Origin of the sequence: Cobetia sp. 10Alg 146 (genome assembly GCF_029846385.1) — a bacterium.
Taxonomy (GTDB): Bacteria; Pseudomonadota; Gammaproteobacteria; order Pseudomonadales; family Halomonadaceae; genus Cobetia; species Cobetia marina.
Genome location: NZ_JARWKT010000001.1, coordinates 173015 through 403700, shown reverse-complemented (window position 1 = coordinate 403700; position 230686 = coordinate 173015). Strand labels below are relative to the sequence as shown.

General features: G+C 62.1%; 194 protein-coding genes, 1 tRNA gene, 3 pseudogenes and 1 riboswitch (2 of these 199 cut by a window edge). Of the genes and pseudogenes, 84 read left to right on the top strand and 114 right to left on the bottom strand.

Features of this window, described 5'->3' with window-relative positions; translation table 11 throughout:
• The 7 genes from uca to QD172_RS01625 all read right to left on the bottom strand — a co-directional run.
• Nucleotides 1–1640, bottom strand: partial view of an urea carboxylase gene (gene uca, locus QD172_RS01655; RefSeq protein ID WP_279854677.1) — the beginning only. It extends 2197 nt beyond the left edge of the window; the window shows 1640 of its 3837 coding nt (coding positions 1–1640); it begins with the start codon at nucleotides 1638–1640; its stop codon lies beyond the left edge, outside the window.
• Between the two features lie 194 nt (nucleotides 1641–1834).
• Nucleotides 1835–2545 carry an urea amidolyase associated protein UAAP2 gene (locus QD172_RS01650; RefSeq protein WP_279854676.1) on the bottom strand — a complete coding sequence of 237 codons (711 nt, stop codon included), beginning with the start codon at nucleotides 2543–2545 and terminating at the stop codon, nucleotides 1835–1837.
• A 90-nt stretch (nucleotides 2546–2635) separates the two neighbouring features.
• Nucleotides 2636–3394 (bottom strand): urea amidolyase associated protein UAAP1, encoded by a 759-nt coding sequence (locus QD172_RS01645; protein WP_279854675.1) that lies wholly within the window; start codon nucleotides 3392–3394, stop codon nucleotides 2636–2638.
• Nucleotides 3378–4259, bottom strand: a complete 882-nt coding sequence (locus QD172_RS01640) for an ABC transporter ATP-binding protein (RefSeq protein ID WP_279854674.1) — start codon at nucleotides 4257–4259, stop codon at nucleotides 3378–3380. The genes QD172_RS01645 and QD172_RS01640 overlap by 17 nt, the downstream gene beginning before the upstream one ends.
• Nucleotides 4256–5080, bottom strand: coding sequence for an ABC transporter permease subunit (locus QD172_RS01635; RefSeq protein ID WP_077371317.1), 825 nt, complete (start codon nucleotides 5078–5080; stop codon nucleotides 4256–4258). Before QD172_RS01635 ends, QD172_RS01640 begins: the two co-directional genes overlap by 4 nt.
• A gap of 109 nt (nucleotides 5081–5189) precedes the next feature.
• Nucleotides 5190–6167 (bottom strand): putative urea ABC transporter substrate-binding protein, encoded by a 978-nt coding sequence (locus tag QD172_RS01630; RefSeq protein WP_279854888.1) that lies wholly within the window; start codon nucleotides 6165–6167, stop codon nucleotides 5190–5192.
• Nucleotides 6168–6400: 233 nt separating this feature from the next.
• A riboswitch (guanidine-I (ykkC/yxkD leader) is annotated at nucleotides 6401–6509 on the bottom strand.
• Between the two features lie 516 nt (nucleotides 6510–7025).
• Complete coding sequence (locus tag QD172_RS01625) at nucleotides 7026–7673, bottom strand: hypothetical protein (RefSeq protein ID WP_279854673.1); 648 nt, start codon at nucleotides 7671–7673, stop codon at nucleotides 7026–7028.
• Nucleotides 7674–7837: 164 nt separating this feature from the next.
• On the opposite strand from QD172_RS01625, the gene QD172_RS01620 reads away from it, so the two are divergent.
• Nucleotides 7838–8449, top strand: a complete 612-nt coding sequence (locus QD172_RS01620; RefSeq protein ID WP_279854672.1) for a hypothetical protein — start codon at nucleotides 7838–7840, stop codon at nucleotides 8447–8449.
• A gap of 144 nt (nucleotides 8450–8593) precedes the next feature.
• Here the strand turns inward: QD172_RS01620 and QD172_RS01615 are convergent, their stop codons facing one another.
• The 5 genes from QD172_RS01615 to QD172_RS01595 all read right to left on the bottom strand — a co-directional run bounded on the left by QD172_RS01615 (nucleotide 8594) and on the right by QD172_RS01595 (nucleotide 14937).
• A complete protein-coding gene (locus tag QD172_RS01615; protein WP_279854671.1) occupies nucleotides 8594–9403 on the bottom strand; it encodes an ABC transporter ATP-binding protein in 810 nt (269 codons plus the stop codon).
• Nucleotides 9400–10557: an iron chelate uptake ABC transporter family permease subunit gene (locus tag QD172_RS01610; protein ID WP_279854670.1), complete on the bottom strand. Its 1158-nt coding sequence runs from the start codon at nucleotides 10555–10557 to the stop codon at nucleotides 9400–9402. Before QD172_RS01610 ends, QD172_RS01615 begins: the two co-directional genes overlap by 4 nt.
• Nucleotides 10554–11606 (bottom strand): iron ABC transporter permease, encoded by a 1053-nt coding sequence (locus tag QD172_RS01605; protein WP_279854887.1) that lies wholly within the window; start codon nucleotides 11604–11606, stop codon nucleotides 10554–10556. The genes QD172_RS01610 and QD172_RS01605 overlap by 4 nt, the downstream gene beginning before the upstream one ends.
• Nucleotides 11566–12588: an iron-siderophore ABC transporter substrate-binding protein gene (locus QD172_RS01600; protein WP_279854669.1), complete on the bottom strand. Its 1023-nt coding sequence runs from the start codon at nucleotides 12586–12588 to the stop codon at nucleotides 11566–11568. Before QD172_RS01600 ends, QD172_RS01605 begins: the two co-directional genes overlap by 41 nt.
• A 156-nt stretch (nucleotides 12589–12744) precedes the next feature.
• A complete protein-coding gene (locus QD172_RS01595) occupies nucleotides 12745–14937 on the bottom strand; it encodes a TonB-dependent siderophore receptor (protein WP_279854668.1) in 2193 nt (730 codons plus the stop codon).
• 552 nt (nucleotides 14938–15489) lie between these two features.
• On the opposite strand from QD172_RS01595, the gene QD172_RS01590 reads away from it, so the two are divergent.
• The 9 genes from QD172_RS01590 (at nucleotide 15490) to QD172_RS01550 (ending at nucleotide 27707) form a co-directional block, all read left to right on the top strand.
• Nucleotides 15490–16773, top strand: a complete 1284-nt coding sequence (locus tag QD172_RS01590) for a histidinol-phosphate transaminase (RefSeq protein WP_279854667.1) — start codon at nucleotides 15490–15492, stop codon at nucleotides 16771–16773.
• A 615-nt stretch (nucleotides 16774–17388) separates the two neighbouring features.
• Nucleotides 17389–18795, top strand: a complete 1407-nt coding sequence (locus QD172_RS01585) for a cytochrome ubiquinol oxidase subunit I (protein ID WP_279854666.1) — start codon at nucleotides 17389–17391, stop codon at nucleotides 18793–18795.
• A 4-nt stretch (nucleotides 18796–18799) separates the two neighbouring features.
• Nucleotides 18800–19798, top strand: a complete 999-nt coding sequence (cydB, locus tag QD172_RS01580) for a cytochrome d ubiquinol oxidase subunit II (protein ID WP_077375744.1) — start codon at nucleotides 18800–18802, stop codon at nucleotides 19796–19798.
• Between the two features lie 142 nt (nucleotides 19799–19940).
• Nucleotides 19941–21590 carry a thiol reductant ABC exporter subunit CydD gene (gene cydD / locus QD172_RS01575; RefSeq protein ID WP_279854886.1) on the top strand — a complete coding sequence of 550 codons (1650 nt, stop codon included), beginning with the start codon at nucleotides 19941–19943 and terminating at the stop codon, nucleotides 21588–21590.
• Nucleotides 21571–23316: a thiol reductant ABC exporter subunit CydC gene (gene cydC, locus QD172_RS01570; protein WP_279854665.1), complete on the top strand. Its 1746-nt coding sequence runs from the start codon at nucleotides 21571–21573 to the stop codon at nucleotides 23314–23316. The genes cydD and cydC overlap by 20 nt, the downstream gene beginning before the upstream one ends.
• A gap of 163 nt (nucleotides 23317–23479) precedes the next feature.
• Nucleotides 23480–24298 (top strand): thermostable hemolysin, encoded by an 819-nt coding sequence (locus tag QD172_RS01565; protein ID WP_279854664.1) that lies wholly within the window; start codon nucleotides 23480–23482, stop codon nucleotides 24296–24298.
• A 1-nt stretch (nucleotide 24299) separates the two neighbouring features.
• Nucleotides 24300–26000: an AMP-binding protein gene (locus QD172_RS01560; RefSeq protein WP_279854663.1), complete on the top strand. Its 1701-nt coding sequence runs from the start codon at nucleotides 24300–24302 to the stop codon at nucleotides 25998–26000.
• Nucleotides 26001–26016: 16 nt separating this feature from the next.
• The gene (locus QD172_RS01555) at nucleotides 26017–26859 is read left to right on the top strand and encodes an iron-containing redox enzyme family protein (RefSeq protein WP_279854662.1); all 843 of its coding nucleotides are present in this window, start codon (nucleotides 26017–26019) and stop codon (nucleotides 26857–26859) included.
• Nucleotides 26856–27707 (top strand): SDR family oxidoreductase, encoded by an 852-nt coding sequence (locus QD172_RS01550; protein ID WP_141392488.1) that lies wholly within the window; start codon nucleotides 26856–26858, stop codon nucleotides 27705–27707. The genes QD172_RS01555 and QD172_RS01550 overlap by 4 nt, the downstream gene beginning before the upstream one ends.
• 145 nt (nucleotides 27708–27852) lie before the next feature.
• Here the strand turns inward: QD172_RS01550 and dkgB are convergent, their stop codons facing one another.
• The 6 genes from dkgB to trxA all read right to left on the bottom strand — a co-directional run bounded on the left by dkgB (nucleotide 27853) and on the right by trxA (nucleotide 33970).
• Nucleotides 27853–28659: a 2,5-didehydrogluconate reductase DkgB gene (gene dkgB / locus QD172_RS01545; RefSeq protein WP_141392489.1), complete on the bottom strand. Its 807-nt coding sequence runs from the start codon at nucleotides 28657–28659 to the stop codon at nucleotides 27853–27855.
• A gap of 175 nt (nucleotides 28660–28834) precedes the next feature.
• Nucleotides 28835–29845 carry an alcohol dehydrogenase catalytic domain-containing protein gene (locus QD172_RS01540; RefSeq protein ID WP_279854661.1) on the bottom strand — a complete coding sequence of 337 codons (1011 nt, stop codon included), beginning with the start codon at nucleotides 29843–29845 and terminating at the stop codon, nucleotides 28835–28837.
• 73 nt (nucleotides 29846–29918) lie between these two features.
• Nucleotides 29919–30833 carry a TIGR03571 family LLM class oxidoreductase gene (locus QD172_RS01535; RefSeq protein WP_279854660.1) on the bottom strand — a complete coding sequence of 305 codons (915 nt, stop codon included), beginning with the start codon at nucleotides 30831–30833 and terminating at the stop codon, nucleotides 29919–29921.
• A 108-nt stretch (nucleotides 30834–30941) separates the two neighbouring features.
• Nucleotides 30942–32123 (bottom strand): MFS transporter, encoded by a 1182-nt coding sequence (locus QD172_RS01530; protein ID WP_279854659.1) that lies wholly within the window; start codon nucleotides 32121–32123, stop codon nucleotides 30942–30944.
• Nucleotides 32124–32335: 212 nt separating this feature from the next.
• The gene (locus tag QD172_RS01525; protein WP_279854658.1) at nucleotides 32336–33454 is read right to left on the bottom strand and encodes an L-dopachrome tautomerase-related protein; all 1119 of its coding nucleotides are present in this window, start codon (nucleotides 33452–33454) and stop codon (nucleotides 32336–32338) included.
• 192 nt (nucleotides 33455–33646) lie between these two features.
• Nucleotides 33647–33970, bottom strand: coding sequence for a thioredoxin (trxA, locus tag QD172_RS01520; RefSeq protein ID WP_077375765.1), 324 nt, complete (start codon nucleotides 33968–33970; stop codon nucleotides 33647–33649).
• 378 nt (nucleotides 33971–34348) lie between these two features.
• Between trxA and QD172_RS01515 the strand changes: the two genes are divergently transcribed.
• The 4 genes from QD172_RS01515 to chrA all read left to right on the top strand — a co-directional run bounded on the left by QD172_RS01515 (nucleotide 34349) and on the right by chrA (nucleotide 38720).
• Complete coding sequence (locus QD172_RS01515; protein WP_136939339.1) at nucleotides 34349–34798, top strand: ArsR family transcriptional regulator; 450 nt, start codon at nucleotides 34349–34351, stop codon at nucleotides 34796–34798.
• Between the two features lie 104 nt (nucleotides 34799–34902).
• Entirely contained in the window at nucleotides 34903–36006 is a 1104-nt protein-coding gene (locus QD172_RS01510) for an ArsJ-associated glyceraldehyde-3-phosphate dehydrogenase (protein ID WP_279854657.1), read from the top strand.
• Nucleotide 36007: 1 nt separating this feature from the next.
• Nucleotides 36008–37327 carry an organoarsenical effux MFS transporter ArsJ gene (gene arsJ, locus QD172_RS01505; RefSeq protein WP_279854656.1) on the top strand — a complete coding sequence of 440 codons (1320 nt, stop codon included), beginning with the start codon at nucleotides 36008–36010 and terminating at the stop codon, nucleotides 37325–37327.
• A gap of 154 nt (nucleotides 37328–37481) precedes the next feature.
• Nucleotides 37482–38720, top strand: coding sequence for a chromate efflux transporter (gene chrA / locus QD172_RS01500; protein WP_279854655.1), 1239 nt, complete (start codon nucleotides 37482–37484; stop codon nucleotides 38718–38720).
• 117 nt (nucleotides 38721–38837) lie between these two features.
• Here the strand turns inward: chrA and QD172_RS01495 are convergent, their stop codons facing one another.
• The 7 genes from QD172_RS01495 to QD172_RS01465 all read right to left on the bottom strand — a co-directional run bounded on the left by QD172_RS01495 (nucleotide 38838) and on the right by QD172_RS01465 (nucleotide 45932).
• Nucleotides 38838–40130, bottom strand: a complete 1293-nt coding sequence (locus tag QD172_RS01495) for a GAK system CofD-like protein (protein WP_279854653.1) — start codon at nucleotides 40128–40130, stop codon at nucleotides 38838–38840.
• A gap of 91 nt (nucleotides 40131–40221) precedes the next feature.
• Complete coding sequence (locus QD172_RS01490; protein WP_279854652.1) at nucleotides 40222–40923, bottom strand: HAD-IB family hydrolase; 702 nt, start codon at nucleotides 40921–40923, stop codon at nucleotides 40222–40224.
• 7 nt (nucleotides 40924–40930) lie between these two features.
• Complete coding sequence (locus QD172_RS01485) at nucleotides 40931–42130, bottom strand: ABC transporter ATP-binding protein (protein WP_176494062.1); 1200 nt, start codon at nucleotides 42128–42130, stop codon at nucleotides 40931–40933.
• Nucleotides 42130–43095 (bottom strand): ABC transporter permease, encoded by a 966-nt coding sequence (locus QD172_RS01480; RefSeq protein WP_279854651.1) that lies wholly within the window; start codon nucleotides 43093–43095, stop codon nucleotides 42130–42132. Before QD172_RS01480 ends, QD172_RS01485 begins: the two co-directional genes overlap by 1 nt.
• On the bottom strand, nucleotides 43079–43930 hold the full coding sequence (locus QD172_RS01475) for an ABC transporter permease subunit (RefSeq protein WP_279854650.1): 852 nt from the start codon (nucleotides 43928–43930) through the stop codon (nucleotides 43079–43081). Before QD172_RS01475 ends, QD172_RS01480 begins: the two co-directional genes overlap by 17 nt.
• On the bottom strand, nucleotides 43927–44751 hold the full coding sequence (locus QD172_RS01470) for an alkaline phosphatase family protein (RefSeq protein WP_279854649.1): 825 nt from the start codon (nucleotides 44749–44751) through the stop codon (nucleotides 43927–43929). Before QD172_RS01470 ends, QD172_RS01475 begins: the two co-directional genes overlap by 4 nt.
• Nucleotides 44752–44843: 92 nt before the next feature.
• Nucleotides 44844–45932 (bottom strand): extracellular solute-binding protein, encoded by a 1089-nt coding sequence (locus QD172_RS01465; protein WP_240704327.1) that lies wholly within the window; start codon nucleotides 45930–45932, stop codon nucleotides 44844–44846.
• Nucleotides 45933–46506: 574 nt separating this feature from the next.
• Between QD172_RS01465 and QD172_RS01460 the strand changes: the two genes are divergently transcribed.
• Nucleotides 46507–47277: a UTRA domain-containing protein gene (locus tag QD172_RS01460; protein WP_279854648.1), complete on the top strand. Its 771-nt coding sequence runs from the start codon at nucleotides 46507–46509 to the stop codon at nucleotides 47275–47277.
• A gap of 150 nt (nucleotides 47278–47427) precedes the next feature.
• Here QD172_RS01460 and QD172_RS01455 read toward each other — a convergent pair whose 3' ends face one another.
• Together QD172_RS01455 and QD172_RS01450 are read right to left on the bottom strand one after the other, a co-directional pair.
• The gene (locus QD172_RS01455) at nucleotides 47428–47922 is read right to left on the bottom strand and encodes an NYN domain-containing protein (RefSeq protein WP_271302460.1); all 495 of its coding nucleotides are present in this window, start codon (nucleotides 47920–47922) and stop codon (nucleotides 47428–47430) included.
• Nucleotides 47923–48340: 418 nt separating this feature from the next.
• Entirely contained in the window at nucleotides 48341–48775 is a 435-nt protein-coding gene (locus tag QD172_RS01450) for a hypothetical protein (protein ID WP_279854647.1), read from the bottom strand.
• A gap of 18 nt (nucleotides 48776–48793) precedes the next feature.
• On the opposite strand from QD172_RS01450, the gene QD172_RS01445 reads away from it, so the two are divergent.
• Both QD172_RS01445 and QD172_RS01440 read left to right on the top strand, forming a co-directional pair.
• Nucleotides 48794–49864 (top strand): NAD(P)-dependent alcohol dehydrogenase, encoded by a 1071-nt coding sequence (locus tag QD172_RS01445; RefSeq protein ID WP_176503909.1) that lies wholly within the window; start codon nucleotides 48794–48796, stop codon nucleotides 49862–49864.
• Between the two features lie 150 nt (nucleotides 49865–50014).
• Entirely contained in the window at nucleotides 50015–50878 is an 864-nt protein-coding gene (locus QD172_RS01440) for a PA4780 family RIO1-like protein kinase (protein WP_084208521.1), read from the top strand.
• A gap of 107 nt (nucleotides 50879–50985) precedes the next feature.
• Here QD172_RS01440 and QD172_RS01435 read toward each other — a convergent pair whose 3' ends face one another.
• From QD172_RS01435 to QD172_RS01425, 3 genes are all read right to left on the bottom strand, one after another.
• Nucleotides 50986–51486, bottom strand: coding sequence for a DUF1456 family protein (locus QD172_RS01435; RefSeq protein WP_077377281.1), 501 nt, complete (start codon nucleotides 51484–51486; stop codon nucleotides 50986–50988).
• A gap of 182 nt (nucleotides 51487–51668) precedes the next feature.
• Nucleotides 51669–52775, bottom strand: coding sequence for an endonuclease/exonuclease/phosphatase family protein (locus QD172_RS01430; protein ID WP_136939351.1), 1107 nt, complete (start codon nucleotides 52773–52775; stop codon nucleotides 51669–51671).
• Nucleotides 52776–52869: 94 nt separating this feature from the next.
• Nucleotides 52870–53799: a DMT family transporter gene (locus QD172_RS01425; RefSeq protein ID WP_279854646.1), complete on the bottom strand. Its 930-nt coding sequence runs from the start codon at nucleotides 53797–53799 to the stop codon at nucleotides 52870–52872.
• Between the two features lie 410 nt (nucleotides 53800–54209).
• On the opposite strand from QD172_RS01425, the gene QD172_RS01420 reads away from it, so the two are divergent.
• Complete coding sequence (locus tag QD172_RS01420) at nucleotides 54210–55049, top strand: cation diffusion facilitator family transporter (protein WP_240704330.1); 840 nt, start codon at nucleotides 54210–54212, stop codon at nucleotides 55047–55049.
• Nucleotides 55050–55236: 187 nt separating this feature from the next.
• Here the strand turns inward: QD172_RS01420 and QD172_RS01415 are convergent, their stop codons facing one another.
• Nucleotides 55237–56619, bottom strand: coding sequence for an NAD-dependent succinate-semialdehyde dehydrogenase (locus QD172_RS01415; RefSeq protein WP_279854645.1), 1383 nt, complete (start codon nucleotides 56617–56619; stop codon nucleotides 55237–55239).
• A 346-nt stretch (nucleotides 56620–56965) separates the two neighbouring features.
• On the opposite strand from QD172_RS01415, the gene QD172_RS01410 reads away from it, so the two are divergent.
• Nucleotides 56966–57406, top strand: a complete 441-nt coding sequence (locus tag QD172_RS01410) for a phosphotyrosine protein phosphatase (RefSeq protein ID WP_077375822.1) — start codon at nucleotides 56966–56968, stop codon at nucleotides 57404–57406.
• A 180-nt stretch (nucleotides 57407–57586) separates the two neighbouring features.
• On the opposite strand, the gene QD172_RS01405 is transcribed toward QD172_RS01410, so the two are convergent.
• Nucleotides 57587–60763, bottom strand: a complete 3177-nt coding sequence (locus tag QD172_RS01405) for an EAL domain-containing protein (RefSeq protein WP_279854644.1) — start codon at nucleotides 60761–60763, stop codon at nucleotides 57587–57589.
• A 255-nt stretch (nucleotides 60764–61018) separates the two neighbouring features.
• Between QD172_RS01405 and QD172_RS01400 the strand changes: the two genes are divergently transcribed.
• The 7 genes from QD172_RS01400 to QD172_RS01370 all read left to right on the top strand — a co-directional run bounded on the left by QD172_RS01400 (nucleotide 61019) and on the right by QD172_RS01370 (nucleotide 67582).
• Nucleotides 61019–61513 carry a CidA/LrgA family protein gene (locus QD172_RS01400; RefSeq protein WP_136939356.1) on the top strand — a complete coding sequence of 165 codons (495 nt, stop codon included), beginning with the start codon at nucleotides 61019–61021 and terminating at the stop codon, nucleotides 61511–61513.
• A complete protein-coding gene (locus QD172_RS01395) occupies nucleotides 61510–62238 on the top strand; it encodes an LrgB family protein (RefSeq protein WP_084208532.1) in 729 nt (242 codons plus the stop codon). Before QD172_RS01400 ends, QD172_RS01395 begins: the two co-directional genes overlap by 4 nt.
• A 163-nt stretch (nucleotides 62239–62401) precedes the next feature.
• Nucleotides 62402–63286: a hypothetical protein gene (locus QD172_RS01390; protein WP_279854643.1), complete on the top strand. Its 885-nt coding sequence runs from the start codon at nucleotides 62402–62404 to the stop codon at nucleotides 63284–63286.
• Nucleotides 63287–63383: 97 nt separating this feature from the next.
• The gene (locus tag QD172_RS01385) at nucleotides 63384–64046 is read left to right on the top strand and encodes a response regulator (protein ID WP_077375836.1); all 663 of its coding nucleotides are present in this window, start codon (nucleotides 63384–63386) and stop codon (nucleotides 64044–64046) included.
• Entirely contained in the window at nucleotides 64043–65470 is a 1428-nt protein-coding gene (locus tag QD172_RS01380; RefSeq protein ID WP_176503433.1) for an ATP-binding protein, read from the top strand. Before QD172_RS01385 ends, QD172_RS01380 begins: the two co-directional genes overlap by 4 nt.
• Before the next feature lie 245 nt (nucleotides 65471–65715).
• On the top strand, nucleotides 65716–66489 hold the full coding sequence (locus tag QD172_RS01375; protein WP_077375843.1) for a 3-hydroxybutyrate dehydrogenase: 774 nt from the start codon (nucleotides 65716–65718) through the stop codon (nucleotides 66487–66489).
• A gap of 304 nt (nucleotides 66490–66793) precedes the next feature.
• Nucleotides 66794–67582 carry an enoyl-CoA hydratase-related protein gene (locus QD172_RS01370; RefSeq protein ID WP_255304501.1) on the top strand — a complete coding sequence of 263 codons (789 nt, stop codon included), beginning with the start codon at nucleotides 66794–66796 and terminating at the stop codon, nucleotides 67580–67582.
• On the opposite strand, the gene QD172_RS01365 is transcribed toward QD172_RS01370, so the two are convergent.
• From QD172_RS01365 to QD172_RS01345, 5 genes are all read right to left on the bottom strand, one after another.
• Nucleotides 67579–68118, bottom strand: a complete 540-nt coding sequence (locus tag QD172_RS01365) for a response regulator transcription factor (protein WP_077375848.1) — start codon at nucleotides 68116–68118, stop codon at nucleotides 67579–67581. The two genes, QD172_RS01370 and QD172_RS01365, sit on opposite strands and share 4 nt — an antisense overlap.
• A 28-nt stretch (nucleotides 68119–68146) precedes the next feature.
• Entirely contained in the window at nucleotides 68147–69418 is a 1272-nt protein-coding gene (locus QD172_RS01360) for an ATP-binding protein (RefSeq protein WP_084208537.1), read from the bottom strand.
• Nucleotides 69419–69531: 113 nt separating this feature from the next.
• Nucleotides 69532–71100 carry a DASH family cryptochrome gene (locus QD172_RS01355; RefSeq protein WP_279854642.1) on the bottom strand — a complete coding sequence of 523 codons (1569 nt, stop codon included), beginning with the start codon at nucleotides 71098–71100 and terminating at the stop codon, nucleotides 69532–69534.
• On the bottom strand, nucleotides 71087–71254 hold the full coding sequence (locus QD172_RS01350; RefSeq protein ID WP_077375858.1) for a DUF2256 domain-containing protein: 168 nt from the start codon (nucleotides 71252–71254) through the stop codon (nucleotides 71087–71089). Before QD172_RS01350 ends, QD172_RS01355 begins: the two co-directional genes overlap by 14 nt.
• Nucleotides 71255–71371: 117 nt before the next feature.
• A complete protein-coding gene (locus QD172_RS01345) occupies nucleotides 71372–71890 on the bottom strand; it encodes a MarR family winged helix-turn-helix transcriptional regulator (protein WP_279854641.1) in 519 nt (172 codons plus the stop codon).
• Nucleotides 71891–72137: 247 nt separating this feature from the next.
• Between QD172_RS01345 and hmgA the strand changes: the two genes are divergently transcribed.
• The 3 genes from hmgA (at nucleotide 72138) to maiA (ending at nucleotide 75342) form a co-directional block, all read left to right on the top strand.
• Nucleotides 72138–73451: a homogentisate 1,2-dioxygenase gene (hmgA, locus tag QD172_RS01340; protein WP_279854640.1), complete on the top strand. Its 1314-nt coding sequence runs from the start codon at nucleotides 72138–72140 to the stop codon at nucleotides 73449–73451.
• Between the two features lie 75 nt (nucleotides 73452–73526).
• Complete coding sequence (locus QD172_RS01335) at nucleotides 73527–74546, top strand: fumarylacetoacetate hydrolase family protein (protein ID WP_176503428.1); 1020 nt, start codon at nucleotides 73527–73529, stop codon at nucleotides 74544–74546.
• Between the two features lie 145 nt (nucleotides 74547–74691).
• Entirely contained in the window at nucleotides 74692–75342 is a 651-nt protein-coding gene (gene maiA, locus QD172_RS01330; protein ID WP_279854885.1) for a maleylacetoacetate isomerase, read from the top strand.
• 139 nt (nucleotides 75343–75481) lie between these two features.
• On the opposite strand, the gene QD172_RS01325 is transcribed toward maiA, so the two are convergent.
• Nucleotides 75482–76264 (bottom strand): cation diffusion facilitator family transporter, encoded by a 783-nt coding sequence (locus QD172_RS01325; protein ID WP_279854639.1) that lies wholly within the window; start codon nucleotides 76262–76264, stop codon nucleotides 75482–75484.
• Nucleotides 76265–76448: 184 nt separating this feature from the next.
• Here QD172_RS01325 and QD172_RS01320 point away from each other — a divergent pair, with 184 nt between their 5' ends.
• Nucleotides 76449–76844 carry a helix-turn-helix domain-containing protein gene (locus QD172_RS01320; RefSeq protein WP_191237110.1) on the top strand — a complete coding sequence of 132 codons (396 nt, stop codon included), beginning with the start codon at nucleotides 76449–76451 and terminating at the stop codon, nucleotides 76842–76844.
• 81 nt (nucleotides 76845–76925) lie between these two features.
• Here QD172_RS01320 and QD172_RS01315 read toward each other — a convergent pair whose 3' ends face one another.
• Nucleotides 76926–77666, bottom strand: coding sequence for an aspartate/glutamate racemase family protein (locus tag QD172_RS01315; protein ID WP_279854638.1), 741 nt, complete (start codon nucleotides 77664–77666; stop codon nucleotides 76926–76928).
• An 86-nt stretch (nucleotides 77667–77752) separates the two neighbouring features.
• Nucleotides 77753–79237 (bottom strand): Na+/H+ antiporter NhaC family protein, encoded by a 1485-nt coding sequence (locus QD172_RS01310; RefSeq protein WP_279854637.1) that lies wholly within the window; start codon nucleotides 79235–79237, stop codon nucleotides 77753–77755.
• A gap of 204 nt (nucleotides 79238–79441) precedes the next feature.
• On the opposite strand from QD172_RS01310, the gene QD172_RS01305 reads away from it, so the two are divergent.
• The 5 genes from QD172_RS01305 (at nucleotide 79442) to QD172_RS01285 (ending at nucleotide 86628) form a co-directional block, all read left to right on the top strand.
• Entirely contained in the window at nucleotides 79442–80272 is an 831-nt protein-coding gene (locus tag QD172_RS01305; RefSeq protein WP_191237107.1) for a helix-turn-helix transcriptional regulator, read from the top strand.
• 132 nt (nucleotides 80273–80404) lie between these two features.
• On the top strand, nucleotides 80405–81994 hold the full coding sequence (locus tag QD172_RS01300; protein ID WP_077375880.1) for a peptide chain release factor 3: 1590 nt from the start codon (nucleotides 80405–80407) through the stop codon (nucleotides 81992–81994).
• Between the two features lie 358 nt (nucleotides 81995–82352).
• On the top strand, nucleotides 82353–82835 hold the full coding sequence (mscL, locus tag QD172_RS01295; protein ID WP_077375883.1) for a large conductance mechanosensitive channel protein MscL: 483 nt from the start codon (nucleotides 82353–82355) through the stop codon (nucleotides 82833–82835).
• Nucleotides 82836–82970: 135 nt separating this feature from the next.
• Nucleotides 82971–83738, top strand: a complete 768-nt coding sequence (locus tag QD172_RS01290) for a TatD family hydrolase (RefSeq protein ID WP_279854636.1) — start codon at nucleotides 82971–82973, stop codon at nucleotides 83736–83738.
• A 133-nt stretch (nucleotides 83739–83871) separates the two neighbouring features.
• The gene (locus tag QD172_RS01285; protein ID WP_279854635.1) at nucleotides 83872–86628 is read left to right on the top strand and encodes an EAL domain-containing protein; all 2757 of its coding nucleotides are present in this window, start codon (nucleotides 83872–83874) and stop codon (nucleotides 86626–86628) included.
• Nucleotides 86629–86884: 256 nt separating this feature from the next.
• Here QD172_RS01285 and QD172_RS01280 read toward each other — a convergent pair whose 3' ends face one another.
• Entirely contained in the window at nucleotides 86885–87958 is a 1074-nt protein-coding gene (locus QD172_RS01280; RefSeq protein ID WP_279854634.1) for a folate-binding protein, read from the bottom strand.
• Nucleotides 87959–88230: 272 nt separating this feature from the next.
• Here QD172_RS01280 and QD172_RS01275 point away from each other — a divergent pair, with 272 nt between their 5' ends.
• The 8 genes from QD172_RS01275 to QD172_RS01240 all read left to right on the top strand — a co-directional run bounded on the left by QD172_RS01275 (nucleotide 88231) and on the right by QD172_RS01240 (nucleotide 96865).
• Nucleotides 88231–88422, top strand: coding sequence for a hypothetical protein (locus QD172_RS01275; RefSeq protein WP_077375895.1), 192 nt, complete (start codon nucleotides 88231–88233; stop codon nucleotides 88420–88422).
• Nucleotides 88423–88484: 62 nt separating this feature from the next.
• Nucleotides 88485–88919: an OsmC family protein gene (locus tag QD172_RS01270; protein ID WP_077375898.1), complete on the top strand. Its 435-nt coding sequence runs from the start codon at nucleotides 88485–88487 to the stop codon at nucleotides 88917–88919.
• Nucleotides 88920–88993: 74 nt separating this feature from the next.
• Nucleotides 88994–91021 carry an excinuclease ABC subunit UvrB gene (gene uvrB, locus QD172_RS01265; protein WP_077375901.1) on the top strand — a complete coding sequence of 676 codons (2028 nt, stop codon included), beginning with the start codon at nucleotides 88994–88996 and terminating at the stop codon, nucleotides 91019–91021.
• A 650-nt stretch (nucleotides 91022–91671) separates the two neighbouring features.
• Nucleotides 91672–92775, top strand: coding sequence for a branched-chain amino acid ABC transporter substrate-binding protein (locus QD172_RS01260; RefSeq protein WP_084208548.1), 1104 nt, complete (start codon nucleotides 91672–91674; stop codon nucleotides 92773–92775).
• A gap of 230 nt (nucleotides 92776–93005) precedes the next feature.
• Nucleotides 93006–93926 (top strand): high-affinity branched-chain amino acid ABC transporter permease LivH, encoded by a 921-nt coding sequence (gene livH / locus QD172_RS01255; protein ID WP_279854633.1) that lies wholly within the window; start codon nucleotides 93006–93008, stop codon nucleotides 93924–93926.
• The gene (gene livM, locus QD172_RS01250) at nucleotides 93926–95251 is read left to right on the top strand and encodes a high-affinity branched-chain amino acid ABC transporter permease LivM (protein ID WP_279854632.1); all 1326 of its coding nucleotides are present in this window, start codon (nucleotides 93926–93928) and stop codon (nucleotides 95249–95251) included. Before livH ends, livM begins: the two co-directional genes overlap by 1 nt.
• A gap of 82 nt (nucleotides 95252–95333) precedes the next feature.
• The gene (livG, locus tag QD172_RS01245; protein ID WP_279854884.1) at nucleotides 95334–96089 is read left to right on the top strand and encodes a high-affinity branched-chain amino acid ABC transporter ATP-binding protein LivG; all 756 of its coding nucleotides are present in this window, start codon (nucleotides 95334–95336) and stop codon (nucleotides 96087–96089) included.
• Between the two features lie 74 nt (nucleotides 96090–96163).
• Nucleotides 96164–96865 carry an ABC transporter ATP-binding protein gene (locus QD172_RS01240; RefSeq protein WP_136939419.1) on the top strand — a complete coding sequence of 234 codons (702 nt, stop codon included), beginning with the start codon at nucleotides 96164–96166 and terminating at the stop codon, nucleotides 96863–96865.
• 154 nt (nucleotides 96866–97019) lie between these two features.
• Here QD172_RS01240 and QD172_RS01235 read toward each other — a convergent pair whose 3' ends face one another.
• Both QD172_RS01235 and QD172_RS01230 read right to left on the bottom strand, forming a co-directional pair.
• Entirely contained in the window at nucleotides 97020–97376 is a 357-nt protein-coding gene (locus QD172_RS01235; RefSeq protein WP_176494016.1) for a hypothetical protein, read from the bottom strand.
• A 207-nt stretch (nucleotides 97377–97583) separates the two neighbouring features.
• Nucleotides 97584–98432: an N-acetylmuramoyl-L-alanine amidase gene (locus QD172_RS01230; RefSeq protein ID WP_279854631.1), complete on the bottom strand. Its 849-nt coding sequence runs from the start codon at nucleotides 98430–98432 to the stop codon at nucleotides 97584–97586.
• Nucleotides 98433–98808: 376 nt separating this feature from the next.
• Here QD172_RS01230 and QD172_RS01225 point away from each other — a divergent pair, with 376 nt between their 5' ends.
• From QD172_RS01225 to QD172_RS01210, 4 genes are all read left to right on the top strand, one after another.
• Entirely contained in the window at nucleotides 98809–100314 is a 1506-nt protein-coding gene (locus tag QD172_RS01225) for a fumarate hydratase (RefSeq protein WP_279854630.1), read from the top strand.
• Nucleotides 100315–100485: 171 nt separating this feature from the next.
• A complete protein-coding gene (gene cls / locus QD172_RS01220; RefSeq protein WP_279854629.1) occupies nucleotides 100486–101913 on the top strand; it encodes a cardiolipin synthase in 1428 nt (475 codons plus the stop codon).
• A gap of 213 nt (nucleotides 101914–102126) precedes the next feature.
• Nucleotides 102127–103377, top strand: a complete 1251-nt coding sequence (gene mtnK, locus QD172_RS01215; RefSeq protein ID WP_279854628.1) for an S-methyl-5-thioribose kinase — start codon at nucleotides 102127–102129, stop codon at nucleotides 103375–103377.
• Between the two features lie 160 nt (nucleotides 103378–103537).
• The gene (locus QD172_RS01210) at nucleotides 103538–104077 is read left to right on the top strand and encodes a YaeQ family protein (protein WP_077375924.1); all 540 of its coding nucleotides are present in this window, start codon (nucleotides 103538–103540) and stop codon (nucleotides 104075–104077) included.
• 178 nt (nucleotides 104078–104255) lie between these two features.
• Here the strand turns inward: QD172_RS01210 and QD172_RS01205 are convergent, their stop codons facing one another.
• Together QD172_RS01205 and QD172_RS01200 are read right to left on the bottom strand one after the other, a co-directional pair.
• Nucleotides 104256–105359, bottom strand: a complete 1104-nt coding sequence (locus QD172_RS01205; protein WP_127735216.1) for a GGDEF domain-containing protein — start codon at nucleotides 105357–105359, stop codon at nucleotides 104256–104258.
• 319 nt (nucleotides 105360–105678) lie between these two features.
• Nucleotides 105679–105954: a hypothetical protein gene (locus QD172_RS01200; RefSeq protein WP_084208554.1), complete on the bottom strand. Its 276-nt coding sequence runs from the start codon at nucleotides 105952–105954 to the stop codon at nucleotides 105679–105681.
• A gap of 211 nt (nucleotides 105955–106165) precedes the next feature.
• On the opposite strand from QD172_RS01200, the gene QD172_RS01195 reads away from it, so the two are divergent.
• Nucleotides 106166–106242, top strand: a tRNA-Pro gene (locus tag QD172_RS01195).
• 13 nt (nucleotides 106243–106255) lie between these two features.
• Here the strand turns inward: QD172_RS01195 and QD172_RS01190 are convergent.
• Nucleotides 106256–106399, bottom strand: a complete 144-nt coding sequence (locus QD172_RS01190) for a hypothetical protein (protein ID WP_279854627.1) — start codon at nucleotides 106397–106399, stop codon at nucleotides 106256–106258.
• A 291-nt stretch (nucleotides 106400–106690) separates the two neighbouring features.
• Between QD172_RS01190 and QD172_RS01185 the strand changes: the two genes are divergently transcribed.
• Nucleotides 106691–107176 (top strand): DUF1090 family protein, encoded by a 486-nt coding sequence (locus QD172_RS01185; protein ID WP_279854625.1) that lies wholly within the window; start codon nucleotides 106691–106693, stop codon nucleotides 107174–107176.
• Nucleotides 107177–107525: 349 nt separating this feature from the next.
• Nucleotides 107526–107861, top strand: a complete 336-nt coding sequence (locus QD172_RS01180) for a hypothetical protein (RefSeq protein WP_084208556.1) — start codon at nucleotides 107526–107528, stop codon at nucleotides 107859–107861.
• 101 nt (nucleotides 107862–107962) lie between these two features.
• Here QD172_RS01180 and QD172_RS01175 read toward each other — a convergent pair whose 3' ends face one another.
• The 4 genes from QD172_RS01175 to arfB form a co-directional block, all read right to left on the bottom strand.
• Nucleotides 107963–108271 carry a hypothetical protein gene (locus QD172_RS01175; RefSeq protein ID WP_084208557.1) on the bottom strand — a complete coding sequence of 103 codons (309 nt, stop codon included), beginning with the start codon at nucleotides 108269–108271 and terminating at the stop codon, nucleotides 107963–107965.
• An 83-nt stretch (nucleotides 108272–108354) separates the two neighbouring features.
• Nucleotides 108355–108657, bottom strand: a complete 303-nt coding sequence (locus QD172_RS01170) for a winged helix-turn-helix domain-containing protein (RefSeq protein WP_077375943.1) — start codon at nucleotides 108655–108657, stop codon at nucleotides 108355–108357.
• A gap of 73 nt (nucleotides 108658–108730) precedes the next feature.
• Nucleotides 108731–109438, bottom strand: coding sequence for an SIMPL domain-containing protein (locus QD172_RS01165; RefSeq protein WP_279854624.1), 708 nt, complete (start codon nucleotides 109436–109438; stop codon nucleotides 108731–108733).
• A 105-nt stretch (nucleotides 109439–109543) separates the two neighbouring features.
• Nucleotides 109544–109957, bottom strand: coding sequence for an alternative ribosome rescue aminoacyl-tRNA hydrolase ArfB (gene arfB, locus QD172_RS01160; RefSeq protein ID WP_077375950.1), 414 nt, complete (start codon nucleotides 109955–109957; stop codon nucleotides 109544–109546).
• 426 nt (nucleotides 109958–110383) lie between these two features.
• Between arfB and QD172_RS01155 the strand changes: the two genes are divergently transcribed.
• Nucleotides 110384–111304, top strand: coding sequence for a LysR family transcriptional regulator (locus QD172_RS01155; protein WP_077375953.1), 921 nt, complete (start codon nucleotides 110384–110386; stop codon nucleotides 111302–111304).
• Between the two features lie 50 nt (nucleotides 111305–111354).
• Here QD172_RS01155 and QD172_RS01150 read toward each other — a convergent pair whose 3' ends face one another.
• The 11 genes from QD172_RS01150 to QD172_RS01100 all read right to left on the bottom strand — a co-directional run bounded on the left by QD172_RS01150 (nucleotide 111355) and on the right by QD172_RS01100 (nucleotide 125400).
• The gene (locus QD172_RS01150) at nucleotides 111355–112434 is read right to left on the bottom strand and encodes an NAD-binding protein (protein WP_279854623.1); all 1080 of its coding nucleotides are present in this window, start codon (nucleotides 112432–112434) and stop codon (nucleotides 111355–111357) included.
• A 119-nt stretch (nucleotides 112435–112553) separates the two neighbouring features.
• Nucleotides 112554–113714 (bottom strand): M20 aminoacylase family protein, encoded by a 1161-nt coding sequence (locus QD172_RS01145; RefSeq protein WP_176494011.1) that lies wholly within the window; start codon nucleotides 113712–113714, stop codon nucleotides 112554–112556.
• Nucleotides 113715–113798: 84 nt separating this feature from the next.
• Nucleotides 113799–115094, bottom strand: coding sequence for a DUF3100 domain-containing protein (locus tag QD172_RS01140; RefSeq protein ID WP_279854622.1), 1296 nt, complete (start codon nucleotides 115092–115094; stop codon nucleotides 113799–113801).
• Between the two features lie 348 nt (nucleotides 115095–115442).
• Nucleotides 115443–116741, bottom strand: a complete 1299-nt coding sequence (locus tag QD172_RS01135; RefSeq protein ID WP_347882019.1) for an AGE family epimerase/isomerase — start codon at nucleotides 116739–116741, stop codon at nucleotides 115443–115445.
• A complete protein-coding gene (locus tag QD172_RS01130) occupies nucleotides 116741–118084 on the bottom strand; it encodes a trehalase family glycosidase (RefSeq protein WP_279854621.1) in 1344 nt (447 codons plus the stop codon). The genes QD172_RS01135 and QD172_RS01130 overlap by 1 nt, the downstream gene beginning before the upstream one ends.
• Before the next feature lie 67 nt (nucleotides 118085–118151).
• Nucleotides 118152–119186 (bottom strand): ABC transporter ATP-binding protein, encoded by a 1035-nt coding sequence (locus QD172_RS01125; protein WP_279854620.1) that lies wholly within the window; start codon nucleotides 119184–119186, stop codon nucleotides 118152–118154.
• 87 nt (nucleotides 119187–119273) lie between these two features.
• Nucleotides 119274–120179, bottom strand: coding sequence for a carbohydrate ABC transporter permease (locus QD172_RS01120; RefSeq protein ID WP_279854619.1), 906 nt, complete (start codon nucleotides 120177–120179; stop codon nucleotides 119274–119276).
• The gene (locus tag QD172_RS01115) at nucleotides 120179–121027 is read right to left on the bottom strand and encodes a sugar ABC transporter permease (protein ID WP_077375970.1); all 849 of its coding nucleotides are present in this window, start codon (nucleotides 121025–121027) and stop codon (nucleotides 120179–120181) included. Before QD172_RS01115 ends, QD172_RS01120 begins: the two co-directional genes overlap by 1 nt.
• A gap of 187 nt (nucleotides 121028–121214) precedes the next feature.
• The gene (locus tag QD172_RS01110; protein WP_103751427.1) at nucleotides 121215–122483 is read right to left on the bottom strand and encodes an ABC transporter substrate-binding protein; all 1269 of its coding nucleotides are present in this window, start codon (nucleotides 122481–122483) and stop codon (nucleotides 121215–121217) included.
• 55 nt (nucleotides 122484–122538) lie between these two features.
• Nucleotides 122539–123540 (bottom strand): substrate-binding domain-containing protein, encoded by a 1002-nt coding sequence (locus tag QD172_RS01105; RefSeq protein ID WP_279854618.1) that lies wholly within the window; start codon nucleotides 123538–123540, stop codon nucleotides 122539–122541.
• Nucleotides 123541–123927: 387 nt separating this feature from the next.
• Entirely contained in the window at nucleotides 123928–125400 is a 1473-nt protein-coding gene (locus QD172_RS01100; RefSeq protein ID WP_279854617.1) for a sugar porter family MFS transporter, read from the bottom strand.
• Nucleotides 125401–125632: 232 nt separating this feature from the next.
• On the opposite strand from QD172_RS01100, the gene QD172_RS01095 reads away from it, so the two are divergent.
• From QD172_RS01095 to sulP, 3 genes are all read left to right on the top strand, one after another.
• Entirely contained in the window at nucleotides 125633–126511 is an 879-nt protein-coding gene (locus QD172_RS01095) for an MBL fold metallo-hydrolase (protein ID WP_084208568.1), read from the top strand.
• Between the two features lie 79 nt (nucleotides 126512–126590).
• The gene (locus QD172_RS01090; protein ID WP_279854616.1) at nucleotides 126591–127904 is read left to right on the top strand and encodes an FAD/NAD(P)-binding oxidoreductase; all 1314 of its coding nucleotides are present in this window, start codon (nucleotides 126591–126593) and stop codon (nucleotides 127902–127904) included.
• Complete coding sequence (gene sulP / locus QD172_RS01085) at nucleotides 127897–129726, top strand: sulfate permease (RefSeq protein WP_279854615.1); 1830 nt, start codon at nucleotides 127897–127899, stop codon at nucleotides 129724–129726. Before QD172_RS01090 ends, sulP begins: the two co-directional genes overlap by 8 nt.
• 154 nt (nucleotides 129727–129880) lie before the next feature.
• On the opposite strand, the gene QD172_RS01080 is transcribed toward sulP, so the two are convergent.
• The 4 genes from QD172_RS01080 to speB form a co-directional block, all read right to left on the bottom strand.
• Nucleotides 129881–131347, bottom strand: a complete 1467-nt coding sequence (locus QD172_RS01080; protein WP_279854614.1) for an aldehyde dehydrogenase family protein — start codon at nucleotides 131345–131347, stop codon at nucleotides 129881–129883.
• A gap of 84 nt (nucleotides 131348–131431) precedes the next feature.
• A complete protein-coding gene (locus tag QD172_RS01075) occupies nucleotides 131432–133084 on the bottom strand; it encodes a 5-guanidino-2-oxopentanoate decarboxylase (protein WP_279854613.1) in 1653 nt (550 codons plus the stop codon).
• A 146-nt stretch (nucleotides 133085–133230) separates the two neighbouring features.
• The gene (locus QD172_RS01070; protein ID WP_084209696.1) at nucleotides 133231–134547 is read right to left on the bottom strand and encodes a YjiH family protein; all 1317 of its coding nucleotides are present in this window, start codon (nucleotides 134545–134547) and stop codon (nucleotides 133231–133233) included.
• A 308-nt stretch (nucleotides 134548–134855) separates the two neighbouring features.
• On the bottom strand, nucleotides 134856–135806 hold the full coding sequence (gene speB, locus QD172_RS01065) for an agmatinase (RefSeq protein WP_077376000.1): 951 nt from the start codon (nucleotides 135804–135806) through the stop codon (nucleotides 134856–134858).
• A 447-nt stretch (nucleotides 135807–136253) separates the two neighbouring features.
• On the opposite strand from speB, the gene QD172_RS01060 reads away from it, so the two are divergent.
• Both QD172_RS01060 and QD172_RS01055 read left to right on the top strand, forming a co-directional pair.
• Complete coding sequence (locus QD172_RS01060) at nucleotides 136254–137912, top strand: sigma 54-interacting transcriptional regulator (RefSeq protein ID WP_279854882.1); 1659 nt, start codon at nucleotides 136254–136256, stop codon at nucleotides 137910–137912.
• Between the two features lie 272 nt (nucleotides 137913–138184).
• Complete coding sequence (locus QD172_RS01055) at nucleotides 138185–138763, top strand: hypothetical protein (RefSeq protein ID WP_279854612.1); 579 nt, start codon at nucleotides 138185–138187, stop codon at nucleotides 138761–138763.
• A gap of 54 nt (nucleotides 138764–138817) precedes the next feature.
• Here QD172_RS01055 and QD172_RS01050 read toward each other — a convergent pair.
• Nucleotides 138818–139149, bottom strand: a pseudogene (locus QD172_RS01050) (transposase); the annotation flags it as partial.
• Here QD172_RS01050 and QD172_RS17340 point away from each other — a divergent pair.
• From QD172_RS17340 to QD172_RS01035, 3 genes and pseudogenes are all read left to right on the top strand, one after another.
• Nucleotides 139143–139754 (top strand): annotated as a pseudogene (locus QD172_RS17340) (hypothetical protein); the annotation flags it as partial. The pseudogenes QD172_RS01050 and QD172_RS17340 overlap by 7 nt on opposite strands.
• Nucleotides 139755–139819: 65 nt before the next feature.
• Nucleotides 139820–140743 (top strand): hypothetical protein, encoded by a 924-nt coding sequence (locus QD172_RS01040; protein ID WP_279854611.1) that lies wholly within the window; start codon nucleotides 139820–139822, stop codon nucleotides 140741–140743.
• A gap of 144 nt (nucleotides 140744–140887) precedes the next feature.
• Nucleotides 140888–141478 (top strand): hypothetical protein, encoded by a 591-nt coding sequence (locus tag QD172_RS01035; protein ID WP_279854610.1) that lies wholly within the window; start codon nucleotides 140888–140890, stop codon nucleotides 141476–141478.
• A gap of 12 nt (nucleotides 141479–141490) precedes the next feature.
• Here QD172_RS01035 and QD172_RS01030 read toward each other — a convergent pair whose 3' ends face one another.
• Nucleotides 141491–142576: a hypothetical protein gene (locus QD172_RS01030; RefSeq protein ID WP_279854609.1), complete on the bottom strand. Its 1086-nt coding sequence runs from the start codon at nucleotides 142574–142576 to the stop codon at nucleotides 141491–141493.
• A 157-nt stretch (nucleotides 142577–142733) separates the two neighbouring features.
• Between QD172_RS01030 and QD172_RS01025 the strand changes: the two genes are divergently transcribed.
• Nucleotides 142734–143240 carry an OsmC family protein gene (locus QD172_RS01025; RefSeq protein ID WP_279854608.1) on the top strand — a complete coding sequence of 169 codons (507 nt, stop codon included), beginning with the start codon at nucleotides 142734–142736 and terminating at the stop codon, nucleotides 143238–143240.
• 149 nt (nucleotides 143241–143389) lie between these two features.
• Here the strand turns inward: QD172_RS01025 and QD172_RS01020 are convergent, their stop codons facing one another.
• The 5 genes from QD172_RS01020 to QD172_RS01000 all read right to left on the bottom strand — a co-directional run bounded on the left by QD172_RS01020 (nucleotide 143390) and on the right by QD172_RS01000 (nucleotide 149028).
• The gene (locus QD172_RS01020) at nucleotides 143390–144058 is read right to left on the bottom strand and encodes an RraA family protein (RefSeq protein ID WP_279854607.1); all 669 of its coding nucleotides are present in this window, start codon (nucleotides 144056–144058) and stop codon (nucleotides 143390–143392) included.
• 22 nt (nucleotides 144059–144080) lie between these two features.
• Entirely contained in the window at nucleotides 144081–145385 is a 1305-nt protein-coding gene (locus QD172_RS01015) for a TRAP transporter large permease subunit (RefSeq protein ID WP_077376018.1), read from the bottom strand.
• Nucleotides 145386–145388: 3 nt separating this feature from the next.
• Nucleotides 145389–145940: a TRAP transporter small permease gene (locus QD172_RS01010; RefSeq protein ID WP_141391557.1), complete on the bottom strand. Its 552-nt coding sequence runs from the start codon at nucleotides 145938–145940 to the stop codon at nucleotides 145389–145391.
• Nucleotides 145941–145950: 10 nt separating this feature from the next.
• Nucleotides 145951–146940: a TRAP transporter substrate-binding protein DctP gene (dctP, locus tag QD172_RS01005; protein WP_084208578.1), complete on the bottom strand. Its 990-nt coding sequence runs from the start codon at nucleotides 146938–146940 to the stop codon at nucleotides 145951–145953.
• 660 nt (nucleotides 146941–147600) lie between these two features.
• Nucleotides 147601–149028 carry a sodium:solute symporter family protein gene (locus tag QD172_RS01000; protein ID WP_191237080.1) on the bottom strand — a complete coding sequence of 476 codons (1428 nt, stop codon included), beginning with the start codon at nucleotides 149026–149028 and terminating at the stop codon, nucleotides 147601–147603.
• Nucleotides 149029–149215: 187 nt separating this feature from the next.
• On the opposite strand from QD172_RS01000, the gene QD172_RS00995 reads away from it, so the two are divergent.
• Nucleotides 149216–150220 (top strand): LysR family transcriptional regulator, encoded by a 1005-nt coding sequence (locus QD172_RS00995; RefSeq protein ID WP_084208581.1) that lies wholly within the window; start codon nucleotides 149216–149218, stop codon nucleotides 150218–150220.
• 149 nt (nucleotides 150221–150369) lie between these two features.
• On the opposite strand, the gene QD172_RS00990 is transcribed toward QD172_RS00995, so the two are convergent.
• From QD172_RS00990 to QD172_RS00960, 7 genes are all read right to left on the bottom strand, one after another.
• Complete coding sequence (locus QD172_RS00990; protein WP_279854606.1) at nucleotides 150370–151902, bottom strand: aldehyde dehydrogenase; 1533 nt, start codon at nucleotides 151900–151902, stop codon at nucleotides 150370–150372.
• Complete coding sequence (locus tag QD172_RS00985) at nucleotides 151899–153245, bottom strand: Zn-dependent hydrolase (RefSeq protein WP_279854605.1); 1347 nt, start codon at nucleotides 153243–153245, stop codon at nucleotides 151899–151901. Before QD172_RS00985 ends, QD172_RS00990 begins: the two co-directional genes overlap by 4 nt.
• A gap of 1 nt (nucleotide 153246) precedes the next feature.
• Entirely contained in the window at nucleotides 153247–154983 is a 1737-nt protein-coding gene (locus QD172_RS00980) for a thiamine pyrophosphate-binding protein (protein WP_279854604.1), read from the bottom strand.
• A gap of 125 nt (nucleotides 154984–155108) precedes the next feature.
• Nucleotides 155109–155888 (bottom strand): aldolase/citrate lyase family protein, encoded by a 780-nt coding sequence (locus QD172_RS00975; protein ID WP_279854603.1) that lies wholly within the window; start codon nucleotides 155886–155888, stop codon nucleotides 155109–155111.
• A gap of 3 nt (nucleotides 155889–155891) precedes the next feature.
• On the bottom strand, nucleotides 155892–157181 hold the full coding sequence (locus QD172_RS00970) for a TRAP transporter large permease (protein ID WP_084208586.1): 1290 nt from the start codon (nucleotides 157179–157181) through the stop codon (nucleotides 155892–155894).
• Entirely contained in the window at nucleotides 157178–157771 is a 594-nt protein-coding gene (locus QD172_RS00965; protein WP_279854602.1) for a TRAP transporter small permease, read from the bottom strand. Before QD172_RS00965 ends, QD172_RS00970 begins: the two co-directional genes overlap by 4 nt.
• A 2-nt stretch (nucleotides 157772–157773) precedes the next feature.
• Complete coding sequence (locus tag QD172_RS00960; RefSeq protein ID WP_191237075.1) at nucleotides 157774–158766, bottom strand: DctP family TRAP transporter solute-binding subunit; 993 nt, start codon at nucleotides 158764–158766, stop codon at nucleotides 157774–157776.
• 725 nt (nucleotides 158767–159491) lie between these two features.
• Between QD172_RS00960 and QD172_RS00955 the strand changes: the two genes are divergently transcribed.
• The gene (locus QD172_RS00955) at nucleotides 159492–160259 is read left to right on the top strand and encodes a hypothetical protein (protein WP_279854601.1); all 768 of its coding nucleotides are present in this window, start codon (nucleotides 159492–159494) and stop codon (nucleotides 160257–160259) included.
• A gap of 102 nt (nucleotides 160260–160361) precedes the next feature.
• On the opposite strand, the gene QD172_RS00950 is transcribed toward QD172_RS00955, so the two are convergent.
• Together QD172_RS00950 and QD172_RS00945 are read right to left on the bottom strand one after the other, a co-directional pair.
• Nucleotides 160362–161669, bottom strand: coding sequence for an aminotransferase class I/II-fold pyridoxal phosphate-dependent enzyme (locus QD172_RS00950; protein WP_279854881.1), 1308 nt, complete (start codon nucleotides 161667–161669; stop codon nucleotides 160362–160364).
• Between the two features lie 190 nt (nucleotides 161670–161859).
• Entirely contained in the window at nucleotides 161860–162864 is a 1005-nt protein-coding gene (locus QD172_RS00945; protein WP_279854600.1) for an AraC family transcriptional regulator, read from the bottom strand.
• Nucleotides 162865–162999: 135 nt separating this feature from the next.
• On the opposite strand from QD172_RS00945, the gene QD172_RS00940 reads away from it, so the two are divergent.
• The 3 genes from QD172_RS00940 to QD172_RS00930 all read left to right on the top strand — a co-directional run bounded on the left by QD172_RS00940 (nucleotide 163000) and on the right by QD172_RS00930 (nucleotide 167194).
• Complete coding sequence (locus tag QD172_RS00940; RefSeq protein WP_279854599.1) at nucleotides 163000–165171, top strand: TonB-dependent siderophore receptor; 2172 nt, start codon at nucleotides 163000–163002, stop codon at nucleotides 165169–165171.
• A gap of 152 nt (nucleotides 165172–165323) precedes the next feature.
• A complete protein-coding gene (locus QD172_RS00935) occupies nucleotides 165324–166139 on the top strand; it encodes an alpha/beta hydrolase-fold protein (protein WP_279854598.1) in 816 nt (271 codons plus the stop codon).
• Between the two features lie 344 nt (nucleotides 166140–166483).
• The gene (locus QD172_RS00930; protein ID WP_279854597.1) at nucleotides 166484–167194 is read left to right on the top strand and encodes a hypothetical protein; all 711 of its coding nucleotides are present in this window, start codon (nucleotides 166484–166486) and stop codon (nucleotides 167192–167194) included.
• Between the two features lie 118 nt (nucleotides 167195–167312).
• Here the strand turns inward: QD172_RS00930 and madM are convergent, their stop codons facing one another.
• The 4 genes from madM to QD172_RS00910 form a co-directional block, all read right to left on the bottom strand.
• Entirely contained in the window at nucleotides 167313–168074 is a 762-nt protein-coding gene (gene madM / locus QD172_RS00925) for a malonate transporter subunit MadM (RefSeq protein ID WP_077376060.1), read from the bottom strand.
• Between the two features lie 10 nt (nucleotides 168075–168084).
• Complete coding sequence (gene madL / locus QD172_RS00920) at nucleotides 168085–168558, bottom strand: malonate transporter subunit MadL (protein WP_077376063.1); 474 nt, start codon at nucleotides 168556–168558, stop codon at nucleotides 168085–168087.
• 288 nt (nucleotides 168559–168846) lie between these two features.
• Nucleotides 168847–170406 carry a malonyl-CoA synthase gene (locus QD172_RS00915; RefSeq protein ID WP_279854596.1) on the bottom strand — a complete coding sequence of 520 codons (1560 nt, stop codon included), beginning with the start codon at nucleotides 170404–170406 and terminating at the stop codon, nucleotides 168847–168849.
• A gap of 163 nt (nucleotides 170407–170569) precedes the next feature.
• A complete protein-coding gene (locus tag QD172_RS00910; protein WP_347882018.1) occupies nucleotides 170570–172066 on the bottom strand; it encodes a malonyl-CoA decarboxylase in 1497 nt (498 codons plus the stop codon).
• 372 nt (nucleotides 172067–172438) lie between these two features.
• Between QD172_RS00910 and QD172_RS00905 the strand changes: the two genes are divergently transcribed.
• Both QD172_RS00905 and QD172_RS00900 read left to right on the top strand, forming a co-directional pair.
• Nucleotides 172439–173101: a GntR family transcriptional regulator gene (locus QD172_RS00905; protein WP_279854595.1), complete on the top strand. Its 663-nt coding sequence runs from the start codon at nucleotides 172439–172441 to the stop codon at nucleotides 173099–173101.
• Between the two features lie 230 nt (nucleotides 173102–173331).
• Nucleotides 173332–174072: a hypothetical protein gene (locus QD172_RS00900; RefSeq protein WP_279854594.1), complete on the top strand. Its 741-nt coding sequence runs from the start codon at nucleotides 173332–173334 to the stop codon at nucleotides 174070–174072.
• Between the two features lie 286 nt (nucleotides 174073–174358).
• Here the strand turns inward: QD172_RS00900 and QD172_RS00895 are convergent, their stop codons facing one another.
• The 9 genes from QD172_RS00895 to QD172_RS00855 all read right to left on the bottom strand — a co-directional run bounded on the left by QD172_RS00895 (nucleotide 174359) and on the right by QD172_RS00855 (nucleotide 185659).
• Nucleotides 174359–174586 carry a glutaredoxin family protein gene (locus QD172_RS00895; RefSeq protein WP_279854593.1) on the bottom strand — a complete coding sequence of 76 codons (228 nt, stop codon included), beginning with the start codon at nucleotides 174584–174586 and terminating at the stop codon, nucleotides 174359–174361.
• Nucleotides 174587–174743: 157 nt separating this feature from the next.
• On the bottom strand, nucleotides 174744–176417 hold the full coding sequence (locus QD172_RS00890; protein ID WP_279854592.1) for a GMC family oxidoreductase: 1674 nt from the start codon (nucleotides 176415–176417) through the stop codon (nucleotides 174744–174746).
• Between the two features lie 16 nt (nucleotides 176418–176433).
• On the bottom strand, nucleotides 176434–177369 hold the full coding sequence (gene rihA / locus QD172_RS00885) for a pyrimidine-specific ribonucleoside hydrolase RihA (protein ID WP_279854591.1): 936 nt from the start codon (nucleotides 177367–177369) through the stop codon (nucleotides 176434–176436).
• A 165-nt stretch (nucleotides 177370–177534) separates the two neighbouring features.
• A complete protein-coding gene (locus QD172_RS00880) occupies nucleotides 177535–178188 on the bottom strand; it encodes a DsbA family oxidoreductase (RefSeq protein WP_279854590.1) in 654 nt (217 codons plus the stop codon).
• Nucleotides 178189–178468: 280 nt separating this feature from the next.
• On the bottom strand, nucleotides 178469–179464 hold the full coding sequence (gene mmuM, locus QD172_RS00875; RefSeq protein ID WP_279854589.1) for a homocysteine S-methyltransferase: 996 nt from the start codon (nucleotides 179462–179464) through the stop codon (nucleotides 178469–178471).
• A complete protein-coding gene (locus QD172_RS00870; RefSeq protein WP_279854588.1) occupies nucleotides 179454–180878 on the bottom strand; it encodes an amino acid permease in 1425 nt (474 codons plus the stop codon). The genes mmuM and QD172_RS00870 overlap by 11 nt, the downstream gene beginning before the upstream one ends.
• A 306-nt stretch (nucleotides 180879–181184) precedes the next feature.
• Complete coding sequence (gene gabT / locus QD172_RS00865) at nucleotides 181185–182456, bottom strand: 4-aminobutyrate--2-oxoglutarate transaminase (protein WP_084209701.1); 1272 nt, start codon at nucleotides 182454–182456, stop codon at nucleotides 181185–181187.
• Nucleotides 182457–182582: 126 nt separating this feature from the next.
• On the bottom strand, nucleotides 182583–184076 hold the full coding sequence (locus QD172_RS00860) for an NAD-dependent succinate-semialdehyde dehydrogenase (protein WP_084208602.1): 1494 nt from the start codon (nucleotides 184074–184076) through the stop codon (nucleotides 182583–182585).
• Nucleotides 184077–184234: 158 nt separating this feature from the next.
• Nucleotides 184235–185659, bottom strand: a complete 1425-nt coding sequence (locus QD172_RS00855) for an APC family permease (RefSeq protein WP_084208603.1) — start codon at nucleotides 185657–185659, stop codon at nucleotides 184235–184237.
• Between the two features lie 416 nt (nucleotides 185660–186075).
• Between QD172_RS00855 and QD172_RS00850 the strand changes: the two genes are divergently transcribed.
• Nucleotides 186076–187542 carry a PLP-dependent aminotransferase family protein gene (locus QD172_RS00850; RefSeq protein WP_279854587.1) on the top strand — a complete coding sequence of 489 codons (1467 nt, stop codon included), beginning with the start codon at nucleotides 186076–186078 and terminating at the stop codon, nucleotides 187540–187542.
• 80 nt (nucleotides 187543–187622) lie between these two features.
• Here the strand turns inward: QD172_RS00850 and QD172_RS00845 are convergent, their stop codons facing one another.
• From QD172_RS00845 to QD172_RS00830, 4 genes are all read right to left on the bottom strand, one after another.
• Nucleotides 187623–188831 (bottom strand): hypothetical protein, encoded by a 1209-nt coding sequence (locus tag QD172_RS00845; protein WP_279854586.1) that lies wholly within the window; start codon nucleotides 188829–188831, stop codon nucleotides 187623–187625.
• Nucleotides 188832–188921: 90 nt separating this feature from the next.
• Nucleotides 188922–189944: a patatin-like phospholipase family protein gene (locus QD172_RS00840; RefSeq protein ID WP_279854585.1), complete on the bottom strand. Its 1023-nt coding sequence runs from the start codon at nucleotides 189942–189944 to the stop codon at nucleotides 188922–188924.
• Nucleotides 189945–190277: 333 nt separating this feature from the next.
• Complete coding sequence (locus QD172_RS00835) at nucleotides 190278–191132, bottom strand: SDR family oxidoreductase (protein ID WP_279854584.1); 855 nt, start codon at nucleotides 191130–191132, stop codon at nucleotides 190278–190280.
• 222 nt (nucleotides 191133–191354) lie between these two features.
• Nucleotides 191355–191714, bottom strand: a complete 360-nt coding sequence (locus QD172_RS00830) for a hypothetical protein (RefSeq protein WP_279854583.1) — start codon at nucleotides 191712–191714, stop codon at nucleotides 191355–191357.
• Nucleotides 191715–192372: 658 nt separating this feature from the next.
• Between QD172_RS00830 and QD172_RS00825 the strand changes: the two are divergent.
• Nucleotides 192373–193053: pseudogene (locus QD172_RS00825) on the top strand (hypothetical protein); the annotation flags it as partial.
• A 281-nt stretch (nucleotides 193054–193334) separates the two neighbouring features.
• Here QD172_RS00825 and QD172_RS00820 read toward each other — a convergent pair.
• A complete protein-coding gene (locus tag QD172_RS00820) occupies nucleotides 193335–193775 on the bottom strand; it encodes a hemerythrin domain-containing protein (RefSeq protein ID WP_077376112.1) in 441 nt (146 codons plus the stop codon).
• Between the two features lie 341 nt (nucleotides 193776–194116).
• Here QD172_RS00820 and QD172_RS00815 point away from each other — a divergent pair, with 341 nt between their 5' ends.
• From QD172_RS00815 to QD172_RS00800, 4 genes are all read left to right on the top strand, one after another.
• Nucleotides 194117–196567, top strand: coding sequence for an FdhF/YdeP family oxidoreductase (locus QD172_RS00815; RefSeq protein ID WP_279854582.1), 2451 nt, complete (start codon nucleotides 194117–194119; stop codon nucleotides 196565–196567).
• 547 nt (nucleotides 196568–197114) lie between these two features.
• Entirely contained in the window at nucleotides 197115–198416 is a 1302-nt protein-coding gene (codB, locus tag QD172_RS00810) for a cytosine permease (RefSeq protein ID WP_279854580.1), read from the top strand.
• 125 nt (nucleotides 198417–198541) lie between these two features.
• Nucleotides 198542–198880 (top strand): type II toxin-antitoxin system RelE/ParE family toxin, encoded by a 339-nt coding sequence (locus QD172_RS00805; RefSeq protein ID WP_279854579.1) that lies wholly within the window; start codon nucleotides 198542–198544, stop codon nucleotides 198878–198880.
• A gap of 14 nt (nucleotides 198881–198894) precedes the next feature.
• Nucleotides 198895–199224, top strand: a complete 330-nt coding sequence (locus QD172_RS00800) for a HigA family addiction module antitoxin (protein WP_077376121.1) — start codon at nucleotides 198895–198897, stop codon at nucleotides 199222–199224.
• Nucleotides 199225–199348: 124 nt separating this feature from the next.
• Here the strand turns inward: QD172_RS00800 and QD172_RS00795 are convergent, their stop codons facing one another.
• The 4 genes from QD172_RS00795 to QD172_RS00780 all read right to left on the bottom strand — a co-directional run bounded on the left by QD172_RS00795 (nucleotide 199349) and on the right by QD172_RS00780 (nucleotide 203302).
• Entirely contained in the window at nucleotides 199349–200329 is a 981-nt protein-coding gene (locus QD172_RS00795) for an EamA family transporter (RefSeq protein ID WP_279854577.1), read from the bottom strand.
• A 227-nt stretch (nucleotides 200330–200556) separates the two neighbouring features.
• On the bottom strand, nucleotides 200557–201777 hold the full coding sequence (locus QD172_RS00790; protein WP_279854576.1) for a DMT family transporter: 1221 nt from the start codon (nucleotides 201775–201777) through the stop codon (nucleotides 200557–200559).
• Between the two features lie 176 nt (nucleotides 201778–201953).
• Nucleotides 201954–202685 (bottom strand): AraC family transcriptional regulator, encoded by a 732-nt coding sequence (locus QD172_RS00785; protein ID WP_077376130.1) that lies wholly within the window; start codon nucleotides 202683–202685, stop codon nucleotides 201954–201956.
• A gap of 74 nt (nucleotides 202686–202759) precedes the next feature.
• Nucleotides 202760–203302 carry a carboxypeptidase regulatory-like domain-containing protein gene (locus QD172_RS00780; protein ID WP_271302535.1) on the bottom strand — a complete coding sequence of 181 codons (543 nt, stop codon included), beginning with the start codon at nucleotides 203300–203302 and terminating at the stop codon, nucleotides 202760–202762.
• Between the two features lie 319 nt (nucleotides 203303–203621).
• Between QD172_RS00780 and QD172_RS00775 the strand changes: the two genes are divergently transcribed.
• The 4 genes from QD172_RS00775 (at nucleotide 203622) to QD172_RS00760 (ending at nucleotide 208314) form a co-directional block, all read left to right on the top strand.
• Complete coding sequence (locus QD172_RS00775; RefSeq protein ID WP_279854575.1) at nucleotides 203622–204206, top strand: sugar dehydrogenase complex small subunit; 585 nt, start codon at nucleotides 203622–203624, stop codon at nucleotides 204204–204206.
• Between the two features lie 109 nt (nucleotides 204207–204315).
• Entirely contained in the window at nucleotides 204316–205929 is a 1614-nt protein-coding gene (locus tag QD172_RS00770) for a GMC family oxidoreductase (RefSeq protein ID WP_077376139.1), read from the top strand.
• A gap of 2 nt (nucleotides 205930–205931) precedes the next feature.
• A complete protein-coding gene (locus QD172_RS00765; protein WP_279854574.1) occupies nucleotides 205932–207473 on the top strand; it encodes a cytochrome c in 1542 nt (513 codons plus the stop codon).
• Nucleotides 207474–207774: 301 nt separating this feature from the next.
• The gene (locus QD172_RS00760) at nucleotides 207775–208314 is read left to right on the top strand and encodes a hypothetical protein (protein ID WP_176503370.1); all 540 of its coding nucleotides are present in this window, start codon (nucleotides 207775–207777) and stop codon (nucleotides 208312–208314) included.
• Between the two features lie 172 nt (nucleotides 208315–208486).
• Here the strand turns inward: QD172_RS00760 and QD172_RS00755 are convergent, their stop codons facing one another.
• From QD172_RS00755 to QD172_RS00715, 9 genes are all read right to left on the bottom strand, one after another.
• Nucleotides 208487–209521 carry a hypothetical protein gene (locus tag QD172_RS00755; RefSeq protein ID WP_279854573.1) on the bottom strand — a complete coding sequence of 345 codons (1035 nt, stop codon included), beginning with the start codon at nucleotides 209519–209521 and terminating at the stop codon, nucleotides 208487–208489.
• A gap of 248 nt (nucleotides 209522–209769) precedes the next feature.
• The gene (locus QD172_RS00750; RefSeq protein WP_279854572.1) at nucleotides 209770–210975 is read right to left on the bottom strand and encodes a dicarboxylate/amino acid:cation symporter; all 1206 of its coding nucleotides are present in this window, start codon (nucleotides 210973–210975) and stop codon (nucleotides 209770–209772) included.
• Nucleotides 210976–211201: 226 nt separating this feature from the next.
• Complete coding sequence (locus QD172_RS00745; protein ID WP_279854571.1) at nucleotides 211202–212422, bottom strand: MFS transporter; 1221 nt, start codon at nucleotides 212420–212422, stop codon at nucleotides 211202–211204.
• 138 nt (nucleotides 212423–212560) lie between these two features.
• Nucleotides 212561–213586, bottom strand: a complete 1026-nt coding sequence (locus tag QD172_RS00740) for a LacI family DNA-binding transcriptional regulator (RefSeq protein ID WP_279854570.1) — start codon at nucleotides 213584–213586, stop codon at nucleotides 212561–212563.
• A gap of 141 nt (nucleotides 213587–213727) precedes the next feature.
• Complete coding sequence (gene rbsB / locus QD172_RS00735; protein ID WP_084208618.1) at nucleotides 213728–214621, bottom strand: ribose ABC transporter substrate-binding protein RbsB; 894 nt, start codon at nucleotides 214619–214621, stop codon at nucleotides 213728–213730.
• Nucleotides 214622–214781: 160 nt separating this feature from the next.
• Nucleotides 214782–215759 (bottom strand): ribose ABC transporter permease, encoded by a 978-nt coding sequence (gene rbsC / locus QD172_RS00730; protein WP_279854569.1) that lies wholly within the window; start codon nucleotides 215757–215759, stop codon nucleotides 214782–214784.
• On the bottom strand, nucleotides 215759–217393 hold the full coding sequence (locus QD172_RS00725; RefSeq protein ID WP_279854568.1) for a sugar ABC transporter ATP-binding protein: 1635 nt from the start codon (nucleotides 217391–217393) through the stop codon (nucleotides 215759–215761). The genes rbsC and QD172_RS00725 overlap by 1 nt, the downstream gene beginning before the upstream one ends.
• Nucleotides 217394–217398: 5 nt before the next feature.
• Entirely contained in the window at nucleotides 217399–217818 is a 420-nt protein-coding gene (gene rbsD, locus QD172_RS00720; protein WP_136937754.1) for a D-ribose pyranase, read from the bottom strand.
• A 300-nt stretch (nucleotides 217819–218118) separates the two neighbouring features.
• The gene (locus QD172_RS00715) at nucleotides 218119–219720 is read right to left on the bottom strand and encodes an MFS transporter (protein ID WP_279854567.1); all 1602 of its coding nucleotides are present in this window, start codon (nucleotides 219718–219720) and stop codon (nucleotides 218119–218121) included.
• 744 nt (nucleotides 219721–220464) lie between these two features.
• On the opposite strand from QD172_RS00715, the gene QD172_RS00710 reads away from it, so the two are divergent.
• From QD172_RS00710 to QD172_RS00680, 7 genes are all read left to right on the top strand, one after another.
• Nucleotides 220465–221454, top strand: coding sequence for a DctP family TRAP transporter solute-binding subunit (locus tag QD172_RS00710; RefSeq protein WP_279854879.1), 990 nt, complete (start codon nucleotides 220465–220467; stop codon nucleotides 221452–221454).
• Between the two features lie 211 nt (nucleotides 221455–221665).
• Nucleotides 221666–222193 carry a TRAP transporter small permease gene (locus tag QD172_RS00705; RefSeq protein WP_279854566.1) on the top strand — a complete coding sequence of 176 codons (528 nt, stop codon included), beginning with the start codon at nucleotides 221666–221668 and terminating at the stop codon, nucleotides 222191–222193.
• On the top strand, nucleotides 222183–223478 hold the full coding sequence (locus QD172_RS00700; RefSeq protein WP_279854565.1) for a TRAP transporter large permease: 1296 nt from the start codon (nucleotides 222183–222185) through the stop codon (nucleotides 223476–223478). Before QD172_RS00705 ends, QD172_RS00700 begins: the two co-directional genes overlap by 11 nt.
• A gap of 386 nt (nucleotides 223479–223864) precedes the next feature.
• Nucleotides 223865–224104, top strand: a complete 240-nt coding sequence (locus QD172_RS00695) for a DUF1656 domain-containing protein (RefSeq protein WP_240499517.1) — start codon at nucleotides 223865–223867, stop codon at nucleotides 224102–224104.
• Nucleotides 224105–224324: 220 nt separating this feature from the next.
• The gene (locus tag QD172_RS00690) at nucleotides 224325–225242 is read left to right on the top strand and encodes an HlyD family secretion protein (RefSeq protein ID WP_279854564.1); all 918 of its coding nucleotides are present in this window, start codon (nucleotides 224325–224327) and stop codon (nucleotides 225240–225242) included.
• 3 nt (nucleotides 225243–225245) lie between these two features.
• A complete protein-coding gene (locus QD172_RS00685; protein ID WP_279854563.1) occupies nucleotides 225246–227474 on the top strand; it encodes an FUSC family protein in 2229 nt (742 codons plus the stop codon).
• Nucleotides 227475–227629: 155 nt separating this feature from the next.
• On the top strand, nucleotides 227630–227950 hold the full coding sequence (locus QD172_RS00680) for a hypothetical protein (RefSeq protein ID WP_176503324.1): 321 nt from the start codon (nucleotides 227630–227632) through the stop codon (nucleotides 227948–227950).
• 121 nt (nucleotides 227951–228071) lie between these two features.
• Here the strand turns inward: QD172_RS00680 and QD172_RS00675 are convergent, their stop codons facing one another.
• Together QD172_RS00675 and QD172_RS00670 are read right to left on the bottom strand one after the other, a co-directional pair.
• A complete protein-coding gene (locus tag QD172_RS00675; RefSeq protein ID WP_279854562.1) occupies nucleotides 228072–229457 on the bottom strand; it encodes a GntP family permease in 1386 nt (461 codons plus the stop codon).
• Nucleotides 229458–230004: 547 nt separating this feature from the next.
• Nucleotides 230005–230686 carry the 3' portion of a beta-galactosidase gene (locus QD172_RS00670; RefSeq protein ID WP_279854561.1) on the bottom strand. It continues 1307 nt past the right edge of the window, so 682 of the gene's 1989 nt are visible here — the last part of the coding sequence; its start codon lies off the right edge, out of view; it ends in the stop codon at nucleotides 230005–230007.

The following is a 230686-nucleotide window of genomic DNA, read 5'->3' as shown; positions in this document are numbered from 1 at the left end:
GGTGCTGAAACGGACAGCGTGGCGGGCAGCGGCGCACCGGCCAGCACCACGCGCGTGGCGCGGTGGAAGTGCAGCGTCGGGCCATTGAGGGTGATCTCGAGGCCTGCGGCATCGGCCGCGTTGCCCAGCAGCGCATTGCCGAGACGGAAGGCGTAGTCATCGAAGGGGCCGGAGGGCGGCACGCCCACATCCCAATGCCCCTGGCGACCCGGCATGTCCTGCACGGTGGTCAGGGTGCCGGGGACGATCACTTCAAAGGTCGGTGCGGCCCACTCGAGGCCTTCCAGCCAGCGGGTATAGATCTCGACATTGATAAAGCGCGGGTCTTCCAGCAGGTGCGACAGCCACTGGCGGTTGGTCTCGATACCGTAGAGGCGAGAGGCGGCCAGTGCCTTGGAGAGATCGCCGCGTGCCTGCTCGCGGGTCGGGGCGTGCACCATCACCTTGGCCAGCATCGGGTCGAACCACGCCGGGACCTCGAAACCGGCCTCGATGGAGTGATCCACCCGCAGCTGGCTGCCCTCGGCGAGGGCGGCGGTTACGGCGTCATTGGCGAACTCCACCTCGGTGAGCAGGCCGCTGGAGGGGCGGAAATCGTGCTGCGGATTCTCGGCATAGACCCGCGCCTGCATGGCGTGACCCTTGGGGGACAGCGGTGCGGCCAGCGTTGCGAGATCGTCCAGCTCACCGGCGCCCAGCTTGAGCATCCAGGCGACGATATCCACGCCCCACACAAGCTCCGTGACACCATGCTCGACCTGCAGGCGCGTGTTGACCTCCAGGAAATAGAAGGCCTGACGCTCGGCGTCATAGATGAATTCGACGGTACCGGCGCTGCGATAATTGACGGCTTCGCCCAGGCGGATGGCGGTGGCGATCATGTCGTCGCGAACGCGCTCAGGCAGGTTAGGTGCCGGGCATTCCTCGATGACCTTCTGGTGGCGGCGCTGACTGGAGCAGTCGCGCTCGCCGAGGGCGATCACCGTGCCTTCGCCATCCCCGAACAGCTGCACTTCCAGGTGACGGGCGCGGGCGATATACGCCTCCAGGAAGACGCCGCCATCCCCGAAGTTGCGCTCTCCCAGGCCCTTGACCGAATCGAAGGCGCGACTGAGGGAGGCGTCATCCTCACACACCTGCATGCCGATGCCGCCGCCGCCGGCGGTGGACTTGAGCATCACCGGATAGCCGATACGGGCGGCCTCGCTCAGTGCGCTCTCGACGTCGTCCAGCAGGCCGGTACCGGGTACCAGCGGCACGCCGGCGTTCTCGGCGATGGTGCGCGCCTCGTGCTTGAGGCCGAAGGCGTGGATCTGCTCGACGGTCGGGCCGAGGAAGACCAGACCGGCAGCATCACAGGCCTGGATGAAGCGGGTGTTCTCGGACAGGAAACCGTAGCCCGGGTGCACGGCCTGGGCGCCACTCTCGCGGGCGATGGCGATCAGCTTGTCGATGTCGAGATAGGTCTCGGCGGCGGCACCTTCGCCGAGGCTGTAGGCTTCATCGGCCTCGCGCACGAAGGGGGATTCACGATCGGCTTCTGCGTAGACGGCGACGCTCTGGACACCGAGGGCACGCAGCGTGCGCTGGATTCGGGTGGCGATGGCGCCACGGTTGGCAATCAGGACCTTGTGGAACATGACGGAGTCATCCTTCCGGCGGCGGGTCGTCCCGCCTTCAAACTGTGAGCTGCCGGTCGTCCGGTAGCCGGGCAGAGCCTTGGGGGCTGACGAGTGATGCAAGAGAGATGACATCGTCAGGGGTGGCTCGGCCGTTTCTTGTCGTATGCGTGTTCGAAAGCGTCGCTGTCAGCTCGGCGACTCAGCTCGGCGGTTCAGCTCAGCGGCGAGTCGCTGATGCGGATGGCGACCGGTGTCGGGTCGTAGCCGTTGCAGGGGTTGTTGAGCTGCGGGCAGTTGGAGAGCAGCACGTAGACGTCACGTTCGGCGACCATCTCGACGTACTTGCCCGGGGCGGACAGGCCGTCCTCGAAGCTCAGGCCGCCATCGGCGGTGACCGGCACGTTCATGAAGAAGTTGATGTTGTGGCCGATGTCGCGCTTGGTCAGGTCGTATTTCGGGTAGCGGGCGATGGCCAGCATCCAGTTGTCACGACAGGAGTGCATGTGACGCTTTTCCAGGTCGTAACGCACGGTGTTGGACTCGCTGGAACAGGCACCACCCAGGGTGTCATGACGGCCACAGGTATCGCCGGTGATGGTCAGCAGCGCACGGCCCCGAGTGGAATAGAGCACGCTGCCGGTGGTCAGGTAGACCTTGCCCTGTTCGCGTACGGTGTCCATCGCGCTGTAGCGCTCGGCGGTGTCGTCGGCCGAGAAGAACAGGGTGTCGGCGGCCTGATTGCCGTGCAGGTCAGTGATGCGCAGGTGCTGACCGGCGCGCGCCAGCCCGATGAAGTGATCGCCGGCCTCGACGGTGCGCTCAAGCTCGCGCGGCTGCTCGGCCGGGTCTGCGTAGCTCAGCGGGGCGTCGTCCGTCGTGGCCGGGGCGTGGGCATGGGGGTGTTCGAGTGTCGAGGTGCACATGGGGATGTCCTTTGTCCTTGTCATCTGGGGCGTCGTTTCCAGTTGCCACTAGCCAGTCGGCGTGGCGTCCGTCTGCTGTCCAGGGGCGCCTCAGCCCGCCAGGTGATAGAGCTGATTGTTGGCGAAGGCGCGGGCATTCTCGGGGCGCGACAGATAGCAGGCGTCGTGCTCATCCATCGTTGTCGCGGTGCCGAAGGTCATGTCCACGCCGCGCAGCGGATAGTCCTCGGCGGGGTCCAGCGGGTGCGGACAGGTGTGCAGCATGACGAGGGTGTCCATCTCGAAGCGCAGGGTGACGCTGTCGCCGGCGGCGCAGTGGTCGGTGACGTAGTGCAGATTGGCGTCTTCATCGGCGCGCACGCGGGAGAACAGGTTGAGGTTGGCGCACAGGTCGCGCTCGCCCAGACCGTACTTGGCCATCTCGATCAGCAGGCTGTCATGGCCGCTGGGCGTGAAGTCATTGAAGGCTTGCTGATAGGCCTTCTTGTGCCAGCCCTTGGCGGCGAAGTGCTGCTCCATCAGGTTGCCGCTGGCGCTGTCATGCCAGCCCAGATCGTCCTGGATGATGGAGGCGAAGATACGGCCCATGTCGGAATACAGGCAGTGCCCCTCGGTGAGGCGGAAGGTGTGCTGACCCTTGAGGGTGTCCGGCAGATTGAGACGCTCAAGCGTGTCCAGCGGGTTGTACATCACCAGGCCGACATTGGCGTTGGCTTCGCGGGCGGTCAGCTTGAGCGCGCTGCCACGCGGCATGCGCATCGACCAGTGATGGCCGCCGGGCAGATGGGTCTGATACTTCGCGGTGAAGCTGGCGCGGGCGGTGGTTGCGGCATCAAGCGGTATGTTCATTGATTTGGCCTCCGGTGAGAGTGGCTGGGGAAACGGAGTGGGCTGGCGTCGTCAGCGTTTCGTGCGCGAGCGTCGTCTGGTCAGCGCCCGTCTGGACAGAGCCCGGCTGGTGAGCGCCCGGCTGCTGAGACGACGCCTTGGTCTTGCTGCGCTCGGTGGGCAGGTCATAGGTGATGGTCGAGCCATAGGCCTGCGGGGCCTGCGGGTCGACACGCACCTTGTCGAACACCCAGACGCGCGAGCCCAGCTCGAACGCTTCCTTGAGGTCGTGGGTGATCATGAAGATGGTCAGCTGCTGCTCTTCCCACAGACGCAGGATGAGCTGGTGCATGTCCTTGCGGATGCCCGGGTCCAGTGCGCCGAAGGGCTCATCCAGCAAGAGGATGCGCGGCTTCATCATCAGTGCCTGGGCGATGGCGAGGCGCTGCTGCATACCGCCGGACAGCTCATGCGGGTACTTGTCCAGCGCGTGGGACAGGCCGACTTCTTCCAGGCGTTTCTCGGCGGCGACCCGTGCCTCGCGACGCTTGGCCCCGAACAGCTTGCCGGTCAGCGGGGCACGCGCCAGCTCCTCGGCCATGATCACGTTGCCGAGCACCGTGAGGTGCGGGAAGACGGAATACTTCTGGAAGACGATGCCGCGGTCAGGCCCCGGCTCGCCGGGGATGGGCTTGCCGTCCAGCAGCAGCTCACCGCGCGAGACGCCCTCGGTGCCCAGCAGCAGCTTGAGGAAGGTGGTCTTGCCGCAGCCGGAGGCGCCGACCAGGGTGATGAATTCCCCGGCCTCGACGGTCAGGTTCATGCGTTCCAGCACGACCTGCTGGCCGTAGTGCTTCTCGAGACCCTTGGCGTGGATGAGGCTCATGATTGGCTCTCCTCAGCGTGGTACCAGGGGAAGGCGCGGGTCGAGACGAGCACCAGCAGACGGTCGAGCAGGAAGGCCAGCAGCGTGATCCAGGCCACGTAGGGCAGGATGACGTCCATCGCCAGATAGCGGCGCACCAGGAAGATGCGATAGCCGAGGCCGTCCTGGGCGGCGATGGCTTCCGCGGCGATCAGGAACAGCCAGGCGCTGCCGAGTGCCAGACGCGTGGCGCTCAGAAGGCGCGGGGTCAGCTGCGGCAGCAGCACGCGGGTCAGCACCTGCCAGGAGCTGGCACCCAGGGTCTGGGCCTTGATCAGCTGCTCATCGGGGAGGCGCAGGGCCTGATTCTGCAGGTCGCGAATCAGGAAGGGCGTGATACCGATGACGATCAGCGCGATCTTGGCCAGCTCACCCGTCCCGAAGGCGATGAACAGGATCGGCAGGATCGCCATCGGCGGAATCAGGGATAGCACGGTGATCAGCGGGGACAGCTTGGCGCGCAGCAGCGGCAGGCCGCCGGTGAGCAGGCCGACGCTCAGGCCGATCAGCGCACTGATCAGCACGCCGGCCAGCAGGCGTTCGAGGCTGGCGAAGGTGTCGGTCCACAGCGGCAGATCGCCGGTGCGCACGTTGACCTCGGTGGCCAGCTTGGCGAAGGACTCGCCCATGGACGCGAAGGACGGCAGCAGGCGGTCGTTGGGGTTGTCGAGCAGTCGCTGGTTGGACTGCACGATGTAGAGGATGGCCAGCAGCGCGAAGGGCAGGCCACCGAGCAGCCAGCGGCCACCACGGGAGGGTGTCAGATTGATCAGGCGTTTCATGCGCGGGCTCCACGGGTGCGAACGAGAGGTGCGGTCGAGGGAGGCGGTCGGTTCACCAGCCACAGAGACAGCTTTCCTGCGGCTGGTGTGCGGCATCCACCGCGTGGCGTTACTGGCTGTCGGCCAGTGCGGCGGTATAGCTCGGGTCGAAGCGCAGCATCACGTTGCCCTCATTGCCGACGATGCCGGCAGGCGTCTCGATACCGATGAAGCCGGCATCCGGCGCGCCTTCGCCCAGCAGCCCCTGCGCGAAGCTGAAGTCGGCGATGTGCTGCATGGTGTCCTTGAGGCCCGGCGCATTGAAGGCGGCCACGGCCTCGGCGGGGGTGTAGTACATGTGGGTCGCGGCCAGCTGGGCCTGATAGCCGGCGAGGTCGGTGCCGGCGGCATCGGCCATCTGGGAGAGCGCGGCTTCGTCACCGGCCTTCATCTTCTCCATCACCTCATACCAGGCGCCGACCAGCGCGTGGCCGAAGTCCGGGTTGTCCTTCAGGGTCTGGGTATTGACGACCATCAGGTCGAGAATCTCGCCGGGGATGTCACTGGAGTTGAAGACTTCGGTGTAGCCGGGCATGTCCTTGAGCGTGGCCAGCTGCGGGTTCCAGGTCACCACCGCCTGGGTATCGGTGTTGCTGGCCAGCGCCACGATATCGGCATCGCCGGTATTGGTGGTGGTGAGATCGCGCTCGCTCATGCCGACGCTGTCCAGCGCACGTGCCAGCAGGTAGTGGGAGACACTGAATTGCACCAGATTGACCTCACGGTCCTTCAGGGACTCGATGGAATCGCCGTCGCGGACCATCACGCCGTCATTGCCATCGGAGTAGTCGCCCAGAATCAGCGCGGTGGAATCGACACTGCTGGCGGCAGGGAGGGTGAGGGCATCCATGTTGGTCATGGCGCAGCCATCGACATTGCCGGAGGTGTACTGATTGATGGACTCGACGTAATCGTTGACCTGCACCACATCGATGTTGATGTCGTACTTCTTAGCCCACTTGTCGACGATGCCCTGGGTATCCGCGTATTCCCACGGCATCCAGCCGGCATACACCGACCAGCACACGCTGAAGGAATCCTGCGCCATGGCCTGCGGGCTCAGCGATGCGCCAAGCAGCAGCGCGCCGGCCAGCGCGGCATGTCGGGAGGTCTTGCTGGATACTGCGGATACCGCAGGGGAATCAGATGCGACAGCAGCGGATGGCGCCTGAGCGCAGGCATCCGAGAGGGAAGTTGTAGACGGGGAAAGGCGAGCGGGCTGGGTCATTGTCGTTATCTCCGGCGGAAAAAGTGAGAGGCGCCGACCTTTTCAGGCGTTGCGTCTCCCGGGCTTTTGTCCCGCCGTGTAACCCCCAGCTTGGAGGTCGAGTGCTCTCGGACCAGTCGTGACGGCCATCAGCCAGTCACCGGAACCCTAGCGCTCCATTGGTGTAGATTTTCGATTGTTGTATGCCTATCGGTGCCTCGATGAGTATCTAGCAGGAAGTGTGCCTGAGAGAATTTCCTCATATAAAACAATGCTATATAGGATTTCATACAGCATGGATATGTATATCGAAAGTGTACCCTGCACCAATTTGATGAATTTTTCCGTCTCTTGCACCTCGGTGAAGTCAGTCGAGAGTGAGTGCAAGCCATTAGTCAGTTGAATTAGATGTTTTTATGTAATGTATTTCAATATCGTAGTCTATTGAATATCTGATAGGGTCAATTTTTTGACTAAGAATTATTTTAGTGGCATATATATTCAGTATTAGTCTTGACTTAATTTAATAGTGTTAAATTGTAAGTAGCTATTAAGTTGTTTGGTCGTTAGAGGTTTGTTGGTTCTTTGATATAATAATAAAAAATATTCCTATGATTTTTTGTTTAACCCCATCAGCTTGATACACCGCAGTCTCAGCTAGGGTTGCGGTGTATCAAGTCTAGCTTTTTTAAATGTTAATTAGCTACTGCTATAAATAGCATTATTTATTTCGTTTGAGCTATTTATGATAAAGGAGTCATCTATATCTACCTCTTCCCAAGCCCACTCTAGCTCAAATTCACTACCTACTGATTTTGAAGTATAATGTAGATATTTTTCATTTTTTGCGCTAACACGTTCGACCATAACATCAAAGTCATCTGGCTCTAATATTATTAAGTTATGTAATTTAGGAGTGTGTTTCCAAAATCCACTTGTACTTTTAAAAAAGTTATAGGCATTTTCCATCATTGGAGTAGTATCAGATCCACATAAGTATTTACATAGACTAATGCCATATAATTCTGTATATCTATTGGTATCAAAATCCATTAAAGGTTCTTGGGTGTTGATTTCAGTAACGACTAAGTCACTATCTTCATACGAAAATCCTAAACATGGAATTTCATCTATATATATAACAGTGCCTCTTTTTCTCAAGCTTTCAGCATACTCTGCCGCAGATTCAAAGTCAGGATGCATGCAGTCTTCTCTATATTTTTGAGACCATGTACTATTCCAAGCATTTCTACCGGTAGTGACAAAGTATATTTTACCTACGAAACTATCGAAAAGGTTATGATGAGATTTAAAGTTGCTACTGTAAATTCTTCCTAAAGGTTCCATTGCTATCCTATGTATCGATGATATTTTATTTTGTGTAGGGTATACTTAACCGATGCAGTGATATCGGTCAAGAGCTGAGTATAAACTTGACTGAAATTTAGAAGCCAAGCTTTCAAGCGTAGAGAAAATGAGTTATTGGGATGAAAATTGAACTGAACTGAGGCGTGCCGCCGACCGAGCTACGTCATCTTTGCGGGCGCATTGATGAGCTTTACGCTGCGTTGATCACCAATGGTCAGATGGCGACCGAGGTGAACCAGCGTGGCTATGACGTGGTAAGCGGTGACGGTGAGCGAATCTCGGTCAAGACCACTGCGATGATGGGCGGTGGAGGCCATGTTGCTTTCAATCCCCGCCCGCTGGAGGAAGTGGAGCGCATCATCATCCTGCGTATCAATACGGAAGAGATGCAGATCGAGAAGTTGCTGGATGCCACAGTGGAAGAGGCAAAGTCGTTGATGTCACCGGAACGCGCAGGCAAACAGAGCATCTCGTTGTCTCGACTGGCCAAGACTACGAAGCCACGCAGCGAGCTGAAATCCGTGCGTGAAGTCATGTTCGCATCTTGTCTTGTTCGCGAACTTGAGAACGGCAGCATCGAAGTCGAGCGCGATGATGGTCAGGGGATGCAGGCAGTGAGCCCTGTTCAGCCAGTGCTGCGTGAATTGGCAAGACAACTGCATCTGCCGCTGGTCAATGGCAACGGAAATCCGCACAACACTCGTCAGCTGGGTAGTCTGGTCATCAAGAGTCTGAGTGAGTCGTCGCATATCTAGTCGCGAGAGAGTCATCATATGAAGCACTGAACAAGGGGCCATGGCGGCCCCTTGTTCAGTGATACCGATTCTGATGTCTCATGTGGACTGTGTTGCATTGAATGTGCCTTGGCCTATCCAACAGCGTGATCAGCTCGACATGGCTTAGTTCTTCGCGGCTTTCATCCCATGACGCCCGACGGGCACCATCATCGGCTTGCCGGTGACGGGGTCCGGGGTGATGTGGCTTTCCAGCCCGAATACCTCCTTGACCATCTCGCGTGTGAGTACCTGCTCGGGCGGGCCACTGGCATGAATCTGGCCGTCTGACATGGCGATCAGTACATCCGCGTAACGTGCGGCCAGGTTCAGTTCATGCAGCACCATCACGATGGTGGTGCCGCGAGCGTGGTTGAGGTCCGTCAGCAGGTCGAGCACTTCCACCTGATGATTGATGTCGAGGAAGGTGGTGGGCTCATCCAGCAGCAGAATGTCCGTCTGCTGGGCGAGCGCCATGGCAATCCAGACACGCTGGCGTTGGCCGCCGGAGAGTTCATCCACCGCGCGTTCGGCGAGCGCGGCGGTGTCGGTGGCGTTGAGGGCTGCCAGCACCGCGGTGTCATCGTCACGCGTCCAGCGCTGGAACAACCCTTGATGCGGGTGACGCCCTCGGCTGACAAGATCCAGCACCGTGATGCCTTCCGGGGCGATCGGTGACTGGGACAGCAGCCCCAGCTGGCGGGCCAGTTGGCGTGCCGGCAGGCGGTGGATCGACTTGCCATCCAGCAGCACCTCGCCCCGCGAGGGAGGCAGCAGGCGCGAGAGCGTGCGCAGCAGGGTGGATTTGCCGCAGGCATTGGCGCCGACGATCACGGTGATCTCGCCCGGAGCGATGTCGAGGTCTATCGACTCGAGCACCGGTCGTTCGGCATAGCCTGCCGTCAGGCCATTCACGCACAGGGAAGGGTGGGTCATGAGGAAACGACTCGCTGAGATGACGGGTGGTGAGGATCGGAGGAGGAAGATGGCGGCGTCGGCTGCCTGCTGCGTCGTTGTCTGCGCCCTGAGGGCCCCGGCCCTTGATGTTCCCGCATCAGCAGCAACAGCAGCACCGGTGCGCCCAGCACGCCTGTCACCACGCCCACCGGATAGCGCGCAGGCAGCAGGAACTGGCCGATGAAGTCGGCGACCAGCATCAACAATGCCCCGATCAGGGCGGCCGGGATCAGCATGGAGCCGCGTCGCCGGAACAGGCGCGTCGCGATGGGCCCGCTGACGAAGGCGACGAAGGCCACCGGGCCGACCACCGCCGTGGCGCAGGCGACCAGCCCGACCGCCGAGAGAATGATGATGAAGCGCGTGAGCGAGAGCCGCACGCCGAGACCGCTGGCCATGTCATCGCCCATGCGCATGACGTCCAGATGCCGGCTCATCATCAACAGCAAGCTGCCCAGCAGGCCCAGTGCCACGGCAAGTGGTGGTAGCTGACTCAGGGTGATGCTGTTGAGGCTGCCGGTCATCCAGCGCAGCGCCTCCTGCAATGACCAGCTGGGCGCCTGCGTCAGCAGATAGGCGGTGATGCTCTGCAGCATGGCGCCCAGTCCGATACCGACCAGTATCAGCCGTGCCCCGGCCACCCCCTTGCGCCAGGAGAGGGTGTAGATCAGCAGCGCCACGCCAAGCGAGGCGGCAATCGCCAGCAATGACACCAGCGTGCCGCTCAGCGACAGCATCACGATGGCGAATACCGCCGCCGTGCTGGCGCCGGCACTGATGCCGATGATGTCCGGACTGGCCAGCGGATTGCGCAGCATGGCCTGGAAGGCGGCGCCGCCCAGTCCGAAGCAGCAGCCCGCGAGAATCGCGACCAGCGCACGCGGCAGGCGCAGCTCGGTGATGATGAAGCTGGCCCCCTGCACGTTCTCGCCCAGCAGTACCTGAAGCACCGTGAGTGGGGGAATGAAGCGCTGTCCCTGCATCAGGACAAGGCTGAAGACGGCGAGCACCACGGCCAGCAATCCCCAGAGCGTGAGGCGGCGCTGGCGCTTTCGGGCACGCCGCAGGCGCGTCAGGGTGGCACGTGAGGTGGGATGCGTCGCAGACGAGGCGTCAGGCAGGAGAGGGCTCACAGTGATTTCACCTTGTGGCGACGGACGATCCAGATGAAGAACGGTGCGCCGACCAGCGCCGTCATGATGCCCACGTCCAGTTCGGCGGGGCGTGCGATCAGACGTCCGAGAATGTCCGCCGAGGTCAGCAGCAGGGCGCCGGCCAGCGCCGAGAGCGGCAGAATCCAGCGGTAATCGCTGCCCACCATCAGGCGACAGACATGCGGCACCACCAGCCCGACGAAGGCGATGGGGCCACATACCGCGGTGATGCCACCACATAGCAGAATCGCGCCCAGTGCCGCCATCACCCGCACCCGCGCCACGCGTTCGCCCAGCCCGCTGGCCATGTCATCGCCGAGCGCCAGCAGGTTGAGTCGGCGCGCCGAGAGCCCGCAGATCAGCAGGCCGCTGAGCAGGAAGGGCAGCGCCGGGGTTATCTGTGCCCAGGTCGCGCCGCCGACACCGCCGATCAACCAGGACTGGATCAGCCCGCCGATGTCGGCGCGCGGCAGGATGATGGCCGTGCTCAGCGAGCTCAGCGCCGCCGAGATGACGGCCCCGGAGAGTGCCAGGCGCAGCGGGGTCGCCCCGCCACGCCCGAGACTGGCGATCAGATAGACCACCACGGCGCTCAGTCCCGCCCCGAGAATGGCCAGCCACAGATAGTCGCTGGCCTGCTGGATGCCGAACCAGGCGATGCCGATCACCACGGCGAGCGCCGCCCCGGCATTGACGCCGAGCAGCCCCGGGTCTGCCAGCGGGTTGCGGGTCAGACCCTGCATCACGGCGCCCGACACGCCCAGCGCCGCCCCGGCCAGCATGGCCAGCAGGGTGCGCGGCAGGCGGCTGGCCACGGCGGCCTCGGCCATCGAATCCAGCGAGCCGTCCAGCAGCCCCGTGATGTCGGCCCAGTGGGTCACCCGCGCACCGAAGGCCACCGACAGGGCGAGGCTGGCACACAGCGCCAGCCACAGCAGCAGGGTGCCCAGCCAGCGCCGCTGACGGCTGGCCGACAGTGGGGTGAGATCACTCGCCCTTGCGAGCGGCGACGGACAGCTGGTCAACATAGTCGTCAAGTACCCAGGGAATCGAGAGAGGTGTGGGGTTGGCGGCAGTGCCCATCGGGCCGTTCTCCAGCAGCACCACGGCGTCCTGCTGGATGGCGGGCAGGCGGGAGGTCAGCAGATGCTCGTTGAGGCGGTCGATCAGCGGCTGGCCACCGTAGGTCAGCACGATATCGACATCGGCCAGCTCATCGAGGCGCTCGGCGCTGATCTGACCGGCAGAGCGACCCTCGACGGCGGTCTCGCTGACGAATGGCGGCGAGACCATGCCCAGCTCGTGGAAGAAGCGCACTCGGGCATCGTTGTCGTTGTAGAAGGCGATGCGGCTCAGATTGGTGGGGTCGATGTGGCTGATCACGATGATCGACTTGCCCTGGATCTCGGGATGATCCGCGATGTTCTCGGCGATCCGGGCCTCGAGTCGCTCGATCAGCGCCTCACCCTCGGTGGCCATGCCCATGCCGGCACTGTCGTGGCGGATCATGTCGCGCCAGCTGGAGGACCAGCGCGGCCCCGGACGTGCCACCACCGGCGCGATCTTGCTCAGTGTCTGATAGTCGGCCTCGCTCATGCCGGAATAGGCCGCCAGGATGACGTCCGGCTGGCTGGCGGCCACCGCTTCGAAATCGATGCCATCGCCCTCGTCGAACAGCGTGTACTCGCCGGCGTCAAGCTCCTCCAGGCGCGCCTTGACCCACGGCATCATGCCGTCATCGTCGTCATCCCCGAAGGCCTGGCGCGGAAAGCCCACCGGTACCACGCCGAGTGCCAGCGGCACCTCATGATTGGCCCAGGCGACGGTGGCGATGCGCTGCGGCTTTTCCTCGATGACCGTCGTGCCGAAGGCGTGCTGGAGGGTGATCGGGTAGTGCTGGGCGTGCCCTGCCGCTGGTGAGGCGTCAGACGCGGATACCGTGGAGGGGGTGTCAGCGTGAGATGTCGCTGATGCCTGTGCCTGGGCGGCAGGCACGAGACTGGCGGCCATGATGGCCAGGCCAATGGCGCAGGAAAGTCGTGTGAGTCGTAAGGGAGAATCCTTTTTCAATCGGGTCGCGGATGACAGCCCCTGAATCGTGAGGGGCTGTCCAGAGGAAAGGCTGGCCATCGGAAGGGCTGGCCATGAGAAATGACGCGCCTGTCCTCAGAAGTCGTAGGTCATGCTCAGCAGGGCACTGCGCGGCGCACCATAGAGGTACTGGCTGTAGAAGCCTTGCTGGGTGTAATACTCCTCATCGAAGAGGTTGGAGACGTTGAGCTGGGTACTGAAGTGGTCATTGATGCGATAGCGCGCCATGGCGTTGGCCAGGAAGACATCGCCCTGACCGACCTTGGCGGTGCCGGTCGGGGTATCGGCGTCACGATAGGTGTCGCCCTGCCAGGTGCCGCCGGCGCCCAGGGTCAGGCGTGACCAGTCACCGGGCAGCTGCCAGGTGGCGTAGACCTTGGCCTGCTGGCGTGGATAGCTGGTATTGAGCTGGGTGCCATCGGAATCCTCGGCATCCACCAGCGCGTAGCTGGCGGAGAGGTTGATGCCCGGGGCGACTTCACCGGCCACTTCCAGCTCGAACCCTTCCACCACCGCGCCGTCGGATTCGGTGTAGGCCTGATCGGTGGTGCCCGCGACATAGACGCCGGGGATCTCGACGGCCAGATTGTCCTGCTCGCTGCGGAAGACGGCGAAGGACACGTCTGCGCGGTCATTGAACAGCTCGGCCTTCAGGCCCGCTTCATAGCTGGTGCCTTCCAGCGGATCGAGCAGGGCGCCATCGGGGGCGCGTTCACTCTGGGTGTTGAAGATCTGCGTGTAGCTGGTGTAGGCGGTGAGGTTGTCGGTGATATCGACGATCAGGCCGGCATAGGGCGTGAACTCGTCGTTGTACTCATAGCTGCGCTCACCGCGATAGTCCTGGTCGATCTCCCAATCCGTCAGGCGGGCACCGAGGATCAGATGCACGGGGTCTGCCAGCGAGAAACGCGTGACGGCGTAGATGCCTTCCTGCCTGGTCTCGGTGTCATCGCTCAGGCCCCACTCGCCCCATTCGGGTTCGGCCAGCGCCGGGTCGTCACGATCGGTGAAGCTGCCCAGCGCCGGCACGCTGCTCGCCGGGGTGCGACTCCAGATCTCGTACTCTTCCTTCAGCTGCATATAGCCGAAGCCCAGCTGATGCTCGCGACCGAACAGCTCGAAGGGACCTTCGGCGCTCAGGTTGAGGTTCTTCTGGGTCCGGTCTCCGCGGTAGTCCAGCAGATAGGAGCTGGTGGGCACCTGGCGGTTGGTGTCGTAGTAGAGGATGCCGTTGTCACGGTCGACGTAACCGCCACGGTAGTTGTAGGTCAGCCCGTAATTGGCGTCGCCGTGGCTGTAGGCGGCGGTCGCCTTCCAGCCATTGGCGAAGTAGTGGGTCAGGTCCGCGAAGCCACGCGTGTTCTCGGTGAAGAAGTGGGCCCACTCAGTATTGTTGGCGACTGACTGATCGAAATCGGTCCGCGAGCCGTCGGTGTAGTAGAGCGGCACGCCTAGATAGGCGCCGCCCTGGTCGTAGCGCTGGTATTCGACGCCGACATTCAGTTCGGTATCCGGTGTCAGTTCCGCGGCGATCACGCCGTAGAGGGTCTCGCGGTCATTCTCCACGTCATCCATGAAGCTGTCGGAGCGGTCCTTGGCGGCCACGAAGCGCACGCCGACCTTGCCGGCATCATCCAGCTGCGTGCTGACATCCACCACACCACGGCGGCGGTCCCAGCTGCCCACGGCGCCCGTCACGCTGGCGGCGGCTTCCTCCAGCGGCTTCTTGCGTACGAAGTTGACGGTGGCGGAGGGGTCGCCCACCCCGGTCATCAGGCCGGTGGCCCCGCGAATCACCTCGACGCGATCATAGATGGCGGTGTCCCACTCGGCGTCACCGAAGGGCCAGAAGCTGCTGGTGTTGCTCTGCTGACCATCGAACTGGAAATTGCGGATCGAGTAGCCACGCGACTGGAAGTTGGTGCGCGTGCCATCGAGACGATTGGAGGACACCCCCGGCAGGCGGTTGACGGCTTCTGTAGTGCTGGTGAGCGCCTCATCGTCCATCTGCTGGCGGGTCAGGAAGCTGATCGACTGCGGTGTCTCGCGCGGTGACAGCGTCAGGCCATTGGCGCGGGTGCTGGCGCCGACCGTGTAGTCACGGGTCAACTCGGTGGTGGAGGTCTGCGCTTCACCGACGATGGTCATGGCTTGCAGCTCACGCGTCTCGTCAGCCGACACCAGGCTGGGAGATGCAGCGCTAGCCAGCGCGATGGCGAGGGTCAGTCGTGACAGTGGCAGTGCAGATGGCGCGGATGGATGTGACACGTTGGCGTTCCCTGAGTGCTTTTATAAGAATGATTATTATTCACTGTGAGGGGCGGCCGATGTTTTGCGAAATGCCAGAAAGCCTTTGCGCAGCGCCAGACTTTGCACGAATCGAGGAACTTTTCGCGCGTTGATGCCCATGCTGCCGGCGTTGGTGAGAAGAATTGCTGAGTAGAACTGCTGAGAAGAACTGCTGAGAAGAACTGCTGAGAAGAACTGCTGAGAAGAACTGAAGGGAGGCATTGAAGAAAGGCGCTGGAGAGGTGCTGGAGAGAGGCGCTGGAGAGGTGCTGGATAGGTACTGAAGAGAAGTGCGAGGGAAGGGGCCGGCGAAAAGCGGCTCGCTGATAAAGGGCAAGGGAAAAAGGGCAAGGGAAAGGAAAAGGGGCAAGGAAAAGACATGCCCGCCGGCAGTGGCCCCTGGCGGCGTTGCGAGAAGCGGGGCATCGGGTTACGGCGGCGCAACCGCGTGATGGATTGTGAGGCTTACGAAAGTCTTATATGTTGGTTTTGCTCATAAAGTATCAATAAATATAACGACAAGGACATGACATGACAGACGTTTCAGAGGCGGTGGTAGCAGAAGCGGTTAGGCCACAGCAGAGCCTTCATGAGCAAGGCATGACAGGGCAGGGCGCCGGCGAGACGGCGCGCAAGGCGCGGCCGGCGTCTCCCTCACGGCGCGGCTTTTTGGGCATGAGTGGCGCAGCGCTTGCCGGTGCGGCCCTCGGACAGTTCCTCCCCGGCATTCCGCAGGCCTTCGCCAAGGAGGCCCCCGCGACGGCGGCCACGCTCACGCCTTCCGCCAAGGCGCCGGTGCGACTCAACTACAACGAGAATGCCCTCGGCATGGCCCCCTCGGCGCAGCGTGCGGCCTCGGCGTCCATCGCGCATTCCAATCGTTATCCCTTCGCCCACATGGGCAAGTTGCAGTCACTGGTGGCGACGCATCACAAGGTGACCCCTGAAAGCGTGCTGTTCACGCCGGGCTCTTCCGATGCGATTCGGGCCAGCGTGCTGGCGCATGCGACCCCGGACACTCAGCTGGTCATCCCGGAACTCACCTACGGCGATGGTGCCTTGTACGCCGGCTTCTATGATCTGGCGATCAACAAGGTGCCATCCTCGCGTGAGGACTGGTCGTTCAAGCTCTCCGACATGCAGCAGGCCGTGGCGGACCACGCCGGCCCGTCCATCGTCTATCTGGTGAATCCCAACAACCCGACCTCGACCATCATCTCCAGCGATGCGCTCTACGCCTGGGTCAATGCCAGCCGCTCCGACACGTTGTTCATCATCGATGAGGCCTATGCCGAATTCGTCAATGACCCGGCCTTCCGCTCCGCGGACAGTCTGGTGGCGGGGGGCGCGAAGAACGTGCTGGTGCTCAAGACCTTCTCCAAGATCCACGCCATGGCGGGACTGCGGGTCGGCTATGCGGTGGGCGACGCCGAGCGTCTCGAGCATGTCTCGCATTACGTGGAAGATGACGCCATGACATTGTCCTACCCCGGGGTCATGGCGGCGACGGCCTCGATGCAGTCACCGGAGTTTCTGGCCCACAGCAAGCAGAGCAACGACGAAGCGCGTGCCATCTTCACCGCGACGCTCGATGAGCTGGGCTGGGAGTATCTACCCAGTCAGACCAACTTCGTCTTCCACCGCATTTCCAGGCCGCTCAAGGAATTCCAGGCGGACATGAAGGCGCGTCATGTGCTGATCGGTCGAGCCTTCCCACCCGCAGACGGCTGGTGTCGCATGTCGCTGGGCACCCCGGCGGAAATGCACTACGTGTCAGCCGTGTTGCGCGAGATGAAGGCGAAAGGCGTGGTGTGATCCGCATCGGCTCTTGCTGAAGCCAGCAGAAACCGGCATGCATCGAGACACCCCGGCAATCAGGTGTCTCGATGTGTTCGGTATGGTTCGCTCGGTTCTCGCGTGACCTGCTTCTCTGTTCTAAACCTCCTCATTATCTTGACCCCGTTTCTCTGTCGCAAGGCGCTTCGCCGTTATTCGCTCTTGCACTTGCTTTCACATCCCTGATTATTCCCACAACACTCCCACTTGCGCTGATTCAACTCAGTGCTTGATATGGATCAAGTCGTGAAGGCCTACAGGCGCTCATCATGGCGATGAGCGATCAAGGAGAGCTTGCCGCCTGAGGCAATGTTCATGGTCAAATATTGCGAGAAGACCGTCTTGTTGAGTTTTTCTATATGGGGCATCGGGTCGCTGCGGCATTTTGTCCTGCGACAACATGCTATGCGACATCGTCGCCGTCTCTTTCTATGATATTGATCATAGTCAAGAGATGGAAAGAGTCGTGAGTTTTTGCTAATGGTGTGACGCCGTGACCCATTACGGTTCGCCCGTGAACCTGTCGCCGGGCAAGTTCCCGCCAGAAGGAACATGCCCAGCCATCCTGATGATCGTTATCGTGAGGAGTTGCCCATGGAACTGGATCCCGTGATCCTGTCGCGAATACAGTTCGGATTTGTCGTGTCATTCCACGCCGTCTTTCCGGTGTTCACCATCGGATTGGCTTCCTATGTCGCCTTGTTGCACGGCCTTTATTACAAGACCGGCAATGCCGCCTGGGACCGACTTGCCGCCTTCTGGGTGAAGGTGTTTGCCGTCGTGTTCGCCATGGGGGTGGTCTCGGGCATCGTGATGGCCTTCCAGTTCGGCACCAACTGGAGCAACTTCAGTTATGCCAGCTCCAACTTCATCGGGCCGATGCTCAGCTATGAGGTGGTGACGGCGTTCTTCCTTGAGGCAGGCTTCCTCGGCGTGCTGCTGTTCGGGCGTGGCAAGGTGCCGGAAGGGGTCCATCTGTTCGCGGCCCTGATGGTGGCGCTGGGCACCTTCATCTCCGCCTTCTGGATTCTCTCCACCAACAGCTGGATGCAGACACCGGCGGGAGTGGAGATGGTGGACGGCCACTTCTTCGTCAAGGATTGGGCCGCTGCCATCTTCAATGCCTCCCTGCCGTATCGCTTCGCCCACATGGCGATCGCCTCCTTCCTGACCGGTGGCTTCGTGGTGGCGGGGGTGAGTGCCTGGTATCTGCTGATCGGGCGCGATGTCGACGCCAACAGGCGTGCGCTGTCCATGTGCATGTGGCTGCTGCTGGTGCTGGCACCGGCGCAGGCGGTGGTGGGTGACATGCACGGCATCAATACGCTGGAGCATCAGCCGACCAAGGTCGCCGCGATGGAAGGCAACTGGGAGACCCAGTCGGGTGCGCCGCTCCTGCTGTTCGCCTGGCCGGACAAGGAGGCGCAGATGAACCACTTCGAGATCGCGATCCCGAAGCTGGCCAGTCTGATCCTGACCCACGACCCCGATGGCGTGGTGCCGGGGCTCAAGGAGGTCGCACCTGACAAGCAGCCGCCGGTGTGGTTCGTGTTCTGGTCGTTCCGCGTAATGGTGGCGATGGGGCTCTTGATGATCGCCGTGGCCTTCATCGGTGTCTTCCTGCGCCGCGATGGCAAGCTCTATCGCTCACGTCCCTTCCTGCAGACGTTGCGTCTGATGTCCATCGCGCCGTTCTTCGCCGTGCTGGCGGGGTGGTTCGTGACCGAGGCCGGGCGCTCGCCGTGGCTGGTCTACGAGATGATGACCCAGCAGGAGGCCGTCACGCCGTCACTCACCGGCTGGATGGTGCTTACCACGCTGATCGGCTATTTCCTGGTCTATCTGGTGGTCTTCGTGACCGGCAGTTACTACCTGACCCGCGTCATCCGTGGTGGCATGCAACCGGAACTGCCCCATGACGATGTCGAGACCGCGATGCGCCCGCTGTCCGCTGCGCACGAGAGTCTGGACGATGATGCCAGCCGCACGGTAAGGAGTTGAGCTGATGGAAATGATCAATCTGACAATGATCTGGGCGCTGATCATCGGCTTCGGCGTCATGATGTACATCCTGATGGATGGCTTCGATCTGGGGGTGGGCATCCTGTACCCCTTCGCACCCGATGAGCACGCCCGTGACGTGATGATGAACTCGGTCGCGCCTATCTGGGACGGCAACGAGACCTGGCTGGTGCTGGGCGGGGCCGGGCTGCTGGCGGCCTTCCCGGCGGTCTACACCATCCTGCTGCCGGCGCTGTATCTGGGGGTCTTCCTGATGCTGGCGGGGCTGATATTCCGGGGGATCGCCTTCGAGTTCCGCTTCAAGTCCTCGCGCAATCGTCACTGGTGGAACATCGCCTTCAGTGGCGGCTCCTTCCTGGCGACCTTCTGTCAGGGCGTGGTGGTCGGCGCCTACATCCAGGGCTTCGCCACCGAAGGGCATGTCTACGTGGGCGGCGCCTTCGACTGGCTGTCACCGTTCACCGTGATCACCGGACTTGCGCTGGTGGCGGGGTATGCGCTGCTGGGCGCCACCTGGACCATCATGAAGAGCGAGGGCGAGGTGCAGGAATGGGCCTATCGCATTACGCCGAAGCTGCTGATCGCCGTACTGGTGGGCTTCGCGGTCATCAGCCTCTACACGCCGTTCGTGGATGAGTATGTGCGGGAACGCTGGTTCGACCATCTGGGCGTGTTCTGGGTCTTCCCGGTGCTGGCGCTGTGCTGTGCGGCGCTGATCTGGCGGGCGGTCAACAAGCGTCAGGAAGGGCAGCCCTTCGTCGCGACGCTGGGACTGTTCCTGTTCACCTATCTGGGGCTGATCTTCAGCAAGTGGCCGTATCTGGTGCCGCCGGACATCACCCTGTGGGACGCGGCCTCCGCGCCGGAGTCGCAGCTGTTCCTGCTGCTGGGCGTGCTGTTCGTCATTCCGATGGTGCTGGGCTACACCGCCTGGAGCTATTGGGTGTTCCGCGGCAAGGTACAGGGGGTCGGCTATCACTGAGTCACTCAAGGCCCCGGTCGGCAAGGCTGACCGGGGCACGCTTGACCGGGGCACGCTTGACCGGGGCACGCTTGACCGGGGCACCCGGGAACGACGCCAGGCAGGCAGATGGCTCCGACAGCAGGCGACGCGAGAGCGTCGCCTGCTTGGATTTGCGGCCTTGTCCGGGATCGTGGCGGGTATCCTGACGGTCGCCCAGCTGGTACTGACGGCCTGGGTGATCACCGAAGCCATCGAGCATCCCGAGTCATTGGGGGCGCTGTGGTGGCCCTTCATCGGCCTGCTGGGGTTGCTGGGCGCGCGGGTGCTGGCGAGTGGTGGTCAGGAGCTGCTGGCCCAGCGTGCCAGCCAGCGACTGCGACAGGCCATTCGTGGCGAGGTACTGACGGCACTCGAGACGCTGGGGCCGGTGCGCGCCGCCCAGTATCATAGCGCCGATCTCGCCCAGCGCTGGGTGGAGCAGGTGGAGGCCCTGGAAGGCTACTTCGCGCGCTTTCATGTGCAGATGCGTCTGGTGGTGATCACGCCGCTGCTGATTCTGGCCATCGTGGTCAGTCTGGACTGGCTGGCGGCCATCCTGCTGGCGCTGACCGCGCCACTGATACCGCTGTTCATGGCGCTGGTCGGCATGGGGGCCGAGTCGCTCAATCGTGACCAGTTCCAGGCTGTCGCGCGGCTGTCGCGCCACTTCGTGGATCGCGTGCGCGCCATCACCACCTTGCGCCTGTTCGGACTGGGGGAGCTGGCGACCCGCGAGGTGACGTTGGTGGCCGATGACTACCGCAAGCGCAGCCTGCGCACCTTGCGGCTCGCCTTCCTGTCATCCGCGGTGCTGGAGTTCTTTGCCTCGGTGTCCATCGCCGTGGTCGCCATCTACATCGGCTTCGGCCTGCTTGGTGACATTCCCATCGGGCCAGCCGATGAGCTGACCCTCTTCAGTGCGCTGGTGATCCTGCTGCTGGCCCCCGAGTTCTTCCAGCCGCTGAGAACCCTGTCGCAGTTCTACCATGATCGCGCCTCGGCGCTGGCCGCCTCCGAGACTCTGATGGAGATTCTCGAGGCTGCCGACATGGCGCCGCCTCGCCACGCCGATACCCGCCCAGACGCGACGGGCGAGCTGATGTGTCTGACGGATGTCCGTCTGAGCCACCCCGAGCGTGGGCAGGTACTGGGCCCGCTGGATCTCGCGCTGAGGCAGGGCGAGGTGCTGGTCGTCAGCGGGGCCTCCGGGGCGGGCAAGTCGACGCTGCTTCAGGTGATGGCCGGATTCGTCGCCCCGGACAGCGGGCAGCGTCAGATAGCCCCCGCCACGCGTCTGGCCTGGATGGATCAACGTCCGCTGCTGATGCAGGGCAGTCTCGCCGACAATCTGCGTATCACCGCGCCGCAGGCCAGTGACGCCGAGATCATCACCGCACTTGAGCGCGCAGGGCTCAAGACCGAGCTTGCCGCCTTACCGCAAGGCATCGCGACACCGCTCGGCGAAGGCGGGCGCGGGCTGTCCGGTGGGCAGGCACAGCGGCTGGCGCTGGCGCGGGTGTTTCTGAGCGATGCCTCGCTGGTGCTGCTCGATGAGCCCACCGCCAGTCTGGATGCCGAGACGGAACGTTATCTGATCGCGGGCTTCGAGTGGCTGAGCGCTCAAGGGCGGACCCTGGTGATCGCGACCCACCATCCGGCGCTGATCGCCATGGCGACGCGTCATCTGGTGCTGGAGGAGGGGCGAATCCTGCCAATGACAGCCACGGCGACGAGCCTACAGGAGGACGAGCGTGACGCACCCCGAGACTGACGGCGTGACCCTGCGCGAGGCGCTCACGCGCCTGGCCCCCTGGTGGCGCCTGCATGATCAATACCGTCGCCGTCTGATACTCGGCGTGGTGCTGATGATGCTGACGGCCTGTTCGGCGCTCGGCCTGCTGGCGGTCTCCGGCTGGTTCATCACCGCCTCCGCCCTGACGGGGGCTGCGCTGGCCGCCGGTGCGGGCATGACGCTGGATGTCTACACCCCCGGCAGCGGCATTCGGCTGTTCGCCGTCTCGCGCACCGTGTCGCGCTATCTGGAGCGGCTTTACAACCACGACACCATCCTGCGTCTGCTGGCCAGCCTGCGCGGCACGGCCTTCGCCGCACTGGTGACGATGGACCCCGCGCGGGTGGCGGCGCGGCGCTCCAGTGATTGGCTCAATCGCCTCACCGCGGATATCGACACCCTTGATGCGCTCTACCTGCGTCTGGCGGCTCCGCCACTGATGGCGCTGGGTCTGATCGCGGTGCTGGTGGCGCTGGTCGCTGTCTGGCTGCCGGTAACGGCGGCGTGGCTGGCGGGGTTCCTGTTGCTGAGCTGGGCCTGGCTGACACTGGGGCAGGCGCGCTGGGGGCTGGTGGCCAGTCGGCGACGCGTCACGACATTGGAGTCGTTGCGCTCGGCGCTGATGGAGACGTTGCGGGGTCAGGCGGAACTTGAGGCCTATGCGGCGCTGGGCAGTGCCCGTCAGCGCCTGGATGAGATCGAGACCCGCCTGTTGAGAGATCAGTGGCGACTGGCGGTGATCACGGCCATCGGCAATGGCCTGGCCAGTCTGGTGATCGGCCTGTCGTGGTTGCTGTTGCTGGCGGCCGCCATGCAGGGAATGACGGATGAGCGACTGACGCCGGCGGTGATGGTCATGCTGCCGCTGGCGGCCATGGCGTTGAGTGAGGGCTTGGCGGGATTGCCGGCGGCCTTCACTCAGGCCGGTGCTACCCTGGGCGCTGCCGAGCGACTCAATGAGCTGTCCTCCGCCACGCGGCCACTGGAAGGTCGGCAGACCCTGGTCAGCGGTGCCGTGCAGGTGCAGATCCAGCAGGTGTCGTGGCGCTATCCCGGTGCCTGGTTCGAGGCGCTTGACGAGATCACTCTCGAGATCACCCCCGGCACCCAGATGGCCATCTGCGGTGCTTCCGGCTCCGGCAAGTCCACGCTGGCGACCTTGCTGACTGGCCAGACCCGGCTGCAGAGCGGCAGCATCACGCTCAACGGACAGCCCATCGACGCCTGCTCGCCCGAGTCACTGGCCCATGCTGTGGGATGCCTGACCCAACAGGTGGAATTGCTGGATGCCAGCCTTGCCGACAACCTGCGGCTGGGTGCGCGTCAGGCCAGTGATGAGGATGTCTGGCAGGCACTGGAGGCGGTGGATCTCGCCGAATGGGTGGCGCAATTGCCCCAGGGCCTCGCCACCCGAGTGGGTGAGGGAGGTCGGCAGGTCTCGGGCGGGCAGGCGCGGCGCCTGGGGCTGGCGCGCCTGGTACTGACGGATCCGGGGCTGCTGATTCTGGATGAACCCTTCTCCGGGCTGGATGCGCGCACGGCACAGCGCATGGCACAGCGTCTGGAGGGCTGGTTCAAGGCGCGTACGGTGATCTATATGCTGCATGAGCATGACCTGGCATCGCCGCGTCCCGGTACGCAGAGCATCACTCGGGTTCACTCACTCCCGGTAACGAGTAGCGCTCTGGCGCAAAAGGAGCTCTGATCCCGGAATCCTCTCCGTGGCCATCGACCTGGCTTGCAGAATGGCATGCACGGCTAACCCTCAGGCCGTGCATTTCCTCGTAACGATCCTTTTCTTCCTGTCTTAAGCCTTCGCTAAGCTGACGACCCTAGTCTGGGGGCATCTTCCTCGATGAGGCGCCCCCATGGAATCCTCAAGCTCTCAGCTTGCGACAGCGACAGTTGCGGTCAGCAATGATGTTTCGCCTGTTATCCGTTCCAGTACTTCTTCTCTTGTACCAATAGGGACTCCGTCTCCTGAGACGCCAGCGCCATCCGATGTCACGATGCGCAACGAGTTGTATTGGTGCGATATAGCTGGCCGGCCTCAGGCAGAGGCCTTCGTGAAAGCTTGTTTCCAGCGTCACCATAGTGCGCGCATTTACGTCCACTATTCTCGTCTGCTGGTGATGCAGGGTGAGCCAGAGGATGGCCATTCGCTTGATATCGGAGATGTCGACATTCATGCAGTGACTGGGCTGATGCGCGCCGATGAAGGTCCCTTGAGGGTGGAAGCCTATCTTGGAGTTCGCATCGAGACGCTGCTGGCCGACACTGAGCAACGTCAGATCGAACGGCATCAGATAATGGAGATCGGTGCACTATGCAGCGCCACTGCGGGTGCAGGACGGATGCTGATGTTGGCTCTGGTTGAGGTGCTGGCGAGTCTCGAGGTCGAGTGGCTGGTGGTGACGGCTTCGCGCGAGGTGAGAAATGGTCTGTCACGTCTGGGTATCGCCATGCGTGATATGGGCAAGGCTGACCCCACATGCCTTGACAGCCAGGATGATTGGGGAAGCTATTATGCACATGATCCTCGCGTCGTCGTGATTCGTCCCTTGGACGAGGCTCAGCGTATGGGCAGCTCTCCTATGGGACGCCGATTGCTGGCTGGAGCACCACGCTTTCTGCAGACAAGCCTTTCACCATTCCCGGCATTTCCTACCACTAACGGAGGATGCTGAGATGAACTCACGACTGCTGGAGACGCTAGAGCTCCTGTCCGAGGTCGACCCTGCGCGAGTCTTGCTGATAGGGCGCGATGCCATCCATGAGGATCAAGATTACACGGCAAAGCAGCTATGGGAGGCGATCGAGGTACTTGCAGGCGCCTTCAATGCCGCTGGTATTCGCCATCTGGGGTTGGCGGGGGACAACAGTCCGCAGTGGCTTGTTATCCAACTTGCCGCTTGGCGGGCGGGTATTGTCGTTACTCCTGTAGCGAATTTCTTCAGTGCCGAGCAGTGCCGGCATCTGTTGGCCACTACGGCACTTGATGCCATCGCGAGCGCTGAACCGGGGGCGTTGACTCGTCTGGCCAGTCTAGAGGCTTCCACTGAGAGTCTGGCCGATGAGTCATGGCATGCGCAGCTGGATCATGAGATTGGCGAGGGCGAATGGAGGTCCCGCTGTCTGTCGTTGGAAAAGGGAGAGGCGGTCTATCTGATACAGCGCTCATCCATCCCTGCTGCCGTCCCAGCCGGCACTGCATTGATCACGTTCACTTCTGGTACGACAGGGGCGCCCAAGGGAGTCTGTCTGTCGCTTGAGCATCTTGAAAAGGTTCTTGGGGGTCTATCGGCACGATTGGAGCCCGTGACGCTCAAGCGGCATGGCGTTCTCCTGCCGCTGGCAGTGCTGCTGGAAAACCTCGCTGGTGGTCTGCTGGCACTGTGGCAAGGCCGCTGCGCCATCGTGGATACCGCTGGTTGCACTGGATTGATTGGCAGCGGAGGGCTCAATGCCCTGACGCTTGAATCCTGGCTTGATGAACGTCGGCCCCAGAGCCTGATTCTGGTCCCTAATCTGCTGCAGGCATTGGTTGCATTGTGTGAGAGCTCACCGATTGAGTCACCTTGGCGCAACTCACTGAGGCTGGTCGCGGTAGGTGGGGCCAAGGTCCCCGCTTCGCTGCTAGCGCGTGCCATTAGGCTTGGCCTGCCGGTCGCCCAGGGATATGGCTTGTCGGAATTGGGGTCCGTGGTGTGTCTGTCGTTGCCTGGGGAGGAAAAAGGCGAAATTGACAGTGTCGGCCAGCCGCTTGAGGGCCTGAATCTCTCACTCGATGATACGGGACAGCTGATGATCCACGGCCGTCGCATGCTGGGCTATCTGGGGGAACTGAATCCCTTGTCAGCCGATCAGCCATGGCCCAGTGGTGACCTCGCTCGTTGTCTCGAAACCGGGGGCTGGTGTCTGGAAGGGCGACAAAGAGACGTGCTGATCCTTTCCTCGGGCCGAAATGTCTCGCCAGGATGGATCGAGGCAGAGCTGGCACTCATTCCCGGTATCCGACAGGCCTTCGTGGAGGGTGATGGTCTATGCGGATTGATTGCCTTGCTGGCACCGGTGCTCAACGGAGACTCCACGTGTACGGAGGGTGCCATTGCTCGAGCGATTACCCTGCTCAATTCTCGTTTGCCTGATTACGCCCGACTTGTTGCCTGGCAGGTACTGAAAGCGTCACCGGATACCTCGCAGCCATTATCGATTGCCAGTGGTGAAATGACGGATAACGGGCGTCTCAGGCGCGCGCGTATTCGTGAACTGCGTGGTGATGATCTCAAGCGATTGGCTCAACGCATCTCGACGCCATCGACCGTGTATCCCTGCCTCTCTTCTTCCCAAGAGTCTGACGTGTTGTCACGTCATCACAGTGCTTCCTGAGGAAATGATCATGTCCTTGAATAACAACGTCTCATCATACCAATCTGTCAATCGGCAGGCGGATACTGGCGAAGTCGCTACTCAGACTCCTGCTGCCTCTGGAGCTGGCATCCCCTCCGACAATGGCCGGCCTGATGGGTTCTACCGTCAGTTGGTAGCTGCCACGGCCACGGAACGCGAGAAGTTGCTGTCCGGTCCTCTGGTGGCCCGTGCACTGAATGGCCAGATCACCCTGGCGGAATATCGCGCCTTCCTGGCCCAGGCCTATCACCATGTGCGCCATACCGTATCGCTCATGATGGCCTGTGGGGCGCAGTTGTCAGAACCCGCTCATGTCTCGCGAGACGCGCTGCGTATGGCCGTCGCGGAATACATTGATGAAGAGAAGGGACACGAGCATTGGGTACTGGATGATCTCGCTGCGACGGGAGTCCCTCGTGAGAGGGCGGTGCAACGAGCGCCACTGTTGGCAACCGAGCTGATGGTGGCTTATGCCTACGACAGCATACGTCGGCGTCATCCACTCAGCATGTTCGGGATGGTGCTGGTGCTGGAGGGGACCAGTACTGCTGTGGCCAGCGGGGCCGGACGAGCCGTGCGTGACAGTCTGGGGCTCGGAGATGATGCCTTCCACTATCTTTTTTCTCATGGCGAGCTTGATATCTCTCACATGGAGTTCTTCGCCAACCTCATGGACAGTATCACCGATGAAGGAGAGCAGCAGGCAATTATCCATGCCGCCAAGGCCTTCTATCATCTCTATTCCAGTGTCCATCAGGCTGCGCTCGAGGATGCATTCCACTGGACTGATGCGGCGCTTGCAGCGGATTGCGCCATGGAGAAGGAGGCGTTGGCATGAGCCACTCGCTTCACGCATCCAGAGTATTGATCACAGGGGCCAGTGGCGGGATAGGACGGGCACTGGCCCATGAGCTGGCGAGGCTCGGCTGTGAACTATGGTTGGTAGGGCGTCGTCGTGACACGTTGGAGGCATTGCGTGATGAGTTGCCCAAGGGCGTGGTAACCAGCTTGCTGGCACTTGATCTGACCCACGTCAGTGCCCGTGAGGCATTGAGTGATGCACTATTGACCTGTCCTCAGTCTCAGCGCCCTTTTCTGGTGGTACATCTGGCGGGTGTGAATGAGGTTGGCTGGTTTGCCCAACAGTCGAGCGAGAAGGTGGAACGATTGCTCGACATCAACTTGACCAGCACGATCTTGCTGACCCAGCAGCTCTTGCCGATCCTGGCGTTGGCAGAAAAAGCACAGTTGATGCTGGTGGGGTCGATGCTTGGTCATATCGGCCACCCTGGCAATGTTGCCTATTGTGCCTCGAAGGCAGGACTCAGGGGGTTCAGTGAGGCATTGGCGCGAGAGCTCGCGGGCAGTTCCGTGAAGATACAGTACATTGCACCTCGGGCAACTCGTACTCCCATCAATCCACAACATGTTGAGCAGATGAACGCGGCATTGGGCAATGCCATTGATGAGCCAGAAAGCGTTGCGAGACTTGTGGTGAAGCAGTTGGCTAGTGGGCAAGTGCGCCAAACGATAGGGTGGGCAGAGCGATCCTTCGGTGTGCTCAATAGTTTGTGGCCGGGACTATTGGACCGTGGATTGGCAGGCAAGCGTCAGGTCATGGAACGCCATCTCGGTCCGCTCTCGCATACGAATGAAAAAATAGAGGCTACCTCCCATAAAGCGTGAGGATGCGACTAGCACGTCAAATTCGTGCGAGCGGCCGCGGCGTAGAAGTCTGTCTGCCAGTATCCTTGGACAGCAATGCAAAAGGCCTCCCGAGGGAGGCCTTTTCATTTCTCTGACGCGGCATCAGGCACAGGCCTGAGGGCCATCAGTCCCAGTCAGGGGCGAAGTCCGGGTTGGCGATGCGCTCACCGCGATCCAGCTCGGCGATCTTCGCCATGTCTTCACCGGTCAGTGACATGGAGAAGGCCTCGAAGTTGCTCTTGATATTCTTCGCCTTGGTGGAGGACGGGAAGGTGACGATGTCCTGCATCTTGAGCCATGCCAGGGCGATCTGCGCCGGGCTGGCGTCATGACGTTCGGCGATGGCCTTGAGGGTGTCATCGTCCATCACCTTGCCGACTGCCAGCGGCATGAAGGCAGTGACTTCGATGCCCAGCTCGTGGCACTTGTCGATCACCTTGCGGTTTTGCAGGAACGGGTGGACCTCGACCTGGTTGGTGAGCAGCTCGTCACGCCCCACGATGCCCACGGCACGTTCCAGCTGTTCGCAGGTGAAGTTGGACACCCCGATGTGGCGTGCCTTGCCCGCTGCCTTCAGCTTGGCCAGTACCGGCAGGTAATCTTCCATCGGCACTTCATCGTTCGGCGACGGCCAATGGATGAGCAGCAGGTCGACGTGATCGGTCTGCAGGCGTTCCAGGCTCTCCTCGACACTCTTCTCCATGTCACCCGGCACCAGGCGGTCGTGCCAGATCTTGGTGGTGATGAAGAGCTCTTCGCGCGGCACCTTGCTGTCGGCGATGATCTGTCCGACTTCCGCTTCGTTGCCATAGAACTGGGCGGTATCGATGTGGCGATAGCCGGTGTCCAGTGCGGTATTCAGGCTGTCACGCAGCGTCTCGCCCTCGAGACGGAAGGTGCCAAAGCCGGGATTCGGTAGGGTAGTCGACATGCAATAACTCCTGTTGAGCGCGCCCGATGTCTGGTGCAGTGAAGGACGCGTATCCATGTGTGTTCCCCTCATGACTGGGGCTTGATCAGCGACATGACAACCACGCGGCGCTGCATCAGTCCTGTGCCACTGTCGCAACAATCGCACCCAGGCCGCGTGCCTTCTGCCTTTCCGCTCATTCGTTGGCCGTGATCACGAATTTCAGCGCTCGGCGTTCGCCACGCTTCAGCTCGGCAAGGCAGGCTGGCAGCGCCGTGAATGATTCGATGCAGGGCGCCGGCTGGTTCAGGGTGCCATCGGCGATCGCTTCGAGCAGACCTTCCCCCGCCGTGACCAGGCGTGCCCAGTCCTCATCGTCACCCGCCCAGTGCAGTGCCCCGAGTGCGACTTCGTGTTGCGAGATGGCGCGATCGAAGGCCGGCGCGGCCGCCTGCTCCAGACGGTCCTGGATACAGACGATATGGCCGTTGGCTCCCAGGTGGCGGGCCATCTTGCGGGCGTGATCCCCATTGATGGTATCGACCACGGCGTAGACCGGGGCGTCCAGCTGCTCGGCGTCCGTCAGGGTCTCGTCGGCGCCCAGCGCCTTGAGGTCCGCGTGGCGCTTCTCGGAGGCGACGGCGATGACGTGGAAGTCGCGCTGTCGGGCCAGCTGGATCAGCCAGCGGCCCACGCTGCCGGAGGCACCGGTGATCAGCAGGCGTCGACCGGCCTTGACGGGCAGCTTCTCGATGGCGAGCCATGCGGTCAGCGCCGGGCAGGGGAAGGCGGCGGCGTCATTGAAGCCCAGGGTAACGGGCAGGCGCATCACGGCCCGCGCCGGAACCCGCAGGCGCTTGCTGAAGGTACCCGGCCCCGCCAGGGTAGTGTGGACCGCGATGCGATCTCCCGGGGAGACGTGGGTGACATTCGCGCCGCAGGCGATCACCTCACCCGAGGCATCGACCCCGGGAATCTGACCGGCTTGCCACAGCTCGCTGTCCATCGCCATGAACTTCCAGTCGACGGGATTGAGGCCGATGGCACGCGTGGCGACCAGTACCTCGTCGTCTCCCGGTGCGCCGATGTCCACCTCTGTCTGCTCGAGCGCCTCAGGCTCTCCCGGCCCCTGCCATACCCAGGCGGGCGCTCGGGTGGTGCCGTGACGGATGTCTTGCGGGGTGGTGGTTTCCGTGGAATCTGACATGGGATCTCCTTCAAGCGTGAATGGTGAATCCTTTCCGCCATGGCGGGGGCAGGGCAGTGCGACCCGTCAGCCCTCATGAAAAGTGCGGCAGCACCTCACGGCCCAGTTCCTCGAGGGTTTCCGTGAGCGGGCGGCGATTGCGGCGCAGATGGAAGCCGATGTGATTCACCCCGGCATCCTGCATGGCCGACAATTCTTCCATGAGGGCAAGGCGGCCACTCGACAACCCGAAGCGATGACGACGCACCGGGGCGTGCGGATCTTCTTCCAGATTGAGGTGGATGAAACTGACGTAGGGCTTGTCACCGGCGACCTGACGCCAGAGCGCCACGCGACGGATGTGATCCTGTGGCGTGCCCGGGTAGGCCAGCCAGCCGTCCATCTCGCGACCGATCCACTCGGGCGTCTGCTGGGAGAGCCCGGCACTCAACAGCGGCGGACGCGTCGCGGCAGGCAGGATGGCCTGACCGTCGCGCAAGGCGTCGTCCGCCTGGCCCTTGATGACGTCCACCGCGTGGCGGAAGGCGGCACCGCGGGTGGTGAACTCCTCACCGAACAGCGGGTATTCCGCCGGTCGGTCGCCACTGGCGACGCCCAGCAGCAGGCGGTCTTCGCTCAGGGCCTGCACGCTGGCGGCGGCCTTTCTCACCAGCCACGGCTGGCGCAGCGGCAGCACCGCGGCGGCAGTGCCCAGCAGCAGGTTGTCGGTGTGACTGGCCAGATAGCCCAGGTAGGTGAACAGCTCGAAGACCTGACCGGCATCGCCGAAGGCGGGGTCGAACAGCGGCACGTCACGCAACCAGGCGGCGCGGAAGCCGAGCCTGTCGACCTGGCCGATCAGCTCGGCATGGGCGCGCATGTCAGGCACGCCGAAGGGCGTGGAGGGGGCTCTGTCAGTGCGGACCCAGTCATTGTCCAGGGGCAGTTCGACGCCCAGGGTCAGGGGGCCTTGAGTGAGGCGATCCAGCGGGCGGGTCGGGGAGATCATGGTGGACTCCTTCAGCAAGCAGGTGGGTAGACGACGGTGCCCCCGAGCCAGCAGGCTGAGCTGTCGGAATCGGGGGCACGTCGTGATGGCGGTAGGCTTCGCGGCGGATCAGGCGGTCGCGATGGAAGACGCGTGACGCTTGTCGAGGCGACCGGCCAGCAGGGTCAGCAGCAGGGCGGCGGTGACGATCAGCGCGCCGATCCAGGCGGTGTCGGTCAGTGCCATCCCGGAGACCACCTGGCCACCGACGATGGAGCCCAGTGCGATGCCGATGTTGAAGGCGGCGATGTTGAGGCCGGAGGCCACATCAACGGCCTGCGGCACGAAGCGTTCGGCCTGCTGCACGACGTAGACCTGCAGGCCCGGCACGTTGCCGAAGGCGAAGGCACCCCAGATCAGGATGGTGATCACGGCGGTGATCGGGTTGGCGGCAGTGAAGGTCAGCACGCCGAGGATGACGATCAGGCCACCGAAGATCAGGGTCAGGGCGCGGATCGGGCCCATGCGGTCAGCCAGCTTGCCGCCCTGGATGTTGCCGATGGCGACCGAGACGCCGTAGACCAGCATGATCAGACTGATGGCGCCTTCATTGAAGCCACTGACGTCCTGCAGCAGCGGGGCCAGATAGGTGAAGGCCGTGAAGGTGCCGCCGTAGCCGAGAATGGTGATCAGGTAGACCAGCAGCAGGCGCGGATGGGTCAGAACCTTGAGCTGTTGGGCGAAGGTGGCCGGTACGCTCTTCTTGAGATTGTTGGGCACCAGGATGGCGCTGCCGATCAATGCCAGCACGCCGAGCACCGAGACAACCAGGAAGGTGGCGCGCCAGCCGAAGTGCTGACCGATCCAGGTGCCCAGCGGCACGCCGGTGACCAGTGCCACGGTCAGGCCGGTGAACATGATGGCGATCGCACTGGCTTCCTTGTCCTTGCTCACCAGGCTTGTCGCGATGGTGGAGCCGATGGAGAAGAACACCCCGTGGGCCAGGCCGGTCAGGATACGCGCCGTGATCAGCGAGCTGTAGCTGGGTGCCTGCCAGGCCAGCAGGTTGCCGGCGATGAACAGCGCCATCAGTCCCAGCAGCACCAGCTTGCGATTGAAGCGGCCGGTCAGGGCAGTCAGCACGGGGGCGCCGATGGCGACACCGACGGCATACAGGCTGACCAGCAGGCCAGCGGAAGGCAGAGAGACGCTCAGATCCTGAGCGATGGTGGGCACCAGTCCGACGATCACGAATTCGGTGGTCCCGATGGCAAAGGCGCTCAACGTCAGCGCCAGCAGGGCAAGAGGCATGGCAGTTCTCCATCAGCAATGGGTGGGTCTTGGATGCTGTGCAGTCTGCCGTGGTTGAGTTTTGCGATAAACGGAGTGATTCGCAAAAGACCTTTGTGATTATTGAAAATATCCGCGTGTGGACATGGCCTCCGCCGTTCAGGGGACCAACACGACAACGCCCGCACTCCACTGAAGGAGCACGGGCGTTGTCGTGTCGAGAGGCTGCTGGCTCAGTCGTCCGTCGGCCAGACCTTGTAGATATGGTAGGGCGGCTGGCCCTCGTCCTCTCCGCCTGCGAAGGGCGGCGTGCTGTCCAGCTGATTGACGGTGACATACAGCCAGCCGTCAGCGGCCATGCGCACGCCATCCGGCCAGTCGAGGCGCTCGTCGCGGACCAGCGGCGTCAGTTTGCCGTCCGCCCCCAGCACATCCAGCCCATGCTGATTGAGGTTGGTGAAGTAGTGGATGCCCCCGGCGGTATCCGCACCGTCCGAGATGGGCTTGTCGCCGACGCGCGTGATGGCGGCGGCAATGGTGTCGTGATCGGCATCTTCACGCAGCAGTCTGGCCGGGACGCTGTACCAGCTGTGGCCGGTCATGGCACCGAAGAAGACCGTCTCGCCGTCATCGGACAGGGTGATCGGGTCAACGCCGACCTTGGCGGGCTTGCCATTGAACGGGATGTCACGGCCATCGATCTTCAGGGTGGCGTCTGGCTCGGCTTGCAGTGCGGCGTGTTGGCTGAATCGGGACGCCTCGCCGGAGGCCAGATCGACGGTGATCAGGCCCGGGTTGGCGATATCGGCCAGATACGCCACGCCGCGACTGCGATCCACTGCCAGGTCCTGCACGAAGCTGCCTTCAGGGGCGATATCAGTGGGCAGGGTCAGCTTGGTGATCAGCTTGCCCGAGGCAATGTCGAAGCCCCACAGGCGGGTCTTGCCCAGATGCAGGCCCATGTCGGTGATCCAAAGGCCTCCCTGGCCGTCCTGATAGATGCCCAGCGGGGAGTCGATGGTGGCGTCGCTGTAGCGGCCGGCGTGGGTCTGGAGGGCGGGTGAGGGCCAGGCACGATAGCTGTTCTGGCCGGTGATCTCGACCAGCTGCACGTCGTGATCGCCATCCATCGGGTGGATGGTCGCGAAGACTCGTCCAGCGGGTGTCACGGCGACGTTGCCGGGACGTATCTGCATCACGGCCACCGAGCGCATCTCACCGTAGGCCGGGCCGGGTTTGAGGGACGAGGTGGTGGCGGGCAGGGTGGAATGGCCGGTGGCGCAGCCCGTCAGCAGGCCTGAGAGCAGGGCGAACACGCCCAGATATCGGGTCGAACGGACGGCGTTGTGCATCAATGCTTCCTTGTCTGGTGAGGCGGTTGTGACGGTCGTCTTCAGCGTCTCGTTTCGGGAGACGGCATGTTTCATCGCCTACAATTATCAATGAAATCAAACAGGTAGGATAACGCAAGTCACAGTGCTGTCCAAAAAAAACGCCCTGCGAGAGGGCGTTTTCGAGGCCGGGAAGATCCGGCGCTGATGTGATCAGGCGTGACGCGCGATCATGGCATCGAAGTTTTCCTTCGGCTGCACGCCGGTCAGGGCTTCGATCTTCTCGCCGGACTTGAACAGGGCGATGGTCGGCAGACCGCGGACGCCGTTCTGCGCAGCGAGATCCGGTGCATCGTCGACATTGATGGCAACGACCTTGAGGGCGTCACCCTGTTCTTCGGCGATGGATTCGACGATCGGGTCGAGCATCTTGCACGGGCCGCACCACGGCGCCCAGAACTTCACCAGCACCGGCTGCTCGCTCTCGATGACTTCCTGGGTGTAGTTGCTGTCTACCACTTGCGCAAAATCAGCCATTTGACTCTCCTGTGCATCCCTGAGGATGCGTGATTCAGATTGGCACCGCACGTGCCGGATGGGCACACACTAACGCCCCGGGACTTTCGTTCGCAAGCGCATTCTCTCATGTCAGCAGAAACATATGCGTGCCGATCAAGCAACAGTGAGGGCTTGCGGCGACCGCTGGCGAGGAGGATTTTCCGCCTGTCTTCTCTTCTCTTCTCTTCCGTTCTGATACCGACCGAGCCCAGCGAGTGACATCAGTGAGACATGCACGCCGTCACGCGGCTGACATGAGAATGTCACTTGATATATGGAAAATCGTATATATGATTTTCCATATGTCAGATCGTCAACCGATCTCGCGTCTCTCGCACTCTGCCCAAGGAAGCTGTCATGAAGTCGTCAAGTCGCGATGCGGCGCTGGAGGATGGCGCTGCCGCTTCCCTGACCCCGTTGGGGATATTCAAATGTCTGGCCGAAGATACCCGCTTGACCATCATGCAATTGCTGAGCGAGACGGGAGAATTGTGTGTCTGCGAGCTGATCTGGCTGCTGGAGCGGCGTGAGCAGGACATGCCGGCACGCGAGACGCCCCACGCAGGTGGAGAGCGCCCCGGCATCTCGCAGCCCAAGGTCTCGCGCCATCTCGCACAGCTGCGCGACTGCGGACTCCTGAGCAGCGAGCGACGCGGCCAGTGGGTGTATTACCGGCTGAGCCCCGCCATGCAGGGCTGGCGACACGCGATCCTGATGGCGGCCTGCGAGGCACAGCAGGAGGAGGTGGCGCGCTGGCGTCAGTGGCTGGCGGCCATGCCCAATCGTCCCGAGCGCTGCGCCAGTTGACGCGCCTGCCAATATCCATCGCAGGCAGGGAGGTGTCTGCCCAGCCCTCCGCCTGAAACACGTCACACCCCTGATCCCACATTGACCCTCACGAGGAAATTACGATGCCTGCTCATGATGCTCCGTCCTACAGCGCTTCACTGACGCTGCCCGCTGGTCTGCCACCTCTGCGAATCGGCATCAATGGCTTCGGCCGTATCGGTCGGCTTGCGCTGCGCGCGCTGTGGAAGCTGCGCGAGGATGTCGCGCTGGACGTGGTACGCATCAATGACCCGGGTGGCGATGCCGCAACCTTCGCACACCTGCTGGAATTCGATTCCGTGCATGGCCAGTGGTCGCCGGGCGCCGGTATCACCAGTGACGATGAGAGCGTCATCATCGATGGTCAGCGTACGCTCTTTTCCAGCCAGCGTGAGATCGGTGACACCGACTGGTCGGGCTGCGATGTGGTGATCGAGGCCTCCGGCAAGAAGAAGAGCACCGAGGTGCTCAATGCCTATCTCGAGCAGGGCGTGGCGCGTGTCGTGGTCTCCGCGCCGGTCAAGGAAGCGGGCGTACTCAATATCGTCATGGGCGTGAACGATCATCTCTATGATGCCCAGACGCATCGCATCGTGACGGCGGCCAGCTGTACCACCAACTGTCTGGCGCCGGTGATCAAGGTGATTCAGGAGCAGTTCGGCATTCGCCATGGCTCCATGACCACCGTGCACGACATCACCAATACCCAGACGATTCTGGATGCGCCGCACAAGGATCTGCGCCGTGCGCGGGCCTGCGGCATGAGCCTGATTCCGACGACCACCGGCTCCGCCAAGGCGATCAGCGTCATCTTCCCGGAGCTGGAAGGCCGCCTGAACGGCCACGCCATTCGCGTGCCGCTGGCCAATGCCTCTCTCACCGACATGGTGTTCGAGCTCGATCGCGAAGTGACGGTGGAGGAGGTCAACCAGGCGCTGCAAACTGCGGCAAAAGGCGAGCTTTCCGGGGTGCTGGGGTATGAGACACGCCCGCTGGTGTCGATCGATTTCCGTACCGATTCCCGCTCCAGCATCATCGATGCACTCTCGACCATGGTGGTCGCGGGGACCCAGCTCAAGCTGTACGCCTGGTACGACAACGAATGGGGCTACGCCAATCGCACCGCGGAACTGGCACTGAAAGTCGGCCTGGGTGATCTGACCGACGCCAGCACACAGGAGCGCTGACATGCTTGCCCGCCTGCAAGAGCTGCCCCATGAGGTGCGCCAGTACCTGCTGGTGACCGGCAACTACTGGGCCTTCACGCTGACCGATGGCGCGCTGCGCATGCTGGTGGTGCTGCACTTCCACTCGCTGGGCTATTCGGCGCTGGACGTGGCGATGCTGTTCTTGTTCTACGAGGCCTTCGGCGTCGTCACCAATCTGGTCGGCGGCTGGCTTGGGGCACGGCTCGGCCTCAATCGCACCATGAATGCGGGGCTTGCGATGCAGCTGGTGGCGCTCGGCATGCTGCTGGTGCCGGAACCCATGCTGACGGTCATCTGGGTGATGATCGCCCAGGCGCTGTCCGGCATCGCCAAGGACCTCAACAAGATGAGCGCCAAGAGCGCCATCAAGGTGCTGGTGCCCAAGGGGCAGCCGGTGGAGGAATCGCAGAGCGCGCTGTATCGCTGGGTCGCGTTGCTCACCGGCTCCAAGAATGCGCTCAAGGGACTGGGCTTCTTCCTGGGCGGGGCGGCGCTCAGTCTCATTGGCTTCCAGGGCACCGTCATGGTCATGTGGCTGATGCTGGCAGGCGTGCTGGTGCTGTCACTGCGCAAGCTGTCGGCATCACTGGGGCAGAGCAAGGCCAGTCGCAAGCCGGCATTCCGTGAGATGTTCTCGACCTCGCGGGCGGTCAATGTGCTCTCGGCGGCTCGACTGTGCCTGTTCTCGGCACGTGACGTCTGGTTCGTGGTGGCCTTGCCGGTCTATCTGGCCGAGGTGCATGGCTGGCATTTCTGGACGGTCGGCGTACTCATGGCCGCCTGGGTGATCGGCTATGGCGGTGTCCAGACCCAGGCGCCGCGCATCACCGGTCCGCTCTCACGCCGCTTGAACGGCGCCACCGGCGTCCGCTGGGTCACGGTGTCGCTGGCGGCCGGCCTGGCACTGCTGCCGGCGCTGATGGCCAGCCTGCCGCTGGATGCGCCACAGGCGGCCGATATCAGTGGTGCCATCCTGTTGGGGTTGGCGCCACTGGAATGGTTGATCATCGGCCTGTTGGTATTCGGGGCCGTCTTTGCGGTCAATTCCAGCTGGCACAGCTATCTGATCGTGCGCTTCGCGCGCAGTGAAGGCGTGTCGATGGATGTCGGTTTCTATTACATGGCCAATGCCATGGGGCGTCTGTTGGGCACCTTGCTGTCCGGTTGGCTCTATCAGGCCTATGGGCTGGAAGCCTGCCTGTGGTGGTCGGCCGGATTGGTGGCGGCGAGTGCCGTGATGGCCCTTGCCTTGCCGCAGGAGTCACACGCAACATCCGATTCGCCTGCCGGCAGTACCTGAGTACCTGAGTACCTTGCAAGGTGTCGCCTGAGGGATCACTTCCTGATCCCCCGACGCCTGTCCATGCACCCAGCGCCACCTTCTACAGAGACGCCACATGTCATCCAGTCACGATCGTGTTTCAACCAGGCAGGCGCCGCACGAGGCCGACGGTGTGACCGCCGTATCCTCTCGCGAGCGATATCGGGACGTGCTGCTCACGTTCCTCACGCTGGGGCTGACCAGCTTCGGCGGGCCGATCGCGCACCTGGGCTACTTCCACGCGGAGCTGGTCCGCCGGCGCGGCTGGCTGAGTGATACGGCCTACGCCGAGCTGGTCGCGCTGTGCCAGTTCCTGCCGGGGCCGGCCAGCAGTCAGGTCGGCTTTGCACTGGGCATGGTGCGTGGTGGCGGAGTGATGGGTGGGGTGCTTGCCTGGGTCGGCTTCACCTTGCCGTCTGCGCTGGCACTGCTGGCATTGGCGCTGGTGGCGGCCAGCCTCGAAGGGCCGCTGGCTTCCGGGGTGATCCACGCCTTGAAGCTGGTGGCGGTGGCGGTCGTTGCCCAGGCGATCTGGGGCATGGCGCGCACGCTGTGCCCGGACCGACGGCGCGCCGGGCTGGCGCTGTTGGCCATGCTGGGCCTGGCGCTGGCGCAGAGCGCCTGGACGCAGGTCGCCTGGGCGCAGGTCGCCTGGACGCAGGTCGGAGTGATCGCGCTGGGTGCAGTGCTCGGCAGCCTGCTGTGTCGTGATGACAGTGCGGCCCTTGTTGGCCAGCAGGCGGGGGCAGCGGGGCTGTCGCTGCCGGTCTCGACGCGCCTGGCTCGCGCCTGTCTGATCGCCTTCTTCGCGCTGTTGATCGCGCTGCCGCTGCTGGCCTCCGGCAGTCTGGTCGAGATCTTCTACCGTGCCGGGGCGCTGGTATTCGGGGGCGGGCATGTGGTGCTGCCGCTGCTGGAGGCCTCCACCGTCGAGACGGGGCGTATCGCGGCCGATACCTTTCTCACCGGCTATGGGGCCGCGCAGGCGGTGCCGGGGCCACTGTTCACCTTCGCCGCCTGGCTGGGAGCGGGCATGGCCCAGGTGGGCGGGGATTCGGCAGTGCTCGGCGCCATCATTGCGCTGTTGAGTCTCTTCCTGCCGGGGATTCTGCTGTTGATCGGCGTGGCACCCCTGTGGGGACGCCTGCGTGCACGGCCCGCAGCACGCGCTGCGCTCGCGGGCGCCAATGCGGCGGTCGTCGGCGTGCTGGGCATGGCGCTGTATGACCCCTTGTGGACCACCAGTGTGCTGAGTCGTCTGGACGTCGTCATCGCGTTGGCGGCCTTCATCGCGCTGACCCGCTTCGCGCTGGCACCCTGGAAGCTGGTGCTGGCGATGGTGATTCTCGGGGCGGTACGTGGGGTGATGTAAGCCTGGCCTTCCGTTCAGAGCACAGCCTGAAAACGAACGCCCCCGTCTGCAAGTTGGCAGGCGGGGGCGTTCTGTTCATACGAGGCGGTTGTCATGCCAGGCGGCGCGTGGCGGTCGTCACACCAGTGACAGCAGGGCGGTGACCAGCAGTTCGTTGTCGTAGTAGGGCGCGCTCTGCTCGCTGATCAGGCGAGTGTCGATCACGGTCAGCCCCATGCGCTCCAGCGCGGGGACGGAGACGCCGCCGGGGTAGTCGCCACGCTGACTGTCCAGCAGCACGATGTTGAGCAGATGCTCGTTGGGGCAGTCGTTGCGCGAGACATCCAGGTCCGCACACAGGGTCTCGATCAGGGTCGCGACCAGTTGCTCGAGTGTCTTGCCGGTCTGCTCCGGGTCCGGACTGCAGTTGGGGATGTAGACCTTGGGACAGGGGTTGGCCAGTATCGCGCGTCCCACCCCGCTGGGCAGCAGGTTGGCGATGACGCTGGAGTAGAAACTGCCCGGCGGAAAGCAGATCAGTTCCGCGGAATCGATCAGCTGACGGTTGTTGAGGTGCAGCGCAGGTCGCACGGGCACGATGGCACCGCCGTCATTGTGCGTCTCTCTCTCTGTGGTGCTGTCCGTCGTATTGTCCTTGGCACTGGCCTTTGGACTGGCTTTTGGACTGGCCTTCGCGCTGGCCTCGACCAGCTGGATGCGCGCGATCGGGCTCTCCAGTGGCGCGACTTCCTTGCCGGTGATCTGGTGCTGGCCGATGATTCTGCGCCCATCTTCCAGGGTGACGGCCAGATGGCAGTCGGCATTGATGATGGCGCGCACCGTCCCGCGTACATGCACCAGCTTGGAGAACAGGAAGATGATCTGGTCGAGCTGCTCATGATGGTTCAGGTAGCCGCCGGCGATGATCAGATTGCCGATGCTGGCGCCGCGCAGATCGAAGCCTGCCGGCATGGCCTCGATCAGGAAGCCCAGCTGATGACAGATGAGCGTGCGCATGGGCTCCGCCACGGCCATGCTGAGTGGATGACGGCCCGCCGCCAGTTCCCGCAGGGTGGCCTGCAGCATCTCCGGGCGTGCTTCGGCAGGCAGACGGTGCGTGAACAACCGGTAGATCTCCGGGTGCCCCAGCACGCTGTCATCGGCCAGCGCCATCAGGCGTGAGCGTAGGTCGCCGATGGCCGGCATCGAGAAGGCGTCACGCAGCTTGGCGGAGCTGCCACCGGAATCAAAGGGCGTCACCAGATGGATGCTGTGATGGGTATAGCGCGTCAGGGTGCGCGAGATGCCCGTCAGCGCCGTGCCGCCGCTGAAGAACAGCACACGGGGGCCGACCTCCGGTGCCTTGTGATAACGCCTGACGCGTAATGGATCCGGGACCCTTGCGGTCCGACTGACCCTGACCTCTGCCATGTTGCGGCTTCCTTTGCCTTTCGTCTTGGGCATAGAGTGCCTTTTTTTGCGTCAGTCGTCGCCTGTTTCGGGAGTGAAAGCGCTCAGTCCCTCAGTCGTAACCTTGCCAACGCAGGCGCGGCCAGTGGCGCTGCGTGGCGATGGCTTCCAGGGTCGGGTCGGCACGGACCGCATGCGGATGATCGACGAACTCCAGCAACGCCAGATCATTGCGTGAATCCGAATAGCCCCAGGTGGGGAGGTTGTGTCCACCGGGGCCGAGATGCTCTGCCAGCCAGTGCGTCAAGGCCGCAAGCTTGCCATCGCGGAAGGTACGGATGCCCCGGGCGCGTCCCGTGTAGCAGCCATCCTTGACCTCCAGGCGAGTCGCCAGCGCGGCATCCAATGCCAGTCGCTCTGCCAGCGGTGCCACCAGCTGGGCTGTCGAGGCCGAGATGATCACGACCTGATGGCCCTGATCACGATGCCAGGCGATGCGCTCGCGACCCTCACGGTAGAGGCGCGGCAGCAGTTCGGTATCGAGGAAGGTGTCCACCTCGGCCTCGACCTCACTGACGGTGCGACCGGCCAGCGGGGAGAGCAGATGGCTCAGGTGCGCTTCCATGTCGAGTCGGCCCGCGGCGTAGTCTGCCATCTGTTGCGCCCAGATGGCGCGGTATCGCTCGGGGTCCGTGATCCAGCCCAGCTGGATCAGCCACTCGGTCCACAGTCCCGTAGCGTCGCCATCCAGCAGGGTGTCATCGAGATCGAAGATGGCCAGCCCGCGCACTTCCCCCCCAGGCACTTCACTCATGTGCATTTCACCCATTTGCCACCCGTGACCTGTCGCCAGTGTCGTGCGTGCCCAGCGCCTGGACTTCGTCGAGATCGGCATGCACCTGCACGCGCAGATGGTCGGGCAGCAGCTGGCGGGCACTGCGGTTGAGCACATCGACGTTGAGACGCAGTCCCTGACAATCCACCTCGTAGCGCACGATGTTGCCCAGCAATTGATGGCGCAGGATGACGCCGGGCAGCGCTGGCCCCACATTGGCCGGCAATGGCTGGAGCGGGAAGTCGAGGCCAGCCTCCAGGTGCCCGGGGAGGAGGGGGCGTGTCATCTCATCCGGCTGCAGATAGAGCGCCTCCGGCCGCAATGCGACCTGCGGGCTATCGCACAGGTAGCCGAGCAGGGGGCGGGCAAGCTCGCTGCCGATCAGATTGTAATGGCCCATGAAGCCTGCGGCCGTGGCGTCTACCGGTCGGGTGTAGAGCGATGCTGCGTTGCCCTGCTGGAGAATGCTGCCCTGATGCATCAGGAAGATGCGATCCGAGAGCAGCAAGGCCTCTTCCTGATCGTGGGTGACGAACAGGGTGGTGAGGCCGAGACTCTTCTGGATGTCGCGAATCTGATCGCGCAGATGACGGCGGATGCGCGCATCCAGCGCCGAGAGCGGCTCATCGAGCAGCAGGATCTGGGGCTCGACCACCAGCGCGCGCGCCAGTGCCACGCGTTGACGCTGGCCACCGGACAGCTGATGTGGATAGCGCTGTGCCTGGTCGGTCAGCTCCACCAGTCGCAGCACTTCCGTGACGCGGCGCTCGCGCTCCTCGGGGCGCACCTTCTTCATGCGCAGGCCGAAGGCGACGTTGTCCGCCACGCGCATGTTGGGGAACAGCGCATAGTGCTGGAAGACCATGCCGATGCCGCGCCGCTGGGGCGGCAGACGGGTGATGTCGTGACCATCGACGATGATCTCGCCGCTGTCCACGTCGTTGAGCCCGGCAATGGCGCGCAGCAGGGTGGATTTTCCGCAGCCAGAGGGCCCGAGCAGGGTGATGAACTCGCCACGGGCGATCTCGGCATCGATGTCGGAGAACACGCGCGTCTTGCCGAAACGTTTGGCCAGGCCCTTGAGCGTCAGGTACTGCTGGTCGGCGGCCTGTTCACGCAACGCGCTGGTCAGCAGGCCATCGCTGTCGTGGCGAGAGTGGGTCTGCGGGATATCGGTGGCAAGCATCAGCGGTGCCCTCGTGAATCGGTACGGGAATGGGGGGCGGCAGGGCCAGCTTTCGGGGGCGTGGCGGGGAGACCTTCCGTCATGGCGGTGGCCAGCGCCTCCTCGGGGTCATCTTCCGGCATCGCCTGCTCGGCGGGCTGGCGGTTGCCCAGCCAGGTGAGAATCAGGGTGAACACGAACAGCGTGATGACCAGCGCACTGGTGAAGTGGCCGCTGGCCCCGCGAATGTTGTTCAGGTAGACCTGCAGCGTCTCGAAACGGGTGCCGACCAGCATGTTGGCGAACACGAATTCACCGGCCAGAAACGAGAAGGCCAGGAAGACGGCGATCTGGATGCCGACCCGGATATTGGGCAGGACCACCTGGAAGAAGGCCTGCAGCGGGCTGGCGCCCAGCAACTGGGCGGCTTCCATCAGCGATGCCACATCCAGCGCCCGCAGGCTGTTGGCCAGCGCTCGGTACATGAAGGGCAGCACGATGGTGAAATAGGTGGGAATCAGGATCCAGGATGTGCCGATGATCGGTAGTGGTCCGCCGGCATACAGCTGCAGCAGACCGACCGAGGACACGATGGGCGGCACGGCGAAGGGCAGCAGGATCAGGCCATTCATCCAGCCATCCAGACGCGGATAGCGGGTATGGGCCAGGAAGACCACCGGCACGATCAACAGCAGTGACAGGATCAGGGCGCCGACGGCGACCAGCAGGGAGCGCCCGAATGCGGCGAGAAAACGGGGGGTCGTCCACAGCTCCAGAAACCACTTCACCGTCAGGCCATCGGGCGTGAGGCTGGCGCCCCAGCGGGTGGCAAGGGCGTAGAACAGCGTGGCCACCAGCGGCAGTGCCAGCAGCGTGAAGACACTGCCCACCACCACGCTGTAGGGATTGAGCCCGCGCAGACGCGCCATCAGGCTGGGCAGCAGCGGCTTGCCATGGCGATACGGCAGTTCAGCGGGAAGTGACATGGTAGCTCCTGCGCATGAGCCACTGCTGGATCAGCGTGACGATGACGAGAATGACCACCAGTACCATCGCCAGTGCGCTGGCCAGTTCCGGCTGCAGGAAGAGGTCGCCGGAGACCAGATTGGCGATGCGGATGGTCATCAGGTTGTAGCTGGTGTTCACCAGCGCATAGACGGTGGCATAGGCGCCCATGGCATTGGCGAACAGTACGGTGAGCGTGCCGGCCAGCGACGGCCAGAGCACGGGCAGGCCGATGTGCTGCCAGTAGGCCAGACGGTTGGCGCCGAGCAGGCTGGCGGCTTCGCGCCACTCGCCCTTGAGCGTGCTGAAGGCCGGGTAGAGCAGCAGGATGCCCAGCGGGATCTGGAACCAGGTGTAGATGACGATCAGGCCTGTGCGTGAATAGAGATTGAAGTCATCGATGATGCCCAGGCGCTCCAGCATCAAGGTCAGCATGCCGTTGGCCCCCATCAGGATGATGAAGGCGAAGGCCAGCGGCACGCCGGCGAAGTTGCTGGTCATGTTGGTGAAGGCGATCATCGCGCGCGTCAGGCCCGGCCCGCAGCGGTGCATGCTGTGACAGGTCACGGCGGCGATCGCCAGTCCCAGCACGCTGGACATCAGCGAGATCTCGAGACTGCGGCCGATGGCCTGGCGGAAGAAGGGGGAGGTGGCGATTTCCTGAAAATTGGCCAGCCCCCAGCCTGCGGAGGTCTTGAAGGCGCTGATCATCACCCAGATCAGCGGGGCGATCTGGAAGGCGAAGAAGAGGATGGCGAAGGGCAGCAGCCACATCGCGGGGCTGGTCAGCACTCGCCTGAGGAATGTCGGCATCATGCGTCCCCTCCAGGGCCTGCCAGCAGGGATGTGTTGCTGGCCTTGTCGTGCTCCAGTCCCAGCACGCTTGCCAGAGTGCCGCAGAGCTCGCGCTGGCGAAGGTTGCGGGCGGGGCTGCGGGCGAAGGCGCTGCCGAAGGTCCAGAGCGGCACTCGGCGCTCTTCTTCGAGAAGCCCGGAATGTGAACGGTCGGCGTTCATGCCGTGATCGGCGGTGACCATCACCTGATAGCCGGCCTCCAGCCAGCAGGGCAGGTAGTCGGCCAAGGCGACATCGGCATGACGCGCCGCATTGCGATATTGCGCGGACTCACCGCCGTGGCGATGGCCGGCGTCATCGATGTTCATGCTGTGCACCAGCAGGAAGTCCGGGTCGTGACGCAGTCTCAGCATCTCGGCATCGCTGAAGACGTGGTCGTCCGGGTAGTGATCCTGCCAGTAGAAGATGCCCGCCTGGATGGCGGATTCGGGATTGTCTAGCAGCCGGTGTCTGGCCGGCACGAAGGGGGCGGCGACGTAGAGTTCGCTGACCCAGTGATAGGCGGCTGCCGCGGTGCGTCGGCCCTGCTGACTGGCGAGGTCGAACAGGCTCACGCCACGCGAGCGTCGCACGATGCCATTGTTGACGATGCCGGAGTCGACGGGCAGATCACCGGTCAACAGGCACTCATAGAGCGGTCGCGACATCGCTGGCAGTTCGCACTCCAGCGACTGGTACTGCCCGCGACCGGCCTCGATCAGGGCGCTCAGATAGCCCATGGCATGCCGACCCACGGCATGGTTGAGGCCATCGAGCACGACAAGAATGACACGCTGGGACATGAAGACTCCGTGAAGCTCAAGACGGCACCGTGTGGACGGTGCCGTCTGTCAGGATGGTGCGCGCTCTATCCGCTCTGGGCAGAGGCCGGGGGTCACTGCTGGTGGATCAGTACCTGGGACTGCCACTGACGAGGCAGCTGTCGGGCACTGGCTTCCCAGCCGGCGAAGTCCTGTACCGGGCGGGCATTGGCGTACTGCTCGTTGGGCAGCAGCTTGGCGGCGATGTCTTCCGGCAGGGTCAGGTGCTCGGCGCGGATCGGGCGGGCGTAACCTGCCGCCAGGTTCAGCTGGCCGGCATCTGACAGGATGTACTCACGCGCCAGCTTGGCGGCGTTCGGGTGAGCGGCATGCTTGTTGATGATGGTGGCGTACCCCGAGGTGACGGAGGCATCCGAGGGGATGACCACCTCGAAGGTGTCGCGGTTGATCTGATCGCGATAGTTGAGCGCGTTGAAGTCCCACAGCAGTGCGACCTCCACCTCGCCCTTCTCCAGGTTGGCGATGCTCGGCTCGGCCAGTGACAGGCGTCCCTGGCGGGCCAGTTCGGCGAACACTTCCAGACCCGGCGTCAGGTCTGACTCGCTGCCGCCATTGGCGAAGGCTGCGGCCAGGATGGCGTTGTTGGCCTGGGACGCCTTGCCGACCGCGCCGACGGAGACCTTGTAATCGCCATTGGCGAGATCCGCGAAGGAAGCGGGGCGCTGATCTTCACTGACGAGTGTCTTGTTGATCATCAGGGAGATGGTGCCGGTGTAGCCCAGCATCCATTCGCCATCTTCATCCTTGGCCCAGTCGGGGATCTCGTCCCAGGTGGTCGGCTTGTAGGCTTGAGTCACGCCCTGCTTGACCGCGATGGGGCCGAAGGCGAAGCCCACGTCACCGATATCTGCCGTGGCGTTCTCGCCTTCGGCCTTGAACTTGGCGACTTCCTCGGCGGAGCTCATGTCGGTATCGCTGTGCGCGATGGAATACTTCGACTCGAGGTCTGCCCAGGTGTCTTTCCAGTTGGCCCAGCTGTCCGGCATGCCGACGCTGTCGACGCGGCCTTCTGCCTGGGCGGCCTTGAGCAGTGCGTCCGGCACTTCAGCGGCACTGACGGAGGCGCTGCTCAGCAGGGTGGCCATGAGGGCCGAGACCATCAGGCCGGCGGTACGGGGCGAGGTAGCGGTGAACGACTTCAATGACAATCCTCCCAGACGGGGTAATCAACGGATGCGAGAGTGCATTCCTGGCCAGCGAGTCGCCGAGGCGAGCAGGCAGGCGAGATGGGGTCAAAGCTGGTTATTGTCCTGCGCAGTCTTCCTCGAGACCTGCCACCTCAATTTCTGTGGTCTAGTTCAGTCTCGGGGCTGACATGACTTTACGCAGCGGTTGTGACAGTCGCGTGTCGTCACTATGTCAGTGTCGTGATGTCAGTGTCGTGGCAATGAGCCATCAGCCATCAGTGCTACATGTTTTGACGCAACGCTGCGTGGTGCCGGCTGATTTCCTGACAATTCCCTGCATGACAGCGTGCTCCTGTGCTAGGCATCCGCCTCGGATTCTCACGCTCATCACATAGGAAGGCCTTGCGCTGTCACCGGATCGTCATGCCTGTGTCATGATGCTTGGCGAGCGTGGGCTGACTCGTCTGGCGACGTCTACACTAGACCACAGCGATCGCGATTCTCGGGCCTTGTCATGATGGACACCTTGGATGACATGCAAGTGACTCGCCAGAAATCGCTCTCTTTCGTTATCTTTCAGGAACTTCGCATGCCTTCATCATCGATCGAGCCCACAGGTGACGACGCAACTTCCCTGACGCGCACGGCGGATTTGCCCGTCACCGGGCTCAAGGGCAGGCTGCTGAACCATCTTGAAGCAGCGCCGCTGCATGCCTCGCAGCGTCTGCCGTCCGAGCGTGAGATGATCGAGCGGTTCGGCACCACACGAGTCACCTTGCGAGATGCCTTGCTGCAGCTGGAAGCGGAAGGGAGAATCTATCGCGAGAACCGCCGCGGCTGGTTCGTCTCGCCGCCGCGCCTCAGGTATGACCTGCTGGCATGTCTGCCTTTTCACGAGATGGTGCAGTCGCAGCAGCGGGTCGCTTCCACCGAGGTGCTGGCCGCTCAGGAAGTTCCCGCTGATGAGGTGATCGCCCAGCGTCTGGGAATTGCACGGGGCGCCGGGGTCTATCGCATCACGCGAGTGCGGCGCATCGATGGCCGGCGGGTGCTGCACGTCTGTCATCACCTGCGACGCGACTGCTTCCCCGGCATTCTCGATTTCGATCTCTCGGCGCATTCGCTGACGACGCTCTACCTTCACCAGTACGCCATTCGCATCCGGCGCGTGAGCTTCGAGCTGGCCTCCAGCGTGTTCGACGCCGAGACGGCCGTCGCCCTGAATGCGGCACCGGGTAGCCCGGCGCAGCGCATCACGCGGATCAACTTCGATCAGAATGGCCGTGCAGTGGACTGCGATGATGAACACTGGCGTCACGATGCCATCGAGTTGACGTTATCCGCCGCACCACAACGCTAGAGGGCAATCTGGCGACATACGCCACCAGCCTTCGGGGCTTTCCTTCAACTCGACGAAAACGCCCGCAAGTCCTCCTCTGACGGGAAGGCTTGCGGGCGTTGTGGTAATGGCGTGCGTGATGTGGCCGTGGGGCATCGTGGGGGCAAGCCCTCAGCGCATCAGCAGCGTGTCATCTATCTCGCGGAAGTGATCAGCGCTGCGCATCAGGGCGAGGGCAGTGAGTGCCTCGACACCGTAGACACGCGTCGTGACGGCATGGCGCGCTGCGACATGCTCCAGCAGCAGGGCGAAGTCACCATCGCCGGAGGCGAGAATGATCTCGTCGACGTCGGGGGCGGCTTCCATCACATCGATCGTGATGCCGACATCCCAGTCACCCTTGGCCGAGCCATCTCCTCGCTGGATGAAGGGTTTGAGCTTGATCTCGAACCCTATCTCACGCAGGCGTTGCTGGAATTGCTGCTGCTTGGGGTCGCCACGGTCAATCGCATAGGCGTAGGCATGCGTGATGCTGCCCAGGGATTCCAGCTCGGCCCACAGTCGGCGGTAATCGAATTGCCGGCCAAAGGTGTCGCGGGTGGTGTAATAGATATTCTGGACATCGATGAAGACGGCGAGGCGCGTGGGCGAGTCGGATGTCAGCAAGGACGATTGGATTGCGGGCGTGGGAGAGTTCGACATTGGCTGTCACAGGGACCGGAAGGCTGAATGATGTGCCTGAAACAGAGCAGGCAGGTACTGGAGGCGCGTGCGGCGTGGGAGTCGTTCAGGTGTCGCGGGATGACTCAGGCATTGCGCCTGGCTCCGACGATGAGTGCTTGTGCTGCTGACACCATGCAAGGAGAGCGGGTCTGTCTTTCTCTGACCTGTCTGCTCTGATCTGTCTACCCTGACCTGTCTGGTGCTATCGGTTGAAAGCAGAGCTGTTGAAAGCAGAGCTGTTCCAGGTCGCGCCATCTCGAGAGGAGGGCAGAGACCGGCCGCTGCCAATCATGGCGAGCAGCGGCTGGCGATCTTCTGACAGCTTGCCACGATCAGGCCGAGTCTGGGCCTGATGGAAGCATCAGTTGCCGGCAGCGGGATTGGAGGGCTTGGTCGGCTTGTGGCCGATGATCTGACCGCTAACGCCGGATTCAATCACTTCAACCTTGCCGCCACGATCGAGGAAGGCTTGCATCTGGGCTTCCAGCGAGGCGGATGTTTCAACAGCAGCGGGTGCTTTCTTCTTGGCAGCAGTACGAGTGTTGGCCATGCGGGACTCCGTTCCGAGACGTGAGGGGTGGAAGAGCATGATAACACGACTGCGTTTTTCCTGCTTGATCGCGTCAGAAGTAATTAAGAAGTGGTGATTTCGCTGCGTGATATGTTCGTGATGTCGTGATACACCAGCGGCGCTGTTGCGATCACACCAACACAGAGATGCCAGCAGGCAGTGAGTCAGGGCGTTGAAAAGTGATCCAGGCGGCGACATCTCCTTCTTCACGTTGATACTTTTCATGATGCAAGGAGAGCTGGCATGGCGAACACCTTTGACGGCAACACCCGAAGCTACGCACTCAAGTCCGATTCCGCCGATCTGGCGCCATGGAATTTCGAGCGTCGTCAGCCGCGCCCGGATGATGTGGCCATCGAGATCCTGTATTGCGGTGTCTGTCACTCGGACCTGCACGTCGGTCGCAATGACTGGGGCTTCACCCAGTATCCCATCGTGCCGGGTCACGAGATCGTCGGGCGAGTCACCCAAGTCGGCGATGATGTCAGCCAGTACAAGGTGGGTGACATGGTCGGTGTCGGCTGCATGGTAGATTCCTGCCGTGAGTGCAGCGCCTGTCACGATGGGCTCGAGCAGTACTGCCTCGAGGGCATGACCATGACCTACGGCAGCCCGGATCGCCACGATGGCAGCCTCACGCAAGGCGGCTATTCCGACAGGATCGTCGTCAGCGAGCGCTTCGTGGTGTCCATCCCTGACAAGCTGGACCCGGCGGTGGCTGCGCCGCTGCTGTGTGCCGGTGTCACGACCTATTCTCCGCTGCGCCACTACGGCGTGAAGTCCGGCGACAAGGTCGGCGTGATCGGCATGGGTGGCCTGGGCCACATGGGGATCAAGTTCGCCAAGGCGATGGGCTGTGAAGTCACCCTGTTCACGCGCAGTGAAGCCAAGGTAGCGGAAGCGCGCGAGAATGGCGTCGATCACGTCATCGTGTCCAGCGACGATGAGCAGATGGCCGCCGCGACCGAAACCTTCGATTTCCTGCTCGATACGGTACCGGTGCCGCACGATCTCAACCCCTACCTCAATACCCTGAAGTACGACGGTACCCATATTCTCGTCGGGCTGGTACAGGAGGTGGACCCCGCACTGCAGGGCGGCAATCTGGTCATGAAGCGTCGCGTGCTGGCGGGCTCGCTGATCGGCGGCATGCCGGAGACCCAGGAAGTGCTCGATTACTGTGCCGAGCATGACATCACCTGCGATATCGAGATGATCGACATCCAGAATATCAACGAGGCGTGGGAGCGCATGCAGCAGGGCAAGGTGAAATACCGCTTTGTCATCGACATGCAGAGCTTGAAGAACGCCTGACACCTGTCGTCATACCATGCCAGGTCTGGTGTGGTGGCATGAAAAAAGCCCCCGGTATCCTTCTGGATGCCGGGGGCTTTCGCGTCTGTCATGTCACAAAATTGTGATGGGGTGATTCCCGATCGAGGCGAAAACGCGTATAAGAACGCGATGAAAACGCCAAAGAGAATCCAGCCGCTCATAGATGACGGACTGGTCGATGAAGTGCTTCGCCCCTTGATGAGTGGCAAGGAAGCCTCGGTCTACGTGGTGCGCTGCGGAGAAGAGATTCGCTGCGCCAAGGTCTACAAGGATGCTGCCCAGCGCAGCTTCAAGCAGGCCGTGCTCTACCAGGAAGGCCGCAAGGTACGCAACAGCCGTCGTCAGCGGGCGATGGAGAAGGGCTCCGGTTTCGGACGCGATCAGCAGGAAGCCGCCTGGCAGAACGCCGAGGTGGATGCCCTCTATCGTCTGGCCGATGCCGGTGTGCGCGTGCCTCAGCCATACGGCTGCTTTGACGGTGTGCTGCTGATGGAGCTGGTCACCGACGACGATGGCAATGTGGCACCGCGCCTCAATGATGTCTCGATGTCGGCGGAACAGGCGCGTGAAGACCACGCCTTGATGATGCATTACATCGTTCGCATGTTGCATGCCGGCCTGGTGCACGGGGATCTGTCCGAGTTCAATGTGCTGGTCGATGACTACGGCCCGGTGATCATCGATCTTCCGCAGGCGGTGGACGCAGCGGCCAACAACAATGCCAAGAGCATGCTGGCGCGCGATGTCGCCAACATCACCGCCTACTATGCGATGTTCGCTCCGGAACTTGCCCAGACTCGCTACGCTGATGAGATATGGGCATTGTTCGAGGCCGGTGACATGGACCCGGATGTCGAGCTGACGGGTCTCTTCGAGGATGACCCCGAGGCACCGGACGTGGATGCGCTGCTCGAGAACATCATGGCCGCCATGGAAGAGGAGCAGGAACGCAAGGCGCGTCTGAAGAGTGCCGAAGACGGCGATGATGATTAGATGCTGAACGGGTGGGCGCCGGACATCAGGCCCGGTGATGATGCCTTGAGACACGACAACGCCGCTTCACGATGAAGCGGCGTTGTCGTATCTGGCTGGCGGAGGCTTCAGGCGGGGTCGACGGCGTGCTGCTCGGTCTCCGGGTCGTGGCGACGGTGACGCAGCTCGATGCCCTTGAGCAGATTGCGCAGGATCTGGTCCTTGCATTCGCGGTAGTGGCGATGGTCCGGCTTGCGGAAGAAGGCGGACAGTTCCGACTTGGTGATCATCTCGAAACCGGCCAGCGCCAGCAGATCCAGCATGTCATCGTCCTTGAGCTCGAAGGCGATCTTGAGCTTGCGCAGGATCAGATTGTTGTCGAGACGCTTTTCCGGTGCGGGCTGAGCACCCTCGCGCTTGCCCCGGCGCACGTTGATCAGGCCATTGAGGAAGCTGGCCAGATCGATGTCCTTGATGCGCTGCTGGGCATCGTCGTCATCGCGCTTGAGCCAGTCACTGACCTGGGCGCGGGTGACTTCGTGGTCGGCGGCGGCGAAGGTGTTGATCATGTCGCTGTCGGAGAGATTGAGTGCGTAGCGCAGGCGACGGATGATGTCGTTGTTGGTCACGGGCGTGGGTCCGGTCTTTGAGGATGTCTTGAAGTTGCGTGGCGCGCCATGCATGGCGTCAATGGCGCGCAGCATACCAGATCAGGGTGGGGTGCCGCTCCATCCCGGCGCGCTTCCCGGCCGGGGTGGCAGACAGGGCGTGAGTCAGGGCGGCAGGCAGAGCCGCTAGCCGCCTTCGGTGATCAACGCCCGGGCGTCGGGACATCCTGATGACTGACGTCTTCGTCTTCCGCGGTCTCGCGTGCTTCGGCGTGATCCTCCGCGTCAGGCTCGGGCCTTTCATCGACGTGATTCGTCTTCTGGTTCGGGGTCAGTGCCAGCTCCGTCAGCAGCGGGAAATGATCGGAGCCGAAGGCTTCCATGCGAGCCACGCGCACCACGCTGAAATGCCGGCTATGGAAGAGGTGGTCCAACGGCCAGCGCAGCAAGGGAATGCTGGCATGGAAGGTATTGAACATGCCACGGCCGACGCGTGGGTCCAGCAGGCCGGACAGTTTGCGGAACAGGCGTGTGGTGCGAGACCAGGCCACGTCGTTGAGATCTCCCGTCACGATGATGGGCTGCTCGCTCTCGGCCACGCTCTTGGCCACGATGACAAGCTCAGCGTCTCGTTCGCTGGACTCCTCGTTTTCGGTCGGGCTGGGCGGTGCGGGATGCAGGAAATGAGCGCGTATGCGATCGCCGCTCTTGAGCTCCAGATGGGCATGCATCGAGGGCACGTCATCTTCGACCAGGTAGTCGATGCTGGCGTCGTGCAGGGGCAGACGAGAATAGACATGCATACCGTAGAGGTTGTCCAGCGGGCACTTGAGCGTATGCCGGTAGCCATGCTCCGGCTCATCTCCCTCCAGGACATCCAGGCGGCTTTCCCACCAGCCATCGGACTCCAGGGTGACGAGAACGTCGGGTTGCTCGCGCCTGACGATCGCCAGCAGGGCGTCACTGTCGTGGTTGCTGGTCAGCACGTTGGCGGTCAACAGACGCACATGACGTGCGGGATCACTGTGCTGCGCGACGCCCGATTCACAGCGGGCGAGCCGGGTGTAGGGAATGATCCACTGCGCCTGGTAGATGAGCCCTGCCAGTGCGATGAAAGCCAGCGTCAGCCGCAGCCCTGTCGCGAGCTCGCCGACGAGAAGGTCGGCCACCAGCAGGGCCGCCCAGAGTACCGCCAGCTGCAGGCGGGGAAAGTCCATGATGCGGACGGACCAATGCCGCAGGCGCGTGAGTGGCAGCAGGGTGAAGGCTGCCATCAGCAGCGTGAGTACGCCGAGTAGCGTGGGGATCATGGGGGCTCCGGTGACAGGAATGGGGCGGGAAATCAAACGCTCAAGCGTCAGACATGGTGGCGACATGCCTGACACTCAAGTCAGGACGCTTTACTCACGAGGCAACCCGTCGCTGACGCCAGAGACGCGCGATCCATTGCCAGCGATTGATCAGCAGGGCCATGAAGATCAGTCCGCAGCCTGTCATCTGGATCAGGGTCATGCGCTCTCCGAACCAGGCAGCCGACATCAGGGCCGCCCAGACCGCTTCGAGCATCAGGATGACCGAGGCATGGCTGGGCGTAGTCAGGCTCTGTGCGTAAATCTGCAGGAAGAAACGCAGGGTGCTGGCGATCAGAGTGCTGGCCAGAAACCAGCTCAGGATGTCGAGACTGATGCCGGCCGGCCAGCTTTCGCTCATGGCCGACAGCACCAGGCAGGTGACGCCGGTGGTCATCAGCTGGATGGCCGTCAGCGGCAGGGCCGGGATATTGCGCACCAGACGCGAATTGAAGTTGAACACCAGGGCAAACAGGCAGGCAGCCCCGAAGATCAGCCATTGTGCCGGTTCGATATGAAAGCTTTCCGTAGCGCCGGGTTGTCCCATGCCCAACAGAGCGAAACCGAGCAGGGCGGTGGGCAGGGCGATCCAGGTGCTCATCGGCGGCCTGTCCTTGAACAGCAGGCGGGCGAGCACCGGTACCATCAGAATCCCGAAACTGTTGATGAACGCGATCACGCCGAGCTGCTCGGACAGTGCCACCCCCAATGACCAGCAGGCCATGGCACCGCCAAACAGGACGCCGACTCCACTGGCGCGCAGCTTGCGAGTAGTGGAGAGCTGTCTCAGCGAGCGAGCGTCGAAGATCGCCAGGATGAGGCCTGCCAGCAGGAAGCGGCTGCCGATGAACAGTAGCGGGGGCATCCCGGCCATGGCTTCCTTGGAGAAGATCCAGCCTGCGGCGGCGATGATGGTGACCAGCAGGAGCAACAGGTCGGCCTTGAAAGGCGAGCGGGAAGGCGTCGTCTCGGTAGTGGTGCTCATGGGGTGGCGTCGGTTCCTTTGGGCATGGGAATGTCTGATCTCTATCCTAACAAGCTGATACAGGCGGTGCTGTCATATATCGGAACTTGCAAATTCAACAATGGAGCTTGAATTCCGTGGCAGGATAAGCCTAATGCAGAGGGAATCGATAGCGTTGCAGCGATCGATCTCGCGGCTTTTCACGAATGCAGGAATGGTGGTCAGGAGGCTGGATGGCGACACCGTCGCAGGACACGACATCGAAAGATCATGGGCATGAATCCGGACACGTGCATGTGCATGGTCATTCACACGGTCATCACCATGGTCATTCGCACGGTCATTACCACGGCCATTCACATGGTCATTCACATGGTCATGGACATCATGACCATGCACCTGAGGTGACCGCTGACAGCGAAAGGCGGGTCATGCTGGCGATGTGGCTGACCGGCGGGTTCATGCTGGCGGAAGTCGTCGGCGGGCTGGTGGCGGGCTCTCTGGCCTTGCTGGCGGACGCCGGCCATATGCTCAGTGATACCGTGTCGCTGGCATTGGCGTGGGGCGCGTTTCGCCTCGGACATCGCGCGGCGACTCGCAAGCTGACCTTCGGCTATGCGCGTTTCCAGGTGCTCGCCGCGTTCGTCAATGGCCTGACATTGCTGGTCATCGGAGTCGCGATCGTGATGGCTGCCCTCAAGCGCCTGTGGCTGCCGTCTGAGGTGCTGGCAGGGCCGATGCTGGCGATTGCCGTGCTCGGACTTGTCGTCAACATCGCGGCATTCTGGATATTGCACAAGGGAGATCAGGACAATCTCAATCTCCGCGGCGCCCTGTTGCATGTCATGGGCGACCTGCTGGGTTCGGTGGCGGCCATCATTGCCTCGCTGGTCATCATGACCACCGGCTGGAATCAGGCCGACCCGTTGCTGTCGATGCTCGCAGCGGTACTGATACTGCGCGGTGCCTGGTCGCTGGTGAAACGCTCGGCGCATACCTTGCTGGAAGGGACGCCGGAGCAACTTGACCACGAGGAAATCCAGGCGGGTCTGCTGACACTGGAGGGAGTGGATGGCGTGCATGATCTCCATCTGTGGGGCCTGACGCCTCAATCCCCGGTTGCCAGCCTGCATGTGGTGGTGGCCGATACCGGCATTCCCGGCGAGGTGCTTGAGCGGGTCCAGGCCTATCTGCTCGATACCCACGCGATCTCGCACGTCACGGTGCAGCTGGAAGGCGAAGCCTGTCTGCAGGGGTGCGTGTCTCGTTGAAGGAGACGGCTGGCGGCACGCAGGCAGGACAAGTGATGCCTGCGCTCGTGCAGAGCTTGGGAGCCTTCTGACGCAAGACGCCCCGCTGAAAAGCGGGGCGTTGTTGATTGCAGCCCATGGGCTGCCTGATGTCGCGACATCGATGCCTCGAGAGCTCAGTGCTCAAGGATGTCGATGACGTGTCACCTCAATGCTTGGCGACATAGACGGTGCGGATGTTCATGAAGGCACCGAAGCCATATTCGCTCTGCTCACGACCATAGCCGCTGCCTTTGACACCGCCGAAGGGCAGTTGGGCGAAGGGCGTGGTCGGGCGATTGACGAAGCTCATGCCGGCTTCCAGCTGACGCGAGACACGCTCGCCGCGCTCGTCGTCCTTGGCCACCACCGTGCTGCCCAGACCGTAGGGGCAGTCGTTGGCGAGCTCGATGGCATGTGCCTCGTTGTCCGCGACCACCACGGAAGCGACCGGGCCGAACAGCTCTTCATTGAAGGCCGGATTGCCCTGGGTGACGTTGGTCAGCACCGTCGGCGGATACCAGGCACCCTCGCGATCCGGAATTTCGCCACCGCATTCCAGCTTGGCGCCAGCCTTGATGGCACGCTGCACCTGATCATGCAGGTCATCGCGCAGGTCCTTGCGTGACATCGGACCGATATCGACCCCTTCGCTGAGCGGGTCATCCATGCGCATGTCCTTCACTTTCTCGATCAGACGTCTGGAGAAGTCCTCGGCGATCGACTTGTCGACGATCAAGCGCTTGGAGGCGGCACAGCTCTGGCCGGTATTGTCGAAGCGTCCGGCGATGGCGAGATCCACCGCGCGCTCGATGTCGGCGTCATCCAGCACGATCAATGGATCAATACCTCCCAGTTCCAGCACGCTGGGCTTGAGCGCCGCACCGGCCTGCTCGGCGACCTTGCGGCCTGCCTCCTCGCTGCCGGTGAGGGTCACGCCCTGCACGACAGGATCATTGATGATGTCTTCGATCATCTCGGAGCCCACCGGCAGCCAGGTGAAGACGCCATCTTCGAAACCGGCCTCGTGGAACAGCTGGGTGATCAGCTCAGCGCAACCCGGGACGTTGGAGGCATGCTTCATCAGGCAGACGTTGCCACCTGCCAGTGCCGGGGTCGCGAAGCGGATGACCTGATAGAGCGGATAGTTCCACGGCATCACGCCCAGCACTGCGCCGATGGGGTCCTTGACGATCTTCGCTCTGACGGCACCCTCGACGTCGCGCTGCTCGGTTTCCATCAACGTGGGCAGGTTGTCGGCGTAGAAACGCGCGATGCTGGAGGAGATCTGCGTCTCGCTGATGCCCTGCTGATACGGCTTGCCCATCTCATGGGCGATCAAGGTGGCAATGTCCTGCTGGCGCTGATCTATCAGGTCTGCCAGTGCGTGCAGACGTTTCGCACGTTCTTCCAGCGAGAGCTGACGATATTGCGGATAGGCATTGCGCGTATGTTCCAGTTTCTGCTGAACCTCGTCCTTGCTCAGCGTGGCGTATTCATTGAGAACCTTGTCATTGGCCGGATTGGTCGCGGTCAGTGTCTTGTTGCTCATCTTGCCTCCCTATCTGGGTGCTGGTTCAGCGAGTGGCCGAGCGGCAGATATCACATGAGCGACATCGACCTTGGATCAGCCACCTCATTGGCTACACGACAAGAGTTGGAGATGCCGTCGCTGACCTTCAAGAGCCGAGGTGATCGATCTGGCGTCATCTCAGTGTTGCCATTCGAGCACGCGCGTCCCCCTTGAAACGTCACAGGCTGCGTCCATCGAGCCTCGCAAGCCTGCCGCACGGGCTGCCGGCATGCGACAATGGCCCTCTGGTGTCCGGACGCGGGTAAGCATCTCCCCCCCGGGCCATCGACATGAGTGCAAGCGTCACAAGGAAGAGGAAGTCAGCGTGTTCAACAATATTCTGGTGGTGTGTACCGGCAATATCTGTCGCAGTCCGGTCGGTGAGGCACTGCTGAAGCAAGCGTTGCCGGGCAAGACGGTTCACTCGGCGGGTGTGGGCGCATTGGTCGATCATCCTGTCGAACCCACGGCGGCTAGATTCGCTCTCGAGTCCGGTCTGGAGGTTGATGGGCATCGTGCGCGGCAGGTATCGGTCGAGATGTTGACGGCGGCGGATCTGATTCTGGTCATGAGCGATGGTCATCGTCGTGCCATCAACCAGATGGCACCGCAAGTCAGTGGCAAGACGATGATGTTCGGCCGCTGGCTGGCGGGGGGGCAGGGCGAAGAGATTCCGGATCCCTATCGCAAGAGTGAAGAGGCCTTCCGGCACGCGCACCAGAAACTCGTGGACGCTGCGGCGCTGTGGGTCAAGAAACTGTCGTAACCAAGGTCTAATTCTTGCTGATATCTGATCAAGCAACTATACAACCCTGACGAAGAGACTGATTGCCATGCAGTCAGTCTCTTTTATAGGTTCGTCCAGACTCCGCTTTCACGAGAGAGTGGCCGTGCCGAGGGCTGCCACATGATATCGAAAGGACCACAGCGTGATCGCTATCGTCGCTCAAGATGTGAGCTGCGTCCCCGGGCGGTTGTTGGCGATGCCTTGCGACGTCATCACGCAAGCCTTGTGAGCCTGCGTCGAGTTCTCTGCCACCAGCGGTGAAGGCTTGCCGATGGCATAGCCCTGGACGTGGTCGACCCCGATGGACGTCACGCATGCCAGTACCTCCTGGCTGCCAACGAATTCCGCGATGGTCTGCATGCCCATTTCGCGGGCCACCTCGGCGATGGCGCGCGCGATGGCGTAGGAGACACGATTGGTGTCCATGTCACGAATGAAGGCACCATCGATCTTGAGATAATTCACCGGCAGGCTCTTGAGATACCCGAAGGACGATACGCCGCTGCCAAAATCATCCAGTGCGAAGTAGCATCCCAACTCTCCCAGGGTATCGAAGAAGGTGCGAGCATCGCCCAGGCGAGTGATGGCCACGCTTTCCGTAATCTCGAAGCACAGCTTGTGGCCGGGAATCCCGCTGTCACGTACCAGGCTGACCAGCATGTCGCGGAAATTGGGACTGCTGATGGAGTGACCCGAGAGGTTGAGCGACACCCGTGTCAGGCTGGCCAGGTGGGCAGGTTGCGACTGCAGCCAGGCCAGATAATGCCGGATGACGTATTCATCGATGGTGGCAGCCAGCCCATAACGCTCTGCCGCGGGCAGGAAGGCCCCGGGGGCGATGATGCTGCCGTCACGCCCCAGCATGCGCACCAGCACCTCATAGTGCTGCTCATCAGGGGTGCCCGGCCTGGTGCGTGTGCTGGCGATGGGCTGGTGATAGAGCACGAGACGTTGCGCTTCCACCGCAGCGGTGATTTCGGCGACCCAGTGCATTTCCTCCATCCGCTGAGTGACTTCGTCTCCGCTCACGCTATGGCGATGCACCCGGTTGCGCCCAGCGTCCTTCGCTTCATAACAGGCGGCATCGGCAGCGCTGAGCAGATGATGCGGATCACTCTGGCCGTTGCTGATGCTGACCAGGCCGATGCTGGCGCTGACGCTGAACAGCTTGTCGTCCCACATGAATCGGAAATTGGCCACGCTCTGGCGCAGTCGCTCCAGCAGTGGTTCCGCTTCGTCCAATGTCATGCCGGGCATCAACAGACCGAATTCGTCGCCCCCGAGACGTGCCAGAAGATCCTGTGGGCGCAGATCATTGCCGATGACGTCAACTAGCTGGATCAACAGGGCATCGCCCGCGGAATGTCCGCAGGTATCATTGACGACCTTGAATTGATCAAGATCGATATAGGCCAGGCAATGTTGCGAGTGGTCCTCGCGCACGACGTCACAGAACTGCGTCAATCTGCGACGGAAGGCGGCGCGGTTCAGAAGCCCTGTCAGGCTGTCATGGTTGGCTTCATGGATCAGTCGCTGGGACATGGTGTGACTATGGGTCTTGTCGACCAGAGCGACCAGCGTATAGCCGTCCTGCACCGGGGTGGTATCGACGGAGGAGACGCTGACGTCGGCATGCACCGTGTTGCCCCGTGCATGAAGGAAGCGGCAGCGTTGGGTGAAGTGACTGATACCGCCCTCGATCAAGGCAAGGTGGCGTCGTTGCAGCGATGCCAGGTCTTCCGGCTCGATCAGTTCGCGGATATAGCAGCCCTCGAGCGTGGTGCTCGGGTAGCCGAGGATGTCCTCGAGTCGCTGGTTGACCCTCAACAACTGGCCCGCCTTGGACATGTGCGCCATCCCGACGGCGGAGTGCTCGAAGGTGGCGCGATAGCGACGCTCGCTGGCACGCAGTCGCTCCTGGGTCGCGTGACGCTCAAGCTCGGTGGCAAGCTGTGAGACGTGATCACAGGCCGAGCTCAGGAAGGCGAGCTCATCCTCCGCCCATTCGCGTGGACCGCCACACTCCGTGCAACAGATCACCCCGCGAATCTTGCCGGAGATGCGCACGGGGCTATCGAGAATTGCCTGGAGGTCCGTGCTGAAATAGCCATTGAACAACAGCCCACTGCTGGCCTGCTGGGTATCGCTGATCGCCAGGATGCGCTCGGATTTCAGGGCGGTGAAATACTCTCCCAGCTGGCTGTCACACAGCTCTCGGGGGTATGCCCGAGAGGTCGCATCGTGCGGGGCAGGCAGTTCACCGTCGTGTACATGACTCAGTGACAGCCGGGTTCCCTCGGGATTCATCTTCCAGAAACTGACCTTGCGTACCTGCAGGGCATCCGCCACCTGCTGGCAGATCCATGGCATCAGATCTTCGAGCCGAGCGCCCTCGGCATGGTGGGCGTTGCCGAGTCGTATCAGCACGGCCTGCTGACGTTCGTAGCGACATAGCTTGTCGGCCTGTGCCACGGCGGCCATGTGCTGCTGATGGATGTCGAGCAGAGAGCCGATGAAACGATAGGGCGCGTCATCACGCACCTGGAACTGCGCACGCAACTTGAACCAGCGGTAGTCTCCCTGGCGGGTGCGGATGCGCAGTTCAATGCTGAACGGGGTTTCCTGCAGTCGCTGTATCGCGAGAAGCGCCTGGAACTCTTCGCGCATCTCGGGGGCGACTCTTTCATGCAGCGCCTCGAGTCGGCTGTCCAGGGTTCCGGCGCTGTAGCCCAGCTGCATTTCCAGGCGTGGCGATATCGTCAGGCGTTCATTGCCTAGCTGCCATTCGATGATGCCATCGGAAATGCTGCGCAGTATCCAGTTGGCGCGGGTATAGCTGTCGCGCAAGGCTGCACTGAGCTGGGCACTCTGCATGAGGCGCTTCAGCGCCTCGCTGATCATTCCAGCGAGCTGATCAAGCCGCGCCAGGGTGTCATCGTCGGGCAGCGACTGGCGTGGAGAGGTGTCGAACATGCTCATGCATCCGACCACAGCGCCAGTGGCATCATGCAGTGGCAGTCCGATATAGAAGCGTATGCCATCCCCCTTCACTGAACAGGTATCGCGCAGTTCAGCATGCTGATAGGCATCGCGCGTCACCAGAGGCCTTCCCTTGATGACGGCCAGACCACACAGGCTATCGTGCAGCGGAAGGGTATCGGGAATGCTGTCGTCCAGGCTTACCCAACGCTTGAGATGACGCGCGTTGCGCAAGCTGATCAAGGCGAGGGGAGTCCCGGCGAGATCCGCTGCCAGCTCCAGCAGCATGCGGGCCTGATGGTCCTCTTCGCGTCGAAGTGTCTCGACCCATTCCGAAGTGATGGAAGTATCAAGCATCAAGGATTCTGGCATCGCGTAGGCGTGTCCTTGCCGGAGAAGGTGGCGGTTCAGTCGAGTCAGAACACTACCATAAGGCAGCGTTGCCGCCACTGCCGGGCTTTCGACGTGCATCCAGGGCTGCGCCATGCAGCCCACGTCGCGCCCATGGCGGGTACGGCCCGGTATCACCGTGCCGTGATTGGGCATCTATGGCACAATTCGGCCTTTTACCGCACGTCAGATGAGTGCCTTGATGGGGGAGACTGGCCGGAGATGGAGTTGATCAAGGGGTTCTGCATTCTGCTGACATGTCAGTTCGTGGGCGAGGTGCTGGGACGTGCCCTCGTATTGCCGGTGCCTGGACCGGTACTGGGCATGCTGATCCTGCTGCTGGCGCTGATGGTGCGTGGCCGTCTGCGCAAGCGATTGATACCGTCGCCGGACAGGGAAGGTGACGCCGTACGCATCTCGGACAACGATGCCGGTCAACGTCAGCTGCTCCGCGCCATGTTGCGTGAACGAGTGCCCGGCAGTCTCAGGCTTGCCAGCAATGGCCTGCTGGCACATCTCTCGCTGTTGTTCGTCCCGGCAGGGGTCGGGGTCATGGTGCATCTGGACCTCATCGCTCAGGACCTGCTCGCCATCGCGGTGACGCTGGTGGTATCCATCGCCGTGACGCAGTTCGTGACAGCCTGGCTGTTGCAGCGGCTGATAGATCGTCGTTCATCTTTGCAAGGTCCGATGGCCGGCAAGGGAGGGGAACAGTGAATCTCGCCCCTCTGGATGCTCTCTGGGTCTATCTCAGTGCCTCTCCGCTGCTGCACCTGTTGCTGACGCTGGCGGCCTTTCTGCTGGCGACCGTGATCAACCGCCTGGCTCGTGGCGCGTCTCTTGCCCATCCGGTGCTGGTGTCGATTGCCTTGATCATCGGCTTTCTCTGGCTGACGGATACCGACTACGCGACCTATTTCGAAGGCGCCCAGTTCATTCACTTCCTGTTGGGGCCGGCGACGGTGGCACTGGCGGTGCCGCTGTTCGACCATCTTGACCGCGTCAAGCAGATGCTCTGGCCTCTGCTGACGGCCTGTTGCGTCGGTATCACCACTGCAGTGACCACCACGCTCGGTCTGGCCCTGGTCCTGGGGGCGCATACACCGGTGGCGCTGAGCCTGGCCCCCAAGTCGGTGACCTCGCCGATCGCCATGGGGATCGCGGAAAAACTCGGCGGCATTCCCTCACTCACGGCAGGACTGGTGTTGTTGACCGGGACGCTTGGCTGTGTGATCGGTCCGCTGATGCTGCGGCTGTCAGGTGCGCGTGATGATACCGTCAAGGGCTTTACCATGGGCCTGTCTGCCCATGGGATCGGCACGGCTTACTGCTTCTCTTCACTCAGCACCCTGGCCGGTGCCTTCGCGGGCATGTCCATGGGACTGACGGGACTCCTGACGGCCTTCATTCTGCCGCCGCTGGTCCATCTGTTCGGGTTGTAAGCCTTGGGCATCGGCGTCTGGCGCCGGCAAGGGACATCAAGTCTTCCGTCAGACGGCAAGGAAAGAGTCGCTGCTTAATCTTTCGTTAAGCGTTGGTCGGCATCGTGTAGGTCATTCAGCCTGGCATGGTCGAATCGACGATGCCCCGACCAAGGATGTTGCCATGTACCGTCCGTTTCGCTCCCGTGGTGGTTCTGTCGAAAGCTCTCGGCTGGCCGGTCATCGCTTGCTCGTCGAAGCGCCCATGGCCTCGAGTTGCCGGGAGATATGCTGGCAGCTGGCGGGCCATGGCGCCACGCTGACACTGGTGGAGCGCCCGGGAGATGATCTCGCGCTTCTGTGCCAGCTGCTGCCGACTCCTCTGGGGCAACGGCATCGCTGTCTGACCCTCGCCGTCTCGGACGTCACCGGCGAGTCGCTGTGTGAGCAGTTGCTCAGCATCACGCCCGCGTCGCGTCCTCACACCCTGGTGAGCTTGCCGGGTGATGGTGAGTGGCAGCTGGAGGCCGGGCGTGCCATGCATGTTCTGCATGGCTCTGGCTGGCAGCCTGGCGTGCGCCAGCGGGTACTGGAATGTCTCTCGGCCTCTCTTGTCAGGGCGGGGCGGGAGGAATTGGTCGAGTTCATACTGCAGCCGGATGGCCACTTGTTCGCCCCGGTCTCCGCCTGTGCCCACCAGCATGTCAGGCTTCACGTTCCCCCTCTGATCACCGGGGAAGAGTCCCCGCTACTGATGCAACTGGCGCGGCATCAAGGATGCCACCCCATCAGCATCGAGCGTCAGGTCGAGCAGATGGTGTATCCGCTTTGCCTGTTGCGAGCACCGGGGGCGTTGGCTCGCATGAGACTTCGAGGTGGCTGGGCATTGCGCCGCATTCTCGGCCAACCGGAACGCATGCTGGACTCGGGCCTGGAGGCCATTCGCGAAGCGCTTCAACGCATCGTGTTTCGCCGCCAGGAGCGCCGCGCTGTCCTCGGCGCAAGACGACGGGGCAGGGGATGGGGCTTGCAAAGGCCATGGGCGGAGAGAGCCGGGAATCGCGCCTAGTCGATGATGCTGCCATCCCGCTCTCGTCATCTGTCATCAGTGGGGCATGGGATATCCCCTGTTCCCTCTCACGTATCGCTTGTCATCAGGAGACCCCATGCGCGTGCTGCTCGTGGAAGATGATCCACTGTTGGGTGAAGGTATCGGTCATGCCTTGAGTCGTGAAGGCATGAGCAGTGAATGGTTGCGGGTGGGGGGCGATGTCGTGGCCACTCTCAAGCATTCCTCCTTTGATGTCCTGGTGCTGGATCTTGGCTTGCCGGACATGGACGGTCTCGAGGTGCTGACCGCGCTGCGCCGTCGGGGCCACACTCTGCCGGTGCTGATTCTGACGGCACGAGATGATATCAGTGACCGAGTGCGTGGCCTGGACAACGGGGCGGATGATTATCTGGTCAAGCCCTTTGACATTGCCGAGCTGGTGGCCCGATTGCGCGCGCTGGTCAGGCGTCATGCGGGTCAGGCCAACGGATGCCTGCAACTGGGGGCCCTGAGCATTGATCAGGCCGGTCGTTCCGTCACCCTGGCCGGCGCCGAGGTGACGCTGGGGCGGCGCGAATTCGATCTGTTGGAGTTCCTTCTCCTCCATCCCAGTCGTGTCTTCAGTCGGGACCAGCTCGTCGAGCAGCTATACGGTTGGGATGGGGATGTGGAAAGCAATGTCATCGAGGTGCATGTGCATCATCTTCGCCGCAAATTCGGGGCCGGCGTGGTGAAGACCGTACGCGGGGTCGGCTACCGACTGGGTGAGTCCGCGTGAAGTCGATACGCAGTTTTCTGCGGCGCAGCCTCATCGGGGGGGTGATCATCGTGCTGGGGGCAGCTGCCACCTGGAGCTACTTCGATGCCCGTGAGCAGATCGATGAGCTGTTCGATGCACAGCTGGCCCAGAATGCCCGCATGCTGGGCCGCCTCTATCAATCCGAGCTGGCCTCGCTGTCGCCGGTGGCGCGTCAGCAAAGGCTGCAGGAGATGACCTCGGGGCAGTTCAGTCTGCGACCGCCATCCCTGAGCTTCGCGGATGGGCACGAGAAGTCGCCGCTCGGTCATGTCTATGAAGACAAGCTGGTCTTCCAGATGTGGGATGCACTCGGACAGCCCTTGCTGGGACTCTCCACCCCCTCGGTCATGCTCGACTATCTGCCGTTGCCCGGCTATGCCAAGCAGCATACCGATCATCACGACTGGTTCACCTTCACGCTGTATTTCCCTGACAGCGGCATCTGGGTCACGGCCGCTCAGCGGGAAGACGTACGAGATGAATTGACGGGGCAGATCGCACTGCACAACGTGCTGGCGCTGGTGGTCGGGTTGCTGGTGATCGCCTTGCTGATCGGTGTCGCCGTCTCTCGGGGATTCCGTCCCGTGCTGCGTATCAGCCGACAGATCACCGCCCGTCAGCCCGGCTATCTAGAGCCACTTGATGCCAGTGAGGCGCCGGACGAGATTCGCGGGATGGTGGATGCGCTCAACGGCTTGCTGAGACGCTTGGCCGACACGCTCGACAAGGAACGTCGCTTCACTGCCAATGCGGCTCACGAGTTGAGAACGCCCCTGGCCGGCATCAAGGTGCATGCCCAGAATGTCGAGGCGGATGCCACCGATGAGAACTCGCGGCGTTCGGCGCGCATGATCGTCGATGGTGTCAATCGCATGACGCGTGTCGTGGAGCAACTGCTGACGCTGTCGCGGCTGGAGAGTGGTGCCGAGGTGCCGCGCAGTCACGTCGATCTCGGGCATCTGGCGCATGAACTTGCGCGGGATCTCGGCCCCATGGCGCGCCAGCGTGGCGTCGGGATGTCCGTCGACGTCACGCCCGACGCGCAGTTGATCAGCCACGAGAACGGCCTCTATGTGCTGCTGCGCAATCTTCTCGACAACGCGCTGCGCTATACGCCTGAGGGGGGGGAAGTGCGTTTGAGCATTCGGCGCCGCGAGACCTCTCTCGGCGATGGTCTGATCATGGAAGTCATGGATACCGGCCCCGGCATTCCGCCCCGTGAGCGTCAGCGGGTCCGGGAGCGCTTCGTGCGTCTGGCGGGGCAGAACACCTCGGGGTCAGGGCTGGGCCTTTCGATCGTCGATGAACTGGCCGAGCGCCTGGGAGCGGAACTGACCCTGGATGACAGTCCGTTGGGGAGTGCGGCGTCGCCCGGTCTGTCAGCTCGATTGCACTTCGGCTGAGCTCGCGTTGCATGCTGCGCCCTGGCGGTTGCGCAAGTTGCATCACGGCTCTGGCATGCAGGCTTCAGGCGGTTCAACGCCATGCATGCTGTCGCCGGCAGGCCAACAAGGCGATGGTCGGGTGGCGAAGGTGGCTTTATTAGCGCTATCTTCACTATATGTTGCAGAGCAGCATCCGATGCCACCCTGTCCCTGTCTGGGGCTGGGCATTCCTGCGGCATGACATCAGCCCGAAGGAGACCTTCATGAGTGAACAACAGTCAGCCCCGACCCGCGTCGCCCTTGTCACGGGGACTGCCAGTGGTATCGGCGCCGCCATCATGGAAGCGATGTGCCAGGCCGGTCATCAGGTCCTTGCCGTGGATTTCAGTGACGATGGGGCAGAGGTCGCCGACAAGGCAGGCGCTGCATTCTTCAAGGCAGACCTGACGGATGGCGAGCAATGTCGGGCCGCTGTCGAGGAAGCGGTGTCACGCTTCGGTCGCTTGGATATCCTGGTCAACAATGCCGGTATCCAGCACGTCGAGCGCATCAAGGAGTTCCCGCAGGCCAAGTGGGATCAGATCATCGCGCTGATGCTGACGGCACCTTTCACGCTGATTCAGGCGGCCTGGCCGCACATGGAGAAGAATGGATATGGCCGCATCGTCAACATGGCCTCCATTCACGCGCATGTCGCCTCGCCCGGCAAGGCGGCCTATGTCAGCGCCAAGCATGGTCTGATGGGGCTGACCAGGACGGCGGCACTGGAAGGCGGCGAGAGTGGTATCACGGCCAATGCCATCTGCCCGGCGTATGTGCGCACTCCGCTGGTCGACAAGCAGATCGCCGAACAGGCCAGGCTCAATGACATGCCCGAGGATGAGGTGATCGAGAAGATCATGCTCAAGGGGGCCGCCATCAAGCGCATGATCGACCCCGCCGAAGTCGCTGACATGGCGGTGTGGCTGGCCTCCGACAAGGCAGGCTCAGTGACGGGCTCCAGTTTCAACATGGATCTCGGCTGGACGGCACAGTAAGTCGCGTGACACCTCGCGTGGGGGTCGGCAGCCCGCCTGCCCGCTGCGTGAACCACCGGCAAGACCGACAGGCCCTTGTCTCTCCCGCCGCATGACGCTGCACGGAGGACAAGGGTCTTCTCGTATGCGCGAGTCGACAGGCCCCTTGAGGGCCCTCGCTCGTGACGGCCATCGATGACGCCAGGAATCCGCCATGACCGCTTCGCCACATGACACGACTCACGCCGCTGCTCACGACGCTACCTCATCCCCACGCGATTCCACTGACGCCTGCTGCGCCCGGCAGAGGTCAGCGGCTGTACCCGTGACCCTTGTCGACAGTCACCTCAGTCTCGAGCACGGTGTCGCCGTCATGACCTTCGCCCGTCACGACGTGCGCAATGCCCTGACGGGGACTGCGCTGGTGGAGGATCTGCTGGCAGTGGCCGAATGGGTCAATGGCTGTGACAGCGTGGGTGCCCTGGTGATCACCGGCGAGGGCAGCGCCTTCTCTGCCGGAGGCAATGTGCAGGACATGGCGCAGCGAAAGGGGGATTTTGCAGGAGATGCCGCCGAGGTCGCGGCGCGCTATCGCCGCGGTATCCAGCGAATGACACCTGCGGTGCTGGGCATCGAGGTGCCCGTGATCGCGGCGGTCAATGGTCCGGCCATCGGGGCCGGCTTTGATCTCGCCAACATGTGTGACATTCGCCTGGCCAGTGACCAGGCACGTTTCGGCGAGACGTTCCTGTCGCTGGGGTTGATCCCCGGTGATGGGGGCGCCTGGCTGCTGCAACGTCTGATCGGCTATCAGCGTGCCTGTGAGCTGACCTTCAGCGGGCGTATCGTCTCGGCGCAGGAAGCGCTGGCACTGGGGATCGTGCTGGAAGTCTGTGCAGAGGAGGACCTGATGACACGTGCCCTGGAGATGGCACGTCAGATGGCGAGTCAGCCGCGTCAGGCGACACGGCTGACCAAGCGTCTGATGCGTCGTGCCCCCGAGATGCGGTTGGACGACTTCCTGGATCTGTGTGCCAGTTTTCAGGGCCAATGCCATCAGGACCCGGAGCATCATGCTGCCGTGGCGGCCCTGCTGGCCCGAATGAAGCGCTAGCGCTTTACCGGTCGCTTCTGCAGTTTGCGCTGCAGCGTGCGGCGGTGCATCCCCAGGGCGCGAGCCGTGGAAGAGATGTTGCCGTCGTGCTCGTTGAGCACCTTCTGGATGTGTTCCCAGGTCAGGCGATTGACCGAGGGCGGGTTGTCGGAGATCTCGGCTTCCGGATCACCTCCCTCGCGCTTGAAGGCGTGAAGTATCTCGTCGGCATCGGCGGGCTTGCACAGGTAGTTCACGGCACCCAGCTTGATGGCTTCCACTGCCGTGGCAATGCTGGAGTAGCCCGTCAGCACCACGATGCGTGCTTCCGGCAACAAGGCGATCAGCTCGGGCAACAGCTTGAGGCCGGAGCTCTGTTCGAGCTTCAGATCCAGCGTGATCAGCTCGGGGCGATGGCTGCGCGCGATACTCAGCGCCTGTGCCTCGTCCCGGGCAACCTCCACGGCATAGCCGCGGCGTGTCATGGCACGTGCCGTCACCTGGCAGAAGAATTCGTCATCGTCGATGATCAGCAGTCGGGTTTCTTCGCTCATCAGGGGCTCACTTGGGCGGTCTTTGCCGCCATCAGTTCAGATAAAGAGGGAGGCGCACTTCCGTCAAGGTGCCGCCGTCTTCGTGGTTGTACAGGCTGACGCCACCACCGAAACGATTGATAGTGGCGTGGGTCAGGAACAGGCCGATGCCCATCCCCTTGGATTTGGTGGAGATGAAGGTCTCACCGAGCTGGTCCGCGACCGCCATGGGAACGCCTGCACCATGGTCACGAATGTCGATGGTGACCTCGTCATCCCGCCGTTCCAGGGTGATCTCGATGTCATCGGGGCAGGCATCCGCGGCATTGTTGAGCAGGTTCATCAGCGCCTGCTCAAGCGTGGTATCGACCAGGATCTGAGCCTTGCGGGCGGAGGCATCCACTTCGACGCTATGTTGCACATCCGGGCGTACCACCAGCCAGCGCTGTACGATTTCCTCCAGCCAGCGCGCGGCGTTGAGCGCCTGGGGCTGCTCCATACGACGACGGTCGGCCGCGGCCACCATCGCTTGCAGGCGTTGCTTGCAGGTGTCGACCTGGCTGCGCAGCAGTGCGAGATCCTCTTCCAGCTGAGGGTCGTTCTTGTCCTTGGCATCCTCGCGCATCTCGCTCAACAGCACCGCCATGGTCGAGAGCGGGGTGCCCAGTTCGTGCGCGGTGCCGGCGGCCTGGCTGGCGACTGCCAATACCTGTTCGCTGCGCAGAGCCGCTTCTCGTGTGGTGGACAACGCCTGGTCTCGCGTGCGCAGGGCATGAGCCATCTTGAAGATGAAATAGGTCACCAGCGATGCCGACAGGCCGAAATTCAGCCACATGCCGATGACGTGCAGACTGATGCGCCCGCCGAGTTCGTAGGTGGCCAGCTGCGGGACGGGTTCGTAGAACACCATCAGGAAGCTGTAGCAGCCCATGCCGACGGCCGCGATGATCCAGGCATAGCGCCAGGGGAGGGTGGCGGCCGCCATGGTCACCGGCACCAGATAGTAGGGCACGAAGGGGTTGGTGGAGCCGCCGGTATTGAAGAACAGCATCGTCAGACCGGCGATATCCACCAGCAGATGCAGCAGGTTCTCGGTGTCAGTGACCGGATGCGTCTGACCCAGACGCCACCAGCTAGCGACATTGACCAGGCCCATCGCGATGATGATCGAGATGACGGGGAGGACATTGAGCTGAAAGCCGATGATCTCGATCCCGAAGATGATCAGGATCAGGAAGCCTGTCCAGGTGATGCCGCGCGCGATGGTCAGACGAATGAGATTGCGGTGCGGTGTGGACAGTGGCGGCGGTAGCGGCTGATTCATGACGACTCCTGCAAGGAATGCGGCCATGATAGTGAATAAGGCCAGTAAAGTGCAGTCCTGACGGCCAGTTAGCGTCAATGGCCCGACGGCTTGTGTCCGCTGACGGTCTCCTCTCAGCCCCGTTCGAAGGAACCACTCAGCCATGGCTTCACACGTGTCGGTGTGACGTCGCTGAGGTGGGGCTGCCAGGCATCGACAAGGTGCAAGGGCTGGCGCGGGTAGCCGGACTGCGTCGTCCCGTTGATGCCTCCCGACGCCCCGGGCGTCACGCGAAATGACCAGGCAATCCAGGGAGCATGGCGTTGCATGCCGGCCGGCAGCGTTTCCAGTTCGGGTATCCAGCGGGTGACGTGATGGCCGAGCGGGTCGTGCTGGCGAGCCTGCTTCATCATGTTGAAATGACGGTCCGCACGCGGGTCGCGCCCCACGCCTGCCAGGTAGCGCCAGTTGCCCCAGTTGGACGCGACATCATGATCCAGCAGCTGATGCTCGAACCAGGCGGCACCCAGCCGCCAGTCCACGCCAAGATCCTTGATCAGATAGCTTGCCACGTTCTGGCGCATGCGGTTGCTCAGCCAGCCGGTGGCGGCCAGCTCGCGCATGCCGGCATCCACCCAGGGCACGCCGGTCATTCCGGCCTGCCAGCGTGCAAGCGCATCCGGTATCGCAGCGCACGCCTCGTGCCGCAGCGAGTCTGAACCGGGCCTGCCTGCCAGAAAGACCTGTCTCCCCAGCTGGCGGGTATCCCAATGAAAGTACTCCCGCCACAAGAGCTCGACGCGAATCCAGTCGCTGTCCTTGAACGCTGCCTGTGGGGTCTCGCAGAGCTCAGGCAGTGTCTTCTGGAAGGTGTGCAACCTGTCGAGTATGCGTCGTGGTGAGAGACACCCCAGTGCCAGCCAGGCAGAGAAACGGGTCGAGAAATCTGCCCCGCTGAGGCGATTGCGGGTGGTCTTGTACTGACCGGCATGTTCAGGACTCAGATAATGCTCGAGTCTCTGCAGCGCTGCGGGCTCACCCCCAAGGAAGGCATGCTCTCCCCGCGGGTCGCTCTGCCAGTCCCTGGCCGCATGGAGTCGTCTGGCGCTGCCCTGCATGCCACGCGGCGCCTGTTCCGGCCAGCTCGGCAATGCGCAAGGCGCCGCCACTGGAGCGGGCATGGCCTGGATATCCGGATAGGCCTTTTCCAGCTTGCGACGAAAGGCGCTGAAGGTTTCAGGAAGCTCATTGAGCGAGAAGGGCAAGTCGTCCTCGTCCAGGAGCAAGCCGCTATTGACCTGCCGCAGGCGACAGCTGGCGGCCACTGCCTGCTGCTGGCGTCGCTCCACCAGACCTGTGGCGCGTCGCGCGATGACGCCTCGGCACGCATGCTGCCTGGCGAGTTCGGGTATCAGATGTGCAGCGTCACCCTGGAGGATCAGCAGATCACTGCCCAGGGTCTGAAGCCCTGCCTGCAGGGATTCGAGGCTCTCCAGCAGGAAGCGCTGACGTGCGACGCTGAGTGGCTGCAGCCTGGCAACATCAGGGCTGACACTGCCTACGGGCTGGAAGGTCGTCTCCGGCAGGATGTATACCACCAGCAGGTGCGCCGGGTGTTCCTCGAGCGCGGCCTGCCACAGGGGGTTGTCATCGAGACGCAGGTCATCGTCCAGCCAGACAAGCCAGGTATCAGTGCTGGTCATGGTGTGTCTCCCGGGCTGCCTGACGCGCATTGCGTCGGCAGCGTTGACTGCAGTGACGTACGTCTTCCCAGCAGTCCTGCCACTTCTTGCGCCATGTGAAGGGGCGCTGACAGGTCTGACACAATTTGCTTGGCAGGTGCGGTTTGCGATGCATGCGGGGACGACTCCATAAAACCAGTACGTGATTTATACCATACTTGTACGAAGTGCGAGTGTCCTGTCGAGAATCTCATGGGGCACAAGGTGGCGCACCTGCTGCCTCCCGCGAGTCTCAGTCGTTGCCTGGCAGCTGATCCAATTGACGCTCCAGGGTCTGCATGGTGAGCAGCAGATCCCGGTATTGGCGTGCATTGACGGCGCTCAGCAACTCATCCTCGAAGCGCTGGGCCTCGGGGATCAGCTCAGCGAGCATGGCCTCACCCTCGGCGGTGAGGGCGAGCAACTGCGCACGCTGGTCCTGCTCGCTCGGCCGGCGCAGGATCAGTTTACGGCTTTCCAGAGATTTGACGGCCCGAGAGACGCGCACCTTGTCCATATGAGTCCGTTGACTGATTTCCCGGGCCGTCAATGACGAGCCACGGCTCAGCCAGGCCAGCAGACGCCACTCGGCGACATTGATGGCGAAGCGCTCACCATAACGGACGAACAGCGCCTCACTGGTTCGCTCTGCCAGACGGTTGAGGCGATAGGGCAGGAACTGGTCAAGATCCAGCTCGCAGCGGGATGTGTCCTGTGGGGGTTCCCCGTCAAGGGCATCGCGAGCTTCGGGAGTGTCATCAGTGCGTTGCATCGAAAGTTACCTGACTCGGTGAGAGGGTTGGCATACTGAGTCGCATTGAAACGTTTCAGGTGAATCAGGTTGCCGATGTTACCACCTTTGAGAGCGAGCAAGACAAAAGTCTAGTAATACGGCGATTGCCAGCGTGTGGGTCTGCCTATATGGTTTCATGTGTAACTATTTGGGGGGTTGGCGATATGTCGTGCCGTGGATGCCCCAGATCTTCAGGAGCCGCGAGCCCACAAGGAGATGAATCGTCATGCGCGAGCGCAACGCTGAGTGCCATTATCACGCCGGTTTTCGTAATCATGTCTCCAGCGAGGCGTTGCCTGGCGCCTTGCCTCAGGGCCAGAACTCTCCCCAGCGTTGCCCCTACGGCCTGTACGCGGAGCAGTTGAGCGGCTCGGCCTTCACGGCACCGCGCAGTCACAACCTACGCAGCTGGCTTTACCGCATTCGGCCCTCGGTCGTGCAGGGCGCCTACCAGCCCATGGAGATGCCGCAGGTCGCCACTGCACCGTTGGCCGAGAGAGTGCCGGACCCCAATCCGATGCGCTGGGACCCCATTGCATTCTCGACAGGGGACTTTCTGGACGGCCTGATCACGTTGGCGGTCAATGGGGATGCCCAGGCGCAGCAGGGCTGTGCCACGCACCTCTATGCCTTCTCTCGCGGCATGCAACAGCGCTTTTTCTACAATGCCGACGGCGAATTGCTGATTGTGCCGCAACAGGGTGCCATCGAGGTGCGCAGCGAGCTGGGCCTGCTGGAAGTCGCCAGCGGCGAGATCGTGGTGATTCCGCGTGGTATCAAGTTTCAGCTCAATCCGCTGGCGGGGCACGCGGAGGGCTGTCGAGGTTATGTGGCCGAGAACTATGGCGCGCCTCTCGAGTTGCCCTCTCTGGGGCCCATCGGCAGCAATGGACTGGCCAACCCGCGTGATTTCCTCGCACCTTCGGCGCGTTTCGAGGACGAAGTCGGTAATTTCACGCTGGTGGCCAAGTTCGGCGGGCGTTTCTGGCGCGCGAGTCTGGATCATTCGCCACTGGATGTCGTGGCCTGGCATGGCAACTACGCGCCCTACAAATATGATCTGGCGACCTTCAATACCCTCAACACGGTCAGCTTCGATCATCCGGACCCCTCGATCTTCACCGTGCTGACATCACCCTCGGACACCGCCGGGGTCGCCAATCTCGACTTCGTGATCTTCCCGCCGCGCTGGATGGTCGCCGAGAACACCTTCCGCCCCCCATATTTCCATCGCAATCTGATGAGCGAGCTGATGGGACTGATCCATGGTGAATATGACGCCAAGCGCGAAGGCTTCCGCCCGGGAGGCGCGAGTCTGCATAACGCCATGACCCCGCATGGCCCTGACGCTGCCACCTTCGAGGCCGCCACTCAGGCGGAACTCGCCCCCCGCTATCAGGGCAATACGCTCGCCTTCATGTTCGAGAGTCGCTATCTGTTCCAGCCCACCCCACAGGCCCTGTCGTCGAGCGCTCGTCAGCGCGATTACGGGTCGGTCTGGCAGGGGTTGGCGTCTCATTTCACTCCCCGAAAGCGCTGAGATTGGCATGTGCCTATCATCCCGCTCTGGACTACCCACGTTCTCTCATCTCTCAAGCTTCTCAAGGAGGCAGTCATGAAATTCGCCACTCACCAGGATGGTTCCCGCGATGGAACACTGCTGCTGGTCTCGCGTGATCTGACCCGCGCCGTGAAGGTCGCGGATGTCGCCACGACGCTGCAGGCGCTGCTGGAGGACTGGGCTTCGCTGACGCCAGCGCTCGAGAAGCGTTACGCAGCGCTCAATGATGGCACCTTGGCTGATGCGTTCGATCTGGACATGAAGACTCTGCATTCGCCGCTGCCACGCGCTTATCAATGGGCAGACGGCTCGGCGTATCTGAATCATGTCCAGCTGGTGCGTCAGGCACGCGGCGCCGAGATGCCCGAGACCTTCTGGCACGACCCGCTGATGTATCAGGGCGGCAGCGACAGCTTCCTGGCCCCCAACGCCGATATCGTGTGTGTCAGTGAGGAGCATGGCATCGATTTCGAAGGCGAGATCGCCGTCATTACCGACGATGTGCCGATGCAGGTCAGTCCGGAGCAGGCCGAGAGCCACATCCGCCTTGTGATGCTGGTCAATGACGTCAGTCTGCGTGGGTTGATCCCCGGTGAGCTGGCCAAGGGCTTCGGCTTCTTTCAGGCCAAGCCGTCGTCTAGCTTCTCGCCCATCGCCGTGACGCCGGATGAGCTGGGGGATGCCTGGCAGCAGGGGCGCGTGCATCTGCCGCTGAGCGTGCATCTCAATGGTGAGACGTTCGGTGAGCCAGAGTCCGGGCCAGACATGATCTTCAGTTTCCCGCAGCTGGTGGCGCATGCCGCCAAGACTCGCCCGCTGGGGGCCGGCGCGATCATCGGTTCCGGCACCGTATCCAATCCCGGCAAGGATGGCGGGCCCGGCAAGCCGATCAGCGAAGGGGGCGTGGGCTACAGCTGTCTGGCCGAAGTCCGCATGGTCGAGAAGATCCTGTTCGATGAGATTCGCACGCCCTTCATGCGTTTCGGTGATCGCATCCGCATCGAGATGTTCGATCGCGATGGCCAGAGCATCTTCGGCGCCATTGATCAGCAAGTGACGCCGTTGGACGCCTGAAGGCGGCCTCATCAGGTAGAACTTCTCAGAGACACGTCTCGGGAAGACGTCGTGTGCCGGTAAGCTTCAAGCCAACTGGGTGCGAGGCAGTGCGAAGTAGCGGCCGGCTTCCAACCGCGTCACAGGGGAGTGCAGCATGAGTTCAATGAGTCTGTATGGCTATTACCGTTCATCTACCAGCTATCGAGTAAGAATCGCGCTGGCGCTCAAGGGGATTGAGGTCGCTCAGGTGCCGGTCAACCTGCTCAAGGGCGAACAGCGCAGCGAGGAGTATCTGGCCATCAATCCCCAGGGGCTGGTGCCGACCCTGATGGTGGGAGATACCCCAACACCTGCGGCCCTGACCCAGTCGCTCGCGATCATCGAATATCTGGAGGAGCGCTGGCCCGCCCCGGCGCTGCTGCCCTCAACGCCGGAGGCGCGTGCGAAGGTGCGCTCACTGTGCCAGTTCATGGCTTGTGAGATGCATCCGCTCAACAATCCGCGCGTGCTCAATTATCTGACAGATCGCCTTGTGGTCACCCAGGCGCAGCGCCTTGAGTGGTACTGCCACTGGGTCGCCGAGGGTTTCGCGCGTCTGGAAGTGATGCTGGCGGAAAGTGCAGGGCGTTTCTGCCATGGCGATAGCCCGGGCATGGCGGATGCCTGCCTGATGCCCCAGCTCTACAATGCGCGGCGCTTCGAGTGTGAACTCGAGGACTATCCGAGGATTCTGGCCATCGAGGCGGCCTGCCAATCACTGGACGCTTTCCAGCAGGCGCATCCTGAGCGTCAACCAGATTGTCCGGCCCCCTGAACCCGGCGATATCCAGACACTAAAGCGCCCCGTCGAGCTCGACGGGGCGCTGTCGTTTCAGGCGGACTGCACGCGGATGATGGCATTCGACGGCATGTCAGTGGCTGGGCATAGCGGCGGGAATGACACCTGAGTCGTGTCAGATAGAGGTGTTTCCACCACCGCCCTTGCCGGAACAGCAGCCGCTGGCGGGGGACTGTTCGACCACGGTGGCAGCCGTGGGCGGTGCACAACAGCTGCGGGTGGCGCAGGACGATGCCTGATCGCTGGCTGCCTGCTCATCTGATGCCTGCGCGTCTGTGGCCTGTTTCGCCTCGCGCAGCTCAACTCGCGCATCGCGAATCACCTGCCAGGCGGATTGCAGGAAGAGTGCGGCGATCGCAGCGCCCAGCAGCACGTCCGGCCAGCGGGAGCCCGTCCAGCCCACCAGTATCGCAGCGCCGAAGACCGAGGCATTGGCGATGATGTCATTGCGTGAACACAGCCAGGTGGAGCGCATGTTGAGATCATCCGACTTGAAGCGCCACAGCAGGCCGAAGCAGACCAGATTGACGGCCAGCGCCAGCAGGGCGAAGGCGCCCATGCCGTGTGCGGCGGGGGCGACGCCATGGAGGGCCTGATAGCCTGCCTCGCCAAGGACGATCACGCCCAGTGCCAGCATCACGATGCCTTTCACCAGCGCGCTCAACGCACGTTCACGCACGCTGCGGTGCAGGACGTAGAGGGTCAGGGCGTAGACGCTGGCATCGCCGAACATGTCGAGTGAATCCCCCAGTAGCGCGGTGGAACCCAGCCACCAGGCCGCGGTGAATTCGACGAAGAACATGCTGGCATTCAGCGCCAGCAGAATCTTCAGGACCTTGCCCTGTGAGGCTCTGAGCTCTGCCAGCTCGCCGGATTTGCTTTCGCAACAGCTTTTCATGGGTATTGGCCTCCTGTCGTGTTGATGACAGCATGGAGGTTATAGTCACTATAAGGTCAAGTCGGCTGATGAAACGATTGATGCATCGACATGCAACACATGGCGAGAGGAGAAGTCATCGATGACCGCAAGAGATTTCACACGGAAAGGGGAATCGCCCACGTCATCGCACGGCGAGGTGACGATGGGCATCGGCCAACTGGCCAAGGCGTCTGATGTCCAGGCGGTGACGATCCGCTACTACGAGAAGCAGGGGCTGTTGGCCCCGCAGCGGCGTGCGCCCAATGGCTATCGTGAGTATGGCAATGCACAGCTCAGGCGTTTGACCTTCATCCGCCGTTGTCGGCGGCTGGGGTTTTCGCTGGATGACATCCGCGCCTTGCTGGGCCTGGCGGACCAGCAGTCCTTGCCTTGCGATCAGATAGACGCGCGCATCGAGGCGCAGCTGGCCGAGGTGCGCAAGCGCCAGCGTGACCTCGCCGTCATGGAAGAAGAGTTGCAGCGCCTGACGCACTGCTGTGCCGGCGGGGTGATGGCACAGTGCCATATCGTCGAGACACTGTCCGAGGTCGAGGAGTAAGGCCCTGACAGACAGTTCATCTATCGCCAGGGCTGGGTCACGGGTTGGAGATCAGGCGGGTTCAGGCGGGGGCAAGGAGGATCAGACGCCGCAGGACTTGCGAGCGAGTTCCTCCGCGACCAGTTCCGTGACATCGATCAGTGTCTTGGCGGGGGCTGCGTCGTTGTCTGACGAGCTGACGGTGTTGACGGGAATCAGTGGCAGCTCGGTACAGGCCAGCAGCACGGTGTCTGCCGACAGGCTCTCCAGCAGAGCATGAAAGCGCTGGACCACGCTCGGGTCATCGCCGCCATGCGCCTTCACGTCATAGATGATCTGGTGCAGCAGGTGTGGGTCGGCGGGTACCTCGACTTCCACCACCTCTGTCAGTGCCCGATAGGGTGACCAGTCCCCCATGTCCGTCACGGACTTCGCGCCCAGCAGCGCCACCTTGCTCAAGCCGTCGCGCCGCACCCTGTCGATGACGACATCACTGAACGACACCAGCCGGACATTCAGCGCCAGAGCCTCCAGCTGGGGCTGATAGTAGTTCAGCGTATTGCAGGCGATGGCGTAGTAGTCGACATGCTCGGCGAGCTTGAGGGCGCTGTCGGCCAGCGCCTCCCACACCTGTTGGTCATGAGTCTCTAGTTCCATGGACAGCCCGAGCGCCGGCTGGGAGATCAGGTGGACGTGTGGGGCATCCAGATCTCCCCGATAGTCAGGTCCGATGCGGGCCTTGTTGGCGATCAGCAGCTTGTTCCAGAGATCCAGTCCGGCATCCGGGCCGGAGCCGGTGAGGATGCCGATCACGTTGCGTTGGCGCAGCTCAGTATCTTGCATGGCGGTGTCCGTCGTCTTGTTGCGGGGCAGGCAGTGAAGGTTCAGTCGAGGGCAGCTCAGTCAGGGGCAGCTCAGTCAGGGGCAGATCAGTTGGCTGAACTTGAGACTGAACTTGGGGCTGACGCTGACAGTGAGGAGCGCCCAGCGGGCGTGTTGCCGGTAGCTTCGTCCTGAACGCTCGCCTGGCCTGCCGGGCTGAAACGACGGCCCCAGCCGGTGGCGATGGAGACACTCATCACGGCCAGCAGGACCCAGGCGTAGAGCACCCAGGGCGTCAGGTCGAGCGGCATCAGGGCCGGCACGCCGGGGAAGGTTTCGGCGGCTTTCACGGACAGCCCGGAGGCGAACAGCAGCGCGGCGGACCAGGGCAGCGAATAGACCAGGGTGCAGGACATGCTGTCGATGATGTTGGCGCGACGGTAAGGACTCAGGCCGAAGCGTTCACCGACCGGTTTGGCGTAGGACAGGCCGACCGCGAGGATCGCCGGGGCATTGATGCTCATCAGCGAAGACATCAGCAGCGAGAGCCCGGCGGAGGAGGCTTCCGCGCCACGCGGTGTGCGCACGACACCTTTGAGCGCATTGATCAGCCTCTCACTGCCACCGCCATCGAGCATCAGACGAATGCCCGCCGACAGCAGGATCACCAGAATCGACAGGTCTGCCATCCAGCCGGCCACGCCATTGATCAGCGCACCATTCTCGACCGACACGAAACCGCTCAGGGTGTTGAGGCCGGTAAGTATCGCCACCACCATGCCGGACAGAATCCCCACGCTGGTGGCGAAGATCACATCGCCTTTCTTCATGGCCACGTAGATGGCGGCCAGGGCGGGCAGCAACATCACCAGGCCCTTGGGGTCCATGTGTTCGGCCAGCTGTTCATGCGCGATGATCAGCGGCGTTGTTTGCTGCGTCAGACTGATCAGCACCATCACCACCAGCGTGATGCTGCCGGCCACCAGCGTGAAGGGCAGTCGGGAACGAACCACGCCACCGATATCAGCGCCCTGACTCGCCGCCGAGGAGATGGTGGTGTCGGAGATGGGCGCCAGGTTGTCGCCGAAGGCACCGCCGCCCACGATGGCCCCTGCCAGCAACAGCGGGTCGGCTCCCAGCATGACGCCCGCGGGATAGAGCACGCCCATGCCCGCGGCGATGGTGCCGAAGCCGGTGCCTGCCGCGGTAGCGAACAGGGCGCAGGCGAGGAAGGTCACGACGAGGAAGGCCGTGCCGGTGGCGCCGGTGTGATAGGCCGCCCATAGAATGCCATCCACCAGTCCTGAGGAGCGCAGCACCGTGGCGAAGATGCCGGCAAAGATCCACGCCGCCACCGGGGCGATGGCCACCTTGCTGGCCATGCCCTTCATGATGGTGTCGCTGTAGACAGACTTGTCACGGGCAAACAGGAAGGTGACCAGCAGGCCGGCGAGAATGCCGACCCACATGCCCTGGATGGTCGGCTCCTCCAGGCTGGTGGCTACATAAATGGCTGTGGTGATGAAGCACAGGATGGGCAGGAACGAGACCCAGGGCCCGCCGTGGAACGTGAGTTTGGATGCAGGAGTCATGCGATAGCCTCTTTTATGGTTGTTACTATCTGCGTGTGAGGGACTTCTGCATTGCATCATTCGCTGGGCAGCCGCGGAATTTGACGACCTGACTCAAGGTGGCGCACTCAGACGCACTATCTGGTGCAGGCTGCGCCTGTCGCACTCTGGGTCATGGCGGGTGGGCGGCGTAGACTGAGGCTCTATCCCGCGCGAGACAGACCCATGAACGAAGACCTGGCCCTCAATCTGCGGCTGCTGTGCAGCTACTACCGATCCATCGCCGAGGTGAGTCGGCGGCTCGAGATCAGTCGGCCACAGTTCAATCGATACCTGAGCGGCCAATACCGGCCCGCTGCACATACACTGCGGCGGATCTGTGAGTTCTTCGGGGTGGAGGAGCACGAGATCCTGCTGCCCAATCGTCAGTTCCAGCGTCTGGTGCAGGTGCGCCCCAAGCCGCGCGAGAGTGAGGCCACGCGTGTGGAGAGCGAGCCGCTGGCGCAGCTGAGACGCTCGGGCGCCTCCGAGTTGGGCCGCTATGTGGGCCATTACTATGAGTACTATTTGTCGATGTCGTCGCCGGGGCGGATACTGCGGGGGCTGGTGTCCATCATCCAGCGCGAGGATGGCGTCTATTACCAGCGTCTTGAGCGCCTGGTCGAGCGCGAGTCGTCCGGTGTCGGCGTGTCACATTGCAAGTATCAGGGGATGGCGTTCTATCTGAGCGATCGCATCTTCATGACCGACTACGAGTCGATGACCGGCAATGAGATCACCCAGACCATTCTCTACCCGACCTTTACCAGCCGTGTGTCACGCCTCAAGGGGCTGCGAATCGGGGTATCGGCAAGCGGTGATCGCACGCCGGCCAGTACTCGCGTGCTGCTCGAATATCTCGGGCGTGACATCCGGGTTCGCTGCGCACTGAAGCAATGCGGTCTCTATCCCCTGGACAGCGACGAGATCGAGGATGCCATCCGCAATGAGATCCTCAATGACCAGGCGCCGGTGGGCGAGGGACCCTGGCATTTTCGCGCACGCAAGGATGACTGAAGGCCGCTGATCGCGCCCGCCTCTGTTGCCGAGCCTCGCCAGCCGCTACAATGCGCGCCATTCGTTTCGTTCTGCTATTCACCTAACAGTGCGCGCGGCGTGCCTCACGTCGAGCCGGATGCCTTTCAGCCCATGTCAGATTCCCAGATTGCCAAGGCGGCGGATGTTCGCCGTACATTCGCCATCATCTCTCACCCGGATGCGGGCAAGACCACCATCACCGAGAAGCTGCTGCTGTTCGGGAATGCCATCCAGATGGCCGGCTCGGTCAAGAGCAAGCGGGCCGATCGCCACGCGACCTCCGACTGGATGAAGATGGAGCAGGAGCGTGGCATCTCCGTGACCACCTCCGTGATGCAGTTCCCCTACAAGGACCGCATGGTCAATCTGCTGGATACGCCCGGGCACGAGGACTTCTCGGAAGATACCTACCGGACGCTGACGGCCGTCGACTCGGCGCTGATGGTCATTGACGGTGCCAAGGGTGTCGAGGACCGTACCATCAAGCTGATGGAAGTCTGTCGCCTGCGCACCACGCCGATCCTGACCTTCGTCAACAAGATGGACCGCGAGACGCGTGATCCCATCGAGGTAATGGACGAAGTCGAGACGGTCCTCAACATCCAGTGTGCCCCGATGACCTGGCCGATCGGCGTCGGCAAGGGTTTCAAGGGGGTCTATCACCTGCTCAATGACGAGATCCATCTCTACAAGCAGGGCCAGGGCAACCGCATCCCCGATGACGTGCGCATCAAGGGCCTCGACAGCCCCGAAGCCATCGAAGTGCTGGGCGAAGACCTGATCGAAGAACTGAGCATGGAAGTCGAGCTGGTGCGCGGCGCCTCTCACGAATTCGATCTCGAGGCCTATCGTCGCGGTGATCTGACACCGGTCTACTTCGGGACCGCCATGGGCAACTTCGGCGTACGCGAGATGCTGGATGGCTTCGTCGAATACGCGCCGCCGCCCCAGTCGCGTGATACCGATACCCGTGAAGTCACGGCCCATGACGAGCGCTTCACCGGCTTCGTGTTCAAGATCCAGGCCAACATGGACCCGAAACACCGTGACCGCGTGGCCTTCCTGCGCGTCTGTTCCGGCAAGTACGAGAAGAACATGAAGATGCGTCACGTGCGCATCAACAAGGACGTCAAGATTCCTGACGCCCTGACCTTCATGGCGGCGGACCGCTCCCACGTGGAAGAGGCCTGGCCGGGTGACATCATCGGTCTGCACAACCACGGCACCATCCAGATCGGCGATACCTTCACCATGGGGGAAGACATGCGCTTCACCGGCATCCCTCACTTCGCGCCGGAACTGTTCAAGCGGGTACGCCTGAAGGACCCGCTGAAGATGAAGGCGCTGCAGAAAGGGCTTCAGCAGCTCTCCGAAGAGGGGGCGACCCAGGTCTTCCAGCCGTTCGACAACAATGACCTGATCGTGGGCGCCGTGGGCACCCTGCAGTTCGATGTGGTCGCTCACCGTCTGAAGGAAGAGTACAAGGTCGAGTGCATGTATGAAGCGGTGAACGTGCAGACGGCGCGCTGGATCTATTGCGATGACACCAAGATGCTTGAGGACTTCAAGCGCAAGGCCAGCGCCAATCTCGCCTACGATGGCGGCGGCTTCCTGACCTATATCGCGCCGACTCGCGTCAATCTGCAGTTGACGCAGGAACGTTGGCCGGACATCACCTTCCGCGCCACCCGCGAGCACTGAGACGGCTCAGGGGGGATGACCGAGTGGCTCGCACTCGAGTGGCCCGCACCCGAGTGGCCCGCACCCGAGTGGCTCTGGTGCCTGACGAGGCCATCTCCGAGGCCCCCTGACCGATTCAGGATTGATACGAGCGCCGCCCCTAGGGGCGGCGTTCGTGCTTTCGGGCTGGACGTGTCCTCAAACGTTAGCCACACCAACTCAAGGTCGATGACTTTGGCCGCATACTCCCTTGCGAAAGACATGGGGATGGCCAGCGACGCAGGCAGTCACAGGGCGCATGCCTTGGCCTGACAGACGCATGACCCTAAGGGGCATGTCGGTCGCGACAGGACAACAACAATCATCAGGAGGTGGGGCTATGGCCGGTTTCATGAAGGAATTCCGCGATTTCGCGGTCAAGGGCAATGTCGTCGACATGGCGGTGGGCATCATCATCGGGGGGGCGTTCACGCTGATCGTGAAGAGCCTGGTGGGTGACATGCTCAATCCCTTGATCGGACTCTTGATCGGGGGCGTCGATTTCTCCAACTTCTTCTTCGTGCTCAAGGAAGGGGCTCAGGCGGCTCCCTATGTCAGTCTGGAGGCTGCGAGGGATGCGGGGGCCGTGACACTGAACTATGGACTGTTCATCAATGCCATCATCAGCTTCGCGCTGGTGGCGCTGGCCGTCTTCGTGTTGATCCGTCAGATCAACAAGCTCAAGAAGGAAGCCGAAGAAGCGCCGGAAGAGATCACCGACAAGGACTGCCCGTACTGTCTTTCCAAGGTGCCGCTGGCGGCGACCCGTTGTGGCCATTGCACCTCCGAGCTGGCGCCGGTAGCGCCGGTGGAGGCGGCCTAGGCCATCTGTGCCAGTCACGATGGCTGACAGAGCGACATCGACAAACGAAGGGACCGGCCACCAGGCCGGTCCCTTCGTTTGTCTGTCACTGGCTGATATAGCACGATGGCAGCACGACCATTACCGGGATATTGCATGTTGATCGATAGTCACTGCCATCTGGATTTTCCCGTCTTCGCTCAGGATCGTGACGCGGTCATCTCGCGTGCCGTGAATGAGAGTGTGTCGAGGTTCGTGGTGCCATCCACCACGGTGGCCAGCTTCGCGGACGTGCTGGAACTCGTACAGTCATCCCCGCGTATCTTCGGTGCCCTGGGGTTGCATCCCTATTTTCTGTCCGAGCATGGCGAGAGCGCGCTGGCGGCGCTTCATCAGGCCCTCGATCAGCATGCTGGCGAGATCGTCGCGTTGGGCGAATGCGGCTTCGATGCGCGACTGGCCGATCATGACGCCCAATGGCAGCTGTTCGAGGCCCAGCTGAGCATGGCACGCGAATTCTCCCTGCCTGTCATCGTGCATTGCGTGCGTGCCAATGACGAAGTGGCCAAGCGGCTCAAGAACGCGCGCCTCACCCGGGGCGGCATCATTCATGCCTTTGCGGGCAGTCAGGTTCAGGCTGAGCGCTTTCTCGAGCTCGGTTTCGTGCTGGGGCTGGGCGGCAGCGTGACCTACCCGCGTGCCCGCAAACTGCGGGGAGTCGTGGCGTCATTGCCGGAGGATGGCTTCGTGCTGGAGACCGACAGCCCCGACATGCCGTTGCAGGGCTTTCAGGGGCAACGCAATGAACCGGCCAGGGTGGCGGAGGTGGCAAGGAGTGTGGCATCGCTGCGTGAGTCCACTCTGGAGGCCATCAGCGAGACGACCAGCCGCACCGTGCAGCGTATTCTTCAACTGAGCGCCTGATCTAGACTGAACCCAGCACCTCGGCAGCACTGTGCCACGGGATTCAGGAGATCGCGTCATCATCGGTAACTCAATGCCTCGTAGAACGTCTGCTCATCCGCGATCGGATTCTGACAAGTCCGTACGCGCCTCCTTGAGGCAAGGCCCGCCCCGGGAGCCCCGCCATCGTCTGTGGCTGATACCGCTTCTGCTGATTGCCTCTGTTCTTGCCACCGCCTGGCTGGGCATCAGTCAGATACAGCAACTGAGAGCAGGAGAGCAGGACGCGGCGCGTCAGCGCATCACCATGTGGGCCCAGGCCAGCCAGCGAGCCCTAGAAGGTCAGTTGCGCGAGCATGGCGATTGGCAAGAGGCCACCGAGGAGTTCCTGCGTTTGCCTGCCCCGAACCCTGAGTGGCTGGACTACATGTACGGGCCCGAGTTCTCGATCAATACGGGGATCCATCTCGTCGGGGCCATCAGAGGAAATGGCAAGGCCGCTGTCTGGCAGGAGCGACGTCCGGGGCTTGAGTCCGATGATTGGCAGGGGGCTCAGCCGCTTGCGTGGCGCCGCGCCATGGCCCCCTTGATCGAGAAGGCTCGCCAGACCCCGACGCGATCCGTCATCGCCTGGATGGTGCTGAACGGGCGGGCCTGGCTGGTGGGCGTGCATGGGCTCTATGCGGATGAAGACGCGCTTCCTTCACGGGAAGAGCAGGGCATGCTGGTGTTCGGGGTCCCCATGCGCCCGGAGTTGCTCAGCGAATCATCCGCTTCCCTGGGAGTGGAAAGACTCGAAGTCGTCAGTCAGTCACGCCAGATGAGCGGGGAAGCCGCTCTCGTCTGTAGCGACCTGCCGGCCATGAAGCGCTTCGATGAGCATGCTGCCATGGCCTGCTGGCAGGATGCAGATGACGTCACCGCGATGCTCAGGCAATTGGGAGCGCCCTTGGGGGCCTTGAGTCTGGTCATCGTGTTGGCGAGTATCGCGACAGGCGGCATGCTGTGGCGCGATCAGCGCCGTCGTCGAGATTGGGCAGCGCAGGGCCTGCAGCGTGAAGCTCAGCTTGAGCAGCATCTTGCCCTGAACGAGCGGTTTCTGGCATTGCCGCATGAAGCGCACAATCCCCAGCACGCCTTGGCTACCTTGTCCGGCTATCTGCGTCGGGTACGAGAGATGACGGGAGCAGAAGTCATCATCTATCGGCGCGAGGTGGGCAACCCCAACGCAGGTTACCTGATCGTCGAGAGTCGTGATGAACGGGAATGGTTGAGTAGTGTCTCGTTGCGGCGTGACCCTCTGTGGCGATTGCCGGCCGGGCGGATCGTGGCCAATCGTGCCACGAATGTGGACGCGTCCACCGAGGAGAGTGCCCAACTGCTGTGCCAGCGTCTCGGGGCGACCCAGCTGCTGGGCTATTCCGTCTCGCCGCATCCCGGTCGCAGCGAGCTGCTGCTGGTCGCCAGTCGTGGTCAGGCGCTGGAGGAAAGCCTGATGATGCCGGTGCTGGACAGAACCCTGAATGCCTTGATCATTCGTGGACTGGAGCAGGAGCGCTTGCTGCTCCAGCAGCAGGTGCTGCAGGAGCGCGAGACGGATACCGACACCGGGCTATTGAGTCGTGAAGGCATGCTGCGCTTGATCAAGCTGCGTATCGATCAGTTGGGTCGTGTCTCGGGGCTTGATGGTTTCGTGCTGATGGCATTGCGTATCGGCGGGCTGCAGGAGCTCTATGAGCATGCGGGGCCGGAGGCGGGCAATCGCCAGCTGGAGTTGCTGCAACGTCGACTGGACCCCTTGCTGGGCACATCAGGCCATGTCGCACGTCTGGAGACGGATCGTCTCTTGATCATGGTGCCACGACGGCTGCTCGAGGCCGCGCGGGGCGGCATCTGCGGCTGGCTGGATATGCTTCTGGTGGCGGTACGTCACAAGGTGTCGCTCAACGGCGAGGATATCTATCTGCTGCCCAGCCTCGGCATCAGTCGCTTTCCCGAGGATGGTGAGCAGATGGATGCGCTGGTCTATCGCTGTGAGCGCGCATTGCACGACACGCTTCAGCTCAATCGCGAGTGGCACTTCTTCGATGAAGAGGCCGAACGAGAAGTCAGGCGTCTCAAGCAGCTCGAAGCGGAATTCGTCGAGGGATTGCAGCAGGACCAGCTGCGGCTTCATCTGCAGCCGATCGTCGATGGACGGGATGGATCCCTCGTGCTTTCCGAGGCGCTGGTGCGTTGGCAGCATCCGGAGCATGGTCTGCTGGGCTCCGGCGACTTCATGCCAATCATCGAATCCGCCAACCTAGATGTGGCCCTGGGGCGCTGGGTCATCAAGGAGAGCATTGCCACCCTGATCCGTGTGCATGACGCCGGTCATGCGCTGCATCTCAGCGTCAATGTCACGGTCAGACACATGATGGACGAGCGATTTCTGGCGGATCTCAAGAGGCTGTTCCAACGGCCTGAGCTGTGTCGCCAACTGACCATCGAGCTGGTGGAGAGTCAGCTGCCGGAAGATATCCAGAGTCTGGCCATCCTCTTCCAGCGCATTCGCTCACAGGGTGTCGCCCTGGCACTTGATGATTTCGGGACCGGGTACTCGTCCCTGTCGCAATTGCAGCAACTGCCGTTCGACAAGGTGAAGATTGATCGGCAATTCGTGGTCGCGATGGATACCGACAAGGGGCGGGCGATGATTGATGCGATGCTGGGACTGGGGGAGGCCTTCCATCTGGCCGTGGTGGCGGAGGGTATCGAGACCCCTGAGCAACGCACGGCGCTTCTGGCACGCGGCTGTCATCTTCATCAGGGCTATCTCTACTCGCGTCCCCTGCCGTCCGAGCAACTGATCCAGCATCTCAAGGCCGGCAAGCAATGGTTGCCGGCCAGCGTCACTGGCGAATTGGGCTAGCGGTCTCGGCTCTCCCGCTTCGAGATGCCCAGGCCTTGACTCAGCCGGATGCTGCCAAGGTCAGCCTCTGATACAGCCAGGTATTGAGACAGACAGGCCCCGACGAATCGCTTCGCCGGGGCCTGTCTGTCATGACGCCGCAGGCGGCTATCCAAGCCAGCCGTGGCGTCCGTGTCACGGCTGGCAGCGCTGCCTGGTGCTCATGTCTTCAAGCTCATGTCTTCAAGCTCATGTCTTCAAGTTCACGCCTTCAAGTTCACGCCTTGAGCTGTTCCGGGTCACGTCGCTCCAGCGGATAGGGCAGCGGGGCGCGGTGCAAGGGCTCCCCAGTCTCGAGGATCAGGGGGACTTCCTCATCGCGCAGGCTCACCACCGCCAGCACTTCCAGGCTGCCATCGGCATTGTTGGCGACCCGCAGGATCTCACCCATGGCCTTGCCTTCTGGCGAGACCACCTTGCCGCCCGGCTGCGGCAGAGGAGTGACCGGCTCCGCCGTCAGGCGCTGCAGGCGCTTCTTGACCTGACCACGGAAGTGGGCGCGGGCCACGACTTCCTGACCGGTATAGCACCCCTTCTTGAAGCTGATGGCCGCCAGCGCTTCCAGGTTGAGCATCTGCGGCAGCCAGGCATCCGTCTGCTCCGAGTCCACCCACTGCAGGCCGGCACGAATGTCCTCGCGTGCCCAGTGATTCTCGTCACCGATGTTGATGCCGCCATCGAGCAGTGCACGGCTGAGTCGGGTCACCTGCGCATCAGAGCCGACCAGTACGCCTCGTGCCATCTCTGCCCCCGGCTGGCAGGCAAGCACGGCATCCGGGGTTGCCAGCATGGCAAAATCATGCGGGCCAAGCGCGGTGTGCTGTGAGGAGGCAGCGTCGGCCAGTTGCTCGGCCGCCCGGGTCAGGGCGGGCTCTCCCGTGAGCCCCACGACCACGCTATCCTCCCGGACCTCGAGACTCACCTTGTAGAAGGGCGCGAACTTGGCAAGGTGTGCGCGCAGGGGCTCCGCCGTGCCCGTCGGCATCAGCAGCCACAGGCAATCCTCGCTGAGACGCATCAGCTGGGCCATCGCCAGAATCCGCCCCTTGGGAGTGCAGAAGGCGGTCAGCGGAGCGAGTGAGCCATCCACCAGCGCAAGCTGCTGCGAGGTCTGTCCCTGGAGAAAGCGCTCACCATCCGCGCCATTGACCGCGAGTACCTCGAAGCAGGAGAGGGGCGTGAGACTCCCGGCGCCATCGGTCTCGGGGGCAAGCGGCGACTCGGGGGCAAGCTTGCCCTCCTGTGTCGCGTGAAAGCCGTGGGCTTGCATCAGGGTCTTGAAGTCAGTCATGTCGCGCTATCCTGTCGCAAAGGAGGGGTCCGCCGCAGGCGGTTCAATGCCTGAGAATTGCCAGCGGTACATTCGATGCAGGCATTGTCACGCGGCAGTGGTCAGCTGTCAGCCCCCGGCAGGGCAACACGGCATCTTTCGGGGGCATCCACTGGCATGAAAGCCTGAGGCGACTCGCTGGCATGCATGGGGGAGCCCTCGTCAAACGTGGTATTCTTGGCGGTTTGATCGCGCCTGCGATCCTTTTTATCCAGCGAGACAGGAATCACGAGATGGCCAGCTTTTCCCTTACATTGATCGGTGTCGAGAGCGTCAAGGATGTCAACAAGGTCACCACTGCCTTGATGATGATGGACGGGGTCAAGGAGGCCGAGGTCGGGCGTGGCTTTGCCGAGGTCGAAGGGCAGGTGCGGTATGACGCCGTGGTCAAGACCGTCGAGAAGGCGGGTTACAAGGTGAAGTGAGCGCTCTGCTCGCCAGCAGGCTTGGATGCGTCTCGCGAGAGTCCACGACAAGGAGGTAGTGCATGAGCATCGAGGTGATTACCCGCAAGGCTGGCAGCTTCGTCCATCGGGTTCAGGTCGCGAGCTTCGAGGAACTGCTGGTGGATGTGCCCACCGTGGTGGGTGGCGAGGACAGTGCGCCGGACCCGCACGACTACTTTGATCTCTCGCTGGGTGCCTGCAAGTCGATCACCGTGTTGATGTATGCGCGGCGCAAGGGGCTGCCACTCGCGTCCATCGTGACCACGGTGGACCGTGATGACAGTGATGAGCGTCGCGCAGGTGAGAACGCGGAGTATCGTCTGAGCGTCAGCATGCACTTCCAGGCCGAGGATGGTGCGGAACTCGATGAGGCGACGCGTCAGCGCCTGCTCGAGATTTCCGAGCGTTGCCCCATCCATCGACTGATGACCAGCACCCGGGTCAGTGTGACGAGTCGCGAGATATCACCCGAGTAGGGCGCGGTGTCCTTTCGCAAGTCTGGCCGCCACCGTCAGTTGAAGAGCGGCATGACCGCCACCATTGAGAGCGCATGAGCAAACCATTTCGCATCAATTCCAAGTTCAAGCCAGCCGGTGATCAACCGGCTGCCATCGAGAAGCTGATCACTGGCCTGGAAGCGGGTCTTGCGCATCAGACGCTTCTGGGTGTGACCGGCTCGGGCAAGACGTTCACCGTCGCCAACATCGTGGAGCGTCTGCAGCGCCCCGCGATCGTGATGGCGCCCAACAAGACGTTGGCAGCCCAGCTCTATGGCGAGTTCAAGTCGTTCTTCCCTGACAACGCCGTCGAGTACTTCGTCTCCTATTACGATTATTACCAGCCCGAAGCCTATGTCGCGTCCTCGGATACCTTCATCGAGAAGGACGCCTCGATCAACGACCACATCGAGCAGATGCGCCTGTCGGCGACCAAGGCGCTGCTGGAGCGGCGCGATGCGATCATCGTGGTCTCCGTCTCGGCGATCTACGGCCTGGGTGACCCGGATCAGTACCTGAAGATGCGTCTGCACTTCAATCGTGGTGAGCAGATCGACCAACGCGGCTTTCTCAGGCGCCTGGCGGAGCTGCAGTACACCCGCAACGACATGGATTTCCGGCGCGGTACCTATCGCGTGCGTGGCGACGTGATCGACATCTTCCCGGCGGACTCCGAGGAGCAGGCCGTGCGTGTCGAGCTGTTCGATGACGAGATCGACTCCATCCGGCTGTTCGATCCGCTGACCGGTGAAGTGGCCGAGTCGGTGCCGCGCATGACCATCTACCCCAAGAGCCACTACGTGACGCCGCGCGAGACCATCGTCGCCGCGGTCGATCACATCAAGGAAGAGCTGGTCGAGCGCCTCGATTACCTGCGCAAGCACGACAAGCTGGTCGAGGCACAGCGTCTGGAGCAGCGTACCCTCTACGACATCGAGATGATGATGGAGCTGGGCTACTGCAACGGCATCGAGAACTACTCGCGCTATCTGTCCGGGCGTGACCCCGGCAATGCGCCGCCGACCTTCTTCGATTACCTGCCCAAGGACGCGCTGGTCTTCATCGACGAGTCCCACGTCAGCGTGCCTCAGGTCGGCGGGATGTATCGCGGTGACCGTTCACGCAAGGAGACGCTGGTCGAATACGGCTTCCGTCTGCCGTCGGCGCTGGACAATCGCCCGATGAAATTCGAGGAGTGGGAAAGCATCCTGCCGCAGACCGTCTTCGTCTCGGCGACGCCCGGTACCTATGAAGAAGAGCATGCCGGGCAGGTGGTGGAGCAGGTCGTCCGTCCCACGGGGCTGCTTGATCCGGTCATCGAGGTGCGCTCTGCCTCGACCCAGGTCGATGACGTGCTCTCCGAGATCAAGGCGCGCACCGAGGTCGGTGAGCGCGTTCTGATCACCACGCTGACCAAGCGCATGGCGGAAGACCTGACCGAGTATCTGGGAGAGCACGATGTTCGGGTGCGCTATCTGCACTCGGATATCGACACCGTCGAGCGCGTCGAGATCATCCGAGATCTGCGCCTTGGCAAGTTTGATGTGCTGGTCGGCATCAACCTGCTGCGTGAGGGCCTTGATATCCCGGAAGTCTCGCTGGTGGCGATCCTGGATTCCGACAAGGAGGGCTTTTTGCGCTCCGAGCGCTCCCTGATCCAGACCATCGGCCGTGCGGCACGCAACGCCAACGGCAAGGCCATTCTGTATGGCGATCGCATCACCGATTCCATGCAGCGTGCGATAGCCGAGACGGAGCGCCGCCGTGAGAAGCAGATGGCCTTCAATGAAGAGCACGGCATCACGCCGCGTACCATCACCAAATCGGTGGCGGATATCATGGAAGGTGCCCAGGCACCGGGACGCAAGAGCAGTCGTCGCAAGGGCAACGAGCGACAGGTGGCGGAAGAGACGCCGGACTATGCGGCTCTGGCGGCTCAAGGCCCTCAGGCACTCGAGAAGGAAATCAGCCGGCTGGAAGATGCCATGTTCGCGGCGGCCAAGAATCTCGAATTCGAGGAAGCCGGTCGACTGCGCGATCAGATCAATGACGTGCGCAACCGCCTGCTCGCGCTGGGCTGACGCTACTCTCCATCCCCCAGCATTCGCGTTGCTAAAGGCATGACCCTGCGCGCCCGACGATGTCACCCATCGTCGGGCGCGTGGCGTTCAGGCCTGGCAGGTATCTGACGGGGAGGTGCCATCAGCAGGTTATCCCGTTATCTTGTCTATTGTGTCGCAGATCATCATATTGCAGCTCAGTGCATGGCTCAGGGGCAACCGGTTGCCTCGGGAGGGCGGCAGGATTGCTTTTCCTACAACCTTGGGCGTAGCCGGGGTGGGTGCAGCAATGCGACCTGATGGTGCAAGTGAAGAGGGAATTCCTGTCAACTGCGTCTTCACATACGCCAATGACTGGCTTTCATCGTCAATGCCAACGATTGTCTGGCCAGAATGGAAAGCGCAGTCTTTTTCGCTATTGGTAGGGCCTTGGCCTGCATTCATGAGCGCTCAAACGGTCGCTTTACATGCGTATTCGCTGCTGCCAATAATGCTTTCAAGGCATTCCTGGCGTCGCGAGTCGCCTGCCTGATGGCTGGCGGCGGCGGACAAGGTCAGCGAATGACAGCGATTGTCGCCAGTCCTTTTCGGGCGGCGCAATGCTGCCGCAAGGCACCCGTCAGGTCTGCCCGGCCGTAGTACAACAATAATCGGGAACAGGAATTCTCATCATGATGCGCAGGTCTCTTCTCGCTCTCGGTATCGCCGCGGCGATGTCCACCCAGGCTCAGGCAGATATCACCATCGCCATGGCAGGCCCGGTCACGGGGCCGGTCGCCCAGTACGGTGACATGCAGTTCATCGGTGCCGAGATGGCCATCGAGCGGATCAATGCCGCCGGCGGCGTCGACGGCGAGATGCTCAAGGGCGTCAAATACGACGACGCCTGTGATCCCAAGCAGGCGGTGGCGGTCGCCAACCAGATCGTCAATGACGGCGTCCAGTACGTGATCGGCCACCTGTGCTCCAGCGCGACGCAACCGGCCTCGGACATCTACGCCGAGGAAGGCGTGATGATGATCACGGCGGCGTCCACCAGTCCGACCATCACCGAGCAGGGCTATGAGCTGGTCTTCCGCACCATCGGCCTGGACTCGCTGCAGGGGCCGGTTGCGGGGCGCTATATCGCCGAGACGATCAAGCCCAAGCACATGGCCGTGATCCACGACAAGCAGCAGTACGGGGAGGGTATCGCCACCGGCGTGCGCGATACCGTCGAGGAAGCGGGTATCGATGTGGTGCTGTTCGAGGGCATCACGGCGGGTGACAAGGATTTCTCGGCACTGATCTCCAAGCTCAAGAAGGAGAACGTCGACTTCGTCTACTACGGCGGCTATCACCCGGAACTGGGCCTCTTGCTGCGTCAGTCGCGTGAGCTGGGCTTTGACGCGCCCTTCATGGGGCCGGAAGGGGTCGGGAATCCGGACATTTCCAAGATTGCCGGCCAGGCCTCGGAAGGTCTGTACGTGACACTGCCGCCGGCCTTCGAGAATGACCCGAAGAACGCGGATCTGGTCGCGGCCTTCAAGGACAAGGAGCAGGACCCTTCCGGTCCGTTCGTCATGCCCGCCTACACCGCAGTGGAGCTGATCGCCGATGGCATCAAGGGCGCCGACTCCACCGACCCCTATGATGTCGCGGAATATCTCAAGGCCAACAGCTTCGACACGCCCATCGGCAAGGTCGAATACGATGAGAAGGGCGATCTGAAGGACTTCAACTTCGTCGTCTACAACTGGCACGCCGACGGTACCAAGAGCGAAGCGGCACATTGATCAGCGGCTGATATCAGCACTCGCTGCGGTCTCGTGACCTGTCATGAGGCCCGGCGGATCAATGCCGACACGCTGTCCCGTCATGCCGCGTGGCATGGCGGGCCTCTCCGTTCGGTCGAGTTCATGGCGATGCAACATCGCCGTGCCTTCCCGTCGTCGTCGCGCATGCGGCATTTCCCTGACAGTCTCCGGCCACAAGCCGATTACTGTCGCGGCCAAGGGTCGTTTCAATGGAAGACATCCTCTACTTCCTGCAGCAGGTCATCAATGGCCTGACCATCGGCAGTACCTATGCCTTGATCGCCATCGGCTACACGATGGTCTACGGCATCATCGGCATGATCAATTTCGCCCACGGCGAGATCTACATGATCGGCACCTACGTGACCTTCATCGTCATCGCGGCGCTGGGCATGCTGGGCATCGCCAACCCCTTCTTTCTGATGGCGGCCGCCTTGCTGGTGGCGGTGCTGGTGTCCTGTGCCTACGGTTTCGCCGTGGAGCGGGTGGCCTATCGCCCGGTGCGAGGCTCCAAGCGTCTGATCGCGCTGATCTCGGCGATCGGCATGTCAATCTTCCTGCAGAATTACATGCGTCTGGCCCAGGGCTCGCGGGACATGGCGATCTCCAGCCTGATTCCGGGCGGCTGGGAGTTCGGGCTGGAAAGCTTCGCGGTCAATCTGTCCTACATGCAGGTGATCATCTTCAGCGTCACGCTGGTGTGCATGCTGCTGCTGTCATCGTTCATCTCGCGCTCGCGCCTGGGGCGTGCCTGTCGTGCCTGCTCCCAGGATGCCGGCATGGCGAGTCTGCTGGGCATCAATACTGACATGATCATCTCGATGACCTTCGTGATCGGGGCGGCGCTTGCCGCCGTGGCGGGACTGCTGCTCGGCATGTACTACGGCGTGGTCAACCCCTACATCGGCTTCCTGGCCGGGCTCAAGGCGTTCACGGCGGCGGTGCTGGGCGGTATCGGCAGTATCCCCGGCGCGATGCTGGGTGGCCTGCTGCTGGGCGTCGCGGAGGCGCTGACCGGCGGCTATCTGTCCACGGAATACAAGGACGTGGTGGCCTTCGGACTGCTGATCCTGATTTTGCTGTTCCGTCCCTCCGGGATTCTCGGCAAGCCCGAAGTGGAGAAGATCTGATGCCCAAGCTTGCGAAACAGACTCTGAAGACAGCGGGCACCTCGCCCGCCGAGACGATTCCGCCACAGCCTTCCTATCGTCGTCCCTGGTGGTCGGCACTTGCGGCCGCCGTGTTGACTCTCGTGCTGGGTGGCTCGGTACTGGGGGTGCAGCTCGAGTCCACCGGTATCACCACCACGGTACGCTTGATGGGCATGGACACCTGGGGCTGGTTGCTGGCCGCGTCACTGGCCGTCTTCCTGCACCAGCTGGTGCGGCCACAGATCGAGGAATGGCGTGCGCGTACCCGCAAGCCATCACGTTTCCGCGTCCCCGACGTGATGAGCGGTCAGAAGCGTCAGCTGTGGATCATGTTGGCCATCGGTGCGCTGCTGATCTTCCCGTTTCTGTCCAACCGCTCGGCGGTGGATCTCGCGACCCTGACGCTGATCTACATCATGCTGGGCCTGGGGCTCAACGTGGTGGTGGGTCTCGCGGGACTGCTGGATCTCGGTTACGTGGGCTTCTATGCCGTCGGCGCCTATACCTACGCACTGCTCAATAGCTACCTGGGCTTCAGCTTCTGGGAAGCGCTGCCCATCGCGGGGTTGATGACGGCGCTGTTCGGCTATCTGCTCGGCTTCCCCGTGCTGCGGCTGCGGGGTGACTACCTGGCCATCGTGACGCTGGGCTTCGGCGAGATCATCCGTATCCTGCTCAACAACTGGACGGAGCTGACCGGCGGCCCGAATGGCCTCGCGCGCATACCCAAGCCGACCTTCTTCAATCTCGAGTTCTCGCGGCGAGCCGATGAGGGCAACATCGCCTTCCATGAGTTCTTCGGCATCGACTACGACCCGGCCTTCAAGGTGATCTATCTGTACCTGCTGGCCTTGATCCTGGTGCTGATCACGCTGTTCGTGATCTATCGGCTGTTGCGCATGCCCATCGGGCGGGCGTGGGAGGCGCTGCGCGAGGATGACATCGCCTGCCGTTCACTGGGCATGAATCCCACCGGCATCAAGCTCTCGGCCTTCACGATCGGGGCGAGTTTCGCGGGCTTCGCCGGTGCCTTCTTCGCCGCTCGTCAGGGCTTCATCAGTCCCGAGTCCTTCACCTTCATCGAGTCGGCGATCATTCTCGCCATCGTGGTGCTGGGCGGGATGGGCTCGCAGCTAGGCGTCATCCTGGCGGCGATCGCCATGACGCTGTTGCCGGAGCTGGCCCGTGAGTTCAATGAATATCGCATGTTGCTGTTCGGGCTGATGATGGTGCTGATGATGGTGTGGCGTCCTCAAGGCCTGGTGCCGCTCAAACGACCGCAGATGGAGCTCGACCGTGGCTGACGCACATGACAAGCAAGCATTCGACAATGAGGCGCCAGCTGTTTCCTCACACCGCCGGGCACGCGCCGAGGGCGGGGCACCGCTGCTGGACGTACGTGATCTCACCATGCAGTTCGGTGGCCTCAAGGCCGTGGACGGCGTGACGCTTCAGGTACATCCGGGCGAGGTGGTATCGGTCATCGGGCCGAATGGTGCGGGCAAGACAACCGTCTTCAATTGTATCTCCGGCTTCTATCAGCCCACCGGCGGCGAGGTGTATTTCCAGAATCGCGCCATGCATCGCCTGCCGGGGTACCGGATCGCCCAAGCTGGCATGGTACGCACCTTCCAGAACGTGCGGCTGTTCAAGGAGATGACGGTCATCGAGAACCTGCTGGTGGCGCAGCACATGCACGCCGAGCGCAATCTTCTCAAGGGCCTGTTCAGGACGCCGGGCTATCGCCGCAGTGAAAAGGCGCTGATGCAGCATGCCGGTGACTGGCTGGAGCGAGTCGGTCTGCTCGAATTCGCCGATCGCGAGGCCGGCAATCTGGCCTATGGGCAGCAGCGGCGACTCGAGATCGCGCGATGCATGGTGGCCAGGCCACGGCTGCTGATGCTGGATGAGCCAGCGGCTGGCCTCAACCCCAACGAGACCCGGGATCTCGATGACCTGATCGTCAGCCTGACCCGCGATGAGGGCATCTCGGTGCTGTTGATCGAGCATGACATGAGTCTGGTGATGGGCATCTCGGATCACATCTACGTGGTCAATCAGGGTCAGCCGCTGGCGGATGGCTGCCCGGATGACATTCGACGCAACGATGCCGTGATCAAGGCCTATCTGGGGGAGGAATGAGCATGAGTGAGCATGTTGATGCAGTCATGCCAGAGACTGTGCCTGCCAGCGAGGCACTTGCGCCGCGGGATGCCATGCTGGCGCTCGAGCATCTGACGACACATTACGGGCCGGTGCAGGCACTCAATGATGTCTCGCTGGCCGTGGGGCAGGGCGAGATCGTGACGTTGATCGGTGCCAACGGCGCCGGCAAGACGACGCTTTTGATGTCGATCTGTGGCGATCCGCGTCCGACCAGCGGGCGGGTGTGGTTCGAGGGCGAGGAGATCACCGGCACACCCACGGCGCGCGTGATGCGTGGTGGGCTGTCGGTGGTGCCGGAAGGTCGCCGCATCTTCACCGGCATGACGGTGGAGGAGAATCTTGCCATGGGCGGCTATTACCAGAGCAAGGAGGAGAACGAACGCAGCATCGAGCATGTGCTGGGGCTCTTCCCGCGCCTCAAGGAGCGCTTCCAGCAGCGCGGCGGCACCATGTCCGGTGGCGAGCAGCAGATGCTGGCCATCGGGCGTGCCTTGATGAGTCGGCCGCGGCTGTTGTTGCTCGATGAGCCATCGCTGGGGCTGGCGCCCATCGTGATCGGGCAGATCTTCGAGATCGTCGAGCAGCTGCGCGAGCAGGGCACCACCATCTTCCTGGTAGAGCAGAACGCCCATCGTGCCCTGTCGATCGCCGATCGTGGCTATGTGCTGGAGCATGGTCGAGTGGTGCTGGCGGACAGCGGCAAGGCGCTGCTGGCCAATGACGAGGTCCGCCGCGCCTATCTTGGCGGCTGAGAGGTCTGGCACGTGATTCGCTGTCGCGTCTCACCGGAGGAAGGCAATGCAACAGAACGCGCCCCTGTCACTGAACCCTCGGTGGCAGGGGCGCTTTCTTGAGGACGCGATGCAGGGTGCGAGCCAGGGGGCGGGTAAAAGTGGCGTGAATGGCTTACGCCGAGAGAGGTGTCACGAATTCTTCCGGAGCATAGGCGACGCCGTCATGGATACGATAATGATCGGTAGGGCCGGAGACCTGGCAATTGCTGACGCAGGCCTGGCTGGCCGGAAGCTGGCGCAGCGGATAGCGCACACCGGATTGACACAGTTCCAGCATCTTCTTGAGCGCGCTGCGCTCACAGAAGCCGCACAGGCATTCAAGGGCATTGTCGAGACAGTCTTCCTCGCTCATGCCTGCCCCATAGATGCGCTTGTCATCACAGACGACGAACCCGAGCGCTCCGGGGAGAGGGGTGGTTGGCATGTCGTCTGCCGTATCGGGTACTGCACTGAGAATGTTATCGGCCATGATGAACCTCATCGTGATGGGGGTTCCGGCGTCTCCTCGCCAGTCGCAAGCGTGTGGACCCATGACCCTCTCTGGTCATGTCTGTACCCAGAGTAGACGGCCGTTGGCATAGTGCCATGCAACACCGCTCCAAGTGTCAGGGAAGTGTCGATGCTGCGGCAGCAATGTGACAGATGAATGACGATTGGATGACGAAAATTCCCCAGTTCACCGGGCCTGACAGGGCGTCGATTGGCGATAGCGCGTGTTGAGGGCCAGCAGGATCGCGGCGCTTTCCGCATTAAACTGGCCACTGATGGCCCCGGGGCGAAAGTGCGCCTGAAACGCGGCGATCGCCATCCAGGGCCGCTCGGCCTCCACTGGATAACCATAGTGGGCGAGCGCCGCGATCAAGGTCTTCTCCGCGGGCAGTCCATCGCTGGCCATCTGTCGTCGAAAGCAGCTGACGTCGGCATCCCGTGGCCAGGCCCCGATGCCGGCTTCATGCAGACGGCGCCAGGGGAAGCGCGGGCCCGGGTCGGTCTTGCGGTCCGGGGCGATGTCGGAATGTCCGACGACATCCACCGCCTTGATGTCATGGCGGCGCACAATGGGGGAGGCCAGCGCGATCAAGGCCGCGATCTGCTGATCGTTCCAGGCCGCGAAGTGGCGATCAGGGGACCAGCGCCTTGCCACGCCGGAAGCTCGGGTCTCCGTCTGCCCGGGTGCCAGGGGCGTGAGCGCTTCGGGCCCGGCATTGACCATCTCGATGCCGATGGAGGTGTCGTTGAGGTGGCCGCGTTCACCCCACTGGCTGATGCCGGCGTGCCAGGCGCGGCGGTTCTCTGATACCAGCGGGTAGACACGGGGAAGCGCTTCGCCATCTGCAGGTGTCGAGAGCAGGTAATGCGCGCTGACGTCAGCGCCGGTAAGGCTGATCAGAGAGCCTGTGAGATCATCATCGGTGTAATGCAGTACCAGGTGGCGCACGCGAGAATTGCTTTGACTCTCGGTGCTGGCCTCCATCCGCTGATAACTTCCCGAGGCCTCGTCAGTGTCCGACCGGGAATGCTGCATGCAGCCCGACAGCAGCGTCAGCGAGGCTATCGTCAAGCAGGTGAGAGGGCGAAACGCGTTGAAGCCTGATGTCATGAGTCGCTCGCGAGGGGAAGTGGCAGTGAAGAGGTGGCAGTGAATCGGGGGTCATCGTGCGGGGCATGATGGCAGTCTCCACGCCCGTCATTTGCGCTGGATGAGCTGGGATGTCCTGACATGCGGGTTGCAGGATTCGCTCTGCCGCCGCGTGCTCGCTTGAGGTATAATCCCGGCCACCTGACCCGGCGCCCGCCCCATGGTGGCGCGATTTCTGTCCCTGACAACAGTAATCGGCCTGACGCCCTGGGCGCCAGTGTGCCTGTCTTTTCCATCGCTTGCCCTTGAGGAGCCGATCCTGATGACCGTGATCCGCCAGGATGACCTGATCCAGAGCGTCGCCGACGCGCTGCAGTACATCTCCTACTACCATCCGAAGGACTTCATCGACGCCATGAGCGCGGCGTACGAGCGTGAGGAGAATCCGGCCGCCAAGGATGCCATCGCGCAGATTCTGATCAACTCCCGGATGTGTGCCCTGGGTCATCGTCCCATCTGTCAGGACACCGGTATCGTCACCGTCTTCGTCCATGTCGGCATGAACGTGCGCTTCGAGGCCGAGATGAGCCTGGATGACATGGTCAACGAAGGCGTCCGCCGCGCCTATCTGCTGCCGGACAACGTGCTGCGCGCCTCCGTGCTGGCAGACCCGGACGGCAAGCGTGCCAACACCAAGGACAATACGCCGGCCATCATCCACCACAAGCTGGTGCCGGGGGATACCGTCGAGATCCACGTCGCGGCCAAGGGCGGCGGCAGCGAAGCCAAGTCCAAGTTCGCGATGCTCAACCCGTCCGACTCCGTGGTCGACTGGGTGCTGGAACAGATTCCGAAGATGGGCGCTGGCTGGTGTCCGCCCGGCATGCTGGGTATCGGCATCGGCGGTACCGCCGAGAAGGCGATGCAGCTGGCCAAGGAATCCCTGCTCGAGCCGATCGATATCCAGGAACTACAGAAGCGTGGTGCCTCCAACCGTGCCGAAGAGATCCGTCTCGAACTGTTCGAGAAGGTCAACGCGACGGGTGTCGGCGCACAGGGCCTCGGCGGTCTGACCACCGTGCTCGACATCAAGGTCATGGATTACCCGACCCACGCGGCCAACAAGCCGGTGGCGATCATCCCGAACTGCGCGGCGACCCGTCACGTGCATTTCACCCTGGATGGCAGCGGCGCGGCAGAACTGCCGGCACCGAAGCTCGAGGACTGGCCGGAAATCACCCGTGAAGCGGGCGACAGCGTCAAGCGCGTCAACCTCGACACCGTGACGCCCGAGGAAGTACAGAGCTGGCAGCCGGGCGACACCCTGCTGCTCAACGGCAAGCTACTGACCGGGCGTGATGCGGCCCACAAGCGCATGACCGAGATGCTGGCACGTGGTGAGCAGCTGCCGGTGGATCTGAAAGGTCGCTTCATCTACTACGTCGGCCCGGTCGATCCGATCCGTGACGAAGTCGTCGGACCGGCTGGCCCGACCACCGCGACCCGCATGGACAAGTTCACGCGTACGCTGCTGGAAGAGACCGGCCTGTTGGGCATGGTCGGCAAGGCCGAGCGAGGCCCGACCGCGATCGACGCCATCCGTGACAACAAGTCCAGCTACCTGATGGCGGTCGGCGGCGCCGCCTACCTTGTCGCCCAGGCGATCAAGAAGTCCCGCGTGCTGGCGTTTGAAGACCTGGGGATGGAAGCGATCTACGAATTCGAGGTCGAGGACATGCCGGTCACCGTGGCGGTCGATAGTGCAGGTGTCTCCGTGCACCAGACCGGCCCGGCCAAGTGGAAGGAAATCATCGCCAGCCGCGCCTGAAGGCCGTCTGCGTGATGTGCACGTCATGTCCGTGAGGACATGAGCCAGGAACCCCGCCCGTGTCATGACATCGGCGGGGTTCTGCGCATCTGGACTCTGCCACGCCGAGGCATCGTTGCCAGCGCAGCTGTGGCATAATCTGGCGACCCTGACGCCTGCAATGGAGCTGCAATGACCGCCTGGTTACTTGGCTTTCTGCTGTTGAGCAGTCACATTCTGGGTGCGATGACCGCCGTCATGGCCCTGATGTCCAGTCGTACCTCACAGGGTGCGATTGCCTGGATTCTGTGTCTGCTGACCTTCCCCTACGTCGCCCTGCCGCTTTACTGGGTATTCGGGCGTCCCCGTTTCTATGGCTATGTCAGTGCCCGCGAGGAGCGTGACTCGACGATGCGACGCGTCTTGATGCGTTTTCGTCCCAAGCTCTCCCCCTGGCTCTCGCGTCCGCTGGGCGGCAACCCCACGCACCTGGATGCCATCGAACGTCTGGCGATGATGCCGGTGACCACCGGCAATCGCGCCAAGCTGTTGATCAATGGCGAGGAGACGTTCGATGCCCTGTTCGCGGCCATCAAGGCGGCCGAGGATTACATCCTCATCCAGTTCTTCATCGTGCGGAATGACGAGCTCGGTGTGCGACTCAAGCAGGCACTGATGAAGCGTGCCGAACGTGGCGTGCGGGTCTGTTTCCTGTATGACGAGATCGGCTCGCGCAAGCTGCCGGATGGGTACCTCAATGATCTGCTGGAATCCGGCTGCGAGGTGAGTGCCTTCAACTCTTCGCGGGGCTGGCGGCACCGCTTCCAGATCAACTTCCGCAATCACCGCAAGATCACCGTCATCGACGGCCGAGTGGGCTTTGTCGGCGGGCTGAATGTGGGCAATGAGTATCTGGGCCATTCCGAACGCTACGGCGCCTGGCGCGATACTCACCTCAAGCTGGAAGGACCCAGCGTGATGGGGCTGCAGGAGGCCTTCTGGGAGGACTGGCACTGGGCGACTGGCGAGGTGCTGTCGCTGGAGTGGGAGCCGCGCATCAGCTGTGAAGAGTGTCAGCACGTGGTGATCGTGCCTTCCGGCCCGGCGGACCGTCGCGAGACGGCCAGTCTGCTGGTTCAGCAGGCCATCCACTCCTCGGTCAGCCGCATCTGGATCACCAGCCCCTATTTCGTGCCGGACCAGGGCGTGCAGGATGCCTTGAAGCTGGCAGCGCTGAGAGGCGTGGACGTGCGGGTGATGATCCCCGAACGTCCCGATCATCTGCTGGTGTTCCTGTCGGCCTTCTCGTTCCTCTCCGACATGATTCGCTCGGGCGTGCGCGTCTTCCGCTATCAGCCGGGCTTTCTGCATCAGAAGGTGATGTTGATGGATAGCCACACGGCGACCATCGGGACGGTCAACCTCGACAATCGCTCCTTCCGTCTGAACTTCGAGGTCACGGCCTTCGTGCCGGATCACCAGTTCGCGGCAGAGGTGGAGGCCATGCTCGAGGAAGACTTCCTTCATTGTCGCGAGATCAGCTGCGAGGAGCTGGAGGCGCGGCCCATGTGGCGCAAGCTGGTGTCGCGGGCGGCCTATCTGCTGGCCCCGATCCAGTGACCCCGCGCACTGCATGAACCTGCCGCCTGCCGAGTTGAACGAAACTCACTCGGCAGGTCTTGTCATTCGTGGCCATTGCAGGCATCTTCTCGCTATAACTGATCGCCTGTTTATTTCTTTTTGGAATAAACTGAGAGCCTGGATGCTTCTCTCGCCATGCATTGGAGAGGGCATTCAGGACGGCGGCTTCATGATTCCGCGCTGAGACCTGCCATGACCGTTCAAGACCCTCACGCCAGCCAGGCACCTTCCATCGAGTATCAATTCCGGGATGACGCCGATGTCATTGCCTTCGCACGCCAGCATGTCAATGATCAGTTGCCGGGCTTTGCGACGGCCAGTGACCTGCTGGTCGAGGAGATCGGCGATGGCAACATCAACTATGTCTATCGCGTCTGCACGCCGGACCGCTCAACCTCGGTGATCGTCAAACAGGGGCTGCCCTGGGTGCGCATCATCGGCGAAAGCTGGCCGCTGTCGCTGGTGCGGGTGCGCATCGAGGCCGAGACGCTGCAGTTCGAGGCCGATTGCGCGCCTGAACTGGTGCCGGCGCTCTATCACTTCGAGGAAGCCCGCTCGGCGATCGTGATGGAAGATATCGGCGATCACCGCAATCTGCGATACGCCTTCCTTGAGCGCACAGTGTTACCTGAGCTGGGCGCGCAGATGGGGCATTTTCTGGCCACGACGCTCTATCGCAGCAGTGATCTGGCACTCGATGCCCACGACAAGAAGGCGCGCGTCGCACGCTTCACCAATCCCGATCAATGCAAGATTACGGAAGACCTGTTCTTCGTGGATCCTTTCTGCGATCACGAGCGCAACAGCATCAATCCGGCGCTGCGCAGCGATGCCGAAGCCCTGTGGCAGGACGCGGCACTCAAAGTGGAAGTGGCGGAGCTCAAGCAGCGCTTCCTGTCCACGCCCGAGGCGCTGCTGCATGGCGACCTGCATGCGGGATCGATCTTCGTGCGAGAAGACAGCACCAAGGTCATCGACCCGGAATTCGGCTTCTTCGGTCCGGCGGGCTTCGATATCGGCAGCTGGCTGGCGGCGCTGTGGCTGGCAGCCTGCGCGCATACCGAACTCGAGGGTGAGGAGGGCGACGGGCGTGACTACGTGGCGCAGCTGCGTGCCCAGGCGGTCGCCAGTTGGGAAAGCTTTGCCCGCGAGTATCGTGAGCAGGCCGCCCACACGTCGGATGCCAGCTTCGCGGCACCCGGGGTGGCGGAACGATTGCTGAGCCGTATCCTGCGTGATGCGTTGGGTTATGCGGGCTGTGAGTTGATTCGTCGCACCATCGGGCTTGCGCACGTGTTGGAGCTTGAGTCGATCAACGATGATGCCGTGCGGGCGCGTGCCGAGCGCCGTGCCCTGGCACTCGGGCGTGAGCTCATCCTTGCGCGTGAGTCGCTGGAAGACCTCGCGGCGGCGGATGGCGTGGTCGCGCGTCTGCTGGGGTGAGGCATGCGGCGTCAGGGCTTTGACGCTCGTCGCAAGCGTTGCGGCGCCGGCTAGGGTAGACTCTGCGCTTTCATCGCCACGCAGACAGGCTTGTCCTGGCTGCGTGGGTCGCTGGCGGGAGATGTCTTGCCGAGCATCCGCTTTTCAATAAGAGACTTTCATGGCCCTGTCTTCCACGCCTTACAAGGTTGATCTCTCGCTGACCGACCTTGATCGTGGTGTCTACGAGACCCTGCGTTTTACCGTTGCCCGTCACCCCTCTGAAACCGAGCTGCGTCTGTGTGTTCGCCTGTTGGGCCATGCGCTGTGGTACAGCGAGAACATCGCATTCGGGCGTGGTCTGTCGGACGTCGATGAACCGGCGCTGTGGGAGAAGAGTCTGGATGGCCGCGTGCTGCACTGGATCGAGGTGGGCCAGCCGGATGCCGAGCGCCTGACCTGGTGTTCGCGGCGCACCGAGCGCACCTCGCTGCTCGCCTACGGTAGCCTGCGCGTCTGGGAAACCAAGGTGGTGCCGGCAGTGGCTGGACTGTCCAATCTGAGCATTGCCGCGGTTCCTGAGGGCGCACTGGACGCCATCACCGAATCCCTGCCACGCAACATCAAGTGGACCATGATGATCTCCGAGGGCACCATCTTCATCACCGATGACAATGGTCAGCACGAGATCAATCTGGAGTGGCTGAAAGGGGAGCGCTGAGCGACATGCCGTTCGCGGCACTGGCTGACTGCCCCTGAACCTTCAGGTCAGATACCACGAGACGGCCCCCGCAAATCTTGATTTGCGGGGGCCGTCTCGTAGAGGGCGAATCGTAGGGGGGGAGTCGTGGCGGACGGCTCGCAACGCAGGCAGATCTGACTGCCGGAGAGGCCTGGCCTCACACCATGCTGATGTCGTGATCAACGATGAGTTGATCACGGCCGCTGGCCTTGGCGTGGTAGAGCGCCTCGTCGCTGCGTTGCACCCAGCTGCTGAGGGTATCCGGATGGCGCCGTTCACTGACCCCGGTACTGAAGCGGATCACGCCGTGGGCCAGGGGAGACGCCTCACAGCTTTCACGCAACTGGCGATCGAATTCTCGGGCCACGGCAAGATTGCCCGGCAGCAGGATCATGAATTCCTCTCCCCCATAACGCCCGGCCTTGCCTGAGTATTCTCGGCTCAGCGTCTGGATGTGCATCGAGAAGTGCGCCAGGACCTGGTCGCCGTAGGGGTGGCCGTGGGCATCATTGATCTGCTTGAAGTGATCCAGATCACAGATCAGCAGACAGCTGATGTCGCGTCCGCTGAGGTGGTGTTCGGCGTGTTCATGGATGGTGCGGTGATTGTAGAGCCCGGTCAGACTGTCCAGTCGGCTCAGGCGCTCAAGCTTCTTTGCATAGGCGCGTGCCAGGTCACGCTCCTCTCGAATGCGCTTGGCATAACCGGCGATCACGAGGCTCAGCAGTCCGAACGCCAGGGTATAGCTGACCCCCATGTCCAGGCTGCGCATCGCGGTACTCGCGTAGGAGGAGACCAGTTGCGGGTTGGCCATCTCCCCCCACAGCAGAATCCAGGGCATCAGCATCAGGCCGCTGATGATGACGCCACGACGCAGACGGTCCGGCGGGAGAACCCCCAGCACGTAGGCGGCGGCCATGAGATAGAACAGCAGTGTCGGGCCCGAGGCGCCGTGATTGAAGACCCAGTTGCCCGGCAGCATCACGAAGGTCACCAGCGTGCAGAACAGCCAGGACATGCGGCTGAACTCCCCGTGGAAACGTGAGCGATACCACATCACCATGACCATCAGACTGATGACGGCAAGCGCCACGCTGTAGGCGGGGACCGTCAGCTCCATCAGATAGTTGAAGACAGCGGAAAACAGGCCGATCAGGACGGCGGATACCAGAAACCCGTGGTGCAGAATCTGTCGTGCGGAGCCATTCTCGCCAACCAACCAGCGCCAGCTGGTGCCTACCATTTTTGCAAGACGAGTCATGGTACCTCGACGGTCATTGGGCCAGTCGGATGCTTCAGGCATCGGCTGATGATGAAGGCTCATGTGACGTTGGTCGTTGTTCAGTGTCAGCCTACTCGAGGAAAGCCGTTTCTGGTTTCACTGTGCCCCAACGTTCTCGCCTGTGCGGGGGGGCGTGACTCACCATCGCCTCAGGGACCGCCTGTCCTCGATGACAGGCGGCAGGGCAGCAGTGGCCCGGCGACAGGCTCGGCTTTCATGAGATAGTCCTCATGCTGTTTGGACGATACTGCCAATGGCTGGCCGATGCATCTTTTCTCGTGTGGCTGCCTGTCCGAGGCTATTTCCACGGCGTGTAGCGATAGCTGTCCGGGTCCGAGGGGTCAGGCTTGTCCGACTCGGTGAGTGCCACGAGGGTGTTGCCGTCATCATCTTCTTCCACTTTCGTGACGGTGACGGGGAAGTTGGGTGACAGGGCGTCCAGTGCCGGCCAGTCCCCTTTCTGTATCGTGTTGCCCGTTTGCGGCGTGCTACTGGCACTGACCTTGATCGGGTCGCCGCTGACGGTTTGCCCGTTCTTCAGGTGCGTCGTGAGAGTGAAATGAACGTTCGCCATGTCATCCTTCCTATCAAGTGGTACTGATGGGGTCATGACTAGAACATGGTTCGTCCCATGGGAGAATTCAATCTTTTCCGGAGCGTCACGGGTCGCGAGTCACGCGCTTGCGCGACGAATGACAAGAAATGTTCATATCGGGCTTTTCTTTTTGAGATCAATGCGGTACATTACGTCTCGTCTTGAGGGGGAAGCCTTTCAAGGACGAAGTCGGGACGTGGCGCAGCTTGGTAGCGCGCTGCAATGGGGTTGCAGAGGTCGCAGGTTCGAATCCTGTCGTCCCGACCAGAATTGAAGGGGTTCAGAAGACTTTCATTCGCTTGAAAGCCTCTGAATTCCGAACGATGATCCCTATATGATCCCAGTTCATTCGGTCATCGTTGCAAAGAAGCCAGCTCATTGAGCTGGCTTCTTTGCGTTCTTTCAGAGCGCTGGCAGCGCTCATGGTCTGTTGTCCTTTCTCGAGCGCTATCCTTCTGCTCTCGTCCTCTCGTCCTGCCGTTCTACTTTATCGTCATGATTTCGTCCTTGCTCGCTTGCTGACGATCTTTCGCTCGACCCTTTGGTGGTTCAAGGGGCTATCGGTTCGCGGGCATGGATGCCGGTCTCCAGGTTCTTTGGTCTCCAGGTTCTGTGGTCTCCAGGTTCTTTGGTCTCCAGGTTCTGTGGTTTCCAGGTTCTGTGGTTTCCTGGTGCAATGGCTGGCTGTCAGTGAACTCGTGACAGTGCTTCTCGCTTGTCTTCTATTAGCGATTACGGTACTGGTGGGTCGAGACCCCCCACCCAGGAAAAGATCATGTCCAGAGACGCTACCCTCGGCCGAGCTATCGCATTGCCATTGATTGCCATGGGGCTGAGTGCCTTGGCATCTTCCGTGTCCGCGGCCTCTCCAGAACTCGTGAGTGGTTGTCAGGACAAGGCAGATTCGATCAAGCAGGAGCTGGAGGATGCCAATGCGCAGGGAAATGCCCATGAGGTGGAAGGCTTGAAGAAAGCGCTCGCGGCTGTGGAAAATGGCTGTGATGAATCCACCTTGCACAAGGAAAGAGAGCAGAAGATCCGCGAAAGGGAGGAGGAGGTCGGGGAGCGTCGACAGGAGCTGGAAGACGCCTTGTCGGATGGTGACAAGGACAAGATAGAGAAGAAAGAGAAGAAATTGACGGAAGCCCAGAAAGCGCTGAGCGAGGCGAGAGGTGAATTGGCTGTCGATGGAAGTCTTTGATCGTTGTCATAAGAGAGACATAAGAGAGACACGAGCCGGTTTGACGTCCTCGTCCGCCAGTGTCCCGACCAGAGTCCAGATAGAGGCCAGCCGAGAGTTCGGTTGGCCTCTTCTTTTGTCGCGGGATGAAAGGACATGAGCATCTGATACGGTGAGCGAGAGTGAGCCAGGGCTTGCATCCGGTCGTGTTATATCATTTCAAAATATTGATATTGCTGAGTTATTGCGCTTATTGATCAAGATCAAGAAAGGCTCGATCTGCGAGGCCGGGTCATGCTCGCATGGCTTTCTTGATGCTGTGAGTATTATATTTCTAGTATATACTGGCTTGCCTTCAAGGGAGGTGAGAATGAAAACGGTTAACATTTACATGGAGAGTCGGTTCAACCCGGAGCGTTCCATCCTCAAGGAAAGTCTGGGGGATGGCTACGTGGCAAGGACCTGTGCGGCGCAAGCCCCCAACTTCCTGTTCGAGGTGCATCAGGGACAGGACTTCGTGCTGGGGATAGAGGTCGCGGGGGCACGCAGTGCCGAATTCCTGTCGATCATCACGGAGGATTACGTCTATCAGCATCCCAGCATCGAGCCGAAGACGCTGGCGGAGTATCTCAAGAGTCGTGCGCAGCACCCGATCCGACGCAGGAAGCGTCAGGTCGAGGTATCCCCAGTGGCGTACTCTGGCTGAGAGTGCGTGCCTCAGACGTGCACATGGGAATTGCGGTACAGGCAGGATGACTCGATGCCGGGGCAGCGGTATCGAGGCGGGGCTGACACAGCCGTTCCGGCTCAGGCAGAGCGCCTGCGCCAATGTCTTGCAGCCTGCACCAGTGTCGCGCAGATCACGCATGACACCAGCGGCAGGGCCACGTCCAGGCTGGAGTCCCAGTTCCAGTGGTACAGCAGGCCATGATCCCAGGCCACTGCCTTGGGGCCACCCCCCTTGTACTCGTGCTGGGCAATTTCCCGGCCCAGAAAGATGGCGACCGCAATGGCGCCAGACGACCACAGCGTGAAGACTGGCCAGAGCATCAGCTGGATGATCACGGCGATGACGGCGTGCTCGAGAGCGCTTGTCCAGATGTCCGCCGTCAACATGTCTCAACTCCCTCCAGAATGACTCTGCCATATCGTGCAGACGCCCAGCGTCAGCAGTGCATCGAATCGCGCGTGGCGATCAATCACGCGTAACCCAGCACTCGTTGCAGTCGTGCGGCGTTGTCGGCGACCCATTGGGCATTGATTGGCCCCCAGTCCCGAATCACGTAGTGACCGATGTTGTGACGTTGACCTTCCGCATGCTGGAATTCACAGACAATCTCGAGTTCGGCAAGTGCCGAGATGGTGTCCTGGGCGGTGCGCCTCGGCATGCCGGTGGCCTCGATGATGTCCGGCACGCTGGCGATCTCGTGGGCGATGAGATGCGCCACGAACAGGCGACGATAGAAGCTGGTCTGGGTCTTGCTGAGAACGGTGTCGGACATGCAGGCTCCGCTGTCGAGGAAATCATGAAAGGCGATAAGGAGCGGCGGGGGCGATCGCCCGCCCGCCGGGAGGTCAGTGACTGAGCGTGTAGTCGATGGTGGTGACGACCCTGACCTGCTTGATATCGGGGGTATAGCTGTCGAGATCCGAGATCGAGAAGTAGCCCTGGCTTGCATGCTTGATATGCCCCACCTGGCTGCCGGAATCCTCGGCGAACTGTTGCGCGGCACGCCGTGCATCCGCGGTGGCTGCCGCGATCATCTCCGGCTTGAGAGCGGCAAGCCCCGTGAACAGGAATTCGGTGCGGTAGGCATAGTCCGCCGACAGCAGAATGCCGTCACGCACCAGCTCGCCGGTACGGGAAGCGCTCTGCTTGACGAGATCCACCTCGGGCGAGCGCACCAGTACCGTGGCCTCGGCGCGGTAGCGCTCGTCAGGGCGCTGGGCGTTGTAGCTATTGGCATGCAGGTCGGTTACCTGCGGTGACGTCACGCTGATCTGCTCGGACGGGAAGCCGCGAGCGGTGAGAAAGTCCCGAATCTTGCGTTCATCATCAGCCAGCGCCTCGTGCAGGTCGGACAGGTGGTTGGCATTGACGCTGAAATGCAGTGGCCAGAGAGCCAGGTCTGCCTTGACGTCGCGCTCCGCCAGGCCCTTGACCGTCACCACCCGGTTGGACGCCTCCCAGACCTGTGCCGCTTCCTTGAGATAGCTGCCACTCCAGACCATCCCCACGGCCAGCAGGCCGCCCAATACCAGTGAGCTTGCGAGAGTGCGCATGTCACATCTTCCTTGAGAGGTGGAAGGCCCGCTGCAGAGCCTGTCTGATCAAGCCCCGAGCCTGCCGATCAGCGCTGAGTGTGTCGATCCGCCATGGGCGCCGGATCAGTCCTGAACCTTGCCGCGCATCGCCTTGATCTTGCCCTTGCGAGTCTTGCTGTCGACCCGCCGCCGTTTGGCGCCCTTGCTGGGGCGAGTGGCGCGGCGTGCCTTCTGTACCTTGACGGCATCGAGGATCAGCGCCTTGAGGCGTGCCAGAGCATCTTCCTTGTTGAGTTCAAGGGTACGGTGGCTCTGGGCCTTGATGATGATGATGCCGTCCTTGCTGATGCGTTGATCCGACAGCTGCATCAGGCGTTCCTTGTAGAACGAGGGCAGGGTGGAGCGTTGCACGTCAAACCGCAGGTGGACGGCTGACGCCACCTTGTTGACGTTCTGGCCGCCATTGCCCTGAGCACGTATCTGGGTGAGGTCGATTTCCCAATCCGCCAGTGTCACCGAACTGGAGATGGTCAACATGGCATATCTCCTTGTCGTGGGGAGCCGCATCGAATCTGTCGCGGCCGTGGGGTCATGTTACCGCAATCAACGTCGGGCTTCAGAATCGCCCGAGAGTCAGCCGGCAGAGTCAGCCGAGAGGGGAATATCCTCGTCTGGCACAATCAGGTTGCGAAGATATCACGGCAGGCGACACTCACTCCGCCTTCTCGGGCATGTATCTGGTACGCTGTTGCGTAGTGAGGCAGGAGTCGCTGACCGCCGGGCGGCTGATAGCCGGCCTCTGGATCCACGTGAGTCTTTCTCGTGTCAAGCGCTCTTCTCGAGCGTGCTTCCCAGTCCCCGCGACGCCAAGGCATCGGGTCGTGGCCCTCGAGACGTTCCTCCGTAGGTCATGGACATGCGGGATGTCTGGCCTCAGTTCAACCTCTTGCGCAGCGTTCACTCATGGATATTCCGCATCAACGCCTCGTCTATTTTCAGGTCACCATTGAAGCGGGGTCGATCCGGCAGGCCGCCGCTCGTCTGGATATCGCGCCGTCAGCGGTCAGTCGCCAGATCGGATTGCTGGAAGAGGCGATGGCCGCCACGCTCATCGAGCGAACCCGTGATGGCGTACAGCCGACACGAGTGGGCGAGATGCTGCTGGACTACATTCAGCAGCGCGAACAGTTGGATCAAAGCTTCGGTGAGCGTCTGGATGCCTACCAGCGGCTGGAAACCGGCGAGATTCGCCTGATCATCGGCGAAGGCTTCGTGGGCGATCTCGTCAACATCCCCCTGCGCGCCTTCCGATCGCAGTACCCGGGGATCACCCTCAAGGTCAATACCGGCAGCATGCAGAGCATCATCGACCGTGTGGTCGAGGATGAGGCGGATATCGGCCTGATGTACCACGAACGCGTGCACCCTCAATTGCGCTTCTGGCATTCAAGCCCACAACCGTTGGTGGCGATGATGTCCCCGGAGCATCCGCTGGCGGCGGTGAACCATGCGCTGACCCTGGAAGAGGTGGCGGCGCATCCCATGGCGTTGTGGGGCCCCACCCATGGAGTGCGTCAGCTGATGGATGACGGCTTTCGTGACGCGGGCGTACGTCCCCACATGGTGATGCAGACCAATTCCATGGAAGTGCTCAAGCAGGCCGCACGCTCGGAGCTGTGCATCACGCTGCTGCCGGCCTTCGCGGCTGCGCGCGAGCTGGAGGAGGGCGTATTGATCGCTCGTGATGTGGAATGCAGCGCCTTTCGCCAGGCACGCGCCCACATCATCACGCGGATCGGACGGCGCATGCCACGGGCCAGTCTGCAACTTCTGCGCCACCTGGAGCGCTGGATCACGGCCTTCAGTGGCCCCCGTCAGGAGTAGGCCTGTCGGGGGGCGAAGACAAGACGCGTCAGCCCACGATGGGGGTGGGCTCAGGCTTTTTCGGCAGGCGGCCGGGAGCCATCCGTCACCCTGCCCGGCGCCGAGGCATCGCGACCTGATGAGCGAGGCGCCCCGGCGTCGGTCGGCGTGCTCGGGGCGTCGGTGGCAGGTGATGAGGTGTGACGCAGTTGAGCGGGAATATCACTGAGCCAGCGATCACACAGATGATGGATGTCATCTTCATCCGCCGGGCACAGTTCGGGGGGTTGCCAGCGATCGAAGACCGCCTTCATCAGCCCGGAAGGCAGCTTGAGAGTGGTCACGTAGCTGCGCGCCAGGCGCAGATCGCGGCGCAGGGCACCGGTGGAGATACCGGAATCATAATCTCCCGGCAGCACCCAGCGCGGGAAATTCACCTCGCTGACGGCGCTGCGGCCGGCCCCCAGATTGATGGCATCGATGCAGGCGTGAGGCCGCACCCCGGCGCGATAGGCCATCGCGATCGCCTCTGCCGTGGTGATGAGATGGGCGGCGTGGAGATAGTCATTGGCCAGCACGGCCGCATGCCCACAGCCGGCATCCCCGACGTGCAGGTGCCGGGTAGCGATGGCCTCGAGCAGGGGCGTCATGCGTTGCACGGTGGCGTCATCACCGCCGACCAGCAGCGTGAGATGGCCTTCGCTCTCATCGCGAGGGTCGCGACTGGAAGCCGCTTCCAGCCAGTGATGGCCAGCCAGCCGGGTCTGCATGGCCAGTTCGCGGCTGATGTTCACATCGCCCCGGCAGAGATCGACGATGACACTGCCCGGCGGTGCCAGTCGCAGCAGGCCTTCCTTGCCGGTCAGTACCTTCTGCACCTGTTGGGAGGTTGCCAGCGCCAGCAGGTAGACCTCGCTGGTGAATCGCTCACGCGGCCGTGCATGCGTATCGAACCACCGCTCGGCCTCGCTCTGCTCATGAGGCGCGTGGCAGCGTTGCTCCACCGTGGCGGTCGCAGCGCCCGCCGTCTCGGCCGTCACCTGGTCCGTCACCTTGTCTGCCACTTCGCCCGCCACCTCAAACCCTGCCCTTGAGAGCGCCGTCCGGCTCCGTGCGCCAATGGCTTCCCTGCCGATCACGCTGATTTTCATGTCGCTCCTTCCTCACCAGAGTCATGACACTGTGTAGATTGCGATGGTCCTTGATCAAGTTCAACGCCGCGCCTGGCGACGTCATCCGCATCGCGCTTGCCGCCAAGGGCATGTGGCCATCAATCGCGCGTCAGCAACTCGCGCACCAGTGACGTCCAATAGCTGACCCCGATGGGGGTGGCAGCGTCGTTGAAGTCGTAGTTGGGGTTGTGCAGTGAGGCGCTGTCCTCGCCGTTGCCCAGCCAGATATAGGCGCCGGGGCACTCCTGCAGCAGATAGGCGAAGTCTTCCGAGGCCATGGAGGGCGGCAGATCGCGATGGACCTTCTGGATGCCGGGCAGTTGTGCCAGGACATTGGCGCAGCGTTCGGCGTGTCCCGGAGTATTGAGGGTCGCCGGGTAGCGTGGCTGATAGTCGAACTCGACCTTGAGGCCATGGAAGGTCGCCATGGCATCGACGGCATCATGGAAGCGCTGCTGCAGGTGCGCCCGCAGTGCCGGGTCGAAACAGCGCAGCGTGCCACGCAGCTCGACCACTTCCGGCATCACGTTGAAGGCATCGCCGGCATGGAACTGGGTGATGCTGAGAATCGCGGTCTTGTGGGCCGGGGTCTCGCGGCTGATCAGCCCCTGAAGCTGGGTCACCAGCTGGCAGGCCGCCAGGATGGTGTCCTTGCCCAGATGCGGCATGGCCGCATGACAGCCATGACCGCTCAAGGTCAGGGTGAAGACATCGAAGGCCGCCATCACCGCCTCGTCATGCACGGCGGCTTCGCCCAGCGCCAGTCCCGGCCAGTTGTGCAGGCCGTAGATGGCCTCCATCGGGAACTGCTCGAACAGGCCATCCTCGACCATGCGGCGTCCGCCGCCTTCGTTTTCCTCGGCGGGCTGGAACACGAACACCACGCGCCCGGCGAAGTCCGGATCACGCGCGAGCGTACAGGCCGCGCCCAGCAGCATGGTGGTATGGCCGTCGTGGCCACAGGCATGCATCTTGCCGGGTGTGTGCGAGCAATGTGAGACGGCGTTGGCCTCGGTGACATCCAGCGCGTCCATGTCGGCACGCAGACCGATGGTACGTCCCGGCCCCAGATTGCCATCCAGCACCGCCACCACGCCGGTCTCGGCAAGTCCGGTGGTGACCTCGAGACCCGCCGCACGCAGGATCTCGGCGACACGCGCCGAGGTGCGGTGCTCCTCGAAGGCCGTCTCGGGATGTTGATGAAACTCATGGCGCCAGCTGCGCAGCAGTGCCTCGTCGATGTTCTCGGGTAGTTGCATGCTGAATTCCTGTGGAAACCGGCACCCTGGAGTGCCGGCTTGAATGTGTTGAGAGGGGGGGAGCAACGTGCGAAGCCCGTGTGATCAGAGCAGTGCCTGCGCCACGACCGCCGAGCCGATATAGGTGCCAGTGAAGACCAGCAGCGAGATGATCACCAGCTTCCAGCCAGCCTGGCGGAACATGCTGAACTCGCGCTTGCTCAGCGCCAGACCCGCGTAGCCGAGTACCGGCGTGACGATGGCAAGGAAGTTGACGAAGCTCAGCTGCTCGGTGATCCAGCCGCTGCCCGGGAACCATGGCAGTGTCATCAGGATGCTGACCAGCGACACCCAGGCGATGGCCGGCAGATAGAAGGGCATCAGGCGAGCGACGCCAAGGCCAAGCATGGTCATCACGTAGAGGATCAGCATGCCGGGGGCGGCGTCGATCAGGCTGGCACCGTTGATGGTGTTGACCACCCCGCCGACCACACAGACGGCCGCGACGACCATGGCTGTCTTGCCCAGCTGGTTCTCCGGGCGATCTTCGGCCAGCGCCTCGGAGGCCAGCGTGGCTTCCTCGTCATTCATGGCGCCATTGTCGCCGGCTCGCTTGCGGCTGAAGAAGGTGAACAGACGCTCGGCGACCGGCAGGGCGATGAACAGGGACACGTAGAGGCCGGTGGCGTAGGTCAGCAGGTTGCTGGCGCCGGCAAAGGCCAGCAGCTCCTCGCCCATCTCCGGCAGGGCACCGGCGATGGCGCCGGAACATGCCGCCACCATACTGCCGCTGCCGACACCACACGCCATGGCCAGCGCACGCGGGTCGAAGATGTCCAGCGAGGTCAGGTAGCCCGCCATCAGCGCGAACCACAGGGTGCCGAACATGGTACCCACGACATAGACGCCCATCACGCCGACACCTTCCGGCCCCTTGAGGCCGTATTTGTCGGAGATGATCGCGATATTGGGTTCCCGCGCGATGGAGTAGGTCGCGCCGATCGCCTCACGGCCCATCTTGAGCACCACGACCGCGATCGGCATCGCGATCAGCATGGTGCCCAGATTGCCCAGCTCCTGCAGGATCAGCGCCGGACCTGCCGAGATCAGTTGCTCGATGGCCGGGCCGATGGTGGAGCCGAAGCGGGCGATGAACGGCATGATCGACAGCAGGATGACCGGTCCTGCCGCCGCGCTGATCACCGGCGGGATGACGCGTTTCGTGCCGCTGAACAGGTGCGGATTGCACAGCACGGCCGCAATGAAGGCATAGAACAGGGGCAACAGCAGCAGGGTGCCGGGGCCGAGGGGGAACTTGAGGATACCGATCAGTTCGGCGCCGAGAGATAGCACCACGACCAGCAGATGCAACCGCCAGTCCAGGAGTTGAGCGAGGGGCATGTGGGACTCCGCTTGTTATTGTAGTGACTGCTTGTGTAGTAACTTCTTTTGTAAGAACTGCTTGAATAGCAACGACTTGTGAGGCGCCTTCTTGTCCAGTGCGCGCTTGTGTCGTGACGACGTCTCAGACACGGGCACCGCCTCGGGGAGACCCCGAGCCTGTCGCCCTCTGGTGGAGCGATCAGCGGGTTTCAGTATTGTCACGAGCGGCGCGCTAAAGAAACATGATAGGTGTACGAATAAATAGAGCATGCTGGCGGACGGCGATGGGCAGAGAAGGCTCTCCTCATACGAGGACACCCCGCACAGGGCGGGGTGTCGGGTGGTGCAGTCGCAGCGCGACAGGGCTCAGTCGTTTGTGATCACGCGCAGCAGCTCATGGCAGGCGCCGAGGCTGTGATAGTCACACTTGGCGCCGGGCGAGCTCTTGAGATCATCGAAGCGCTGGTTGTCGGCATTCAGCAGGCGATACCAGGCGCCGTAGCGATGGTCGATGAAGTGCTGCCAGGCGTAGCCCCACAGGCGTTCATACCACTCGCCGTAGTGCGACTCGCCGGTGGCCTCGTTCAGCAGCGCTGCGGCCACCAGGCTTTCGGCCTGCACCCAGAAGTACTTCTCATCGTCGCAGATGGTGCCATCCGGCGCGAAGCCGTAGTAGAGCCCACCACGTTCGCCGTCCCAGGCCAGATCCATCGCGGTATCGAACAGACGCTTCGCGGTCGGCAGCAGCCAGTCGTCATCGCGGTGACGCTTGAGCATCAGTAGCAGCTTGGCCCATTCGGTCAGGTGGCCCGGCTGGAAGCCCCAGGGACGATAGAGGTTCTTGGGGTCGTCGCGGTTGTAGTCCCAGTCGACGTTCCAGTCGCGATCGTAATGCTCCCAGATCAGGCCATCGGCCTTGGCGGCCTGACGCTGGCAGATATTGCGGGCCAGGGTCATGGCCCGCTCCAGATAGCGTTCGTCATTCGTGGCTTCAAAGGCGGCCAGCATGGCTTCACAGGCGTGCATGTTGGCGTTCTGGCCACGGTAGTCGGACAGTGTCTGCCAGTCGGCACTGGCTTCATCGGCGTACAGACCGTGGTGCTCTGACCAGAAATGCTGCTCCATCAGGGCGTGGGTCTCGTCCAGCCAGCCGCGGGCCTCCTCGATACCAGCGCGCCAGGCCGTCGCGTAGGCCAGCATCACGAACGCCAGTCCGTAGCACTGGTTGGTATGATCCGCCTCGCCTTGCTCGCTCAGCGACCACAGGTAACCACCGGTCTGCGGATCGAGATGCACCTCGCGCAGATAATCGATGCCATGACGGGTCGCGGCCAGACACGCCTGGTCACCGGTGCGCAGATATTCCATCGCGAAGTTGAAGATCATCCGCGTGCTGCTGACCAGATGACGCGCTGCGGGTGCATACACGCTGCCGTCATCACGATACGCCTGGAAGTAGCCGCCGCGTTCCTGATCCACCGCGCGCGGCAGATAGAAGTCCATGATCGAGCGGATGTGCGTGTCCAGAAAGCCGCGACTGGCGAACGTTGCCGGCATGGGCGGTACTGCCTGGCGTGGCAGCGGTGCCTTCTGCGGCGCCTGCGCCAGTGGAGAGGCTTGTTGAGGCTGTTGCTGAGAAGTTTGTGGAGAGGCGTGCTGAGTCATCAGGAAACCTCCACGACGCCGGACGCCGCCTTGCTGGCAGTGAAGCTCTCCAGCGGGTTGAGCCAGTAGAGGTCCATCGCTGCCGTCCAGGAGAAGTCGCGACCGCCACAGCCTTCGCCGGTCACCGAATTGAAGTATTCATAGTAGCCTGCCGCCGCGATGCACTGCTGGCTGGCCTGCTTGATCCGGTCGGCCTCGCGGGACATGCCATATTTCTCACAGCCGATGGCCAGCATCCAGTTGATGTGCAGCCAGCTCGGCCCGCGCCAGTAGCGCTTGGGTTCGAAGCGGGTGCTGGCCGGGTGGGTGGAGGCGACACCGAAGGGCGCCTGTTCCAGCCAGTCCTCGAGCAGGCCGCCCATGCGCTGCGCCTGGGCACCGCTGGCGACCCCGGCGAACAGCGGCAGGATACCGGCGGTGGTGACGTGCTCCAGCAGCACGTTGGCGCGCGCATCGCGGCTCAGGAAGCAGCCCAGCTCATCGCTCCACAGCGCCTGCACGCCTTCCTCGGTGCGCGCCAGCGACTGCTTGAGGCTGTAAAGCGCCTCGCCGTGGGTGTTGACCAGGCCTAGCCCGGCGGCATCCTCTTCGCACAGCGCGATCAGGTCGCGCGTGCCACGGTGCAGGATGGAGATCAGGCTGATGTCCTCGACGCGGTACGGGCAGTCGCGATACAGCACCTCGGCGTCGTGCTCGTTCTGCTGGAAGAACTTCACCAGATAGATGTAACGATCATATTCGTACTTGTGCGGGCGCTCGGACGGATCGACCAGCCCCGTATCGCGACGCACGTATTCGGCATCGACCGGCGGCACGCCAGCCAGCGGGCCATCCCACTGGGGGCTGTTGTCCATGCCGGACTCCCAGGGGTGATAGCTGCACACGCGGCCGGTGTGCTCCGGATCACGGTCGCGGTAGAACCACAGGTGGTAGCGGATGACGCCAGGCAGGGTGGCGGCCAGTTTCTCCTCGGCAAGCCGGCGGTCACGGCCTTCCTCGAACAGCAGCTTCATGACGCTGGCCAGCACCGGCGGCTGGGAGATGGCGCTGGTCGCCGGGCTGCGCTTAACGCCCCAGACTTCCGGCCCCGGGAAGTAGGTTTCCGCATCCCCGTGGAAGACGATGTGCGGCACCATGCCGTTGTCCCACTGGCCTTCCAGCAGACGCTCGATCTCACGCCAGGCGCGTGCCTCGTCACCGGCGGCCAGCCAGCCCAGCGCGGTGATGGCGGCGTCCCAGTTCCACTGGAAGGGGTAGAGGCCACGCGTGGGGACGGTGTAGCCGCCCAGGTCATTGAGCTTGAGAACGTCGTGAGCGCTGAGCGCGTCGAGCTTGGCATTCATGTAAGTCGGCTCCGTTCGGGATGAAAGGTTTGGGCTGAAAGGTCGGGTAGAGAGAGGTCGGGGTGCCTTATGCCGACATCAGGTGGCCGCTGTGGTCGTAGAAGCGCACCTTCTCGGCCAGCGGGCGGATGTGGATGTCGCTGCCATTGCCGACATCGAGATCACTCGGCACGTTGACGCGAATCATCTCGTCGCCGAAGCGCGCGGTCAGCTGCTTGTGCGATCCCAGCAATTCCGAGACCAGCACGCGCACCGGGGCGAAGTTCTCGGTGGGCTCGAAGCGCACCTCGAAGTCCTCGGGGCGGATACCGCACTTGTGCACCTGCTGGCTCGACTGCTCGGGGCGGCTCGGGTGATTCCAGCGTGCATCTGGCGGGATGAAATTCATCGGTGGATTGCCGATGAAGCTGCCGACGAATTCGGTCGCCGGGTAGTGGTAGATCTCGGACGGCGGCGCGTACTGCTCGATCTGGCCCCCCTTCATGACCGCGATGCGGTCGGCCAGGCTCATGGCCTCGACCTGATCATGGGTCACGTAGATGGTGGTGGTGTCGGAGGCGGCGAGGATGGTCTTGAGCTCGGCGCGCATCTCCAGGCGCAGCAGCGCATCCAGATTCGAGAGCGGCTCATCCATCAGCAGCACTTCCGGTTCCATCGCTAGGGCACGCGCGACCGCGACCCGCTGACGCTGACCGCCGGAGAGCTGGCCGGAGTAGTGATCCAGACGGTCCTCGATGTGCATCAGCTCGGCGGTTTCCTTCACCTTGCGCTGGATGTGCGCTTCGCTGTCCTTGCGCACGCGCAGGCCGAAGGCGATGTTCTCCGCCACCGTCATGTGCGGGAAGACGGCGTAGTTCTGGAACACCATCGCGATGCGGCGATCCCGCGGTGCCAGTGAGGTGATCTCACGCTCGCCGATGCGGATCGAGCCGCTGCTCTCGTACTCCAGCCCCGCGATGATGCGCAGCAGGGTGGACTTGCCGCAGCCGGACGGGCCGAGCAGCACGGTGAATTCCTTGTCACGGATCTCGAGATCGATGGACTTGAGGATTTCCTGCTTGCCGAACTGCTTGCGTACGGCACTGATCTGGATGGCTGACATGGTCGGACTCCTTGTAATCGTGAGCGACGGCGCTGGATGGACAGGTGACCGCCGTCGTCATGCATTGGCCGGTTGAAGGGCCGTACGCTAGCGGTTGGAAATGCCCCACATGCTGAACAGGTACTTGCGGATCGCGAACAGGAACAGCAGCGCCGGGACGACCAGGATCAGACCGCCGGCGTATTTGATCTCGGCGGGCGACTCGGAAAGGCTCTGGACCAGAAAGGCCGTCAGGGTGCGGTTCTCGACGGTGAGAATCGCCGAGGCGAACACCTCGTTCCACGAGATCACGAAGGCGAATACCGCAGAGGCGGTGATGCCCGGCGCGGCCAGCGGCAGCACCACGCGGCGGAAGGCCTGCCAACGATTGCACCCCATCAGCCAGGCGGCTTCCTCGAGTTCCACCGGAATGCCCATGAACAGGCTCGAGGTGATCAGCACCGCGAAGGGCAGTGCCAGGGTGGCGTGGACTATCGCCAGCCCCAGGATGGAGTCATCGATGCCCACCTGGATGAAGATGACGGCCAGCGGCAGCGCCAGCAGCGGCATCGGGAAGGCCCGCGACAGGATGATGATCAGACGAAAGGCGTTCATGCCCGGAAACACGAAGCGGGCCAGCGCATACCCGGCGGGAGCGCCGAGCACGATGGCGATCACCATCGTGAAGGCGGCTGCCAGCAGCGAGTTGCCCAGCGCACTGATCACGCCCTGGTAGTGCCAGAAGAAGTCGAGGGTCTCGAAGCTCAGCGCTGGGGTCAGGGTCTTGGGCCAGCCGCTGATCTGTTCCGGGGTGCTGACACTGTTGAGCATCAGCAGGGCGATGGGCACCAGCACCCACAGCACCAGGATCGCGACACCGGCACGGAACAGCCATTTCCAGGCCATGTCATGACGGCGTGGCTTGTGTGCGCTCTGCGCCTGCGCCGGGGCCTGGGAATCGGAACGAGAAGACACGGGAGCCGGCATGATGGCCTCGGATGTCGTGGATTTCATCAGCGTGCCTCCTTCGGAACGTTGAGGAACTTGAGGTAGCAGCCGGTGATGACCACCGAGATCAGCATGATCAACACCGCGTAGGCGGAGGCGGCGCCGGTCTGCTGATAGAGGAACTGCCAGTCGAAGGTCTCGCTCATCAGTACCGGCATGTCGCTGCCGCCCAACATCATCACCACCGCGAAGACTTCCAGTGCCAGCAGGGTGCGCAGGATCAGTGCCGACTGGATGCTCGGGCGCAGCATCGGCAGGGTGATCTTCCACAGGCGCTGCCAGTAGCTGGCGCCGAACACCTGACCGGCCTCGTCATATTCCTTGGGGATCAGCCCCATGCCCGACACCAGGATCACCAGCACGATGGCGGTGCCGCGCCAGATTTCCGCGACCACCACCGCCAGGAACAGCGCGAAGGCGTTCTGATAGTTGAGCCACGAGGTTGGCGCGTCGATCACGCTGACCGCGCTCAAGAAGCTGTTGAGAAACCCGAACTGCTCCAGGATCGCCAGCCAGATGATGCCGGCGGCCAGATCGGAGATGCCCAGCGGGATGGTCCAGATGTAGAGGATGCTGTCGCGCCCCTTGTTCATCTTTGTGACCATCAGCGCCATGCCGATGGCCAGCACCAGCTGGACCGGCACCACGACACCGGTGAGCAGCAGGGTGTTCTTGAGCGAGGGCCAGAAATTGAAGTCCTGATAGATGCGCGTGAAGTTGGCGAGACTCACGCCGCCGTCAGGCTGGGTGAAGGCCTGGGCGAAGATCTCCAGAAAGGGGTAGAGGAAGAAGGCGCCCATGAACAGCAGGCTGGGGGCGATCAGGTAATAAGGTAGCCAGCGATCGTGCTTCATCTTTGCTCACCTTTGACGTTGTTGTGATGGCGTGTCGGAAGGGTTTCGTGGCACCGGGTCGGCATGACAGGGGTTGGCGTACCGTCATGGCGACCCGTCGAGGGGTGCCGTTGCTGCTGCTTGTGTTGCAAGTGTTGCGAGTGTTGCGTTCTGTCGGTGCTGTCGAGCGACGGCTCGAGTAAGCGAATTACTTGACCGGGCAGGGGCCGTCGCTGGGCGTGTCCGGCAGCCAGCAGCCTGCGCCTGATTTGTTGATCAGCGTCTGCAGGCGCGGCGCGAGAATATCCAGCGTCTCCTCAATGTCGGCGTCGCGCAGCACGATCTGCACGAAGGCATCGCGGTAGATCTTGTTGAACAGGCCCGCCTGTTGCCCCAGGCCACTGGGCAGCAGGGACAGCACGGCATCCTCGGCGGAAGACTGTGTCGCCACCGCCTTGCCGGACATGCGAATGCTGGCGGGCAGATCATCGGGCAATTCAGCGGTGACCACGGGGAAGAAGTTGGTGGCGCGCAGAGTGCGAATCTGGGCCTCGGGCGTCATCAGATAGCGGATCAGCTTGCGACTGGCTGCGGGGTCGGAGGCATTGGCCGGCATCGCCAGCCCTGCCACCACCGGCATGTATCCGCGACCGCTGGGGCCTGCCGGCGCCGGGAAGGCCACGAAGTCATCGGGACGCTTGTTGAAGGCATCCTTGAGGCGCGCGGTGTGATCGAACGCCACCCATACCTCACCATTGAGCAGCGGTTCCTGCATGAAGCCGTAGGCGGTGGAGCGTGGATTGGTCACCGCCCAGATCTCGCGGAACTTCTGCCACATGGCTACGGCATCGGCGCTGCGGAACTCGCGCACCACCGAATGGGTGAAGGAGGGATAGAGATAGCCTTCCAGGAAGCGGTGGATCAGCCCCTTGCGACCGGCCGGGAAGCCCAGCTTGGGCTGGCCGGTGGCGGTCTCGAGATTGCGCCCCCAGGCCAGCAGCTCGTCATAGCTCAGTGCATCGAGATCCGCGCCTTCGGGCAGGTAGGGCAGCGCCTTGCGATTGGCCGCCATGATGTAGGTGGCCTGCATCCAGGGGATGTAGCGCTGCTGCTCGCCGCCCAGCTTGCCCAGCGTCAGGTATTGCTCGCTGATGCCCTTGTCCTTGAGCGTGCTTGCCAGCGTATCCAGTGGCGCGAGAATGCCGGGCGTCAGCGAGCCCAGCTCGCCATGCAGGCCGCCGAGCAGGTCCAGCGCGCCTTCGGGACTCGACTTCTCCGCCTCCAGTCGTGACAGGAAGGTACCGGTTTCCTGCGGCATGTAATCGATGGACTCGGCGTAGGGTGCCAGGGCGATCTCGCGCATCTGCTGGGCTTCTTCCAGCGGCCTTGCCTGGGTGCTGAAGAAGGTGAGGTCAGCGAGGGCGGAGGTGCTGCCCAACAGTGCCATCACGGCGAGGGCGGTCGGCATCTTGCGCATGGGTGTCTCCCGGGGCGGGTAGTGGGATGAAGAGGCAGCGTTCACGGGCGGCGCGTCAGCCAGTGGTATCGCGCAGCAGAAGCTCGTAATCGAAACAGCGGTGGCGTGGCACACCCTCTCGCGGGGCCAGTACCAGCTCGATCAGCGCTTGGCTTACGGTCTCGAAGGAGATGTCCAGCGTGCTCAGGCTGGGCTGCTGGTACATCAGCGGTGGCAGGTTGTCCGCCCCGATGATGGCGATATCCCGGCCGGGCGCCCGCCCGCTCTCGCTGACGGCTTCCATCACCCCGTAGGCGAAGATGTCGCTGGCACACACGAAGGCGGTGGGGGCATCGGCACTCGCCAGCACCTCTCTGGCGATCTGATAGGCGCTGGCGTAACCGTGGGGGCAATGGCGCGAGCTGGGGGCGAGGCTGGCCTCGCGCATGGCCTGCAGATAGCCGGTCTCACGCTCCACCGCGGTATAGAGATCGCTGAAGAAGTTGAGGAACAGGATGTTGCGATGTCCCTGCTGGATCAGATGGCGAGTGGCGCGCAGGAAACCATCGGCGGCATTGATGTCGACCCAGTCGTGCTCGTCGGCGCGGCCGGTGCGACCGTGGGTGATGAAGGGGACACCGCTGTCGAGCAGGAAATCGACGCGCGGGTCCTGAATGCAGGTACGCGCCACCACGAAGGAGTCCACCTTGCCGCCATCGATGAAACGCTTGTAGGTCTCCAGCTCGTCGCGGTCTTCCGGCACCGTGGTGACGATGAGGTCGTGCTCCGGTGCGGCATCGTGCAGTGCCTGCCCCAGCGCCACCAGCAGGCGGGTGTTGAACTGGTCACGAAAGTCGCCCTGGGCGCCGTTCATGATGTAGCCCACCGAGGAGGTGCGGCCGGTCTTCAGGCGGCGTGCGCTCTGGTTGGGTTGATAGCCCACGTCGTTGGCGAAGGCCTGGACTCGTTCACGCGTCGCTACGCTGACATCCTCGAACCCCCCCAGGGCGCGAGAGACGGTGGTCACCGAGAGCCCCAGTTCAGTGGCGAGATATTTCAGCGTGATCTTCGGTGGCATGGTGCAAGCCTCTGGCAAGGTGTCTGGGCGTGAAATCGCTGGAAAGCATCTTCCGAAACGTTTCGGATGGATCATTTCACTAAATTTGGCGCCCCCGCAATGCTTTCGATACCAAAGGATATGTCGGTAATGATTCGTAATTTTCAGACGTTGCGCCTGCCTGTTACGTTGGCGCTGATGACACGCTGATTGAACGTTTCACGGCATCGTGAACCGGGCAGTGAACCGGGCAGTGAAGAGGGCACTCAAGGGGGCTGAAGAGGGTACTGAAGAAGATACTGACGAGGGAGCTGAAGAGGGCAATCAAGACGGCAGCAACGAGAACGCCCCGCAGAGCGGGGCGTCGTGGGGATGGCATGTGTCAGCCGAGAGGCGGGCCGTCGCGGGTCAGCGGCTCTGGGGTTCGAGCGCTGCGGCCTGTTCGCGTCGGGTGGGACGAACCAGGCGGCCCTGCAGTTCCTCAAGCGAGACACCCTTGGTCTCGGGCATGAAGAACAGTACGAAGATCAGCTGCAGCAGCATCATGAAGGCGAAGAAGGCGAATACCGGCCCACCGCTGAACTGGCTGAGGATGGTGGGCATCAGCAGCGCGATCAGGGCCGCGAAGATCCAGTGTACGGAGCTGCCGAAGGACTGGCCCATGGCACGGACCTTGTTGGGGAAGATCTCGGAGATGAATACCCAGATCACCGTGCCCTGACTCATGGCGTGCGCCGCGATGAACACGCCCAGCAGGATCGGCACGCCATAGCCGCCCATGGCGGAGAAGTCCTCGAGATGGAAGGCCCAGGCGATCAGGCACAGCGACAGCAGATAGCCGGCCGAGCCGATCAGGATCAGGGTGCGGCGGCCCAGCTTGTCGATCAGTGACATCCCCAGCATGGTGAAGACCAGATTGATGACCCCGATTCCGGCCGTCGAGAGCAGGGCGGCGCTCGATTCCAACTGCGCCTCGGCCAGAATGCGCGGCGCGTAGTAGATGATGAAGTTGATGCCGGACAGCTGATTGAAGGCCGCGATCAGGAAGGCGAACAGGATCGGCAGGCGATAGCGCCAGGCGAACAGACGGGTGTGCTGCTTGGCACTTTCCTCGCTTTCGGTGCCACGGATGATGGCGATTTCCTCGGCGATGTCGGCCTTGGGATTGATCTGTCGGATGATCTCGGCGGCGGCCGCCTCGTCATTGCGCTTGAGGATCAACCAGCGCGGGCTGCGCGGTACCTTGCAGATCATCAGCAGATAGAGCGCGGCCGGCACGGCTTCCACCCCCAGCATCCAGCGCCAGTTCTCGCCGTCCATGAAGCCGATGAAGTAGTTGGAGACGAAGGCGATCACGATCCCGAACACCACGTTGAACTGGTAGAGCCCGACCAGCGCGCCCCGGCGCTCGCGGGGGGCGATCTCGGAGATGTAGATGGGCGCTGCCACGGAGGACGCGCCGACACCCAGACCCCCCAGCAGGCGGAAGAACGAGAACAGGTAGGGGTCGGTGGCCAGCGCCGAGCCCAGCGCCGAGACCAGATAGAGGATCCCGATCCCGATCAGGGTCGCGCGGCGGCCGAAGTGATCTGTCGGCCAGTTGCCGAAGATGGCACCGATGACCGTGCCCCACAGTGCCATCGACATGATGACCAGGCCGTGCATGAGGTCGCTGAGACCCCACTGGCTCTGCAGAGAGGTGTCCGCACCTGAGATGACAGCGGTATCGAAGCCGAACAGGAAGCCGGCGAGAGCGACCGTGATCGACCATTGAAGAATGCGTGGCATGGCGTAGCTCATCCAATGAGGCGTGAAGGAAAGACAGCGATTCGCGGAGGTTAATCGTTCAAGAGTGTATAGGTGAATCGTGTCACCTGACAATAATAGCCTAACGTGAGCGATATCGTTTATCCGCTATACCTTAGGGTGAGAGGCGCGCCTGGCGATATCCGAGGCACCGTCACGTGCCTTTTTTGATGGCTGATATCAATAGGTTATCAATTAGGTGCTACCGTTATTCCAAATGGTTTTATCGTTATTCTATTTTTGCGTTCGCGCCCGGACAGGCGTAGGCTGAGGTCCATTCACCTTGATTGACTCAGGAGGCCGAAGGATGGCAACCCCGACACTGCAGCCCCATGTCGAGAGCTTCTTCGACGAAGACAGCAATACCTTCACGCATCTGGTGCGTGACCCGCACTCCCGGCGTTGCGCGATCATTGATCCGGTACTGGATTTCGATTACCCCGCAGCCCGCACCACCACGCAGTCGGCGGATGCCCTGCTGGCCCACATCGCGGACGAGTCGCTGGAGGTGGAATGGATTCTCGAGACCCACGTCCATGCCGACCACCTGTCGGCCGCCGCCTACCTGAAAGACAAGCTTGATTGCCAGCTGGCGATCGGGGCACGCATCCGTGAGGTGCAGGACATCTTTGCGGACATCTTCGCGGCCGAGGCGGGTTTCGCGCGTGACGGACGTCAGTTCGACCGCTTGCTGGAAGAGGGCGACAGCCTGGCCATCGGCGGGCTTGAATGCCGCGTGCTGCATACTCCGGGCCATACGCCGGCCTGCGTGAGCTATGTGATCGGTGACGCCGTCTTCGTCGGCGATACGCTGTTCATGCCCGATTACGGCACCGCGCGCTGTGACTTCCCCGGCGGTGATGCGCGCACCCTGTACCGCTCGATCCACAAGGTGCTGGCGCTGCCTGACAGCACCCGCCTGTATCTGTGTCACGACTATTCCGCCGAAGGGCGCGAGGGCTTCTGTTGTGAGACCACGGTCGGGGAGCAGCGCCAGCACAATATCCACGTGCACACCGGGATTGATGAAGCGGCCTTCGTGGCCATGCGTTCGAAGCGTGATGCCGGGCTTGGCATGCCGCGCCTGATGTTGCCGGCGGTCCAGGTCAACATGCGGGCCGGCCAGATGCCGCCTGAGGACGCCAATGATCAGGCCTATCTCAAGATTCCTCTCAATCGTTTCTGACCCTCGCCGCCTGCACAGGTAAATAAATGACGTAGACTTCTTACGTGTCTATGCCCATTTTCTTTTCAAGGAGTCACGGATGAACAATCCCGCCAGCGATTCAGCCTCATCACCGTCACCAGCAACCAGGGGCGAGACGACCGTCACGGTGCCCCCCAATGCCCACAAGGTGGTGATTCTGGGAGGAGGGGCCGGCGGGATTGCCGTGGCAGCCAGCCTGCTCAAGCGTCAGGCCGGCATGGATATCGCCATCGTCGAGCCATCGGAGCAGCACAGCTATCAGCCGGGCTGGACGATGGTCGGCGGCGGGATCTTCACCCCGGAGTCCACTCGCCGGTCGATGTCCACGGTGATGCCCAAGGGCGTGCACTGGTATCGTGAGTCCGTGGTGGGCATCGACGCGGACGCGCATGAGGTCACGCTGGGGGATGGGCGCAAGCTTCGCTATGAGCGTCTGGTGGTGGCCATCGGGCTTGAGCTGGACTGGGCGGCCATCGAAGGCCTCGAAGAGACCCTGGGCAAGAATGGCGTCACCTCCAATTACCGTTATGATCTCGCGCCTTATACCTGGCAGCTGGTGCAGTCCCTGCGCAGCGGTCGTGCGCTGTTCACCCAGCCACCGATGCCGATCAAGTGTGCCGGCGCCCCCCAGAAGGCGATGTACCTGTCCTGCGATCACTGGCAGCGTGAAGATGTGCTCGGTCAGCTGGAGGTCACCTTCCACAACGCCGGTGGGGTGATGTTCGGCGTGCCGGCCTATGTGCCTGCGCTGGAAGAGGCCGTGAAGGGCTATGGCATCGAGGTGCAGTTCCATCAGCGTCTGATCGCTGTGGATGGGGAAGCGCAGACGGCGCGCTTCGAGGTGGCGGCGGCCGAGGAAGGCGGTGAGCCGCAGATCGTCGAGCAGTCCTTCGACATGCTGCATGTGGTACCGCCGCAGAAGGCGCCGGCCTTGATCAAGGACTCGGGGCTTGCCAACGCCGCTGGCTGGCTGGAGCTTGAACCCGAGACCCTGCAGCACATCACCCATCCCGACATCTTCGGTCTGGGGGATATCAGCGGTACCTCGAACGCCAAGACCGCCGCGGCCGTGCGCAAGCAGGCGCCGGTGGTGGTGGAGAATCTGCTCGCGACCCTGGCCGGCGACTCGCTGGCGGCGGGCTATCGTGGCTATGGCTCCTGCCCGCTGACGGTGGAGAACGGACGCATCGTGCTGGCGGAATTCGGCTACGGCGGTGAGCTGCAGCCGACCTTCCCCAAGTGGCTCAATGACGGTACCCGTCCGACGCGCCTGGCCTGGCAGCTCAAGGCACGTGGCCTGCCGTTCATCTACTGGAACCTGATGCTCAAGGGCCATGAGTGGCTGGCGCGTCCGGCGTCACGCGATGTCTGAGCCGCCCGAGCTGACCAACACACGCTCGCGCGGCGCGCTGGCCCGCTGGCTGCCGCTGGCGGGTTGGCTTGCCCAGTATGATCGCCAGAGCCTCGGGCGAGATCTGCTGGCGGCGGTGATCGTCAGTGTCATGCTGGTGCCGCAGGCACTCGCCTATGCGCTGCTGGCGGGGCTGCCGGCGCAGGTCGGCCTGTATGCCAGCATGTTGCCGCTGGTGCTGTATGCGCTGTTCGGCACCAGCAGCACGCTGGCTGTCGGGCCGGTGGCGATCATCTCGTTGATGACGGCGTCTGCCATCGCAGGCATGAGCGGTGCCGATGGTGGCGCGCTCTCGACGCCCGAGATGCTCGCGGCTGCGCTGCTGCTGGCGCTCATCTCCGGTGCCATGCTGGTGGCGATGGGGCTGTTGCGGTTGGGGGCGCTGGTGAATTTCATCAGCCACCCGGTGATCTCCGGGTTCATGACGGCCTCCGGTGTCCTGATCATCGCCAGCCAGCTCGGGCCCATGAGCGGCCTGCGCCTGAGTGGCGGCAATCTGCTCGAGATGGGGGAGTCGTGGCTGTCATTGCCGCAAGGGGCCGGCGTGCATTGGCCGACACTGGCCCTCGGGCTGGGCTGCTGGGCCGCCCTGACGCTGGCGCGTCGTCATCTCAAGCAGGGCCTGATGGCCCTCGGGATGCGCGAGAGCGCGGCGGGCATGCTGTGCAAGACCACGCCGATCCTCGCCGTCATCCTGTCCAGTCTGCTGGCCTGGGGCCTGCAGCTTGGCGAGCAGGGCATGGCACTGGTCGGCAGCGTGCCCGGCGGCTTGCCCACCCTGAGCCTGCCGTCCCTTGTCAGCAATGACTGGTCGGGACTGCTGGTGTCGGCGCTGCTGATCAGCGTGGTCGGCTTCGTCGAGTCGCTGGCACTGGCCCAGACTCTCGCCGCGCGTCGACGTCAGCGCATCGACCCCGACAAGGAGCTGATCGCGCTGGGGCTCTCCAACATGGGTGCTGGGGTCAGCGGCGGCATGCCCATCTCGGGCGGGCTGTCGCGCTCGGTGGTCAACTTCGATGCCGGGGCCGCCACGCCACTGGCGGGGGCCTTCACGGCCATCGGCATTCTGCTCGCCAGTCTGTGGTTGACGGACTGGCTGGCGTGGCTGCCACGCGCGACGCTGGCGGCCATCATCATCGTCGCCTCCAGCAGTCTGATCGACCTCGCGGCGATCAGGCGCACCTTCCGCTACTCGAAGGGCGATGGGGTGGCCCTGATGATCACGCTGATCATCACCCTCGTGCAGGGGGTGGAGAGCGGCATCATCGTCGGCATCCTCGTGTCACTGGGGCTCTATCTCAAGCGCACCAGCCAGCCGCACAGTGCGCTGGTCGGGCGCGTGCCGGGCAGTGAGCACTTTCGCAATGTCGAGCGTCATGAGGTCGAGACCGACCCGGAGCTGGCGATACTGCGCATCGATGAAAGCCTGTATTTCGCCAATGCGCGCTATCTGGAAGACACCGTGCTGGCGCTGGTGGCACAGCAGCCGTCGCTCAGGCATCTGGTGCTGGCTTGCCAGGCGGTCAACCTGATCGATGCCTCCGCGCTGGAAAGCCTGGAGGTCATCAATGAACGCCTGACGGCAGCCGGGGTGTCGCTGCATCTGAGCGAAGTGAAGGGCCCGGTGATGGACCGCCTCAAGCGCTCTGAACTGCCGGTCAATCTCGGCGGCGAGATCTATCTGAGCACCTTCGATGCCTGGCAGGCGCTGAGCATCCACGGCAGCCATTGTGGCCAGTGCTGCGCACGGGATGGGGTCAGCCAGACGGCGGCGGCCGGCTGATAGGAGAAGGCGCTGGTTTCATGGGAAAGCCGTGAAGGGAAGCCGCAAAGGAAAAGTGGTGAAGTAAAAAGGTGAATGAAAACGCCCCGCCTCGGGGATTGCCGAGGCGGGGCGTTTTCGTCATCTGATCAGGCAAGACGCTCAGTCAATACTTTCAATCAAGTACCGGCCCGATGATGTGCTTGACCTCCAGATAGCCCGCCAGGCCCCAAGAGCCCAGCTCGCGGCCGATGCCGCTACGCTTGAAGCCACCCCAGCTGGCCTGTACCAGCGGCAGCTGCTCGCTGTTGTACCACACCACACCTGCACGCAGACGGCGGCCGACCTGCTGGGCGCGCCTGGCATCACCACTGACCACCGTGGCCACCAGCCCGAAATCGCTGTCGTTGGCGAGGCGAATCGCCTCGGCCTCATCCGCCACGCGACGTGAGCACAGCACCGGCCCGAAGATCTCCTCACGCCACAGACGGCTCTCCACCGGGACATCGGTGTAAAGCGTCGGCGCCACGAAGTAGCCCTTGGTCGGCAGGCTGCGATGGGTGTCATCGCGCAGCGCCGTCAGACCTTCCTCGCGCGCCACATTGAGATAGCCCAGCACGGTGTCACGTTGGCGGGCGCTGGTCATCGGTCCCATCTGGGTCGCGGCGTCCAGCGGGTCACCCAGCACCAGCGCGTCGATACGACTGGCAAGCGCGGTGTGCAAATCATCGGCGATGGCCGAATGCACCAGCAGGCGCGAGGTGGCGGAGCAGATCTGCCCGGCATTGAAGTAGATGCCGGCCATCACCCAGTCAGCGGCGTCGTCGATGTCGGCATCTTCCAGCACGATGATCGCTGACTTGCCGCCCAGTTCCAGTGACACCCCACGCGTACCGCAGGCCGCCGCCTGCATGACCTTCTCGCCGACCACATTGCTGCCGGTGAAGGAGATCTTGTCGATGCGCGGATGACGCGTCAGCGGCGCGCCGATGCCCTCGCCATCGCCGTGCAGCAGGTTGAACACGCCTGCCGGCAGTCCGGCTTCCAGCGCGATCTCGGCCATCACCTGTTCCGGCAGCGGCGTCACTTCAGACGGCTTGATCACCAGGGTGCAGCCCGCGGCGAGCGCCGGCGCGACCTTCCAGGCAGTGGTGACCAGCGGGAAGTTCCACGGCGTGATCAACCCCACCACGCCGGCCGGCTCCTGATAGCTGTGCGCCGCATAGCCTTCGACATCATGCGCGACCACCGCGCCCTGACGCGCATCCAGCGCGCGTGCCTGGGCGGCGTAATAGCGGTAGCAGCCGATGGCGTCATCGAGATCGATCTCGGCCTCGGTGCGAATCTTGCCGTTGTTGCGGCATGACATTTCCACCAGCGCTTCCCGGCGAGATGTCAGCCCCTCGGCGAAGGCCTCCAGATAGACCGCACGCTCGGCGCCACTCAGTGCCTGCCAGCCCTCGAAGGCATTGGCAGCCGCCGTGACGGCGGCCTCCACATCACGCGCATCCCCCGCCGTCACCTCGGCGATGACGGTTTCCTCGAAAGGATTGGTGACCGCCAGACGGCGCTCGCCGTGGGACTTGACCCACTCGTTGTTGATGAACTGCTGATCGAGCTTGTGCATTGAGGTAGCTGACATGGGAGTTCCTTGCCGCCAGTGACATACGGGGGACTGGCGGTCATTGATCAATGTTGTGAAAAGATGCGATGCGCCGAGTCGGACTCAGCCGGCGATCGAGCGTTGCCACCCGGCCGCGTTGATTTCCACCAGCAGCGGGGCGCTAGCGTCGCGCTCGTTCAAGGCGACCCGCAGTGCCTGGGGGGAATCGATGGCGACGGCGGCGCAGCCGAAGCCGCGGGCCAGCAGCTGGAAGTCGGGGGCCTGGATGTCGACGCCCAAGCGCGTGACGCCGGCGTTGTCCATGAAGCGGCGAATCTCCTCATAGCCCTGGTTGTGCCACAGCACGATGACGACCGGCAGCTGTTCTTCTACCGCGCAGGCGAGTTCCGACAGCGTGAACATGATGCCGCCATCGCCGACCAGCGCGATCACCGGCAGGTCCGGGCGGCCCAGGGTCGCGCCCATCGCGGCGGGCAGGCCGTAGCCGAGCGTGCCGTAGCCGGTGGAGGCATTGAAGTAGCGGCGCGGTGCCGGCTGGCTGAGCAGGTGGTTGGCTGCGTAGACCGTGGCGCAGGAATCGCCGACCCAGATCGCCTCCGGCAGCGCTTGCTGGAGGGTGTCGAACAGCGGCACGTAGGGCGCGAAGGCCGGGTCGGTCGGCAGGGCGAGGGCTTCCAGCGTGGCGGCGGTGATCTGCGCGCCGCGACCTGTGCCTTGGGGGCTGCCCTCGAGGTCAGTCAGTCGATCGGCGAGCGTCTCCAGCGCCAGGCTGGCATCGGCGACGATACCCAGCGCGGCGGCATGATTGCGCGCCAGCTGCTCGGGGTCGATATCGATGCGGATCAACTCTCCGCCGATCACGAAGCCATCATCGAACACCACGTCGTAATCGGTCTCGCCAAGCTCGGTGCCGATTGCCAGCACCACATCGGCGTCGCGCGCCAGATCGCGTACCGCAGGCAGTGCAGCATTGGCGCCGAGATCCAGCGGGTGGGCGCTGCCCAGAAGGCCCTTGGCATTGATGGTGGTGACGGTGGGGGCATCCAGCGCCTCCACCAGTTGACGCGCGGCCTCGGGCGCGGCGACACAGCCACCGCCCAGCAGTACCAGCGGGCGCTGGGCGCCTGTCAGAAGGGCCACGGCCTCGTCGATCAGCGTCGGGTCCGGCGCGAGACGCCCGATGCGTGAGCGCGTGACGTCATGGGTGCTACGACCGGCAGGCAGTGGAATCTCGGCATTGAACAGGTCGATGGGAATCTCGAGATGCACCGGGCCGGGGCGGGCACCCTCGAACAGCGCAAAGGCGCGGGCCAGCACTTCCGGCAGCGCGGACGGGTCGAGCAGGGTGTGGCTGAAGCGCGCCACGCCCGAGACCAGCTGCTGCTGGCTCGGCAGCTCATGCAGACGCCCCTGGCCACGCCCGAGGGTGTCGGAGCGATTGACGCTGGAGATCACCAGCATCGGGATGGAGTCGGCCAGCGCCTGGCCCATCGCGGTGGTGATGTTGGTCATCCCCGGGCCGGTGATGATGAAGCACACTCCGGGCTTGCCGGTGCTGCGGGCATAGCCATCGGCCATGAAGCCGGCGCCCTGTTCATGGCGCGGGGTGACGTGGCGAATGGTGCGCGCGGCGGGATCGGCGTCGGGCTCCAGGCCCCGGTAGAGTTCGACGGTATGTACGCCGGGAATACCGAAGACGGTATCGACGCCGTAGGTGTCACGCAGCAGTCGGATGAGGAGTTCAGCACAGGTCATGGCAGGCTATCCGGCAGACGGGAGCGCCGTGGCGCCCCCGGAAGTCATGAGGAAAAGGAGTCCTAGGAAAAGGAGTCCAAGGAACAGGAGCCCAGGCACAGGAGGCTGGTGGTGGCACAGCGCTCTTGCGGCGGGCTGGCCTCGGCTCAGAACACGAAGACGTGGGCGATACCAGCGATGATCGGCAGGGTGATCAGCGTGCGCAGCACGAAGATGGCCACCAGTTCCCAGATCTTGAGCGGAATCTTCGATTTGAGCAGCAGGGCACCGATCTCGGACATGTAGATCAACTGGGTCAGGGACAGGCAGGCGATCACGAAGCGGGTCAGTTCGCTGTCGATGTCCTTGGCCAGCACCGCCGGCAGGAACATGTCGGCAAAACCGACCAGCGTCGCCGGGGCTGCCTCTGCCGCGTGGGGAATCTGCAGCAGTTCCAGCAGCGGAATCATCGGGTAGGAGAGCCAGGTGAAGACCGGCGTGAACTCGGCCAGCATCAGCGCCACGGTCCCGATGGCGATCACCACCGGCAGCAGACCGAGGAAGATGTCCGCCACGTTGAAGCCGGCCGATTTCACCAGCTTGAGCGGGCCCGGGGCATGCTCGGCACGCGCGACGGCCATGCCGAGTGAGTAACGCAGCACGCCACAGTCGCTTTGGTTCTCTTCACTGATCTGACAGCCGACCGGCTCGTGGTAGTCATCACGCTTGCGCGACAGCGGCGGCAGACGCGGCACGATGACGGCGGCGATCAGGCCCGCGATGACGACGGTCAGATAGAAGGGCACGAACAGGTGATTGATGTTCATGAAGCTGGTGACCAGCAACGCGAAGGCAATCGAGACCACCGAGAAGTTGGTGGCGATCACCGCCGCTTCGCGCTTGCTGTAGAAGCCCTGCTCGTACTGCTGGGTGGTGATCAGCACGCCGACGGTGCCGGAGCCCATCCATGAGGCGGTGGCATCGATGGCACTGCGTCCCGGCAGATTGAAGATGGCGCGGAACGGGCGACGCACGAGGCTGCCGATGAATTCCATGAAGCCGAAGTCGACCAGCAGCGGCAGCAGAATGGCCGCGAAGAAGAAGAAGGTCAGCAGGACAGGGGCGAGATCATTGAGCATCACGCCGCCGGTGAAGGCCGCCGTGACGGCGGCTGGCCCCCACTGAAAGTAGGTCATCAGCGCGAAGATGGCGCCGAGGGCGCGCATGGCAAACCACACCGGCGCGACATCGAACAGCTCATGTGCCGCGCCCTGACGTGCCCAGTTCGGCTTGGCGAGCTTGACGAAGCCGGTGAGGATCACCGACAGACACAGCACCGCGACGGCGATGGCGGGCAAGGCGCTGCCGAGCGTGGCCTTGAGCCAATCGGCCATCAGGCCCATGCCGATGTTGATGGTGTCGCCAACGCTGAACGGCACCAGGAAGAAGCTGACGCCGAGCAGTGACGGCACCAGGAATTTCATCAGCCCCCTGGCGGTGAGCGGCACCGGGCGGGTGGCGATCAGGTCCTTCTTCGGGCGGGCCGCTGGGGTCGCGGCAGAGTCAGACGCGGAGTCATGCTGGGACGGTGCGTGCTCCGCCGTCGGGTCGATGCTGGTTGTCATTCGGGTCACCTTGATCTTGTTGTAATGGTCAGGCTCTGATCGGTCATTCGGCATGCGACTTGCCGTCTTCGCGGGGGATTCTTCACGTGCCAGGGACGGGACAGGCCCCTGGCACGCGACCCGCCCTCCGGCGGGGTCTTTCACTGGCAATGGAGGTGCGGTGCGACTCAGTCGCGCTGTTGCACGCCCGGCAGTACGCAGAGCATCTCGTAGAGCAGGGTCGCGCCCATCAGCGCGGTGTTGCCGCTGGTGTCGTAGGGCGGGGAGACTTCCATCAGGTCACCGCCGACGATATTGAGGCCACGTGCGCCGCGCACGATTTCCATGCCCTGGGGCATGGTCAGGCCGCCGGCTTCCACGGTGCCGGTACCGGGGGCGACGGAGGGGTCCAGTCCGTCGATGTCGAAGGTGATGTACACCGGGCGATCGCCCATCATGTCTCGCACTTCGGCCATCAGCGGGGCGAGTGACTTGAACCAGCACATCTCGGCGGTTTCCACACGGAAGCCCTGCTGACGGCACCAGTCGAAGTCATCGGCGGAGTAGCCGGTGCCACGCAGGCCGATCTGCACCACGCGGTGGCTGTCGAGCAGGCCTTCTTCCTGGGCGCGACGAATCGGCGTGCCGTGGGCGATGGGCTCGCCGAACATGTGGTCATTCACGTCGGCGTGGGCATCGATGTGGATCAGGCCGACCGGGCCGTGCTTCTTGGCGATGGCGCGCAGCACCGGCAGGGTGACGGTGTGGTCACCGCCCAGGGTGAGCGGCACGCAATCGTGGCTGAGCACTTCATCGTAGAATTTCTCGATGATGTCCATGCTCTTGGGCAGGTGGAAGGTGTTGATCGGCACATCGCCGATGTCTGCCACCTGCAGGCTGTCGAAGGGAGCGGCGCGGGTGGCCATGTTGTAGGGGCGCAGCATGCGCGATTCATCACGGATCTGACGCGGGCCGAGACGCGCGCCCGGACGGTTGGAGGTACCGATGTCCAGCGGAATGCCGATGAAGGCGGCATCCAGGCCTTCCGCGGTTTCCTGAGCCGGCAGGCGCATCATGGTGGCCGGGCCGCCGAAACGTGGCATGTCGTTGCCGCCCAGTGGCTGATTGAATTCGCTCATCTGTCTCTCCAGGGTCTTGAGTCGCTCGCGATACGCTGACGGCGAGCGGGGTATTGTGATGGTTCGCCTGATCGCCTGGCCGGACGGTGTCATGAAAGCCGGCGATTCTCCTTGGCGCATACCCCAGCATTGCAGTAACCATGCCAATTTTCAGTCGATTGATTTTATTGGGTTTTTTAAAGAGGTGGTTGTCGAGTGATTCATTTGTGGATCACCCTTCCGCCAATACCGATTCAAAAATGGATCGTCGATTCATTTGTGGATCACATTCAGGCATCATCGAGAGTGTCTTTCAGCGCAGTACTTGCAGCGCACTGTCAGGTAGTGCGCTGTCGTCAAAAGCACCTCTTGAAAGACGTGCAAGAAAGAGCCGGTAAAAAGAAGTGCTGGAAAGACCTGATAGATAGCCCCGCCCCGATTCACAGGCTCGACCATGAGGTGCCCGCCATGTCAGAGCTCGACCACCAGATTCTCAAGACCATCATCGACACCGCCCACGACCACTACTTCGTGGTGAGCGCGGATGGCCAGGTGATGGATGTCAGCCCCGGCGCCGCGGCGGTCTATGGCATGACGCGTGAGGCACTGTGTGCCGCCAACGTGCATGACCTGGAAGCCAGCGGGGTGCTCAAGCCCTCCATCAGCCTGGAGGTGCTGCGCACAGGGAGAACGCTGCAGATGATGCAGCTCACCGCCACCGGGCGGCGGGTGGTGGCGCAGGCGCATCCGGTATTCGTCGCGGGCAAGCTTGAGTGCGTGGTCAGCCGCTCGATGGATCTCACCGATATCCAGCTGTTGCAGCAGGAATATGCCGTGCTCCAGCAGCGCTTCACGGATCACCTGCGCCGCAACTCGCGGGGCAGTGAGCTGGGCGGGGGGAGTGCGGGGGAAAGTGATTGGGGGGCGGTGGGGAGTGCGCGCTCGGGTGCCGAGCAGACCACCCATGACGCGCGGCAGCAGGGGCGTGCCCTCTGCGAGCAGGCCGCGCGTGAGCAGGCCGAGTGCGAGGACGCCGCGCTGGAACTGGGCGAACTGCAGGTCAAAAGCCCCGTGATGCGTGAGATAGCGCTGCTGCTCAAGCGGGTCGCGCCCACCAACGCCACGGTATTGATGCTGGGCGAATCCGGGGTCGGCAAGACGGCCTTCGCGCATCAACTGCATCGCTGGAGCCAACGCGCCGACGGCCCCTTCATCGAGGTGAACTGTGGCGCCATCCCCGAAAGCCTGTTCGAGTCCGAGATGTTCGGCTATCAAGCCGGTGCCTTCACCGGCGCGGGCAACCGTGGCAAGGCGGGCCTGATGGAACAGGCCGAAGGCGGCACCCTGTTTCTGGATGAAATCGGTGAGCTGCCGCTCGCCACCCAGACCAAGCTGCTCAAGGTGATTCAGGACGGAATGATCACCCGCCTGGGCGACACCACCACCCGCCGCGCCGACTTCCGACTGGTCGTCGCCACCAATCAAGACCTCGCCGCCCGCGTGGAGCAGGGCCAGTTCCGCCTCGACCTCTACTACCGCATCAATGTGCTCCCCGTCAGCCTGCCGCCGCTGCGCGAACGCCGCGAAGACATTCCCGCCCTGATAGAGCAACACCTCTCACGCCTCAATCAACGTCACGGTCGTCGCAAGCTCCTCGACGCTACCCTATGGCCCGTTCTCATGCGTCAGGACTGGCTCGGCAATATCCGCGAACTGGAAAACTGGCTGGAACGCGCCTGGCTCAGCGCCCCCAGTGATGTCATCGACAGCGACTCAGTAAAATCACTGCTCAACACTTGTTCCACGAATAACGCTAATGGACTAGGCAATTCATTTGGCTTCAGTAATGACAAATCCAATGGAATAGGCGTTACTGAAAGTTTTCCCACTGCCGATACCTTACATAGTGACAATTCCCTCTCAGCGCCTGCCGCTGAGGGGGCGGTAGCCATGCCAATCCCGAAACTCGGCCCCAACGAAACGCTCAAGGAAGGCTTGGCACGTATCGAAGCGCAATGGCTCCAAGAGATGGCTGCCGAGTTACCCAGTACTTATGCGATAGCGAAGAGAGCAGGGATTAGTCAGCCGTCGGTAGTAAGGAAGTTGAAGCATATGTTATTAAAATAATTACCATGTGTCGGATTCCATGTGATTGACCAATCGATTAGCCAATCACACGGGGTCCGACAGCTACCTGAAACACAATTATATTCACTTTATTAGGGATTTATTGTACAATTTGGGGTTGAATGCTGAGCGTTCCACATAACACCGCCATCAGAGAAATGTGTCATGTCCGAAAAAATACTTTCCAAAGCTTCTGCTGAGGATTTACCTTCTACGATAATAAAGCTTCCTGAGAAGAATGAGGTGCACGATGCCATGTTGGGGAGTGCCTCATGAGCAACTCCACACAGCGTAAGGTGAAGAAAACTCCCAATCCAATCTTGGTCTGGTCTGGGGTGTTTCTCCTCGTGGGTGCCTTCTGGCATCATTTCGCCAATACTGACCCGACACCGTCACGTATTTTGGCGGTGCTTGGGATTGTCATCATGTATATCGGGTTTCATGCAAAGTCTGGGGCAACTCCCGATGAGGCGAATACGGCCAACCAGGAGAAGGCTCCAGAAGCCCCCCCGGCCATGGGCACGATTGAGGGCCCTGGCTCCGAATTGACAGATGAAAGCTCGAAATCGAAAGACAAAGAAGCTCTCAAAGAGAAAATTGAGCTGAGATGTAACTGTATTATAGTCGGTCAGATAATAGCAGCTGCGATTCTGGCCATGGGCTTAACTTCCACTAGTAACAACATGTATAACACCATTGTACTGGTGATCGTCTCTGGCTTTGGCTACCTTGGAATCTCAATTTTTGGTAATGGTTACTTAATCAGCAAATCGCATGTGCATTATGCCTATGCGCTTATTGGCGTGTTGGGATACTTCGCAACGCCCGTCGTTTTTATGCTTGGGCGATAATTCATATAATTTGTTAACTCCCTCACTCAATATATGAGGGAGTTAAATGCCTATTCAAAAATTAATCATGCACTCAGCGCCATAACCGTCGAGCAGCCGGTGTACCTCATCGCATAGGTGCTCAAATGCTAGATATGCACTCAGTGGCAGCCATGCATACCTCATCTGCCGTCGGTGAATCTCAATCAGATTCAGCTCCGGCGTGTACGCCGATAGGTAGGTCAAGCACACACGCTGCGACATCCACTCAACCATCTTCGTCTGAACGCCTTGGAGTGCTGCATGCTGGCATTGTCCAGCACCACGACGGCGAAGGTATCAGGGGCTTTCTGAACGGCAAACTGGTCGAATGCATCGATGACTGTCTCGGTAGTCATGGTTCCGCTCCGACCTCTACTACCGCATCAATGTGCTCCCCGTCAGCCTGCTGCCGCTGCGCGAACGCCGCGAAGACATTCCCGCCCTGATAGAGCAACACCTCTCCCGCCTCAATCAACGTCATGGTCGCCGCAAACTCCTCGACGCCTCGCTATGGCCCGTCCTCATGCGCCAGGACTGGCTCGGCAATATCCGCGAACTGGAAAACTGGCTGGAACGCGCCTGGCTCAGCGCCCCCAGTGATGTCATCGACAGCGACTCAGTAAAATCACTGCTCAACACTTGCTCCACGAATAACGCTAATGGACTAGGCAATTCATTTGGCTTCAGTAATGACAAATCTAATGGAATAGGCGTTACTGAAAGTTTTCCCACTGCCGATAACTCTCATAGTCCCAATTCCCTCTCAGCGCCTGCCGCTGAGGGGGCGGTAGCTATGCCAGTACCCAAACTCGGCCCCAATGAAACGCTCAAGGAAGGCCTTGCGCGTATAGAAGCACATTGGTTACGCGAGATGGCTGCCGAGCTGCCCAGTACCTATGCGATAGCCAAGAGGGCAGGGATCAGTCAGCCGTCGGTGGTGAGAAAACTAAACAAAAAAGCTAGTCTTTAATTAACTGTTAACTCTGGGTTTAATTAGTTGGCTGTGTTGTTTTTAACTAGATAGAGTAGTTGTTCATGATAAATAATGTGTTCCCTAAAAGTACAATTGATCTCCTGTCCTCTGTACTAACAGTGTTTTTTAAGTTTGGATTGATGTTTGGTGGTTTTGTTTTTTTCTTATATTGTTTGAGGATAGGGTATTTTCCTACAGGTGTGTCTTTAGGTGATGGGCTTATATTTATATTTTGCGCCGGATCCTTTTCTATTATATTTTTGTTGTTTATGATTCCGAATATATGCTTAGGTTTGTTGATGTTGTCTTTTATATCCTTCCTGTCAAAAAGGGTAGTGCTTAGGCTGAACAAGAACAAGTGGAGATATGATGTCGATAAAGATATTTATAATGTAAGATATTTTAATTTATTTATTGTGCTAATGTCTCTTTCCGCAATAATAATAATAATCGGGTCAAATTGGCCTGCAGGGAAAAAAATAGATAGTTTCGATGATATGTTATCATCTTTCCTGTCTTTTTCTTTGTTAGTTTCATTTTTGGTGCCCTTATTAAATGGCATGATGTTTTATTTGCTAGTGTATGTCACGAAAAAAAGAAGTTTACTTTATGATTATCGTAGTCAAAGCGTAAAGAGTGATCATTCAAACACTAACTTTTCCATGTTTATTGGAGCAGTTGTCTTTTTAATGATGGTAATCACAGCAGGCTTAGGCGGGAAGGGTGGTGAAATGCTCGTGGGATCTATGAAAATGTTAGGTATACGTACAGAGAATGTTATTGTCCACATTAAAAAGCCATACTATACCTACGCCAAGCTTCACCAAATTAACCTACTTCCTAGTGAATTTGGAGAGTCATATATGAGGATGGAAAAAGCTGATATATTAATGAGTGGCTTTGGTGATAATGTTGTTGTTGGATTTGAAGAGAGCAAGGACAAGTTAATTATACCCAAAGATTATGTATTCGTTGTTCACGAGTAGTCAATGTCACAAAATGATATAATTTATTGATTCAGTGCGGGCAAGTATTCATGTCAACGGCGTACTTTTTATCTACTGCTTGTATGTTAAAGCTTAAATGATTCTTGGTGGATTTTTATGATTAGGTTAATATTCGGCTATTTCTTGGGGTTACTAACTGCTCTAATTTTTTTGTTTTACCAAGATAAACTGAAAGATTATCTAACGATTGGCGTAGTTATTAATATGGTGATCGCTACTGCTACTGTTATTGCTGTGATTATTCATCTGAGCTCTGTTGTTATATCAAGGCGCGATAGAGTTTGGGATGCAAACAAGCATGTGCTTATGGACTTTAGGGAGGCACTCTCGGAAGTTATCGAGGCAAATGATTATTACTCTAAGATAGAGCTTGCTAGAATTTTTAATGAGGAGCCTCCAGATGAGGAAAACAAGCCTAAGGAAGAAGTGTATTACGTTTATAGTAAAAAACATAAATTTATTAAGGATGTATATGGCTCGATTTTAGATGCAAATTTAATTAAAGCTATGGATGTTAGTTGTAAAGAAAATAATAAAATAAATGGGCGCGTTCACCAAGAAGATCTTAATATATTGGAGGCTTACTCTAAATCATCTGATTTATATGGGAATTTAAAAAGAGAGCTCGATATATATATTGCAAAAAAGTCAGGTATTAAGATGAGAGTTGGTGCATTAACTTCTCTTAAATCTAAGCTATATAAGTATCTCTAAGGTACACTATATTCATTTCATCACCACCAGACTCCCCATCACCCCTTCACACAACGGCTTGATCTCACTGAAGCCTTCTTCGACGGTGAGGTCTGTCTTGGCTTTGGCGTAGGTGGTGCCGTCGGCGGTGGGGTGGTAGCTGGTGCAGTGCAGGCGGATCAGCTTGTCGTCTAGGAAGAGGCCGTATTCGCGGGTCTGTGAGGTGATGGGCATGCCCTGGTGTCGTTGTGTCATGGCGATATCGAACCAGTAGGCCTGACGGTGATCCACTCGGGTCAGGCCGGAGTCGAGCATCTGACTGTTGATGGGCGCCCACTGGGCCAGCGTATTGGTGGAGGCCATCACCTTGAGCTGCGCGTCACTGACGGTGTCGCCATGCAGGTCATAGATCTCGAGGATGATCATGTCGGTGCCGGTACCGGCCTGACTCTGCCACTTCTGCACGATATGCGGCAGGCGACCCTCGGCGGCAGACCATGAGGCGGGCAGGTGCAGCGCAAGGTTGATGCCCAGCGACTTGGGATGGCCCTTGGTGTGGAACTGCTGGAAATAGCCGTCGTACAGCTCGTACACCGGCTCGATCTGATATTTGGTCGCCAGCAGAAATTCCTTGAACGGCGAGGGCAGGTATTCCCCCTGGGCGCGCAGATGAATGGCCTCGATGAAGCGGGCCGCGAAGTCGCTGGTCAGCTTGTCGGTGGTCAGCTGCGAATCCAGTTCCTTCTTTATCTGACGGCGAATGCCATCCAGCACTTCGCGTGCGTGCTCCTGCCCCATCAGGGTGGCGAGGTTGTCCGCCAGACGATGGGTGATGTTGGGGAAGGCATTGTCGAAATAGGCGGAGGCAAGCTCTGCATCCGGCGCGAGGCCGGGATACTCCTCGGCGATGCGTGACAGCGTGATGTCCTGGGCGATGACGAAGCCGTAGGTACTGCTCAGCGTATTGATGACCTGGGGCGAGGAGCGAAACTGTGCCGCTTCGGCGCGTGCCGAGGCACCGGGAGTCATGAGACATGAGCCCAGGCTCAGGCCGAGCGTGAAGGCGGTGACGGCCAGCCCGGGAATTGCCCCAAAGGAGCGTATTACGGCAAACGCCATGCGTGACATCCTGTCAGAGTGCGATCAATTCAATCCTATCATCGGCTTACGACGACTTCTCGTGTGCTGGCGCTGTTCAGATGCCTAATCAGGCAGAAGTATCAGGCTGTGCGTCATGCGCCGCACGCGGTTTCCCTTCAGAGAGCAGCAGACAACGATGTCCAGACGACACCAGTATTCGGTTGAACTTGAGTGGACCGGCAATCGCGGCGATGGCACCCGCCATTACACCGCCTACGAGCGCGATTTCGTGGCCCGTGTCAGTGGCAAGCCGAGCATTGAAGGCTCCGCCGACCCTGCCTTTCGGGGCGACGCTGCCCGCTGGAATCCGGAAGACATGCTGGTGGCCTCCGTCTCGGCTTGCCACAAGCTGTGGTATCTGCACCTGTGTGCCGAGGCCGGCATTCGTGTCATGAGCTATCACGACCACGCCGAGGGCACGATGCAGGAAGGCGCGCCTACCGCTGTTGGCAAGACTCAGACAGAGAGCCAGGGCGAGGCGGGACGTTTCACCTCCATCGTGCTGCGACCCGAGATCACGCTGGCCGCCGGTGACGATATCGCTCTCGCTCATGAGCTGCACCACAGGGCGCATGCGCTATGCTTCATCGCCAATTCGCTGAATTTTACGGTCAGCTGTGAGGCGGTGATCACCCATCAGTGATACGTGGCAAACTATTCGCATCGGACTGACCGTGTCTTACAAGACCGTGTCAGAACCCAAAAGGCCACCAGAGCAATCTGGTGGCCTTTTTTGCTTTCAGCCTCTCTTTAAAGAGAAACAGCGTCTCGCGAACTGATCAAACGAGGGGCTCAACCCCGTGCGTTCACTTCCTCGATCAGTTGGCTTGCGCCGGTGAGGTCCGGCAGGCAGGCGCCGTCGGCGATCTTCGCCAGCAGTACGTCTTCCGCTTCTTGCACCTCGATGGCGTGGGTGGCGATGGCCGAGACTTCCTCGGGCGCCATCACGATGACACCGCTTTCATCGGCGAGGATGGCATCGCCCGGATTGACGACCACGCCGCCGATGCTGACCGGCACGTTGAGCGCGCCGCCGATCCCGGCGAAGCGGGTGGTAAGCGAGGCGACCCCGCGACTCCACACCGGGAAATGCTTGTCGCGAATGGTCAAGGCGTCGGTGGCCATGCCGTCGATCACCACGCCGGCCACGCCGAGGCGCGAGGCGACCGTGGTCATCACGCCGCCCCAGCAGGCGCGGTGACGATCGCCCTGACGATGCACGATCAGCACATCGCCCGGGCGCACCAGACGCATCAGGTGGTTGAGCAGGGTGCCATCTTCCGGCGGCAGCGAAACGGTGACGGCGGTACCGGCAATCCGTACCTGGGGCAGCATGCAGGCAATCGCCGGTTCGACGAAGCCGTGGGTGTGGAAGTGGCCGATGGTGGCCGTCTCGCACTGGGTGAGCTGTGCCAGCAGCTCCGGCGCGACCTGGTCTGGCATGTCATTGAGTTGGTACATGGAAGTCTCTCGGCGTGGTCGGTCAGATCAGGCTGGGCAGGAAGGTGGTGAGTGCCGGTACCCAGTAGAGCATCAGCATCGCGAACAGGAAGCAGATGACGATGGGCCAGGCGGCGGCGTAGATGGTCTGCATCGGGGTCGCGGGGGCGGCACCTTTCACCGCGAACAGGTTGTAGCCGAAGGGCGGGGTGAGACTGCCCACCGAGATGTTGATCAGGAACAGCGTCCAGAACCACACCGGGTCAAAGCCATACAGCTTGACCAGCGGCGCGTAGATGGGAATCACCACCATCATGAAGGCGATCTGGTCGATGAACATGCAGGCGATCAGCGGAATCAGCATCAGGATCAGCAGCATCCATACCGGGTCGAGATCCAGTCCGGTCACGCTGCTCACCAGCCCGCTGGTGGCGCCGGTGAAGCTCAACAACTGCGAGAACAGTTTCGAGCACGCCAGGATCAGGATGATCATGGTGCTGACCTTGAGCGACGACATCACCGCTTCGCCCGCCATCTTGAAGGAGAACTTGCGGTAGTAGGCGGCGACCAGCAGTGAGCCCAGTACGCCGGTGGCAGCGGACTCGGACGGTGTGGCGATACCGAGCAGGATCAACCCGAGCACGGCGAAGATGATGATGCTGAACGGCAGCATGTTGATCAGGGCGCGACGCTTTTCCTTTGCCGTGCCGCCACCGCTTTCATCGACCGGCGGCGCACGGCGCGGGTCCAGCGTGATGCGCACCTTCACGTAGAGGATGAACAGCGCAGCCAGCAGGATACCCGGCAGAATGCCCGCGATCAGCAGCCGCGCGATGGAGACATCCACCATCGAGCCGATGATGATCACCAACAGGCTCGGCGGGATGATCGGCGCGAGACTCGCCCCCCCCAGAATCAGGCCGATGGAGAGCTTGTCGTCATAGCCGCGCTCCTGCATGGTCGGCAGCGCCGAGCGGCTGAGCATGGCGGTCACGGCCAGTGCCGAGCCGGACAGGGCGCCGAACAGGGTCGAGAGGGCGACGACGAAGAAGTAGAGGCGGCCTTTCATGCGGCCCATCAGGGCATCCAGCGAGTCGAAGATCACATCGATGGAGCCGGAGCGGAACAGCAGCTCCCCCATCAGCACGAACAGCGCGATGGTGGTCAGCGTCTCCGAGGTCATGCTGTCGTAGACACTGTTGGCGAACATGCCAAAACCGGCGGTGCCCATCAACCACAGCGTGCCCAGCACGTTGATGGTCAGGAAGGCGGCGAAGACGGGGATGCCGAGGGCGAACAGGCCCATCAGCAAGGCGATGGCCAGGCCCAGAGAGAAATACCATTCCATGACTCAGGGTCCTTTTCTGGCGTCGGTGGTCGCCGAGGAGGCGGCGGAGTCGGAGTCGTCCGATGGGGTCGCCTCGGGCGCGGCGCGCGTGAAGGCGTGGCGCAGGAAGTAGAGGGCCGCATTGATCAACGCGTAGGCGATGAAGGAGGACACCCAGACCTTGGGGATATCGAGCCCCATGGCGGTGGTGGTGTGGTACTGGAACTGACGCAGGCTTTCCTGCAGGCAGATCCAGCCGGCCACGGCGCAGACGCCACCGGTGATCAGCGCCAGCAGGCGGTCATAGAGGGCGCGGGTGGCAGGGCTGAGGCGTTCCGGCAGCACGGTGATGGCGATATGGCCATGGGTACGTGCCAGTTCCGGCGCGGCCAGCGAGATGGAGAGGCACAGCAGGTAGGCCACCATCGCGCCGGACCACAGGGTGGGCGAATTGAAGAAATAGCGCGCGATGACTTCCAGCCAGAAGCACAGGACGATGCCACACAGAGTGACACCGCCCAGAAGGAAGCCTGCTCGCGTCACGCCGTCATGCACACGTGCAAGCAGGGTTGGCATGGTGGATTCCTTACTCGCTGACGGTGGTCAGATGCTTCTCGATCGCCAGCTCGCGCATGGCGGTCACGGCTTCCGGCGACTTGTCGATGCCCAGCTGCCAGATACCGTCGGTGACCAGGGCATCCAGACGCTCGGCGTCTTCCGGGGCGAATTCGGTGGCCTGCATGCCAGCCTCGTTCAGCGCCTTCCATTCCTCGATCGCCAGTTCATCCAGCACCGGGACGATCTCGGTCTCCAGCTGACGGCCCTCGTCAAGCAGCACCTTCTGCTGCTCTGGGGTCAGGCTGTTGAAGGCGTTGAGGTTCATCAGCACGAAGTTGTAGGTCTGACCGAAGGTCGGCTTGGAGTAGTAGCCGGCGACTTCTTGCCAGCCCATGTCCTTGACGCCGTTCAGGCCCCAGGCCGCGCCGTCGATCACGCCACGGTCCATCGCCGAGTAGACGTCGCCACTGGACATCAGCACCGGCGTACCGCCCAGCCCCTTGGTGACATTGGTATAGGTGGGACTGCCGCGCAGACGGCGGCCGTCCAGACCCGGCGTGCCGGTGATCGGCTCCTTCAGCACGTACTGGAAACCATGGCTGCCCAGCGGCGGAATCGCGATCAGCTTGAGGCCCAGGCCGTTGTAGTGCTCATCGACCATGTCCCACAGGCCGGATTCGCGGGTCTGTTCCGGATTCACCGCCACGCCATCCATCGCCGCGCCAACGCCAGTGGTGTTGGTGTGATAGGCGGCGTGGGTGTAGAGCAGCTGGAAGACACCGGCAGCGACAGGCTGCAGCTGCTCGAAGGGCGGCACGACGTCCGGGCCGGTCAGCTGGATGGTGAGGTCGGCAGCGTCATTGGCTTCGACTTCCTTGATGAAGCGCTGGGCGATTTCACGGGAATAGGCGGTGGTCTGGTCGTAACTGGACAGCATGCGTAGTTCGGTGGCCATTGACTGGGTGGCCGGGAGCAGTGCGAGCAGCGGGAGCAACAGAGCGGGCTTGAGGGTTTTCATAGCAGTTTCCACTTTATCGTTATTGTGTCGGGCGATGCTGACTGCACGTACCTGGTGGGATCAGATGGCCAGGAGGTGCAGCGGCGTCCCTTGCGACTTGTCGTTGATGGTACGTCTTCAATCTATGAGCCGCCTTGGCTGCGGTCAACGAATCATCAGCCTTTTGGGCTTTCAAATTTCAATATGCAGTATTTGCGAGATTTATGTAAGAAAACCTGTGTGTTTGGTCCAGTGACTTCCAGCGTAAATTCGAGGGGCATAGTTCGGCAATTCAAGGCAAAGTCTCGGTACGAACCACAAGGCAATACGAGATGATCCTGGTAGAGAATCCAGAGTGATACTGGCAGATAACCCAGAATACTTCTGGTCGATACAGGGGGGGGATCTGGTGGAAAACGATGAAATAAAAGGTGAGAACGTAAGGGAAGGGGGAGAAGAAGAGGAAAGAACAGACACCACTGCAAGAAAGACAAGAACCGCAGGGCTTCGAGCGAAGACCGCCACAAGGCCCCGGTTCTCGATGTCGTGATGACAGCATCGGGAACCGGGGCTTCATGTTGCATGCATCAGGTCCTATGCATCAGGTTTCATGCATCATGTGTCATGCATGACGAGGCGTGCCTCAGTGTCTGACAGCGGCGCGAGCCCCGCTCATCAGGCTCAGCGCGTGGCGGTGTCGGTCGCGAGGTTCAGACTCGGCTTGCGCAGCGCCAACGGCATCAGTGCCAGCGAGACCGGCAGGCCGATCATCACCGGATGCAGCCCGAAGGGATGACCCAGCAGCTGCCAGAGAATGGCGGTGGCAAGCCCGCCCCACATCATGATCACCCCGCCGCGCGGGTCCGGCGTGCGGCGACACAGGGCGACCACCGTCGGCACCAGTACCCCGCAGACCAGCATCGCGCTGCCGAGAATCCAGATATCCAGCAGGCGCGGGGCGTAGAGTGCCAGACCCAGCGAAATCAAGGACATGGCGATCACCGAGTGACGGCTCATGCGCAGCATGAAGGCATCATCACGGCCCTTCATGCGCGGCTTGATCACGTCATTGGCAATCGACGAGGCGCCGGCGATGAAGAACGAATCCGCACACGAGATGATGGTCGCCAGCAGCACCACGACCATGCTGACCATCAGCGGCAGTGGCAGGGTGGCCTTGATGATGGCGTAGAAGGACAGGTCCGGATTGGCCACCGCGATGTCCAGCCCCAGCCTGGCGAAGGCGCCGATCAACACCACGGCACCACCGACCAGCAGCGTGAAGACGATGGCCACGGCGTAGCCGGTACGTGCCGCCTTGAGGCTGCGCGCGGCCCAGAAGCGCTGCCACAGGTCCTGGCGCACGAACTGATAGGCGCCGATGGTCAGCATGTAGACCGCCAGTTCATGGCCGGAGATGCCGGTCAGGCTCAGGAAGTCAGGGCTGCCCTGTGGTGTGGGCGATGCACTGATGATCTCCCAGCTGCCGCTGGCGTAGTAGACGGTGACCAGCAGGAAGAAGATGCCCAGTGTCTGCAGGGTACCGAGAATCGCATCCGACCAGATGACCGCCATCAGGCCGCCCAGCCACGTCTTGGCGGTCAGCAGCGCCCAGGTCAGCAGGATACCCACCGGCAGCGCCAGGCCGAACACCAGCTTGAGCACCGTGGCCACCGCCACGAACTGCATGCCGGTGATGGCCGCGTAGGCGCACAGGATGCTCAGCAGAGTGGGGAGTCTGACCCCCTCGCCGAAACGGCTGACCAGAAAGTCGGCCAGTGTCACCATCTCCAGGCGCCGGCCTTCGGCGTGAATCTTGCCGATGAAGAAGTACAGCGCGATGCCGGCGACGGTCATGCCCACCGGCAGCCACAGCTGCCCCATGCCGAAGGTGTAGCCCTTGGAGACGAAGCCCAGCAGGGTGGAGCCGCCGACGGCAGTGCCGACAAGCGTGCAGATCAGCGGAAAGGTCGCGGTGGAACGGCCGGCGACATTGTAGTCATCATAGGTCTTGATACGGCGAAAGAAATACAGCGAAAGCCCCATCAGAAATAAGCCACATGCTATGATCATGATCGAGAGAATCTCGGTTTCTCGGCTATCGAACATTGTCATTTTTCCGCATTGTTGATGTTGTATTGATCGTCATTGCCAGCTTGAGAGAAAGGCAATATATCACTCAAGTGGATGGCAATGGCGAGGCAGTGCCGACTTTCATGCTACCTGGCTCGTCACGAAGACGTTGCGTGGCCATTGCCACGCCGGGTGCGTCATTTTCTGGACAGGAATCCTCGCCATGCGACCCATCCATGACACTCTGGACTGGAACCTGCTGAGAACCTTCATCGTCATCGTTCAGGAGGAAAGTGTCAGTCGAGCGGCAGCCCGTCTCTATCTGTCCCAGCCGGCGGTGAGTCTGTCACTCAAGCGTCTGGAAGAGCGTCTCGGGCAACGGTTGATTGAACGAGACAGTCACAGCTTTCGCGTGACAGGGGCGGGGCAGGTGGTCTATCGCGAGGCCGTGGAGATCTACGCCAACGTGGCGCGTCTCGCCTCTGAGGTGGGCAACAGTCATACGGAGATTTCCGGGCATGTCTCGCTCCTTTTCATTACCGGCATCGAGTGCCGATTCCTTGATAGCGTGTTCGCGCGCTTTCATCGCTGTTTCCCCCAGGTCACCTTCTCGATCCAGGAGATGTCCAGTCACGAGGTACAGCAGGGCCTGTTGCAGCGCCAGGGCGCGCTGGGCATCTGCCTGGCGCAGCAGACACCGGAGCCACTGATGTCCCAGGTGCTGGCGCGCCAGAATTACCGCTACTTCTGTGGTCGCATGCATCCGCTCTTCGGTCAGCAGAATCTGCCGCTGGAGGCGCTGCGCAATGAGCGTTATGTCTCCTTCGGCAGCGAGCAGCTCGATGGCGTGCTGTCTCCGCTGGCGATGTTCCGCGCCCGCGAGGGCTTGCAGGGCCCGGTGATCGGTCAATCCAGCAGCCTGCAGGAAATCCGCCGCATGGTGCTGGCCGGCTGGGGCATCGGCTGCATGCCGGAGCACATCGTGCGGCGTGAGGTCGAGGAGCAGCAGCTGTGGCCCTTGCCACCCTACGGTGGCGTGGCCGATATCGACCTGCACCTGATGTGGCACCGTGAGGCGCGTTTCAGCGCCGCCGAATCCACCTTCGTCGACTTCCTGCACAACGCGCTGGCCAAGGTGCCGCTGGAAGAACGCCTGCATCGCGGTCTGGAAATGCAGCTGCCGGACCCCAATGCCGTGCTGGCCAGTGACGGCGCGCCCGCCACTTGAGTCACCCCTGGCGCTCGATCAAGACCTTGTCGTGAAGACCGTCCTCAAGCCCGTCCTGAAGCGCGTTCTGAATGGCCCGCGCCGCTGTCACCAGTCAGTCCGGGTGGCAGCGGCGCTTCGGGGGCGCCCCTCGAGGGCCGACCGACAGCTCAATAGGCCAGATTGATCCAGGTGGTCTTCAGGTCGGAGTACTTGTCCAGCGCGTGCAGTGACTTGTCACGCCCGAACCCGGACTGCTTGACGCCACCGAAGGGCACGCTGATATCGCCATCGGCGTAGCAGTTGACCCACACCAGCCCCGCCTTCAAACGCCGCGAGACACGATGGGCACGCGCCAGATCCCGCGTCCACAGCCCAGCGCCCAGGCCATAGATGGAATCATTGGCCAGTTCGATGGCCTCTTCCTCGCCGCTGAAGCGGGTCACGCCCAGCACCGGGCCGAAGATTTCCTCGCGCATCACGGTGCTGTTCTGGCCGCCTTCCACGATGGTCGGCTCCAGATACCAGCCGCCGGCAGTGGCGTCGCTGGGGGCGATGGCGCGGCCGCCCTGATGCAGTGTCATGCCTTCCGAGAGCGCTGTCTCGACGAAGCCGAGCACCTTCTCGTGGTGGTCCGCGCTGACCAGTGCGCCCATGCGCGTGGCCGGGTCGAGCGGATCACCGGCCGGCATGGCGCGGGCGCAGGCGATCAGGCGCGGCATGAAGTCATCGAAGATGGCCTCATCGACATACAGGCGGGAGCCGGCGATACAGACTTCGCCCTGATTGATGAAGATGGCGTCTGCCGCGGCGCGTGCGGCCATGTCGAGATCCGGGCAATCGGCGAACACGATATGCGGCGACTTGCCGCCACACTCCAGCCACACCCGCTTCAAGTTGGAGTCGCTGGCGTAGCGCATGAAGCGCTTGCCGGTGGCGGTGGAGCCGGTGAAGGCAAGCGCATCGACTTCCATGTGCAGGCCAAGCGCCTGGCCCGCCACCGCGCCCAGCCCCGGCGTGACGTTGAAGACGCCCGCCGGAAGGCCGGCTTCATCGGCGAGTGCCGCCAGACGCAGCGCACTCAGGCTTGAGGATTCGGCCGGCTTGAGTACCACGCTGTTGCCCAGCGCCAGCGCCGGGGCGAACTTCCACGACGCGATCATCAGCGGGAAGTTCCACGGCACCACCGCCGCGACCACGCCCAGCGCTTCACGGGTAATGGTGGCGTGCACGTTCTCGCCGGTGGGCGCGATCTCGTCGTAATGCTTGTCGATGGCCTCGGCATACCAGGCCACCGAGCGCGCGGTTTCCGCCAGATCAAAACCCAGGCTGTCGCCGATCGGCTTGCCCATCTCCAGTGTCTGCAGCAGCGCCAGCTCTTCGGCATGCTCGCGGATCAGCTGCGAGAAGCGTTGCAGCACGGCCTTGCGCGCCTGGGGTGACTGGCGCGACCACACGCCGGAGTCGAAGGCACGCCGCGCCGCCATCACGGCGCGGTCGATGTCCTGCTCGGTGCAGGCGGTGACGTGCGCCAGTACTTCGCCGGTGGCCGGATTCCAGGCCGGAAAGGTGTCGCAGCCGGTGCTTTCCACATAGGCACCGTCGATGAAGGCACGGGTCTCGAAGGTCAGCGCTGCCGCGCGCTGCTGCCAGTCGGCATGGGTCAGCGGGGCGGCAGTGGTCGAAGCAGTGGCAGTGCTCATTGGGCGTTCTCCGCGGTCGTGGTGTTGGCGCTGTCGGCGAGAGAGCCGCGGCTGACGACACCGGCGCGCTTGAGCATCGCCAGCAGCAGGACGTTGGCACCGGCTTCGAGATCGGCAGGCTCGGCGTTCTCGCTCTCGTTGTGGCTGATGCCGTCCTCGCAGGGCACGAAGATCATCGCCACCGGATTGATGCCGGCGATCTGCACGGCGTCGTGACCGGCGCCGGTTTCCATGTCGCGAAAGCTGAGGTTCAGTTCTTGACTTGCACTGCGCACCATCTCGATCAGTTCCGGCGCGAAGGGCGTCGGCGGAATGTGCTGGACTTCGATGAGTTCGACATCGACGCGCTGCTTGTCGCTCTGATTGGCGGCGTGATGCTTGAGGCACAGCGCCTTGAGCTGGTCGTGCATTTCGGCGAGCACCGCCGGTTCCAGATGGCGCAGGTCGACACTGAAGCGCACCTGGCCCGGAATCACGTTGCGCGAGTTGGGATGCACATTGAATTCGCCACAGGTGACGCGGCCGTTGGGCTGGTAGTCATCGGCCAGCGTCAGGATGTCGCTGACCAGCGCGCAGGCGGTCTTGAGCGCATCGCGACGGTAAGGCATCGGCGTCGGGCCGGCGTGGGCTTCCTGACCGCTGACCACCACGTCGAACCAGTGCAGGCCCAGCGAGCCGGTGACGGCCCCGATGGTGATCTCCTCCTGCTCCAGCACCGGACCCTGCTCGATGTGCGCCTCGAAATAGGCGCCGAAATCATGGCTGCCCACCGCCACGTCGCCGGCATAGCCAGTGCGCTCAAGCGACGCGGCAACGCTGTCGCCGTCGCGGTCGGTGGCGGCCAGCGCCTTCTCCAGCGGAATCAGGCCCGCATGCACGCCGGACCCCATCATCACCGGCACGAAGCGGCTGCCTTCCTCGTTGGTCCAGATCACCACTTCCAGCGGCGCTTCGGTCTCGATGCCGTGCTCATCCAGCACGCGCATGACTTCCAGGCCGGCCAGCACGCCGAAGCAGCCGTCGAACTTGCCGCCGGTGGGCTGGGTGTCGATGTGGCTGCCGGTGGCGATCGGCGGCAGGCTGTCATCTCGGCCCGGACGACGAGCGAAGATGTTGCCGATCTCGTCGACGCGCAGCGTCAGGCCAGCGGCCTCGAGCCAGCCAGTGACCAGCTCGCGGCCGGCACGGTCTTCTTCGGTGAGGGCCAGACGGCAGTTGCCGCCCTTGGGCGTCGCGCCGATCTCGGCCAATGTCATCAGCGCGTCCCACAGGCGCTTGCCATCGACGCGCAGGGCGAGGGAGTCCAGCACGTCTTGAGTCGCTTGAGTTGAGGATGTGCTCATGTCAGATACCTGCCTTGTCGTTGCGTGTCAGGGCGTCTTCGCGGATGCCGCTCAGCAGCTTGCCCGGGGCGATGCCGTCCGGGTCATAACGCAGCTCGATCAGGGCCGGCAGATGCTCGCGGTCGGCGAATTCCAGCGCGCGCGTGAAGCTTTCCTCGAAGTCCTCGTCCTTCTCCACCACCTGACCGAGGCCGCCGTAGGCGGTGACCAGCGCGGCGAAGTCCGGGTTGGTGAAGGTCAGGGCGATCTCGCGGCCCGGGAAGTCGTTTTCCTGGTGGGCGCGGATGGTGCCCCACATGCCGTTGTTGAACACCAGCACCACGATGCCGAGGCGGTACTGCAGTGCCACGCCCAGTTCCTGCAGATTCATCTGGAAGCAGCCATCACCGGCGTAGCAGACGGCGGGGCGTTCCGGGAATTCGAGCTTGCTGGAAATGGCGGCGGGCAGGCCGTAACCCATGGAACCGACGGTCGGGGCCAGCGAGCTGCCCAGGCCACGGAAGCGCACGTAGCGGTGGGCGTAGAGCGCGTAGTTGCCGGCGCCGACGCTGATGCAGCCCTTGCCATCGAGGATGCGGTCGACGGTCAGGCTGACCTTGTCCAGGCTCAGCGGGCCCGGCGACGGCTGTTCCTCAAGCGTGGCCAGATAGGTGGCGCGCGCCTCGCGGGTGATGCCGGACCAGCGCGGCGTGCTGTCCGGTGACAGGGTGGAGAGCGCCAGCGCGAAGCCGTTGACGTCGGTATTGATGGCCAGCGTCGGCTGATAGACACGCCCCAGCTCTTCCGGGTCGGCGTAGACATGCACCAGCTTCTGGGTCGGCACCGGTGACTGCATCCAGCTATAGCCTTCGCTGGTGGCTTCGCCGATACGGGTACCGACGGCGATCACCAGGTCACTCTCGACCAGCTGCTGGCGCAGCTCGGCGTGCATGCCCATGCCGACGTGACCGGCGAATTGCGGCAGTTCGGCATCGACACATTCCAGACGGCGCCAGGCGACGCCGGTGGGGATGTCGAAGCGCTGGGCGAAGCCTTCCAGCGCGACCTGGGCGTCGCGGGTCCAGCCGCTGCCGCCGACCAGCAGGAAGGGACGCTCGGCGCTGGCGAGCAGGCCCTTGAGCTCATCCAGCTGCGGCTGTCCCGGATAGGTCATCAGGCGCGGGTGCGGCTTGACGTCCGCGACCTGCGCCTCGCCCCACAGGGTGTCTTCCGGCAGTGCCAGCACCACCGGCCCTGGACGACCGCTGCGCGCCACCTGATAGGCGCGGGCGATGTATTCCGGAATGCGCGAGGTGTCGTCGATCTGCGCGACCCACTTGGTCATCTCGCCGAACATGCGGCGGTAATCGATTTCCTGGAAGGCTTCGCGCTCGATGAAGTCGCCACCGACCTGACCGATGAACAGGATCATCGGCGTGGAATCCTGATAGGCGGTGTGCACGGCGATGGAGGCGTTGGTGGCGCCCGGGCCACGGGTGACGAAGCACACGCCCGGCTCGTTGGTCAGCTTGCCGTAGGCTTCTGCCATGTAGCCCGCGCCACTTTCCTGGCGGCAGACGATGGGGTCGATGGCGCCCTTGTGCTCATTGAGCGCATCGATGCACGGCAGGTAGCTTTCGCCGGGCACCAGGAAGACACGCTTGGTGCCGTGCAGTCGGATCTGGTCGACGAGGATCTGCCCGCCATTGCGCAGCGGCAGAGTGGATTCGTGAGTGTAGGTGTCAGCGGCCTGAGTCATGGGAAGGTTCTCGTTGTGGTTGCGTAAGGTGAATAGGCTGTCGGTGCAATAAAAGCTGTCAGAGCGAAAGAGGCTGTCAGAGCAAAGAGGCTGTCAGAGCGAACGAGGGTGCCGGAGCGATGTCGTCAGCGTCGCAGTCGGTGGCTGTCTGCGGGCATCAGGTCGTAGAGCGCTTCGAGCTGATCGGGGTGGATGACACACCGCGCATGCAGTCCCTGCTGGTTGGCCCAGTGCTGGTCGGTGCCCAGTCCGTGCTGCCAGCGCCACGGACCATCGATGGCCAGTCGCTGATGTGTCCTGCAGGCCACGGCCAGTCGCTGGCGCCACGGTTTCAGGGTTTCGGTGATGATGGCGGCGGGCTGGTCTGGCATCAGGCCCAGGTCAGTGGCCAGGTCCCCGGTGCCGATCAGCGCGCCCAGCAGGCGTGACGTGTCACTTCCCGGTGCGAGCAAGGCCTCGGCGTTCAACAGGCCGGCCTCGCTTTCCAGGGTCGCGATGCTCTTCAGACAGCCCGCGGGCAGGGCATGCAGGCGTTCCTGCTCGGCGAGCGCCTCATCCAGCGCGGCCAGCTGACTGCGCTGCTCGACGGCGGGCAGAAAGACCGCAGCAGGTGTGCCGGCCAGTTCGCTCAGTGCGGTCTGCATCAGCGCGGCCAGCTCCTCGCGTCCACCCTGCTCCAGCAGGTTGAGGCGTACCGCCGGCCACAGATGCAGGCGACGGGCACGTCTGGCGAAGTCGGCGAAGCGACTGATCGCCTGTGCACGGCCTTCGGGGGCGGTGAATTCCTCGAGATCGACCACGATGGCATCGGCACCGCTGGTGAGCGCGGCTTCCAGTCGTGCGGCGTCATCCCCGGGCACGAACAGCCAGCGCTGCGGGAGGGGCTGAGTGGCAAGAGAGGTCATCGCTCAGCCCTCCATCAGGTTGGGCAGGAACAGCACGAGTTCCGGAATGAAGGTGATCAGCATCAGCACGGTCAGCATCGCGCCCAGCATCAGGCCCAACGGACGCAGCGAGTCGCTGACGTTGATCCCGGCGATGCGACACGCGGCCATCAGGTCGATGCCCAGCGGTGGCGTGTTGGCGCCGATGGCCAGATTGACGGTCAGCAGCACCCCGAAGTGCACCGGGCTGATGCCGTATTGCGCCAGCAGCGGCATCACGATGGGCGTCACGATGATGATGATCGCCACGCTTTCCATGAAGGAGCCCAGCACCAGCAGCACGGCGGTCAGCAGCAGCAGGACGCTGATGCGGCTGTCGGTGAATTCGCCGATCAACTGGGCGATGGCCTGCGGCACCTGCTCGTAGGTCAGACCCCAGGCGAACATGCCGGCCGCGCCGATGATCAGCAGGATGGCGCCGGTGGTCTCGGCGGTCGCGCGGACGCTGTCCAGAAAGCCCTGCCAGGTGAGGCTGCGATAGACACAGGTACCGATGATGATGGCGTAGAGAATCGCGGAGGCGGCGGCCTCGGTGGGCGTGAACACCCCGAAGCGGATACCGCCGATGATCATCACCGGCACCATCAGCGCCGGCATGGCACTGAGCAGCGCGCGGCGACGCTCGCCGGGCACACGGGCCGCGACACCACCCGACCAGCCATGCTTGCGTGACAGGTAGAGGGCGACGCCGACCAGCGCGACCGTCAGCATCAGGCCGGGGATGATGCCGCCCATGAACAGCTGGCCCACCGAGGTGTTGGAGGTGGTGCCGTAGACGATCATCACGATGCTGGGCGGAATCACGGTGCCGATGGAGCTGGCGGTACCGACCAGCGCACTGCTGAAGCCCTTGTCATAGCCATTTCGGGCCATGGTGGGCAGCAGCATGCTGCCGATGGCGATCACGTCCGCCACGCCGGAACCCGACAGCGCGCCGAACATCATGCAGGCCAGCACCGCGACCACCGCCAGGCCGCCGCGGATGTCACCGACCATCGCCATGCACAGGCGCACCAGGCGCTCAGTGAGGCCAGCGCGATTCATCAACTGGGCGGCGAGCACGAACAGCGGGATCGCCAGCAGGGTGAAGCTTTCCATCCCGGCCACGAACTGCTGCGCCGAGACCATCATCGGCGCGGCACCGAAGGCCAGCAGGTAGAAGAGGGCCGACATCAGCAGCGCGAAGGCGATGGGAATGTCGATGAGGATGCCGAGCGCGAATACGCCGAGCAGAGCCAGGGCGCCGAGTGTCATGGGGCATCTCCTTGGCGAGAGGAAGCGTTGTCAGGCGCAGTGGCATTCGTCTCGTGAACCTCGGCTCCGATGGCCGAAGGGCTCAACAGATGCTCGAGCTGGACGAGTGCCATCGCGGTGCAGCACAGCGGCACGGACAGGTAGACGATGCCGGCGGGAATCTGCAGCGCGGTGGTGGTCTGGCGCATCGTGATGGCGCTCAGGTCCATGCCTGCCTTGGCCAGCAACAGCAGCATGATCAGGATCATGGCGTCAGTGATGCGTCCGGTGATGCGCTGGACACGCAGCGAGCGCACCAGCAGCGGCAGCAGACCCGCACTCAGGTGAGTGCGGTTGCGGGTGCAGGACACCGCGGCCAGCAATGTCGTCCAGACCAGCACCAGCTGCGGCAATTCCTCTGCCCAGTGCGGCGGCTGACCCATGACCCAGCGCATGAAGACCGTCCAGATCACCAATGCCGACAGCGCGGCCACGCCACTGGCTGCCAGGGCCAGACAGCCCCGGCAGCACCAACGTGAGAGAGTGATCATCAAGGTGCGCACGGCACACAACGCGGCCAGCGGCTTGACGGAGGGAGAGGCGGAAGACATCGTCACTCGCCCTTGCGGTATTGCTCGACCAGGCCCATCAGCTCAGGCCCGAAGACGTCGGCGTAATCAGCCCACACACCCTGCACCTTGGCATTGAAAGGCGCGGTGTCGACCTCGTTGACCTGCATGCCTGCCTCTTCCAGCTTGGCGACCAGCTCGGCGTCATCCTTCTGGGTCATCGCGCGCTGCTTGTCACGCCATTCGTCGGCGCTCTTCTGTACCGCGGCCTGATCCTGCTCGGAGAGCTGATTCCAGCTGAAGTTGGACATGGTCAGACACGCGGGTGCCCAGACGTGACCGGTAAGGGAGACGTAGTCCTGCACTTCGCTGAACGAGGAGGAATAGATGATGGCCAGCGGGTTTTCCTGGGCATCGAACACGCCCTGCTGCAATGCGGAGTAGAGCTCACCGAAGGACAGCGGTGCCGGGCTTGAACCCAGCGCGGTGAAGGTGTCCAGACGCATCTTGTCCGGCGTGACGCGAATCTTGAGGCCCGCGAGGTCTTCCGGGCTGGTGATGGGGCCGCGATTGTTGGTGACGTGACGGAAGCCGTTCTCCCACCACGACAGGATCTTCATGTTGTGCTCGTCGGCGATGTCCTCGAGCGCATCGCCCAGCTTGCCGTCATAGGCGGCGTAGGCGTGTTCGCGGTCCGGCCAGGAGTAGGGCAGTTCGACGATGCCGAAGCGCGCATCCAGCGGCTGGAAGGAACCACAGCCGATCACGCCGGCCGGCACGCTGCCGATCTGCATGCCTTCGACGACGGTCTTCTCATTACCGAGCTGGCCACTGGGGAAGACCTGGAAATTGACGCGGCCCTCGGTCGCCTCGGCGACATCCTTGGCGAAGCCTTCCGCCGCGATGTTCCAGCTATGGGTCGGCGCCAGCACGTGGCCGAGCTTGATATCCTGAGCCTGGGCGGCGCTCAGCGGCAGGGCACAGGCCGCCGTGATGGCAGCAGTCAGCAGGGCAGGCTTCAGCGGGACGGATTTCATCGGGACACCTCTTGGAGTTGTTATGGTCGTGACAGGCGTCTCTGTGTACGCCTTGACCCAAGAGTGTGTTCTGCTCGTGTATTTCGGTAGTTGCGAATTCTTATTCTTGGTATTAACCAGATTTATGCTAGGTCTGGATGTCCCGACCATCTGAGAGCCAGTTATTTATATACCGTTATCTCGAACAAGAGCATGACTAACTTCAACAAGCCTGAGGGCCAATACGCGTAAGAACCCTCGTGATCAGGACAGCTGGCGAGGCGTAAGGAGCGTAAGGAGCGTAAGAAGTGGAGAGTGAGAAGAAGATCGTGAATATGTTGCTCATGCCGCCGGAAAAGAGGTCAAGCTATAGCTGATTGGTGCCACTCTGGCAGAGATGTTCACCACCGATGCTCTGCGATACATCGCGTGCCGAACAGGAGGCTAGGTCTGGTTTACCGCCGAGTTCCTTGTTGCGATACCAGGCGACTAATCATCAGTGGATACACTCGACGCAAATCTTGACTGCCAATCAGGAGGAAGACAATCCCTAGACCATGATCACGCGCACGCTGTGTAAAATAGGATGCTTTCGTTCAGTGAATTGATAGTAGTGGAGCTACGTGATGCAGAGGATCAATCACCAAGCGGCTTTGCGTATCAATTGCACCAATGTTGGATAAGATTGACTAGTTTACAATAATGAATTAGAATTAATTAATATAACTGATATTATGAGGCGTGTAATGCTAGAAAAAACCAACAAGATTTCTCGCGGGTACTTTTATGTTGCTATAGTGTTGTTGGTGCTTTGTGTTAATATTGCTATTCTGCTTGCTCAGCATCACAGTTTGATACCGGCATCGATTTATATATTTGGGTGGTCTATTTCTGCAAAGATCATCAGTCCTGTCGTTTATTCCACCACATTGGCTGTCATTGTTTCTGGATTTATCGTCAATGAGATGAAACCAACTTCGCATATGCTGGTCGGTCTTTTACCGATTCCTATCATCTTGCTTGTGTCGTATGGCGCATTCTACACTCCAGAATATACAGGATATGGATGGATGAGTAAGAGACATACGCAGCCGCCTCTGGAAAGGATGGAATTCTTTGGACCCCGAGACGAAGCCAAGAGGGCAATATCCCCATTCTTTGTGACGATATATAAGAAAATTGGTGATCGGACTGAATATTCGGAATGTCCCTATCGTCTGGTTGAAAAGGCAGGCCCTTTTTATACTTCCAAAAGTTATGATTTTGAGCCCGATAGAAGTAGTCTGTCTTATCCTAGTCGTTTTGAGATCGAGAGAGGGAAGAAGCTGGGGACTGATGAAGAAAGAGCTGAGAAATGCAAATCGATGATGAAGAGTATCATGTCTCAGCATGATTGGGTAAAGTTGGATGATGCCACATTCAAGAAATGGAATGATGCAGATTATATATCGGATTATAATAAAAACTCCAGTTTCAAGACGGATCTCTGGAATCTTTACTATGTGAAGCCATAGCCATAGCCATAGCCATAGCCATTTTCGATTTTCCACTTCTGTTGGCCTATAGCCCATGAGGTCTCAACTCCTCATGGGCTTTTCATGTTCTTCAATCAGCCCTTACACAGTGGCCTTGTCCAGCGCCTGGCTGACATCGGCGATGATGTCGTCGATATGCTCGATCCCCACCGAGATGCGAATCAGGTCCGCCGAGACCCCGGCCATGGCGAGTTCTTCCTCGTTGAGCTGGCGGTGGGTGGTGGAGGCCGGGTGGCAGGCCAGCGACTTGGCATCGCCGATATTCACCAGGCGCAGAATCATCTGCAGCGCATCGATGAACTTGCCGCCGGCGATACGCCCGGCTTCGGCCTGATCGGCCCCTGTCGCGTCCGTCTTGATGCCGAAACTGATGATGCCGGAGGCCTTGCCGCCGGTGATCTTCTGGCAGGTGGCGTGATAGGGGCTGTCCGGCAGGGCGCCGTAGTTGACCCAGCTGACGCTCGGGTGCTGCTGAAGGTATTCGGCCAGCGCGAGCGCATTGCTGCAGTGGCGTTCCATGCGCAGGGCGAGTGTCTCCAGCCCCTGCAGCAGCAGGAAGGCGCTGTGCGGGGCGAGCGCGGCGCCGGTATTGCGCAGCGGTACCACGCGACAGCGACCGATATAGGCGGCCGGGCCGAAGGCTTCGGTGTAGACGACGCCGTGATAGGAGGGGTCTGGCTCGTTGAGGATCGGGAAGCGCTCCTTGTTGGCCACCCAGTCGAACTTGCCGGAATCGATGATGATGCCGCCCACGGTGGTGCCGTGGCCGCCGATGTACTTGGTCAGCGAGTGGATCACGATGTCGGCGCCGTGATCGAAGGCACGACACAGCACCGGGGTGGCAACGGTGTTGTCGACGATCAGCGGCACGCCATGCCTGTGGGCGATCTCGGCCAGACGCGCGAGATCGACGATGTTGCCGGCAGGGTTGCCGATGGACTCGCAGAACACCGCTTTGGTCTTGTCATCGATCAGCGCTTCGAGTGCGGCGAAGTCATCAAAGGCTGCCATGCGCACCTCGACCCCCTGACGCGGCAGGCTGTGGGCGAACAGGTTGTAGGTGCCGCCATACAGCTGACTGGTGCTGACGATGTTGTCACCGACTTCCACCAGCGCCTGGATGGCATAGGTGATCGCCGCCATGCCGGAGGACACCGCCAGCGCCGCGATCCCGCCTTCGACGGCGGCCATGCGCTGCTCCAGCACGTCATTGGTCGGGTTCATGATGCGGGTATAGATGTTGCCCGGCACCTTGAGATCGAACAGGTCCGCGCCGTGCTGGGTGTCGTCGAAGGTGTAGGAGGTGGTCTGGTAGATCGGCACCGCCGCCGCCTTGGTAGTGGCTTCCGAGGTGTAGCCGTGATGCAGGGCGAGCGATTCCAGCTTCATGTTGTCGACTGACATGGCAGTGTCCTTGTGCGAGAGCGTGGCGAAGATCTTGTTGTGGGGTGCGGTTTTCGTGCGTGCCGTTTTCATGCGAGCCGTGTGCCGTTCAGGTGCTGCCGCAATCGGCAGGCATGGCGCGGGCCGCGATGCCGCTCAACATTAGCAACGGGGCATCTCCAGGTCCATGCGTCGTTCACGCCGTCACGACAGGCCGCTGGATGGGCGGCACGCCGAACTGGCGACGAAAGGCGGTGGCGAAATTGGCCGCGCTGCGATACCCCGCCATCTCGGCGGCAGACTCCACCGTGACATTGCGGTCCTGCAACAGGTGCGCCGCGCGGAGCAACTGCCGCCGTCTCAGGTCCCGCGACATGGTCTGGCCGTAGGCGTCGCGATAGCGGCGCTGCAACTGGCGCACGCTCATGCCCAGCCGGGTGGCGATCTCCGCCTGACTCAGATAGGCGACTTCCCCGCTGGAGATCCAGTCCTCGAGCCTCGCCTGCCACTCTGACGTGTCCTGCAGGCGGCGCTGTGCGCTGTCATCCGCCTGGGGCGGTCTGGCCGCCAGGCACTCGCTGATCACCTCAAGCGCCACTGACTCGATGCCGAGTCTAAGCGCCAGCGTTCCCGGCCGTTGGCGACTGAATTCCTCCAGGCGCTCGACCAGACGCGCAGACGGCTGCCAATGGTAATGCGCCAGATGCCGCGCCTCGGGCATCACCTCGCTGGCGCCTGAGACCCCCAGATGCCACGTCAGCCATGCCGGCGTCAGCGTCAGGATGGCGCTGTGCTCATAAGCCCCCTTGGGGGTTTGCAGTCGGAATTCGGTGGGCTCATCGAGGGCGATGCACAGCGCTCGGCCCGGCTTCAGCGCATGGTGCTGTGGCCCGAAACTGACCCTGGGCTCCCCACGCCATACCACGGCGATCTTCAGGGATGGCTCGATGCGGGAGCGAATCATCAGATCCGCCCGCTTGCGGATGCGGTTGAGGCGCATGAACAGGCCTGGCTGCACTTCCTGCAGCTGCATGTTGCCGATCAGCGCGCCATCGGCTGACTGGCCCTCGGCGGGCTGGCATTGGTGGTCGCTGGTCAGTGCTCGCGCCATGCGGTGCACGTGATCGAGCTCGATGATCCGGTGGCGTGCGCCTGCCGAGGTGTGAGAGCTGGCGAGGCCGGGAGGGGGAGTAAGGCTCATCTTGTCGCACCTGCAAACATCAGGGAGGGTTCCGCATAGGTTTTTGTCGTCATGGAGTGCCAAAATGCCCCGTCAGTCACGCAGATGCAAATAATTATCATTAGTAGCGATAGCCAGGTGAGCCAAGGGGACACGATGAAGAAGGTGACGGTACGGGGACGCGGTCTGTGCGGGGCAGGCACGCGTCGCTTGATGATCGGGGTGGGGGTGGTGCTGGTTAGTCTGCCGGCACAGGCGGAAGACGCGACGATGGTGCTGGATACCCAGCGGGTGACGGGCCTGCGCCTGTATGACATGGCATCCAGTGAGCAGAGCGGCGGCTACAGCGTTGACGCTGCCACGGTGGGCTCGAAGGTGCCGGCCTCGCTGCGCGACATTCCGCAGTCGGTGAGCGTGGTGACCCATGATGCCATCGAGGACCGGAACTTCATCACGCTGGATCAGCTGGCGGCACGGACGCCGGGCGTGCGGGTGCTGAACAATGACAGCGGTCGCTCGTCGATCTTTGCGCGCGGCTATGAATACGATGCCTACAGCATTGACGGGCTGTCCGCGCCGATGTCGAGTCTGACGGGCTCGGTGCCATCCTTGACCGCCATCGACCGGGTTGAGGTCATGCGTGGGCCGTCCGGCCTGTTCAACAGCACCAGTGAGCTGGGCGGGGTCATCAATCTGGTGCGCAAGCGCCCGACCAATACCTTTCAGGGCGCCATCAGCGGCAGTGTCGGTACGCTGGAAGAACGAAGCGTCAGTGTCAATCTCTCGGGGCCCATTGATGAGCAGGGCCGTATCCGCGGTCGCCTGGTGACCCGCTCCACCGAGCAGGCGCAGTGGGTGGATGACAACGACAACACGCTGAATGATTTCTATGGCGCGCTGGAAGTCGACCTCGATGAGAACACCGAGCTGTCACTGGGGGTGATCCACAACACCAAGGACATCAGCGTCAATCAGGGTCAGCCGGTCGATGGTGACAACAACTTCACCTATGGCCGCCGTTCGGCATTCTACGGCGCGGACTGGAACAGCTTCGAGAGCGATGCCACCGATGTGATCGCCGAGCTGACCCACCGCTTCAGCTCACGCGGCTATGGCCGCCTGGCGGCGCGTTACAGTGATCGCAATGCGGATTACGAGTACGCCTACAGTGGCTCGGCACTGAGCGATACCGGCGACTTGAGCAGTGTCGCGGGCTATGCCGGTGTCACCGATGAGACCTCGGTGAGCGTGGATGCCAGCTACACCCAGGGCTTCGATGCCTTCGGCAACCAGAACGAATTCGTGGTCGGGGTCGATTACAAGACATCGGACTCGGATACCACCGCGGCGCGCACCGGCAACCTGACCGGCTCCAGCGCCAGCATCAGCGAGCTGAACAACCTGGCCTATGTCGACATTCTCGGCAATGCCCGTGATGGCGTGAGCGGTTACAGCCTGTCGCGCACCGAGACCACCCTGGAAGAGCAGGGCCTGTACGGCAAGGTGACACTGCGTCCCGTGGCACCGCTGGCGGTGATACTGGGTGCGCGCGTCAGCCAGTTCTCGGCCGAGACCGAAGACAAGCTCAACTGCGGCAGCAGTAACATGCAGGACACCGCCGTCACGCCCTATGGCGGACTCGTCTATGACCTGGACGCCGACCACTCCCTCTATGCCAGCTACTCCAGAGTCTTCGAGCCGCAGACCCGCGAAGGCGAGGATGGCGAGCTGATCGACCCGCGCGAAGGCGAGCAATACGAGATCGGGATCAAGGGCAGCTATCTGGATGGTGCGCTGAATGCGCGTATCAGCGGCTTCCAGCTGACCGACAGCCACCGTGCTGCCTCCTCGACCGACGGTAGCGTCAGTTATTCGGTGGATTCCGGCAAGATGCGCATCACCGGTGCGGAGCTTGAACTGGCCGGCAACATCACGCCGCAGTGGGATGTCATCTTCGGCTACACCTACATGGACTCCGAGGTGCTGGAAGCCGGCAGCTCCGATGCACTGCTGATGCTGATGCCCAACAACATGGTCAATCTGTGGACCCAGTATCGCTTCGAGGGCAACCTGCTGGATGGCGTGTCCGTCGGTGCCGGGATGACCGCGCTGAGCGATTTCGACAGCACCCAGGGCACCATCCAGGCACCGGGCTATGCGGTGTTCGATGCCATGCTGAGCTATCAGTTCACGCCCAGACTCAGTGGCCAGCTCAACGTCTACAACCTGTTCGATCGTGAATATTACGTGCGTGCCGGTTCGGCCAGTGTCTTCAACTTCGTGGGACGTCCGGCCAGCGCCGTCGCGACCATGAAGTATGAGTTCTGAGCATGAGGATCGGATTGCGAGCGCGCATGAGGCTATTCGCACGACTGCAGGCATGGGGACTCATCATGCTGACATCCGGCGCTGTCAGCTTGCCGGCCTTGGCCATGGCCATGACCATGACTCAGGCCGCTGACAATGCAGTGTTGCCTGGCATGACGACCTCCTTAACTCAGCACTCATCCACCACGGGACATGACTACCTGATCCAGGTGGCGCTGCCGCAGATCGCACCGCCCGAGGGCGGCTATCCGGTACTGCTGGTGCTGGATGGCAATCGTCACCTGGATCTGTTCACGGCAGCGCGCGACATATTGGGACGCCGTGGATTTGACAAGGCGCCGTCAGACCTCGCCATCGTCGCGGTCGGTTATGCGGGGAGTGACGGTCGCGGCCCTGACAGAGCCTTTATCTCAAAAGCACGCTTCAAGGATTTCACGCCACCGCTCACCACCGGCACGGCGCCAGAGGGTACCGGCGGTGGCGAGGATTTCCTCGACTATCTGACCCAGGCTCTGCCGCCTGAACTGGCCTCACGCTATCCGCTCGATCTCGAGCGGCCTGCGCTGGTCGGCCACTCACTCGGCGGCCTGTTCGCGCTCCATGCCCAGCAGAAGGCGCCCGAGGCCTTCGGGGCGATCTTCGCGATCAGTCCTTCGCTGTGGTGGCGGCAGGAGAATGACCCGGCCAGCTGGCCGCTGCGTCTTGCCTGCTCCGAGGCGGCGGGCCCGGTGTACATCGCCGCTGGCGGACGCGAGCAATCGCCGCAGCCCAGGCGGCAGGACCCTGAGCGTGACAGGCTGCGGGTTGAGCGCGCGATGATCGACAACGCACATGAGCATGCACGCCAGCTGCGCGAGCACTGTCCGCAGGCAGCCGTCCAGTGGCGGCTGTTCGAGGGCGAAGACCACGGCAGCGTGATGTGGCCCGCCGCGCGCGCAGTGATGGAGCGATTAGTGAGACCGCGCTGATCAGGTCGCACACCTTGCGTGGCCTGGGTTGTCAGCAGTCAAATGCATCGAAAATGCGCAGCAAACGACACGACGGCGGCATCAGTGTGGGACATGTATTGTCCTGACTGATGCCGCCGTCGTCGTGTTTCGGTGTCGCTTTATATCCTCGTGCTCGTCGTGAAATAAAGGAGCTTCATATATGGGGATAGATTTTTTTGAGTATTCTTCTAGCTTTTCCCTATCAGCATGTGCTTAAGTGATATTTCTATAAGTATTGATGTAGATTGCCTTGCAGGAGTTGATTTGTACGTTAAAGTAAGTTGATATCTAAGCTAACAAAGTTTAGTTAAGGAGAAATTTGCATGGATGATTTGTGCCATTATGACACGATCCTACAGCAGCTTAGAAGTGATTATAAAAAGGCAATAGAAAGACAAGACGTTTCAGCAATATATTCTGTTGATGATGATAATATATCAGGAATTTTCTTGTCTAAACCTTCTGAAGATTATTTTAATGTAAGTCCTAGAATAATGGTGGTAGGGCAAGAGCCAAGAGGTTGGCGTGATAAAGCATGTAAGGTAAAGAATAATCTTGAGGTAGATGAGGTTGATCTACAAGAATCAATGAATAAGACATTAGAGTTTGCACGCAGCGGAGGAAAAACCAGTAAGTTTTTCCAGTTTTACCGTAAAATCGCTAAGGAGGTACATCTAGCGAATAAAGATGCGATAATATGGTCTAACCAGTTCTGTGTTAGTAGTAATAAGAAGAGTCCTGTTAAGACTGACAAAGATAAATTTGCAATAATAAAAGATCTTTCTAATGATCTTCTTAAGGCTCAATTTAATAACTTGAGGCCAGATGTGGTAATCTTTACCACAGGCCCTTCTAGAGATAAGTATATAAAAGAGTGCTTTCCTGAGCTCGAAACTATCGAAGTCATTGTGCCTAGGCGTTTATGGTACTTTAAGGTTGGCAGCGTTCACTGCTTTAGAATTACTCACCCGAGATATCTGCGAGGTAATAAGATGTGGGGGCAGGTTATCGAGCACGTCAAGGAAGTATGCTGATTATTAGCAATGGATAAGCTTGTCTTTTCCAGGTTATATTCTAATACGACTATAGAGGCCAGCGCCTCTATAGTCGTGATTGTTGAAAATCAACTGATAAAAGATATCTAGCCTAAAGCTACATCACCGCACGTACCGCGAGGAACAGCACCGTCGGGGCGAGCAGGATGCCCAGGCCAGTGTAGAAGGTGGCGGTCATCGCGCCGTAGGGAACCAGGCGGGCGTCGGTGGCGGCAAGGCCCGCCGCCACACCGCTGGTGGTGCCGATCAGGCCACCGAAGATCATCGCGGAGCGCGGATTGTCGAGCCCGATCAGGCGCGCCGTCATCGGCGTGGCGACCATGGTCAGGATCGACTTCACCAGGCCGGCGGCGATCGACAGCGCGACCACTTCGGAACTGGCCCCGAGCGTGGCACCGGTGACCGGGCCGACGATATAGGTGACCGCACCCGCACCGATGGTGGTGATATCGACAGGATCGGTATAGCCGAAGGCGATGGCGACACCACCACCGGCGACGAAGGAGATCAGCACGCCGACGAACAGCGCGATGACACCCCGAAAGCCGGTCTGACGGATTTCCTTGAGATTGACCCCGTAGGCGGTGGCGATGATCGCGAGATCACGCAGCATGCCGCCCCCCATCAGGCCCAGTCCCGAGAACAGCGTGACATCCGAGAGCCCCTTGCTGCCGCCGGTGGTCGCGCCACCCACGTAGGCCAGCACCAGGCCGAGGATGATGGCGATGGCGGAGCCGTGCAGCTTGCCGCGTGTCAGGTTGTTGCTGATCCAGTAGGCGACATACATCGCCAGCCCGATCACGGCGAAGGCAGCGACCAGATGATACTTGTCGAACAGGTGGACGAGTGAATCGATCATGGGTCAGCCCTCAGTGTTTGTGAGCAGGAGTGGGGGAGGCATGGCGACTGCGATCCAGCACCGGGGCGCCTGTCGTCACTGAGGTTCTGGGGCGGTTCTCGTCGGGCAGGGGAGCCTCTTCCAGTGCGGTTTCCGGCCGCTTGCCGGTCAGCAGGGGCACCAGTGCAAGCCCCAGCACCACCGCCAGCACGCCCGCGACCAGCGCGACCATGCCGCCGCTGAAGGCCGCGACCACGTTCTGGCTGGCGGCCATCGCGACCACGATGGGGATGTACATCGCGTTCCAGAAATTGATGCCGCTGGAGGTGCTGTCGGCCATCTTGCCGCGGTCCTTCAGCACGCCGGTGATGAAGATGAGCAGCAGCATGGCGATGCCGACACCGCCGAGGTTGGAATCGATATTGAGCATTTCTCCGAGCAGATCACCGATCACGAGACCGGCCATCATGCACCCTGCCAGCAGGGCAACTCCGTAGATCACCATGGCGTATTACCTTCTTGTTGTTGTGGTGAAGTGGTGGTGAAGCAGTGTGGCGTCTTGTCGTCTATCTGATGTGTGTCATCTCATTCGTGTCATTCATCACGTCCATCCAGGCTGGCGAGCCTGTCTTTCCGTGTCTTGTGTCTGACTATCGGGCGTTCCTTGCCTGTCCTTGCAAGGAATCGGGGTGAGTGAACCCACCGACATGACGTGATGGCGTCACGCCATGCCGGTGGCATGAAGGTGTCAGGTGTCGGGCCTGACAGGGGTGGAAAAGGCGACAGGGCTGGCTCAGCCGTGTGAGCGGGCCGGCTCAGGGGCAAACAGCTGTGCATATTCCTCGCGCAGCTGTTTCTTCTGCACCTTGCCCATCACGTTGCGCGGCAGGCCATCGATGAAGAACACGCGCTTGGGCTGCTTGTAGCGGGCGAGCTTGTCGCTGAGGGCGGCAAGCACCGCCGCTTCATCGAGACTGCCCTGGTGGCCGGCCTGCATGACCACCACCGCGCAGACACCTTCGCCGAAGTCCGGGTGGGGCACGCCGAACACCGCCGATTCGTTGACGCCGGGCATGTCATCGATCAGCAGCTCCACCTCCTTGGGGTAGATGTTGTAGCCGCCGGAGATGATCAGGTCCTTGTCACGGCCGCTGATGCACAGATAGCCATCGGCATCGATATGGCCGAGATCCCCGGTGATGAAGAATCCATCCTCGCGGAACTCGCTGGCGGTCTTCTCCGGCATCTTCCAGTAGCCCTTGAAGACATTGGCACCGCGCACCTCGATCAGCCCTGTCTCGCCACGCGGCAGGATGGCACCTGTCTCGCGCTCGGTGATGCGCACTTCGCTGCCGGGCAGCGCCATGCCCACCGTGCCGGGGCGCCGCTCGCCGTCGTAGGGGTTGGAGGTGTTCATGTTGGTCTCGGTCATCCCGTAGCGTTCGAGAATCGCGTGGCCGGTACGTGCACTGAACTCACTGTGGGTCTCGCTGAGCAGCGGCGCGGAGCCGGAGACGAACAGCCGCATGCCGGCGGTCGTCTCGCGATTGAGGCGCTCGGATTCCAGCAGGCGCGTGTAGAAGGTCGGCACGCCCATCAGCACGCTGGAGCGCGCCATCAGATCCAGAATCTGCTCGGCATCGAACTTCGGCAGGAAGGTCATCGAGGCGCCCACCGTCAGCACGATGTTGCAGGCCACGAACAGGCCATGGGTATGGAAGATGGGCAGGGCGTGGATCAGATGGTCATCACGGGTGAAGCGCCAGGTCTCGGCCAGCGCCTGACAGTTGGAGGCCAGATTGGCGTGGGTCAGCATCGCGCCCTTGCTGCGCCCGGTGGTGCCGGAGGTATAGAGGATGGCGGCGAGATCATCGGCGGCGCGTGGCTCGACTTCACTGCTTGCGCTGCACTGGCGGGCCTGCTCCATCAGGGTGCCGTCCTGCTCGGTGCCCAGACTCTCGACACGCGGCACATCACATTCCTTGCCCAGTGCGCGTGCCGTCTCCAGCACCTTGGGCTGGCAGACGTACAGGTGCGGCCCGGCATCGCCCAGGAAGTAGCGGATTTCCTCGCCGGTGTAGGCGGTATTCAGCGGCAGATAGACCGCGCCGACCTGCAGGCAGGCCAGATACAGGATGACGGTCTCGCAGCTCTTGTCGATCTGCACCGCGACGCGGTCGCCCGGTGTCACGCCCAGCTCGCGTAGCGCGGTGGCCATCTGGCCGGCGGCGCTGCGTGCCTCGGCGAAGGTGTAGCCGTGGCCTTCGATGGTGTCGAGGAAGGTGGCATCCGGGCGCTCATGGAAGTTGCGCGCGAATTGCAGATAGAGGTTGTCGTGGTTGGCGTGAGACATCGTTGGCTCCAATGGCGTTGTTTTTGTCGTGAGCGTTGTCTTGTCATGAGCCTTGTCTTGTCATGAGGCGTTGACGCAAGGCGACGTTCTGATCAGGCGTGCTTCGGCAGGTGGCGTGCCTGCCGAGTGGCTCATTCTCCGAGTAACTTATTCTTCGAGTGGCTTATTCCTCGAGTGACGGTGCTGGCTTGCTGTCGCTGGCATCCTTGGTCGATCTGGTCGCGGGCGACTGCTCGGACCCTTTTGATGACAGGGGCGAACTGGACAGGGGCGAATTGGACAAGGAATCGCCTTCCTTCCTGGCCTCGCGCTTCGGCGCCTTGGCCAGCTCCTTGTTGGCTTTCGACTCCTTCTTGACCTCACTGCTGCATACCACGCTGTCATTGCGGCTGAAGGCCTCGTGGTTCTGCTCGATGCGGTGCGGCTCATAGAGGTAGTTGACCATCAGGCCGTGGGCCTGCTGGCGGCCATTGGGGGAGGTGTCACCCGGCCAGTTGAGGCGATGCAGGCTGGCACCGTTGCCGAGGTGGAAGCGGGCGACCGGGTCCATCGGCTGGCCGCTGCGGTGCTTGACGTTGACCAGATAGTGGGCAGCGAGGGCACGCAGTTCCGGCGCCATCTTCTGCTGGGCCTCCTCGTCATTCATCCAGTCATCGTGCTGCAGGTGATGGGCCAGCAGATCGGAGACTTCCAGGCCTTCCTCATCACGCGCGCGTGTCAGCCACTGACTGAAGCCGGGCACCGGCGAGAGGGTGACGAAGCGGCTGAGGTTGGGCAGTTCGCGTTGCAGCTCTTGCACCACCTGCTTGATCAAGAAGTTGCCGAACGAGATGCCTTTCAGGCCCTTCTGGCAATTGCTGATGCTGTAGAAGACGGCGGTGTCCGCCTCGCGTTCGGTGGTCTGGCCGCTGTTGGCGAGCAGATGCTGGATGTTGTTGGGCACGCCCTTGCACAGCGCCACCTCGACGAAGATCAGCGGCTCATCGCCGATGGCCGGGTGGAAGAAGGCGTAGCAGCGGCGGTCCTCGGGGTCGAGGCGCCCGCGCAGATCGCTCCAGTCCTGGATGGCATGCACCGCCTCGTAGCGGATGATCTTCTCCAGCACCGCCGCGGGGGTGTTCCAGTCGATGGCCTCCAGCATCAGGAAGCCGCGATTGAACCAGGAGGCGAACAGATGCGCGAAGTCGGCATCCAGCGGCTTCAATTCCGGATGCTGCTTGATGAGCTTGAGCAGGTCGGCACGCATGCGCACGATTTCATAAGTGCCGCCGGGGCACAGGTTCAGGCGGCGCAGCAACGATTGGCGTCTGGGTTCACTGGCGGCGAACAGCGCACTGAGATTGGCGTTGTCCGGGGCGTCGCGATAGGCGGCGTAGGCGGCGTGGATACGGTCTTCATCGGCGGCGTAGTGCTCGGCCAGCAGCTGGAAGAAGGCGAGGCGCTGCTCGTGATCCAGCTGCTGATAATCCTCAAGCGCCCGCTGGGCCATCATGATGCGCGAGGCTTCACCGCTGCTCTCGGTGAGGTTGTGACAGCTCTCGGTCAGGCGGGCGAGGGCGGTGTCTTCATTGCCGGCGCCGGGCGAGAGGCCAACCTGCTGACGGGCACGCTGGCCGACATGGGTCAGCAGATCCTGCAGAAAACTCAGATTGATGTTCATGGCGGTTCCTCAAGGCGCGGGACGAAGCGACGTGTTCACTGCTCAAGCTCTCAGTATGGCGTCTGAGGCTTGAATATTTGGCTTCGTCTTGTTGTATACAACAGATAGGCGTCTGGTGTGTTAGCGTCAAGTCCTGGCATGCCAGACACGACTAAAGTCAGTTTCCTGCGCGGCCACTTCCCCTGTTCAATGAAGGCAAGGGGACGAGGCAGCGACTGGCCTCATGGCCGGTTGGCATGTCTGCGAGAGGATTGAGGCGGAGGGCGACAGGGATTGGCGCCATCTTCAGCGCAACAGTCACCGCACATGGCCGCAAGGCATCAGCACCAGTGCTCAGCATCAGTGCTCAGCACAAGTAAAAGGACGCCGCAGATGATCAAGATGTCCCACACCCAGCGCCTTCGCGATCTGCTCGAAGATGCCATCGTCGAAGGGCGCTTCCCGCCGGGCACCAAGCTCGACCCCGAAGCGCTGGGCCGCGAGTATCAGTGCTCCCGCACGCCGATCCGCGAGGCGCTGCAGCAGCTCGCCGCCTCCGGCATGGTGAAGGTGGTGCCCAAGCGTGGCACCTTCGTGACGCAGCTGGGCGTCTCGGAGCTGGTGGAACGCTTTGAAGTCATGGCGGAACTGGAAGCCATGTGCGGCCGACTCGCCGCGCGGCGCATCACCCCGCAGGAGCTTTCGGAACTCAAGGATGCCCACGCCGCCTGCCGTGAACGCCTGGAAGCCGACGACGCCAATGGCTACTACTACGAGAACGGCCTCTTTCATCACTGTCTCTATCGCGCCAGCCACAATGCCTTCCTCACCGAAGAAGCCACGCGCCTGCACGCCATCCTCAAGCCTTACCGCCGCCTGCAACTTCACGTCCGCCACCGCATGCACAGCTCCTACGCTGAACACGAAGCCATCGTCGCCGCCATCGAAGCTGGTGACGCCACGGCTGCCGAACAAGCATTGAAGGATCACGTGCATATCCAGGGGGAGAGATTTACCGATCTGGTGGCGAATATTGAGCGGTTGCATGCTTCGTGAGTCATAAATAAAGATAGTCTATTTCTATTGCTATTAAGATTGTTATTAGCTATCACCAAATGAGTTGGTATGTTTTCAATAGTGTGTTACTGGGTGTAGATTTTATGGTGCGTAGTTGCTTCTCTAATCCATTCTGCTTATTCGATTCAATATATGACTTTCTTGCAATTTTATAGAGTTTTTATTACTTTTGTTCCGAGTCTTGATAATATTTTACACAAGGGTGATTTATGAGCAAGGCTACAGATTGGGAGTTTATGTTGAATGGTGATGTGCAAGAGCTCCGAGAGCTTTCACAGCAACCAGGTTCGATGTTTTTTAATATCTATGGTGGTGTGGATTTTTGGAATGATTGTCCTAATCATGACTTTAGAATGAATACTCTTTATTGTGAGGGGGAAGAAGACCCACATATGGTATGGCAGATTGGTTATGAGTTGCTGGGTTTATTTAATGGTGCATCTGTATTGTTTGATAAAGATTATAGGAAGGCCTCTATACATAAGGTATTGTATAATAATTCAGAAGTTCGCTATGTTGAGAAAGAAAACATGGCCGCTCTTCTTGGTAATCCGAGTGTTCCTCAAGAAGTTATTGATAGGGAGGAGCAAGAATGCCGATCTTCAAATACTAAGTTTAAACTAGTTCGGTTGGCTGCATGTAATGAAGATGTATATTTCTTCCTGAAATATCTTGACATGAATATAGATTGGACCACTTTATATAAGCTTAAGGAAGCTGTAGAATCTTTTGCTAAGCACAAAAATATTGAGCTAAGCACCAATAAAGATTTACGGAGTGCTTTCCATAACACTGCTAATAATTTTTCTTTGTCAGGTTTCGATTCTAGGCATGGATTTAAAATGAAAGTTAAAGATAATAATTCTGACCATATGACTATTTCAGATGGATATCGCTTTGTCACGAACATGGTTAAAAAATATCTCTCTGAAGCTTATCCCGGCTTATAACAAGGTGATAGAGGATGTTTTTATTACTGGGGTTAGGCTATTCAGTGGTCTATTGGTATTAGTCTACTAGAGCTTGGCTATATTGTGGTTTTGATTATTTTGATTAGTGAGTTATACCCCGTGCTGTCATCTGAGCTCTATTAATTGGGAACAGCTTTTATCATAGGGCTGTGTATTCTAGAATAGATATGAAGGCGCGGATATTACACACATCAGTGTGTAATATCCGCGCCAGTCAATGAGTAAATAATGTCTAGGATATTCAGAGAAACTGAGTGTAGCAAGCTCAATCCTTATACAACTGATTGAAGCCCTTAACGCTGAAACCCTTCAAAAACTGATCACCAATCTTCACGACAGGCACGCTGCGAAAGCCTGTCTTGGCGAATTCCTTCTGTCCCGCAGGGGATCTAACATCCACCAGACGGAAGCCGATCTTCTGCTGCTCCAGATACTGCTTGGCTGTCTTGCAGTGCGGACAGTTCGCCATGGTGAAGAGTGACACCCGTTTCATTGCTGTGCTCCCATGTTGATCGTTCCCGCGCGTTGCACGCACCCAGCTTGAGGATGCAGGTGGGCAATGATACCAGCCGTCGCTTTCTCTCTACACCAGCGGCCTCCTGCATCAGCACTTCTCGCATCAGCACATTCCACACCACGCATCCTGAAGATCAATCCTTGCGCGGGATATGGCTCATCGCATGTTCCGCCAGGGCGGTGATGGTCAGGCTGGGATTGACGCCCAGGTTGGCGGCGAGCATCGAGCTGTCACAGATCAGCATGTTGCGGTAATGGAAGACGCGATTCTGCCCATCGCAGACACCGTCCTCGGGGGAGGCCGCCATGGCCGCGCCGCCCATGCAGTGCGCCGTGGTCGGGATGTTGAAGAGTATCTCGGGAATGCTGCTGCCGGGGATGGCGCCGATGGCCTTGGCGCCACGCGTGACGAAGTCATTCGCCTCGGGGATGAAGGTGGGAATGCGCTTGCCTTCGGTGACCAGCGCCTTGCGAAACGGCCAGTACCACAGGCGTTTGAGCGTCATGTCGAGGTGGCCATCCGCCGTCTGCATGCACAGGAAGATGATGGTCTCCTTCGCGAAGCCCCACGGCAGCTGGAATCTCAGCGCGCGCAGTGGATTGGCGAGGAAGAGCTTCGCTATCGCGCTCAGCCAGGAAAAAGGGCGTGTCCAGCCGGGCTTGCCCCTGGCCATCGCGGTGAACAGCAGCCCCATGAAATCGGAGCCCGCCGGATAGCGTGTGGCTTCGATATGGGTGTGCTCATCGATATGGATGCCGGAGCCGATGGCGATGCCCTTGGACATGTCATCGCGACTGCCCGGCATGCGGCAGCTGATCAAGGACTCCGCATTGGTGCGCACCCGCTTGCCCAGCGCATCCGAGAGGTTCGGCAATGAGCCCTTGTCCTTGAGGCGGAACAGCAACTCCTGGGTGCCGAGCGACGAGCCTGCGAAGACGATGGACTGACAGGTGACACGACGCTTGCCCAGGCCAAGATAGAGCCCGGCAAAGGTGGAGGGCACCGTCGTCACCACATAGCCATCGGAACCATCCGTCTTGCCATTGAGCGGTACGACGTCGATCACCTTGGTCTCGGCGTGCACCTCGGCACCGTGCTTCTCGGCCAGATACAGGTAGTTCCTGTCGAGTGTATTCTTGGCGCCATGACGGCAACCCATCATGCAGCCGCCACAGCCGATGCAGCTGTGTCTTTCAGGGCCTTCGCCAGCGAAGTAGGGGTCTGGATGGGTGCTGCCGGCGGCAGGCGTGCCGCTTTCACCCTCGGGGCCGAAGAAGATGCCGACCTCGGTGGGGTACCAGGTGTCATCGCAGCCGGCGACTTCCGCCATGCGTTTCAGGGCGTCATCCGCCGGTGCGATGATCCGATTGGTCGTCACGCCGAGCATCTTCTGCGCCGTGGCGTAATGCTCTGGCATCACCGCATGCCAGTCATTGAGCCTCGCCCATTGGCCGTTGTCCCAGATCTTGGCAGGCGGCACCAGCAGTGTCTGCGCATAGGTGATGGACCCGCCGCCCACCGCGTTGCCATGCAGCACGATGACATGGCGGAAGAAGCTCATGGTGAAGAAGCCGCGCAGGCCCAGCATCGGCCGCCATAGCCAGCGGCTCAGACGCCAGTTGGAGCGCGGCATGTTGTCCGGCGTCCAGCGCTTGCCCTGTTCCATGACCGCCACGCGATAGCCTTTCTCGGTCAGGCGATGCGCGCACACCGAGCCGCCAAAGCCCGACCCCACGATCAGGTAGTCGTGGTCGTGGTCGTGCTCTTGTGGCGAAGTGGCACTGGCGTGGCGATCAGCGGTAGTCATCGATAGTCATCGGTAGTCATTGATAGCGCTTGAGTTGCTGCGCGATCAGGTCAACGAAGCCCTGGCGGTCGATATCGAACAATACCCTGGCGTTGTGCGGCTTGCCGGTGAGCTGGTAACGGTCGACCACCGTCATGCCCTGGGTGTGCTCGCCTTGCGTCTCGACCCCGACCCAGCACTCGACAGCGGTGAACAGCTCAGGCTTCAGCAGCCAGGCGATGGTGCAGGGGTCATGCAATGGCGCACCGCTGAAGCCCCATTTCGGATCACGGTGGTAGATCATGAAGAAGTCGAGCAGCTCGGCGACACACTGGGCGACGGGATTGTCGATGGCGCGAATCCGCTCTATGTCCTCATCCATGATCTGCGCCTGATGGGTGACATCCAGCCCGCACATCACGATGGGCAGGCCGGACTTGAACACCATGTCGGCGGCTTCGGGGTCGACGAAGATGTTGAACTCGGCGGTGGGGGTCCAGTTGCCGACACCTGCCGCGCCCCCCATCAGCACGATGCTGTCGATCTTGTGGTGTAGCTCCGGGTGGGCTGAGAGAAACAGCGCGATATTGGTCAGCGGGCCGGAGGGCACCAGCGTGACCTTCTGCTCACAGGCACGGACCTTCTCGGCCATCAGCTCGATGGCGCTCTGGGTGACGGGGGCGAAGGCGGGGGCCGGCAGTTTGGGGCCATCCAGGCCACTTTCGCCATGCACGTTGTCGGCGATGATCAGCTCACGCGCCAGCGGCTTGGGCGCACCACCGGCGACCGGAATGTCATGCCGCCGCAGCAGGGTGAGCACGCGCAGCGCGTTGTTGAGGGTCTTGTCGGGGGTCTGATTGCCGGCGCTGGTGGTGACGGCCAGCACGTCGAGCGCGTCTGAACTCAGGGCCAGAATCAGCGAGATGGCATCGTCGTGGCCGGGATCACAATCGAGAATGATGGGGCGCGGCATGCAGCAGTCCTTGTCGTGAGTCGTATTGTTGTCGTGACTTGCCTCAATCAGCCTTTCCTTTATGCCTGAACGCAAAACGACACGCCATCCTTGCGAAGGGCGTGTCGTCTGTCCGTTCATGGCATTCGCGCTTGGCGTCAGCGCTTGGCATCAGTGCGTGGCAGATCAATCCGTCTGCTGGGCACGCGCCTCATTGAGCATCTGCACCAGCACTTCCACCGGCTGGGCGCCGGGCACGTAGTACTGACCGACGATGGTGCTGGGCACCGACTGGATACCGGCGTTGCGCAGCGCTTCCTGCTGGGCGGCGACTTCCTGCTCGCCCTTGCCGGATTCGAGGAAGGTCAGCGCCTGTTCGACGCTCAGATTCTCATCGTGCAGGCTTGCGATCTCGGCCAGCACCTGACGGTCTCCCACATCCTTGCCATCTTGGAAGTAGGCGGTGAACAGCGCTTCCAGCAACGGGCGCTCCGCCAGGCCCACGGACTGCTGGCGCCAGACGATGCGCTGGGCATCGGTGGAGTTGGGCGTGCGCTCCATCAGGGCGTGGCGGAAGGTGACGCCGCTCTGCGCGCCTGACTGGGCCACCTGGGCATCCAGCTCCGCGCCACGCTCGACACTGCCGAACTTCTGCGCGCGGTAGTCGGCGCGCGCCATGCCTTCACGTGGCACCCACGGATTGAGCTGGAAGGGCAGGTAGCTGACGCGCACCTCATCCTTGAAGTCGAGTTGCGCGATGGCGTCATCAAGATGACGCTTGCCGATCCAGCACCAGGGGCAGACCACGTCGTAGGCGACCTGGATATCGAGCTGTGACATGGGGATTCTCCTGCTGATCTCTTACGCGCTCCTCATTGCAGCTTGAAGGCCATCTTGAGAGCACGTCGGAATGATTTTGAGCAATCGCTCATCAGTGTCCTGCCATCCTAGAGATTTTGGGCCTGGGACGCTACCGAAAACGCCCTGTCCGATCATGTGTCATGACCGGGCAGGGCGTTCGTGTACAGCGCTAATGATTCAGTACTTGGAGTTCAGCGCTTGGAGCTCAGTGCTTGGAGTTCAGTGCTGCGTATTCACTGCACCGGACTCAGCAACTCAATCAACCCAGCGCCTTGCGCAGATCCGCCAGCGCGCGGATATCGTCCGGGCCGGTGCGGCAGCAGCCACCGATGGCCGTGGCACCTGCGGCCAGCCAGCGTGGGGTCCAGCCGGCGAGGTCATGGTCGTGGTCAGAGCCGTCGCCATCAGAATCTACCGAGACGGCGCAGGCGGCGGACCAGGTCTTGGTGACTGGGTCATAGACCTCGCCGGAGTTCGGGTAGATGACGATGTCCTTGTCCGTCTCGCCGCGAATCTCGCGCACCAGCGATTCGATGTGCTCAAGCGCGGTGCAGTTGACGCCGATGGCGACCACCTGCTCGCAGTCGGCGATGGCGCGCACAGCCTCACGGATCGGCGTGCCATCGCTCAATTCGCTCGCGTTGCGCGCGCTGAAGGCGATCCAGGCACGCGCCGAGGGGAAGTCATCGCGCAGCAGGTCACACACGGCCAGTGCTTCCTCGGCACACGGCAGCGTCTCGACGGCGAGCACGTCCGGTCTGGCATCGAGCAGCGTGGCGAGGCGGGCACGGTGGAAGTCGCGCAGGCCGGCGCGGTCCAGCGCGTAGCCGCCACGGTATTCGCTGCCATCGGCGAGATATGCGCCATAGGGGCCGACCGAGGCCGCGACCAGCGGCGGGCAGTCCAGACGCTCCGGGTGCGCGGCCAGGTACTCGCTGCGGGCCTGGGAGGCCAGGGTGACAGAGCGCTGGATCAGCGCGCTGGCCTGGGTCTCGCTCAGGCTGCGCGCCATCAGGCCCTCGAGCGTGGCCTGATAGCTGGCGGTGGTGGCGACATCGGCACCGGCCTCGAAGTAGGCGCGGTGCACATCGACGATCGCCTGCGGCTCATCGGCCAGCACCCGGGCCGACCACAGCGAGTCGTTGAGATCGAATCCGGCACGCTCAAGCTCGGTGGCCAGGGCGCCATCGACGATCAGGAAGGGCTGCTGGGCGGTGATGGCGCTCAGCGGATTGCGGGTGGCATCAGCGGGCATCGAGGGCCTCCTGCGGGGTCGGAGTCGGGGAATTGGCGGCGTCGGTAGACGAGCGATGGGTCAGAAAGTGGACCAGATAGCACAGCGCCACGAAGGGCACGCCGAAGTAGAGCGCGATGCGCTGGTTGGGGTCAAAGGCGATGCCGATGCAGGCCAGCGCGCAGAACAGGAAGGCGGCAATCGGCACGACGGGATACAGCGGCGCGCGGTAGGTCAGCTCGCTGGCGCTGTGGCCGGCTTTAAGCCACTGACGGCGAAAGCTGAACTGGCTGGCGGCGATCGCCATCCACACCAGTACCACGGCAAGCCCGGAAATCGACACCAGCGCCAGATACAGGGTGTCCTCGGCATAGATACTCGAGAGCAGCGACAGCAGGCCGCCGAGCATGGTGATCAGCAGTGCGGGCACTGGAATGCCGCGCTGATTGACGCGGCTGAACACGCGGGGCAGCGTCTTCTGGTCCGCCAGGGTCCACAGCATGCGCGAGGCGGCGTAGAGACCGGAATTGGCCGCCGACAGCAGCGCGGTGATGATCACGAAGTTCATGATGTCCGCCGCGTAGGGGATGCCGGTGAGCTGGAAGACCGCCACGAAGGGGCTTTCCTTGAGACCGGCGCTGTCCTGCGGCAACAGGGCGGCGATGACGATGATGGTGCCGATGAAGAAGATGATCAGTCGCCACAGGGTGGCGCGGATCGCCAGGGGCACGTTCTTCTCGGGATTCTCGCTTTCGCCCGCGGCGATGCCGATCAGTTCGGTGCCGGAGAAGGCGAAGCTGACGGCCAGCAGTGTCATCAGGATCGGCATCACGCCGTGATCGAACACCCCCTCCTGCAGGATGCGCGTGACGCCCGGAGCCTCGGTATTGCCCGAGAGTGACGTGAAGCCGAACATGGCGGCGGCGCCTACGGCGATGAACACGATCACCGCGGCGACCTTGATCAACGACAGCCAGAATTCGGATTCGGCGAAGAAGCGTGCCGAGACGATGTTCATGCCGAACACGATCAGCGAGAAGAGCCCGCACCAGATCCAGGGTTCGACACCGGGGAACCAGCGGCCCATGAACACGGCGGAGGCGGTGAATTCCGAGCCCAGTGCCACGGCCCAGGTCAGCCAGTAGAGCCAGGCGACGGTATAGCCGGTGGCCGGGCCCAGATAGCGGGTGGCGTGGGCGCTGAAGGCGCCGGGTTCGGGGTGGTGCACGGCCAGCTCGCCGAGACACATCATCACCAGATAGACCACCAGGCCGCCGATCAGATAGGCGAGCACCGCCCCCGCCGGACCGGCCTGTTGAATGGTATAGCCGGAGCTGAGAAACAGGCCGGTGCCGATGACACCGCCGAGGGACAACATCACCAGGTGGCGCTGCTGCATGCTGCGTTTGAAGTCGTGGGCGTTGCTGTCAGTCATGGTAGGGGTCACTCGAGGTGCTGCCGATGAGAAAGGCCTCTCTCTGGCAGCCGTCGTTCACGATGGCGTGTGGCATGGCGAGAATCGGTCGGAAATACGCAGAAATGCAGCGAATATCATAATTTAATCAACTAGTTGCCACAAAAGGCTGCTTGGGTTGATTGGCTATATGGTTAGATGGGTAATGAGCTTGCGATTCATTTCTTGGCCCAGGGTTTCCCTCCAGCGCAGCGCGTGGCGCTGGAAACGACAACGGCCACCCGAAGGTGGCCGTTCTGTTACACGTGTGTCGGAAAAGGCAACCGATCAGACGAGGCTTTCCAGCGCCTTCTCGACGATGTCGAGACCTTCTTCCAGCACTTCCGGCTCGACCGTCAGCGGCACCAGCACGCGAATGGAGTTGGAGTAGAAACCACAGGACAGCAGGATCAGCCCCAGCTCCTTGGCCTTGGCACATACGGCCGCCGTCGCGGCGGGGTCCGGCTTGCCATCGGCGTCCACCAGCTCGAAGGCCGCCATGGAACCCTGGTTGCGTGAGTGCGCGACATGCGCGAAGCGTTCTTCCCACTGGGCGAAACGCGCGGCCAGTTGCTCGCCCATCTGGGTGCTGCGCTCCAGGATGTTCTCTTCGCGGATGACGTCGATGACGGCCAGGGCCGCGGCGCAGGACAGCGGGTTGCCGCTGTAGGTGCCGCCCAGAGAGCCCGGGCCGGAGGAATCCATCACCTCGGCGGTACCGACGACGGCTGACAGCGGCATGCCGTTGGCCAGACTCTTGGCCATGGTCATGATGTCGGCTTCGACGCCGCTGTGCTCCATCGCGAACAGCTTGCCGGTACGCGCGAAGCCGGACTGCACTTCATCGGCGATCAGCAGGATGCCGTGCTCGTCACACAGTTCACGCAGCGCGGTCAGGAAGCTCGGCGAGGCGATGTAGAAGCCGCCTTCGCCCTGCACCGGCTCGATGACGATGGCGGCGGTGCGGTGCGGTGCGATGTCAGTCTTGAACAGGGTGCGGATGGCGTTCAGGGACTGCTCTTCGCTGATGCCGTGAATCGGGTTCGGGTAGGGCGCACGGAAGATGTCACCCGGCATCGGGCCGAAGTCGTTCTTGTACGGCAGCACCTTGCCGGTCATCGCCAGGGTCATCATGGTGCGGCCGTGGAAGGCGCCGTCGAAGGTGATGACACCGCTGCGGCCGGTGGCGGCACGTGCGATCTTGATGGCGTTCTCGACCGCTTCCGCGCCGGAGTTGACCAGCAGGGTCTTGCGTTCCGGGCCACGTACCGGCGTCAGCTCGGCCAGCTTCTGGCTCAGTTGCACGTACGGGGCGTAGGAGATGACGCCCGCGGCAGTGTGCATGACCTTGTCGAGCTGTGCCTTGACGGCGGCGACGACCTTCGGGTGACGGTGACCCAGGTTGAGCACGCCGATGCCGCCGGCGAAGTCGATCCAGCGGTTGCCGTCCGCATCCCAGATCTCGGCGTTCAGCGCGGTGTCGGCGAACTGCGGCGTGGCGGTGACGGCACCCTTGGCGACGTACTTGTGCTTGAGGACGTCGAGTTGTTCGTTGCTCAGCTGAGAGTGGCTCATGTCAGGTTCCTTTTCTTGTTGCCGGTGGCATGGCGCGGGCCATGCCACCGTTGTCTAGTAAACGTGGTGGGATAATGTCGTGAGACGTCCTCTCGAGGCGTCCATACAAAATCAGAGACCGCCGATGCAGACGTACTTCAGCTCGGTGAACTCTTCCAGACCGTGGTGAGACCCTTCACGACCCAGACCGGATTCCTTGATGCCGCCGAAGGGCGCCAGCTCGGTGGAGATCATGCCCTCATTGACCCCGACCATGCCGTATTCCAGCGCTTCCAGCGTGTGCCAGATGCGACGGTAGTCGGTGGCATAGAAGTAGGCGGCCAGGCCGAAGGGCGTGTCATTGGCCATCGCGATGGCGTCTTCATCCTTGTGGAAGCGGAACACCGGTGCCAGCGGCCCGAAGGTCTCCTCATCCGCCACCACCATCTCGGTGGTGACATCGGCCAGCACGGTGGGCTCGAAGAAGCTGTGGCCCAGGGCGTGCGGCTTGCCACCGGTGACCAGGCGCGCGCCCTTGCCGATGGCGTCATCGACGTGGCTCTGCACCTTGCTGACGGCAGCGCCGTTGATCAGCGGACCGATGGTGTTGCCATCGACCAGGCCATCGCCGACCTGCATGGCGGCGACCCGCGCCGCGAGCTTCTCGACGAAGGCATCGTAGACGCCGTCCTGGACGAGGAAGCGGTTGGTGCATACGCAGGTCTGGCCCGCATTGCGGAACTTGGAGGCGATGGCACCGTCGACGGCGGCATCGACATCGGCATCATCGAAGACGATGAACGGCGCGTTGCCGCCCAGCTCCATGGCGGTCTTCTTGACGGTGGAGGCACACTGCGCCATCAGCGTCTTGCCCACCGGGGTGGAGCCGGTGAAGGAGACCTTGCGGATGCGCGGGTCGGTGGTCAGCACTTCGCCGATGGCGATCGGCTTCATGGCGGTGACGACACTGATCAGACCTGCCGGCAGGCCGGCTTCCAGCGCCAGATCCGCCAGCGCCAGCGCAGTCAGCGGGGTGGCTTCGGCCGGCTTGATGACCACGGCACAGCCTGCGGCGATCGCCGGCGCGCACTTGCGGGTGATCATCGCCAGCGGGAAGTTCCACGGCGTGATGGCCGCCACCACACCGATGGGCTCGCGCAGTACCATCAGGCGCTTGTCGGCACCGTGGGACGGCAGGGTCTCACCGGCCATGCGCTTGGCTTCTTCGGCGAAGAATTCGATGAAGGAGGCGCCATAGGTCACCTCGCCACGCGATTCCGCCAGCGGCTTGCCCTGTTCCAGGGTCATCAGCTGGGCGAGGTCTTCCCGGTGCTCAAGCACCAGGTCGAACCAGCGGCGCAAGAGGGCGGAGCGCTCCTTCACCGGCACCTTCTTCCAGGCGTTGCCGGCGATCTCGGCGGCGGCGACGGCGTCACGGGTATCCTCGGCGCTGACTTCCGCGACACGGGCCAGTTGCTCGCCAGTCGCCGGATTGGTCACGTTGAAGGTGGTACCGGTCTCGCGGCGCTCGCTGCCGATCAAGGCAGGGACGAAGACGTCGCGGCTGTTCTCCGAGTTGACGTAGCGCTTCAGGAAGTCGCTGGTCGGGAGTGCAATACGGGACATGTGGAGCTCCTCTGGCGGTCTGGCGTGCAGTGCATTCATTGAGTGGACAGCGCTGGCGAATCGCGCGGACTGTCCTGATATCGGCTCGTGGTAGTCGAGCCCGATGGCGCCGGGCAGGCGGACGGACCTGCCCGGCGGTCACATGACGAGGCCTTTGCTCAGTGAGCGGTGAAGGCCGGTGCCATGATGCGGTCGCTGTATTCACGGCCGAATTGCTTGAGGGCGATGGCGTACATCACCAGGCCCAGTGCCATCCAGGCGCCGAAGATCATCCACTCGGTGCCGGTCAGTGCGGACGGGCTGCCCGGCAGGTACAGACAGGCCATGGCGAAGGACAGCAGGATGGCCAGCACACCGCACAGCTTGCCGTGACGCACGCGGAACGGACGCGGCATGTCCGGCTCGCGGATGCGCAGGATCAGGAACGAGATCGCGACGAACAGGTAGGCGATGACGATACCCAGCCCGCCGGCATCCACGATCCACACCAGTGCCGGACGACCGAAGAAGGGCGCGATGCAGGACAGCAGGCCGATCAACAGTACGGCGTTGGTCGGTGTCTTGTGTTTCGGGTGCAGCTTGCCGAGGGCGGCCGGCAGCATGCCGGCATGCGCCAGGGCGTAGATGGCGCGCGAGCCACCGATGTAGAAGGCGTTCCAGCTGGTGATGATGCCGGCGATACCCGCCAGGATCATCAGCTTGCTGGCCCAGGGCGTGTTGAACAGTGCCTGCATGGCATCCGGCACGCTCAGTGAACTTGCCAGCAGGGAGTCGTGATCCAGTGCCAGGCTGGTGGCCAGGATGATCAGGGCATACCACACCACTGCCAGTACCACGGACATCATCAGCACCTTGCCGATGGCGTTGTAGGGCAGATTGATCTCCTCGGCGGCCTGGGGGATGACATCGAAGCCCACGAACAGGAAGGGCACCAGCACCAGTACCGCGATGATGCCGGCCGTCACGCCACCTTCGGATTGGGTGAACAGCGGTGTCATGTTGGCGACATCGCCTTCAAACAGTGCACCGGTCACGAACAGGACACCGGCGATCAGGATCACGCCGGTCACGACCTTCTGCAGCAGCGCTGCCGTGGTGATGCCGACATAGTTGATCGCCATCATCGCCAGAGACCCGCCGACACCGACGGCAACCCAGGTGGCCTTGACGTCCCAGCCGGCGATGGTCCACATGTGACCGACGGCATAGCCGGGTGCGAGGTTCTCGATGACGGTCGGCAGGGCCACCGCCTCGAAGGACACCACGCTCAGGTAGCCGAGAATGATGGTCCAGGTGCACAGGAAGGACGAGAAATGTCCCATGGCACGGTAGCTGTAGACGTGTTCGCCACCCACCTTGGGCATGGCGGCGGCCAGTTCGGCATAGGTCAGGCCGATCAGCACGACGGCGATGCCGCCGATGATGAAGGCGATGATGGCGCCGATGCTGCCGGCATTCTGGATCATGCCGCCGGTCAGGACGATCCAGCCCCAGCCGACCATAGCACCGAAGGCGAGGGCCAGAACGTCGCCGCGGGCGAGGACTCTGACAAGTTGTTCTGCAGGGGGAGTTGTTTGGGTCATGGGGGATGCGTCCGAGTCGATCTTGGAATTTGTTATATGGCGGTGCCGGACCTGCTGATGTCTTTCGTGTGCGTCTGCTGTCCTCTGCCGAACGTTCTGGCGGGTAAGCAGGTGCAAGGTCAGTCCTGTCGCTGGCTGAGGCTTGTGGGAAAAATTCGCTCCTGTCGACATCGCAGGAGCGATCCAGCCATCGTGGGCTGTGAGCATCAGTCAGTAGGCAGCGCCTGAGGGACACGCTATCAGCGGCCACTGTTCAGGCGAATAGACCAATTGAGCGTTTGACTGGACCAATCTTGGTGGACTGCGGATAATCAGGGATGAATGGGCGCTGTACCCCGCCAGCCAGGCTGGTTGCTCACGTGATCTATGCAGCGTATGGACGTTACGTGCTACATGAACGATATCGGGAGACCTGCATGGAACTGGCCACGCTTGAGCCATTGATCGAGTGCTATCGCCGCCAGTCGCAGGCCCTAGGCAAGCAGGTGCGGCTGGAGCAGGCATTGCTCGAGATGATTCGTGAGCAATGGCCGGTGGGGGTACGGCTGCCTGCGCATCGCAAGCTGTGCGAGGCGCTGGGCGTGGCACGCAACACCCTGTCATTGGCCATCAAGTCGCTGATCGAGGAAGGCTATCTGCACACCGGGCAGGGTCAGGGCACCTGGACGCGCCGCCCGCATGCCGCGAGACCCGACAGCGCCTCGCCCGAGGCACCTGCGCCACTGCCGCTCTCCACTCGCGCACGCCGGGTGCTGGGCGGGCAGGGGGCCAGCCTGATCCAGAGTGGCGCCTTCGTGCCGGGCATTCCGGATATCGCGCGCTTTCCGATGCGCAAGTGGCGTCAGCTGTATGCCAGCGTCACGGTGCCCCACAACGCGCTGCTGCTGTCGTATTCCAGCGGTGGCTATGGCCCGCTCAAGCGGGAGATTCGGGATTTTCTGCGCCGCTGGCGCAACATCGATTGCGATACCCAGCAGATCATCATCACCGAGGGCACCCACCACGGCATCGAGCTGTGCGCGCTGGCGCTGGCGGACGCCGGCCAGCGGGTGGTGATGGAGTCGCCCTGCTACTGGGGGGCACGCAATGTCTTTCTGGCCGCCGGACTCGAGACCCAGCTGATTCCCTGGCGGCCCCGGGGTGACACCGCCGATGCCCCGGGCCACGAGATCGCCCTGCTAGAGCGTCGTCCGGTGCAGATCGCCTATTTCACCGGCTCGCATCACTATCCCTTGAGTGTCCCTACCTCACGGCGTGACAAGCTGGCGCTCTGCGAGGCCTGTCAGCCCGCCTATATCCTCGAGGATGACTACGAGTTCAGTGGCGATGACCATGATCAGTTGCTGTTTGATCCGGACGCCGATAATCGCCTGCTGGTTGGTTCGTTCTCCAAGCTGATGTTTCCTGGCCTGCGGCTGGGCTATCTGGTGGTGCCGCGCGCGCTGGCCGGGCCGATGAATCGGCTGCGCAGCGAGGTGTTTCGCGAGGGGCGCATGCTGGATCAGGCGGTACTGGCGCAGTTCATCGCCGATGGGGATCTCGATGCCTGGTATCAGCGCATCCAGCGCGATTATCTCGGCCGACAGCAGGTGGTACATGACCAGCTGTGTCAGGTGAAGGGAGTGATCAGCGTCTCGCCGCCCTCGCGCGGCATCAGCCTGTGCGTGCAGTTCGCCCCCGAGATCGATGACAAGCGTGTCGCGCAACTGATGGTCAAGGAGCATCTGATCGTGCGGCCACTGAGCATGGTCTGCAGCAGCGAGGACTCGCGGCGCGGGCTGGTGTTGGGGGTCGGCATGCTGGCAGGCGAGAGTCTGGTCAGTGAGGTGGCCCGGCTCAGACGCACGCTGGAGAGCATATTGACCATGCGCGACATCCGGTAGGGCGGCACTGAGCAGCGCCAGAACTGAAAACGCCTCCGCCCGGCAGGGCGAAGGCGTGGTATCGACACTGAACGCGAGTGCTACTTTGCCTGCTGCATGCGCTCGGTCAGCTTGCGGAATTCCTCACGCATGGCGCTGTTCTCGAAGCTGGTGGCGACCGGTACCTGCAGGCCGGCGAGGGTGTCGAAGGTCTTGACGCCCTGGCGGATCAGGTCGGCGACATGCGCGCTGAGCTTGACGGTGCGATAGGTATTGGTTGCCACCGCAAGTTCGCGTTGGCTCTTGGTGAGCGATGTCTTGACGCGGTCGCGCTGCTCGCTCACCAGCGAGCGATACAGGTTGATCGTCTTGAGCGTCAGCGCATTGGCGCGGATGTTGTTCTCCAGACTCTCACGTGAGCCGCCTTGCTTGATCAGCGCCCGCGCATCCCGCGTGGTGGCTTCGGCTTCGTCGGCGAACCCTTGCAGCTGCGGCAATACCTCGTCATCCACGCGGGCGATGAAGTCCTGCTGCATGGTGACGATCATGCGGTGGAGCATGACGACCATGCCGTAGTAGCGACGCGCGTACTCCAGATTCTCGCCACTGTCGCGGGTCAGCTCCGCGAGCTGCTGGGCCACCGACTTGATGCTGGCGAACACGACACTCATGGTCAGTACATCATCGCCGACCACCGAGGACAGCCATACCTGGACCTGGTCCGGCGTCAGGGTGATGCCGATCTCCTCGAGCCGCGCGGCCAGCTTGCCTTCCAGCGTGGTCAGCTCGCCTTGATAGGCGGTGATGTTCTTCTCATGCGCGGCGATCAGCAGGTCATAATCGCCGCGCGTGCTGGCGGTGAATTCGCGCAGGGTATCGGTAGGCGTGAAGCGTGTCAGCGTCGAGACCTCGGTGTCGGGCGCCAGGATACGCTTTTCCTTCAACTCGGAAATCTCACGGCGCGATTCACGTATCTTGTCCTCGACCTGTCGATAGGTGCTGCGCAGGGTCGAGAGTTGTGGCACGTCGAGGGCCTGCATGGCTTCCTCGATCATCTCGTCCATATCGCTGCGCGCGGAGGCCTGATCGCGGCTGATCCAGGCCTCTTCCGGCAAGGTGTCCATCTCATCGAAATAGCCGACCGCCTTCTTCAAGGTGGCGAAGGCTTCCGGCTGGTCGAAGTGCATGTCGTCGGCTGCCAGGGCGAGACCCGGCGTCAAGGTGGGCGCGAGGGTCGCCAATGACAGACTGAGCGCTGCCAGGAGGCGGGTGACGGGGCGGCGAGACACTGGCGAACTACCTTGGGGCATCGGAGACACTCGGGTCGGCGTGGAGCATGGCAGCGCAGAGTAGCAAAATCGCTGACAGGCGTCTCCGAGTTCGCGTCGCGCCAGGCGTGCTCAGTGAGGCTCATAGGCCTCGGGCTTGCCGGTGGCGGGGTCGATGCGGTCCAGCGACGGGCCACGATAGTGGTCCATGATCAGCGCCACCGCTGCCTCGCCGTACTGCGTGAACCAGAAGTCGCCCATGCCCTTGAGGCGCTGGATATTGGTGACGCTGATATCGTCCATCGCATCGTCAGGCGCCCTGGGCAATCCCGGTTGCGGGCGCATCTCGGCGTTGACGCGGATGTAGCTGCCCGGCGGCGAGATGGTGATGGCCTGATAGCCGACGACCTTCTCGTCGGAGAGCACGTCGATCAGACTGCCTTCCAGCATCCACTGCACCGCGCCCCAATGCTGGGAATCCGGGCCGTTGATCTTGCGCGTGCGCGTCCCGGTACCGATCGACAGCACGCGCCGAGTGTCATGCGGCCACAGTCGACAGGCCTCGGCGATGGCGCACATGGTCGGGTTGTTGGCGATCACGCCCCCATCGATCAGCCAGGTCTGCTCATTGTCCGTCCCGAGTTTCATGTCGCGGGTCGGGAAGTAGGTGGGCGCGGCGCTCGAGGCATCCGCGACCTGCCAGGCCAGCAGCTTGTGATGCTCGCGCTTGCTGGACTTCAGCACATGCGGGCGGCGTCTCTCAATCCCGTAGGTGACGACGAGGACCTGCTTGCCCTCAGGGACATCCCGGAGCTTGGCCTGGCCGAGATGCTTCTTGAGCATCGCGCTCTTGCCTTTGGCCTCGTACCTGGGCGCATTGATGCCATCGAGTTCGAACCAGCCACGATTGTCGACGAAGATCTTCCTGGCATTGGTTGCGCTGTAGAGCCCGTTGATGTCCTCGAGGCTCATGTCGGTGGTAGCCAGCGCCAGCGCGATCAGGCTGCCGGTTGAGGTGCCTGCGTAGAAATCGACGCAGTCGCGCAGTGTGGTCTGGTGGTCGCGCTTGAGTGTCGCATCGACATGCATCAGAAACCGGGCGGTGGCCGCCCCACGTATGCCGCCACCATCCAGCGAGAGAATCAGCTTGGACATGCAGGCCTCCTGCAGCGCGAGTGACGTTCCTTTCCTGCCCATGGCATTCCCTGGGCTGCTACCAGAATAGAGAGGCCAACGCTTTACAGCCGTGTGAAATGCCTGATACGGAGCGACAGGAGGGCCTGATACTGGCCGGGAGAAGAGGTGATTCGAACGCGGCACAAGCGCTGAGACGCGGCACGCATTCCTTGAGCAGACCCCTATGGGAATGTGAAAAAGGCCACCCGGATCGGGTGGCCTTTGGTGTTGCTGCGTGGTGATCGTCACATCGCTGGCTGGGCAGTGATCACCAGCCACTGGCGCAGTGAAGCGTTCAGGGACGCATCGTGATCAGGTATTGAGCACGACGCCACCATTGAGGTGGATCGTCTGTCCCGACATGTAGCTTGAATCGTCGCTGGCCAGATAGACGTAGGCCGGGCCCATCTCGCTGGGTTGCCCGGGGCGCTCCATCGGTACCTGCTTGCCGAATTCGGCGACCTTGTCATCCTCGAAGCTGGCGGGGATCAACGGTGTCCAGACCGGGCCGGGGGCCACGGCATTGACGCGGATGCCGCGGTCCATCAGCGTGCCGGACAGCGAGCGTACCAGTCCCTGGATGGCCCCCTTGGTGGCGCTGTAATCGATCAGGCTGTCATTGCCCTTGAAGGCGTTGACCGAGGAGGTGGCAATGATGGAGTCGCCCTTGGAAAGATGCGGGACGGCGGCCTTGATCAGATAGAAGTGACTGAAGAGATTGGTCTTGAAGGTGCGTTCGAGCTGCTCGTCATCTATCTCGGTCACGTCATTCCAGTCGTACTGCTCGGCGGCGTTGTTGACCAGGATGTTGAGCTTGCCGAATTCCTCCAGCGTGCCTTCTATCACCTTGCGGCAGAAGGCCGGGTCACCGATGTCACCGGCGATGCGGCTGGCCTTCTGACCTTCGGCCTCCATCAGTCGGAGGGTTTCCTCGGCGTCCTCTTCCTCGCTGCCGACGTGGGTGATCATGCAGTCGGCCCCTTCGCGCGCGAAGTGGACGGCGGCGGCGCGCCCGATGCCACTGTCGCCTCCGGTGATGACGGCGACCTTGCCCTTGAGCTTTCCGCTGCCCTGATAGCCTTCCCGGATATATTCGGGGCGAGGCTGCATGCGATGTTCATCACCCGGTTGATGATCCTGATGCTGCGGGGGTTGTAGTTGACTCATGCTGTCACTCCTTGTCCGTGAATCATGATGACGACGCAATCGCCTTCAGACGCGAACGCCTACCTGAATGACATGTGGATCTTCGTGCGGATTCAAACCCCTACATTCAAAAAACTTGATGTTCATGTGGGGCCGGGTCATGCCACCAATGAAAACGCCCGTTGCTCAGGGGAAAGCAACGGGCGGGGGTGTCATCTTCGGCTCAGGCCAGGTGTCAACGGCTCAGGAAACGAGGCCCTGTGGCTTGTCGTGCACGGTCGCCGGGGTGGGGGCCCCCTGCGGCGAGACGGAGGCCACGGCGGGGGCAAGCGCCTGCTCCCGTTGCAGGGGTGAGGCCTGGACATTGAGCTCTGGCAGGTTCTCGGGGTCATGCCCCGGACCGGCTTCCAGCGTGGGCAGGGCCTCTCGGATGATGCAGGCACACAGGCGGCGGTGTGCCTGCAGCATCAGGCCCTCACGCTCCAGGTATTGCATCAGTCGCGTGGCTGACACCAGCGCGACGATGGGATGCAGACCGCGAAAGCGTTCCTCTACCTTTTCGGCACTGATGGTCGCCAGTTGCTCTGGGTTGGTGTGTGGCATCGGTGGTTCCCCTAGATGGCACTCGGTGTCCCGAGTGCGGATGATGCGTGTCATTCGCTGGTCATGGCGGCGTATGCCGCCACGTGAGAGTGTCTTTCTGTCAGGCGTCGCTGTTATAGGTGTCGTTGTTTGCGTGCGCGAATCGTCGTGCGAAATCACCCTCTCGCCTGTCCCGCAGACCGCCTTTCCCCATAGTGTGTCGCCTCAAGGCGGGGTCAGGCAATGACCCGAGAGGCATGCGTGGCGGGCACGATCTCCCGAGCAGGCCGTGGTCTGGCTGGCGCTCAAGCCAGAGAGCATCGCTGCCGCGTGTCTGGCACCTTCGCGCCAGCGTTTTGCATTATGCAACTTCCATTGATTAACGATTGTGGATTTTCGTAACCACCTAGCCAGTATTAGAGATACCACGAGAATGTGCCAGTTCTGTTGCAGGGGCTCTGTTGTCTCTCAACTGTTGCCACTGCTGTTGTCCTTTCTGGCAGGTATCCCTGTGGAGTGACTGGCTCATTATCGCCATGACGCGCATGGCTGGTAGGATAACGCTCCTCTGGATCATGCAGATGCCTGCCAGCGGGATATTGCGTCAATGCGCGTCGCCCCGGCTGGAGTTGCCTGCAGGTATCGATTGTCGCGTGATCTCTTCTAGCCTGGATATGCCATGAAACGTTTTGTGCTGCTCGATACCGCCCCGATCCCTGGTACCACGGATTCGCTCTGTCTGTTCGAGTATGGCGAGGACTTCGTCATCAAGATCGAGAGCGGCAAGGGGGGGCAGCTGATGAATACCCGCATGCATGGCTCGGAAGACGCGCTGGCAGAGATTCCTGCTGGCCTGCTGAAGAGTCGCGGCACGCCGTCGGCGCCGCAGCGTGTCCTGATCGGCGGTCTGGGCATGGGCTTCACGCTGGCCTCGGCGCTTGCGCACTTCAAGGCAGATGCCGAGGTGGTGGTCGCCGAGCTGGTGCCGGGCGTGATCACCTGGAATGACGGCCCGCTGGGGGCCAAGGCGGGGTATCCGATCCGCAATCCGCGCACGACCGTCGAGAATCGCGATGTGGCCGAGGTGCTGCGCGAAGCACCTGGCGGCTTCGATGCCATCATGCTGGATGTGGACAATGGCCCGGAGGGACTGACCGCTGACGACAATGATTGGCTCTACAGCGCGGAAGGGCTGGCGGTATGCGCCAGGGCACTGCGTCCTGCCGGCATTCTGGCAGTGTGGTCGGCCACGGCCGATGCGCGCTTCTCGCAGCGTCTGTCGCGGGCCGGTTTCAAGGCCGAGGCACGTCAGGTGTATGCCCATGGCACGTCCGGAGCCAGGCATACGATCTGGATCGCCCGCTATGTCGGACGTTCCGCGACCTCCGAGACCGGGCCAGGGGCGGGCAAGGGAGAGAAGAAGGGCAAGCGTGCTGGCGGCTCATTCAAGGGTGCCGGGGCGAAAGGCAGCCGCCGCCGGTAATGCCGTGCGGCCGGGGCGTCAGCCTCTTTCGCCAACTTCTCGTCCGCCATCAACGACAACGGGCTGGCCACGTCATGTGGCCAGCCCGTGTCATGTCCTGCCTGGCTATTGTCGAGCGTCAGGCGTCAGGCGTCAGGCGTCAGGCATCAGGAAACATATCAGGCCGCTTCGCGCGCCTTCATGTCCTTCAGGTACTCATCGGCGAGTCGCTGCTTGGTGGCGTCGTCGAAGACGCGACCGGCCAGCTGGAAGACTTCCTGCTCTTCCTCGTCCAAGTGGTGAGTCACCAGATGCTCGAGCTGCTTGGCGGCGGCCAGCCAGCCCGGCGAGCTGTAGTCCGTCGTCTCGAGTTTCTCGACCAGCTCATCGATTTCATGGTGCTCGGCCACGCTGTGACGCGCCTTTTCCTGCGTCATGTCGTGCTCCATCATCGGGATGTAGAGCGCGCGCTCCTCAGCTCCCGCATGGTTGGTGAGCGATTCCTTGAGGCGCTTGAACAGGTCATCGCGCGGTTCGCTGTCACCTTCGGTCTTGAGCAGCATGTCCAGCAGGCGGCGTTGTTCGTCGTGGGTCTCGCGCAGGGCTTCAAAGATGGTCATGTTCGGGCTCCTCATCAGCGTCAGCTTGTCGAGTGGCTGGGCGAGACGCGTGGCCTGTCTCTCTTCTTGCCGGACTCTCAGCTTCTCCCTGCAAGCTTTTGGAGTTCCAGCATTCCAGAAGACGGCTCACGTCTGTCAGGGGCTCGCCGTGTCAGCGCATTTTCTCGAGCTCATTGTGTCAGGTATGTACAACTCTGGTGGCGGATCGAAAGAACTTCAAGGGCGCAACGCCGGCTGCCCTTGAAAATCCCCCGCGCGAGAGCAAGAGATGAGGTATCGCTCATATCTTGCCTGCTACTTTCTCTTTCTTGATCGAGCACGCACCGCGCAGGAGTTCTGACATGTCACACGACGCGCCCACGTCCCGGCCCGCTTCTTCCAGCACCTTCGGCCACAAGGGGTCCCATGCGCCTGACCTTTCCCGCGAGCTTTCCGGCAGCCAGCTTGATCGTCCGCCGGGCGGCGGCTGGCCATCGCTCAAGGCAGTGGAGACGTTCCTCTGGCAGGAGCGCCTGCCGATCGCCGGGCATGTCAGCCTGATGAAGATGAACAAGCCGGATGGCTTCATCTGTCCGAGCTGCGCCTGGCCGAATGGTGACAAGCCCAAGGGGGCCAATTTCTGCGAGAACGGTGCCAAGGCGCTGGCGTGGGAGGCGACGCGTGAACGCGTCAGCGATGAGCTCTTCGCTCAGAACACCGTGAGCCAGCTTCGCGAGTGGACTGATCATCATCTGGAGAAGGAAGGGCGCCTGACGCACCCGCTGCGCTACAACGCCGAGCAGGACCGTTACGAGGTGACCAGCTGGGAGGCGGCCTACGCCGAGATCGGTGAGCGTCTCAAACAGTATGACGACCCGAACCAGGTCGAGTTCTATACCTCGGGGCGCACCTCCAACGAGGCGGCCTTCCTGTTCTCGCTGTTCGGGCGCATGTACGGCACCAACAACTTCCCCGACTGCTCGAACATGTGTCACGAGACCACCTCGCGGGCGCTGCCGGAGTCCATCGGCATCGGCAAGGCCACGGTGAATCTCGAGGACTTCAAGCAGGCCGATGCCATCTTCATCTTCGGCCAGAACAGCGGCACCAACAGTCCCCGCATGCTGGGCGATCTCCACGAGGCGCGTGGCCGTGGTGCCGAGGTGGTGAGCTTCAATCCTCTGCGCGAGCGGGCGCTGGTGAGCTTTGCCGACCCGCAATCGCCCAGGGACATGCTGAGCGGCAAGGGCGTCGAGATCAGCACCCAGTACCATCAACTGCGCATCGGCGGTGACCTCGCTGCCGTGCAGGCGATGTGCAAGTACGTGATCGAGGCCGACGATGCACTGCGTGAGCGCAATCCGCATGCGGTGGGGCTGCTGGATCATGACTTCATCGCCCAGCACACCCACGGCTTCGAGGCCTTCGCCGATCACTGCCGCAAGCTTGACTGGCAGGATCTGGTCGAGATGTCCGGCCTGTCGAGGGAGTCACTGGAGCAGGCGGCGCAGACCTATCTTGAGGCCGAGCGCGTGATCTGTTGCTGGGGCATGGGCATCACTCAGCATGCGCGGGGGGGCGATACCATCCAGCAGATCGTCAATCTGCTGTTGTTGCGCGGCAATATCGGCAAGCCGGGCGCCGGGCCTTGTCCGGTGCGCGGCCACTCCAACGTGCAGGGGGATCGTACCGTCGGTATCGAGAACCTGCCCAACGGCGCGATGCTGGATGCCTTCGACCGTGTCTTCGACATCCAGTGCCCACGGGACAACGGCCATGATGTCGCCGAATGCTGCGAGGCGATTCTGCGCGGCGAGACACGGGCCTTCATCGGCATGGGCGGCAACTTCTTCCGCGCGATTCCGGACCAGAAGCGCATCGTGGAGAAGGTGCACGAGCTGGACATGACGGTGCATATCGCCACCAAGCTCAATCGCAGCCATCTGCACCCCGGCAAGCACGGCTGGGTATTGCCGACGCTGGGTCACAGCGAGCGCGACCTGCAGGCCGGCGCCGATGGCAAGGGCGCGGAGCAGACCACCAGTGTCGAGGACGGCATGTGCAACGTCTCGCCCTCGCGCGGCGTGATGGCGCCGGCGGATGCCAGCCTGCACTCCGAGATCGCCATCACCTGTCAGCTGGCCAAGGCCACTCTGCCGGCGCATCCCACCCTGGACTGGGACTGGTTGCAGGCGGATTACGCGCGCATTCGCGACCGTATCGAACAGGTCTTCCCGCAGATCTTCCCGGATTACAATGCCCGCCTGGCGCAGGGTGGCTTCCACATCCGCATCGCCCCGCGTGAGCGCATCTGGCACACCGACTCCGGGCGCGCCAACTTCCTGTTCCCCGAGGGACTTGGCACCGATGAGCAGGGCCTCGACAAGGTCACCCACGAGACGCTGGACATGGACAGTACCTTCCTGCTCAGCACCATGCGGGGCCATGATCAGTTCAACACCACCGTCTATTCCAATGATGACCGCTATCGGGACGTCTACGGGACGCGCATGGTGGTGATGATCAGCCCGCAGGATCTGGAAACGCTCGGCCTGTCCGAGGGCCAGCGCGTGCGTATGGAAACCGTGAGTGAGGATGGTGTCGAGCGCAGCATGGCCGGTTTCAAGCTCAAGGCCTACGATATCCCGAGCGGCTGTCTGGCAGCGTATTACCCGGAAACCAATGACCTGATTCCGCTGGATCACCGTGATGCGCGCAGCAATACGCCGGCCTCGAAATCCGTGCCTGTCAGATTGCGTCTGATGGACAGCGAAGAGGTCAATGCCAGTGAAGGAGTGCTGGCAAGCGCTTGAGGACGCCTCTGACCGGGAATGTCTGAAAAAATTTGCATCCTGCACTCGGCGTCAGGTTATGGCGTGGAGGAAGCACGATGCGATCAACGCCACGCGCTGCACTGAAAGAGTGCGCCGCGTGGCGTTTTTGTGGATCACTGCCATATTGAGGGCATCTTACGGGGATCTTGCGCCATCACCGGCCAAGTGACGCAAGCGATACGTCAGAGAGGGCATTGCTGCGCCAATGGCTGCCTCACACCCCCTCCAGCGCGGGATCCTGACGCCAAGGACAAGTTATGGTGCCGGGCAGTCCGCGGACAGGTACGCGGGCATCTCAAGGACTGGCGCGTTTCTTGCGTGGTGGTAGGGTGGCGACCGCCAGTCCCGCTCATCCGCACTTCGCCAGCGGTTGGCAGGCTCTCATCGACCGACGCGCTGCCCGTCGAGCGCAGCGTTCCATGAGAGCGACCTGCCAGGTGGCGAGAGAGCATGGCACCTTACTCCGGCTGACACGGCCTCACACGAAGAGACTCGGCGCGATGCACGAGTCCGAGGGATACCCCGCATGGCAGATGACCGCTCATCAACTTCACAGACCTCACCGCTGGCTTCGGCCGCAGGCAATGACTATCCCTTGAGCGAAGTCCCCGCTTCGGCACGACGTGGGCTGTTCTCCACTTCAATGGTGCTGCTCGGCTTCACCTTCTTCACCGCCACCATGTGGGCCGGTGGGTCACTGGGCGCGGCCTTCGAACTCAATGAGCTGATGTGGATCATCGTGATCGGCAATCTGCTGCTGGGGAGCTATGCGGCGGCGCTGGCCTACATCGCCTGCAAGAGCGGCCTCAACTCGGTGTTGATGGGGCGACTGTGCTTTGGCGAGAAGGGCAGCCGTCTGTCGGACTTCGTGCTCGGCTTCACCCAGATCGGCTGGTACGCCTGGGGCACCGCGACCATCGCCATCGTGCTGGTCAAGACACTCGGCTTGCCGGAATGGTTGACCACGCCGCTGATGGTCATCTTCGGTTTCGCCTTCTGCCTGACGGCGATGATCGGCTATCGCGGCCTGGACATGCTCTCGCGGGTTGCCGTGCCGGCCATGCTGCTGTTCATTCTGTTCAGTCTCTATACCGGCATGGTCGATGTCGGGGGCATGGCGGGACTCGCGGCACTGACGCCCACGGATTCCATGAGCTGGACGGCCGCCATCACGGCGGTGATCGGTACCTTCATCAGTGGCGGCACCCAGGCGACCAACTGGAGTCGCTTCGCGCGCTCGCCGAAGATCGCCGTGATCGCCACGCTGGCGGCCTTCTTCGTCGGCAATGGCCTGATGGTGCTGACCGGTGCGCTAGGCGCGATGATCTATCAGCAGGCCGATATCGTCGATGTGATGATTGCCCAGGGGCTGGTCAGCCTCGCCGTGCTGATGCTGTTTCTCAATATCTGGACCACCCAGGACAACACCATCTACAACTTCGCCATCGCCGGCTGCAACCTGCTGCGCACGCCGCATCGTCAACGTGTCACCCTGGGCGGCGCGGCCATCGGCACGGTGCTGGCGGTACTCGGCATGTATGAGTGGCTGATCCCGTTCCTGATTCTGCTCGGCACCTTCATTCCGCCGATCGGCGGCGTGATCATGGCCAACTTCTGGCTCGGCCACAGAGGCCAGTATCCGCGTCTCGCCGAGATGCCCAAGGTGGATTACCACTGGCCGGGCCTCGCCGCCTACGCCATCGCCTGCCTGTGTGCCTTGAGCTCCCCCTTCATGCCGCCCGTCGTGGGTGTCCTGGTCGCCTTTGTCATCTACGGCGGACTGATCAAGCTTGCCAAGGTCGAACTGGCCGACAAGACGGCGGCATGAGTGACTGATCGCCTGATGTGAAGGGCAGAGGAATACGACACGCCCAACGAGTCCTGGACTCGTTGGGCGTTTTTCATGGGGGAGAGAAACGTCAGGGTAGAGTCACCTCAGGGGAGAGTCACTTGATGCACAACATGGTTGTGCATAGAATGGTGGAAAAAGGTGCTGCCATGGCGGTGGAATTCAGGGATGTGTGGCTCGAGAGCTTCTACGAGCAAGATGTTGGTCACCGCAAGATACCTGCGGCGCTCTCAAGTTCGCTTTATCGCAAGTTGCAGATTCTCGATGCCGCAAGCCAGGAGTCTGATTTGAGGATTCCGCCAGGCAATCGTTTCGAGCATCTCCAGGGCAATCTCGCAGGTTATTGCTCGATTCGCGTCAACAAGCAGTATCGACTCATCTTTCGATGGGAGGCAGGGATTGCCCATCAAACATATCTAGACCCGCATGCTGACAAGGGCTAGGGGAGGTAGCAGCGATGAGAAACACCCAGCGGCGCCCACTGACGGTAGGCGAGATGTTGACGGCAGAGTTTCTGGAGCCGATGGAGATCGACATCCGCACACTGGCCGAGGCGATGGGAGTGCACAGAAATACCCTGAGCCGTATCGTACATGACAAGGGGACCTTGACGGCCCCGATGGCCATCAAGCTGGCGGCTGCGCTAGGCAATACGCCGGAGTTCTGGCTCAACATCCAGCATGCTGTGGAGCTTTGGGATGTGCGCCATCGTGCCTACGCGCAGGATGCCAAGGGCGTACGCCGCATAACGCCGCAAGTTGATGCCGCCGAGCTTGCCTCGCATTGACGTCGCACGCTTCACGGCGAGTGATCGAGACGGCGTAATCCCGTGGGTACATGCCCAGTAACACAGAAAGCCCCAGCCTGATCCTCAGGCTGGGGCTTTCTGTTGTTCAGGCTCCAGGCATTCCTCAGGTCGTTTTCGGCCTCACCTGAATCACCAGGCAGACGGCAATCAGTACCATGCCGAGCCAGCCGAGCGGGGCGATATGCTCGCCGACGATGGTGACGGCGAGCAGCGCGGCGACCAGCGGCTCGAACAGCGTGAGCAGGGTGGCCTTGCTGGCGGTGATGGTCTTGAGGCCATTGCCGAAGGCGAGATAGCCGAGGAACATCGGTACCAGTGCCATGTAGAGTGCTACGCCTGCGTTGCCGGGGGTGGCGAACAGGCGCGGGTCTGCCACCAGCATGCTGAGGCCAAGGCCTGCGATCAGCGCGATGCCGGCGACGCCAAACAGGCTGCCCATGGCCGCGCGAGCGTGGATACCACCTTCCATCATGTGCCGTGCGATCAGCGAGTAGGCGGCGTAGGTCACCCCGGCGATGATGCCCAGCGCGATACCTGCCAGGCGCGCCAGTTCATCAGTGAAGGCAAGGCGACCGTCAGCACTCTGCCCCGCGGCGAGGGGTGTCGTCATGCCCTGATGGCCCGTTTCGCCCAATGCCATCATCACCACCCCGGTGATGCCCAGCGCGAGGCTGAGATACCAGCTTGGCGTGAGTCGATGGTGGCCGAACAGGCGCTCCAGTATCGCGGCCGCCAGGGGTGCCGTGGCGATGGTGATCACCGTGCCGATGGCAACGCCGGCCAGGTGCATCGAGGAGTAGAAGGCCAGCGGGTAGATGACGACACATACGGCGCCGAGCAATACCCAGCGCTTCTGCGCCAACACAAGCCCCAGGCAATCAGTGATGTTCGGGCGTGCCACCCACGCCTGCAACACCCCACCGATCCCCATGGCGAAGGCGCCGGTCGCCAGCGGGCTGACGTCCTGATTGAAGTGGGCCGCCGTGCCGGTGGTGCCCCACAGCAGCGCCGCAAACAGCACCGCCAGGCTGCCCAGCACTCCCGACTTCGAGGGTTGGGAGGTCAGAGGAGAGATCGTTGTCATCCAGGCATTCCTTTGGCGTGAGAGGTGCGCTCTTTCTCGTCGGCTCGCCATGCATGCCGCGAGCACGCAGAGTGTGCTGAAACCACTTTCTGTCATGATCACGACAACGCGGGGGTCACTGCGGTCTGCGCCCCGTCGTCAGCTCAGTGCAACCGGCTCAGTGAGGCCAGTTCAGTGAGGTCAGTTCAGTGAGGTCAGTTCAGTGAGATCCGTTCAGTGAGATCCGTTCAACGTGGTGTCCTGTCGCCGGACTCCACTGCCGCATGGGACCAGCCGTGCTGGCTCTCTGCGGGATAGTCGAGCATTGCGACGCTTTCGCACGCGGACTCCTGCCCGCTATCGCTGCCAGTCCAGAGGCCCGTCGCCAGGTCAGTCTCCAGATCAGACGCCCGCTCTGCCTCAAGGTCAGGGCGTCGTGATGCGTGGGAGGCCCTTGCCCATGCGGTGGGCGCTGGCTGCGGACTGGCCGTCGGTGTCCTAGGGGCGCGGGAGCGAAGCTGCAGCATCAGGCAGGTCATGATCAACAGCATGCCGACCGCCCCCATCATGGTGAACTGCTCGCCGACCACCACGACCGCCAGAACGCCTGCCACCAGCGGCTCGAACATGGTCAGCATGGTGACGCGACTGATGGGCACGCTGGCCAGTCCACGCCCGAAGACCAGGCTGGCCAGCAGCATGGGAATCAGCGCCATGTAGATGGCGACACTGGCATTCACCGGCGTGGCGAACAGGCGCGGGTCGTGGATGAGGCTGGCGGCCCCGAGGCCGAGCAGCAGCACCACACCGGCGGTGCCGAACAGGCAGCCCATCGCCGCACGCCCGTGGGTGCCTTGCAACATCATGCGTCTGGCGAGCAGCGAATAGGTGGCGTAGCTTGCGCCGGCCACGATCCCCAGGGCGATGCCGATGAGCTTGCGCTCATCCATGAGCATCGCCCCCTCACCACGCGCTTCCAGCAGTGGCGTGGCTTCAGGCAACGCGGTCTCGCCGATGGCCATCAGCGCGACGCCGATCATTCCCAGCGTCAGTGCGGCATACCAGCTGGCAGTGACCTTCTTGCGGTCCAGCAGATATTCCAGTGCGGCGGCCGCCAAGGGGGCCGTGGCGATGGTGATGACGGTGCCCATCGCGACACCGGTGTATTCCATGGCCGAGTAGAAGGCCAGGGGATAGCAGATGATGAACAGAGCGCCCCAGGCCACCAGATGTTTCTGTGCGAGCAGCTTGTGTGCCTCGGCGCGAAGATGGTGGCGTGACAGGATGGCCTGGAGTACGCCGCCCACCCCCATGGCGAAGGCGCCAGTGGCCAGCGGGCTCACACCCTGATTGAAGTGGGCGGCCGTGCCGGTGGTTCCCCACAGGCAGGCAGCCAGCAGTACGCACAGGTTGCCGGTCTGACCTTGGAGCAGCGGGGAGAGCGAAGCGTTCGCGAAGCGGTGTTGCATGGTTGATGGCTCGCAATGAAAGGTGATTCGGTGACCACGAGATTACGCTTCATTGCGAATCGATATTGTGCTGAAACTACGCTTCGTTCTGCTGGAGACAGCCAAGTGAGCCAGCAGGCGTCTGAAACGCCGTGACAAGGGCGGGAGAGGTGCTGAAGAAGGTCAGGGGAAGACGCTCAGCTGGAGATGGTCAGGCTGGAGTACTGGCGAGTCATCTCGCGCGGCGTCATGCCGAAATGGTGAGAGAAGCGCCGCGTGAAGGCCGACAGGTTCTGATAGCCCACTGCCTCGGCGACCTGCTGGACACTGAGGTCGGAATGGATCAATTGCGCACGGGCGCGCTCCATGCGCCGGGCTGTCAGGTACTGCTTGACGCTGACGCCCAGGTTGTCACGAAAGATCTTGTGGAACTGGGTAGGACTCAGATGCGCCAGGGCCGCCAGTGATGCCACGTCATGCGGCTGATCCAGCTGCTCGTTCATGACATCCAGCACTCTGAGCAGACGCCGATCGACACGCTTGTCGCAGGTCTGCCGCTCCAGCAGGCCCAGAAACAGCTCGATGGCCAGACGGTCGATCCGGGCATCGACCTTGCCCTGCAGCTGGGCTTCGAGAAACAGCAGGTAGTTCATCAGCAGGGTGCTGATGGAGAACACCACGCGCCGAGTGGCGGCGAGATTGTCGGGCAGGTAATCCAGGTCCGCGACGATGAAGCGTGCCGCGTCATGGGCCTGGAACTGATGGGTCTCGCCCGAGCGGATGATCACGCATTCGCCGGTGACCACGGTACCGGTGTAGCCGCCGACCTGGATGTCGAGATGGCCCCGGATCGGCAGCACCAGCTGCGGATACTGGTGATCATGCACATCGGCGCGTGGCGTGTAGGAACGTAACGAGAGTGCCGTCATGGTGTCGTGGTCATTCGTCGATCATCCCTCAGGGGGGCAGGCCCGGGGCTCGCGGGAGTCTGGGCTCAGCACGCTCAGCGGCTCAGTTCGATGTTGCGTGTCTGACCACGCCCGACCTGGACCTGGCTCAGGATGAGCGGGCTGCGGGTGCCATCGGGCAGTTTGATGACGCCGGCGACATAGAAGGTGCCGGCGGGCAGGCCGGTGGCATTGAAGTAGCCATTGCTGTCGGTGCGCACGATATGGGTATAGGCCTGGGCACGCGGGTCGGCGCGCTCTGCCGTCTTGCCGGCCAGTGCCAGTTCCGCGGCTTCCGCGGAGTAGGTGGTGACGGGGGCAATGGAGATGCCGGCTCGGTTGGCATGGATCGTCTGACCCTGCCAGTCATAGGACATGCGGCCCTTGATGACCGAGGTTCCCGTCTTGTCGAGCTTGGCGTACTCCGCCTCCGGGAAGGCCACTGTCCGCTTGACGCGCTGATCGCCGTCCTCGGAGGCAGTGGTGCTGCCGAAGTCCGGAAGGGAAATGCTGTCGGCGATACGGGACGCGCTCTCGCAACCTGCCAGCAGAGTGGTGGTGAGAATCAACGCGAGAGGGGTACGCAGGGTGCGAAGCATGATGGCCATCCTTGGAATGACGAAGGGATCAAGCCCACATCCTACTGTGCCGCGAGATGACTGAAAACGTCAGCCGCCGCGAAAGACGTAAGCCACGCTCACGGGGCGAGGGGTAGGGTCTGCCGCGTTCACTAGGGTTGCATCGAGCGCGATGACGGGGTTGCGCAAGTGAGAACGCACGATTCATTAGTCTTTCGTCTATGAGGGGGTGCCAATTGTTACCATTCACCCAATGTTAATGTTTCCCGCTTGACCTGCTGCTGGCCTGCCAGCGTGCTCGAGTGTGCGTATCTGTTCCCATGATTGCCCGGAGAGCCCCATGACGACTTCGCCTGAGACCGATGCCTTGCCTGATTCGACTCATGACATCGTACGCGTCGATGCTTCCCGGCGTCGCCTGCTCAAGCGTGGTCTGCTCGGGGTCGGTGCCGCGACACTGACCAGCCTGCCATTGTCGGCGCTGGCGCAAACGGTCACCAGCAGTGCCCGGGAGACGGATGAGGATGGCGCCTTTGCCGCCTTCATGTCCCTCTCGGCATGGCTCTTGAGTGACAGAGTCCTCAATGAGCGCCTCGGGCAGCGGTTCTTCGAGGCACTGGCGCGCACGCCCGTCGATGGCGTGCCGGGCCTTGGCACGCTGGTGGACCTGAGAGATCGTCTCCTGGCCCTGGGGGAGCAGCGTGAATATCTGCGCGAGGATGACGTGAGCGAAGGCGAGATGGCACTGGTGCGCCGCGTGCTGCAGGCCTGGATGTTGGGGACGGTGGGGCAATCTGCCACCGACCCGCAGGCCGAGGTGATCGCCTTTGAACATGCCGGCATGTATGCAGGCCCCCGCGATGTCCAGGTCGTGCGGACCTATTGCCCGAATCGTCCCGGTTTCTGGGCCGAGCGTCCTGCCTGAACCCACTCGTTCATCTGCCAGCATCGCCATGAGAGCGGGCGGCAACGAATGCCCTGACGACATCGCAGTCCCGCTGCGGTGACGCAAAGCACCTTGAGGAGAACCCCGCATGGCTGAGGAAGCTCGTACGTATGACGCTGACGTGATCGTGGTGGGCTCCGGCGTTGCCGGTGCCCTGATCGCGCATCGTCTGGCCGAAGCCGGCAAGGCGGTCATCATGCTGGAAGCCGGCCCGCGCCTGGAGCGCTGGCAGATCGTGGAGCGCTTTCGCAATCAGGCCGACAAGATGGACTTCATGGGGCCGTATCCCGCCAGCAAGGCGGCACCGCATCCCATGCTGCACGGCGACAATGCCGACTATCTCGTCCAGAAGGGTGAGCAGCCCTATGACGCGCAGTATATCCGCGCCGTCGGCGGTACCACCTGGCATTGGGCGGCCTCGGCCTGGCGCTTCCTGCCCAGCGATTTCCGTCTCAAGAGCGAATATGGAGTAGGTCTCGACTGGCCGATCGCCTATGAGGACCTGGAAGACTACTACTTCCGGGCCGAGGTGGCGCTGGGTGTCTGGGGGCCGAATGATGTCGATCTCGGCAGCCCGCGCAGCGCCGAGTATCCGATGGCGCCTCTGCCGCTGTCGTGGAACGAACGGCGGGTCAGCGAGCGCATCAATCCCCACGGTTTTGACATGGTCACCGAGCCGGTGGCGCGCAACAGCCGCCCCTACGATGACCGCCCGACCTGCTGCGGCAACAACAACTGCATGCCGATCTGCCCGATCGGGGCGATGTACTCCGGCATCATTCACGTCGAGAAGGCGGAGCGCGCCGGTGCCCGACTGATCGACAATGCCATCGTCCATCATCTGGAAAGCGATGCCAGCGGCAAGATCCGCGAGGTGCGCTATCTCGACCCGCAAGGCAAGCAGCATCGACTGAGCGCACCCAAGGTGGTGCTGGCGGCCAATGGCATCGAGACGCCCAAGCTGATGCAGATGTCGGTGAATGCGCATACCCCCGACGGTGTGGGCAATCAGAACGACATGGTCGGCCGGCATCTGATGGATCACCCGGGTACCGGTGTGAGCTTTCTGGCCGATGAGGCACTGTGGGCCGGCCGTGGCCCCCAGGAGATGACGTCCATCATCACCTGGCGTGACGGGGATTTCCGCCGTGAATTCGCCTCCAAGAAGCTGCACCTTTCCAACATCGCCCGGACTCAGCAGATGACCACCGAGGTGCTGGCGGAGACACCCCTGAGGCTGGGCGCGGACCTGCAGGCGCAGATCGACAATCGTGCCAGCCGTTATGTGCAGTTCGACAGCTTCCATGAGCTGCTGCCCGAGCCTGCCAATCGCATCACGCCGTCAAAAAAACGTGACGCACTTGGTCTGCCGCGCCCGGAATTCCGTTATGCTATCGATGATTACGTCAAGCGCAGCGCCGTGCATACGCGGGAGCAATATGCACGCATCGCCAAGCTGATGGGAGGCACGGACATCGCGTTCCGTGATGAGTTCTCCAACAACCAGCATATCTGCGGTACGACCCTGATGGGAGATGACCCGACGCAATCCGTGGTGGACCGCGATTGCCGAGTGCATGGCCACGACAATCTGTTCGTCGCCAGCTCCGGCAGCATGCCGACTGTCGGCTCGGTCAACTGCACTCTGACGATTGCCGCCTTGTCTCTTCGTATTGCCGATCTGCTCGAACAGGAAATATAAGCATGGTCCCGCACGCCCGTACTGCTGGCATTCGTGATGCCATTGATGAGAATGCCCGAGGTGCCCGCCTCACGGCCCGTCCCGCGCGTCTGGCCCGTGCAATTCGTCTTGCTGCCATTGCCGGTTCCAGTGCGCTGTTGCTCAGCGCCTGTGGCAGTGGTGAAGATGAGCACGCCAGGCAGGTGGAGGCCGACAAGGCCGCCACCAATGATCCGGCGTTGATCGAGAAGGGCCTGTACATGGCACGCGCCAGTGATTGCGCTGCCTGTCATAGTACGCAAGATGGTGATGAGTACGCCGGCGGCCTCGGTTTCGAGACGCCGGTCGGCAAGATCTTCGCCACCAACATCACCCCGGACACCGAACACGGCATCGGCAACTACACCCTCGAGGAGTACACCCGTGTACTGCGCGAAGGCGAGGCGGCCGATGGCCACAATCTCTATCCGGCGATGCCGTTCCCGTCCTATGCACGCCTGACCGATGACGACATCAAGTCACTCTATGCCTGGAACATGCATGACGTGACGCCGAGCGCCACGCCGAACCGTGAGAGCGAGATTCCGTTCCCGCTCAACATGCGTTGGCCGATGGCGCTGTGGGAAGAGATCTTCTCGCCGCTGGAGCCCTGGCAGGATGACCCCGAGAAGAGCGCCGACTGGAACCGTGGCGCCTATCTCGTCCAGGGGCCGGGACACTGTGGCAGCTGTCACACCGAGCGTGGCATCGCCTTCCAGGAGAAGGCGCTGACAGGCGATGAGGACGGCTATCTCGGTGGTGCGATGATAGAAGGCTGGCGCGCCTTCAACCTGACGCCGGACATGCAGGATGGTCTGGGCAGCTGGAGTGAGCAGGATATCCAGACCTACCTCGCCACCGGCAATCTCAAGGGCAAGGCGCAGGCCGGCGGCCCGATGGCGGATGTCGTCACGCACTCCATGCGTCACATGAGCGAAGATGATCTGCGTGCCATTGCCGTCTATCTGAAGTCCATCCCGGCCGTGAATGGCAAGGGTGAGCAGGGCGAGGCGATCAATGATGGCGATCGCCAGGCGGAAGCCGAGCAGGCCAGCGAGCCTCAGGTCGCCACGCGGTTCAATCAGGGGGCACCGGCTGACGATGTCCTGTTGCTGCGCGGTCAGCCGCTCGACAAACGCCCGGATGACGAAGCGCTGATCGGCCAGCTGACGGATGCCACCCCGGGTGTGCGCCTGTATCTGGGCCACTGTGCCATGTGTCACGGGGCGGATGGTGCCGGCACTCAGGATGGTTACTACCCGTCGCTGTTCCACAACAGCGTGACGGGCAGTGTCTATCCGGACAACCTGGCGCAGGCGATTCTCAATGGCGTGCAGCGCGAGAACAATGGTCACAGCGTCTTCATGCCGGCCTTTGATGACAACCTGACCGACGGCGAGCTGATCAACCTGATGGACTACCTGGAGAATCGCTTCGGGGAAGGTCACCAGAGTGCCTCTCTCGCGGCACCTGGTGCGCGTCGCCAGCAGTTGGCGGACAAGCTGGAAGAATGGCGAAAGCACTGAGGCGCCCTTGATCGCCCCCTCTTGCGTGAATGTGAACGTGAGAAGGGGGCAGGAATTGCCTGGCCAGTCGTCGAGGCATGCGTGAAGACCGCCACGACGACTGGCCGATAGGCTCACCCGGCGCCAGAGACAACCAGTGCTGGCGCTATGGTGAGGATGGGGTAAAATTGCGCCAGGCAGGACACCGACATCACATTCATCCCGCTCGGTTGCGCTCAAATGCAGCACAAACTGAAGAACTGCGGTAGAATGTGCGCCCAGACTTTAGCTCTTTATCAATTATTCGAGGCAACATAGCAGTATGACCGACGCTACTCTTGACGATCAGCTTGCATCCCTGTTTCAGGAGCAGGACACCAAGCAGGACCAGAACGCCCGCATCAAGGAGCTGGAGCGTCAGCTGCGTGAAGCCAGCAAGGAAGCCGACAAGCTCCGCAATGCCCGTGACAAGGCAAAGAAGGAAGTCGAGGACCTGCGTGCTCGCAACGAGCGTCTGAGCGAGAAGGCAGCAGCCTCTGACAAGCACCGCAAGCAGGTCGAACACGAGTTCAACCAGAAGCTGGTGCAGTACAAGGCGCGTCTGGCCCGTGAACAGGCCATCGCCCAGTCCCGCATGATGCCGATGGCAGCCGCTGAAGAGCAGGCGGAGTCCGAGGACACCGCAGACGCGGCTACCCTGGAAGACCTGGGTCTGAACGCTGCGGCTATCCGCGCGCTGACCGAAGCCGGCTACGATGACGTCGCCAAGGTCCGCAAGGCCCACGCTGACGGCGTGATCGCTGAGGTCAAGGGTATCGGTCCCAAGGCTCAGTCCCAGATCGCGGAAGCGCTGGACGCCTGATCGTCGCTGATGAATGAAAAAACCCGCCAATTGGCGGGTTTTTTCGTGTCTGGCTGACGCGCCTGGCGTTTGACGGTCCGAGGCGGCCTGAGGGGCAAGACGGTCTGGGATCAGGACGGCTCACGACTGTCTCTCACGACCGTCACTCACGACCGTCACTCACGACCGTCACTCACGGCTGGAGTTCGGGCCAGGTGACCTTGGCCTGCTGCTCGCCCAGCCAGTCATTGAGCGCCTGACGCATGTCGCTGACGGCAAGCGCATTGCCATTCAGCGCATGTACCACCTGGGGCAGGCTTGGCGCTTCACCGGCCTGGGCCGGCCACTCCTGCTTGAGCATGAAGGCAGCCTTCGTCGGGTCTTCCTGATGCAGGGTGCGTTGTGCCGCGGCGTGGGCCTGGCCCAGCTGTTGAAGCTCGGCATCGAGAGCGTCATCGGCGATGTCGGCGCGGCTGACCAGCAGCATGCGCGGAAGATCCAGCATGTTGGCGCGCGGCAGCCAGTCCTTGGAGAGCGGGTGCAGGGCCACCAGACGGGAGGCGTCATCGCCACCCAGGAAGGCGGCATGCATCTTGCGACTGTTGATCAGCGCCTTGGGCGCATCGCCGGCGTACTCATCACCTTCCAGCGCTTCCAGCGAGCGCGGGCTCACCAGCTGCATGCTGGAACCGACCTTGACCTCGATCCACTGCTTGAGCGCCAGATGCGAGCGCGCATCACTGTCACTGATCACCACCCGCACTGCACGCGTGGTGTCATTCAGGAAGCGGATCAGCATTTCCTGCGGCTCGAACAGCTTGGTATAGCGGATCAGCTCATCGCGTGCGACCAGGCTGACATCATCCAGGTCCGCGCCATCCAGTACCCGCAGCGGCACGCCGCTCTCGGCCAGTGCCTTGAGATTCCAGGGCGTCAGGTAGGCGGCGTCCAGCGTGCCATCACGCAGCCCATTCATCACCTCATCCGCACTGGCGAATTGCGTCAGGGTCAGCGGTTCGCGCAATGAGTCCTCGAGGGTACTTTCGGCTTCCAGCACGACGGCAGGGCTGGCGCTGACACCGGCGTCGGCAGGCATGCCGATCTCCAGGGCACTGGCCTTTTGCGCCAGCATCAAGCTGCCACCGGCGAGGCACCAGGCCGCCAGTGTGCGTCGCAGGGGTAGGCGTTGGGCACGCGAGGTGAGGGGGAAAGAGTCAAGCAGGGACATCTGGCACTCCGGCAACGGTAACAGAGAGGCGGTAACTCACCGCCATGACAGCGCTCACGCGTGGGCGCTCATGGTAGCCGTTCGCGGGCATGGTGTCAGGCGCGGCGCGGCGTCATGCCTCACCTTGAGCATGTGGAAGCCTTGCACACGAAAATGCCCCGCCACTTCTCGAGTGGCTGGGCATTTTCGTGTGCAGCGGTTGTCCCGAGCGCCCTGGAGATCAGTCCGTGACGCTCGGGTGGCCTGCTTCAGGAGCGTGAGCGCGCGGTCTGCTCATCAAGCGCTCGGGCATCGCTGTCCGCGACGACGCCATCGCGGCGGGCGCAGTGGTCGACCCACAGCGCGATCACGCCGTCGCCGGTGACATTGGTGGCGGTGCCGAAGCTGTCCTGTGCCAGATACAGCGCGATCATCAGGCCAAGTTCCGCCTCGCCGAAGCCGAGCATGCTGCCGAGCACGCCCAGTGCGGCCATCACGGCGCCGCCCGGCGCACCGGGCGCGGCGATCATGGTCAGGCCCAGCATGATCAGGAAGGGGACGACTTCGCCGAGACTGGCGATGGCCAGGTCATGGCTCATCATCATCACGGCGGTAGCGCAGGTCACGATGGTGATGGTGGAGCCTGACAGATGGATGGTGGCACACAGCGGCACGCTGAAATCCGCCACTTCATCGCTGACCCCGTTGGCCTTGGTCTGACGCAGGCTGACCGGAATGGTCGCGGCGGAGGACATGGTGCCCAGCGCCGTCAGATAGGCGGGCAGCATGTTGCGCAGGAGTCCCAGCGGCGAGCGACGCTGGACGAGCCCGGTGATCAGATAGGCCGTGCTCAACCAGATCCAGTGCATCACGATGGCCAGCACCAGCACCTTCCAGAAGGTATCCAGTGTCGACAGCGCCTTGCCCTCATAGGCCATCTCGGCAAAGGTACCGGCGATGAACAGCGGCAGCAGCGGGATGATGACGCTGTTGAGGAACACGTCGACCACTTCACGTGATTCAAATACCGCGCTTTTCAGGGTCGGAAGCTCCCGACGACTGATGACGACACCGAAGACGAAGGCCAGTACCAGCGCCGTCATCACCGGCAACGCGGCCGGAATCTCGAGATCGAGGAAGGGGGCCAGTGCGTCGCGGCCTTCGGCCACGGGCGCCATGCCGGACAGCATGCCCGGCAGCAGATTGCTGGCGACCAGGAAGGCGAAGATGCCAGCGAGAATGGTGGAGCCATAGGCCATGCCGACGGTGCGTCCGAGCATGGCGCCTGAATTCTTCGGCAGAGAGGCGATGCCACTCATCACGTAGAACAGGATGATCAGCGGGATGGTGAAGTTGATCAGCTGGCCGATGATGACCTTGGCGGTCAGCGCCGCGCGGACCACGATATCCGGGGCCATCAGACCGATCAGAAGACCGGCGATGATGCCGAGGACAAGTTTGACGATGAGCTTCATGTGGATCTCGAGAGTTTGACGGGTTCTTGCCCTGAGTACAGGCCGTGAATCGCGTACCATCTCGCTGGTCGGCGGACTGCAGGTCGTCGCAGTCAGGCCACGCACCGAAATGGCGCGCAGAGTGTACCTGAATCGACTACCTGAATCATGGCGTCATTTGCCGCAGTCCGTGAGTGATGGCGGCATTCGCTGTCGTCAGGGCCCACGGTCCCCTTGAGAGGGACGTTCAGGCCTTGTGGGAGGGCGCCGCTGGCCGGCGCTGTCTGAGCAGGTGATGCCCGAGCGCCAGCGCCCCGAGCGTCAGCCCGAACACTGCCATGCCCTGCCAGCCGAAGAGGCTCATCATCTTGACCCCGACGGCCGAGCCCAGGCCGGCACCGGTGTAATAGCACAGCATGTAGACGGCATTCATGCGGCTCTGCGCCTCGGGGTCGATGGAGAAGACGCGCACCTGATTGGGAATCTGGGCGGCGAAGACCCCGAGATCCAGCAGGATGATGCCGATGATCAGCCCCGTCAGGCTGTCTCCCCAGAGGCCGAGTACCGCGAAGGCGGCCACCACCATCGTGAGCGCGAGGCTGATCAAGGGGCCTGCGCCGACACGATTGACCAGACGTCCCGACGCCTTGGCTCCGATGATCCCCGCCAGTCCGATGATGCCGAACAGTCCGGCTTGCTGAACGCTGTAATCAAAGGGCGTGTCGGTGACATGAAGTGCCAGTGTCGCCCACATGGCGTTGAAGGCCGCGAACCACAGTGCGCCGGTGAGCGCGGATTCGCGCAGCAGCGCATGGCGTTTCAGCAGCGTGAACATCGAGGCGATGAGCCTGGGATAGGCCATCTGCACCGCAGGGGCACGACTCGGCAGCTGACGATACAGTGACACGCCGATGATGATGGCGAGGATGGCGGCGACCAGAAAGACGCTGCGCCAGCCCCAGTACTCGGCGATGCTGCCGCTCAGGGTGCGCGAGAGCAGGATGCCGATGGTCAGCCCCGTCATCAGCGTGCCGATCACCTTGCCGCGCCTCTGCGGAGTGGAGAGTGACGCGGCAAACGGGATCAGCTGCTGGGTGATGTTGGCGCCCAGACCGACCACGAAACTCGCCACCAGCAATGGCCAGAGACTCGGGGCAAGAAAGACGCCCAGCGAGGCCACGGCCAGGGTGATGGACAGATTGCGGATCAACAGGCGTCTGTCCATGGTGTCGCCCAGCGGCGAGATCAGCAGGATCGCCACGGCATAACCGAACTGCGTGGCCGAGGGAATCATGCCGATGGTGCCCTGACTGACGCCGAGTGAGGCTGCCATGTCGGCCAGCAGCGGCTGGTTGTAATACAGGTTGGCTGCCGTGGCGGCCACGGCAATCGCCATCAGCAACAGCAGGCCGCGACTGATGGGGGAGGACTCGGGGGTCTCCGTGGTCGTCTCGTCTTGATGGCTCACCGAAAGGCTCCTCTTGCGCATTGTGCTGATGTGCGGATCTGACGCGCTGATCTGGCGTCGATCAAGGTGGCCTACGGTATGTCGCCATCACCTATAAGAGAAATGTTGATAATGGATATCTTTGATGCCGAGCTGTTATCAGCGCGAGCCTGATGAGGACCGGTCTACCCTCGAGACACTCTCGCGCACGACCAGCGTGGGGGCCAGCTGGGTCTGGCCCGGGAAGGGGGAGCCCTCCAGGCGGGCGATGAGCTGTTCCACCGCCGTGGTGCCGAGGTCATAGATCGGCTGACGGATGGTGGTGAGTGCCGGGTTGAGGTAGGCACTGATCTCGATGTCGTCGTAGCCGATGATCGACAGCTCGCGTGGGACCTCGAGACCGAGATCCTGCGCGGCGCGCAGACAGCCCAGCGCCAGCAGGTCATTGAAGGCGAAGATGGCGTCCGGACGATCCCCGGGGTCCGCCAGCAGCAGGTGAGCGGCGCGATGGCCATCTTCCAGCATCAGGTCGGTGGCGACCTGCCAGTCCTCCGGTACGCCCAGGCCGGCGGCCTTGAGCGCCCCGAGTGCTCCGCACAGGCGCTCCCGCGAGCGGGCGTGATCGCGTGGGCCGGTCAGCAGCGCGATGCGCTCGAGTCCACGGGATATCAGATGCTCGATGGCAAGCCTGCCCCCCAGGCGCGAGTCGTCGTTGACCACCGTCATGTCCCAGCCCGGTTGAGGGTCGGCGTCCATCATCACCGTCGGCAGTGGCAGGGCGCTGAGAGCCTGCAGAAAGCCCGCGCCGTTCTCGGCGGTCATCACCACCAGCCCATCGATGCGGCGATCGCGCAGTGTCTCGAGATAGCTGAGCTGCTTGGCATCGATATCATCGCTATTGCACAGGATCAGGCTGTAGCCTGCCTGATAGCAGCGGTCCTCGACTCCACGGATCACCTCGGCGAAGAACGGATTGTGCGCGCTGGTGACGATCATCCCCAACGTGCGGCTGCGATTGGATTTCAGCGCACGTGCCACGCTGTCCGGCCGATAGCCGAGTGCCGCGATGGCCTCGCGCACCCGCGCTTCGGTGTCCCTGGCGACGGGCCGAGTGGCATTCACCACATGTGAGACGGTGGTGACGGAAACGCCTGCCCGTGCCGCCACATCCTTGAGTCGAATCACGCTGCCTGTCCCCTGTCCCTGGTGGAATGATGCGTCTTGTTCTGACGCCTGTCGTGGCGTGTTGGTGGCGCCGGTGGAGAGCGGTGACGAAGACGCCGGCACGAGGCCGGCGTCTTGGTGTCACGTCTCGCGGGCTCGCGCTTACTCGGTGATCAGCTTGAGCGGCACGTCGGTGGTCTTGTCGACGTCCTCGCCCTTGAGCAGCTTGTCGGCGACTTCCACGCCGAGACTGCCGATCAGTGAGGGTTGCTGCGCGATGGTCGCGTCCATCTTGCCGGCCTGAACCGCCTTGATGCCTTCATCGGTGCCGTCGAAACCGACCAGCAGGATGTCCTTGCCGGCCGCCTGCAGCGCGCGCTGTGCGCCAAGCGCCATTTCATCGTTCTGCGCGAAGACGGCATTCACCTCAGGATGCGCCTGGAGCAGATTCTCCATCACGTTGAGGCCCTGGGTGCGATTGAAGTTGGCCGGCTGGCTGGCGATCAGGCTGATGTCCGAGTGACCCTCGATGGCCTTGAGGAAGCCTTCCCCACGGTCACGTGTCGCGGAGGCACCGGCCACGCCCTCAAGCTGGACGACCTTGCCTTCTCCGCCGAGTTTCTCGGCGATGAAGCTGCCGGCCAGTTCGCCACCCGCGACGTTGTCGGAGGCCACGTGGGCGGCGATCCGGCCGCCGTTGGCGCTACGATCCAGCGTCACCACCGGCACGTTGCGCGCATTGGCGGTACGCACGCTGGAGACGACGGCGTCGGAGTCGGTCGGGTTGACCAGCAGCAGGTCCACGCCACGTGACAGGGCGTCTTCCACGTTGGACAGCTCACGTGCGGCGTCATTGCTGGAATCCAGCACGATCAGCTCATGGCCGAGCTCCGCCGCCTTGTCCTTGGCACCCTGCTGCAGGCTGACGAAGAACGGGTTGTTGAGTGTGGACACGACCAGCGCGATCTTGTCCGCCATCGCGGATTGCACCGGCATCATGCTCAGACCGGCGGCGGTGATGGCGGTGGTCAGCGAGGAAACGAGCAGTTTTTTCATGGCGTGGTTCCTTTCATTGTTGTCGACGCCATCGTCTGGCGTCTTCGTTGTCGGCGACCCTGGCGATGCATGACCCCGTGGTTGGCGCACGGGATCGAGGGTCTTCGATGCTGCCGGGAATGAAATCGCAAGCGTCTTTCGCGCGTTCGAGCGTGAGGGACTATTTCTGGGCGCGGCTGTCGATCAGTACCGCGAGCAGGATGACGGCGCCCTTGGCGATCATCTGGAAGTAGCTTGAGACCCCCATGATGTTCAGCGCGTTGTTCAAGACCCCGATCACCAGTGCGCCGATCAAGGTGCCGAAGATGCGGCCTCGACCACCCATCAGGCTGGTGCCCCCGATGACGACGGCGGCGATGGCGTCGAGTTCGTATCCAGTGCCGGCATTCGGCTGTGCCGAACCCAGACGGGCGGCCAGGATGGCACCCGCCAGTGCCGCGAAGGCACCCGCGATGGCGTAGACACTGATCTTGATGCGATTGACGTTGATGCCGGACAGGCGCGCCACCTTCTCGCCACCGCCGACCGCATAGACGTGACGGCCGAAGCGGGTGTGATGCAGCACGCCCCAGCACAGCACATAGACGAAGAACATCATGTAGATGGGAATCGGGACGCCCATCCAGTAGCCGCCGCCCAGGTTCCAGAAGCTGTCGGCGGCTTCACTGACGCCGATGGAGACCGGGCGACCATCGGTGTAGACCAGCGTCGCGCCGCGCAGCACCGTCATCGCCACCAGGGTGACGATGAAGGCCTGGATGCGTCCGAAGGCGACGAACAGACCCGAGACTGCGCCCAGTGCGGCACCGGCGATGATGGTGCCGGGCACGCTCAGCCACGGTGACAGGCCGGCGGCGGTCATCGAGGCGGCGAAGGCGCCGGTCAGTGCCAGTACCGCACCCACTGACAGGTCGATACCGGCGGTGAGAATGACGAAGGTCACGCCCATGGCGATGATGGCGTTGATGCTGGTCTGGCGCAGCACGTTGAGCAGGTTGTCGGCAGACAGGAAGTTGTCGGACAGGCCGGCGCTGACGGCGATCAACAGTGTCAGCGCGATCAGTGCCTTGTTGTCGACCAGCAGGCGCATGATGTCGAGGCGACGGTCGCCGGCGGCAGAGGAAGTGGGAGTGGACATCAGTTCGGCATCTCGTGGGGGAAATCAGAAGACGTGTGTGGAGGGGTCGCCCGGGCGGCGCCAGTGCTGGTACTCAGCGGGCTCTCGAGACCGGAGGCGGCTGTCATGATCGCTTCCTGGGTGGCGTTCTCGCGGCTGAATTCACCGGAAATCCGGCCATCGGCCACCACGAGAATGCGATCTGCCAGACCCAGCAGCTCGGGCATCTCGGAGGAGATCAGCAGGATGCACTTGCCCTGACGTTTGAGCTCGTTGATCAGCAGGTAGATCTCGCGCTTGGCGCCGACATCGACGCCGCGGGTCGGCTCATCGAGAATCACCAGCTCCGGTGCCGGCATCAGTGCCTTGGCCAGCGACACCTTCTGCTGATTGCCACCGGACAGCGTATCGACCGCCTGGGCGGTATCGCTGATCTTGATCTGCATGCTCTTGACGAATTGCTCGACCGCGGCGGCTTCCTCGCCGTGACGAATGCGCCCCAGCGCACCGCAGAAGTTCGGCAGGGCACTGAGAGACATGTTGCTGGCCACCGAGTGCGCCAGAATGAGTCCTGAATGCTTGCGATCTTCCGGCACATAGACCAGGCCTGCCGCCAGTGCCGCGGCCGGCGAGGGGAACTGCCCGGACTGTCCGTTGAAGGTCACGCTTCCCGCCGCGATGCGGGTATCACCGCACAGCGCGCGCGCAAGCTCGGTGCGTCCTGCGCCCATCAGGCCGCCGAAGCCGAGCACCTCACCGCGGCGCGCCGAGAAGCTGATGCCATTGACGCCCGGCGCGTGAAGCTCCTTCACCTCGAGCATCACTTCGCCATCTGGACTGGCGGGCGTATAGGGGTAGCGTTCGGCAAGTTCACGGCCGACCATCAGGCGAATCAAGCCATCCTCATCCAGTTCCGCCGTCGGCCCCTGGTGGATCATCTGACCATCACGCAGCACGGCGACTTCATCGCACATGCTGAAGATCTCGTTGAGACGATGGGTGATCAGCACCAGTGAGCGTCCCTCACCGCGCAGCTCCGCGACCACCTCGGCCAGGATGTCCGTCTCGATGTCCGTCAGGGCATCGGTGGGCTCATCCATGATGATGATCTCGGCGTCAAGCGACAGGGCACGCGCGATCTCCACCATCTGCTGCTGACCGATGCTCAGTTCACTGACGGCGGTGCGTGAATCCAGTGTCTGGCGCAGGCGATCCAGCAGTTGGCGGGCATCGGCATGCAGGCGCTTCCAGTCGACGGTGCCAAGCGCAGTACGTGGTTCCCGCCCGAGAAAGATGTTCTCGCCGGCGGACAGGCCCGGCACCAGATTGAGTTCCTGGTGAATGATGGCGATGCGACTGTCCATGGCCTGGCGTGGGGTGGTGAAGATGACTTCCTCATCGCGAAGCCACAGGGTGCCCGCGTCATAGCGATACACGCCGGAGAGAATCTTCATCAGCGTCGACTTGCCTGCGCCGTTCTCGCCAGCCAGCGCATGCACGCGGCCGGCGCGCAGCGTCAGGTCGACGCCCTTGAGCACGCTGACCCCGGAAAAGCCCTTGTCGATGCCGCGCAATGCCATCAGCACGCGCGGGGCAGCGTCCTCATTGACCTTGGGCGCTTGCGAGGTTGGATGCGTGACATCTTGCGTCTGCATGCCCATCAAAAGGGAACTCCGCAATGCAGGATCAGATTGGCGTAGGGCGTGCACTCACCGGTGCGTACGATCACGCTGGCCTTGGGGAGTTCGGCCTTGAAGGCCTCGTGCTCGATCACATGGCGCTCAAGCGGCTTGGCGTCACGCTGCTCCAGTGAGGCCAGGCGGGTCGAGAGCGCGTCGTGAAGCTCCGGGCTCTTGAGCGCCAGCTCGCTGGCATGGGTCACGGCTTCGATGCACAGCTCTGCAAGCAGGGCGTCGAGCACCGGCAGCATGGCCGGCAGCCCGGGAATGACCGCCAGATCCACACAGGGGATATCGGCGGGAATCGGCAGGCCGGCATCGGCGATCACCAGGGTCTGGGTATGGCCGAGGCGAGCGATGTGCCCGCTGAGCGGCGCGTTGAGTAGGCCTTGTCGTTTCACGTCTCAGTCCTTGAATGAGGCAGGGGCGAGTCGATCCAGTCATTTACCTGACGGGTTCACCATGGGCGACAGTATGACGCGCAAACGTTTGCGGCGCGGTAGGCGAAACGTCGTAGCCCCTGTAGAGCGACTACTTTTTTGTAGTGAGGGGGTGAAAAGTCACGGGATACGTGGACAGCCGGTCTTGGAGCAGACCATTGAGAAAGTTTTGCCCCTACCCAAAAAAACACCGCCTCTCAGGGCGGTGTTCTTGTTTCTCTCTTTTTCATCACGTCAATTTCGGCATGCCGTCAGACGTGATCAGTAGCTCTCGCGCTCCGGCTCTGATTTGACGCGGCGCTCCTCTTCACTGAGGTGCTGGGCCTGCTCGTCGATATGGCCATCCAGATGCCAGTCGTCTTCCATGCCGGTGACGCGGTCGTTCATCACGCCTTCCTCATTATCGACCTGCTGCACGACGCCTTCTTCTGCTTCAGAGGCCGCTTCCTGTTGCTGGGCGGCAAGTTCTTCTTCGCTAGGCTCCGGCTCAGGTTCGGCATCGAAGTCGAATTCCAGCTGACCGGTTTCCGGCTCGGTGATGGCTTCCTCGACCCAAGCGGCACTCAGCGGACTGGTGGTGGAGGGCGCCACCACATAGTGACCGGGGTGATCGCCATCCTCGGCATCCAGCACCTGACGCGGCTTGCTGGTGACACTGGCGGCGAGAATCACGATCAGCACGTGGATGGCGGTCAGGGTATAGAGGAAGCCGACGGCCCCGAAGCGCTCCATCAGCAGGCCCGCGGTGAGTGGACCCAGAATCGCGCCCGCGCCATGCATCAGTACCAGCGTGCCGCTGGCGGAGATGATCTGTGGTGTGGTCAGCAGGTTATTGGCCGCCGCCAGGAACAGCGAGTACTGGGTCAGGATCAGCCCGCCGAGCCCCGCCCCCAGCAGCGCCATGGTCAGCATGCTGCCACCACTGAACGGCACGCCGCCGATGGACAGCGCGATCGCCCCGACACTGCAGCCCAGGATCACCTTCTTGGCCGACAGCTTGTCGGAGAGCTTGCCCAGCGGCCATTGCAGCAGGGCGGCCCCCAGAATGAAGGCGCCCATGAACCAGGAGACTTCCTGCACCGGCAGGCCGGCGCGGTCGGCATACACCGCGCCCATGCCGAAGACGGTGCCGTTGGCGATGCCGGTGGCGAAGCCGCCCAGAGTGCCCAGCGGTGCCAGACGCAGCAGACGAACGATCCCCATGGCCTCCGGCTGTGCGCCTTCGGGCTGCGGTGAGGCGGACAGCAGCATCGGCACCAGCGCCAAGGACATGATCACCGAGACCAGGATGAACAGCAGATAGGTATTCGGGTTGGCGACGTTGAGCAGCAACTGGCCACCGCCCATGCCCAGATAGGTGATCACCATGTAGATGGCCAGCAGCCGGCCGCGCATCTGGTTGGTCGCCTGGCTGTTGAGCCAGCTCTCCGCCACCACGTAGAGGCCGGCGAAGGCGAAGCCGGTGATGAAGCGCATCGCGATCCACACCTCGGGCACCACATAGAGCGCGTGGATCAGGATGCACACCGAGGTGATGGAGGCCAGCGCCGCGAAGGTGCGCACATGGCCGACCCGACGCAGCTTGCGCGGTGCAAGCGTCGAGCCCAGCAGGAAGCCGGCGAAGTAGGCCGACATGATGATGCCCGTCATGGTGTTGCTGAAGCCTTCCGAGGAGGCACGAATCCCCAACAGACTGCCCTGCAGTCCGTTGGCCAGCATCAGCATCCCCATTCCCAGCAGCAGCGACCACAGAACGACCGCCGCGCCCAGACTGCTGGTCGGCTGCAGTCGCTTGGGCGGCGTGTCGAGCGGCTCGGTCTCGAAGGTGGGAGTGGGTATGGCTTCCTGCTGGGGGTGCGGCATGGAAGGGGCCTCATCGGTCAAGGTCGGTACCGTTTGAGCGGTGCCGACGAGATGTCAGGTACGACACTTGCGTGCGTGGTGATGGTCAGTCGTGGTTGGTCCTTGCGGGAACGGCGCTCAGTCTACCGACCGAATCCGCAGTCTGCGACCCGTGGCGCGCCATTGCGTGGATGAAAGGCGACAGATCTGGAAATTTGTCGCAATGATGTAATGGGCTGGATGGATATACAGTCCCCCGTGAAATCCTGACCTCGGAGGGGCTGGGGGCACGCTGGCGTTGTAAAAGGCACGGCATCAAGCAAAGGGAAATATCCTGAAACTCCCTGTTAGAGGGGGCTGCACCAAGGTTGGCCCTCTTGAATCGCTAGACACACTCCTTGGCAACACACGTTGATGACACCACATGGTCGAGCGTTTCGTACGCAAAAAGTCTCGGAAAACCCGAGGAGTGGATGTATATACAGTAATAGTGATGGAGCGAGATAGCATGTGAGCGTCGAAAAAGCGCCGATCTGTCGCATGGTCGAATGGTCAGCGACCAAAGTAGATGCGAATCTGCCCGAGGACACACTCAACAACATCATAATCAAGAGGTTATTCATGACCCTGACCGCCGCACTCGCCAACGCTGATTCCGCCTCCGGAACTGACACCGTCTCTCGTCAATGGCATCGCCACGCTTCAATGTCTGCAACTCCTTCCACTACTTCTTCGCGTGTTGCCGCCCCGAGTCGCGCTGCCCTGATGGCTGGCGTGCTTGGCCTGGCTCTGCTGTCACCACTGATGGCGAGTGATGCCGAGGCCCGCGAGCTGTCCGTCTCCACCGTGCTGTCGGATGCCTTCCCGTGGGGGCAGGCGGCCGAGAAGTGGGCGGAACTGGTAGAGGAGCGCTCCGGTGGCGATCTCACCCTGCGTGTCTATCCCAATGCCCAGCTGGTGGCGGGAGACCAGACCAAGGAATTCTCGGCCATGCGTCAGGGGCTGATCGATCTCGCGGTGGGCTCGACCATCAACTGGTCGCCCCAGGTGCCGGAGCTCAACCTGTTCTCGCTGCCGTTCCTGATGCCGGACCACGCCGCCATCGATGCGCTGACTCAGGGTGAGTCGGGCAAGCAGGTCTTCGCCGCCATCGAGTCCAAGGGCATCATGCCGCTGGCGTGGGGCGAGAATGGCTTCCGTGAGGTGTCCAATTCCTCGAAATCAATCACCACGCCGGACGACTTGAAAGGCCTGAAGATTCGTGTGGTGGGGTCGCCGCTGTTCCAGGACACCTTCACGGCGCTGGGCGCCAACCCGACCCAGATGAGCTGGGCGGATGCCAAGCCGGCGCTGACCACCGGTGCGGTGGATGGTCAGGAGAACCCGCTGTCGGTGTTTGATGTGGCGCGGATCGATCAGGTCGGCCAGACCCATCTGACCCTCTGGCACTACATGGCGGACCCGTTGATCTTCGCCGCCAACCAGCGTGTCTGGAAGTCGCTCAGTGAGGAGGAGCGCACTCTGCTGACCGAGACCGCCAGGGAAGCGGGTGCCTGGGAGATCGCCATGAGTCGTGAAGGCAATGCCCAGCGGCTGGCGGATATCGAGGCGCGCGGCGTGAATGTCGTCAAGCTCGATGATGATGCGATGCAGGCCTTCCGTGATGCCACCCAGTCGGTCTACGAAAGCTGGACACCGAAGATCGGTGAGGCGCTGGTCGAGACGGCACGTGCCGAGGTCGAGGCCTCGCGCTGAGTCGGCCAGGGCCATCATCGCCGCTGCTCACTGAGCAGATGACATCGGGAATAATGCGGTCTGTGCGCGTTATTGAGTGAAGAACCACGCCGGGGCCTGACAGCCTCGGCGTTCGTGTGGATCGCGTGTCATGTCGCAAAAGTCGCAACAAACCTCTCAACAAGCATCACCGCAAACCTTGCAAGACGCCGCCAACGGAGCGCCTGCCCCCGTGGACAGGCCACCGCCACGCGTGCGGCCGGAATCCTGGCTGGCGGCGCTGGCGCTGGGCCTGATCGGCATCATCAGTCTGGCCAACGTGGTGGTGCGTTACGCCACCGATGCCTCCTTTGCCTTCACCGAGGAATTCTCGGTCTTCCTGCTGGTGTTGCTGACGCTGGCGGGCGCCTCGGTGGCGATTCGCCGTCAGGCACATATTCGTATCGCGCTGCTGGAAGACGTGCTGCCGTTGCCGCTGTGGCGACTGGTGGTGGTGTTGCAGACCCTGGCGGTGCTGGTCGTGCTCGGATTGGTCGTCTGGTTTGGCGGCACCTTCGCGCTGGAGGAGTATCAGTGGGAGTCGCTGTCACCGGGACTGGGCCTGCCCAACTGGTGGTATGTGATCTGGCTGCCGATATTGGCGCTGGCGATGGCCTGGCGCCAGCTGCAGCAGTGTGTCGAGCGTCTTGTGCAAGGGCCTGGTCATGGACCCGGTCAGGATGCGTCGCCGGAGCACAAGGAGTCAGATCATGAGTCCTGATCTCTGGTTGCTCGCAAGCTTCGCCGCGCTGTTGATACTCGGCGTGCCAGTCGCCTTCGCGCTGGGGCTGTCGGGGGCGGTGGGTATCGTCGCGGGTCTGCCGGTCAGCATGCTGGCCACCTTGGGGACCAATACCTACAACAGCATTGCCAAGTATCCGCTGATCGCCATTCCATTGTTCATCCTGACGGGGCTGGTGTTCGAGCGTGCCGGAGTGGCGGCGCGGCTGGTGCGCTTCGCCCAGGCGTTGATCGGGCCACGTCACGGCGGTCTCGCGCTGGTGGCGGTGCTGGTGTGTCTGATCATGGGCGGCATGAGTGGTTCCGGCCCGGCGGATGCCGCCGCGGTGGCGATGGTGATGATTCCCAGCATGACACGGGCGGGCTATCCCAAGGCGTTCTCGGCGACGCTGATTGCGGCCTCGGCCTCCACGGCGATCCTGATCCCGCCCTCCATCGCGTTGATCCTCTATTCCATCGTGGTGCCGGGGGTGGATCTGCGCGCGCTGTTTGCCGCAGGGCTGATTCCGGGCTTGCTGGTCGGTGCGGCACTGCTGGTACCGGCCTGGGTGCTGTCGCGGCGCTATCGTTGGGAAGATCCGACTCAGGTGGAACGTATCGCGCTGGGTCCGGCGTTCCGCTCAGCGATTCCGGCGCTGCTGGCACCGGTGATCATCCTCGGCGGGCTGCGCTCAGGCCTCTTCACGCCCACGGAAGCGGCGGTGGTGGCGGCCGCCTACGGGCTGTGTGTCGGGCTCTTCATCACCCGTGAGCTCAAGCTCTCCCAGGTGTGGGAATTGCTCAGGGAAGCAGCGGTAATCTCGGGGGTGGTGATGCTGATCATCGCGCTGGCGGGCATATTCGCCTGGGCCGGCACCATGCTGGGTACCTTCCGCCATCTCGCCGAGTGGTTGATCACGCTGTCCGATAGCGGCACGACGCTGCTGATTCTGGTGATGGTGGCGGTACTGATCGCCGGGATGCTGCTGGATGCGGTCTCCATCTACCTGATCCTGATGCCGGTGCTGATTCCGGTGATGCAGCACTTCGGGTGGCATCCGGTATGGTTCGGTATCCTGCTGGCGATGAACATCGCGATCGGCCAGTTCACGCCGCCGGTGGCCGTCAATTTGATGGTGACCAGCAGCGTGGCCGGTGTTCGACTCGAGAAGACCGTCGTATGGGCGATGGTCTTTGTCGTGGCGATGCTAGCGGCCCTGGCAGTGGTGATGCTGTTCCCGGAACTGGCGCTATGGCTGCCGCGCATCCTCGGTTATGCCGTGTAACGCAACCGAGTGAGCGCGTTGTTGAGTGCGAAAGCGGAGCGGAGCCTTCAAAAGCGGCTTGTCGAGAGGCAAGCCGCTTGTCATGACTGCCACACCCACCAGATGTTCTGCCCGGACGCTGTCTTCACTCGCTCCCCCTACTGGAAAACCCAGCAGGGGGAAGCACTTGCGCACTGTCGCGTCTCATCACGGGCACGTGGCAACTCGCCTGATAAATGTTAGCCTGCATATATTCTTGTGGGGTGGCGGCGCTTGAGACCTTGAATGCAGGCGGACCTGCCTCCATTGGTTGACGTTGACTGAGCGTCAATGCTGGCGACCAATCTCGCCTATCGCCCCCGTATGCGTGATCTCACCTCCAGAGGATCTCCAAAGGACATGTGTCGATGAACGAAACACCCCCTGACATGCCATTGGCAGGTTTCAATGCACTGCACGAGATGGTGGTGGGAGAATTCCTGATCAGCCCCATGCTGGTCTATGCGCTGGCGGCGCTGGTGATCGCCGGGTTGATTCGCTCGTTGCTGCACCGGGTGCTTGCCAATCATGAGCTATGGTTCGAGGCCTGGTTCGACATCTCGCTCTTCATCATCTGTCTGACGGGAATCGTCGCACTGGTGACCTGACGCCTTCACCGAATCGCGTCTGGTCCGTCACTCATCGTCATCGCGACAGCGCTCGCGTCGCAAGCGTCAGATGTCCCTCGTCATTCACCTGTCGCGTCACTGTCGCAACGTCACCCCATCTTCGAAGGCGGTCGAGCTCAGGCGTCACTGGCAAGCATCACTCTGCGCAATCTCGTGTGAGCCGAGGCTCCCGTCAGGATCAACTCTTCAAGGAAACTGCATGAGCAAGTCTCGACAGAAAGTCGTGAAATGGGTCATTACCCTGTGTCTGGTGGCCGTGGCGGTCTGGTGTGCCATCTGGCTGTGGAAGACCTACATGTACAGTCCCTGGACGCGGGATGCTCGCGTGCGTGCCGAGGTGATCACGCTGAGCCCTGACGTGTCCGGCTGGGTGAGTGAGCTCAACGTGGCGGACACCACTCGCGTCAAGCAGGGCGACGTGATTCTGCAGATCGACCAGGCCCGCTATGCGGCGGCGCTGGCTCAGGCCAAGGCGAGTCTGGCCAGTGCCAAGGCCACCTTGCGGCTCAAGGAGCATGAAGCCAATCGACGCAGTCGCCTGACCAACCGGGCGATCAGTGAAGAGGAGCGTGACAGTGCTCGCCTCGAGGCCGAGGTGGCTCGCGCCGATGTGCAGCAGGCCGAGGCGGCGCTTCAATCCACGCAACTGGATCTTGACCGTACCCAGCTGACCGCCCCGGCGGATGGCAGCATCCTCAACATGCACCTGACACAGGGCAACTATGTGACGGCGGGTACTTCGGTCATGGCATTGATCAAGGATGACTCCTTCTATCTCAGCGCCTATTTCCAGGAAACCAAGCTGCAGCATGTGCGCAAGGGAGATCCGGTCCAGATCACGCTGATGAGCGGCAACAAGGACTTCAAGGGCCGTGTCGTGGGAATCGGTGAGGGGATCGCCGATGACAATACCGCGACCAATGCCCAGCAGCTGCCGCAGGTGAGTGCGACCTTCAGCTGGGTACGCCTGGCACAGCGCATCCCGGTGAGAGTGGAGTTCGATGATATCGAGGCGGTACGGGCGTCCGGGGTCAATCTGGCGGCAGGCATGACGGCGAGTGTCCGGCTGCTCAGTGACATCACCGATGCCGAGGACAGCGGCCACGGAGCACCTTGATCGATGTCTCCGGCACTCGCGGCGTTTCTCAGACCCTCTTCCTTTGCCCTGAAGTTCGCCTTCAAGGGTGTCCTTGCCATGTCACTGGCACTCTACGCGGCCTTCTATTTTGATCTGGATCGCCCGTACTGGGCGCTGATCTCGGCGGCCTTTCTGCAGATACGCCCGATGTCGGGGATGGTGGTCGAGAAGGGCATCTGCCAGATCGCCGGCACCGTGGCGGGTGTCGGTGTCGCCGTCGTGATCATGGGGCTGTTTGCCCAGGCGCCGGAATTGGCACTGGGCAGTGTCACCCTGTGGATCGGCCTGTGTATCTACGGGGCTTCGCTCACCCACAACAACCTCTCCTATGGCTGCGTGATGGGGGCGGTGGCCTGCATGATCATCGTGGTGCTGACGTCCTCGGCGCCCGGCAACTTCTTCTCGGTGGCGCTGGCTCGCCTCAGTGAGTTGAGTCTCGGTGCACTGTGCGCCGTGCTGGTCAGTGCGCTGGTCTGGCCGATACGTGTGCGGGACCATCTGGGGCAGCTGGCGGATACCGCCGTCAACGCCACCTTCCGTTATATGGCGCTGGCCTTCTCGGACCCCTCCCAGGATGACCTGAGCGCCGAGCAACGGCATGCCGAGGAGAATCGCGAACGTCAGGCGATGCTCGAACAGATGATGACCGGCCTTGGGGCGCTCAACAATCTCGAGATCGATGCCCACTCCGCGCGGTATGAGGGGCCTCAGGGCAAGGGGCGTATCCGCGGTGTCCATCTGCTGACTCGGCGGAGCATGCGCCTCTATGCCACCCTCAAGGCACTGCATCAGCTGCGTCACCCGGAATTCTTCCTGCGCCATCACGCCACTGGCGTTGACGGTGAGTCCGTGCACCACAACCCCATCGACGACGACGGGCAAGACGATCAGCTCGCGCGTCCGGCCGTTCAGCAACCGGAGCGCTTCAGTCAACCGACACAGGACCTGATGCAGCGACTTGGCAGCGCCTTTCAGAGCATGGCCGACAACCAGGGGATCGGGCAGGCACGCGCCACCTTGAAGGAGCTGCGCGGAGAATGCCTGAGAATCTCGCGCGGTCAGCGCAATCTGTCTGCCCTCGAGGCACGGCTGCTCTATAGTCTGCGGGAAGTGCTGGGCCATGCGCTGGTGATGCTTCAGGCACGTGAGGTCATCAATCATCCCGGTCGCCATCAATTGCGCCAGCCCAGTCTGAGCTGGCATCGCGATCACGGACGAGCGGCGACCAATGCGCTGCGTGCCATGCTGATCTTCGGGACTACCTCCATCTTCTGGCTGGCGACGGCCTGGGACAATGGGGCGGTGGCCATGCTGCTGGGCACGTTGTTCTCCGGTATCTTCGCCAGTCGCGATGACCCCGCCCCCATCATCCCCATGGTGCTCAAAGGCCTGCTGTTCGCCGTGCCCAGTGTGCTGTTGTTCGGCAATGTCCTGTTGAGTCAGGCCCAGCATTTCGTGCCGTTCATTCTGATCTTCAGTGTTCCGTTGTTCATCGGCCTGATGGGGTCCGTGGTACCGGTGCTGGCGGGGATCTGTCTGCCGTTCGTGGTGTTCAATATCCTGCTGGTGATGCCCGACAACGGCATGACCTTCGATGTGGCCTATACCCTCAACCGGAGTCTGGCGGCCGGGATCGGCCTGATCGTGACCATTCTCGGGTTTCGCCTGATCCCGGTACCCGGGGCCGGCTGGGACAAGCGCCAGCTGATCCAGACAACGGCGAGTGATATCCGAGAGCTGGCCGAACGCCCCGCTCAGCAGGTGGACAGCTGGTTCGGGGGACGTATGGGGGATCGCCTGCTGCGTCTTGCCCGCCATGAGCAAAGCCGTCAACAGGAACAGCAGTCACGTCAGGGCGGGGCCGATTCACCTGCGATCGCGGACGAGCCGCAGGGAATGCCTCTGATGTCTCTGGGCCTGACAGGCATGGATATCGGGCGCGGAATAGGCTTCGTGCGACGGGAGCTTGGCGAGAACATGTCCAGGCCCGTGCAGCGTGCCTTGCAGAGCTTGATTCTGGCGCTGGCGGAGGATTTCGAGCGATGCAGTCAGGGCAAGCGACCCAGGCGGCTTGAGAAGGCCGGGCGCCGATTCTCGCAGACCATCGCCGAACAGGACGCCATGAGTCGCCACAAGCAAGCCTTGCTGGCGGGCTGGCTGGAGCGGGTGCAACTCACCCTCGAGAGTGATGCGTTGCGTCAGAACGCGTGAATCTGACGCCTGATCAATGTTCCGCGCTCAGGCGTCGGGTGGTCCGTTAAAAAACGCTAATAAAAGCAACCGTGGCAAGAGCATCTGGTCTATCATTGTAGATATCTGCTCATATCTGAGCGAAATGCATGAGATGTCTACTACGGGGGAGCATCATGGCTTTCATGAATGACATCAGCAACAGTGGTCGTGATGCCCCTGATCGCTTCAAGCGCGTCACCTTCACGACGCAATACCTGCACGAATTGAGCCTGTATGTGCTGCCCGGCAGTGAAGTGCTGCTGCGAGTGAGCCAGGCCGGTGAGGACCTGATGCTGTTGCAGTTCGATGATGACTTCTACGCCGAGTTCATTGCCTCGCGTATCGTCGACTGGGTGGCGGAGAATCCCCGGGCCGACAAGGAAGATCTGACGCTCTGGATCAAGACGCGTGCCCGCGCCGAAGTCCCCATGATCCAACAGCATCACGTCTATTGAGACTGTCCGTGCCATCAAGGCGCCCTGAGACAGCTGTCTCAGGTATCGAAACGACACAGGCCACCCCTTGAGGTGGCCTGTGTCGTTTCTGTCGCCCTTGGCTTTCAGAGGCATGTCGTGGTCAGAAGCTGCCGAACAGGCTGCCCAGCGTCACGACACTGATCAGAGCCAGCATCGGGAACGCCACGGTCATCATGAACATCTGTCCGTAGGACTGGCGGTGAGTCAGCTTGCAGATGGCCAGCAGCGTGATGACTGCACCTGAGTGCGGTAGCGTATCCATGCTGCCAGCCGCCAGTGCCGCCACACGGTGCATCAATTCAGGGTCTATCCCGGCATTGACGGCCATCTCCATGTAGGTCGAGCCCAGTGTCGAGAGCGCGATGCTCATGCCGCCCGAGGAGGAGCCGGTAATCCCTGCCAGCACGTTGACCGCCACGGCCTCGGAGATCAGCGGATTGCCGGGGTAGAGCCCCAGTACTGCCTCCTTGACCAGTGCAAAGCCGGCCAGGCTTGCGATCACGGCGCCATAACCGACCTCCGAGGCGGTGTTGAAGACGGGCAGCATGGCACCGAAACAGCCATTGTTGACCGTCGTCTTCAAGTCAGCCCACTGCTTCCAGCGAGTCACCACCAGCCAGAGTGACGCACAGCTCAGCGCGATCAATATCGACCACATGCCGGTGGCGCCGGCCGGGTCCAGCTCCGGGAAGGCATCATTGAGATAGGAGAAGTCGATGCGCGGGAAGACCAGGTAGGTGAGCAGGGCATTGAGTCCGATCACCAGTATCAGCGGGATCACGGCTGACAGCATGCTCATGCGTGCCACCGGTGTATCGTCATTCAATGCCTCATTGTCATGCTTGCCGTAGCCTTCGCCCTGCGCCTGAGCTTTCGTGGCTCTGCCCTTCAGCCACCAGGTGCCCAGCCCCAGCATGATCAGACCGGCGATGATGCCAAGTCCGGGAGCCGCGAAGCTGTTGGTCTGGAAGTAGGGAATCGGAATCGCGTTCTGGATCGCCGGGGTACCGGGCAGGGCGGTCATCGTGAAGGTGAAGGAGCCCAGCGCCAGTGCCGCGGGCAGCAGTCGCTTGGGTGTCGAGGTACGCCGGAAGAGCTGGGCCCCGATGGGATAGACGGCGAAAGCCACCACGAACAGCGAGACGCCACCGTAGGTCAGCAGGGCGCAGGCCAGCACGACGGTGAGGATCACATGGCGGGTTCCGAGGCGCCTTACCAGTCCCTCGGAAATCGCGTGGGCAGCCCCGGAATCCGCCATCAACTGGCCAAACAGGGCACCGAGAATGAACAGCGGGAAGAACTTGGCCAGGTAGCCGCCCAGCTGGCTCATGAAGGTGACGGTATAGCTGGGCAGCAGGGCGCCTGCATCACCTGAAAGCACGACGGCAAGAGCCGCCATCACAGGTGCCAGCAACAGAACGGTGATACCGCGGTAGGCCAGGAACATCAACAGTCCCAGCGATATCAGAATGGCAAGAATGCTCATGAAGGGGACATCTCGTGGTTGGCGTTGTAGTCATGGTGTGCCGTCTGCCAATGACGACGTATGTCCTGTGAACAGGTGCGTTTCCTGTAATTATTTCTTTATATGGACTGTTCTACAGTGACATCTGGCTCACGGTAGAGTTTGTCTGACAAGAGGACAATGCGGCTTAAGTGGCAGCGTGGGACGGGGGTTGGCAAGGGGTGTGGCACGACAGATAGAATTTATACCGTTATCTTTTGTTTGAATGAGTAATCCTGTCAATCCTGCAAGTTTCCAGGACTGAAGGGACCGTCGTGTCAGCAGAAGACCTGCCACGGGAAGGGGCTGTGTTCTCAACACCGCCAGCGGCAAGCTCTTGACGAAAACTCTTGTTGGCAACTGTCGCATTAAGAAAAAGGCGGTACCCGTAGGCACCGCCAGAAACGATCGAACCATCCGCCGGTCGCGAGGCCGACAGGAGTCATGGAGTCATACGCACGTGACGCTTGTCTGGATGATGGCAAAGCCACTGAAGCGCTCCGTTGCCGTCATCGCCTTGGACATCTCGTCATGCCATGCGCCAGATACTGACGCCAGCGGGAGCGAGCTGTTGGCCTCCGCAGATCCAGCCATCTTCCGGCACCAGGCCTTCGGGTAGCCAGCGTGGTTCAGGCGCATAATTGAAGGCAAACACCAGATTGCCTCTGCAGCGCAGGCGCACACCCTCCGGCAGGGCGGTGGTAAGAATGGCTGCCTTGCGACATTCCTCGACCAGCACGGCCATGAGGGTGTCTTCTTCAAGCCAGGCGGTCAGATAGCTGACCCCTGCGCGCTCCGTGAGAGCCGCTTCTCCATCATCGAAACGGGTCACGACCCTTGCCGTGGTTCGCGTGCTGTCGAGCAGGTCTCGCCAGCGCAACGCTTGGCCATGATGACCATTGGCCGTGGTGACGCCTGGGCAGGCACCGGGGCGCAGACCATCGACCCGATCGACCGTGACGCCGGCCAGCTCGCCGAGGGCGCCCGGTGCCAGTTGATCGGGTATCTGGAAGTCTGGCGTGCGTGAGCCGGAGCGTGCGCCGATCACGATACGGCTGCCGCTGTCACGTGCAGCGCTCAGGCGTGCCGCAAGCGCATCGTCGGCAATCACCTGACAGGGCAGCACGACGAGAGGATAGCCACTGACATCATCACGAGGGGAGACGATGTCGATGTCCAGACCCAGCCTGCGAAGGGCGCTGTACCAGCTC

What these genes read in the sequence shown, in the direction of transcription:
- QD172_RS01650 (WP_279854676.1), bottom strand. Translation starts at nt 2,545, where the DNA reads ATGTGCACCTCGACACTCGAACACCCCCATGCCCACGCCCCGGCCACG.
- QD172_RS01645 (WP_279854675.1), bottom strand. Translation starts at nt 3,394, where the DNA reads ATGAACATACCGCTTGATGCCGCAACCACCGCCCGCGCCAGCTTCACC.
- QD172_RS01640 (WP_279854674.1), bottom strand. Translation starts at nt 4,259, where the DNA reads ATGAGCCTCATCCACGCCAAGGGTCTCGAGAAGCACTACGGCCAGCAG.
- QD172_RS01635 (WP_077371317.1), bottom strand. Translation starts at nt 5,080, where the DNA reads ATGAAACGCCTGATCAATCTGACACCCTCCCGTGGTGGCCGCTGGCTG.
- QD172_RS01630 (WP_279854888.1), bottom strand. Translation starts at nt 6,167, where the DNA reads ATGGCGCAGGATTCCTTCAGCGTGTGCTGGTCGGTGTATGCCGGCTGG.
- QD172_RS01625 (WP_279854673.1), bottom strand. Translation starts at nt 7,673, where the DNA reads ATGGAACCTTTAGGAAGAATTTACAGTAGCAACTTTAAATCTCATCAT.
- QD172_RS01615 (WP_279854671.1), bottom strand. Translation starts at nt 9,403, where the DNA reads ATGACCCACCCTTCCCTGTGCGTGAATGGCCTGACGGCAGGCTATGCC.
- QD172_RS01605 (WP_279854887.1), bottom strand. Translation starts at nt 11,606, where the DNA reads ATGTTGACCAGCTGTCCGTCGCCGCTCGCAAGGGCGAGTGATCTCACC.
- QD172_RS01600 (WP_279854669.1), bottom strand. Translation starts at nt 12,588, where the DNA reads ATGGCCGCCAGTCTCGTGCCTGCCGCCCAGGCACAGGCATCAGCGACA.
- QD172_RS01590 (WP_279854667.1), top strand. Translation starts at nt 15,490, where the DNA reads ATGACAGACGTTTCAGAGGCGGTGGTAGCAGAAGCGGTTAGGCCACAG.
- QD172_RS01585 (WP_279854666.1), top strand. Translation starts at nt 17,389, where the DNA reads ATGGAACTGGATCCCGTGATCCTGTCGCGAATACAGTTCGGATTTGTC.
- cydB (WP_077375744.1), top strand. Translation starts at nt 18,800, where the DNA reads ATGGAAATGATCAATCTGACAATGATCTGGGCGCTGATCATCGGCTTC.
- QD172_RS01565 (WP_279854664.1), top strand. Translation starts at nt 23,480, where the DNA reads ATGGAATCCTCAAGCTCTCAGCTTGCGACAGCGACAGTTGCGGTCAGC.
- QD172_RS01560 (WP_279854663.1), top strand. Translation starts at nt 24,300, where the DNA reads ATGAACTCACGACTGCTGGAGACGCTAGAGCTCCTGTCCGAGGTCGAC.
- QD172_RS01550 (WP_141392488.1), top strand. Translation starts at nt 26,856, where the DNA reads ATGAGCCACTCGCTTCACGCATCCAGAGTATTGATCACAGGGGCCAGT.
- dkgB (WP_141392489.1), bottom strand. Translation starts at nt 28,659, where the DNA reads ATGTCGACTACCCTACCGAATCCCGGCTTTGGCACCTTCCGTCTCGAG.
- QD172_RS01540 (WP_279854661.1), bottom strand. Translation starts at nt 29,845, where the DNA reads ATGTCAGATTCCACGGAAACCACCACCCCGCAAGACATCCGTCACGGC.
- QD172_RS01535 (WP_279854660.1), bottom strand. Translation starts at nt 30,833, where the DNA reads ATGATCTCCCCGACCCGCCCGCTGGATCGCCTCACTCAAGGCCCCCTG.
- QD172_RS01530 (WP_279854659.1), bottom strand. Translation starts at nt 32,123, where the DNA reads ATGCCTCTTGCCCTGCTGGCGCTGACGTTGAGCGCCTTTGCCATCGGG.
- QD172_RS01525 (WP_279854658.1), bottom strand. Translation starts at nt 33,454, where the DNA reads ATGCACAACGCCGTCCGTTCGACCCGATATCTGGGCGTGTTCGCCCTG.
- trxA (WP_077375765.1), bottom strand. Translation starts at nt 33,970, where the DNA reads ATGGCTGATTTTGCGCAAGTGGTAGACAGCAACTACACCCAGGAAGTC.
- QD172_RS01515 (WP_136939339.1), top strand. Translation starts at nt 34,349, where the DNA reads ATGAAGTCGTCAAGTCGCGATGCGGCGCTGGAGGATGGCGCTGCCGCT.
- QD172_RS01510 (WP_279854657.1), top strand. Translation starts at nt 34,903, where the DNA reads ATGCCTGCTCATGATGCTCCGTCCTACAGCGCTTCACTGACGCTGCCC.
- arsJ (WP_279854656.1), top strand. Translation starts at nt 36,008, where the DNA reads ATGCTTGCCCGCCTGCAAGAGCTGCCCCATGAGGTGCGCCAGTACCTG.
- QD172_RS01495 (WP_279854653.1), bottom strand. Translation starts at nt 40,130, where the DNA reads ATGGCAGAGGTCAGGGTCAGTCGGACCGCAAGGGTCCCGGATCCATTA.
- QD172_RS01490 (WP_279854652.1), bottom strand. Translation starts at nt 40,923, where the DNA reads ATGAGTGAAGTGCCTGGGGGGGAAGTGCGCGGGCTGGCCATCTTCGAT.
- QD172_RS01485 (WP_176494062.1), bottom strand. Translation starts at nt 42,130, where the DNA reads ATGCTTGCCACCGATATCCCGCAGACCCACTCTCGCCACGACAGCGAT.
- QD172_RS01480 (WP_279854651.1), bottom strand. Translation starts at nt 43,095, where the DNA reads ATGTCACTTCCCGCTGAACTGCCGTATCGCCATGGCAAGCCGCTGCTG.
- QD172_RS01475 (WP_279854650.1), bottom strand. Translation starts at nt 43,930, where the DNA reads ATGATGCCGACATTCCTCAGGCGAGTGCTGACCAGCCCCGCGATGTGG.
- QD172_RS01470 (WP_279854649.1), bottom strand. Translation starts at nt 44,751, where the DNA reads ATGTCCCAGCGTGTCATTCTTGTCGTGCTCGATGGCCTCAACCATGCC.
- QD172_RS01460 (WP_279854648.1), top strand. Translation starts at nt 46,507, where the DNA reads ATGCCTTCATCATCGATCGAGCCCACAGGTGACGACGCAACTTCCCTG.
- QD172_RS01450 (WP_279854647.1), bottom strand. Translation starts at nt 48,775, where the DNA reads ATGAAAAGTATCAACGTGAAGAAGGAGATGTCGCCGCCTGGATCACTT.
- QD172_RS01445 (WP_176503909.1), top strand. Translation starts at nt 48,794, where the DNA reads ATGGCGAACACCTTTGACGGCAACACCCGAAGCTACGCACTCAAGTCC.
- QD172_RS01440 (WP_084208521.1), top strand. Translation starts at nt 50,015, where the DNA reads ATGAAAACGCCAAAGAGAATCCAGCCGCTCATAGATGACGGACTGGTC.
- QD172_RS01430 (WP_136939351.1), bottom strand. Translation starts at nt 52,775, where the DNA reads ATGATCCCCACGCTACTCGGCGTACTCACGCTGCTGATGGCAGCCTTC.
- QD172_RS01425 (WP_279854646.1), bottom strand. Translation starts at nt 53,799, where the DNA reads ATGAGCACCACTACCGAGACGACGCCTTCCCGCTCGCCTTTCAAGGCC.
- QD172_RS01420 (WP_240704330.1), top strand. Translation starts at nt 54,210, where the DNA reads ATGCTGGCGATGTGGCTGACCGGCGGGTTCATGCTGGCGGAAGTCGTC.
- QD172_RS01415 (WP_279854645.1), bottom strand. Translation starts at nt 56,619, where the DNA reads ATGAGCAACAAGACACTGACCGCGACCAATCCGGCCAATGACAAGGTT.
- QD172_RS01405 (WP_279854644.1), bottom strand. Translation starts at nt 60,763, where the DNA reads ATGCTTGATACTTCCATCACTTCGGAATGGGTCGAGACACTTCGACGC.
- QD172_RS01400 (WP_136939356.1), top strand. Translation starts at nt 61,019, where the DNA reads ATGGAGTTGATCAAGGGGTTCTGCATTCTGCTGACATGTCAGTTCGTG.
- QD172_RS01390 (WP_279854643.1), top strand. Translation starts at nt 62,402, where the DNA reads ATGTACCGTCCGTTTCGCTCCCGTGGTGGTTCTGTCGAAAGCTCTCGG.
- QD172_RS01385 (WP_077375836.1), top strand. Translation starts at nt 63,384, where the DNA reads ATGCGCGTGCTGCTCGTGGAAGATGATCCACTGTTGGGTGAAGGTATC.
- QD172_RS01375 (WP_077375843.1), top strand. Translation starts at nt 65,716, where the DNA reads ATGAGTGAACAACAGTCAGCCCCGACCCGCGTCGCCCTTGTCACGGGG.
- QD172_RS01360 (WP_084208537.1), bottom strand. Translation starts at nt 69,418, where the DNA reads ATGAATCAGCCGCTACCGCCGCCACTGTCCACACCGCACCGCAATCTC.
- QD172_RS01355 (WP_279854642.1), bottom strand. Translation starts at nt 71,100, where the DNA reads ATGACCAGCACTGATACCTGGCTTGTCTGGCTGGACGATGACCTGCGT.
- QD172_RS01350 (WP_077375858.1), bottom strand. Translation starts at nt 71,254, where the DNA reads ATGCATCGCAAACCGCACCTGCCAAGCAAATTGTGTCAGACCTGTCAG.
- QD172_RS01345 (WP_279854641.1), bottom strand. Translation starts at nt 71,890, where the DNA reads ATGCAACGCACTGATGACACTCCCGAAGCTCGCGATGCCCTTGACGGG.
- hmgA (WP_279854640.1), top strand. Translation starts at nt 72,138, where the DNA reads ATGCGCGAGCGCAACGCTGAGTGCCATTATCACGCCGGTTTTCGTAAT.
- QD172_RS01335 (WP_176503428.1), top strand. Translation starts at nt 73,527, where the DNA reads ATGAAATTCGCCACTCACCAGGATGGTTCCCGCGATGGAACACTGCTG.
- maiA (WP_279854885.1), top strand. Translation starts at nt 74,692, where the DNA reads ATGAGTCTGTATGGCTATTACCGTTCATCTACCAGCTATCGAGTAAGA.
- QD172_RS01325 (WP_279854639.1), bottom strand. Translation starts at nt 76,264, where the DNA reads ATGAAAAGCTGTTGCGAAAGCAAATCCGGCGAGCTGGCAGAGCTCAGA.
- QD172_RS01320 (WP_191237110.1), top strand. Translation starts at nt 76,449, where the DNA reads ATGGGCATCGGCCAACTGGCCAAGGCGTCTGATGTCCAGGCGGTGACG.
- QD172_RS01315 (WP_279854638.1), bottom strand. Translation starts at nt 77,666, where the DNA reads ATGCAAGATACTGAGCTGCGCCAACGCAACGTGATCGGCATCCTCACC.
- QD172_RS01310 (WP_279854637.1), bottom strand. Translation starts at nt 79,237, where the DNA reads ATGACTCCTGCATCCAAACTCACGTTCCACGGCGGGCCCTGGGTCTCG.
- QD172_RS01305 (WP_191237107.1), top strand. Translation starts at nt 79,442, where the DNA reads ATGAACGAAGACCTGGCCCTCAATCTGCGGCTGCTGTGCAGCTACTAC.
- QD172_RS01300 (WP_077375880.1), top strand. Translation starts at nt 80,405, where the DNA reads ATGTCAGATTCCCAGATTGCCAAGGCGGCGGATGTTCGCCGTACATTC.
- mscL (WP_077375883.1), top strand. Translation starts at nt 82,353, where the DNA reads ATGGCCGGTTTCATGAAGGAATTCCGCGATTTCGCGGTCAAGGGCAAT.
- QD172_RS01290 (WP_279854636.1), top strand. Translation starts at nt 82,971, where the DNA reads ATGTTGATCGATAGTCACTGCCATCTGGATTTTCCCGTCTTCGCTCAG.
- QD172_RS01280 (WP_279854634.1), bottom strand. Translation starts at nt 87,958, where the DNA reads ATGACTGACTTCAAGACCCTGATGCAAGCCCACGGCTTTCACGCGACA.
- QD172_RS01275 (WP_077375895.1), top strand. Translation starts at nt 88,231, where the DNA reads ATGGCCAGCTTTTCCCTTACATTGATCGGTGTCGAGAGCGTCAAGGAT.
- QD172_RS01270 (WP_077375898.1), top strand. Translation starts at nt 88,485, where the DNA reads ATGAGCATCGAGGTGATTACCCGCAAGGCTGGCAGCTTCGTCCATCGG.
- uvrB (WP_077375901.1), top strand. Translation starts at nt 88,994, where the DNA reads ATGAGCAAACCATTTCGCATCAATTCCAAGTTCAAGCCAGCCGGTGAT.
- QD172_RS01260 (WP_084208548.1), top strand. Translation starts at nt 91,672, where the DNA reads ATGATGCGCAGGTCTCTTCTCGCTCTCGGTATCGCCGCGGCGATGTCC.
- livH (WP_279854633.1), top strand. Translation starts at nt 93,006, where the DNA reads ATGGAAGACATCCTCTACTTCCTGCAGCAGGTCATCAATGGCCTGACC.
- livM (WP_279854632.1), top strand. Translation starts at nt 93,926, where the DNA reads ATGCCCAAGCTTGCGAAACAGACTCTGAAGACAGCGGGCACCTCGCCC.
- QD172_RS01240 (WP_136939419.1), top strand. Translation starts at nt 96,164, where the DNA reads ATGCTGGCGCTCGAGCATCTGACGACACATTACGGGCCGGTGCAGGCA.
- QD172_RS01235 (WP_176494016.1), bottom strand. Translation starts at nt 97,376, where the DNA reads ATGGCCGATAACATTCTCAGTGCAGTACCCGATACGGCAGACGACATG.
- QD172_RS01230 (WP_279854631.1), bottom strand. Translation starts at nt 98,432, where the DNA reads ATGCAGCATTCCCGGTCGGACACTGACGAGGCCTCGGGAAGTTATCAG.
- QD172_RS01225 (WP_279854630.1), top strand. Translation starts at nt 98,809, where the DNA reads ATGACCGTGATCCGCCAGGATGACCTGATCCAGAGCGTCGCCGACGCG.
- cls (WP_279854629.1), top strand. Translation starts at nt 100,486, where the DNA reads ATGACCGCCTGGTTACTTGGCTTTCTGCTGTTGAGCAGTCACATTCTG.
- mtnK (WP_279854628.1), top strand. Translation starts at nt 102,127, where the DNA reads ATGACCGTTCAAGACCCTCACGCCAGCCAGGCACCTTCCATCGAGTAT.
- QD172_RS01210 (WP_077375924.1), top strand. Translation starts at nt 103,538, where the DNA reads ATGGCCCTGTCTTCCACGCCTTACAAGGTTGATCTCTCGCTGACCGAC.
- QD172_RS01205 (WP_127735216.1), bottom strand. Translation starts at nt 105,359, where the DNA reads ATGACTCGTCTTGCAAAAATGGTAGGCACCAGCTGGCGCTGGTTGGTT.
- QD172_RS01200 (WP_084208554.1), bottom strand. Translation starts at nt 105,954, where the DNA reads ATGGCGAACGTTCATTTCACTCTCACGACGCACCTGAAGAACGGGCAA.
- QD172_RS01190 (WP_279854627.1), bottom strand. Translation starts at nt 106,399, where the DNA reads ATGAGCGCTGCCAGCGCTCTGAAAGAACGCAAAGAAGCCAGCTCAATG.
- QD172_RS01180 (WP_084208556.1), top strand. Translation starts at nt 107,526, where the DNA reads ATGAAAACGGTTAACATTTACATGGAGAGTCGGTTCAACCCGGAGCGT.
- QD172_RS01175 (WP_084208557.1), bottom strand. Translation starts at nt 108,271, where the DNA reads ATGTTGACGGCGGACATCTGGACAAGCGCTCTCGAGCACGCCGTCATC.
- QD172_RS01170 (WP_077375943.1), bottom strand. Translation starts at nt 108,657, where the DNA reads ATGTCCGACACCGTTCTCAGCAAGACCCAGACCAGCTTCTATCGTCGC.
- QD172_RS01165 (WP_279854624.1), bottom strand. Translation starts at nt 109,438, where the DNA reads ATGCGCACTCTCGCAAGCTCACTGGTATTGGGCGGCCTGCTGGCCGTG.
- arfB (WP_077375950.1), bottom strand. Translation starts at nt 109,957, where the DNA reads ATGTTGACCATCTCCAGTTCGGTGACACTGGCGGATTGGGAAATCGAC.
- QD172_RS01155 (WP_077375953.1), top strand. Translation starts at nt 110,384, where the DNA reads ATGGATATTCCGCATCAACGCCTCGTCTATTTTCAGGTCACCATTGAA.
- QD172_RS01150 (WP_279854623.1), bottom strand. Translation starts at nt 112,434, where the DNA reads ATGAAAATCAGCGTGATCGGCAGGGAAGCCATTGGCGCACGGAGCCGG.
- QD172_RS01145 (WP_176494011.1), bottom strand. Translation starts at nt 113,714, where the DNA reads ATGCAACTACCCGAGAACATCGACGAGGCACTGCTGCGCAGCTGGCGC.
- QD172_RS01140 (WP_279854622.1), bottom strand. Translation starts at nt 115,094, where the DNA reads ATGCCCCTCGCTCAACTCCTGGACTGGCGGTTGCATCTGCTGGTCGTG.
- QD172_RS01135 (WP_347882019.1), bottom strand. Translation starts at nt 116,741, where the DNA reads ATGACTCAGCACGCCTCTCCACAAACTTCTCAGCAACAGCCTCAACAA.
- QD172_RS01130 (WP_279854621.1), bottom strand. Translation starts at nt 118,084, where the DNA reads ATGAATGCCAAGCTCGACGCGCTCAGCGCTCACGACGTTCTCAAGCTC.
- QD172_RS01125 (WP_279854620.1), bottom strand. Translation starts at nt 119,186, where the DNA reads ATGTCAGCCATCCAGATCAGTGCCGTACGCAAGCAGTTCGGCAAGCAG.
- QD172_RS01120 (WP_279854619.1), bottom strand. Translation starts at nt 120,179, where the DNA reads ATGAAATCCACGACATCCGAGGCCATCATGCCGGCTCCCGTGTCTTCT.
- QD172_RS01115 (WP_077375970.1), bottom strand. Translation starts at nt 121,027, where the DNA reads ATGAAGCACGATCGCTGGCTACCTTATTACCTGATCGCCCCCAGCCTG.
- QD172_RS01110 (WP_103751427.1), bottom strand. Translation starts at nt 122,483, where the DNA reads ATGCGCAAGATGCCGACCGCCCTCGCCGTGATGGCACTGTTGGGCAGC.
- QD172_RS01105 (WP_279854618.1), bottom strand. Translation starts at nt 123,540, where the DNA reads ATGCCACCGAAGATCACGCTGAAATATCTCGCCACTGAACTGGGGCTC.
- QD172_RS01095 (WP_084208568.1), top strand. Translation starts at nt 125,633, where the DNA reads ATGGCAACCCCGACACTGCAGCCCCATGTCGAGAGCTTCTTCGACGAA.
- QD172_RS01090 (WP_279854616.1), top strand. Translation starts at nt 126,591, where the DNA reads ATGAACAATCCCGCCAGCGATTCAGCCTCATCACCGTCACCAGCAACC.
- sulP (WP_279854615.1), top strand. Translation starts at nt 127,897, where the DNA reads ATGTCTGAGCCGCCCGAGCTGACCAACACACGCTCGCGCGGCGCGCTG.
- QD172_RS01080 (WP_279854614.1), bottom strand. Translation starts at nt 131,347, where the DNA reads ATGTCAGCTACCTCAATGCACAAGCTCGATCAGCAGTTCATCAACAAC.
- QD172_RS01075 (WP_279854613.1), bottom strand. Translation starts at nt 133,084, where the DNA reads ATGACCTGTGCTGAACTCCTCATCCGACTGCTGCGTGACACCTACGGC.
- QD172_RS01070 (WP_084209696.1), bottom strand. Translation starts at nt 134,547, where the DNA reads ATGAAATTCCTGGTGCCGTCACTGCTCGGCGTCAGCTTCTTCCTGGTG.
- speB (WP_077376000.1), bottom strand. Translation starts at nt 135,806, where the DNA reads ATGAGCGAATTCAATCAGCCACTGGGCGGCAACGACATGCCACGTTTC.
- QD172_RS01060 (WP_279854882.1), top strand. Translation starts at nt 136,254, where the DNA reads ATGTCAGAGCTCGACCACCAGATTCTCAAGACCATCATCGACACCGCC.
- QD172_RS01055 (WP_279854612.1), top strand. Translation starts at nt 138,185, where the DNA reads ATGAGCAACTCCACACAGCGTAAGGTGAAGAAAACTCCCAATCCAATC.
- QD172_RS01040 (WP_279854611.1), top strand. Translation starts at nt 139,820, where the DNA reads ATGATAAATAATGTGTTCCCTAAAAGTACAATTGATCTCCTGTCCTCT.
- QD172_RS01030 (WP_279854609.1), bottom strand. Translation starts at nt 142,576, where the DNA reads ATGGCGTTTGCCGTAATACGCTCCTTTGGGGCAATTCCCGGGCTGGCC.
- QD172_RS01025 (WP_279854608.1), top strand. Translation starts at nt 142,734, where the DNA reads ATGTCCAGACGACACCAGTATTCGGTTGAACTTGAGTGGACCGGCAAT.
- QD172_RS01020 (WP_279854607.1), bottom strand. Translation starts at nt 144,058, where the DNA reads ATGTACCAACTCAATGACATGCCAGACCAGGTCGCGCCGGAGCTGCTG.
- QD172_RS01015 (WP_077376018.1), bottom strand. Translation starts at nt 145,385, where the DNA reads ATGGAATGGTATTTCTCTCTGGGCCTGGCCATCGCCTTGCTGATGGGC.
- QD172_RS01010 (WP_141391557.1), bottom strand. Translation starts at nt 145,940, where the DNA reads ATGCCAACCCTGCTTGCACGTGTGCATGACGGCGTGACGCGAGCAGGC.
- dctP (WP_084208578.1), bottom strand. Translation starts at nt 146,940, where the DNA reads ATGAAAACCCTCAAGCCCGCTCTGTTGCTCCCGCTGCTCGCACTGCTC.
- QD172_RS01000 (WP_191237080.1), bottom strand. Translation starts at nt 149,028, where the DNA reads ATGTTCGATAGCCGAGAAACCGAGATTCTCTCGATCATGATCATAGCA.
- QD172_RS00995 (WP_084208581.1), top strand. Translation starts at nt 149,216, where the DNA reads ATGCGACCCATCCATGACACTCTGGACTGGAACCTGCTGAGAACCTTC.
- QD172_RS00990 (WP_279854606.1), bottom strand. Translation starts at nt 151,902, where the DNA reads ATGAGCACTGCCACTGCTTCGACCACTGCCGCCCCGCTGACCCATGCC.
- QD172_RS00985 (WP_279854605.1), bottom strand. Translation starts at nt 153,245, where the DNA reads ATGAGCACATCCTCAACTCAAGCGACTCAAGACGTGCTGGACTCCCTC.
- QD172_RS00980 (WP_279854604.1), bottom strand. Translation starts at nt 154,983, where the DNA reads ATGACTCAGGCCGCTGACACCTACACTCACGAATCCACTCTGCCGCTG.
- QD172_RS00975 (WP_279854603.1), bottom strand. Translation starts at nt 155,888, where the DNA reads ATGACCTCTCTTGCCACTCAGCCCCTCCCGCAGCGCTGGCTGTTCGTG.
- QD172_RS00970 (WP_084208586.1), bottom strand. Translation starts at nt 157,181, where the DNA reads ATGACACTCGGCGCCCTGGCTCTGCTCGGCGTATTCGCGCTCGGCATC.
- QD172_RS00965 (WP_279854602.1), bottom strand. Translation starts at nt 157,771, where the DNA reads ATGTCTTCCGCCTCTCCCTCCGTCAAGCCGCTGGCCGCGTTGTGTGCC.
- QD172_RS00960 (WP_191237075.1), bottom strand. Translation starts at nt 158,766, where the DNA reads ATGAAATCCGTCCCGCTGAAGCCTGCCCTGCTGACTGCTGCCATCACG.
- QD172_RS00955 (WP_279854601.1), top strand. Translation starts at nt 159,492, where the DNA reads ATGCTAGAAAAAACCAACAAGATTTCTCGCGGGTACTTTTATGTTGCT.
- QD172_RS00950 (WP_279854881.1), bottom strand. Translation starts at nt 161,669, where the DNA reads ATGAAGCTGGAATCGCTCGCCCTGCATCACGGCTACACCTCGGAAGCC.
- QD172_RS00945 (WP_279854600.1), bottom strand. Translation starts at nt 162,864, where the DNA reads ATGAGCCTTACTCCCCCTCCCGGCCTCGCCAGCTCTCACACCTCGGCA.
- QD172_RS00940 (WP_279854599.1), top strand. Translation starts at nt 163,000, where the DNA reads ATGAAGAAGGTGACGGTACGGGGACGCGGTCTGTGCGGGGCAGGCACG.
- QD172_RS00935 (WP_279854598.1), top strand. Translation starts at nt 165,324, where the DNA reads ATGACGACCTCCTTAACTCAGCACTCATCCACCACGGGACATGACTAC.
- QD172_RS00930 (WP_279854597.1), top strand. Translation starts at nt 166,484, where the DNA reads ATGGATGATTTGTGCCATTATGACACGATCCTACAGCAGCTTAGAAGT.
- madM (WP_077376060.1), bottom strand. Translation starts at nt 168,074, where the DNA reads ATGATCGATTCACTCGTCCACCTGTTCGACAAGTATCATCTGGTCGCT.
- madL (WP_077376063.1), bottom strand. Translation starts at nt 168,558, where the DNA reads ATGGTGATCTACGGAGTTGCCCTGCTGGCAGGGTGCATGATGGCCGGT.
- QD172_RS00915 (WP_279854596.1), bottom strand. Translation starts at nt 170,406, where the DNA reads ATGTCTCACGCCAACCACGACAACCTCTATCTGCAATTCGCGCGCAAC.
- QD172_RS00910 (WP_347882018.1), bottom strand. Translation starts at nt 172,066, where the DNA reads ATGAACATCAATCTGAGTTTTCTGCAGGATCTGCTGACCCATGTCGGC.
- QD172_RS00905 (WP_279854595.1), top strand. Translation starts at nt 172,439, where the DNA reads ATGATCAAGATGTCCCACACCCAGCGCCTTCGCGATCTGCTCGAAGAT.
- QD172_RS00900 (WP_279854594.1), top strand. Translation starts at nt 173,332, where the DNA reads ATGAGCAAGGCTACAGATTGGGAGTTTATGTTGAATGGTGATGTGCAA.
- QD172_RS00895 (WP_279854593.1), bottom strand. Translation starts at nt 174,586, where the DNA reads ATGAAACGGGTGTCACTCTTCACCATGGCGAACTGTCCGCACTGCAAG.
- QD172_RS00890 (WP_279854592.1), bottom strand. Translation starts at nt 176,417, where the DNA reads ATGACTACCGCTGATCGCCACGCCAGTGCCACTTCGCCACAAGAGCAC.
- rihA (WP_279854591.1), bottom strand. Translation starts at nt 177,369, where the DNA reads ATGCCGCGCCCCATCATTCTCGATTGTGATCCCGGCCACGACGATGCC.
- QD172_RS00880 (WP_279854590.1), bottom strand. Translation starts at nt 178,188, where the DNA reads ATGTCACAGCTCGATATCCAGGTCGCCTACGACGTGGTCTGCCCCTGG.
- mmuM (WP_279854589.1), bottom strand. Translation starts at nt 179,464, where the DNA reads ATGCCCGCTGATGCCACCCGCAATCCGCTGAGCGCCATCACCGCCCAG.
- QD172_RS00870 (WP_279854588.1), bottom strand. Translation starts at nt 180,878, where the DNA reads ATGACTGACAGCAACGCCCACGACTTCAAACGCAGCATGCAGCAGCGC.
- QD172_RS00860 (WP_084208602.1), bottom strand. Translation starts at nt 184,076, where the DNA reads ATGTCCCGTATTGCACTCCCGACCAGCGACTTCCTGAAGCGCTACGTC.
- QD172_RS00855 (WP_084208603.1), bottom strand. Translation starts at nt 185,659, where the DNA reads ATGACCCAAACAACTCCCCCTGCAGAACAACTTGTCAGAGTCCTCGCC.
- QD172_RS00850 (WP_279854587.1), top strand. Translation starts at nt 186,076, where the DNA reads ATGGAACTGGCCACGCTTGAGCCATTGATCGAGTGCTATCGCCGCCAG.
- QD172_RS00845 (WP_279854586.1), bottom strand. Translation starts at nt 188,831, where the DNA reads ATGCCCCAAGGTAGTTCGCCAGTGTCTCGCCGCCCCGTCACCCGCCTC.
- QD172_RS00840 (WP_279854585.1), bottom strand. Translation starts at nt 189,944, where the DNA reads ATGTCCAAGCTGATTCTCTCGCTGGATGGTGGCGGCATACGTGGGGCG.
- QD172_RS00835 (WP_279854584.1), bottom strand. Translation starts at nt 191,132, where the DNA reads ATGAGTCAACTACAACCCCCGCAGCATCAGGATCATCAACCGGGTGAT.
- QD172_RS00830 (WP_279854583.1), bottom strand. Translation starts at nt 191,714, where the DNA reads ATGCCACACACCAACCCAGAGCAACTGGCGACCATCAGTGCCGAAAAG.
- QD172_RS00820 (WP_077376112.1), bottom strand. Translation starts at nt 193,775, where the DNA reads ATGACCATCTTTGAAGCCCTGCGCGAGACCCACGACGAACAACGCCGC.
- QD172_RS00815 (WP_279854582.1), top strand. Translation starts at nt 194,117, where the DNA reads ATGTCACACGACGCGCCCACGTCCCGGCCCGCTTCTTCCAGCACCTTC.
- codB (WP_279854580.1), top strand. Translation starts at nt 197,115, where the DNA reads ATGGCAGATGACCGCTCATCAACTTCACAGACCTCACCGCTGGCTTCG.
- QD172_RS00805 (WP_279854579.1), top strand. Translation starts at nt 198,542, where the DNA reads ATGCACAACATGGTTGTGCATAGAATGGTGGAAAAAGGTGCTGCCATG.
- QD172_RS00800 (WP_077376121.1), top strand. Translation starts at nt 198,895, where the DNA reads ATGAGAAACACCCAGCGGCGCCCACTGACGGTAGGCGAGATGTTGACG.
- QD172_RS00795 (WP_279854577.1), bottom strand. Translation starts at nt 200,329, where the DNA reads ATGACAACGATCTCTCCTCTGACCTCCCAACCCTCGAAGTCGGGAGTG.
- QD172_RS00790 (WP_279854576.1), bottom strand. Translation starts at nt 201,777, where the DNA reads ATGCAACACCGCTTCGCGAACGCTTCGCTCTCCCCGCTGCTCCAAGGT.
- QD172_RS00785 (WP_077376130.1), bottom strand. Translation starts at nt 202,685, where the DNA reads ATGACGGCACTCTCGTTACGTTCCTACACGCCACGCGCCGATGTGCAT.
- QD172_RS00780 (WP_271302535.1), bottom strand. Translation starts at nt 203,302, where the DNA reads ATGCTTCGCACCCTGCGTACCCCTCTCGCGTTGATTCTCACCACCACT.
- QD172_RS00775 (WP_279854575.1), top strand. Translation starts at nt 203,622, where the DNA reads ATGACGACTTCGCCTGAGACCGATGCCTTGCCTGATTCGACTCATGAC.
- QD172_RS00770 (WP_077376139.1), top strand. Translation starts at nt 204,316, where the DNA reads ATGGCTGAGGAAGCTCGTACGTATGACGCTGACGTGATCGTGGTGGGC.
- QD172_RS00765 (WP_279854574.1), top strand. Translation starts at nt 205,932, where the DNA reads ATGGTCCCGCACGCCCGTACTGCTGGCATTCGTGATGCCATTGATGAG.
- QD172_RS00760 (WP_176503370.1), top strand. Translation starts at nt 207,775, where the DNA reads ATGACCGACGCTACTCTTGACGATCAGCTTGCATCCCTGTTTCAGGAG.
- QD172_RS00755 (WP_279854573.1), bottom strand. Translation starts at nt 209,521, where the DNA reads ATGTCCCTGCTTGACTCTTTCCCCCTCACCTCGCGTGCCCAACGCCTA.
- QD172_RS00750 (WP_279854572.1), bottom strand. Translation starts at nt 210,975, where the DNA reads ATGAAGCTCATCGTCAAACTTGTCCTCGGCATCATCGCCGGTCTTCTG.
- rbsB (WP_084208618.1), bottom strand. Translation starts at nt 214,621, where the DNA reads ATGAAAAAACTGCTCGTTTCCTCGCTGACCACCGCCATCACCGCCGCC.
- rbsC (WP_279854569.1), bottom strand. Translation starts at nt 215,759, where the DNA reads ATGTCCACTCCCACTTCCTCTGCCGCCGGCGACCGTCGCCTCGACATC.
- QD172_RS00725 (WP_279854568.1), bottom strand. Translation starts at nt 217,393, where the DNA reads ATGCAGACGCAAGATGTCACGCATCCAACCTCGCAAGCGCCCAAGGTC.
- QD172_RS00715 (WP_279854567.1), bottom strand. Translation starts at nt 219,720, where the DNA reads ATGCCGCACCCCCAGCAGGAAGCCATACCCACTCCCACCTTCGAGACC.
- QD172_RS00710 (WP_279854879.1), top strand. Translation starts at nt 220,465, where the DNA reads ATGGCTGGCGTGCTTGGCCTGGCTCTGCTGTCACCACTGATGGCGAGT.
- QD172_RS00700 (WP_279854565.1), top strand. Translation starts at nt 222,183, where the DNA reads ATGAGTCCTGATCTCTGGTTGCTCGCAAGCTTCGCCGCGCTGTTGATA.
- QD172_RS00695 (WP_240499517.1), top strand. Translation starts at nt 223,865, where the DNA reads ATGAACGAAACACCCCCTGACATGCCATTGGCAGGTTTCAATGCACTG.
- QD172_RS00690 (WP_279854564.1), top strand. Translation starts at nt 224,325, where the DNA reads ATGAGCAAGTCTCGACAGAAAGTCGTGAAATGGGTCATTACCCTGTGT.
- QD172_RS00685 (WP_279854563.1), top strand. Translation starts at nt 225,246, where the DNA reads ATGTCTCCGGCACTCGCGGCGTTTCTCAGACCCTCTTCCTTTGCCCTG.
- QD172_RS00680 (WP_176503324.1), top strand. Translation starts at nt 227,630, where the DNA reads ATGGCTTTCATGAATGACATCAGCAACAGTGGTCGTGATGCCCCTGAT.
- QD172_RS00675 (WP_279854562.1), bottom strand. Translation starts at nt 229,457, where the DNA reads ATGAGCATTCTTGCCATTCTGATATCGCTGGGACTGTTGATGTTCCTG.